At 72.1% G+C, this 227,627-nt stretch carries 197 protein-coding genes, 3 tRNA genes, 1 pseudogene and 1 riboswitch (1 of these 202 running past the window's edge); of the genes and pseudogenes, 118 read left to right on the top strand and 83 right to left on the bottom strand.

Annotated elements, in window-relative coordinates; translation table 11 throughout:
- Both ACIRQ9_RS15510 and ACIRQ9_RS15505 read right to left on the bottom strand, forming a co-directional pair.
- Positions 1 to 715 (bottom strand): annotated as a pseudogene (locus tag ACIRQ9_RS15510) (IclR family transcriptional regulator C-terminal domain-containing protein) (it extends 347 nt beyond the left edge of the window).
- A gap of 142 nt (positions 716 to 857) precedes the next feature.
- On the bottom strand, positions 858 to 2,084 hold the full coding sequence (locus tag ACIRQ9_RS15505) for a M6 family metalloprotease domain-containing protein (RefSeq protein ID WP_404172269.1): 1,227 nt from the start codon (positions 2,082 to 2,084) through the stop codon (positions 858 to 860).
- 443 nt (positions 2,085 to 2,527) lie between these two features.
- Between ACIRQ9_RS15505 and ACIRQ9_RS15500 the strand changes: the two genes are divergently transcribed.
- Together ACIRQ9_RS15500 and ACIRQ9_RS15495 are read left to right on the top strand one after the other, a co-directional pair.
- A complete protein-coding gene (locus ACIRQ9_RS15500) occupies positions 2,528 to 3,178 on the top strand; it encodes a TetR/AcrR family transcriptional regulator (protein WP_404172266.1) in 651 nt (216 codons plus the stop codon).
- 283 nt (positions 3,179 to 3,461) lie between these two features.
- Positions 3,462 to 5,000: an MFS transporter gene (locus tag ACIRQ9_RS15495; protein ID WP_404172263.1), complete on the top strand. Its 1,539-nt coding sequence runs from the start codon at positions 3,462 to 3,464 to the stop codon at positions 4,998 to 5,000.
- A gap of 60 nt (positions 5,001 to 5,060) precedes the next feature.
- Here ACIRQ9_RS15495 and ACIRQ9_RS15490 read toward each other — a convergent pair whose 3' ends face one another.
- A complete protein-coding gene (locus tag ACIRQ9_RS15490; protein WP_404172260.1) occupies positions 5,061 to 5,576 on the bottom strand; it encodes a MarR family winged helix-turn-helix transcriptional regulator in 516 nt (171 codons plus the stop codon).
- A gap of 125 nt (positions 5,577 to 5,701) precedes the next feature.
- Between ACIRQ9_RS15490 and ACIRQ9_RS15485 the strand changes: the two genes are divergently transcribed.
- Entirely contained in the window at positions 5,702 to 6,514 is an 813-nt protein-coding gene (locus tag ACIRQ9_RS15485) for a dioxygenase (protein ID WP_404172257.1), read from the top strand.
- Positions 6,515 to 6,563: 49 nt separating this feature from the next.
- Here ACIRQ9_RS15485 and ACIRQ9_RS15480 read toward each other — a convergent pair whose 3' ends face one another.
- Positions 6,564 to 7,082 carry a GNAT family N-acetyltransferase gene (locus ACIRQ9_RS15480; protein WP_404172481.1) on the bottom strand — a complete coding sequence of 173 codons (519 nt, stop codon included), beginning with the start codon at positions 7,080 to 7,082 and terminating at the stop codon, positions 6,564 to 6,566.
- A gap of 238 nt (positions 7,083 to 7,320) precedes the next feature.
- Between ACIRQ9_RS15480 and ACIRQ9_RS15475 the strand changes: the two genes are divergently transcribed.
- Together ACIRQ9_RS15475 and ACIRQ9_RS15470 are read left to right on the top strand one after the other, a co-directional pair.
- Positions 7,321 to 8,322, top strand: a complete 1,002-nt coding sequence (locus ACIRQ9_RS15475; protein ID WP_404172254.1) for an RNA polymerase sigma factor RpoD/SigA — start codon at positions 7,321 to 7,323, stop codon at positions 8,320 to 8,322.
- 855 nt (positions 8,323 to 9,177) lie between these two features.
- A complete protein-coding gene (locus tag ACIRQ9_RS15470) occupies positions 9,178 to 9,762 on the top strand; it encodes a TetR/AcrR family transcriptional regulator (RefSeq protein WP_404172478.1) in 585 nt (194 codons plus the stop codon).
- Between the two features lie 89 nt (positions 9,763 to 9,851).
- Here the strand turns inward: ACIRQ9_RS15470 and ACIRQ9_RS15465 are convergent, their stop codons facing one another.
- Positions 9,852 to 10,820, bottom strand: coding sequence for a helix-turn-helix transcriptional regulator (locus ACIRQ9_RS15465; protein WP_404172251.1), 969 nt, complete (start codon positions 10,818 to 10,820; stop codon positions 9,852 to 9,854).
- Positions 10,821 to 10,882: 62 nt separating this feature from the next.
- Here ACIRQ9_RS15465 and ACIRQ9_RS15460 point away from each other — a divergent pair, with 62 nt between their 5' ends.
- The 5 genes from ACIRQ9_RS15460 to ACIRQ9_RS15440 all read left to right on the top strand — a co-directional run bounded on the left by ACIRQ9_RS15460 (position 10,883) and on the right by ACIRQ9_RS15440 (position 17,322).
- A complete protein-coding gene (locus tag ACIRQ9_RS15460; protein WP_404172248.1) occupies positions 10,883 to 12,496 on the top strand; it encodes an MFS transporter in 1,614 nt (537 codons plus the stop codon).
- Positions 12,497 to 12,862: 366 nt separating this feature from the next.
- Entirely contained in the window at positions 12,863 to 13,624 is a 762-nt protein-coding gene (locus ACIRQ9_RS15455; RefSeq protein WP_404172245.1) for a DeoR/GlpR family DNA-binding transcription regulator, read from the top strand.
- Between the two features lie 47 nt (positions 13,625 to 13,671).
- On the top strand, positions 13,672 to 14,619 hold the full coding sequence (gene pfkB / locus ACIRQ9_RS15450; RefSeq protein WP_404172475.1) for a 1-phosphofructokinase: 948 nt from the start codon (positions 13,672 to 13,674) through the stop codon (positions 14,617 to 14,619).
- 256 nt (positions 14,620 to 14,875) lie between these two features.
- Entirely contained in the window at positions 14,876 to 16,963 is a 2,088-nt protein-coding gene (locus ACIRQ9_RS15445) for a fructose-specific PTS transporter subunit EIIC (RefSeq protein WP_404172242.1), read from the top strand.
- A 107-nt stretch (positions 16,964 to 17,070) separates the two neighbouring features.
- Positions 17,071 to 17,322: a hypothetical protein gene (locus ACIRQ9_RS15440; protein ID WP_404172239.1), complete on the top strand. Its 252-nt coding sequence runs from the start codon at positions 17,071 to 17,073 to the stop codon at positions 17,320 to 17,322.
- A gap of 23 nt (positions 17,323 to 17,345) precedes the next feature.
- On the opposite strand, the gene ACIRQ9_RS15435 is transcribed toward ACIRQ9_RS15440, so the two are convergent.
- The 4 genes from ACIRQ9_RS15435 to ACIRQ9_RS15420 form a co-directional block, all read right to left on the bottom strand.
- Entirely contained in the window at positions 17,346 to 18,092 is a 747-nt protein-coding gene (locus tag ACIRQ9_RS15435; protein WP_404172236.1) for a DUF6227 family protein, read from the bottom strand.
- Between the two features lie 157 nt (positions 18,093 to 18,249).
- Positions 18,250 to 19,473: an Ig-like domain-containing protein gene (locus ACIRQ9_RS15430; protein ID WP_404172233.1), complete on the bottom strand. Its 1,224-nt coding sequence runs from the start codon at positions 19,471 to 19,473 to the stop codon at positions 18,250 to 18,252.
- 163 nt (positions 19,474 to 19,636) lie between these two features.
- The gene (locus ACIRQ9_RS15425) at positions 19,637 to 20,662 is read right to left on the bottom strand and encodes a P1 family peptidase (protein ID WP_404172230.1); all 1,026 of its coding nucleotides are present in this window, start codon (positions 20,660 to 20,662) and stop codon (positions 19,637 to 19,639) included.
- A 39-nt stretch (positions 20,663 to 20,701) separates the two neighbouring features.
- Positions 20,702 to 21,940, bottom strand: a complete 1,239-nt coding sequence (locus ACIRQ9_RS15420) for a low temperature requirement protein A (protein WP_404172227.1) — start codon at positions 21,938 to 21,940, stop codon at positions 20,702 to 20,704.
- 110 nt (positions 21,941 to 22,050) lie between these two features.
- Here ACIRQ9_RS15420 and ACIRQ9_RS15415 point away from each other — a divergent pair, with 110 nt between their 5' ends.
- Positions 22,051 to 22,230, top strand: coding sequence for a hypothetical protein (locus tag ACIRQ9_RS15415; RefSeq protein WP_351321116.1), 180 nt, complete (start codon positions 22,051 to 22,053; stop codon positions 22,228 to 22,230).
- A gap of 19 nt (positions 22,231 to 22,249) precedes the next feature.
- Here ACIRQ9_RS15415 and mscL read toward each other — a convergent pair whose 3' ends face one another.
- The 6 genes from mscL to ACIRQ9_RS15385 form a co-directional block, all read right to left on the bottom strand.
- Positions 22,250 to 22,768 (bottom strand): large conductance mechanosensitive channel protein MscL, encoded by a 519-nt coding sequence (mscL, locus tag ACIRQ9_RS15410; protein WP_404172224.1) that lies wholly within the window; start codon positions 22,766 to 22,768, stop codon positions 22,250 to 22,252.
- 138 nt (positions 22,769 to 22,906) lie between these two features.
- Positions 22,907 to 23,554 carry a hypothetical protein gene (locus tag ACIRQ9_RS15405; protein ID WP_404172221.1) on the bottom strand — a complete coding sequence of 216 codons (648 nt, stop codon included), beginning with the start codon at positions 23,552 to 23,554 and terminating at the stop codon, positions 22,907 to 22,909.
- Positions 23,555 to 23,707: 153 nt separating this feature from the next.
- Positions 23,708 to 24,541, bottom strand: a complete 834-nt coding sequence (locus ACIRQ9_RS15400; protein ID WP_404172218.1) for an S-methyl-5'-thioadenosine phosphorylase — start codon at positions 24,539 to 24,541, stop codon at positions 23,708 to 23,710.
- A gap of 100 nt (positions 24,542 to 24,641) precedes the next feature.
- Complete coding sequence (locus ACIRQ9_RS15395; protein WP_404172215.1) at positions 24,642 to 24,968, bottom strand: FmdB family zinc ribbon protein; 327 nt, start codon at positions 24,966 to 24,968, stop codon at positions 24,642 to 24,644.
- Positions 24,969 to 25,035: 67 nt separating this feature from the next.
- Positions 25,036 to 26,328 carry an MFS transporter gene (locus ACIRQ9_RS15390; protein WP_404172212.1) on the bottom strand — a complete coding sequence of 431 codons (1,293 nt, stop codon included), beginning with the start codon at positions 26,326 to 26,328 and terminating at the stop codon, positions 25,036 to 25,038.
- Positions 26,329 to 26,606: 278 nt separating this feature from the next.
- Positions 26,607 to 28,211, bottom strand: coding sequence for a potassium/proton antiporter (locus ACIRQ9_RS15385; RefSeq protein ID WP_404172209.1), 1,605 nt, complete (start codon positions 28,209 to 28,211; stop codon positions 26,607 to 26,609).
- A gap of 175 nt (positions 28,212 to 28,386) precedes the next feature.
- On the opposite strand from ACIRQ9_RS15385, the gene ACIRQ9_RS15380 reads away from it, so the two are divergent.
- The gene (locus tag ACIRQ9_RS15380) at positions 28,387 to 31,161 is read left to right on the top strand and encodes a penicillin acylase family protein (protein WP_404172207.1); all 2,775 of its coding nucleotides are present in this window, start codon (positions 28,387 to 28,389) and stop codon (positions 31,159 to 31,161) included.
- Positions 31,162 to 31,243: 82 nt separating this feature from the next.
- On the opposite strand, the gene ACIRQ9_RS15375 is transcribed toward ACIRQ9_RS15380, so the two are convergent.
- Positions 31,244 to 31,879 (bottom strand): 5-formyltetrahydrofolate cyclo-ligase, encoded by a 636-nt coding sequence (locus ACIRQ9_RS15375; RefSeq protein WP_404172204.1) that lies wholly within the window; start codon positions 31,877 to 31,879, stop codon positions 31,244 to 31,246.
- A gap of 79 nt (positions 31,880 to 31,958) precedes the next feature.
- Between ACIRQ9_RS15375 and galU the strand changes: the two genes are divergently transcribed.
- The 7 genes from galU (at position 31,959) to ACIRQ9_RS15340 (ending at position 37,657) form a co-directional block, all read left to right on the top strand.
- Positions 31,959 to 32,894: a UTP--glucose-1-phosphate uridylyltransferase GalU gene (gene galU / locus ACIRQ9_RS15370; protein ID WP_404172201.1), complete on the top strand. Its 936-nt coding sequence runs from the start codon at positions 31,959 to 31,961 to the stop codon at positions 32,892 to 32,894.
- A complete protein-coding gene (gene glp / locus ACIRQ9_RS15365; protein WP_404172198.1) occupies positions 32,891 to 34,213 on the top strand; it encodes a gephyrin-like molybdotransferase Glp in 1,323 nt (440 codons plus the stop codon). The genes galU and glp overlap by 4 nt, the downstream gene beginning before the upstream one ends.
- Positions 34,214 to 34,340: 127 nt before the next feature.
- Entirely contained in the window at positions 34,341 to 34,853 is a 513-nt protein-coding gene (moaC, locus tag ACIRQ9_RS15360; protein ID WP_351321094.1) for a cyclic pyranopterin monophosphate synthase MoaC, read from the top strand.
- A complete protein-coding gene (locus ACIRQ9_RS15355) occupies positions 34,850 to 35,377 on the top strand; it encodes a molybdenum cofactor biosynthesis protein B (RefSeq protein WP_404172194.1) in 528 nt (175 codons plus the stop codon). Before moaC ends, ACIRQ9_RS15355 begins: the two co-directional genes overlap by 4 nt.
- Positions 35,378 to 35,397: 20 nt before the next feature.
- Positions 35,398 to 36,060, top strand: a complete 663-nt coding sequence (locus ACIRQ9_RS15350) for a GNAT family N-acetyltransferase (protein ID WP_404172191.1) — start codon at positions 35,398 to 35,400, stop codon at positions 36,058 to 36,060.
- A gap of 184 nt (positions 36,061 to 36,244) precedes the next feature.
- The gene (glpR, locus tag ACIRQ9_RS15345) at positions 36,245 to 37,480 is read left to right on the top strand and encodes a gephyrin-like molybdotransferase receptor GlpR (protein ID WP_404172188.1); all 1,236 of its coding nucleotides are present in this window, start codon (positions 36,245 to 36,247) and stop codon (positions 37,478 to 37,480) included.
- Between the two features lie 103 nt (positions 37,481 to 37,583).
- Positions 37,584 to 37,657, top strand: a tRNA-Ala gene (locus tag ACIRQ9_RS15340).
- 121 nt (positions 37,658 to 37,778) lie between these two features.
- On the opposite strand, the gene ACIRQ9_RS15335 is transcribed toward ACIRQ9_RS15340, so the two are convergent.
- Positions 37,779 to 38,267, bottom strand: a complete 489-nt coding sequence (locus ACIRQ9_RS15335; protein WP_404172185.1) for a GNAT family N-acetyltransferase — start codon at positions 38,265 to 38,267, stop codon at positions 37,779 to 37,781.
- A 77-nt stretch (positions 38,268 to 38,344) separates the two neighbouring features.
- On the opposite strand from ACIRQ9_RS15335, the gene ACIRQ9_RS15330 reads away from it, so the two are divergent.
- A complete protein-coding gene (locus ACIRQ9_RS15330) occupies positions 38,345 to 39,148 on the top strand; it encodes an exodeoxyribonuclease III (RefSeq protein WP_404172182.1) in 804 nt (267 codons plus the stop codon).
- A 137-nt stretch (positions 39,149 to 39,285) separates the two neighbouring features.
- Here the strand turns inward: ACIRQ9_RS15330 and ACIRQ9_RS15325 are convergent, their stop codons facing one another.
- Positions 39,286 to 39,915 carry a MerR family transcriptional regulator gene (locus ACIRQ9_RS15325; protein ID WP_404172472.1) on the bottom strand — a complete coding sequence of 210 codons (630 nt, stop codon included), beginning with the start codon at positions 39,913 to 39,915 and terminating at the stop codon, positions 39,286 to 39,288.
- A 176-nt stretch (positions 39,916 to 40,091) separates the two neighbouring features.
- Here ACIRQ9_RS15325 and ACIRQ9_RS15320 point away from each other — a divergent pair, with 176 nt between their 5' ends.
- The 4 genes from ACIRQ9_RS15320 (at position 40,092) to ACIRQ9_RS15305 (ending at position 43,825) form a co-directional block, all read left to right on the top strand.
- Complete coding sequence (locus ACIRQ9_RS15320) at positions 40,092 to 41,621, top strand: flavin-containing monooxygenase (protein WP_404172179.1); 1,530 nt, start codon at positions 40,092 to 40,094, stop codon at positions 41,619 to 41,621.
- Complete coding sequence (locus ACIRQ9_RS15315) at positions 41,618 to 42,574, top strand: alpha/beta fold hydrolase (RefSeq protein WP_404172176.1); 957 nt, start codon at positions 41,618 to 41,620, stop codon at positions 42,572 to 42,574. Before ACIRQ9_RS15320 ends, ACIRQ9_RS15315 begins: the two co-directional genes overlap by 4 nt.
- The gene (locus tag ACIRQ9_RS15310) at positions 42,571 to 43,455 is read left to right on the top strand and encodes an SDR family oxidoreductase (protein ID WP_404172173.1); all 885 of its coding nucleotides are present in this window, start codon (positions 42,571 to 42,573) and stop codon (positions 43,453 to 43,455) included. The genes ACIRQ9_RS15315 and ACIRQ9_RS15310 overlap by 4 nt, the downstream gene beginning before the upstream one ends.
- A gap of 94 nt (positions 43,456 to 43,549) precedes the next feature.
- Positions 43,550 to 43,825 carry a hypothetical protein gene (locus tag ACIRQ9_RS15305; RefSeq protein ID WP_404172170.1) on the top strand — a complete coding sequence of 92 codons (276 nt, stop codon included), beginning with the start codon at positions 43,550 to 43,552 and terminating at the stop codon, positions 43,823 to 43,825.
- 293 nt (positions 43,826 to 44,118) lie between these two features.
- On the opposite strand, the gene ACIRQ9_RS15300 is transcribed toward ACIRQ9_RS15305, so the two are convergent.
- Positions 44,119 to 47,427, bottom strand: coding sequence for a S41 family peptidase (locus ACIRQ9_RS15300; RefSeq protein WP_404172167.1), 3,309 nt, complete (start codon positions 47,425 to 47,427; stop codon positions 44,119 to 44,121).
- 214 nt (positions 47,428 to 47,641) lie between these two features.
- On the opposite strand from ACIRQ9_RS15300, the gene ACIRQ9_RS15295 reads away from it, so the two are divergent.
- The 5 genes from ACIRQ9_RS15295 (at position 47,642) to ACIRQ9_RS15275 (ending at position 52,578) form a co-directional block, all read left to right on the top strand.
- Complete coding sequence (locus ACIRQ9_RS15295; RefSeq protein WP_362181673.1) at positions 47,642 to 48,250, top strand: TetR/AcrR family transcriptional regulator; 609 nt, start codon at positions 47,642 to 47,644, stop codon at positions 48,248 to 48,250.
- Between the two features lie 124 nt (positions 48,251 to 48,374).
- Positions 48,375 to 50,597, top strand: a complete 2,223-nt coding sequence (locus tag ACIRQ9_RS15290) for an MMPL family transporter (RefSeq protein WP_404172164.1) — start codon at positions 48,375 to 48,377, stop codon at positions 50,595 to 50,597.
- A 125-nt stretch (positions 50,598 to 50,722) separates the two neighbouring features.
- Positions 50,723 to 51,238: a YbaK/EbsC family protein gene (locus ACIRQ9_RS15285; RefSeq protein WP_404172161.1), complete on the top strand. Its 516-nt coding sequence runs from the start codon at positions 50,723 to 50,725 to the stop codon at positions 51,236 to 51,238.
- A gap of 100 nt (positions 51,239 to 51,338) precedes the next feature.
- Complete coding sequence (locus ACIRQ9_RS15280; protein WP_404172158.1) at positions 51,339 to 52,220, top strand: NAD(P)-dependent oxidoreductase; 882 nt, start codon at positions 51,339 to 51,341, stop codon at positions 52,218 to 52,220.
- An 82-nt stretch (positions 52,221 to 52,302) separates the two neighbouring features.
- On the top strand, positions 52,303 to 52,578 hold the full coding sequence (locus ACIRQ9_RS15275; RefSeq protein ID WP_404172155.1) for a DUF1876 domain-containing protein: 276 nt from the start codon (positions 52,303 to 52,305) through the stop codon (positions 52,576 to 52,578).
- A gap of 30 nt (positions 52,579 to 52,608) precedes the next feature.
- Here ACIRQ9_RS15275 and ACIRQ9_RS15270 read toward each other — a convergent pair whose 3' ends face one another.
- The 4 genes from ACIRQ9_RS15270 to ACIRQ9_RS15255 all read right to left on the bottom strand — a co-directional run bounded on the left by ACIRQ9_RS15270 (position 52,609) and on the right by ACIRQ9_RS15255 (position 56,457).
- The gene (locus ACIRQ9_RS15270; protein WP_404172469.1) at positions 52,609 to 53,778 is read right to left on the bottom strand and encodes a serine hydrolase domain-containing protein; all 1,170 of its coding nucleotides are present in this window, start codon (positions 53,776 to 53,778) and stop codon (positions 52,609 to 52,611) included.
- Positions 53,779 to 53,877: 99 nt separating this feature from the next.
- A complete protein-coding gene (locus tag ACIRQ9_RS15265; protein ID WP_404172152.1) occupies positions 53,878 to 54,654 on the bottom strand; it encodes an energy-coupling factor ABC transporter ATP-binding protein in 777 nt (258 codons plus the stop codon).
- Positions 54,651 to 55,412: a cobalt ECF transporter T component CbiQ gene (cbiQ, locus tag ACIRQ9_RS15260; protein WP_404172149.1), complete on the bottom strand. Its 762-nt coding sequence runs from the start codon at positions 55,410 to 55,412 to the stop codon at positions 54,651 to 54,653. Before cbiQ ends, ACIRQ9_RS15265 begins: the two co-directional genes overlap by 4 nt.
- Before the next feature lies 1 nt (position 55,413).
- Positions 55,414 to 56,457 (bottom strand): energy-coupling factor ABC transporter permease, encoded by a 1,044-nt coding sequence (locus ACIRQ9_RS15255; protein WP_404172466.1) that lies wholly within the window; start codon positions 56,455 to 56,457, stop codon positions 55,414 to 55,416.
- 169 nt (positions 56,458 to 56,626) lie between these two features.
- On the opposite strand from ACIRQ9_RS15255, the gene ACIRQ9_RS15250 reads away from it, so the two are divergent.
- Positions 56,627 to 56,974, top strand: coding sequence for an SsgA family sporulation/cell division regulator (locus ACIRQ9_RS15250; protein WP_404172146.1), 348 nt, complete (start codon positions 56,627 to 56,629; stop codon positions 56,972 to 56,974).
- 6 nt (positions 56,975 to 56,980) lie between these two features.
- Here ACIRQ9_RS15250 and ACIRQ9_RS15245 read toward each other — a convergent pair whose 3' ends face one another.
- From ACIRQ9_RS15245 to ACIRQ9_RS15235, 3 genes are all read right to left on the bottom strand, one after another.
- Complete coding sequence (locus ACIRQ9_RS15245; RefSeq protein ID WP_404172143.1) at positions 56,981 to 58,645, bottom strand: penicillin-binding transpeptidase domain-containing protein; 1,665 nt, start codon at positions 58,643 to 58,645, stop codon at positions 56,981 to 56,983.
- A gap of 103 nt (positions 58,646 to 58,748) precedes the next feature.
- Positions 58,749 to 60,359 (bottom strand): penicillin-binding transpeptidase domain-containing protein, encoded by a 1,611-nt coding sequence (locus tag ACIRQ9_RS15240; RefSeq protein WP_404172141.1) that lies wholly within the window; start codon positions 60,357 to 60,359, stop codon positions 58,749 to 58,751.
- Between the two features lie 143 nt (positions 60,360 to 60,502).
- Positions 60,503 to 62,281 (bottom strand): dolichyl-phosphate-mannose--protein mannosyltransferase, encoded by a 1,779-nt coding sequence (locus ACIRQ9_RS15235; RefSeq protein ID WP_404172138.1) that lies wholly within the window; start codon positions 62,279 to 62,281, stop codon positions 60,503 to 60,505.
- A gap of 128 nt (positions 62,282 to 62,409) precedes the next feature.
- Here ACIRQ9_RS15235 and rsmI point away from each other — a divergent pair, with 128 nt between their 5' ends.
- From rsmI to ACIRQ9_RS15185, 10 genes are all read left to right on the top strand, one after another.
- Positions 62,410 to 63,261 (top strand): 16S rRNA (cytidine(1402)-2'-O)-methyltransferase, encoded by an 852-nt coding sequence (gene rsmI, locus ACIRQ9_RS15230; RefSeq protein WP_404172135.1) that lies wholly within the window; start codon positions 62,410 to 62,412, stop codon positions 63,259 to 63,261.
- 453 nt (positions 63,262 to 63,714) lie between these two features.
- Complete coding sequence (locus ACIRQ9_RS15225) at positions 63,715 to 64,125, top strand: hypothetical protein (RefSeq protein WP_404172133.1); 411 nt, start codon at positions 63,715 to 63,717, stop codon at positions 64,123 to 64,125.
- Between the two features lie 47 nt (positions 64,126 to 64,172).
- Positions 64,173 to 65,075 carry a TatD family hydrolase gene (locus ACIRQ9_RS15220; protein WP_404172130.1) on the top strand — a complete coding sequence of 301 codons (903 nt, stop codon included), beginning with the start codon at positions 64,173 to 64,175 and terminating at the stop codon, positions 65,073 to 65,075.
- A gap of 221 nt (positions 65,076 to 65,296) precedes the next feature.
- Positions 65,297 to 66,643: a ubiquitin-like domain-containing protein gene (locus ACIRQ9_RS15215; protein WP_404172127.1), complete on the top strand. Its 1,347-nt coding sequence runs from the start codon at positions 65,297 to 65,299 to the stop codon at positions 66,641 to 66,643.
- A gap of 38 nt (positions 66,644 to 66,681) precedes the next feature.
- Complete coding sequence (gene rsmA, locus ACIRQ9_RS15210) at positions 66,682 to 67,566, top strand: 16S rRNA (adenine(1518)-N(6)/adenine(1519)-N(6))-dimethyltransferase RsmA (RefSeq protein ID WP_404172124.1); 885 nt, start codon at positions 66,682 to 66,684, stop codon at positions 67,564 to 67,566.
- On the top strand, positions 67,563 to 68,492 hold the full coding sequence (locus tag ACIRQ9_RS15205; protein WP_404172121.1) for a 4-(cytidine 5'-diphospho)-2-C-methyl-D-erythritol kinase: 930 nt from the start codon (positions 67,563 to 67,565) through the stop codon (positions 68,490 to 68,492). Before rsmA ends, ACIRQ9_RS15205 begins: the two co-directional genes overlap by 4 nt.
- 392 nt (positions 68,493 to 68,884) lie before the next feature.
- On the top strand, positions 68,885 to 70,687 hold the full coding sequence (locus tag ACIRQ9_RS15200) for an ABC-F family ATP-binding cassette domain-containing protein (protein WP_404172118.1): 1,803 nt from the start codon (positions 68,885 to 68,887) through the stop codon (positions 70,685 to 70,687).
- A gap of 236 nt (positions 70,688 to 70,923) precedes the next feature.
- Entirely contained in the window at positions 70,924 to 72,714 is a 1,791-nt protein-coding gene (locus ACIRQ9_RS15195) for a PQQ-binding-like beta-propeller repeat protein (RefSeq protein WP_404172115.1), read from the top strand.
- A gap of 64 nt (positions 72,715 to 72,778) precedes the next feature.
- Entirely contained in the window at positions 72,779 to 74,548 is a 1,770-nt protein-coding gene (locus ACIRQ9_RS15190; protein ID WP_404172112.1) for a PQQ-binding-like beta-propeller repeat protein, read from the top strand.
- A 202-nt stretch (positions 74,549 to 74,750) separates the two neighbouring features.
- Positions 74,751 to 75,440 (top strand): LuxR C-terminal-related transcriptional regulator, encoded by a 690-nt coding sequence (locus tag ACIRQ9_RS15185; RefSeq protein WP_404172109.1) that lies wholly within the window; start codon positions 74,751 to 74,753, stop codon positions 75,438 to 75,440.
- Positions 75,441 to 75,520: 80 nt separating this feature from the next.
- Here the strand turns inward: ACIRQ9_RS15185 and ACIRQ9_RS15180 are convergent, their stop codons facing one another.
- Both ACIRQ9_RS15180 and ACIRQ9_RS15175 read right to left on the bottom strand, forming a co-directional pair.
- Positions 75,521 to 75,808 (bottom strand): hypothetical protein, encoded by a 288-nt coding sequence (locus tag ACIRQ9_RS15180; protein ID WP_404172106.1) that lies wholly within the window; start codon positions 75,806 to 75,808, stop codon positions 75,521 to 75,523.
- A gap of 27 nt (positions 75,809 to 75,835) precedes the next feature.
- Entirely contained in the window at positions 75,836 to 77,536 is a 1,701-nt protein-coding gene (locus ACIRQ9_RS15175) for a sodium:solute symporter family protein (RefSeq protein WP_404172103.1), read from the bottom strand.
- 136 nt (positions 77,537 to 77,672) lie between these two features.
- Between ACIRQ9_RS15175 and galT the strand changes: the two genes are divergently transcribed.
- The 3 genes from galT to galK are packed head-to-tail and all read left to right on the top strand — an operon-like array spanning position 77,673 to position 80,862.
- Positions 77,673 to 78,731, top strand: a complete 1,059-nt coding sequence (galT, locus tag ACIRQ9_RS15170) for a galactose-1-phosphate uridylyltransferase (RefSeq protein WP_404172100.1) — start codon at positions 77,673 to 77,675, stop codon at positions 78,729 to 78,731.
- Entirely contained in the window at positions 78,731 to 79,693 is a 963-nt protein-coding gene (galE, locus tag ACIRQ9_RS15165) for a UDP-glucose 4-epimerase GalE (protein ID WP_404172097.1), read from the top strand. The genes galT and galE overlap by 1 nt, the downstream gene beginning before the upstream one ends.
- Positions 79,693 to 80,862 (top strand): galactokinase, encoded by a 1,170-nt coding sequence (gene galK, locus ACIRQ9_RS15160; protein WP_404172095.1) that lies wholly within the window; start codon positions 79,693 to 79,695, stop codon positions 80,860 to 80,862. The genes galE and galK overlap by 1 nt, the downstream gene beginning before the upstream one ends.
- Positions 80,863 to 80,865: 3 nt before the next feature.
- Here the strand turns inward: galK and ACIRQ9_RS15155 are convergent, their stop codons facing one another.
- A complete protein-coding gene (locus ACIRQ9_RS15155; RefSeq protein WP_404172092.1) occupies positions 80,866 to 81,312 on the bottom strand; it encodes a GNAT family N-acetyltransferase in 447 nt (148 codons plus the stop codon).
- A 270-nt stretch (positions 81,313 to 81,582) separates the two neighbouring features.
- Here ACIRQ9_RS15155 and ACIRQ9_RS15150 point away from each other — a divergent pair, with 270 nt between their 5' ends.
- Positions 81,583 to 82,362 carry a response regulator transcription factor gene (locus ACIRQ9_RS15150; protein ID WP_351321013.1) on the top strand — a complete coding sequence of 260 codons (780 nt, stop codon included), beginning with the start codon at positions 81,583 to 81,585 and terminating at the stop codon, positions 82,360 to 82,362.
- On the opposite strand, the gene tamR is transcribed toward ACIRQ9_RS15150, so the two are convergent.
- Positions 82,321 to 82,818: a MarR family transcriptional regulator TamR gene (gene tamR / locus ACIRQ9_RS15145; RefSeq protein WP_404172088.1), complete on the bottom strand. Its 498-nt coding sequence runs from the start codon at positions 82,816 to 82,818 to the stop codon at positions 82,321 to 82,323. The two genes, ACIRQ9_RS15150 and tamR, sit on opposite strands and share 42 nt — an antisense overlap.
- An 89-nt stretch (positions 82,819 to 82,907) precedes the next feature.
- Here tamR and ACIRQ9_RS15140 point away from each other — a divergent pair, with 89 nt between their 5' ends.
- Together ACIRQ9_RS15140 and ACIRQ9_RS15135 are read left to right on the top strand one after the other, a co-directional pair.
- Positions 82,908 to 83,723, top strand: coding sequence for a trans-aconitate 2-methyltransferase (locus tag ACIRQ9_RS15140; protein ID WP_404172085.1), 816 nt, complete (start codon positions 82,908 to 82,910; stop codon positions 83,721 to 83,723).
- Complete coding sequence (locus tag ACIRQ9_RS15135) at positions 83,723 to 84,085, top strand: VOC family protein (RefSeq protein ID WP_404172082.1); 363 nt, start codon at positions 83,723 to 83,725, stop codon at positions 84,083 to 84,085. Before ACIRQ9_RS15140 ends, ACIRQ9_RS15135 begins: the two co-directional genes overlap by 1 nt.
- A gap of 105 nt (positions 84,086 to 84,190) precedes the next feature.
- Here the strand turns inward: ACIRQ9_RS15135 and ACIRQ9_RS15130 are convergent, their stop codons facing one another.
- On the bottom strand, positions 84,191 to 84,865 hold the full coding sequence (locus ACIRQ9_RS15130) for a TetR family transcriptional regulator (RefSeq protein WP_404172079.1): 675 nt from the start codon (positions 84,863 to 84,865) through the stop codon (positions 84,191 to 84,193).
- A complete protein-coding gene (locus ACIRQ9_RS15125) occupies positions 84,862 to 85,872 on the bottom strand; it encodes an acyl-CoA desaturase (RefSeq protein ID WP_404172076.1) in 1,011 nt (336 codons plus the stop codon). The genes ACIRQ9_RS15130 and ACIRQ9_RS15125 overlap by 4 nt, the downstream gene beginning before the upstream one ends.
- A gap of 308 nt (positions 85,873 to 86,180) precedes the next feature.
- On the opposite strand from ACIRQ9_RS15125, the gene ppc reads away from it, so the two are divergent.
- A complete protein-coding gene (gene ppc, locus ACIRQ9_RS15120; RefSeq protein WP_404172073.1) occupies positions 86,181 to 88,913 on the top strand; it encodes a phosphoenolpyruvate carboxylase in 2,733 nt (910 codons plus the stop codon).
- 64 nt (positions 88,914 to 88,977) lie between these two features.
- Here the strand turns inward: ppc and ACIRQ9_RS15115 are convergent, their stop codons facing one another.
- From ACIRQ9_RS15115 to ACIRQ9_RS15085, 7 genes are all read right to left on the bottom strand, one after another.
- Entirely contained in the window at positions 88,978 to 89,487 is a 510-nt protein-coding gene (locus ACIRQ9_RS15115) for a hypothetical protein (protein ID WP_404172070.1), read from the bottom strand.
- A gap of 42 nt (positions 89,488 to 89,529) precedes the next feature.
- The gene (gene pth / locus ACIRQ9_RS15110) at positions 89,530 to 90,147 is read right to left on the bottom strand and encodes an aminoacyl-tRNA hydrolase (protein ID WP_404172067.1); all 618 of its coding nucleotides are present in this window, start codon (positions 90,145 to 90,147) and stop codon (positions 89,530 to 89,532) included.
- Positions 90,148 to 90,221: 74 nt separating this feature from the next.
- A complete protein-coding gene (locus ACIRQ9_RS15105; RefSeq protein ID WP_404172064.1) occupies positions 90,222 to 90,821 on the bottom strand; it encodes a 50S ribosomal protein L25/general stress protein Ctc in 600 nt (199 codons plus the stop codon).
- Between the two features lie 205 nt (positions 90,822 to 91,026).
- Positions 91,027 to 92,007: a ribose-phosphate diphosphokinase gene (locus ACIRQ9_RS15100; RefSeq protein ID WP_404172061.1), complete on the bottom strand. Its 981-nt coding sequence runs from the start codon at positions 92,005 to 92,007 to the stop codon at positions 91,027 to 91,029.
- 142 nt (positions 92,008 to 92,149) lie between these two features.
- Positions 92,150 to 93,598 carry a bifunctional UDP-N-acetylglucosamine diphosphorylase/glucosamine-1-phosphate N-acetyltransferase GlmU gene (gene glmU, locus ACIRQ9_RS15095; RefSeq protein ID WP_404172059.1) on the bottom strand — a complete coding sequence of 483 codons (1,449 nt, stop codon included), beginning with the start codon at positions 93,596 to 93,598 and terminating at the stop codon, positions 92,150 to 92,152.
- 121 nt (positions 93,599 to 93,719) lie between these two features.
- Positions 93,720 to 93,790: transfer RNA gene (locus ACIRQ9_RS15090), tRNA-Gln, on the bottom strand.
- Positions 93,791 to 93,796: 6 nt separating this feature from the next.
- Complete coding sequence (locus ACIRQ9_RS15085; protein ID WP_404172056.1) at positions 93,797 to 94,669, bottom strand: hypothetical protein; 873 nt, start codon at positions 94,667 to 94,669, stop codon at positions 93,797 to 93,799.
- 166 nt (positions 94,670 to 94,835) lie between these two features.
- Between ACIRQ9_RS15085 and ACIRQ9_RS15080 the strand changes: the two genes are divergently transcribed.
- Positions 94,836 to 96,152 (top strand): sensor histidine kinase, encoded by a 1,317-nt coding sequence (locus ACIRQ9_RS15080; RefSeq protein WP_404172053.1) that lies wholly within the window; start codon positions 94,836 to 94,838, stop codon positions 96,150 to 96,152.
- A gap of 38 nt (positions 96,153 to 96,190) precedes the next feature.
- Here the strand turns inward: ACIRQ9_RS15080 and ACIRQ9_RS15075 are convergent, their stop codons facing one another.
- On the bottom strand, positions 96,191 to 96,688 hold the full coding sequence (locus ACIRQ9_RS15075; protein WP_404172050.1) for an SUKH-3 domain-containing protein: 498 nt from the start codon (positions 96,686 to 96,688) through the stop codon (positions 96,191 to 96,193).
- A 61-nt stretch (positions 96,689 to 96,749) separates the two neighbouring features.
- The gene (locus ACIRQ9_RS15070; protein WP_404172047.1) at positions 96,750 to 97,286 is read right to left on the bottom strand and encodes a YwqJ-related putative deaminase; all 537 of its coding nucleotides are present in this window, start codon (positions 97,284 to 97,286) and stop codon (positions 96,750 to 96,752) included.
- Between the two features lie 297 nt (positions 97,287 to 97,583).
- On the opposite strand from ACIRQ9_RS15070, the gene ACIRQ9_RS15065 reads away from it, so the two are divergent.
- From ACIRQ9_RS15065 to ACIRQ9_RS15055, 3 genes are all read left to right on the top strand, one after another.
- On the top strand, positions 97,584 to 98,600 hold the full coding sequence (locus ACIRQ9_RS15065; RefSeq protein ID WP_404172044.1) for an SMI1/KNR4 family protein: 1,017 nt from the start codon (positions 97,584 to 97,586) through the stop codon (positions 98,598 to 98,600).
- Between the two features lie 8 nt (positions 98,601 to 98,608).
- Positions 98,609 to 101,338 (top strand): SUKH-4 family immunity protein, encoded by a 2,730-nt coding sequence (locus ACIRQ9_RS15060; RefSeq protein WP_404172041.1) that lies wholly within the window; start codon positions 98,609 to 98,611, stop codon positions 101,336 to 101,338.
- A 215-nt stretch (positions 101,339 to 101,553) separates the two neighbouring features.
- Positions 101,554 to 102,441 (top strand): cellulose-binding protein, encoded by an 888-nt coding sequence (locus ACIRQ9_RS15055; protein WP_404172038.1) that lies wholly within the window; start codon positions 101,554 to 101,556, stop codon positions 102,439 to 102,441.
- Between the two features lie 47 nt (positions 102,442 to 102,488).
- Here the strand turns inward: ACIRQ9_RS15055 and ACIRQ9_RS15050 are convergent, their stop codons facing one another.
- From ACIRQ9_RS15050 to ACIRQ9_RS15040, 3 genes are all read right to left on the bottom strand, one after another.
- Entirely contained in the window at positions 102,489 to 104,096 is a 1,608-nt protein-coding gene (locus ACIRQ9_RS15050) for a cation acetate symporter (RefSeq protein ID WP_404172463.1), read from the bottom strand.
- Positions 104,097 to 104,113: 17 nt separating this feature from the next.
- Positions 104,114 to 104,524 carry a DUF485 domain-containing protein gene (locus ACIRQ9_RS15045; protein WP_404172035.1) on the bottom strand — a complete coding sequence of 137 codons (411 nt, stop codon included), beginning with the start codon at positions 104,522 to 104,524 and terminating at the stop codon, positions 104,114 to 104,116.
- A gap of 225 nt (positions 104,525 to 104,749) precedes the next feature.
- Positions 104,750 to 106,243: an MFS transporter gene (locus ACIRQ9_RS15040; RefSeq protein WP_404172032.1), complete on the bottom strand. Its 1,494-nt coding sequence runs from the start codon at positions 106,241 to 106,243 to the stop codon at positions 104,750 to 104,752.
- Positions 106,244 to 106,688: 445 nt separating this feature from the next.
- Here ACIRQ9_RS15040 and ACIRQ9_RS15035 point away from each other — a divergent pair, with 445 nt between their 5' ends.
- The 18 genes from ACIRQ9_RS15035 (at position 106,689) to ACIRQ9_RS14950 (ending at position 131,166) form a co-directional block, all read left to right on the top strand.
- The gene (locus tag ACIRQ9_RS15035) at positions 106,689 to 107,477 is read left to right on the top strand and encodes an ABC transporter ATP-binding protein (protein WP_404172029.1); all 789 of its coding nucleotides are present in this window, start codon (positions 106,689 to 106,691) and stop codon (positions 107,475 to 107,477) included.
- Complete coding sequence (locus ACIRQ9_RS15030; protein ID WP_404172026.1) at positions 107,474 to 110,053, top strand: ABC transporter permease; 2,580 nt, start codon at positions 107,474 to 107,476, stop codon at positions 110,051 to 110,053. Before ACIRQ9_RS15035 ends, ACIRQ9_RS15030 begins: the two co-directional genes overlap by 4 nt.
- A gap of 342 nt (positions 110,054 to 110,395) precedes the next feature.
- Positions 110,396 to 113,929, top strand: coding sequence for a transcription-repair coupling factor (mfd, locus tag ACIRQ9_RS15025; RefSeq protein WP_404172023.1), 3,534 nt, complete (start codon positions 110,396 to 110,398; stop codon positions 113,927 to 113,929).
- Positions 113,930 to 114,525: 596 nt separating this feature from the next.
- A complete protein-coding gene (locus ACIRQ9_RS15020) occupies positions 114,526 to 115,245 on the top strand; it encodes an HNH endonuclease family protein (protein ID WP_404172021.1) in 720 nt (239 codons plus the stop codon).
- Between the two features lie 252 nt (positions 115,246 to 115,497).
- On the top strand, positions 115,498 to 116,118 hold the full coding sequence (locus tag ACIRQ9_RS15015) for a hypothetical protein (protein ID WP_404172018.1): 621 nt from the start codon (positions 115,498 to 115,500) through the stop codon (positions 116,116 to 116,118).
- A 38-nt stretch (positions 116,119 to 116,156) separates the two neighbouring features.
- Entirely contained in the window at positions 116,157 to 117,644 is a 1,488-nt protein-coding gene (locus ACIRQ9_RS15010) for a protein kinase (RefSeq protein ID WP_404172460.1), read from the top strand.
- 85 nt (positions 117,645 to 117,729) lie between these two features.
- Positions 117,730 to 118,557, top strand: coding sequence for a glycoside hydrolase domain-containing protein (locus ACIRQ9_RS15005; protein ID WP_404172015.1), 828 nt, complete (start codon positions 117,730 to 117,732; stop codon positions 118,555 to 118,557).
- A 171-nt stretch (positions 118,558 to 118,728) separates the two neighbouring features.
- Positions 118,729 to 119,376: a SurA N-terminal domain-containing protein gene (locus tag ACIRQ9_RS15000; protein ID WP_404172012.1), complete on the top strand. Its 648-nt coding sequence runs from the start codon at positions 118,729 to 118,731 to the stop codon at positions 119,374 to 119,376.
- Between the two features lie 101 nt (positions 119,377 to 119,477).
- Positions 119,478 to 120,473, top strand: a complete 996-nt coding sequence (locus tag ACIRQ9_RS14995; protein ID WP_404172009.1) for a nucleoside triphosphate pyrophosphohydrolase — start codon at positions 119,478 to 119,480, stop codon at positions 120,471 to 120,473.
- A gap of 96 nt (positions 120,474 to 120,569) precedes the next feature.
- Positions 120,570 to 121,880 (top strand): cytochrome P450, encoded by a 1,311-nt coding sequence (locus ACIRQ9_RS14990; protein ID WP_404172006.1) that lies wholly within the window; start codon positions 120,570 to 120,572, stop codon positions 121,878 to 121,880.
- A gap of 125 nt (positions 121,881 to 122,005) precedes the next feature.
- The gene (locus ACIRQ9_RS14985) at positions 122,006 to 123,007 is read left to right on the top strand and encodes a transglycosylase family protein (protein ID WP_404172003.1); all 1,002 of its coding nucleotides are present in this window, start codon (positions 122,006 to 122,008) and stop codon (positions 123,005 to 123,007) included.
- A 194-nt stretch (positions 123,008 to 123,201) separates the two neighbouring features.
- Positions 123,202 to 123,373, top strand: a riboswitch (cyclic di-AMP (ydaO/yuaA leader).
- Positions 123,374 to 123,376: 3 nt separating this feature from the next.
- Complete coding sequence (locus tag ACIRQ9_RS14980) at positions 123,377 to 124,063, top strand: transglycosylase family protein (protein WP_404172000.1); 687 nt, start codon at positions 123,377 to 123,379, stop codon at positions 124,061 to 124,063.
- Between the two features lie 355 nt (positions 124,064 to 124,418).
- Positions 124,419 to 125,705 (top strand): phosphopyruvate hydratase, encoded by a 1,287-nt coding sequence (gene eno, locus ACIRQ9_RS14975; protein ID WP_351320945.1) that lies wholly within the window; start codon positions 124,419 to 124,421, stop codon positions 125,703 to 125,705.
- 108 nt (positions 125,706 to 125,813) lie between these two features.
- Positions 125,814 to 126,290, top strand: coding sequence for a septum formation initiator family protein (locus tag ACIRQ9_RS14970; protein ID WP_351935620.1), 477 nt, complete (start codon positions 125,814 to 125,816; stop codon positions 126,288 to 126,290).
- A gap of 29 nt (positions 126,291 to 126,319) precedes the next feature.
- Positions 126,320 to 126,850, top strand: coding sequence for a DUF501 domain-containing protein (locus ACIRQ9_RS14965; RefSeq protein WP_404171996.1), 531 nt, complete (start codon positions 126,320 to 126,322; stop codon positions 126,848 to 126,850).
- Positions 126,847 to 127,788 (top strand): exopolyphosphatase, encoded by a 942-nt coding sequence (locus tag ACIRQ9_RS14960; protein WP_404171993.1) that lies wholly within the window; start codon positions 126,847 to 126,849, stop codon positions 127,786 to 127,788. The genes ACIRQ9_RS14965 and ACIRQ9_RS14960 overlap by 4 nt, the downstream gene beginning before the upstream one ends.
- Positions 127,789 to 128,253: 465 nt before the next feature.
- Positions 128,254 to 129,633, top strand: a complete 1,380-nt coding sequence (locus ACIRQ9_RS14955; RefSeq protein ID WP_404171990.1) for an NAD(P)/FAD-dependent oxidoreductase — start codon at positions 128,254 to 128,256, stop codon at positions 129,631 to 129,633.
- 243 nt (positions 129,634 to 129,876) lie between these two features.
- A complete protein-coding gene (locus tag ACIRQ9_RS14950; protein ID WP_404171987.1) occupies positions 129,877 to 131,166 on the top strand; it encodes a class I SAM-dependent methyltransferase in 1,290 nt (429 codons plus the stop codon).
- A gap of 62 nt (positions 131,167 to 131,228) precedes the next feature.
- On the opposite strand, the gene ACIRQ9_RS14945 is transcribed toward ACIRQ9_RS14950, so the two are convergent.
- Both ACIRQ9_RS14945 and ACIRQ9_RS14940 read right to left on the bottom strand, forming a co-directional pair.
- Positions 131,229 to 133,757, bottom strand: coding sequence for an ABC transporter permease (locus tag ACIRQ9_RS14945; RefSeq protein ID WP_404171984.1), 2,529 nt, complete (start codon positions 133,755 to 133,757; stop codon positions 131,229 to 131,231).
- Positions 133,757 to 134,551 carry an ABC transporter ATP-binding protein gene (locus ACIRQ9_RS14940; protein ID WP_404171981.1) on the bottom strand — a complete coding sequence of 265 codons (795 nt, stop codon included), beginning with the start codon at positions 134,549 to 134,551 and terminating at the stop codon, positions 133,757 to 133,759. Before ACIRQ9_RS14940 ends, ACIRQ9_RS14945 begins: the two co-directional genes overlap by 1 nt.
- A gap of 425 nt (positions 134,552 to 134,976) precedes the next feature.
- On the opposite strand from ACIRQ9_RS14940, the gene ACIRQ9_RS14935 reads away from it, so the two are divergent.
- The 3 genes from ACIRQ9_RS14935 to ACIRQ9_RS14925 all read left to right on the top strand — a co-directional run bounded on the left by ACIRQ9_RS14935 (position 134,977) and on the right by ACIRQ9_RS14925 (position 138,272).
- A tRNA-Leu gene (locus tag ACIRQ9_RS14935) sits at positions 134,977 to 135,059 on the top strand.
- Positions 135,060 to 135,286: 227 nt separating this feature from the next.
- Positions 135,287 to 136,222 (top strand): DUF5937 family protein, encoded by a 936-nt coding sequence (locus tag ACIRQ9_RS14930; RefSeq protein ID WP_404171979.1) that lies wholly within the window; start codon positions 135,287 to 135,289, stop codon positions 136,220 to 136,222.
- Positions 136,223 to 137,003: 781 nt separating this feature from the next.
- The gene (locus ACIRQ9_RS14925; protein WP_404171977.1) at positions 137,004 to 138,272 is read left to right on the top strand and encodes an MFS transporter; all 1,269 of its coding nucleotides are present in this window, start codon (positions 137,004 to 137,006) and stop codon (positions 138,270 to 138,272) included.
- A gap of 103 nt (positions 138,273 to 138,375) precedes the next feature.
- Here the strand turns inward: ACIRQ9_RS14925 and ACIRQ9_RS14920 are convergent, their stop codons facing one another.
- Positions 138,376 to 138,603, bottom strand: coding sequence for a hypothetical protein (locus tag ACIRQ9_RS14920; RefSeq protein ID WP_404171974.1), 228 nt, complete (start codon positions 138,601 to 138,603; stop codon positions 138,376 to 138,378).
- A 187-nt stretch (positions 138,604 to 138,790) separates the two neighbouring features.
- Positions 138,791 to 139,186, bottom strand: coding sequence for a helix-turn-helix transcriptional regulator (locus ACIRQ9_RS14915; protein WP_404171971.1), 396 nt, complete (start codon positions 139,184 to 139,186; stop codon positions 138,791 to 138,793).
- A gap of 231 nt (positions 139,187 to 139,417) precedes the next feature.
- Here ACIRQ9_RS14915 and ACIRQ9_RS14910 point away from each other — a divergent pair, with 231 nt between their 5' ends.
- The 6 genes from ACIRQ9_RS14910 to ACIRQ9_RS14885 all read left to right on the top strand — a co-directional run bounded on the left by ACIRQ9_RS14910 (position 139,418) and on the right by ACIRQ9_RS14885 (position 145,109).
- Positions 139,418 to 139,633 (top strand): hypothetical protein, encoded by a 216-nt coding sequence (locus tag ACIRQ9_RS14910; protein ID WP_351320879.1) that lies wholly within the window; start codon positions 139,418 to 139,420, stop codon positions 139,631 to 139,633.
- 69 nt (positions 139,634 to 139,702) lie between these two features.
- The gene (locus tag ACIRQ9_RS14905; protein WP_404171968.1) at positions 139,703 to 139,921 is read left to right on the top strand and encodes a hypothetical protein; all 219 of its coding nucleotides are present in this window, start codon (positions 139,703 to 139,705) and stop codon (positions 139,919 to 139,921) included.
- A 103-nt stretch (positions 139,922 to 140,024) separates the two neighbouring features.
- On the top strand, positions 140,025 to 141,938 hold the full coding sequence (locus tag ACIRQ9_RS14900; protein ID WP_404171965.1) for a hypothetical protein: 1,914 nt from the start codon (positions 140,025 to 140,027) through the stop codon (positions 141,936 to 141,938).
- 69 nt (positions 141,939 to 142,007) lie between these two features.
- A complete protein-coding gene (locus tag ACIRQ9_RS14895) occupies positions 142,008 to 142,682 on the top strand; it encodes a hypothetical protein (RefSeq protein WP_404171962.1) in 675 nt (224 codons plus the stop codon).
- A 192-nt stretch (positions 142,683 to 142,874) separates the two neighbouring features.
- A complete protein-coding gene (locus tag ACIRQ9_RS14890; protein ID WP_404171959.1) occupies positions 142,875 to 144,053 on the top strand; it encodes a 4-hydroxybenzoate 3-monooxygenase in 1,179 nt (392 codons plus the stop codon).
- A gap of 195 nt (positions 144,054 to 144,248) precedes the next feature.
- Positions 144,249 to 145,109, top strand: a complete 861-nt coding sequence (locus tag ACIRQ9_RS14885) for a Bax inhibitor-1/YccA family protein (RefSeq protein ID WP_351935609.1) — start codon at positions 144,249 to 144,251, stop codon at positions 145,107 to 145,109.
- Positions 145,110 to 145,183: 74 nt separating this feature from the next.
- Here the strand turns inward: ACIRQ9_RS14885 and ACIRQ9_RS14880 are convergent, their stop codons facing one another.
- Positions 145,184 to 145,414, bottom strand: a complete 231-nt coding sequence (locus ACIRQ9_RS14880) for a DUF4287 domain-containing protein (RefSeq protein WP_390633495.1) — start codon at positions 145,412 to 145,414, stop codon at positions 145,184 to 145,186.
- Between the two features lie 118 nt (positions 145,415 to 145,532).
- Here ACIRQ9_RS14880 and ACIRQ9_RS14875 point away from each other — a divergent pair, with 118 nt between their 5' ends.
- A complete protein-coding gene (locus ACIRQ9_RS14875) occupies positions 145,533 to 145,844 on the top strand; it encodes a hypothetical protein (RefSeq protein ID WP_362181319.1) in 312 nt (103 codons plus the stop codon).
- Between the two features lie 94 nt (positions 145,845 to 145,938).
- Here ACIRQ9_RS14875 and ACIRQ9_RS14870 read toward each other — a convergent pair whose 3' ends face one another.
- The 3 genes from ACIRQ9_RS14870 to ACIRQ9_RS14860 all read right to left on the bottom strand — a co-directional run bounded on the left by ACIRQ9_RS14870 (position 145,939) and on the right by ACIRQ9_RS14860 (position 149,491).
- The gene (locus ACIRQ9_RS14870) at positions 145,939 to 146,724 is read right to left on the bottom strand and encodes a hypothetical protein (RefSeq protein WP_404171954.1); all 786 of its coding nucleotides are present in this window, start codon (positions 146,722 to 146,724) and stop codon (positions 145,939 to 145,941) included.
- 280 nt (positions 146,725 to 147,004) lie between these two features.
- The gene (locus tag ACIRQ9_RS14865; RefSeq protein WP_404171951.1) at positions 147,005 to 148,225 is read right to left on the bottom strand and encodes an acetyl-CoA C-acetyltransferase; all 1,221 of its coding nucleotides are present in this window, start codon (positions 148,223 to 148,225) and stop codon (positions 147,005 to 147,007) included.
- 210 nt (positions 148,226 to 148,435) lie between these two features.
- Positions 148,436 to 149,491, bottom strand: coding sequence for an SGNH/GDSL hydrolase family protein (locus ACIRQ9_RS14860; protein WP_404171948.1), 1,056 nt, complete (start codon positions 149,489 to 149,491; stop codon positions 148,436 to 148,438).
- Between the two features lie 149 nt (positions 149,492 to 149,640).
- Here ACIRQ9_RS14860 and ACIRQ9_RS14855 point away from each other — a divergent pair, with 149 nt between their 5' ends.
- Positions 149,641 to 151,032, top strand: coding sequence for a cystathionine beta-synthase (locus tag ACIRQ9_RS14855; RefSeq protein ID WP_404171945.1), 1,392 nt, complete (start codon positions 149,641 to 149,643; stop codon positions 151,030 to 151,032).
- Positions 151,033 to 151,402: 370 nt separating this feature from the next.
- Here the strand turns inward: ACIRQ9_RS14855 and ACIRQ9_RS14850 are convergent, their stop codons facing one another.
- From ACIRQ9_RS14850 to ACIRQ9_RS14825, 6 genes are all read right to left on the bottom strand, one after another.
- Positions 151,403 to 151,822, bottom strand: a complete 420-nt coding sequence (locus tag ACIRQ9_RS14850) for a hypothetical protein (RefSeq protein ID WP_404171942.1) — start codon at positions 151,820 to 151,822, stop codon at positions 151,403 to 151,405.
- 73 nt (positions 151,823 to 151,895) lie between these two features.
- Positions 151,896 to 152,588, bottom strand: coding sequence for a carbonic anhydrase (locus ACIRQ9_RS14845; RefSeq protein WP_404171939.1), 693 nt, complete (start codon positions 152,586 to 152,588; stop codon positions 151,896 to 151,898).
- Positions 152,589 to 152,735: 147 nt separating this feature from the next.
- Positions 152,736 to 153,665, bottom strand: coding sequence for an ABC transporter substrate-binding protein (locus tag ACIRQ9_RS14840; protein WP_404171936.1), 930 nt, complete (start codon positions 153,663 to 153,665; stop codon positions 152,736 to 152,738).
- A 10-nt stretch (positions 153,666 to 153,675) separates the two neighbouring features.
- Positions 153,676 to 154,338, bottom strand: a complete 663-nt coding sequence (locus ACIRQ9_RS14835) for an ABC transporter permease (protein WP_404171933.1) — start codon at positions 154,336 to 154,338, stop codon at positions 153,676 to 153,678.
- Position 154,339: 1 nt separating this feature from the next.
- Positions 154,340 to 154,981 (bottom strand): ABC transporter permease, encoded by a 642-nt coding sequence (locus ACIRQ9_RS14830; RefSeq protein WP_404171930.1) that lies wholly within the window; start codon positions 154,979 to 154,981, stop codon positions 154,340 to 154,342.
- Positions 154,978 to 156,012, bottom strand: coding sequence for an ABC transporter ATP-binding protein (locus tag ACIRQ9_RS14825; RefSeq protein ID WP_404171927.1), 1,035 nt, complete (start codon positions 156,010 to 156,012; stop codon positions 154,978 to 154,980). The genes ACIRQ9_RS14830 and ACIRQ9_RS14825 overlap by 4 nt, the downstream gene beginning before the upstream one ends.
- 141 nt (positions 156,013 to 156,153) lie before the next feature.
- On the opposite strand from ACIRQ9_RS14825, the gene ACIRQ9_RS14820 reads away from it, so the two are divergent.
- The 3 genes from ACIRQ9_RS14820 to ACIRQ9_RS14810 all read left to right on the top strand — a co-directional run bounded on the left by ACIRQ9_RS14820 (position 156,154) and on the right by ACIRQ9_RS14810 (position 159,214).
- Positions 156,154 to 157,662: an aromatic amino acid ammonia-lyase gene (locus tag ACIRQ9_RS14820; protein ID WP_404172457.1), complete on the top strand. Its 1,509-nt coding sequence runs from the start codon at positions 156,154 to 156,156 to the stop codon at positions 157,660 to 157,662.
- Entirely contained in the window at positions 157,659 to 158,501 is an 843-nt protein-coding gene (locus ACIRQ9_RS14815) for a MurR/RpiR family transcriptional regulator (protein WP_404171924.1), read from the top strand. The genes ACIRQ9_RS14820 and ACIRQ9_RS14815 overlap by 4 nt, the downstream gene beginning before the upstream one ends.
- 110 nt (positions 158,502 to 158,611) lie before the next feature.
- Entirely contained in the window at positions 158,612 to 159,214 is a 603-nt protein-coding gene (locus ACIRQ9_RS14810; protein WP_404171921.1) for a hypothetical protein, read from the top strand.
- A 16-nt stretch (positions 159,215 to 159,230) separates the two neighbouring features.
- On the opposite strand, the gene ACIRQ9_RS14805 is transcribed toward ACIRQ9_RS14810, so the two are convergent.
- The 5 genes from ACIRQ9_RS14805 to ACIRQ9_RS14785 all read right to left on the bottom strand — a co-directional run bounded on the left by ACIRQ9_RS14805 (position 159,231) and on the right by ACIRQ9_RS14785 (position 162,951).
- On the bottom strand, positions 159,231 to 159,605 hold the full coding sequence (locus ACIRQ9_RS14805) for a hypothetical protein (protein ID WP_351320838.1): 375 nt from the start codon (positions 159,603 to 159,605) through the stop codon (positions 159,231 to 159,233).
- Between the two features lie 16 nt (positions 159,606 to 159,621).
- Positions 159,622 to 160,128, bottom strand: a complete 507-nt coding sequence (locus tag ACIRQ9_RS14800; RefSeq protein WP_404171917.1) for a roadblock/LC7 domain-containing protein — start codon at positions 160,126 to 160,128, stop codon at positions 159,622 to 159,624.
- Positions 160,129 to 160,159: 31 nt separating this feature from the next.
- Positions 160,160 to 160,951: a transcriptional regulator gene (locus tag ACIRQ9_RS14795; protein ID WP_404171914.1), complete on the bottom strand. Its 792-nt coding sequence runs from the start codon at positions 160,949 to 160,951 to the stop codon at positions 160,160 to 160,162.
- On the bottom strand, positions 160,948 to 161,337 hold the full coding sequence (locus ACIRQ9_RS14790) for a hypothetical protein (RefSeq protein WP_089102296.1): 390 nt from the start codon (positions 161,335 to 161,337) through the stop codon (positions 160,948 to 160,950). The genes ACIRQ9_RS14795 and ACIRQ9_RS14790 overlap by 4 nt, the downstream gene beginning before the upstream one ends.
- Before the next feature lie 171 nt (positions 161,338 to 161,508).
- A complete protein-coding gene (locus ACIRQ9_RS14785) occupies positions 161,509 to 162,951 on the bottom strand; it encodes a diaminopimelate decarboxylase (RefSeq protein ID WP_404171911.1) in 1,443 nt (480 codons plus the stop codon).
- 138 nt (positions 162,952 to 163,089) lie between these two features.
- On the opposite strand from ACIRQ9_RS14785, the gene hutU reads away from it, so the two are divergent.
- The 4 genes from hutU to hutI all read left to right on the top strand — a co-directional run bounded on the left by hutU (position 163,090) and on the right by hutI (position 168,564).
- Positions 163,090 to 164,754, top strand: coding sequence for a urocanate hydratase (gene hutU, locus ACIRQ9_RS14780; RefSeq protein ID WP_404171908.1), 1,665 nt, complete (start codon positions 163,090 to 163,092; stop codon positions 164,752 to 164,754).
- 71 nt (positions 164,755 to 164,825) lie between these two features.
- A complete protein-coding gene (locus tag ACIRQ9_RS14775; RefSeq protein ID WP_404172454.1) occupies positions 164,826 to 166,028 on the top strand; it encodes an allantoate amidohydrolase in 1,203 nt (400 codons plus the stop codon).
- A complete protein-coding gene (locus ACIRQ9_RS14770; RefSeq protein ID WP_404172451.1) occupies positions 166,019 to 167,365 on the top strand; it encodes a formimidoylglutamate deiminase in 1,347 nt (448 codons plus the stop codon). The genes ACIRQ9_RS14775 and ACIRQ9_RS14770 overlap by 10 nt, the downstream gene beginning before the upstream one ends.
- Before the next feature lie 20 nt (positions 167,366 to 167,385).
- The gene (gene hutI, locus ACIRQ9_RS14765) at positions 167,386 to 168,564 is read left to right on the top strand and encodes an imidazolonepropionase (protein ID WP_404171905.1); all 1,179 of its coding nucleotides are present in this window, start codon (positions 167,386 to 167,388) and stop codon (positions 168,562 to 168,564) included.
- A 1-nt stretch (position 168,565) separates the two neighbouring features.
- Here hutI and ACIRQ9_RS14760 read toward each other — a convergent pair whose 3' ends face one another.
- Together ACIRQ9_RS14760 and ACIRQ9_RS14755 are read right to left on the bottom strand one after the other, a co-directional pair.
- Positions 168,566 to 170,074 (bottom strand): RICIN domain-containing protein, encoded by a 1,509-nt coding sequence (locus ACIRQ9_RS14760; RefSeq protein WP_404171902.1) that lies wholly within the window; start codon positions 170,072 to 170,074, stop codon positions 168,566 to 168,568.
- Positions 170,075 to 170,287: 213 nt separating this feature from the next.
- Entirely contained in the window at positions 170,288 to 171,193 is a 906-nt protein-coding gene (locus ACIRQ9_RS14755) for an RNA polymerase sigma factor SigF (protein ID WP_404171899.1), read from the bottom strand.
- A gap of 294 nt (positions 171,194 to 171,487) precedes the next feature.
- On the opposite strand from ACIRQ9_RS14755, the gene ACIRQ9_RS14750 reads away from it, so the two are divergent.
- The 6 genes from ACIRQ9_RS14750 to ACIRQ9_RS14725 all read left to right on the top strand — a co-directional run bounded on the left by ACIRQ9_RS14750 (position 171,488) and on the right by ACIRQ9_RS14725 (position 176,657).
- Positions 171,488 to 171,883 carry an STAS domain-containing protein gene (locus ACIRQ9_RS14750; RefSeq protein WP_404171896.1) on the top strand — a complete coding sequence of 132 codons (396 nt, stop codon included), beginning with the start codon at positions 171,488 to 171,490 and terminating at the stop codon, positions 171,881 to 171,883.
- Between the two features lie 173 nt (positions 171,884 to 172,056).
- A complete protein-coding gene (locus ACIRQ9_RS14745) occupies positions 172,057 to 172,575 on the top strand; it encodes an ATP-binding protein (RefSeq protein ID WP_404171893.1) in 519 nt (172 codons plus the stop codon).
- Positions 172,576 to 172,712: 137 nt separating this feature from the next.
- A complete protein-coding gene (locus ACIRQ9_RS14740; protein WP_404171890.1) occupies positions 172,713 to 173,411 on the top strand; it encodes an LPXTG cell wall anchor domain-containing protein in 699 nt (232 codons plus the stop codon).
- A gap of 29 nt (positions 173,412 to 173,440) precedes the next feature.
- The gene (locus tag ACIRQ9_RS14735; RefSeq protein WP_404171887.1) at positions 173,441 to 174,289 is read left to right on the top strand and encodes a hypothetical protein; all 849 of its coding nucleotides are present in this window, start codon (positions 173,441 to 173,443) and stop codon (positions 174,287 to 174,289) included.
- Positions 174,286 to 175,353, top strand: a complete 1,068-nt coding sequence (locus ACIRQ9_RS14730; RefSeq protein WP_404171885.1) for a hypothetical protein — start codon at positions 174,286 to 174,288, stop codon at positions 175,351 to 175,353. The genes ACIRQ9_RS14735 and ACIRQ9_RS14730 overlap by 4 nt, the downstream gene beginning before the upstream one ends.
- A 2-nt stretch (positions 175,354 to 175,355) precedes the next feature.
- A complete protein-coding gene (locus tag ACIRQ9_RS14725) occupies positions 175,356 to 176,657 on the top strand; it encodes a hypothetical protein (RefSeq protein ID WP_404171882.1) in 1,302 nt (433 codons plus the stop codon).
- 123 nt (positions 176,658 to 176,780) lie between these two features.
- On the opposite strand, the gene ACIRQ9_RS14720 is transcribed toward ACIRQ9_RS14725, so the two are convergent.
- Positions 176,781 to 178,277, bottom strand: coding sequence for an oligopeptide:H+ symporter (locus ACIRQ9_RS14720; protein ID WP_404171879.1), 1,497 nt, complete (start codon positions 178,275 to 178,277; stop codon positions 176,781 to 176,783).
- Between the two features lie 492 nt (positions 178,278 to 178,769).
- On the opposite strand from ACIRQ9_RS14720, the gene ACIRQ9_RS14715 reads away from it, so the two are divergent.
- Entirely contained in the window at positions 178,770 to 179,447 is a 678-nt protein-coding gene (locus tag ACIRQ9_RS14715; RefSeq protein WP_007382513.1) for a response regulator transcription factor, read from the top strand.
- A 114-nt stretch (positions 179,448 to 179,561) separates the two neighbouring features.
- Positions 179,562 to 180,836, top strand: coding sequence for an ATP-binding protein (locus tag ACIRQ9_RS14710; protein ID WP_404171876.1), 1,275 nt, complete (start codon positions 179,562 to 179,564; stop codon positions 180,834 to 180,836).
- Positions 180,837 to 180,839: 3 nt separating this feature from the next.
- Here ACIRQ9_RS14710 and ACIRQ9_RS14705 read toward each other — a convergent pair whose 3' ends face one another.
- Complete coding sequence (locus tag ACIRQ9_RS14705; RefSeq protein WP_404171873.1) at positions 180,840 to 181,349, bottom strand: GtrA family protein; 510 nt, start codon at positions 181,347 to 181,349, stop codon at positions 180,840 to 180,842.
- Between the two features lie 207 nt (positions 181,350 to 181,556).
- Here ACIRQ9_RS14705 and ACIRQ9_RS14700 point away from each other — a divergent pair, with 207 nt between their 5' ends.
- The 4 genes from ACIRQ9_RS14700 to ACIRQ9_RS14685 all read left to right on the top strand — a co-directional run bounded on the left by ACIRQ9_RS14700 (position 181,557) and on the right by ACIRQ9_RS14685 (position 185,659).
- Complete coding sequence (locus tag ACIRQ9_RS14700) at positions 181,557 to 182,696, top strand: 5-(carboxyamino)imidazole ribonucleotide synthase (RefSeq protein ID WP_351935585.1); 1,140 nt, start codon at positions 181,557 to 181,559, stop codon at positions 182,694 to 182,696.
- A complete protein-coding gene (purE, locus tag ACIRQ9_RS14695) occupies positions 182,693 to 183,217 on the top strand; it encodes a 5-(carboxyamino)imidazole ribonucleotide mutase (protein ID WP_404171870.1) in 525 nt (174 codons plus the stop codon). Before ACIRQ9_RS14700 ends, purE begins: the two co-directional genes overlap by 4 nt.
- A 21-nt stretch (positions 183,218 to 183,238) precedes the next feature.
- Positions 183,239 to 184,417 carry a dipeptidase gene (locus tag ACIRQ9_RS14690; RefSeq protein ID WP_404171867.1) on the top strand — a complete coding sequence of 393 codons (1,179 nt, stop codon included), beginning with the start codon at positions 183,239 to 183,241 and terminating at the stop codon, positions 184,415 to 184,417.
- A gap of 147 nt (positions 184,418 to 184,564) precedes the next feature.
- Positions 184,565 to 185,659 (top strand): dipeptidase, encoded by a 1,095-nt coding sequence (locus ACIRQ9_RS14685; protein WP_404171864.1) that lies wholly within the window; start codon positions 184,565 to 184,567, stop codon positions 185,657 to 185,659.
- Between the two features lie 53 nt (positions 185,660 to 185,712).
- Here the strand turns inward: ACIRQ9_RS14685 and ACIRQ9_RS14680 are convergent, their stop codons facing one another.
- Positions 185,713 to 186,099 (bottom strand): VOC family protein, encoded by a 387-nt coding sequence (locus ACIRQ9_RS14680; RefSeq protein WP_404171861.1) that lies wholly within the window; start codon positions 186,097 to 186,099, stop codon positions 185,713 to 185,715.
- A gap of 13 nt (positions 186,100 to 186,112) precedes the next feature.
- On the bottom strand, positions 186,113 to 186,472 hold the full coding sequence (locus tag ACIRQ9_RS14675; RefSeq protein WP_404171858.1) for a VOC family protein: 360 nt from the start codon (positions 186,470 to 186,472) through the stop codon (positions 186,113 to 186,115).
- A gap of 142 nt (positions 186,473 to 186,614) precedes the next feature.
- Between ACIRQ9_RS14675 and ACIRQ9_RS14670 the strand changes: the two genes are divergently transcribed.
- Positions 186,615 to 187,121, top strand: coding sequence for a CGNR zinc finger domain-containing protein (locus ACIRQ9_RS14670; protein ID WP_404171855.1), 507 nt, complete (start codon positions 186,615 to 186,617; stop codon positions 187,119 to 187,121).
- A 119-nt stretch (positions 187,122 to 187,240) separates the two neighbouring features.
- Here ACIRQ9_RS14670 and ACIRQ9_RS14665 read toward each other — a convergent pair whose 3' ends face one another.
- A complete protein-coding gene (locus ACIRQ9_RS14665) occupies positions 187,241 to 188,584 on the bottom strand; it encodes a UDP-glucose dehydrogenase family protein (RefSeq protein WP_404171852.1) in 1,344 nt (447 codons plus the stop codon).
- Positions 188,585 to 188,762: 178 nt separating this feature from the next.
- Here ACIRQ9_RS14665 and ACIRQ9_RS14660 point away from each other — a divergent pair, with 178 nt between their 5' ends.
- Both ACIRQ9_RS14660 and ACIRQ9_RS14655 read left to right on the top strand, forming a co-directional pair.
- Positions 188,763 to 189,920 (top strand): acyl-CoA dehydrogenase, encoded by a 1,158-nt coding sequence (locus ACIRQ9_RS14660; RefSeq protein ID WP_351935578.1) that lies wholly within the window; start codon positions 188,763 to 188,765, stop codon positions 189,918 to 189,920.
- 143 nt (positions 189,921 to 190,063) lie between these two features.
- Complete coding sequence (locus ACIRQ9_RS14655; RefSeq protein WP_404171849.1) at positions 190,064 to 190,429, top strand: four-helix bundle copper-binding protein; 366 nt, start codon at positions 190,064 to 190,066, stop codon at positions 190,427 to 190,429.
- A 64-nt stretch (positions 190,430 to 190,493) separates the two neighbouring features.
- Here ACIRQ9_RS14655 and ACIRQ9_RS14650 read toward each other — a convergent pair whose 3' ends face one another.
- Positions 190,494 to 191,780 (bottom strand): LCP family protein, encoded by a 1,287-nt coding sequence (locus tag ACIRQ9_RS14650; protein WP_404171846.1) that lies wholly within the window; start codon positions 191,778 to 191,780, stop codon positions 190,494 to 190,496.
- Positions 191,781 to 191,899: 119 nt separating this feature from the next.
- On the opposite strand from ACIRQ9_RS14650, the gene ACIRQ9_RS14645 reads away from it, so the two are divergent.
- Complete coding sequence (locus tag ACIRQ9_RS14645; RefSeq protein WP_404171843.1) at positions 191,900 to 192,448, top strand: acyl-CoA thioesterase; 549 nt, start codon at positions 191,900 to 191,902, stop codon at positions 192,446 to 192,448.
- 90 nt (positions 192,449 to 192,538) lie between these two features.
- Here the strand turns inward: ACIRQ9_RS14645 and ACIRQ9_RS14640 are convergent, their stop codons facing one another.
- Positions 192,539 to 193,921 carry an LCP family protein gene (locus tag ACIRQ9_RS14640; RefSeq protein ID WP_404171840.1) on the bottom strand — a complete coding sequence of 461 codons (1,383 nt, stop codon included), beginning with the start codon at positions 193,919 to 193,921 and terminating at the stop codon, positions 192,539 to 192,541.
- Between the two features lie 249 nt (positions 193,922 to 194,170).
- On the opposite strand from ACIRQ9_RS14640, the gene ACIRQ9_RS14635 reads away from it, so the two are divergent.
- Positions 194,171 to 195,205, top strand: a complete 1,035-nt coding sequence (locus tag ACIRQ9_RS14635) for a glycosyltransferase family 2 protein (RefSeq protein ID WP_404171837.1) — start codon at positions 194,171 to 194,173, stop codon at positions 195,203 to 195,205.
- Positions 195,206 to 195,220: 15 nt separating this feature from the next.
- On the opposite strand, the gene ACIRQ9_RS14630 is transcribed toward ACIRQ9_RS14635, so the two are convergent.
- The 4 genes from ACIRQ9_RS14630 to ACIRQ9_RS14615 all read right to left on the bottom strand — a co-directional run bounded on the left by ACIRQ9_RS14630 (position 195,221) and on the right by ACIRQ9_RS14615 (position 201,194).
- Positions 195,221 to 196,813 carry an LCP family protein gene (locus ACIRQ9_RS14630; RefSeq protein WP_404172448.1) on the bottom strand — a complete coding sequence of 531 codons (1,593 nt, stop codon included), beginning with the start codon at positions 196,811 to 196,813 and terminating at the stop codon, positions 195,221 to 195,223.
- 242 nt (positions 196,814 to 197,055) lie between these two features.
- Positions 197,056 to 198,795, bottom strand: a complete 1,740-nt coding sequence (locus tag ACIRQ9_RS14625) for an LCP family protein (protein ID WP_404171834.1) — start codon at positions 198,793 to 198,795, stop codon at positions 197,056 to 197,058.
- A gap of 242 nt (positions 198,796 to 199,037) precedes the next feature.
- Entirely contained in the window at positions 199,038 to 200,189 is a 1,152-nt protein-coding gene (locus tag ACIRQ9_RS14620) for an LCP family protein (RefSeq protein ID WP_404171831.1), read from the bottom strand.
- Positions 200,190 to 200,438: 249 nt separating this feature from the next.
- Positions 200,439 to 201,194 (bottom strand): TIGR03089 family protein, encoded by a 756-nt coding sequence (locus ACIRQ9_RS14615; protein WP_404171828.1) that lies wholly within the window; start codon positions 201,192 to 201,194, stop codon positions 200,439 to 200,441.
- Positions 201,195 to 201,323: 129 nt separating this feature from the next.
- Between ACIRQ9_RS14615 and ACIRQ9_RS14610 the strand changes: the two genes are divergently transcribed.
- Both ACIRQ9_RS14610 and ACIRQ9_RS14605 read left to right on the top strand, forming a co-directional pair.
- Positions 201,324 to 202,658 carry a peptidoglycan recognition protein gene (locus ACIRQ9_RS14610; RefSeq protein ID WP_404171825.1) on the top strand — a complete coding sequence of 445 codons (1,335 nt, stop codon included), beginning with the start codon at positions 201,324 to 201,326 and terminating at the stop codon, positions 202,656 to 202,658.
- 159 nt (positions 202,659 to 202,817) lie between these two features.
- Positions 202,818 to 203,900, top strand: a complete 1,083-nt coding sequence (locus ACIRQ9_RS14605) for a sugar phosphate nucleotidyltransferase (protein WP_404171822.1) — start codon at positions 202,818 to 202,820, stop codon at positions 203,898 to 203,900.
- 101 nt (positions 203,901 to 204,001) lie between these two features.
- Here ACIRQ9_RS14605 and ACIRQ9_RS14600 read toward each other — a convergent pair whose 3' ends face one another.
- The 4 genes from ACIRQ9_RS14600 to ACIRQ9_RS14585 form a co-directional block, all read right to left on the bottom strand.
- Positions 204,002 to 205,012 carry a DNA-3-methyladenine glycosylase family protein gene (locus ACIRQ9_RS14600; RefSeq protein WP_404171819.1) on the bottom strand — a complete coding sequence of 337 codons (1,011 nt, stop codon included), beginning with the start codon at positions 205,010 to 205,012 and terminating at the stop codon, positions 204,002 to 204,004.
- A gap of 123 nt (positions 205,013 to 205,135) precedes the next feature.
- On the bottom strand, positions 205,136 to 206,509 hold the full coding sequence (locus ACIRQ9_RS14595) for a coenzyme F420-0:L-glutamate ligase (protein WP_404171816.1): 1,374 nt from the start codon (positions 206,507 to 206,509) through the stop codon (positions 205,136 to 205,138).
- Positions 206,506 to 207,465, bottom strand: coding sequence for a 2-phospho-L-lactate transferase (cofD, locus tag ACIRQ9_RS14590; protein ID WP_404171813.1), 960 nt, complete (start codon positions 207,463 to 207,465; stop codon positions 206,506 to 206,508). The genes ACIRQ9_RS14595 and cofD overlap by 4 nt, the downstream gene beginning before the upstream one ends.
- Before the next feature lie 33 nt (positions 207,466 to 207,498).
- The gene (locus ACIRQ9_RS14585) at positions 207,499 to 207,993 is read right to left on the bottom strand and encodes a cysteine dioxygenase (RefSeq protein ID WP_404171810.1); all 495 of its coding nucleotides are present in this window, start codon (positions 207,991 to 207,993) and stop codon (positions 207,499 to 207,501) included.
- Positions 207,994 to 208,604: 611 nt separating this feature from the next.
- On the opposite strand from ACIRQ9_RS14585, the gene ACIRQ9_RS14580 reads away from it, so the two are divergent.
- The 3 genes from ACIRQ9_RS14580 (at position 208,605) to ACIRQ9_RS14570 (ending at position 214,306) form a co-directional block, all read left to right on the top strand.
- Positions 208,605 to 208,868 carry a WhiB family transcriptional regulator gene (locus tag ACIRQ9_RS14580; protein WP_003975777.1) on the top strand — a complete coding sequence of 88 codons (264 nt, stop codon included), beginning with the start codon at positions 208,605 to 208,607 and terminating at the stop codon, positions 208,866 to 208,868.
- A gap of 183 nt (positions 208,869 to 209,051) precedes the next feature.
- Complete coding sequence (locus ACIRQ9_RS14575) at positions 209,052 to 212,819, top strand: glycosyltransferase (protein WP_404171807.1); 3,768 nt, start codon at positions 209,052 to 209,054, stop codon at positions 212,817 to 212,819.
- Positions 212,816 to 214,306 carry a DUF5719 family protein gene (locus ACIRQ9_RS14570; protein WP_404171804.1) on the top strand — a complete coding sequence of 497 codons (1,491 nt, stop codon included), beginning with the start codon at positions 212,816 to 212,818 and terminating at the stop codon, positions 214,304 to 214,306. The genes ACIRQ9_RS14575 and ACIRQ9_RS14570 overlap by 4 nt, the downstream gene beginning before the upstream one ends.
- Before the next feature lie 21 nt (positions 214,307 to 214,327).
- On the opposite strand, the gene ACIRQ9_RS14565 is transcribed toward ACIRQ9_RS14570, so the two are convergent.
- Positions 214,328 to 214,780: a metallopeptidase family protein gene (locus ACIRQ9_RS14565; protein WP_351329022.1), complete on the bottom strand. Its 453-nt coding sequence runs from the start codon at positions 214,778 to 214,780 to the stop codon at positions 214,328 to 214,330.
- 330 nt (positions 214,781 to 215,110) lie between these two features.
- Between ACIRQ9_RS14565 and ACIRQ9_RS14560 the strand changes: the two genes are divergently transcribed.
- The 6 genes from ACIRQ9_RS14560 to ACIRQ9_RS14535 all read left to right on the top strand — a co-directional run bounded on the left by ACIRQ9_RS14560 (position 215,111) and on the right by ACIRQ9_RS14535 (position 221,549).
- Positions 215,111 to 215,482 (top strand): DUF3499 domain-containing protein, encoded by a 372-nt coding sequence (locus ACIRQ9_RS14560; protein ID WP_351329000.1) that lies wholly within the window; start codon positions 215,111 to 215,113, stop codon positions 215,480 to 215,482.
- Between the two features lie 769 nt (positions 215,483 to 216,251).
- The gene (locus ACIRQ9_RS14555) at positions 216,252 to 217,616 is read left to right on the top strand and encodes a phosphomannomutase/phosphoglucomutase (RefSeq protein ID WP_404171801.1); all 1,365 of its coding nucleotides are present in this window, start codon (positions 216,252 to 216,254) and stop codon (positions 217,614 to 217,616) included.
- A 77-nt stretch (positions 217,617 to 217,693) separates the two neighbouring features.
- Positions 217,694 to 217,864: a Trm112 family protein gene (locus tag ACIRQ9_RS14550; RefSeq protein ID WP_351329004.1), complete on the top strand. Its 171-nt coding sequence runs from the start codon at positions 217,694 to 217,696 to the stop codon at positions 217,862 to 217,864.
- Positions 217,865 to 217,939: 75 nt separating this feature from the next.
- On the top strand, positions 217,940 to 219,067 hold the full coding sequence (locus tag ACIRQ9_RS14545; RefSeq protein WP_404171797.1) for an SIS domain-containing protein: 1,128 nt from the start codon (positions 217,940 to 217,942) through the stop codon (positions 219,065 to 219,067).
- 179 nt (positions 219,068 to 219,246) lie between these two features.
- Entirely contained in the window at positions 219,247 to 220,398 is a 1,152-nt protein-coding gene (manA, locus tag ACIRQ9_RS14540) for a mannose-6-phosphate isomerase, class I (protein WP_404171794.1), read from the top strand.
- 170 nt (positions 220,399 to 220,568) lie between these two features.
- Positions 220,569 to 221,549, top strand: coding sequence for a cation diffusion facilitator family transporter (locus tag ACIRQ9_RS14535; protein WP_404171791.1), 981 nt, complete (start codon positions 220,569 to 220,571; stop codon positions 221,547 to 221,549).
- Between the two features lie 250 nt (positions 221,550 to 221,799).
- Here ACIRQ9_RS14535 and ACIRQ9_RS14530 read toward each other — a convergent pair whose 3' ends face one another.
- Positions 221,800 to 221,994, bottom strand: coding sequence for a hypothetical protein (locus ACIRQ9_RS14530; protein WP_404171788.1), 195 nt, complete (start codon positions 221,992 to 221,994; stop codon positions 221,800 to 221,802).
- Between the two features lie 466 nt (positions 221,995 to 222,460).
- On the opposite strand from ACIRQ9_RS14530, the gene ahcY reads away from it, so the two are divergent.
- Positions 222,461 to 223,918: an adenosylhomocysteinase gene (ahcY, locus tag ACIRQ9_RS14525; protein ID WP_404171785.1), complete on the top strand. Its 1,458-nt coding sequence runs from the start codon at positions 222,461 to 222,463 to the stop codon at positions 223,916 to 223,918.
- 207 nt (positions 223,919 to 224,125) lie between these two features.
- Positions 224,126 to 224,743 (top strand): hypothetical protein, encoded by a 618-nt coding sequence (locus ACIRQ9_RS14520; RefSeq protein ID WP_404171782.1) that lies wholly within the window; start codon positions 224,126 to 224,128, stop codon positions 224,741 to 224,743.
- 63 nt (positions 224,744 to 224,806) lie between these two features.
- Here the strand turns inward: ACIRQ9_RS14520 and ACIRQ9_RS14515 are convergent, their stop codons facing one another.
- Entirely contained in the window at positions 224,807 to 225,859 is a 1,053-nt protein-coding gene (locus ACIRQ9_RS14515; protein WP_404171779.1) for an RDD family protein, read from the bottom strand.
- Positions 225,860 to 225,990: 131 nt separating this feature from the next.
- Between ACIRQ9_RS14515 and ACIRQ9_RS14510 the strand changes: the two genes are divergently transcribed.
- The gene (locus ACIRQ9_RS14510) at positions 225,991 to 226,998 is read left to right on the top strand and encodes a stage II sporulation protein M (RefSeq protein WP_404171776.1); all 1,008 of its coding nucleotides are present in this window, start codon (positions 225,991 to 225,993) and stop codon (positions 226,996 to 226,998) included.
- Positions 226,999 to 227,627 lie beyond the last annotated feature (629 nt).

Raw genomic sequence — 227,627 nt, 5'->3', positions numbered from 1 at the left:
ACTGGATCTCCGCCGGGTCCGTCCCTGGCACCCGTACCGCGAGGGCCGCCGGCTCGTGCTGGCGGTCCGTGAGGGCGCGCAGGTGCGGGGCGGCCAGGCGGGCGAGGTGGTGCGGGACAGCGGTGGACAGCCGAGGGCCGGCACCCGGGGGGTGAGGGAGAAGGTGCGGCCCCGTGCGGTCACCAGGCCCAGCTGTTCGTACGTGATCACGCGGGGAGGTACGGCCGGGAAACCCGCGTCGGCCGGGTCCGCCGCGTGCCGGGCCCGCCATGCCGCCCGCTCCGGTTCCGTCCACTCCGCGGCGAACAGCGGTCCGCGGGCGGTGCGTTCGGCCGGCAGCAGGGCGTCGATGCGGAAGCTGACGGACATCGCGCGGCGTCGGGTCGCCTGGTGGGCGAAGCGGATGCCGTCCCGGTCGCCGACGGCGAGGGAGACGGACTCGTCCAGCTCGTCGGCGAGGGCGTCGGCGTGCGTGTCGAGCAGGGCGGGCAGGCGGGGGGGGGGCGGCCAGGTAGGCGTTGCCGAGTTGCATCGCGCGCGGGGTCACGACCGTGTCCCGGCCGTCCTGGCGGACGTATCCCGCGCGGGCGAGGGTCGCGCTGATCCGGTCGACGGTGGAACGGTCGAGCCCCGTGCGCCGTTCCCGCGCGCTCGCGCTCGGCGTGCCGCCCGCCTCGGTCAGCGCGGCCACACCCCGGGACACGGGGGTGGTCATCGACTCTCCGGTACGGCGGCCTCCGGTACGGCGGCCTCCGGTACGGCGGCTTCCGGTACGGCCGCTTCCCGTGCGGCCGCTTCCGTGGGCTGCGGTACGGCGGTCGGGGCACGCCCCCCCGGTAGACCCAGGCCGGGGCCGGTCAGCCGCGCGTCACCTGGACCCGGTAGTCCCCCTCCGGGTCCACCTCCGACACCCGTACCTCGATCCCGTGCTTGGGGTCCTTGAAGGTCTCGCCGGGGCCGAACGGGGCGTCGGAGAGTTCCGCCTGGACGTTGGGGCTGCGGGTGCAGCCGCCGCTGTCGCGGTGGGAGTCGTACACCTTGATCGGGCCGCGGCCGGTGTCGATGTTCGCGTCGACCTTGTAGATGAGGACGCCGGGGTGGCAGACGTCCTGGTCGTTGCCGCCCTTGGTGCGGTCCTCCAGGGCGTAGCCGGTGCGCCCGTCGACGGGGACGAAGATCAGTTTGCGGCCGCCGGCCCGGGCGAGCGGGGTGAGCGTGTAGTCGGTGGTGCCGTGGCCGGACGCGCAGCTGACCTGGTCGGGGTCGAGCCAGCCGAGCTTCCACTTGTGCCAGGCGAGCAGGTCGTTGTCGGCGCCCCAGTCCTCGCTCATGATGTCCCAGTGCCCGACCGCGCCGCCGCCCTCCTGGGTGTAGAGGTCGGGCAGGCCGAAGACGTGGCCGTTCTCGTGCGGCAGGACCCGGTAGCCGGTCTGCTGGTAGGAGCCGGAGCCGTCGTCCTGGCGGGAGTAGACGAACGAGGCGTTGGCGACCGGGACGCCGTCGGCGACCGGGGCGTCGGAGTTGCCGGCGAAGGTCACCGACAGCACGGTGTCCAGGGCGGAGGGCCCCGCGTTCGGGGTGATCAGCACGTTCAGGAGGTCGTACGACCGGAAGTCCACCTCGGGGTCGGCGGCGGCCACGATGTCCTGGACGAGCTGCCGGTAGCCGGGGTCGAAGGGGGCGCCGCGTTCTATGCCGTAGTCGGCGAAGGGCTTCGGCATCCGCAGCCAGTGGTCGACGGGGGCCGCGGGCCGGTAGTCGAGCTTGCCGTAGGAGGCGGTGCGGAACCAGTCCTGGGTCTGCGGGAAGAACTCGTGGTACCGGTCGAGCGCGTCGCCCTGGCCGGGCGCGTCGGAGAAGTCGACCATCAGGGTCAGGGCGTGCACGGTGCCGGTGGAGCGGGAGTAGCCGCCCGGGGTGGGTATGCCCTCGGTCATCTGGATCTCCCGGCCGCCGCTGATCAGGCAGGGGCCGTAGACCGAGGAGCGGGCCAGCGCTATCGGGCCGGCGCCGGCCGGGGAGGGTGCCGCCGTGAGGTGTCCGGAGCCCGCCGAGGTGCCGACCGCGAGGATCAGCACGGTCACGGCGGCCAGGGAGGCCGCACGGCGGTTGCGTATCGCGCGGGTGGAGGGCGTGCGCGGGGCGCGTGACGTGCACGGGGAGCGGTGTGCCCGAGGGGAGCGCGGGGGGTGCGGGGCGCGCGGGGTGTCGCCGTGCGCGGGTATCGGGCGGCGGCTGGGCTGCGGCTGCATGCATGGACCTTTCGCGCCACGGCAGCCGCCGGTTTCGGACTGCACCCTTTCGATCACCCTGTGTCCGCGGGGCGGGAGGCGCGCGTTGGAGAGGCCGATCGTGGGACACCCCGGATCACGGCATGTGATGCAGGTCACATGGGATGGGGGGCGGGTGGGGAAATAACCGGGGACCGGCTCCCCGTTTAGACCTGTGTCCGCGCGAAACGGGGAGCGGATCCCCGGATCGTGGAAGTACCGAGTCCCACCCAGACCGACCAGACCAGGAGTGCGCCGTGCAGACCGCGACCGCCACCCCCACCGTGCGCAAGGCGCCCAGGCCCCGCGCCGACGCTCTGCGCAACCGGGAGCGGATCGTCATCGCCGCCCGCGAGATGTTCACCGAGTACGGCCCCGACGTGCCGCTCGACGAGATCGCCCGCCGGGCCGGCGTCGGCAACGCCACGGTGTACCGCAACTTCCCCGACCGCGACGCGCTCGTCCGCGAGGTCGTCTGCTCCGTGATGGACCGGACGTCGGAGGCGGCCGAGCTCGCGCTCGCGGAGACCGGGGACGCCTACGAGGCGCTGGAGAGGTTCGTGCACGCTTCCGCCGACGAGCGGGTCAGCGCGCTGTGCCCGATGGTCTCCAGCACCTTCGACAAGAACCATCCGGACCTGGAGTCGGCGCGCCGGCGGTGCGAGCAGCTCATCGGGCGGCTCATGGACCGCGCCAAGGCGGCCGGGCAGCTCCGGCCGGACGTGGGGGTCGGCGACGTGATGATCGCCGTGGCTCAGCTCAGCCGGCCTCCCTTCGGCACCGACTGCCTGGTCGGTGACCGCTTCGTCCACCGTCATCTGCAGCTGTTCCTGGACGGACTGCGGGCCCCGGCCCGCTCCGCCCTGCCGGGTACGGCCGTGACCATGGAGGACCTTCGCCAGGCCTGAACGACCGAGAGCGACCGCACCGTCCCGGGGGGGCGAACAGTTTCGGGCCGAGCGCCGGTCCTTCATCGAGCGCGCCCCTCGTACCGCACCGACCACCGTCTGCGCTTCACCGATCCCTTTTTCCGCCACGAACGCCTTCCGTCACGAACGTCTTCCGTCACGAACGTCTTCCGTTCATGGGCGCCGTCCGTTCATGAACGCCTGCCGTCATGAACGCCGAACGTCCGTGACGGAGCACTGACTTTCCGTCACACATTCACGAAGTCACGAAGTGGGTACCCCCATGTCTGAAACAGCCGCCAAGGCTCCTGGCGCACCGGCACAGTCCGGTGACGCCAACCGCTGGAAAGCGCTCGTCTTCATCGCGCTCGCCCAGCTGATGGTCGTCCTCGACGCCACCATCGTGAACATCGCCCTGCCCTCCGCCCAGACCGACCTGGGCATCTCCGACGGCAACCGGCAGTGGGTCGTCACGGCCTACGCCCTCGCCTTCGGCGGTCTGCTCCTGTTCGGCGGCCGGATCGCCGACCTGTGGGGCCGCAAGCGGGCCTTCGTCATAGGCCTGATCGGCTTCGCGGCCGCCTCCGCCCTCGGCGGCGCGGCGACCAGCGGCGCGATGATGTTCGGCGCGCGTGCCCTCCAGGGCGTCTTCGGCGCCCTGCTCGCCCCGGCTGCGCTCTCCCTGCTCGCCGTGATGTTCACGGACGCCAAGGAGCGCGCCAAGGCGTTCGGCATCTACGGCGCGATCGCCGGTGGCGGCGGCGCCGTCGGCTTCATCCTCGGCGGTGTGCTCACCGAGTACCTGGACTGGCGCTGGACGTTCTTCGTGAACATCCCGTTCGCCGCCGTCGCCGCGCTCGGCGCGTACTTCGTCATCCGTGAGCCGGAGGGCGGCCGCAACCGCAACCCGCTCGACATCCCGGGCGTGCTGCTGTCCACCCTCGGCCTGGTCTCCCTGGTGTACGGCTTCACCCGCGCCGAGTCCGAGGGCTGGAGCGACGTCAGCACCATCGGCCTGTTCGTCGCCTCTGGGGTGCTGCTGATCGCGTTCGTGGTCACCGAGATGCGCGTCAAGGCGCCGCTCCTGCCGCTTCGCGTGGTCACCGACCGCAACCGCGGCGGCGTCTACCTCTCCCTCGGCATCGCGATCATCGCGATGTTCGGCACCTTCCTCTTCCTGACCTACTACCTCCAGGTCATCCAGGGCTTCTCGCCGATCAAGACCGGCTTCGCCTTCCTGCCGATGATCGCGGGCATGATGGTCGGCTCCACCCAGATCGGTGCCCGTCTGATGACCCGGGTCCCGGCCCGGGCGCTGATGGGCCCCGGCTTCCTGGTCGCCTCCGTCGGCATGCTGCTGATGACCCGCCTGGAGATCGGCTCGTCGTACGCCTCGACGGTCCTGCCGGCGATGCTGCTGCTCGGTCTCGGCATGGGTACGGCGTTCATGCCGGCCATGTCCCTGGCCACGCTCGGCGTCGAGCCCCGCGACGCCGGTGTCGCCTCCGCGATGGTCAACACCTCGCAGCAGGTGGGCGGCGCGATCGGCACCGCGCTGCTGAACACCATCGCCGCCTCGGCGACGACGGCGTACATCAAGGACCACATCGCGACCGCGACCTCCAAGTCGCAGCAGCAGCTGGTCCAGATGGAGGGCGCGGTGCACGGCTACACCAACGCCATCTGGTTCGCCGTCGGCATGCTGGTGCTGGCCGCGGTCATCGTGGTCGCCTTCGTCAACGCCGGTGCGCCGAGCGCCACCCCGGTGGCCTCGGGCGAGGGCGCTGAGGACGAGCTGCCGATTCCGGTGGTCGCCCACTGAGCCGCTGAGCGGCCCGCACCGGCACACCGGGTACCCGCACGCGGGCCTGCCCCGGGCTCCTCAGCGGAGCCAGGGCAGGTCAGCGCCCGCTTCGTCGGGCTGCAGGCCCTCGGCGACGATCTCCATGATCTCGCCGAGGGCCTGCTGCTGTTCGGGGGTGAGCCGCTCGAAGAGCGCCTGCCGTACGGCGGCCACGTGGCCGGGCGCGGTGCGCCGCAGCACCGCGGAGCCCTCGTCGGTCAGGACGGCGAACTGGCCCCGCTTGTCGTCGGGACAGTCCTCCCGGCGCACCCAGCCGCTCTTCTCCAGGCGCGCGACGGCGTGCGAGAGCCGGGACCTGGTGATCTTCGCCCCCCGGGCCAGCTCGGTCATCCGCAGCCGCCGTCCGGGCGCCTCGGCGAGCCCGACCAGCAGGCCGTAGTAGATGTGCGGCATCCCGGCGTCGCGCTGGAGCTGACGGTCCAGGTGGTCCTCCAGCAGGGTCGAGGCGTGCAGGTACGAGCGCCAGACGCGCTGTTCTTCGTCGCTGAGCCAGCGGTCTGCGGCGGCGGGCGCGGACGTGGATGCCGTATTCATGCGGCCCACTCTACGAGGCCTCTCCTTGAAAGTTAAACAAGTGCGGCGTATCCTGCTCCATGAAAGCTTGAGAGTTAAAGCATGGGAGCCGCGGAAGGTTCCCGTCCGTGGAGGGAGCCGTCGTCATGACCGCCGTCGCACAGGAACGGTCCGCCGCTTCCGGGGAGCGCATGCCCGCCCTCTACCTGAGTCACGGCGCGCCGCCGCTCGCCGACGACCCGGTCTGGCCCGGCGAACTGGCCGCCTGGAGCGCCGGCCTGCCCCGCCCCAAGGCGATCCTGATGGTCTCCGCGCACTGGGAGGAGGCCCCGCTCGCCCTCGGCGCCGTGCGGACCGTGCCCCTCGTCTACGACTTCTGGGGCTTCCCCGAGCACTACTACCAGGTGCAGTACGCCGCCCCCGGCGCGCCGGAGCTCGCCGAGTCCGTGCGCAAGCTGCTGCGCGCCCCCGGCACCCCCGTGCAGGACATCCCCGACCGCGGACTCGACCACGGCGCCTACGTGCCCCTGGTGGAGATGTTCCCGGCCGCGGACATCCCGGTCCTCCAGATCTCGATGCCCACCCTCGACCCGGTCCGCCTGATGGAGATCGGCCGCCGGCTCGCCCCGCTGCGCGACGAGGGCGTGCTGATCGTCGGCTCCGGCTTCTTCACCCACAACCTCGCCGCCCTGCGCCACACCGGGGCCGGAGTGCCGTCGTGGTCCTCCGAGTTCGACGACTGGGGGCACCGGGCGCTGGAGAACCGCGACTGGGACGCGCTGCTGGACTTCCTCGACAAGGCGCCGGCGGGCCGCTACGCCCACCCGCGCACCGAGCACTTCGCCCCGCTCTTCGTGACCATGGGCGCGGCGGAGGCGGGCGGCGAACTGGACGCGCAGAAGTCGACGATCGACGGGTTCTGGATGGGCATGGCCAAGCGGTCCGTCCAGTTCGGCTGAGTCCGGCCCCCGGCCGGGGCGGGCCCCGGTGGCCTGGGCGGGCCGTCCGCTAGAGCGGGCGCTCGTACCAGGCCACGTCCCAGTAGCGGCCGAACTTGCGGCCCACCTCGTGGTAAGTGCCGACGTGCCGGAAGCCGAAGCGTGCGTGCAGCCGGGTGGACGCCTCGTTCGGCTGGGCGATGCCCGCGTAGGCGCGATGCAGGTCCTGGCCGTCGAGCGCCGCGAAGAGGGCCTCGTACAGGAGCGTCCCGACCCCGCGGCCGACGGCGTCCGGAGCGACGTAGACCGTGGTCTCCACCGAGGTCCGGTAGGCGGGTTTCGCGCGGTGGGGGCTGGACGTGGCGTACCCGAGAATCCGCTGTGAGTCCGCCGGCGTGGCAACCATCAGGCGGTACGGGCCGTCTTCCGGGTGGGAGAGCAACCACGCACGACGCTCTTCCGGCGTGAAGACCACCGTGTCGAATGTGATGGACGTCTCACGAACGTAGTGGTTGTAGAGATCCGTGAGGGCGCCGAGGTCCGCCTCGACTCCCGGTCTGACCTGCACCCCTGTACGTTCCGGCGACATCATGCCCCCTCGGTCGGTCGGACAGGGTACTGCATGATCAGAAAAATGGGGGGACGGCATGGGAATTCTGTCCGGATTCCAGTCGTTGTTTCCTTCGGATGCCGGGCACCCGATCAGCACACCGGGGGTTCCGGAAAGGGCCGCACGGGGCAGCAGGCCGAGTGCCGAGCATCCACCGGAAGACCGAGAAAACCGGATAGGACCACCCCGCCCGCCCACCATCGCAAGGGAGCACCGCATGGCAACCCGTGCCGTCGCCCGTCGTCAGTCCGCCACCGGCGAGACGGCCGACTCGGCAAGCAGTGTTCGCCGCGTCCATGGCGGCGAGATCGCCGACCGCGATCTGGTCGGCATGTATCTCGACGAGATCGCGCGCACGCCGCTCCTCGACGCCGCCAAGGAAGTCGAGCTGTCCCAGACCATTGAGGCGGGTGTGTTCGCGCGGCAGGTCCTCGACGGCGAGGAGGAGTCCGCGTCCGACGCCAGCCGTGAGGAGCTGGAGGCGCTCTTCGTCGCCGGCGAGCGGGCGAAGGACGTCTTCATCCGCTCCAACCTCCGCCTGGTCGTGGCCGTCGCCCGCCGGTACCCGAGGAGCGGCCTGCCCCTCCTCGACCTGATCCAGGAGGGCAACGCGGGTCTGGTGCGCGCCGTCGAGAAGTTCGACTACCGCAAGGGCTTCAAGTTCTCGACGTACGCCACGTGGTGGATCCGTCAGGCGATCACCCGGTCCATAGCCGACCAGTCCCGGACCATCCGGCTCCCCGTCCACCTCGTGGAGGAGCTGGGCCGGATCCGTCGTGTCCAGCGGGAGTTCAACCGGGAGCACGGCCGTGACCCGGAGCCCGCCGAGATCGCGGCCGAGCTCGGCTCCAACGCCGAGCGCGTCGTCGACGTCCTGGACTGGGCCCGCGACCCGGTGTCCCTGAACATGCCGGTGGACGACGAGGGCGAGACCCAGTTCGGCGACCTCCTGGAGGACACGTCGGCGGTCAGCCCCGAGCAGTCCGTCATGACCCTGCTGCGCAGCGAGGAACTGGACGACCTGATCGGCCGCCTGGACCAGCGCACGGCCTCCATCATCAAGATGCGGTACGGCATCGAGGACGGCCGCGAGCGCACGCTGACCGAGGTCGGCAAGGAGCACGGGCTGACCCGTGAGCGCATCCGCCAGATCGAGAAGCACGCGCTGCTGGAGCTGAAGAAGCTGGCGCGTAGCACGGGCTTCGAACCGGCGGCGTGAGGCAGTTGCGGGCGGTGCCCGTGCGGTGGGGGCTCCCGCGTCGGCGGGAGCTCCGAGGGGCGCGCGTGGTTCTGATCGCGCCAAGCGCGTGCGCCGGGTGGCGAAAGACGGCGCATACATGGCGCGGTACCGCCGCTTCAAGGCCTCGCGTGTAGGGAACAACCATCCCGGGCCGGGGATTCGAGACTCCGGCCGGGCGAGGTCGCTCCGCTCCGGCGGACGAGTGCCTGGCCGGCACCGGGTGACGACCCGTCCGGCCACCGACGACGACGTACGACGACGAACCCCAGTGAGCCATGTCCCGAGGCGCCATCCCCCCCGGCGCCGGGACTTCCGCAGAGCCGGGCTCCGGCGCCCAACCCCCCCCCGGGTGCCGGAGCCCGGTTCCTTTTGTGCGCGCTTCCGCCGACGGGCCCATCCACCGCATCCGGTGCGTGCGCTTCGGTTGGAGGGGGGCTCGGGCCGAGTCCGGTGCGTGTGCTTCCGCCGACGGGCCCATCCGCCGCATCCGGTGGCATCCGCTTCCGCCGTCCGGCGGTTCCGCGATGCCGTCTCGGTCCTGTCCTGCCGGTTCGCCGCGCAGGGGGCCTGACCGTCCGCGTTTGCCGGTGCCGTGACCTGCCCGGCATGCTGAAGCGGTGGCTCACCCCGTACCTGAACCACGGGGTGAACCACCGGATGGCAGATTCTGCCACAGCGGCATAGCCTGCCGACGTGAGCACCCCCAGCACCCCCAGCACCCCCAGCACCCCCAGCACCCCCAGCACCCCCAGCACCCCCAGCACCACCGGCAACACCCCTCGGCGGGACCCTTCCGGCGCGTCCTTGACCGAACGGCGCAAGGCGGAGACGCGGATGGAGATCGCCCGGGCGGCCGCGGGCCTTTTCGTGCGGCAGGGCCTGCGGGCCACCCGCGCCGAGGACATCGCGCACGCCGCCGGCATCGCCCCCCGCACGTTCTACCGCTACTTCGCCACGAAGGAAGAGGCGGTCGCCCCGCTCTACGCGGCCGGCGCGCAACGCTGGGCCGAGGCCGTACGGGCGGCCCCCGCGGCCCTCTCCGTCCCCGAGGCCCTCGAACACGCCGTCCGCCACACCCTGACGCCCGGCGAAGGCGTCTCGGCGGCGTCCTGGGAGTGGGTGCGCACCCTCATCCACCTCGCGGACACCAGCCCCGCCCTGCGCAAGGTGTGGGCCGAGGTCTGCCAGTCCTCGGAGGACGTCCTGGCCGCGATCCTGGCGGAACGCATCGGCTCCGACAACGTTGCCCCCGCCCCGCACCTCCGGTTCGCCGCGGCGGTGGCCGGCGCGGCGGTACGGGTGGCGGTGGAGTCCTGGGCCGCGGGCACCGCATCCCCCTCGCAGGCCGAAGGGCCGGCGGCGCTCGCGCTGCGCAACCTGGCGGACCTGCGCGGATTCGCCTGGGGGGAACGGGCCTAGACGCGGCCGCCCGGGACCTGGCGCCGTTGCCGGGAGCCGGGAGCCGGGAGCCGGGAGCCGGGAGCCGGGCGCGGACGTGGGCCGTCCGTTCACGCGCCTTCGCCGGCCCGCGTCAGCCGCGCTCCCAACTCCCGCACGCATGCGGCGAGTTCCGCGGGCTCCCGGATCGCGAACTCACCGCCCGCCATCACCAGCCGCACCGCGAGCCACTCCATCGGGTCCCCGGTGGTCCCCCGCACCACGCACCACCCGTCCCCTTCGTCCACCGGCGTCCCCACCCACGACGGCACCCGCGCCGCCACCTCCGTCACCGTCCCGGCGAACGCGATCGTGAACGCGTAGGTCTGCTGGTGCCGTTGGATCGACCGGCGCAGGAACTCCGCCGCGCTCCCCGTGGGCAGTTCCCGCGGAGCGAACCGCGCCCCGGTCGCCAACGGCTCGCTCACCCGGTCGACCCGGAACGTGCGCCAGTCGTCGCGATCGAGGTCGTACGCCACCAGGTACCACCGCCGTCCCGTCGACACCAGGCGGTACGGCTCGGCCTGCCGGCGGGTCTCGCTGCCGTCCGCCGCGCGGTAGGCGAACCGCAGCCGCTCCTGTCCCGCCACCGCCGACGCCATCACGGTCAGCGTCTCGGGCGCGATGCTCGCCCCGTCCCCGCTGACCAGCGGCGTGGTCGCGGCCTGCAGCGTGGCCACCCGGTGCCGCAGCCGGGCCGGGAGCACCTGCTCCAGCTTGGCCAGCGCCCGCACCGAGGCCTCGTCCACGCCCTCCAACGCGTGTCCCGCGCCTGCCCGCAGCCCGACCGCGATGGCCACCGCCTCCTCGTCGTCCAGGAGCAGCGGCGGCATCGCCTTCCCCGCGACCAGCCGGTACCCGCCGTCGGCTCCCTTGCTGGCCTCCACCGGATATCCCAGCTCCCGCAGCCGGTCGATGTCGCGTCGCACGGTGCGCCGGGAGACCCGGAGCCGGTCGGCCAGCTCGCCGCCGGGCCACTCGCGGGGCGTCTGGAGCAGGGACAGCAGCTGGAGCAGTCGTGCCGGAGTGTCCGTCGTCATGCGTCCGAGGATGCCGGAGAACTAGGACGTGATCTGTCCTAGTGGGCTCATAGGTTGAGGTCATGACTTCCACCGACGTCGACGACGGCACCCTGAAGGGGCGCGGAGAACTGCGCGACCGGCCACAGCGGACCGGCACGGACCACACCACACCGATCACGCCCCCGGCCGCACCCGGCACGGCGGCCGCCCCCGGCGCACCGCACCGCTGGCTGGCCCTGGCCATCGTGATGACCGCCGCCTTCATGGACCTCGTCGACGTGACGATCGTCAACATCGCCATCCCGTCCATCCAGCGGACCGCGCACGCCTCCTTCAGCCAGATCCAGTGGATCACGGCCGGCTACGCGCTCGCCTTCGCGGCGGGGCTGATCACCGGCGGCCGCCTCGGTGACATTCACGGCCGTAAACGGATCTTCCTCGTCGGAGTCGCCGGGTTCACCGTCGCCTCCGCGCTGTGCGGTTTCGCCGCCAACCCGGAGATGCTGGTCGCCGCCCGCGTCCTGCAAGGCGCCATGGCCGCGCTGATGGTCCCGCAGGTCCTGTCGATCGTGCACGCCACCTTCCCGGCGCACGAGCGCGGCAAGGTCTTCGGCCTGTTCGGCGCGATCGTGGGCCTGGGCGCGGTCTCCGGCCCGCTGCTCGGCGCCCTGCTGACGGAGTGGAACGTCCTCGGCCTCGAATGGCGCCCGATCTTCCTCATCAACCTCCCGGTCGGCATCGGCGCGCTTCTCCTCGGCCGCCGTTACATCAGCGAATCCAGGGCCCCGCATGCCCTGAAGCTCGACCTCGTCGGCGTCGCCCTGGTGACCCTCGGACTGCTGATGCTGCTCTACCCGCTGACCCGCGGCCGTGAGCTGGGCTGGCCGCTGTGGGGGTACGCGTCGATGGCCGGGGCGCTGGTCGTCTTCGGCGTGCTGGTGGCGTACGAACGCCGCAAGGCCGCGCGGGACGGCTCCCCGCTCATCGAACCCTCCCTGTTCAAGGTGAAGAGCTTCGCGGCGGGCATCGCCGTGCAGACCGTCTTCGGTGTCGCGCTCGGCATCTTCTTCCTGGTCTGGACCCTCTACATGCAGGTCGGGCTCGGCTGGACGCCGCTGCACGCCGGGCTGACCGGGGTGCCGTTCTCGATCGCCGTCTCCGTTGCGGCCGGCCTGTCCGTGCAGAAGCTGGTGCCGCGCTTCGGCCGCAAGGTGCTCCAGGCGGGCGCGCTGGTGATGGGGCTCGGCGTCCTGATCTACGTCGGGGAGTCGCACCGCTACGGCCTCGCCCTCGCCTCCTGGCAGATGGCGCTGCCGCTGGTCGTGATGGGCCTGGGCATGGGCCTGATCGTCGCGCCGCTGACCGACGCGGTGCTGTCGGAGGTGCCGCGCGAGCACGCCGGTTCCGCGTCCGGCCTGATCAACACCGTGCAGCAGATGGGCAACGCGCTCGGCCTCGGCCTGGTCTCGGTGGTCTTCTTCGGTGTCGTCGACGACCGCCTGACCTCGGAGCGGGTCGGCCCGGCCTTCGTGCACGCCTTCCAGCACGCGCTGCTCTGGGTGGCCGCGATCATGGCCGTGATCTTCCTGCTGATGTCCGCGCTGCCGAAGCGCCCGGCGCAGCACCTGGAGGGCGGCGACGCGACCGCGCCGCTGCCGGCGCAGGCGGCGGCCGAACCCGCGCTCGTCCCCTGAGCCCGCGCTCGTTCCCTGAGCCCGCGCTCGTCCCCTGAGCCCGCGCTCGTCCCCCGAGCCCGCCGCCGTCCCCTGAGACCAAGGCCGGTTCCTGAGCCCGCGGTTTCCCGGGTGCGCCGCTGGGCGGGTCCGGAGAGGGTCCGGCACCTTCGGGTGCCGGGCCCTTTCGCGTGCGCCTGTGCGGGGCGCGGCGAGGCGGCGCGAGGCCGCAGAGTCCGAACATGTCCGGTTGAAGCCCGAACCTGTTTACTTTCCGGAAATCCGGGCGTAGCCTCCCAGCGAAACCACACGTTCGGGCATCAGTCAGAAGTGGTCGGACACGAGCCGGACGTGCACCGGACGTACAGTCGAGTGGAGGCGCAGGGCATGTACGCACCGGAGCGACAGCAGGAGATCCTCCGGCTCGCCCGTGACGGCGGCCGGGTGGACGTCGTGTCGCTCGCCGAGGAGTTCCAGGTCACCGCGGAGACGATCCGCCGCGACCTGAAGGCCCTGGACCGCGCCGGCCTGCTCCGCCGGGTGCACGGCGGCGCGATCCCGGCCGGCCGCCTCGACTTCGAACCGGACCTCGCCGAACGCGAGTCCACCTCGGCCGACGAGAAGGACCGCATCGCGAAGGCCGCCGTCCCGGAACTGCCGGCCGAGGGCACCCTGATCCTCGACGCCGGTTCGACGGTCGCCCGCCTGGCCGCGGCCATCCCGCTGGAGGCGTCCCTCACGGTCGTCACGCACAGCCTGCCGATCGCGGCCCGGCTCGCCGACCACCCGGGCATCCAGCTCCACCTGGTCGGAGGGCGCGTACGGCACCGTACGCGCGCCGCCGTGGACGCCTGGGCGCTGCGCGCGTACGGCGAGATCCGCGCGGACGTCCTGTTCGTCGCCGCCAACGGCTTCTCCGCCGACCAGGGCCTGACCACCCCCGACCTCGCCGAGGCCGCGGTCAAGCGGGCGGCCGTCGCCGCGGCCCGCCGGGTGGTCCTGCTCGCCGACTCCGCCAAGCACGGCCAGGAACACTTCGCCCGCTTCGGCGACATGGGCGACGTGGACCTGCTGATCACCGACAGCGGGCTGAGCCCCGAGGACGCCGCCGGCATCGAGCGCGGCGGCACGGAAGTAGTACGAGCATGAGCACCACGGACAGCGCGAACGCGACGGACGGCACCGGCGGTACGGCCATGATCCTCACCGTCACCCCCAACCCCTCCCTGGACCGCACCTACGAGATCCCCGCGCTGGAACGCGGCGAGGTCATCCGGGCCGGCGGCGAACGCATGGACCCCGGCGGCAAGGGCGTGAACGTCTCCCGCGCCGTCGCGGCGGCCGGCCGGCGCACGGTCGCCGTGCTGCCGCTGGGCGGTGCGCCCGGCGCGCTCGTCGCCGAGCTGCTCGACGCGCAGGGCATCGAGGTCGCGCCGGTCCCGGTCGCCGGAGCCACCCGCTCCAACATCGCCCTCGCGGAGTCCGACGGAGTGCTCACCAAGATCAACGCGCCGGGTCCGCACCTCTCGCCCGCCGAACAGGAACTGCTCCTGGAGACGGTGCGCGAGCAGTCGCGCGATGCGGACTGGATCGCGTGCTGCGGCAGCCTGCCCCGCGGGCTCGCCCCGTCCTGGTACGCCGACGTGGTCGCCCGCGCGCACGCCGGCGGCGCCCGCATCGCGCTGGACACCTCGGGGCGCGCGCTCCAGGAAGCACTGCGCGAACGCCCGGACGTGGTCAAGCCGAACGCCGAGGAACTCGCGGAGGCCGTCGGACGCCCCCTGGCGACCGTCGGCGACGCGCTGAAGGCGGCCGAGGAACTGCGTGCCATGGGCGCACGCACCGTCCTCGCGAGCCTGGGCGCCGACGGCCAGCTCCTCGTGGAGGACGCCGGAGCCTGGTTCGCGAGCGCCCGGGTGGAGACCGTCCGCAGCAACGTCGGCGCCGGTGACTCCTCCCTGGCCGGATTCCTCGTCGCCGGCGGCAGCGGCCCCGAGGCCCTCGCCTCCGCCGTCGCGCACGGCGCCGCCGCCGTCCAGTTGCCCGGCAGCGTGATGCCCACCCCCGCCGACCTGGACCCCACGGCGGTGACCGTCACCGACCTCGTCCCCTTCGACCGCGAACTGACGGAGCCGGTGTCATGAACGCCTGTACGGCCCCGCACGCGGCGGCGCTCCTCCCCGGCGCTGTCCGCCGACCACCGGCCCACGAGCGGCGGGACGCGTCCTCGTTACTCGCCGCGCCGACGGGCCGCCGGGGCACCCTGAGCCGCCCCGGCGTCCCCGGGGGGCGGGGCTTCCCCGGTCCCGCCTCCCTTTCCCCTTCCGCCCCCCACGGCACCCCCGTCCCCAGAACCGCCCACCCCACGCCCTGGGCGATACGCGTGCAAAGGAGCCCGCGATGAGCGACATGATCACCGCGGACCTGGTCGATCTCGACCTGTCCGCCGACACCAAAGAGGCGGCGGCGCGCGCCCTCGCCGAGCGCATGGCCGCCCTGGGCCGGGTGACCGACCTGGAGGGCTTCCTCGCCGACGTGGCCGCCCGCGAGGCCCAGATGCCGACCGGCCTCGACGGCGGCATCGGCATCCCGCACTGCCGCAGCGCCCACGTCACCGAGCCGACGCTCGCCTTCGGACGCAGCGCCGCGGGCATCGACTTCGGTGCGGCGGACGGCCCGGCCGACCTGGTCTTCCTGATCGCGGCGCCGGCCGGTGCCGACGACGCCCACCTCACGATCCTGTCCGCACTGGCCCGGCAGCTGATGAACGGCGCGTTCACGGACGCGCTGCGGTCGGCGGACGACGCGGCGACGGCCGCGGCGCTGATCCGCGGCGACGAGACCCCCGCCGAGGCCGCGGCCGCCGGTGGCGCGGACGCCTCCCCGAACACCGCCGCGACGCCGGCGGCGGCCTCCGCCGGCGCCGCGGCGGCCCCCACGGCGGCCTCCGAGGCTCAGGGCGCCGACGCGGACCCGGCCGCCGGGCGGCCGTTCCGGATCGTCGCCGTCACTTCCTGCCCCACCGGTATCGCCCACACCTACATGGCGGCCGAGTCCCTGGAGAACGCGGGCCGCGAGGCGGGCGTCGAACTCGTCGTCGAGACCCAGGGCTCCGCCGGTTTCACCCGGCTCGACCCCGAGGTCGTCGCGGCGGCGGACGGCGTGATCTTCGCGCACGACGTGCCGGTGCGGGACAAGGACCGCTTCGCCGGGAAGCCGACCGTCGACGTCGGCGTGAAGGCGGGCATCAACCGCCCCGCCGAGCTGATCGGCGAGGTTCGCGAACGGGCCGCCCGCGGCGAGGTGACCTCCGGCGCCGCGCCGTCCACGCCCGTCGAACGCGCCGGGGACGCGAGCGAGGGCTACGGCACCAAGCTGCGCAAGTGGCTGATGTCCGGCGTGAGCTACATGGTCCCGTTCGTCGCGGCCGGCGGTCTGCTGATCGCCCTCGGCTTCGCGATCGGCGGCTACGAGATCAAGTCCGCGCCCTCGGTCATGACCCACTTCGTCTGGACCCAGAGCGACAGCTGGGCCGCCCTGCTCTTCCAGATCGGCGGCGTGGCCTTCGGCTTCCTGGTACCGGTGCTGGCCGGCTACATCGCCTACGGCATGGCGGACCGGCCCGGTCTGGTGCCCGGCTTCGTCGGCGGCATGATCGCGTCCACCATCAACGCGGGCTTCCTCGGCGGCCTGGTCGCCGGTCTGCTCGCCGGTGGTGTGGTGCTGGCGATCCAGAAGGTGAGGATCCCGGCGGCCGTCCGCGGCATCATGCCGGTGGTGGTGATCCCGCTGATCTCCTCCGCGATCGTCGGGTTCCTGATGTTCGTCGTCGTCGGCAAGCCCATCGCCTCCGCCCAGAAGGGCATGACGGACTGGCTGAACGGCCTGAGCGGCTCCAACGCCGTCCTGCTCGGCGCGCTGCTCGGCCTGATGATGTGCTTCGACCTCGGCGGCCCGGTCAACAAGGTCGCCTACACCTTCGCCACCGCCGGTATCGCCGTCTCCAACCCCAGCGACTCCGCGATGAAGATCATGGCGGCGGTCATGGCGGCCGGCATGGTCCCGCCGCTCGCGATGGCCCTGGCCACCACCGTGCGGGGCAGGCTCTTCACGGCGACCGAACGCGAGAACGGCAAGGCGGCCTGGGTGCTCGGCGCCTCCTTCATCTCCGAGGGCGCGATCCCGTTCGCGGCCGCCGACCCGCTGCGGGTCATCCCCTCCTCGATGGTCGGCGGCGCGCTCACCGGCGCCCTGTCGATGACCTTCGGCGCCACCCTGCGTGCCCCGCACGGCGGCATCTTCGTGGTCCCGCTGATCGGCAACCCGTTCCTCTACCTGATCGCCATCGCCGCCGGCGTCTGCGTCTCCACGGCTCTGGTCGTCGTCCTCAAGAGCCTGCGCAAGCCGGTCCCGCGGACCCCGGCGGACGGCTCCGCGACCGGCCCGGCCACCCCCGCGAAGGAGACCCAGCAGCCCGTCGCGGCCTGACGCCCGCGGCTTCTTGTCCCTTTGGTGTGCTGTGAGTTGTTCGCGGCACCTGCGAGATACGTCACGGTCCGGGCCGACGGCCCGGACCGTGGTGTGTACTGGGGTGTATGTCCGAGCATGTCGCGCCCCTCCAGCTGATCGGGGTGACCGCCCTCGTCCTGGCGACCGTCGTCTGGACGGTCGTCCTGGCCCGCGTGGTGCGTCACACCCGCCGTGGTGGCACCGCCGGGGGCCCTGGCCGTGTCCTTCCGGCCCGGTCGCACCGGTTCCTGACCGGTCCGCCGCAGGAAGCCGTCGAACTCACCCCGGCCGAACAGGACGCCTTCGCCGGCCTGGTGCGCCGACTCGGCGGCCGCTGACGCGAGGCAGCCTGCCGGGCCCCTCAGGACATCCGGGCCGCCCGCCGCTCCATGGCCTGCCGGGCCGCGCTCTCCGACGGATACACCTCGCACATGTGCCGGCCGTCCGGCGTCGCCGTGTGCTCGACCTCCCACAGGGACAGCTCCCGGCCGTCGCTCAGCAGGAACGCGTGCTCGTAGAGCGAGAAACTCAGGCCGGTACGGCCCGCCCGCCCCGGCCTCCCGAACGCCTGGGTGATCTGGTGCGCGAACGCCGTCTCCAGCGTGTGCGCCGTCTCCGGGTCCGGCCGGTCCGGGTTCTCCGCCCGGCGCAGCAGTCGGCGCGCGTGATCCGCCGAGTCGTCCGGCACGTACACGTGCCGGGGTTCGGGGACCGCCGCCAGCGTCATCAGCACCGGCAGCTCGAAGTCCGGGGTGTCCGGCGACAGCGGCAGCCGCGCCGTCGCGGCCCGCAGCTCCTCCTCGTCGACGTACACCTCGGCCTGCGGGTCGCTGCCCGGCGCGGTGTTGTGCACGAGTTCCCACAGAGTGACCGCCGAGCCGTCCGCGAGCAGCCAGGTGTGCCGGTAGGTCTCCCGGTGCAGCCCCGCGCTGTGGTGCGCGGAGTGCAGCGAACTGTCGTGCGCCAGCGCGCAGTCCAGTTGCCTCACGGCCTCGTCGGGCAGTTCGAAGGAGTTCAGGGCACGGCCGAGGAGCCGCGCGAGATGCTCCTCCGGAGACTCGGGCGACTCGGCTGGTTCGTACGCTGCCGTCTCGTACGGAACGCTCAAGGTTTCTCCCGGCGTTGCTGCATGTCACCTTGTGGGTGCATACCGTAGCCCCTCGGTCGGACATCATGTCCGGGAACCGAGAAAACGTACGCCGGGAAAACACCCGGGCCGCGCGAAAAGTTCCCGCGCGACCCGTCGATCCGTCAAAACCGGCCGGTCAGACCGCGCTTCCGGCGGTCCACTCGTTCCACGACAGATTCCATCCGTTGAGCCCGTTGTCCGGCTGCACGGTCTTGTCGGGGGAGTTCTTCACGATCACGACGTCCCCGATGAGCGAGTTGTCGTAGAACCACTTGGCGGTCGTGGCGCCCTGCGCGCCCTGTGCGTCCGCGAGCCCCACGCAGCCGTGGCTGGTGCCCTCCCGGCCGAACGGCGGGTTGCCCTTGTTGTACCAGTAGTTCCCGTGGATGAACGTACCCGACTGGGTCAGACGCATCGCGTGCGGCACGTCCGGGATGTCGTACTCGCCGCCGAGGCCGACCGTCTGGCTGTTCATCCGGGTCTGGGTGAACTTCTCGGAGATCACCATCTGGCCGTTGTACGTCGTGTGCTGCGGGCTGCCCGTGGACACCGGCACCGACTTGAGCGTGGCGCCGTCCCGGACCACCGTCATGGTCTGCGTGTTCACGTCCACCGTGGAGACCTGCGCACGCCCGACGGTGAAGGTCACCGTCTTCTTCTGCACCCCGTAGACGCCGTTCGCGCCCTGGACCCCGTCCAGGTCGATCTTCATCGTGACCTTGGAGCCGGCCTTCCAGTACTCCTGCGGCCGGAAGTCCAGCCGCTGCGCGCCGAACCAGTGCCCCACCACCTGCTGGCCGCTGCTGGACGTGACCGTGATGTGCGACTGCACGGCCTTCTTGTCGCTGATGGCCTTGTCGAAGGTGAAGGACACCGGCATCCCGACACCGACCGTCGTCCCGTCGTCGGGCGTGTACGTCCCGATGAAGCTGTTCGAGGAATTGACGGTGGTGAAGATGGAGTTGGCCGCCGCCGTGAGTCCCTTGGAGTCCTTGGCGGTCGCCGATATCTCGTACTTCGTGCCGCGCTCCAGCTGCTCCTTCGGCTTCCACGTGCCGCCGTCCGCCGAGAGGGTGCCGTCCACGGCCTGCCCCGACCCCGCCACGGTCATCTTCACGACCGTCAGCCTGCCGCCGCTGACCCGCACGCCGGTCGTGTTGATGGACGCGCCGGTCGACCCGTCCTTCGCCGAGATCGCGATCTTCGCGGCCGACGTCCTGGCCGCTCTGTCCGGATCGCCCTTGCTGTCATTGCTCTTGGCGCTGGCGTTGCCGCCGCACCCGGTCAGGGCGAGGGCGCCGACCATCAGGGCGGCACAGGCCCCCAGTCCGCGCCGCGCTGCAATGTCCGGCCTTGTCACGGGCTGCTCCCAGTTCGTGTGATGTGCGTGTTCCGCTCCGATGCGTGGAGAGAGAGGGTGCCGGGGCGGGTCCGGGTTCCGCCGAACGGCCGGGAACCCCATCACGTGACAGAACCGGGACAATCAGCGAGGGCGCGGGTGTCCGGCACGCCCCCGGCCGCGGTCATCGCGGCCCGTACAACTCCTGGTAGGACGGCCATGCTCCACCCGGTCCCGCCACCGGCTCGGCGGCCCGTACGGCGCGCACGAGGGCGCGCGTGACCAGATCCGCGCCGGCCGCCAGGATCTCGTTGAGCGCGAGCGGACCGGTGCCGAGCGGGCGGTCACCGGTCGCCAGCGCGAACACCGTGTCCCCGTCGTGCAGCAGGTGCACCGGCCGTACGGCGCGCGCGATGCCGTCGTGTGCCGTCCCGGCCAGCTTCTGCGCCTGCGCCTTGGAGAGGTCGGCGTCGGTCGCCACCACCGCGAGGGTGGTGTTGAGCGGCGGGAGCCCGTTGGCGGCGGCGGCCTCCGCGAGCCGTCGGTGCGCGGCCTCCTGCACCCGCTCCTCGGGATACCGCACGCGTCCCTCGTACAACTCCCCGTACAGCACGCCCGTGCCGGGATCCAGCACCGCGCCCGCGGCGTTGGCCACCACCAGCGCGGCCACCGTGATCCCGGACTCCAGCACCGTGCTCGCGCTGCCCACTCCGCCCTTCAGCGCCCCGGCCACGGCTCCCGTCCCGGCCCCCACGCAGCCCTCCCGCACCGGCGCCCCGGCCTCGCTCGCCGCGGCCTCCTCGACGGCCGCGCGCCCCATGGCCGCGTCCGGACGGGCCCGGAAGTCCCCGCCGCGGCCGAGGTCGAAGACGCTGGCGGCGGGCACCACCGGCACGACGTGCGCGGGATCCGCCCCCACCCGCACCCCGCGTCCCCGCTCCTCCAGCCAGGCCATCACCCCGGACGCCGCGTCCAGCCCGTAGGCGCTGCCGCCGGTGAGCACGATCGCCTCCACCCGCTGGACCAGGTTGCGCGGGTCGAGCGCGTCCGTCTCCTTGGTGCCCGGGCCGCCGCCGCGCACATCCACCGCGGCGACCGCGCCGCCCACGGGTGCGAGGACCACCGTCGTCCCGGTGAGCCAGCCGCCGCCGCTGCGGGACGCGTGTCCCACCCGTACTCCGGCCACGTCCGTCAACGCGTCAACTGTCATGCCCGTCAGTCTGGCCCAGGACGCCCCGCTCCCGGAGCGTCAGGAGGCGCCCGGGGTCGCCTCCGTCGGGTGTCCCGCCGCGGCCGTACGGGCCGTCAGAATCGTCCCGGTCGCCACCGCCAGCGCGCACACCGCACCCGCCGCCGGCACCGCCCAGTCGCCCAGGAAGGTGCAGCAGAGCACCAGCAGCGACGTCACCGGCAGCACCGACTGCTGGGCCACGCCGACCTTGAAGTACCGCGAGTGCAGTCCCCACACGGTCAGCAGGTACAGCGCCGTCGGCACGGTCACGGCCGCCGAGGCGGACGCCGTCGAGATGTGCGCCGCGCCGACCGCCTGTTCCACGGCCACCTCCAGGCCCGCGCCGATCGAGGCCGCCGACGCGAAGATCACGTAGTGGCCGTAACCCCACAGGAAGGACTGCCGGTTGGAGCGCAGATGGCCGTGGATGGGCACCACGAAGTAGATCCACCACGCGGAGAAGACGATCAGCAGACCGCCCGCGGCGATCGGCAGCAGTTCGGCGAGCGCGTCGTGCTCGGCCAGGGCCGACTTCACCGCGACGGTCGCCGCCGCGATGGTCTCCCCGAGCACGATGATCGTGAACAGGCCGAAGCGTTCGGCGATGTGGTGCGGATGCCACGAGGTGGTGTGCCGCCGCTCCGCGTACAGCGGCACGCACATCTCCACGATCACCATCGCCAGGTACAGCCAGGCGCGCGCGTCCTGCGGCAGCAGCACCAGGCCCGCCCAGCCGACCTGGCACAGCAGCACGCCGCCCGCGTACCGGAGCGCCATCGTGCGTTCGGGGCCCTCCGCCGACCGCGCGGCCCTCAGCCACTGGGCGGCCATCGCCACCCGCATGATCACGTACCCGAGCCACACCGCCGTGTAGTCGTGGTCGGCGAAGCCCCGCGAGACACCGGCCGCCAGCACCAGGACACCGGCGATCTGGACCAGGGTGACGATCCGGTAGAGCGCGTCGTCGTTGTCGTACGCCGAGGCGAACCAGCTGAAGTTCATCCACGCCCACCAGATGGCGAAGAAGAGCATCGCGTAGTTCAGCACGCCCTGGCCCGCGTGCCCCTCGGCGATCGCGTGCACCAGCTCGCCGCCCGCCTGCGAGATGGCCACCACGAAACACAGGTCGAAGAAGAGCTCCAGCGGCGAGGCCACGCGGTGGGCTTCGTGGCGCCCGCGCGCGGTGAGCGGGCGCAGCGGCCGGAGGTGCGGGGGTGCGCCCTGGGAAGCGGGCGCCGGAGCGGAACTCGACGTCATGCGTCCAGCACAGCAGAAAAGGATCCCGAAAGCTTGTGGGGGTGATCACGCAGGGCGGGGGAGCGGAGGCGGCGGCCGGTGCGCCCGGCCCGCAGCCGTACCCTTGAGCCATGACCACCGCCGCCCCCGAGCCCGAGCCGCGCGACCCGAAGGCCGCGCTGATCTTCGACGACCCGCTGGACCGGCAGTCCTCGGACGACACGGACGGCGGCTGGGGCGAGCGGCCGGCGGGGGACTCCGCGGCCGACCTCAAACGCTTCCTCGACGAGAAGCCGCCCCACCACCTCTGAACCGCCCGCGGCGGCGTGGCTAGCGCCAGTCCTGCCCGGGAGCGCCGCCGCCCCGCGCGGTCCCGCCGCCGTTCTGACCGGCGACGCGCTGCGCGACCAGGGCGTCGCGGATCTCCTTGAGGACCTCCAGCTCGGTCACCTCGACGACCTCGTGCGTGCCCTCGCGCGCCTTCCGGCGGGCCTCCAGCCGTGCCAGGTACTTCGCCATCGGCAGGACCATCAGGAAGTACACGACAGCGGCGGTGATCACGAAGCTCAGGGTGGCTCCGAGGACGGATCCCCACATGATCGGGATGCCCGTCTTCACCGAACCGTCCGCGTTTAGCGTGCACGGATCCTTCAGGCACGAGCTGTAGCTGTCGAGGTTCTTCGTGCCGATCGCGCCCACCAGCGGGTTGATGAGCCCCTTCACCACCGAGTTCACGATGTTGGTGAAGGCGGCGCCGATGACCACCGCGACCGCCAGGTCGACGACGTTGCCGCGCATCAGGAAGGCCTTGAAGCCGTGCCAGATGCCCGGTTCCTTCTTCTTGATCACCTAGGGGACTCTCCTCGCATGCACAGGGTGGGGAACAAAGCGCTCCGCAACCTACGTCACCATGCGGCCATCCTGCCCAACGGGTTCGCTCGAACGAGAGACTTGACAGGATTCGGCCAAGAAATCTCCCCAGCATGGTCAGCACATCGTCACCGCCAGCCGTGCCGTGGCGCTCGCGCCGACCAGCCCGGCCGCCAGCTTGTGCGGAACCGAGAGCACGACCAGCGCCCCGCTCTCCGCGGCGCCCTCGGCCGCCTCCGGCAGCTCCGTCACCCGGACCCCGCGCGCGATCACCCGGGCCGTCCCGCCCGTCGCGGGGTCCCCGGCGGCCACGACGTCCACCCGGTCGCCGGGACGCAGCAGGCGGACCGTGGCGGCGTCGGCGATGCGCACCGGCGCCGTCACCATGTCCACGGGCGGCGCGTGCCGCCGTACCGGCTGGGTGGCCGGGTGTTTCCGGGACCGCTCGGCGCGCGGCGGATCGGTGGCGGCCCCGGGCCCGGCCGCGACCAGCGCGGCCGCCGTGACCGCCAGGCCGGCCGCCAGGGCCCGCCTGCGGTGCCGCAGCAGCCGCCCCAGCCGACGGCTCGCACCTCCCACCCGCACCGGGTCGAAGTGCGGGACCTCGCAGGTGGCGGGGGCGTCCGTGCCCAGCGGGCGCGGGACACGCAGAGGCGCAGGGACGGCCGGTGCGGGAGGCGGAAGCGGAAAGGCGGGCGAGGACGGCGAGGAGGGCGAGGACGGCGAGGACGGCGAGGAGGGCGAGGAGGACGGAGGGACGGACATGCGGATCACCACCTGCGACGAGGAATCGGCTTGCACGGCCACGATGAGGCCGTGCGCCGGAACGCGCCGGAGCCTGTGGGTCACCCACGGGCTGTGGACAACTCCGCCACCCGAACGAGGAGTTCCGCCCCTGCGGCGGCGGACCCCGGACCGCTACGGCAGCGGGAACCCCGGGTCCATGCCGCCGAGCGCGCTCGTGCACAGGCAGTCCCGGTCCGCGGTGTCCGGCAGGGCCGCCACCGCGTCGAACAGCACGCCCCGCAGCCGGTCCACGTTGGCCGCGAACACTCGCAGGACCTCGTCGTGGGAGACGCCCTCGCCGGTCTCGGCGCCCGCGTCCAGGTCCGTGACCAGCGTCAGCGACGTGTAGCAGAGTTCCAGTTCACGGGCGAGCGCCGCTTCGGGATGGCCGGTCATGCCCACCACGGACCAGCCCTGCGCCTGGTGCCACAGCGACTCGGCGCGGGTCGAGAACCGCGGGCCCTCGACCACGACCAGCGTGCCCCCGTCCACCGGCTCCCAGTCCCGGCCGCGCGCGGCCTTGAGCGCCGCGGTCCGCCCGGTGGGGCAGTAGGGGTCGGCCACCGACACGTGCACCACGTTCGGCACGGTGCCGTCGGGCAGCGGCAGGCCGTCGAAGTACGACTGCGCCCGGGACTTCGTCCGGTCCACCAGCTGGTCCGGCACGAGGAGCGTGCCCGGTCCGTACTCGGGGCGCAGACCGCCCACCGCGCACGGGCCGAGCACCTGGCGCACACCGACGGAGCGCAGGGCCCAGAGGTTGGCCCGGTAGTTGATGCGGTGCGGCGGCAGATGGTGGCCGCGTCCGTGGCGGGGCAGGAAGGCGACCCGGCGGCCGGCGATCTCGCCGAGGAAGAGGGAGTCGCTGGGCGGCCCGTAGGGCGTGTCGACCTGGATCTCGGTCACGTCGTCCAGGAAGGAGTAGAAGCCGGAGCCACCGATTACGCCGATCTCTGCGTTCACCATGCTCAGCACAGTAGCGGGCCGTCGCGGCGGGCCGGACCCGGTGTCCGGGAACGCCTAGGACCCCGCCGTCGCTGGGACGGCGGGGTCCTGGGAAGGTCTCTCAGGCGGCGGAGGTGCTCGCCGAGCCGGAGGACGTCGAGCCCGAGGAGGACGTGCTCGACGACGAGGTCGAGGACGACTTCGTGTCGGACGACGTGCTCGACGAGCCGGAGCCCGACGGCTTCGACGCGGGGCTGCTGCTCGACGACGAGCCGCGGCTGTCGTTGCGGTAGAAACCAGAGCCCTTGAAGACAATGCCGACGGCGGAGAACACCTTCTTCAGGCGGCCACCGCAGTTGGGGCACTCGGTCAGGGCGTTGTCGGTGAACTTCTGCACCGCCTCGAGGCCCTCGCCGCACTCGGTGCACTGGTACTGATAGGTCGGCACTGTCTTCCTCCTGGCACTCTCACTCGATGAGTGCTAACGACGGTCCATAGTGACGTATTCCCGGGGATCAGTCCACCGTCACCGGCACGCGGTGACCGACGCCACGTGCGACCGTACGGTTCCGAGGCCGGGTGACGAGCCGCGAGCGCAGGGCCAGAAGGGTCACCAGCGCGAGCACCGTGCCCGCCATCGGCACCAGGAAACCGGCGCCGCCCCACAGGCGGTCCTCCAGCTGCCCGGCGACCGTGACGGCGGCCGCCTGGCCGAGCGCGACCGCGCCGGTCAGCCAGGTGAAGGCCTCGGTGCGGGCACCGGCCGGGACCAGGCTCTCGACCAGCGTGTAGCCGGTGATCAGCGCGGGCGCGATGCACATGCCGACCAGCAGTCCGAGGCCGGCCAGCACGAGCACGGAGTGGGACGTCCACAGCGCCGACGCGGTGAGCGCGAGCGCCGTGTAGCCGACGACCAGACGGCGGTGGGGCGCGGCCTTCCAGGCGATCGCGCCGCAGACGACGCCGGAGAGCATGTTGCCCGCGGCGAAGGTGCCGTACAGGACGCCGTTGAGGCCGGGCTCGCCGATCGACTCGGTGAACGCGGCGAGCGAGACCTGCATGCCGCCGAAGACCGATCCGATGCCGAGGAAGGCGGCCACCAGCACCCGTACGCCCGGGACGCGGAGCGCGGAGGCGTGCCGCACGCGCGCGTGGCCGGCGCCGGTGACCTGCGGCTGGGTGCTCTTCCGCGCCGCGAAGAGGAGACCGCCGACCAGGGTCAGCGCGGCCTCGGTGACCAGGCCCGCGGCCGGGGTCACGGTGGTGCACAGGGCGGTCGCGAGCAGCGGGCCGAAGACGAAGGTCAGCTCGTCCGTGACGGACTCGAAGGCGGCGGCGGTGGACATGAGGGGCGAGTCCTGGAGCCGCACGCCCCAGCGGGCGCGCACCATGGGGCCGATCTGCGGCACCGAGGCCCCGGTCGGCACCGCGGCCACGAACAGCGCCCACAGGGGCGCGTGCGCCAGCGCGAGCGCCGTGAAGGCGAGGCCCGACACGGTGTGGACCAGCACGCCGGGGATCAGTACCGCGCGCTGCCCGTGGCGGTCGGCGAGGCGGCCGCTGTACGGGGCGAACAGGGCCATGGAGACCCCGGTGACCGCGGCGGCGGCGCCGGCGGCCCCGTACGAGCCGGTCGTGTGCTGTACGAGGAGCACGATCGAGATGGTGAGCATCGCGAACGGCTGGCGCGCCGCGAATCCGGGGAGCAGGAACGTCCAGGCGCCGCGGGTGCGCAGCAGTTGTCCGTATCCCGGGCGGTGCGGCGTCGCCGCGTTCTCCGACGGCTCGGTGGTGACCGTGGATTCCACGGCCCGTGCCTTTCTGCCGCCTGGTAGCGCGGCCCCTTCGGATAGGGGGGCGTCGCCGAGAGCTGTCCTCTTGCGCGGAACTGCGGTAGATACCGGCGTCCACAGGGAGGAGCGATCCGGCCGCCATACGGTCGCGCCAGCTCTGCGTCAGGCAGAGTTGGTTCGATCAGGGTGCTTTCATCCTACAGGGCCGGACCCCTCTGACACCTGTGAAAACGGGCACCACGAGGGGCGTTCACCTGGGATTGGCCAGGGTGTGAATCATCGGAAACACGCCCTTAACGCGCCCCGGACCCGGTCCCCGCTCCCGTCGTGCCGTTCGTGCCCAGCCAGCTCGCCAGCTTGCCGCCGCGCGCGACCGCGCGCAGCCGGCGCTCGGTCGCGTCGCGCACCGGGTCGGTGGCGACCACGAGGAGTTCGTCCCCGCGCCGCAGCTCCGTCGTGGGCAGCGGCACGAACGATTTTCCGTCGCGGACGACCAGGGTGACGGCCGCGCCCGCGGGCAGCCGCAGCTCGTTGACCTCGACGCCGTGCATCCGTGACCCCTTCGGGATCGAGACGGACAGCAGGTGCCCGCGCAGCCGTTCCAGCGGCGCGGACTCGATGCCGAGGTCGGCCGCGTCCTGCTCGTCGCCGAGCCGCAGCTTGCGGGCCAGCCAGGGCAGGGTCGGCCCCTGGACGAGCGTGTAGACGACGACCAGGACGAAGACGATGTTGAAGATCCGGTGGCTGGTGTCGACGCCGTTCACCATCGGGATCGTCGCCAGGATGATGGGGACGGCGCCGCGCAGGCCGGCCCAGGACATCAGGATCTGCTCGCCCCAGGGCACCCGGAACGGCGCGAGGCTGATGATCACGCTCAGTGGCCGGGCGACCATGGTCAGGGCGAGGCCGATGATCAGGGCCGGCCAGACGTCGTCACCGAGTTCGTGCGGGGTGACGAGCAGGCCGAGCAGGACGAACATGCCGATCTGGGCGATCCAGCCGAGCCCCTCGGCGAACCCGCGCGTGGCCGGCCAGTGCGGCAGCCTGGCGTTGCCGAGCACCATGGCGGCGAGGTAGACGGCGAGGAACCCGCTGCCGTGCGCCAGCGCGCCGGCGGCGTACGCGGTCACCGCGATGGCCATCACGGCGATCGGGTAGAGGCCGGAGGCGGGCAGCGCCACGTGCCGCAGGCCCCAGGAGCCGAGCCAGCCGACCGCGAGGCCCATGGCCGCGCCGATGGCCAGTTCCAGCGCTATCTCGCCCACCAGGACGTACCAGTGCGCGACCGGGCCGGCGGTGGAGAAGGCGACGACCAGGATGACCACCGGGGCGTCGTTGAAGCCGGATTCCGCCTCCAGGGTGCCCGTCACGCGCGCGGGCAGCGGAATGCGCCGGAGCACGGAGAACACCGCCGCCGCGTCCGTGGAGGAGACCACCGCCCCGATGATGAGCGCCTGCCGCCACTCCAGCCCCACCAGATAGTGCGCGCCGGCCGCCGTGATCCCGACGCTCACGCCGACCCCGACCAGGGCCAGCACGGACGCCGAGGCGAGGACCGGTCGGACCTCCTTCCACTTCGTGCCGAGACCGCCCTCGGCCAGGATCACGACCAGGGCCGCGTATCCGATGACCTGGGTCAGTTCGGCGTTGTCGAAGCGGACGTCGCCGATGCCGTCCTGGCCCATGAGGACGCCGATCCCCAGGTACACGAGCAGGCTGGGGAGCCCGCTGCGCGAGGAGATCCGGACCGCCGCCACGGCGACGAGGAGGACCAGCGAGCAGACGAGCAGGAGCTGGTTGAGGTGCTGGACAGTCAGTGGCGGTTCCCTTCCTCGGCTCGCGCGCGGGCGACGCGAAAGCTCACGTACAGGACCGAGGCTGCGGTGCTCCGCGCCCAAGTACTTCGTTACCTTACCTAACTCTTGACGCTTTCTTGACGTTCGGCGAGGCAGGATCGAACGCCCGCGCCCGCCGGTTCCCGACACCGCGTCAAGGCGCGTCAGGCCCTGCGCCTATGGTTGCTCCAGCACTCCAGGACCGCCTGCCGCTCGCGTTAGGACAGCAAGGACAGCGATGCCCCCCAACACCACCGCCACATCGGGTGACAAGCCTGGCAAGTCCGGCAGGAAGAAGGGGCGCAGGGCGCGCCTGATCGTCCTGGTGCTCGTCCTCGCCATCGTCGGGGGCGTCGCCTACGGGGCGTACTGGTCGATCAGCACGGTCCGCGCGTCGTTCCCGCAGACCAAGGGTTCGCTCACGCTCAAGGGCCTGTCCGGGCCCGTGACCGTGAAGCGGGACGGCAACGGGATCCCGCAGGTCTACGCCTCGTCCGACCAGGACCTGTTCATGGCGCAGGGCTACGTGCAGGCGCAGGACCGGTTCTACGAGATGGACGTGCGCCGCCACATGACGTCCGGACGGCTGTCCGAGATGTTCGGCAAGGGCCAGGTGAAGAACGACGAGTTCCTGCGCACCCTGGGCTGGGACCGGGTGGCCAAGCAGGAGTACGACACCAAGCTGTCGGACTCGACCAAGAAGTACCTCCAGGCCTACTCCGAGGGGGTCAACGCCTACCTCCAGGGCAAGGACGGCAAGGACATCTCCCTGGAGTACGCGGCCCTCGGGTTCGTCAACGACTACAGGCCCGAGCAGTGGACGCCGGTCGACTCGATCTCCTGGCTCAAGGCGATGGCCTGGGACCTGCGCGGCAACATGCAGGACGAGATCGACCGCGCCCTGATGACCAGCCGCCTGGACGCGCAGCAGATCAAGGACCTCTACCCGGACTACCCGTACAGCCGGAACAAGGCGATCGTCCAAGAGGGCCAGTACGACGACATCACCAAGGCGTTCGGGCAGAGCGGTTCGACGGGCGGCTCCACCAGCGCCACCGGGACCTCCACGGCCGCCGGGGGCACCTCGTCCTCGTCGACCACCGGTTCGGCGCTGACGAGCCAGCTGGCGGGCCTCTACAACGTCCTGGACGACGTGCCGACCGCCGTCGGGGTGAACGGGCAGGGCATCGGCTCCAACTCCTGGGTCGTCGCGGGCAAGTACACGATCACCGGCAAGCCGCTGCTCGCCAACGACCCGCACCTGTCGGCCTCGCTGCCGTCCGTCTGGTACCAGATGGGCCTGCACTGCACGACGGTCTCCAGCAAGTGCCAGTACGACGTCACCGGGTACACCTTCGCCGGCATGCCCGGTGTGGTCATCGGCCACAACGCGGACATCGCGTGGGGCATGACCAACTCCGGTGTCGACGTCACCGACCTCTACCTGGAGAAGCTCTCCGGCGACGGCTACCAGTACGACGGCGGGACCAAGCCCTTCACGACCCGCACGGAGACCATCAAGGTCGCCGGCGGCGCGTCGAAGAAGATCGTCGTACGCCAGACCGCCGACGGGATGCCGCTGCTGTCCGACCGCGACGACGAACTCGTCCAGGTCGGCAAGAAGGCCTCCGTCGCCAACGCCGCCCCCGACCGCGGCGACGGCTACGGCGTCGCGCTGAAGTGGACCGCCCTCCAACCGGGCACCACCATGGACGCCGTCTTCGCCCTGGACAAGGCGTCCGACTGGACCGGCTTCCGGGCCGCGGCCGCCCAGTTCGACGTGCCCTCGCAGAACCTGATCTACGCCGACACCAAGAACCACATCGGCTACACGCTGCCCGGCAAGATCCCCACCCGCTCGTCGGCCGACGACGGCTCCGTCCCGGCGCCCGGCTGGGACTCCAAGTACCGGTGGACCGGCTACATCAAGCAGGACGAGCTGCCCTACGAGTACGACCCGGCGCGCGGCTACATCGTCACCGCCAACCAGGCCGTGGTCGACAAGGACAAGTACCCCTACACGCTCACCACGGACTGGGGCTACGGCACCCGCAGCCAGCGCATCACCGACCTGATCGAGTCGAAGATCAAGGACGGCGGCAAGATCTCCACCGACGACATGCGCCAGATGCAGCTGGACAACAGCAGTGAGATCGCCAAGCTGCTGGTGCCCAGGCTGCTGAAGATCGACCTCGACGACAAGGACGTCCGCGAGGCGCAGAAGCTCCTGGAGGGCTGGGACTACACCCAGGACTCCGACTCCGCGGCCGCCGCGTACTTCAACTCGGTCTGGCGCAACATCCTCAAGCTCGCCTTCGGCAACAAGCTGCCCAAGGAGCTGCGGGTCAAGGGCCAGTGCCTGTGGGTCGAGAGGGCCGACAGCACCGGCCCGGTGGACGACGACACCAAGGTCCGCGAGTGCGGCGAGCGGGCCGCCGACCAGGCCCAGCCGGACGGCGGCGACCGCTGGTTCGAGGTGGTCCGCAACCTCATGGACAAGCCGGACAGCGACTGGTGGAAGACGCCGGCCGGAGCGGGCGACCGCCCCAAGGCCGACACCATGGACCAGCTGTTCCAGCGCGCCATGATCGACGCCCGCTGGGAGCTGACCGCCAAGCTCGGCAAGGACATCGACACCTGGAGCTGGGGCCGGCTGCACCGCCTGTTCCTGAAGAACCAGACCCTCGGCACCGACGGCCCGGCCGCCGTCAAGTACGTCCTCAACCGCGGCCCCTGGAAGCTCAGCGGCGGCGAGGCCACCGTCAACGCGACCGGCTGGAACGCGGCGGGCGGCTACGGCGTGGTCTGGGTGCCGTCCATGCGGATGGTGGTCAACCTCGCCGACCTCGACAAGTCGAAGTGGATCAACCTGACCGGGGCCTCCGGCCACGCCTTCAGCGCCCACTACACCGACCAGACGGGCAAGTGGGCGGCGGGCGAACTGCTCCCGTGGTCGTTCTCGGACAAGGCGGTCGACAAGAGCACCGGTGACACGCTCGTCCTCAAGCCCTGAGGCGGACGCCCGCGTCCCGGCGAAGGCGGCCCTCCACGCGCGCGTGGAGGGCCGCCGCGCTCGGCGGGTCCACGGGGCCGTCTCAGGAGCCGGTGAACCGGCGCGCGCCCGAAGGCGTCACCACCGCCCGCACCGGCCGGTCGTGCGCCTCCGCGGGCACGTGCGTGACGACCTCCGTGTCGTACAGCAGCACCACGAGCGCCGGGTGGGCGTCCGCGCGCTCCAGACGGGCCAGGACGCGGTCGTAGGACCCGCCGCCGCGGCCCAGCCGCATCCCGCGCGCGTCGACGGCGAGGCCCGGCAGCAGGACGACGTCGGCGCCCAGCACGGCGTCCGGGCCGAGGAGTTCACCGGAAGGTTCGAACAGCTCCATCTTCCCGCCGTGCCGGACCCGGGCGAGGGAGTCCGCCCCGGCGTACGTCCCCCAGTCCAGGTCGTTGTCGGGCAGGAGCGCCGGGAGCAGGACGCGGACACCCCGCCCGAGCAGCGCGTCCAGCAGGGTGCGGGTGCCCGGCTCGGTTCCCACGGAGACGTACGCCGCCACCGTGCGTGCCCGTGCCAGCTCCGGCAGTTCCAGAGCGTGTCCGGCCAGCGCCGCGGCCCATTTTTCGACGACATCCGTCGTCAACCTGTTCCTCACCCCCAGGAATTCTCGCCGCAACGTTCGCTTGTCAGTCTCGCCCCCGGGCTGATCGTGCTGCACTGGTCGTCCCCGCATCCTCTCTAATGTGCTCATATGCGTGCCAATTGCCCGGAGCCTCAGAATCTTCGCAAAGGCACCGGATAAGGTTGCGGACATGACTCAGTCGCACCCCAGGATCAGCAAGGCTGTCATTCCCGCGGCAGGCCTCGGCACCCGGTTCCTGCCGGCCACCAAGGCCACTCCCAAGGAGATGCTGCCGGTCGTCGACAAGCCGGCGATCCAGTACGTGGTCGAGGAGGCCGTGTCGGCGGGGCTCGACGACGTCCTCATGATCACCGGACGCAACAAGCGTCCCCTGGAAGACCACTTCGACCGCAACTACGAGCTGGAGTCGGCGCTTCAGAAGAAGGGCGACGCCGGCCGGCTCGCCAAGGTCCAGGAGTCCAGCGACCTGGCCACGATGCACTACGTCCGCCAGGGCGACCCCAGGGGCCTGGGCCACGCCGTGCTCTGCGCCGCCCCGCACGTCGGCCACGAGCCCTTCGCCGTCCTGCTCGGCGACGACCTGATCGACCCGCGCGACCCGCTGCTCCAGCGCATGATCGAGGTCCAGGAACAGTACGGCGGCAGCGTGATCGCGCTCATGGAGGTCGACCCCGAGCAGATCCACCTCTACGGCTGCGCCGCGGTGGAGACCACCGTCGACGGCGACGTCGTCAGGGTGACCGGCCTGGTCGAGAAGCCGGATCCGGCGGACGCCCCGTCCGGCTACGCCATCATCGGCCGCTACGTCCTCGACCCGCACGTCTTCGACATACTGCGGCGCACCGAACCGGGCCGCGGCGGCGAGATCCAGCTCACCGACGCCCTCCAGCAGCTCGCCGAGGCCTACTCGTCGGCGGCCACCGCCGAGGAGCGGGTCGGCGGTCCCGTCCACGGTGTCGTCTTCAAGGGCCGCCGCTATGACACCGGCGACCGCGGCGACTATCTGCGTGCCATTGTCAGGCTCGCGTGCGAACGTGAAGACCTGGGCCCGGACTTCCGGACCTGGCTTCGCAGTTACGTAGCCGAGGAGATGCAGCAGAGTTGAGCACCGCCGCGACCCGCCCCGCCGGCCCGGACCACCTGTGGTCGGTGGACGAGCACCTGGAGGACGTCCTCACCACCATCCGCCCCCTGGACCCCATCGAACTGCAGCTCCTCGACGCCCAGGGCTGCGTCCTGGTCGAGGACGTCATGGTGCCGCTGTCGCTGCCGCCGTTCGACAACAGCTCCATGGACGGATACGCGGTGCGGGTCGCGGACGTGGCGGGCGCGAGCGAGGAGTTCCCGGCCGTCCTGGAGGTCGTCGGGGACGTCGCGGCGGGCGCGGCCGAGCTGACCCCGGTGGGCCCCGGCCAGGCGGCCCGCATCATGACCGGCGCCCCGCTGCCGCCCGGCGCGGAGGCCGTCGTCCCCGTGGAGTGGACCGACGGCGGGCTCGGCGAGGGGCCGGTCGCCGGGATGCGGGCGCGCAGCCTCGCGCCCGAGGGCGCCGAAGGGCACGTGCGCGTGCACCGGCCGGCCGAGGCACGCGCACACGTACGCGCGCGGGGCAGCGACGTGAAGGCGGGCGACCTCGCCCTGGAGGCCGGCACCGTACTCGGGTCGCCGCAGATCGCGCTGCTCGCCGCCATCGGCCGCGGCACGGCCCGCGTGCGCCCGCGCCCGCGCGTGGTCGTCGTCTCCACCGGCAGCGAACTCGTCCAGCCCGACGAGGAACTCGGCAGCGGCCAGATCTACGACTCCAACAGCTTCGCCCTGACCGCCGCGGCCCGGGACGCGGGCGCCATCGCCTACCGGGTGGGCGCCGTCGAGGACGACGCCGACACGCTCCGCGCCACCATCGAGGACCAGCTCGTGCGCGCCGACCTGATGGTCACCACCGGCGGGGTCAGCGTCGGGGCGTACGACGTCGTCAAGGAGGCGCTGGCGCACGTCGGCGACGCGGACGAGGCCGGCGGCGGCGTCGACTTCCGCAAGCTCGCCATGCAGCCGGGCAAGCCCCAGGGCTTCGGCTCCATCGGCCCCGACCACACGCCGCTGCTCGCCCTGCCCGGCAACCCGGTGTCGTCGTACGTCTCCTTCGAGCTGTTCGTCCGCCCCGCCATCCGCACCCTGATGGGCCTCCCTGACGTGCACCGGCCCCGGGCGAGGGCGACCCTCAGGGCCGACCGGGCGCTCGGCTCGCCCAAGGGGCGCAGGCAGTTCCTGCGCGGCGCGTACGCCGACGGCGAGGTGACCGCCGTGGGCGGCTCCGGTTCGCATCTGATCGCCGCGCTGGCCCACGCCGACGCCCTGATCGTCGTCCCCGAGGACACGGAGTCCGTCGAGCCCGGCAGCGAGGTCGAGGTCGTCCTGCTCGGCTGACCGGCGCGCCCGCCTCCGCCCCGGGCGGTCCTGCCCGGCCGTCCGCGCCGCCTTGGCGGTACCGTGTCGCGCACAGCAGGCCCGAGCGCCGCACCGCGACGGGCCAGGACCGGGAGCGCCACACAGCATGACTGAGCCTTCCCGGGGGGAGACCCCCGGACGCCCTGCGCCAGACCGCCTCACCCACATCGACGAGGCGGGCGCCGCCCGCATGGTCGACGTGTCCGGCAAGGAGGTGACCGCGCGCACCGCCCGAGCCAGCGGACGCGTCCTCGTCTCGCCCCGCGTGATCGAGCTGCTGCGGGGTGAGGGCGTCCCCAAGGGCGACGCCCTCGCCACCGCGCGCATCGCGGGCATCATGGGTGCCAAACGCACCCCGGACCTGATCCCGCTGTGCCACCCCTTGTCGGTCTCCGGTGTGAAACTGGATCTGTCGGTCGCGGAGGACGCGGTGGAGATCCTGGCCACCGTGAGGACGACGGACCGCACGGGCGTCGAGATGGAGGCGCTCACCGCGGTCTCCGTCGCCGCGCTCACCGTGATCGACATGGTCAAGGCGGTCGACAAGGGAGCGGTCATCACGGACGTACGCGTGGAGGAGAAGACGGGCGGCAAGTCGGGCGACTGGAGCCGGTCGTGAACGCCGGGCCGTCCGCCGGCGGTGCGCCCTACCGTGCGCTGGTGGTGACCGCCTCCAACCGGGCCGCCGCCGGCGTCTACGAGGACAGGGGCGGGCCGCTGGTCGCGGCCGGTCTGGCGGGTCTCGGTTTCGCCGTGGACGGGCCGCGGGTCGTCTCCGACGGGGATCCGGTGGCCGCCGCCCTGCGCGAGGCCGTCGCGGCCGGGTACGACGTCGTCGTCACCACCGGCGGCACCGGCATCTCGCCCACCGACCGGACGCCGGAGGCGACCCGCGCGGTGATCGACCACGAGGTGCCGGGCATCGCCGAGGCCGTCCGCGCCTTCGGACGGGAGAAGGTGCCCACCGCCGCGCTCTCCCGCGGGCTGGCCGGGGTGGCGGGCCGCACACTGATCGTCAACCTTCCGGGGTCCACCGGCGGGGTACGGGACGGCCTGGCCGTCCTGGAACCGCTGCTGGCACACGCCGTCGACCAGATCAGGGGCGGCGACCACCCCAGACCCAGTACCGGGGGTGCGAGCTGAACAGCCCATCCTGGCCCGTCGTGCTGGTGGACGGCGACATCGTCCTGCGGCCGATAAAGGTGCGCGACCAGCGGGCCTGGCGCGAGGTCAACCGGCGCAACCGCGACTGGCTGCGGCCCTGGGAGGCGACCATCCCGCCGCCCACCCCCAGCGGGCCGATAACGCACCGGCCGACCTACCGGCAGATGGTCCGGCACCTGCGCTCGGAGGCGAACGCGGGCCGCATGCTGCCGTTCGTCATCGAGTACGAGGGGCGCCTGGTCGGGCAGTTGACGGTCGCCGGGATCACCTGGGGGTCGATGTGCTCGGGGCACGTCGGCTACTGGGTGGACCGGTCGGTGGCCGGTCGCGGGGTGATGCCGACGGCCGTGGCGCTCGTCGTGGACCACTGTTTCCGCTCGGTCGGCCTGCACCGCGTCGAAGTCTGCATTCGCCCCGAGAACCGGCCCAGCCGCCGGGTCGTGGAGAAACTCGGATTCCGCGAGGAGGGGCTGCGACCGCGTTATCTGCACATCGACGGAGCATGGCGCGATCACCTCGTCTTCGCGCTCACCGCGGAAGAGGTGCCCGAAGGGTTGCTCAACCGCTGGCGGCGGGAACGCTCAAGGAGCGGGTCGCCGAAGGGGCCGGGCTCTCCCAACCTGCCCTGGAATCCGCAGAACACTCCAGGGAATCCGGGCTAGCCCGGAAATGGAATGCGTGTTCGAAATTGATCGCCTGGTGACCGTCTCGGCGCATTGAATTCACGCCTCCGGTGGCCCGCTGATCGCATCGGTCACAAAAAAAGTTCGAAATATCAGCCAGATCGTGCGACACACCGGCGCAATTGGCAGATGGCCCCACGCAAACCCCTCTACCGTGTGAGGCGTGAGCAGCAGCGGCCTCATCTACGCAGTCATTGTCGGGGCCTGGGCCGCCTACTTGGTGCCGATGTGGCTCCGTAGGCAGGACGAGCTGAACGAGGCCCGTCCGACGGAACGCTTCAGCACCGCCATCCGGCTGCTGTCCGGACGGGCGGGGATGGAGCGCCGGTACGCCAAGGACCTGCGGGCGCGCTCCGCCCCCGAGGGGGAGCAGGACGCCGGCGATCCGGACGTCGTCACCGATTCGGTGGACGTCCGGGCCTTCGCCATGCCTCCGACCCGCCGTCAGGTCCGGGCGGACGCGGAGCCGGAGACGCCCGGGCGCCAGGAACCCGCACGCGACCACGCGGTCCCCCCGACGGCCAAGTCGCCTTCCGCACCGGCCCGTCCGGCCGGCGCCACGCCGGCCCCGGCCTCCGCATCCGCGCCCGCACGCAAGCGGGTCACGGACGCCCAGCGCGCCAGCTCGGCGCAGGCGGCCGCGGCGCGGGCCCGGCGCACGAAGGCGCTGGCACGCCGTCGGCGCACCACGGTGCTGCTCTTCGTCGCGTTCACGATGGGCGCGATCGTCGCCGCCGTCGGCGGGCTGGCGTTCCTGTGGGCGCCCGGTGTGCCCGCCGTCACGCTCAGCGGCTACATCGCCTACCTGCGCACGCAGGAACGGCGGCGCTTCGCCTACCAGATGGACCGGCGCCAGGCCGAGGCCGCCGCCCAGCGGCTGCGGGAACGCCAGCCGCGGCGGCGCGCGCCCCTCGACCCCGGCGCGGTGGCCGGCGAACCGGACGAGGGACCAGCGGTCGAGACCGACCCCGGCCTGTCCGCGCTCGCCGCCGACCGGCGCGCCCTCGTCGAGCAGACCGACCACGCCGAATGGGTCGACCAGCAGCGCGAGCGGCAGCGGCGGCCCGGGCAGGGCGACAGCTGGGACCCGGTGCCGGTGCCTCTGCCGACGTACGTGACCGCACCGGTCGCGCCGCGCGCCACCTCCGACGTCGATCTCGGCGCACCGGACGCCTGGAGTTCGGCGCGGTCCAGCTCCGTCACGCCGGAGCAGGAGTGCGCTCCGGTGCCGGCGGAGGCCGAGGCCGAGGCGGAGGAGCAGGCCGCCGAGGACAGGCCGGCGGACGGCCGGACGGACGCGCGCCGGGCGGCCTCCGCGCGGCGGGCCCGGGAACGCGGCCGCACGCCGCTGTTCGACCAGTACGAGGACGGCGAGCGGCCGCTCGCGGCCAACGAGTGACCCGGGGAAGGGACGGGGTCCCTCCCGGGACCCCGTCCCTGACCAGTCAGGGAACGGATTTCCAAGCACCCCGACGGGGATGCTAGAGTTTCACTCGTTGCAAGGGCCTGTGGCGCAGTCTGGTAGCGCACCTCGTTCGCATCGAGGGGGTCTGGGGTTCAAATCCCCACAGGTCCACTGCACGAAGAGATCCCGGCGATCATCACGATCGCCGGGATCTCTGCCGTTTCCGGAATTCCCCGGCCCGCGATCCGGCGGGCGCCGGAAGGCGAGTTGAGGCAGCCGGATGTGACGCGGATTACAAGTCCGCCTGCAGGGGCTTCGCGTAGCAGCGGCTCGACTCGTAGTGGCGGTAGTAGCCGAACTTCACGCACGGCTCGTAGCCGCTGGAGGTGTACAGGGCGATGGCCTCCGGCTGCTTGGTGCCGGTCTCCAGGACCATGCGGCGGCGCCCGGCCGCGCGGGCGTCGTCCTCCAGGGCGGTGAGCAGACGGCGGGCCAGGCCCCGGCCGCGCATCCCCTCGACGACGAACATGCGCTTGAGTTCGGCGTCGCCGTCCTCGTTCCCCTCGCCGTTCTCGTCCTGGCTGCGCCAGCCGCCGGTGGCCACGGGGCGGTCGGACTCGTCGTACGCGATCAGGTAGACGCCGTTCGGCGGTGCGAAGTCGGCCGCGTCGAGCGCGGTGGCGTCGCCGCCGTCGCCGTAGCGCACGTGGTACTCGGCCTGGACCTCGTCGTTGAGCTTGACGGCGTCGGGGTGATCGAAGGGAACGGGACGTATATTCATGTGAGGAATCGCATATTCGTGCAGGCGGAAGCGCGGTGGGCATCGGACTCCGTCCAGTGTGCCGGTATCGTGCCCGGGTGCTGACTGTGACCTCGGTGAATGTGAACGGGCTGCGGGCCGCCGCGAAGAAGGGCTTCGTGGAATGGCTCGCGGAGACCTCCGCTGACGTGCTCTGCCTCCAGGAGGTGCGCGCGGAGCCGCAGCAGCTCCCGGACGCGGTGCGCGCGCCGGCCGACTGGCACGTCGTGCACGCCCCGGCCTCCGCCAAGGGGCGCGCGGGCGTCTCCCTGTACACCCGGCGCGAGCCGGACAGCGTGCGGGTCGGCTTCGGGTCGGACGAGTTCGACGCGAGCGGGCGCTACGTCGAGGCCGACCTGCCCGGCGTCACCGTCGCCTCCCTCTACCTGCCCTCCGGCGAGGTCGGCACCGAGCGGCAGGACGAGAAGTACCGGTTCATGGACCAGTTCCTCGCCCACCTCAGGGAACTGCGCGCGCGGGCCGCTGCCGAGGGGCGCGAGGTCGTCGTCTGCGGCGACTGGAACATCGCCCACCATCAGGCCGACCTGAAGAACTGGCGCGGCAACACCAAGAACTCCGGCTTCCTTCCGGAGGAACGGGACTGGCTGACCACCGTCCTGGACCCGACCGACGGCGGCTACGTCGACGTGGTGCGCGCCCTGCATCCGGAGACCGAGGGGCCGTACACCTGGTGGTCGTACCGGGGGCGGGCTTTCGACAACGATTCAGGCTGGCGCATCGATCTCGCCGTCGCGACCCCCGCGCTCGCCGCCCGTGCCGTCAAGGCGGTCGTGGAGCGGGCGGCCACCCATGCGGAGCGCTGGTCGGACCACGCCCCGGTGACGGTGACCTTCGAGATGTGACGCGGACCGGTGTCCTCGCCCAGGGTGAAGGTCGGGCGTGAGATGTCCGGTCCCAGGAGCCGGACGGGGTCACCGCCGCCGCGGCCCTTGGCGGCAGTGACCACGCGGGGGCTTCCTGGTGGCTCTGGCGGCGAGGCCTACGCAAAGGGCCGGTCCCGCTTGCTCATTCGGCGGTCCAGGGCCAGGGAGACCTCCGCTTCCACCACGCTGCGGGCCAGGGGGCGCAGGCGCTCCATGTCTTCCTCGGGGCCGTGGCGCAGGACCAGTTCGGCGAAGAGTTCGGCGAGGGCGTCGGCGTGTTCGCGGACGCTGCGCCCGGCTGCCAGTACCTCGGCGAGCGGGAAGCCCTCGCGGACCAGGGCCTCCGAGGCGTCCAGCAGGCGGCGGCTGATGTGGACGATGTCGTCGCCGTCGGTGCCGAGGTAGCCGAGGTCCAGCGCGGTGGCGAGGTTCTCCGTGGTGACCTGGCCCTCGAAGCGGGCGGCGAGTTCCTGCGGGGTGAGGCGGACCGGTTCCTCCTCCGTCGGTTCGACACCCAGGACGTCGGCGACGTCGCGGCCCTGGTCGAGGGCCTCGGCGAGTTCCGCGATGCCGTTGAGGGTGTGGCCGCGCTCCAGGAGCGCCGAGATCGTGCGCAGCCGCGCCAGGTGATGGTCGTCGTACCAGGCGATACGGCCCTCGCGGCGCGGCGGCGGTATCAGCTTGCGTTCGCGGTAGAAGCGCAGCGTGCGCACGGTGATGCCGGCGAGGCCCGCCAGTTCCTCCATGCGGTACTCGCGTGTCCCGCCGCCTCGTCCACCGTCGTCTGCCACAAGCGCACCCTATGTTGTACCGCCGGTAACTTTCGTCCGTCCGCCCCCTACCCATCGGTACGGCGCTGTTCTACAGTCCCATCGTGCCAGTGTTCACTGGCGTAATCGTGGTCGATGCGTGGAGGCTCCGGATGGCCCAGCACGAGCAGGTACGGGTGGCGGTGATCGGGTCCGGGTTCGGCGGACTGGGCGCGGCCGTGCGGTTGCGCCGGGAGGGGATCACCGACTTCGTCGTCCTGGAACGGGCCGGCAGCGTCGGCGGCACCTGGCGGGACAACAGTTACCCGGGGTGCGCCTGCGACGTGCCCTCCCACCTGTACTCCTTCTCCTTCGCGCCCAACCCCGACTGGCCGCGCACCTTCTCCGGGCAGGAGCACATCCGCGCCTATCTGGAGCACGTCGCCGACGTGTTCGGGCTGCGGCCGCACCTGCGCTTCGACTCCGAGGTCAAGCGGATGACCTGGGACCCCGAGCGGCTGCGCTGGGACATCGAGACGGCCTCCGGTTCACTCTCCGCCGACGTCGTCGTGTCCGCCACCGGGCCGCTGTCCGATCCGAAGATCCCCGAGATCCCGGGGCTGGACACCTTCCCCGGCAAGGTCTTCCACTCGGCCCGCTGGGACCACGACTACGACCTGCGGGGCAAGCGGGTCGCCATGGTCGGCACCGGCGCCTCCGCGATCCAGATCGTGCCCGCCATCCAGCCCGAGGTCGAGCGGCTGACCCTCTTCCAGCGCACGCCCCCGTGGGTGATGCCGCGCGTGGACCGTGCCATCAGCGCGGGCGAACGCCGCCTGCACCGGGCGCTGCCCTTCACCACGCAGGCCCGCCGCGGGCTCCTGTGGGGCATCCGGGAACTCCAGGTCCAGGCGTTCACCAAGCGCCCCGACGAACTCGGCCTGGTGGAGAGCCTCGCCAAGCGCAACATGGCCCGCGCGATCAAGGACCCCGCGCTGCGCGCCAGGCTCACCCCGGACTACCGCATCGGCTGCAAGCGGATCCTGCTGTCCAGCACCTACTATCCGGCGCTGGCGCGGCCCAACGTGGACGTGGTGGCCAGCGGGCTCACCGAGGTCCGCGGGTCGACGGTGGTGGCCGCCGACGGCACCAGCGCCGAGGTGGACGCGATCGTCTTCGGCACCGGCTTCCACGTCACCGACATGCCCATCGCCGAACGCGTCGTCGGCGCCGACGGCCGGACCCTCGCGGAGACCTGGAAGGACGGCATGGAGGCGCTGCGCGGCGCCGCCGCCGCCGGCTTCCCCAACTGGATGACGATCATCGGTCCCAACACCGGCCTCGGGAACTCCTCCATGATCCTCATGATCGAGTCCCAGCTGAACTACATGGCCGACTACCTGCGCCAGCTCCGCGTCCTCGGCGGACGGGCGGCCCTGGACGCGCGCCCCGCCGCGGTGGCCGCCTGGAACCACAAGGTCCAGGAGCGCATGAAGCGCACCGTCTGGAACACCGGCGGCTGCACCAGCTGGTACCTGGACGCCAACGGCCGCAACACCACCATCTGGCCCGGCACGACGACCGAGTTCCGGCGGGCGACCCAGCGCGTGGACCTCTCCGAGTACGAGGTGGTCCGCCCGCCGCTGGCCGGCGGCGGGGACGCCGCGCGCGGCGCCGAGTCCGGTGCGGAGGCGGTCGCGTGAGCCGCCTCACCCACGTGACCAGCGGGCCGTACGCCCCGCCCGCGCCCGCGCGGGAACTCACCGCCGTCTCCGCCGACGGCGCCCACCTGCACGTCGAGGTGCACGGCCCCGAGGACGCGCCTCCGGTCGTCCTCGCCCACGGCTGGACCTGCTCGACCGCCTTCTGGGCGGCCCAGATACGGGAACTGGCCGCCGACCACCGGGTGATCGCCTACGACCAGCGCGGCCACGGGCGCAGTCCCGCGAGTCCCGCGTGCACCACCCGGGCGCTGGCGGACGACCTCGAAGCGGTGCTCGCCCACACGCTCGCGCCCGGGGAGCGGGCGGTGATCGCCGGGCACTCCATGGGCGGCATGAGCGTCATGGCGGCCGCCGCACGACCGGCCTTCCGGGAACACGCCGCCGCCGTCCTGCTGTGCAGCACCGGCAGTTCACGCCTGGTGGCGGAGGCGCGTGTCCTGCCGCTGCGCGCGGGGGCCCTACGGACCCGGCTCACGGCGCAGGTCCTGGCCTCGCGCGCACCGCTCGGCCCGGTCACGCCCGCCGCCCGGCGCATCCTGAAGTACGCGACCATGGGCCCCGGTTCCGCCCCGCACATGGTGGAGGCGTGCGCCCGGATCGTGCACGCCTGCCCGCGGGCCGTCCGCCATGCCTGGGCGCTGGTCCTCGCCGGCCTCGACCTCGACTCCGGCGTACGGGAGTTGAGTGCGCCCACCGCGGTCATCAGCGGCACGGCCGACCGGCTCACGCCCCTTCCGCACGCCCGCGCGCTGGTCGCGGCGCTGCCGAACTGCGTCGGTCTCACCGAGCTGCCCGGCATGGGCCACATGACTCCGGTCGAGGCGCCGGAGCCGGTCACCAAGAGGATTCGGGAACTGGTCGCCACGTACGTGACGGACACCCACGGCCGAGCCGGCGCCGAGGCGCCCGGGCGGATCAAGGAGGGCTCATGAGCAGGGTCGGACTCGAAGGACAGGTCGCCGTCGTCACCGGAGCGGCGCGCGGGGTCGGCGAGTTGCTCGCCCGCAAGCTCTCCGCGCGCGGCGCGAAGGTCGCGCTGGTCGGTCTGGAGGAGGAGGCGCTCAAGGAGGTCTCCGGACGGCTGCACACCGACAGCGCCTACTGGCACGCCGACGTCACCGACCACGAGGCGATGAGCCGGGTGGCGCGCGAGGTCAAGGAACGGTTCGGGAAGACCGACATCGTGGTGGCAAACGCCGGTGTGGCGAACGGCGGTCCGTTCGCCGAGTCGGATCCCGAGGCCTGGCGGCGGGTGATCGAGGTCAACCTGATCGGCTCGGCGGTCACGGCCCGCGCGTTCCTGCCGGTGCTCACCGAGAGCCGGGGCTACCTGTTGCAGGTGGCGTCGCTGGCCGCGATCACGCCGGCGCCCATGATGACGGCGTACTGCGCGTCCAAGTCCGGTGTGGAGGCGTACGCGCACTGCCTGCGCGCCGAGGTCGGCCACCAGGGCGTGCGGGTTGGGGTCGCGTACCTGTCCTGGACGGACACCGACATGGTGCGCGGCGCCGACCAGGACGCGGTGATGCGGGAGTTGCGGCAGCGGCTGCCGTGGCCGTCGAACAAGACGTATCCGCTGGGCCCGGCGGTGGACCGGATCGTGGCCGGCATCGAGCGGCGCTCGGCGCACGTGTACGGGCAGTGGTGGCTGCGCGGGATGCAGGGCGTGCGCGGATACCTGCCGGCGCTGATCGGGACGGTGGGACAGCGCGAGATGAAGCGGTTCGCGCCCCGCCTCCAGGGCATGCGCACCGGGCTCGTCGGGGCGGGCGGCGCGGCCGACGAGGAGGCCCGCGCTACGCAACGTCACTGATCGACATGCGTGCGTGACCGGCCCGTGTGAATCTGGTCGAGGCCCCACTGAGGGCCGATCCCCTCACCCTCCACGGGAGTGAACCCACATGGGTATGAAGGACAAGGCCGGCAAGACGCAGGGTCAGGCCAAGCAGAAGATGCACGAGGGTCAGCAGCAGGCGCAGCAGCGCGGCCAGCACGCCCCGCAGCGTGGCGAGCAGGCCGCGCAGCGTGGTGAGCACGCCGCGCAGCGTGGCGAGCACGCCCCGCAGCGTGGCCAGCAGGCGACGCAGGAGCGTGGCCGGCAGATGACCGAGCGGGGACGTCAGAACATCGACGACTCCGAGCAGGAGATGCGGGAGCGGTTTGACCAGGACTACGACGCCTAGTCGTTGCACTGGCTTAGCCGGAGTGTGGGGCGCCCTTCCTTTGGGAGGGCGCCCTGCGTCGTTGTGGAGAGACGCCCCCCCGGGGGGTGGGGTTCGGCGGTGCGGCGGGTGCGGGGCCGTTGTGGTTGTTCGCGCAGTTCCCCGCGCCCCCTGGGGGGGGTGGGTTCGGTGGTGGGGTGGGTGCGGGTGAGTGGGGGCTTGTCGCGCAGTTCCCCGCGCCCCTGAAGGGGGTGGCTCGGCCGTGAGTTTCGGGTGCGGGGCCGTTGTGGTTGTTCGCGCAGTTTCCCGCGTCCCTATCTCGGGGGGAGTTTCGGGCGGGCTCTGTTCGGGGTGTCGTTGTAGTCGGGGGGCTGGGCCGGTGGGTGGACGGTCAGGAGGTCCAGGGCCCGCTGGATCGCTTCGTCCATCTCCACGTGGCGGCCCTCCGCCCAGTCCAGCGGGGTGCGCAGGACCTCCACGTCGGGGGAGACGCCGTGGTTCTCCACCGACCAGCCGTACTCCTCGAACCAGGCCGCGTTCATCGGCACCGTGATCACCGTGCCGTCGCCCAGGCGGTGCCGCCCGGTGATGCCGACGACCCCGCCCCAGGTGCGCTGCCCGACGACAGGGCCGAGCCGCAGCAGTTTGATCGCGGCCGTGATCATGTCGCCGTCGGACGAGGTGGCCTCGTCGGCAAGGGCGACGATCGGGCCGCGCGGGGCGTTGGAGGCGTACGACACCGGCTGCGCGTTCCGGGTCAGGTCCCAGCCCAGGATGGTCCGGGTCAGCTTCTCGACGACCAGTTCGCTGATGTGGCCGCCCGCGTTGCCGCGCACGTCGACGATGAGCGCCGGCAGCGAGACCTCCCTGCGCAGGTCGCGGTTGAACTGGGCCCAGCCGGAGCCGCCCAGGTCCGGGATGTGCAGGTAGCCGCAGCGGCCGCCGCTCAGCTCCCGTACCACGGCACGGCGTTTGGCCACCCAGTCCTGGTAGCGCAGCGGCCGCTCGTCGATCAGCGGGAGGACGGCGACCCGGCGCGCGGGTCCCGGCTCGCCGTCGCCCGGCACGAACGTCAGCTCCACCGTCGTACCGCCCGCTCCGGCGAGCAGCGGGTACGGTCCGGTGACCGGGTCGACCGGCCTGCCGTCCACGTGGGTGAGCACCGCGCCCTCCCGGATGCCGGTGCCGGCGAGCGGGGAGCGTGCCTTGGAGTCGGAGGAGTCGCCGGGCAGGATCCGCCTGACCGTCCAGCCGCCGTCCCGGCGGACGAAGTCGGTGCCGAGCAGGCCCTGGAAGCGCTGGTAGTGCGGCGGGCCCTCGTTGCGGCGGGCGGGACTGACGTAGGCGTGCGAGGTGCCCAGCTCGCCCAGGACCTCGCGCAGCAGGTCGGCGAACTCGTCGGGGGAGGCGACCCGTTCGACCAGCGGACGGTACTGGTCGAGCACCGCGTCCCAGTCGATGCCGCACATCCCCGGGTCCCAGAAGTAGTCGCGGATGAGGCGGCCGGCCTCGGCGTAGGACTGCCGCCACTCCGCGGGCGGGTCGACCGTGTGCAGGATGCGGCGCAGGTCGATCCAGACGGTCGAGTCGGCGTCGCCGGACTCGGTCGACGGCACCGCCCGCAGGTCGCCCTCGTCGGCCACGACCAGCCGGCTGCCGTCGCCGCTGACCGTGAACCAGTCCAGGTGGTCGACGAGTTCGGACTTCTTCGCCTTGGTGATGTTGAAGTACTCCAGGGTCGGCCGGCCGCTGGTGTCGGCGGGGTTGACGAAGGTCTCGCCCAGCGCGCCCGAGATCGGCCAGCGCAGCCAGACCAGACCGCCGCCGGCGACCGGGTACATCGCCGAGTACTTGGAGGCGGAGACCGGGAACGGGGTCACCCGGCTGGCCAGCCCCTCCACCTCGACCGTGACGGTGCCGCCCTCGCCGCTCGCCTCGTCCTCGACCGGGTCCAGGCCGCCCGCCGCCGGACGGCCGTCGGGGCTGAGGGCGAAGGGAGAGGGGGTCGCGGAGGAGAGCGGGACCAGGTAGGGGCGGCAGCCGAGCGGGAAGGACAGGTCGCCGGTGTGCACGTCGTAGACCGGGTCGAAGCCGCGCCAGGACAGGAACGCGAGGTAGCGGCCGTCCCGGGTGAAGACCGGGTTCTCGTCCTCGAATCGGCCGTCGGTGAGGTCGATGACGAGGCGGTCGCTGATCCGGGCCAGTTTGATCTGCCGCAGCGAACGGCCGATGCCCGGATGCGACCAGGTCAGCCAGGAACCGTCCGGCGAGAAGGCCAGATCACGGACCGGGCCGTTGACCGACCGGATCAGCTCGGTGACCACGCCGTCGGAGTCCTCGCCCCCTGACTTCGCGGCCTCCCCGGACTCCGCCGCCTCCCCGGACTCCGCGGCGTCGTCGGACTCCCCGGTGTCGTCGGACACGTCGATCAGCAGCAGTCGGCCGTCGTGGGCGGCCACCGCCAGCCGCTCGCCGAGCGGGTCCGCGATCAGTTCGAGGACCCGGCCCAGGCGGCCGGAGGCCAGCCTGCGCGGCGGCCGGCAGCCGCTGGCCCGGGGCAGGTGGGCGATCTCGACCGCGTCCTCGCCGTCGGCGTCCGTGACGTAGGCGATCTGCCCGGTCGAGCCGAGCATCTCCGGGAGCCGCACCCGTACCCCCGGGGTGTCGGCGATGGTGCGGGCCGGGCCGTCGCGGTGGGTGAGCCAGTACAGGCTGCCGCGTACGACGACGGCGCTGGCCCGGCCGGTCTCGTCGACGGAGACGCCGTCCACGTGCTGGGCGGCCGGCACCTGGTAGGGACGGCGCCCGGCCCGCGGTCCGGACAGCCGCACGTCCAGTCTGCGGGGCACCGAGTCCGGGGAGAGGTCGTCGACGATCCAGAGGTCTCCCGCGCACTGGTAGACCACCCGCTCGCCGTCGCTGGCGGCGTTGCGGGCGTAGAAGGCGTCGTGGTCGGTGTGCCGGCGCAGGTCGGAGCCGTCGTGGGCGCACGAGTAGAGGTTGCCGATGCCCTCGTGGTCGGAGAGGAAGGCGACCCGGCCGGCGACCAGCATCGGCGAGTCGAGGTGGCCGCCGATGCCGGCGAGCAGCCGCTGCCCGTGCAGCCAGAGCCGGCCCATGGCGCCGCCCCGGTAGCGCTTCCAGCCGGCCGGCTCGTGCGGCGGGGTGCCGGTGAGCAGCAGGGTCCTGCGCTCGCCCTCGATGTCGGCGACCTGGAGGTCGGCGACCGGACCCCAGGGCAGCTTGCGGCCGGGGTCGCCGTCCGGGGACACCTTGTAGGACCAGGTGAAGTAGGAGAACGGCTGGCCCTGCGAGGCCACCGCGAGGATGTCGCCGTCCGGGGTCCAGCCGCACACCCGGGTGTCGGCGGTGCCCCAGAACGTCAGCTGCCGTCCCGGTCCGCCGGCCACGTCGGCCAGGTGGATCTCGGGCACCAGACTCCGCCAGCTCGTGTACGCCACCTGGCGGCCGTCCGGCGAGAAACGCGGATGGCCCACCTTGGTGCGGTCGACGGTGAGCCGCCAGGCGCGGCCCGGGGCGTCCAGGGAGGTCAGCCAGAGGTCGTCCTCGGCCACGAAGCACAACAGGTCGCCGTGGAGGTGCGGCAGGCGCAGATAGCTCACCTCCCCATGCTTTTCCGGGTGCGGGAGGCCAGCAACTCGTGGGCGCGCGTGTGGCCCCGACACCGGGTGGACCACGTGAGCGAGGACACGTACGAAACGGTTTCGTTTCTCTAGTAGTCGGGGTATCTTCAACAGGTAGGCACTGAGGTATGTACGCACTGAGCTGCACGATGTACACACTCAGGTACTGATGGAGCAAGGAAGGGTGAGTGGCATGGCTGAGGTCGCAACGGCGCGTCGCAGTCGGATCACGCCCGAGCGTGAGGCCGAGCTGTACGAGGCCGTGCTCGACCTGCTCCGCGAAGTCGGCTACGACGCCCTCACCATGGACGCCGTCGCCGCCCGCACGAAGTCCAGCAAGGCCACCCTCTACCGCCAGTGGGGCGGCAAGGCCGAGCTGGTGGCCAAGGCGGTCCGCCACAACAAGCCCGGTGGCGCGGGTTTCGGCACGATCGACACCGGCTCGCTCCGGGGCGATCTGCACGCCCTCACCCTGCGCTCGGACGACTGCCAGATGGAGCAGAACTCCGCGCTCATGCGAGGTCTCGCCATGGCGGTGCACGGCAACCCGGATCTCCTGGAAGCGTTCAAGGAGCATCTGATCGGGCCCGAGATGGCCGAGTTCCACCAGGTGCTGCAGCGCGCCATCGACCGGGGCGAGGTCCGTGCGGACAACCCGGCGATCGACTTCGTGATGCACATGATGATCGGTGGGTTCGCCGCCCGTTCCCTGATCGACGAGCAGCCGCCCAACCAGGCCTTCATCCTGTCCTACATCGACGCCGTGGTGCTCCCCGCGCTCCACGCGCCCATCACCGGCTGACCCCTCCCCACACTCAGCCCTCCTGACGTCTGCGCTCACGTCGTCGGGCCGATCACCCGCGCCGCCCGCCGGGTCGGTCACCCCTGCCCTGAATACCCCACGACCTGACCTGGAGTACGTCCTCGTGGCCACGTTCCTGTACAAACTGGGCCGTCTCGCCTTCAGGCGACGGCACTACGTCGCCCTCCTGTGGGTGGCGCTGCTGACCCTCGCGGGCGTCGGCGCCGCCAGCGCGCCCGCCGCCGGCAACACCTCCTTCTCCATCCCGGGCACCGAGGCCCAGAAGGCCTTCGACCTGCTCGACCAGCGCTTCCCCGGCACCAGCTCCGACGGCGCCACCGCGCGCGTCGTCTTCAAGGCGCCGGCCGGCGAGAAGATGACGGACAAGCTCAACAAGGCGACCGTCAAGAAGACCGTGAAGGAACTCGGCGAGGACTCCGAGGTCGCCTCGGTCGCCGACCCCTACAAGGGACACGCCGTCAGCAAGAACGGCGAGGTCGCCTACGCCTCGGTCTCCTACAAGGTCTCCGGCATGGAGCTGGAGGACTCCTCACGGGACGCCCTGAAGGCGGCCGCGCAGGACGCGCGGGACGCCGGGCTGACCGTGGAGATCGGCGGCGACGCGCTCAGCGCCGCGCCCGAGACCGGCTCCAGCGAGATCATCGGCATCGCGATCGCCGCGGTCGTCCTGGTCATCACCTTCGGCTCGCTGCTCGCGGCCGGGTTCCCGCTGCTCACCGCGATCATCGGCGTCGGCATCGGCGTCTCCACGATCACCGCCCTGGCCAGCGCGCTCGACCTGGGCTCCACCACCTCCACCCTGGCCACGATGATCGGCCTGGCCGTCGGCATCGACTACGCCCTGTTCATCGTCTCCCGCTACCGCGCGGAGCTGGCCGAGGGCCGCGAACGCGAGGAAGCCGCCGGCCGCGCGGTCGGCACGGCGGGCTCGGCGGTCGTCTTCGCCGGCCTGACGGTCGTGATCGCCCTGGTCGGCCTGTCCGTCGTCAACATCCCGATGCTCACCAAGATGGGCGTGGCCGCGGCCGGCACGGTCGTCGTCGCCGTCCTGATCGCCCTCACCCTCATCCCGGCGCTGCTCGGCTTCGCCGGCCGCAGGATCAGGCCCACCGGCGAGAAGAGCAGGCTGCTCGGCGGCGGCCGGCCCAAGAGCAAGCACGCCGACCGCCCCAACATGGGCACCCGCTGGGCGAGCTTCGTGGTCCGGCGCCCGGTCGCCGTCCTGCTGCTCGGTGTCGTCGGCCTCGGCGCGGCGGCGGTCCCCGCGACCTCCCTGCAGCTCGGCCTCGGCGACGACGGCTCCCAGCCGGTTTCGACCACCCAGCGCCGCGCCTACGACCTGCTCTCCGACGGCTTCGGCCCCGGCTTCAACGGCCCGCTGATGGTCGTCGTCGACGCCAAGGACAGCGCCCACCCGAAGTCCGCCTTCAAGAAGGTCGACCACGAGATCAAGGGGCTCAAGGACGTCGTCACGGTCACCCCGGCCCACCCCAACGAGGCCGGCGACACCGCGACCATCACCGTCGTCCCGAAGTCCAAGCCGTCCTCGACCACCACCGAGGACCTGGTCCACGCCATCCGCGACCAGGGCACCGAGATCACCGCCGACACCGACGCCAAGGTCCTGGTCACCGGCTCCACGGCGATGAACATCGACGTCTCGCAGAAGCTCAACGACGCGCTGATCCCCTACCTGGTGCTGGTCGTCGGCCTCGCCTTCCTGCTGCTGATCGTGGTCTTCCGCTCGGTCCTGGTCCCGCTGAAGGCGGCCCTCGGCTTCCTGCTCAGCGTGACGGCCGCGCTGGGCGCCGTGGTCGCGGTCTTCCAGTGGGGCTGGCTGTCCGGCCTGCTCGGCGTCGAGCAGACCGGCCCGGTCATGTCGATGATGCCGATCTTCATGGTCGGCGTCGTCTTCGGCCTCGCCATGGACTACGAGGTGTTCCTCGTGACCCGGATGCGGGAGGCGTACGTCCACGGCGAGAAGCCGAGCCAGGCCGTCGTCACCGGCTTCAAGCACGGCGCGCGGGTCGTCACGGCCGCCGCCGTCATCATGATGGCCGTCTTCTCCGGCTTCATCGGCTCCAGCGAGTCCATGATCAAGATGATCGGCTTCGGCCTCGCGATCGCCGTCTTCTTCGACGCGTTCATCGTCCGCATGGCGATCGTCCCGGCCGTGCTCGCCCTGCTCGGCAAGCGGGCCTGGTGGCTGCCGAGGTGGCTGGACCGCCTGCTGCCCAACGTCGACGTCGAGGGCGAGGGCCTGCGCGCGCTCTCCGACCGGAACGCCGGCAAGGACGACGAGGAGCGGGAGCTGGTCGGCGTCTGACGCCCGGCTCGTGACAGACCGCCGGTGAGGGTCCGTGGGGACGGGGCGCCCTCACCGGCTTCCTCGTGCGCGGACCCGGGACAAACCGTTCGCCGCCGTCGTGGCGTCTTCGTTACCGTGCCCCCATGACGACGACCGCCGCCACCGACGCCGAGGGCTCCGGAGCCCATCCCCGTTTCGCCGCCGCCCTGGAGGAACGGGGACTGGGGGAGCTGACCGCCCGGGTCCGGCGGTTCCCGGACGCGACCAGGACCGCCGCCGAGGCCGCCGCCGCGGTCGGCTGCGAGCTGAGCGAGATCTGCAAGTCGCTGATCTTCGCGGCCGACGGGGTGCCGGTCCTGGTGCTGATGGACGGCGCCTCCCGCGTCGACGTGGAACTGGTCCGCAAGGAACTGGGCGCGCAGAAGGTCACCCGCGCCAAGGCGGACGTCGTCCGCGAGACCACCGGGTACGCCATCGGCGGAGTGCCGCCGTTCGGGCACCGCACCCGCACGCGTGTGCTCGCCGACCGGGCGCTGCTGCGGCACGCCGTGGTGTGGGCCGCCGCGGGCGACCCGCACGCCGTCTTCCCGATCCCGCCCGCCGCACTGGTCGAGCACGCCGGCGCCACCGTCGTGGACGTCCGCGAACCCACCGCCTAGCGACGCGCGCTCACGGCCCAGCCTCTCGGCCGCGGTGTGGTGTCCCGCGGATTCTGCGCCAAGCTGGCCTGTGGAAGCTACGAACGACTAGGGAGACGTCATGACCGACAAGCCGACCGTGGCCGTTCTCGGCACCGGCATCATGGGTGCCGCGATGGCCCGCAACCTCCTGAAGGCCGGGCACGCCGTCCGCGCGTGGAACCGCACCCGTGCCAAGGCGGAACCGCTGGCCGCCGACGGCGCCCAGGTCACCGACACCCCCGCCGAGGCCGTCGAGGGCGCCGACGTCGTCCTGACCATGCTGTACGACGGAGACACCGTCCTGGAGGTCGTCCGCGAGGCCGCCGGCGCGCTGCGGCCCGGGGCCGTCTGGGTGCAGTCCACCACCGCGGGACTCGACCAGGTCCCGGCCCTCGCCGCCTTCGCGCGCGAGCACGGCCTGGTCTTCTACGACGCCCCGGTCCTCGGCACCCGCCAGCCCGCCGAGGCCGGACAGCTCACCGTCCTGGCCGCCGGGCCCGAACAGGGCCGGGAGACGGTCGCGCCGGTTTTCGACGCCGTCGGCGCCCGCACGCTGTGGACCGGCGACGACGGCGCGTCGGCCGCCGCGACCCGGCTCAAGCTGGTCACCAACAGCTGGGTCCTGGCGGCCACCGCGGCCACCGGCGAGGTGCTGGCCCTCGCCCAGGGCCTCGGCGTCGACCCGCACAGCTTCTTCGACCTGATCGCGGGCGGCCCGCTCGACATGGGCTACCTGCGGGCCAAGGCCGCGCTGATCCTCGACGGCGGACTGACCCCGCCGTCCTTCGCGGTGGACACCGCCGCGAAGGACGCCCGGCTGATCGTCGCCGCGGGCGCGAGCCACGGCGTGCGCCTCGACCTCGCCCAGGCGGCCGCCGAACGCTTCGCCCGCGCCGCCGCGCAGGGCCACGCCGACGAGGACATGGTCGCGGCGTACTTCGCCAGCTTCGACGGCGGGTGACCCGCGCGCGGGGGCCGTGCCGACATGACGGGCCGGGCCCCGAGGGAGCACCCTGGAAGCAGCGATTGCGGAGGTGGTCCCCATGACGCAGACCGCGGTGGGATGGCACGTCGAGCTGGAATTCCTGGAGGACGACACGCACACGCGCGCGGTGGCCATGGTGCGGCTGGCCGACGGCACCGAGATCCGGGCGCACGGCCACGCGAGCCGGCACGAGTCCGACAGCAACCAGCCTCGCGTCGGCGAGGAGATCGCGGGCGCCCGCGCCCTGAACGAACTGGCCATGCAGTTGCTGAGCAAGGCGCACGGCGAGATCGACGCGGACTCCGGGCGGCACTCGCACCCGATCAACGTGTGAGAGAACGGACGCGCGAGGCGGCGGCGGGCCCTACGCCGTCGCCGCGCGCACCGCGCGCACCAGCGCCTGCGCCCGCGCGTCCGCCGTCACGCTCTTGTGGAACCCGTTGGTGACGTAGCCGAAGGCGATGCCCGACCCGGGGTCCGCGAAGCCCAGCGCGCCGCCGCGGCCGGGGTGGCCGAAGGAGGCGGGGGAGAGCAGCGGGGACGCGCTGCCGTGCAGCATGTAGCCGAGCCCGAAGCGGGTGGAGACGACCAGCACCCGGTCGGGGCCTGCCGCCTGCTCCCCGCGGGCCAGCTCCACCGTCTCCGGCGTGAACAGCCGCGTGCCGCCGTCCACCTCGCCGATCAGGGAGGCGTAGAAGCGGGCCAGGCCGTCGGCGGTGGCGATGCCGTTGGAGGCGGGCAGGACGGCCGCGCGATAGCCGGGGTCGTTCTCGTCCGGGAGCGGGGTGATCGCGCCGAACGCGCGGCGGGTCAGGGACGCGGGATCGGCGTACGCCTCGGACACGGACCGCTTGGGCCGGGTCCGCAGCGTGCCCGCGGCCGGCGGGGCCTCGACGGGACCGACCCGCCCGGCGCGCGCCCGCTCCGCCTCCGGCAGTCCCAGCCACAGCGCGGCGCCGACCGGCCCGGCGATCTCGTCCGCGATCCAGGCGCCGATGTCCCGTCCGGTCACCCGCCGCACCAGCTCGCCGGTGAGCCAGCTGTACGTCTGCGCGTGGTAGCCGTGGTCGGTGCCCGGCTCCCACACCGGTGCCTGTGCCGCCACGGCGGCCGCGCCCAGGTCGGGGTCGGCGGCCTCGGCGGGCGTGAGCGGCCGGTCCAGCACCGGGACGCCCGCGCGGTGCGCGAGCAGGTGCCGTACCAGCGTCCGTTCCTTGCCCGCCGCCTTGAACTCCGGCCAGAGATCGCCCACCGGGGCGTCCAGGTCCAGTTCGCCGCGCTGGTTGAGGAGCAGCAGGACGGCGGCGGCGACGCCCTTGGTCGCCGAGCGCACGATCTGGGCGGTGCCGTGCTCCCAGGGCGCCTCTCCGGCGTCCCCGTCGACGTCCCGCGCACCGGCCCACAGGTCGACGACGCGGTGCCCGTCCCGGTAGACGGCGACCGCCGCGCCCCGGTCCCCGAGCAGCTCGAAGTTGGCCGCGAACGCGTCCCTGACCGGTTCGAACCCCTCGGCCACCGTGCCGTTCACGTCCACGTCCGCCACGTCCCTCCTGTTGCCTGCGTCCTGGGGGGCAACACGCCCGCGGTGCCTGCGATTCCTCGGCACCGGGGCGGTACGGGCGTGAGCTGTGCCTCAGTGCCGGGCGGGATCGTCGTCACGGACCCGCGCGGCGCGCGGGTCGAAGCCGAAGGGCAGTTCCAGGCGGTGCGCGCCCATCAGGGCGTCGTCGCAGAGGAGGTCGCCGGTGGGCCCGTCGGCCGCGATCGTGCCGTCGCTCAGGATCAGCGCGCGCGGGCACAGCTCCAGGGCGTACGGCAGGTCGTGGGTGACCATCAGGACCGTGACGTCCAGGGAGCGCAGGATGTCGGCGAGTTCCCGGCGGGAGGCCGGGTCGAGGTTGGACGAGGGCTCGTCGAGGACCAGGATCTCCGGTTCCATGGCGAGGACGGTGGCGACGGCGACCCGGCGGCGCTGCCCGAAGGAGAGGTGGTGCGGCGGCCGTTCGGCGAAGCCGCCCATCCCGACCCGGTCGAGGGCGGCGCGCACCAGGGCGTCGAGTGCGGCGCCCTTGAGGCCGGCCGCGGCCGGGCCGAACGCCACGTCCTCGCGGACGGTCGGCATGAACAGCTGGTCGTCCGGGTCCTGGAAGACGATGCCGACCCGGCGCCGGATCTCCGCCATGTGCCGCTTGCCGACCGGCAGTCCGGCGACCGTGACGGTGCCCGTGCCGCCGCTCAGGATGCCGTTCAGGTGCAGCACGAGAGTGGTCTTGCCGGCGCCGTTCGGCCCGAGCAGCGCGACCCGTTCGCCGCGTGCGACGGAGAAGTCCACGCCGAACAGGGCCTGGTGGCCGTCGGGGTAGGCGAAGGCGAGGCCGGAGACCTCCAGGGAGGCGGGAGAGTCGGTCATAGGGCCCATCCCAACACGCAGACGACGACAGCGGACAAGGGGAGGGCGAGGGCGCGGGTCCACTGCGCCCGGGAGGCGGTCACCTCGTCGATGACCGGCATCGAACCGGCGTACCCGCGGCTCACCATGGCCAGGTGGACCCGCTCCCCGCGCTCGTAGGAGCGGATGAACAGCGCGCCGGCGGACTTCGCGAGCACGCCCCAGTGGCGCACGCCCCGCGCCTCGAAGCCGCGCGACTCCCGGGCGATCCGCATCCGGCGCATCTCGTCGGTGATGACGTCGCCGTAGCGGATCATGAAGGAGGCGATCTGGACGAGCAGCGGCGGGAGCCGGAGCCGTTGCAGGCCGAGGAGCAGTTCGCGCAGCTCGGTGGTGGCCGCCAGCAGGACGGAGGCGGCCACGCCGAGGGTGCCCTTGGCGAGCACGTTCCACGCGCCCCACAGGCCGTTCACGCTCAGCGAGAGACCGAGGACGTCGACCCGCTCGCCCTCCGCCACGAACGGCATCAGCACCGCGAAGGCGACGAAGGGCACCTCGATCAGCAGCCGGCGCAGGACGAAGGCGGCGGGCACGCGCGCGTGGCGGGCGACCAGGGCGAGGAGCACGGCGTACAGGGCGAACGCCCACATCGCCGTGCGCGGTGTCGAGACCACGACGACCACGAAAGCGAGGACGGCGGCGAGCTTGGTGTGCGGCGGGAGCGCGTGCACCGGCGAGTGGCCGTGCCGGTAGAGCCGGTGGGCGTGCCCGGCACCCATGTCAGTGGGCCTCGGACGGCGCCTGCGCGCCGCGGCGCCTGCGCACCGCCCAGAACACCGCGCTGCCCGCGACGACGGTCGCGCCGACGCCGATGACGCCCGCGAGGCCGCCGGAGAGGCGGGCGTCGGAGACGTCCTTGACGCCGTAGTCGGCGAGCGGCGAGTCGGCGGAGGCGTGCTCCCGGGCCTTCGCGTCGATGCCCTTGTCGTGCGCGACCTTCTCCAGGCCGTCCGGGGACGCCGAGGCGTAGAAGCTGACGAACCCGGCGAGGACCAGGGAGGCGGCGAGCCCCGTGATCCACACCGTGCGCCGCGAGGTGCGCGCCGCCGCGGGCGCCGCCGCGGCCGTCGCGGGCGCGTCCACCAGCTCGCCGTTCACGCGCAGCTTCAGCCCCTGCCGCAGCTCGCGTGCCCCGTGCACCAGGTCCGGGCGCACGGCGATCACGGCGCCGACCGTGAGCGCGGTGATCGCGGCCTCGCCGACGCCGATGAGGACGTGCACGCCGATCATGGCCGTGGCCACCTTGCCGATCGACACGTCGGTGGTGCCGCCGACCGCGTACAGCAGTGTGAAGGCGACCGCGGCGGCCGGGACGGAGAGCAGGGCGGCGACGAAGGAGGCGGCGGTCACCGAGCGCCGGCCGCGCGGCAGGACCTTCAGCAGGCCCCGGAAGAGGGCGTACGCGACGACGGTCGTCACGATCGCCATGTCGGTGATGTTGACGCCGAGCGCGGTCAGGCCGCCGTCCGCGAAGAGGATGCCCTGCATCAGCAGCACCACGGACACGCACAGCACACCCGTGTAGGGCCCGACGAGGATCGCGGCGAGGGCTCCGCCCAGCAGATGGCCGCTTGTTCCGGCCGCGACGGGGAAGTTGAGCATCTGTACGGCGAAGATGAACGCCGCCACCAGGCCGGCGAGCGGCGCCGTGCGCTCGTCGAGTTCGCGGCGGGCGCCGCGCAGGCTCACGGCGAGGGCGCCGGCCGCGACCACTGCGGTCACCGCCGAGGTGGGGGCGTCTATGAATCCGTCAGGTACATGCACCATCCGATTTTAATATGTTGTTGCGAACCTTTTGCAAGAGCGAGGGGGTCGTGTACCGCACACCGGCCGTCGCCGGGGTCCCACGGGCGCAATCGGTGAAATGTGGGACATTGGAGAAGAAGCGGACGCACGGTTTCCGCCAGGGTAACGGAGCGTAAAGGGCAGACCGATGTCTGTAGTCGAGCAGTACGCGCGAGCCCACATCGTCACGGACGAGGACCTGCGGGAGGACCCGGGCGCGGTCCCCGTCATCCTGCGGTACGACCCCGAGGCCGACCCTCGATCGGTACGGGTGGACCTGCCGGGGACGGACGAGTGGACGTTCTCGCGCGCGCTGCTGGAGCAGGGACTCAAGGTGCCGGCCGAGTCCGGTGACGTACGGGTGTGGCCGCTGGGGCGGGTGCAGGCCGTGGTCGAACTCCACTCCGACCACGGCACGTCGGTGGTGCAGTTCGAGTCGAAGACGCTGCTGCGCTTCCTGCGGCGCACCTACATGGCCGCGCCCGTCGCCCGCTAGCGGCGCCTAGAGCGACGAGCCGAGCTTCAGCAGCGCCGCCACGATCGGTCCGGCGGTGTCACCGCCGTGGCCGCCCGCCTGCACCACGCCCGCGCCCACCAGGTCGCCCTTGTAGGCCGTGAACCAGCCGTTCGGCTTCTTCTGCCCGTCGACCTCCGCCGAGCCCGTCTTGGCGCCGTAGTCCGGGCCGAGACCGGCCATCGCCTGGGCGGCCGTGCCGTACGCCGCCGTGTACTGCATGACCTCCTTCAGCTCGGACCGCGTCTTCGCGGACATCGTGCGCGAGGCCTTGGCGAGGGTCCTGTTGTCGACCGACGGAGCGACCAGGTAGGGCTGGTGGAAGGTGCCGGACTCGACCGTGGCCGCCACCGACGCCATGTTCAGCGGGTTCATCCGCACGCCGCCCTGCCCGATCAGCGAGGCGCCCATCTGCGCGCCGCTCTGCACCGGGACCGAGCCGTCGAAGGTCGGGACGCCGATCGCCCAGTTGTTCATGCCGAGGCCGTACACCTGCTGCGCCTCGGTCGTCAGGTCGCTGTTGGAGAGCTTGGGCGCGAAGTTGATGAAGGCGTTGTTGCAGGACGCCCCGAAGGCCATCTTGAACGTGCCCTTCTTGATCTCGGAGTCGTCGTCGTTGTGGAACGTCCACCCGGCCAGCTTGTACGTCTTGGGGCAGGGGTGGGAGGCGTCCGGGGTGATCAGCCCCTTCTCGAACAGCATCGTCGAGGTGACGATCTTCATCGTGGAGCCGGGGGCCAGCGATCCCTGGAAGGCCACGTTGAAGCCGTGGCTGGAGTTGGCCACCGCGTAGATCTCGCCGGTCGAGGGGCGCATCACGACGACCGAGGCGTTCTTCCGCGTGGTGACCTGCTTCTCCGCCGCCGCCTGGAGGGTCGGGCTGAGCGTCGTCTTCACGGTGCCCGGGGTGCCCTTGCTCAGTTCCAGGACGGTCTTGTCGGAGAGCTGCGCCTTCTGGGACGCCGTACCGCGCACCACCCGCAGTTCGACGCCGGCCTTGCCGCCGGCCTTCTTGCCGAACTTCTCCCGCAGCCCGTCCAGGACCGTGCCCAGCGACGGGTACTTGGCGGTGGTGATCTTGCCGCCGTCCCGGTCCAGGGCGGTGATGGGCGGGGTGCCGGACTCGCCGGTCGTCAGGGTGTCGCCGTCGGCGAGGTCCGGGTGCACGACAGCGGCGTGCCAGTTCACCACCGGCTTGCCGTCGCTGGTGCGCCGCACGACGCTGAACGCCGAGTCGTACGACAGCGGCTTGCTGACGCCCTTGTACGACACCGTCGCCTTCACCGAGAACGGGACCTTGGCGCCGGTGCGCGTGCCCTCGGTGAGCTTGACGCCGGTGATGTGGGCGTCCTTGGCGTAGCCGGTGAGCAGCCGGACGCAGGCCGCGGCGTCGTCGGTGACGGCGGCGGCCTGCGGGACCTTGCCCTGCTGCCAGGAGGTCAGGAAGGTCCGGGCCGTCGTCTGCACCTCGGTCGCCGACAGCGGGCCGGTCCTGACGGGCTTGACGGCGGCCTTCGACGCCGCGTCGGCCGCCCCGCCGCCGTACAGCGCGTAACCGCCGAGGCCGGCGCCGACGGCGACGGCGGCGATCACCCCGCCGATGACGGCGGGTCTCTTCTTGCGGCGGTCGGCGACGCGCCTTCTCTTGCCCACAGTTCAGTTCCTCCGCGCACTTCCCCAGGGTCCCCGCCGCCCCGTAGCCCTCACGCTCCCCAACGACTGCAACAGCCTAGAGTCCCGCCCTGGGCGAGTGATGTCAGCCACCGATCCGTAGCACGCTTGCGACAATGGGACCGGCCGCGTCGATGCCGTGACCGCCGTCCTGGGTCATGGCCGCGGCGGCGACGTCGTCGCGGTACCCGGCGAACCAGCTGTTCGACTTGGTCTGCCCGTCGACCTCCGCGGACCCCGTCTTGGCGCCGATGGTGCCGCGCAGCCCGCTCATCACCCCGGCCGCGGTGCCGCTGGTCGCGGTGCGGTTCATCATGGCGCGCAGCTGGCCGGAGGTGTTCGCCGACAGGCCCTTGGCGGTGGCCAGCGGACGGTCGTCCAGCTTCTGCGAGACGAGCACCGGCTGCCGGAACGTTCCGGTCAGCGCGGTCGCCGTCACCGACGCCATGTTCAGCGGGCTCATCTGCACCTGGCCCTGGCCGATGAGGTTGGCCGCGGTGTCCGGGCCGCCGGAGGCGGGGACGCGGCCGTCGAAGCTCGGGACGCCGACCTTCCAGTCGTTGCGCCCGAGTCCGAAGCGGTCCTCGGCCTCCTTGGTGAGCGAGTCGACCTGGACGGAGTCCGCGTACTTCACGAACGCCGTGTTGCAGGACCGCGCGAAGCTGTCCGCGAGGGTGGCGTGCTCGTCCGGCGCGAGTCCCTTGAGGTTGCTGAAGGTCTGGCTCTGCCAGACCGCGGTCGGCGGACAGGGCGCCGGGCCTGTCATCGAGGTGAGGCCGGTGTCGATGAGGGTGGCCGCGCTGATGATCTTCATGGTGGAGCCGGGGGCCAGCTCGCCGAGGAAGGCCGCGTTGAAGCCGTCCTCACGGTGGTTGGCGACCGCCAGGACCTCGCCGCTGCTGGGCTGCACGGCCACCACCGACGACTCGGCGTACTTCGTCACCGCGGTCTCGGCGGCGGCCTGCACGCGCGCGTCGAGCGTCGTGCGCAGCTTGCCCGCCCGGCCGGCCGCGAGGGTCAGCAGCGTGGTGTCGGCGGACTCCTGGGACGCGTGCTGGATCACCAGCTCCACGCCCGGGGTGCCGCCCGCCTTGTCGCCGTAGCGGCTGCGCAGTTCGTCCAGGATCGGGCCCAGCGACGGGTACTTGTCCTTGCTGAGGACCGTGCCGTTGCGGTCGACGGCCTCGATGGGCGCGCTCGCGGCCTCGCCGGTGGACAGGGTGTCGCCGCGCTTCAGCGCCGGGTGCACGACGGACGGGTCCCAGTCGACGAGCGCACGGTGGGTGGTCTCGCCCCGTACGACGGTCAGCCGGCTGCGGTAGGCGAGCGGCTTGGACTTCCCGTCGTAGGACACGGTCGCCCTCACGCTGTACGGCACGGTGGCGCCGGTCGGTCTGCCCGGGGTGATGCGCACGTCCTTGATGTGGGCGACGGCGCCGAAGGAGGTGAGCACGGGCTCGGCGTCGGCGGAGTCGTTGGTGTACGACGCCGCGGCCGCCGGCCGGTTCTTCTCCCAGGCCGCGAAGAACTTCCGCGTGGTGTCGCTGATCTCGTCCGCGGTGGGAGGCCCGGTCCGTACGGCCGGCCTGTCGCCGTCGTGCAGCGCCGACAGCACGTGGTAGGCGCCGTACCCGGCCCCGCCCAGCACCACGACGCACACACCGCTCGCTATGGCCGCCTTGGCCCCCTTGCGCATGGTGCGAATCGCCTCCCCGTGCACTTTTGCCGCATTTTGTGAACGCGTTCAAAAACTCTCTGTGGGCCGCACTGTAGGCGGTGGCGAGGGCCCGGTGTCAGGGGTTGACCGATTGTTGTCTGAACAGTGATCAGAGACGTGGCTCAAACCCAGGTGTCCAGCCACATCCGCGACCGCCACGAGTCGATGGGGATCGCCGTGCCTGTGTACAGGGGCCAGAAGTAGATGAAGTTCCAGGTGATCAGCAGGACGAGGATGCCGGCTCCCGACGCGCCCACCAGGCGGCGGGTGTCGCTGGAGCCCGGGGGGCCGATGATCGCGCCGATCATCATCGCCACCGCCAGGCACAGGAACGGCACGAAGACGACGGCGTAGAAGAGGAAGATCGTGCGCTCCTGGTACATGAACCAGGGCAGGTAGCCGGCCGCGATGCCGCAGGCGATGGCGCCCGCCCGCCAGTCGCGGCGGAACGCCCACCGCCACAGGACGTACAGGATCGCGAAGCAGGCCGCCCACCACAGCAGCGGCGTGCCGATCGCCAGCACCTCGCGCGCGCACTTCTCGCCGGCGCCCGAGGGACAGCCGTCCGCGCCGGGCGACGGCGACTCGTAGAAGTACGACACCGGACGGCCCAGCACCAGCCACGACCACGGGTTGGACATGTAGGTGTGCGGCGAGGACAGGCCGACGTGGAAGAGGTAGACCTCGTGCTCGTAGTGCCACAGGCTGCGCACCCAGTCCGGCAGGAACGTCCAGGCACCGCCCCTGCCGTCGGTGGCCGCCCAGTTGCGGAAGTAGCCGCCGCTGCCGTCGGTCGGGGAGAGGATCCAGCCGATCCAGGAGACCAGGTAGACGCCCACGGCGACCGCGCACATCGTCGCCCAGGAGACGAACGACTCGACCACGAACGGCAGCGACAGCCGCCGGTCGGCGCCCGCCACCTTCCGCGCGCCCATGTCCCACAGGACGGTCATCACGATGAACGCGGCCAGGATGTACAGGCCGTTCCACTTGGTGCCGATCGCCAGCCCCATCAGCACGGCCGCCGCCCAGCGCCAGGGCCGCCAGCCCAGCCAGGTGGTGTTCGCGACGTGCGCGTCCGGCCGGACCCGGCCGTCCGCGTCCACCGGGAGCGCGGCGGCGAGTCTCTCCCGCGCCCGGTCCCGGTCGACGAGCAGGCAGCCGAACGCCGCCAGCACGAAGAACATCAGCACGCCGTCCAGCAGCGAGGTGCGGCTCATCACGAAGTGCAGCCCGTCCACCGCCATCAGGCCGCCCGCCAGGCAGCCCAGGAACGTGGAGCGGAACAGCCGGCGCCCGATCCGGCACAGCAGCAGCACGCTCAGCGTGCCCAGCAGCGCCGTCATGAAGCGCCAGCCGAACGGGTCGAAGCCGAAGATCAGCTCACCGAGACCGATCACGTACTTGCCGACCGGCGGGTGCACGACGTACGCCGCGTCCGCCGGGACCGTGACGTGGCCGTTCGCCTGCAGGATCAGATCGTTGGCGTTCTTGTCCCAGTTGACCTCGAAACCGCGGTGGACGAGCGCCCACGCGTCCTTCGCGTAGTACGTCTCGTCGAATATCACCGCCTTCGGGCTGCCCAGGTTCCAGAACCGCAGCAGCCCCGCCATCAGCGTCACCAGGAACGGACCGCCCCAGCCGGACCACCGCGTGATCCGCTCGGCGAGCACCGGCGGCACGCCCAGGCCCAGCCACAGCCGGGGCGACGGCGCCGCGTACGGCGGGACCAGACGGTCGACGACGTCCACGGGCGCCCCTGCCGGGGCGCCGCTGCCGCCACCGGCGTGCGCCGGGCTCGTCTGGTAGCCGAATCTGCGCAGCCGCTGCTGCCACGTCGGCCGCTCGTCGAGCGCTGCCTGGCCCTGCCGGGTGTCCGTGGAGGACGCGGTACTGGTCACCGCGCCATCGTAGGGAACCGTTCTGTGTGAGTCCCGTGCAATGGGGCTCAGAGACGGGTTCCTTTGCGATCGGGCGGCCGAGGTTCCCGGGGGACGGCGCCGCCGGCCGCGGCTGCGAGGATGGAGGGGTGACTGGAACCCTTGTCCTCGCAGGCACCCCCATCGGCGACGTCGCGGACGCGCCGCCCCGGCTCACGGCCGAGCTGGCCGGCGCCGACGTGATCGCGGCCGAGGACACCCGGCGGCTGCGCTGGCTCACGCAGGCGCTGGGCGTGACGCCCAAGGGGCGCGTGGTGTCGTACTTCGAGGGCAACGAGGCGGCCCGTACGCCCGAGCTGGTCGAGGAACTCGTCGGCGGCGCGCGCGTGCTGCTCGTCACCGACGCCGGGATGCCCTCCGTCTCCGACCCCGGCTACCGGCTGGTCGCCGCGGCCGTCGAGAAGGAGATCCGGGTCACCGCCGTCCCCGGTCCGTCCGCCGTGCTCACCGCGCTCGCGCTGTCCGGGCTGCCCGTCGACCGGTTCTGCTTCGAGGGGTTCCTGCCGCGCAAGGCGGGCGAGCGCCGCTCCCGGCTCCAGGAGGTCGCCGAGGAGCGCCGCACCCTCGTCTACTTCGAGGCCCCGCACCGCCTCGACGACACCCTCGCCGCGATGGCCGAGGTCTTCGGCGCCGAACGCCGGGCCGCCGTCTGCCGCGAGCTGACCAAGACGTACGAGGAGGTACGGCGCGGTCCGCTCGCCGAACTCGCCGTGTGGGCGGCCGACGGGGTGCGCGGCGAGATCACCGTCGTCGTCGAGGGCGCGCCCGAGCGCGGGCCCGAGGAACTGGACGCGGCGGAACTGGTGCGCCGGGTCCGGGTGCGGGAGGAGGCGGGCGAGCGCCGCAAGGAGGCCATCGCGGCGGTCGCGGTGGCGGCGGGGATCCCCAAGCGGGTCGTCTTCGACGCGGTGGTGGCGGCGAAGAGCACGACGGGGGGATGAGGCCGCCCTCGCCGGCGCCGTCCCCGTTGCTCCTGTGTACTCGTGTGCCGGACGTCGGCAGCGGGGCGCGCCGCTCCCCGCGCCCCCGACCGGGTCCCCGGCGCCCCGGATTCGGCGAGGGGCGCACCCTGGCCCCTGAGCACGTCGCGCTTCTTCTGAGCATGCGCCCCTGACCTGCGGCGATGTGACCTCTGAGCGGGGCGCTTCTCCTCTGAGCGCGCGCCCCACGACGGGGTAAAGCAAGGGACGGAAACGCAAAGCCCAGCCCTGTCCGGCAGGGCCGATTTGGCAAGCAGACTCCAAATCGCCTCCAACAGTCGGCAGGTCCGTCGCATTCGCGCCGGTGAAGGCGTCCACTGGTCAGCAGGGACGTTCCCGTCCCTCGCCTCCATGGGATTCCGGGGGGATTCCCAGCAGCCGGAGGCGCTTGTCCAGCGGACAAGAGGAGCTGGCATGAGTGAGATCGCAGGGCAGACCGGCCTCCGCGGTGCGGCCACAGCCGTCGTCCACGAGTCGTATTCCTTCGCCTGCATGCGATGCGGGCACGGCTGGGAGCAGTCGTACGAGATAGAGCACCACACGGACGCGGAGAACCACGAGTTCGTCATGTATGTGGCGAACGGCCAGGTCGTCCCGTCTCCGCTGAGCCGGCCCTCGTGCCAGAACTGCGACGGCCACGTCCTGCGGATCATGCGCGCGGGGCAGGTCTCGTCGGTGCACAGCGCGTCCCGGCGCGCGGTGCCGAACGGCCGGACCGAGGAGGACGGGACCGGACCCGCGGCGGAGACCTCCGCACAGGTCAAGGCGTCCCACCCGTGGCACCTGTCCGATCTCCTGCACCCGTTCCAGCGCAAGGCGGGCTGAGCTGGTCGCGGTCCTGCATGGGCGTGCCCCTTTCGTAGGATCGGGGCATGCCTGCGAACGCCTCCGCGCACCTCTCCGCCGCGGCCGACAAGAACGCGGCGCCGCCGCTCCCGGAACCCCTCCGGGTGCCCGTCGCCGACTCCCACACCCACCTCGACATGCAGTCCGGCACGGTCGAGGAGGGCCTCGCGAAGGCCGCCTCGGTGGGCGTGACGGCGGTCGTCCAGGTCGGCTGCGACCTGGAGGGCTCCCGGTGGGCGGCCGAGACGGCGGCCGCCCACGCCCACGTCCACGCCACCGTGGCCCTGCACCCCAACGAGGCCCCGCGCATCGTCCTCGGGGACCCCGGCGGCGGGTCCCGGCAGGGCGCGCGGGTGCCCGGCGGGGACGCCGCGCTGGACGAGGCGCTCGCCGAGATCGACCGGCTGGCCGGCCTGGACCAGGTGAAGGGCGTCGGCGAGACCGGCCTCGACACCTTCCGTACCGGGCCGGACGGCAAGGCGGCCCAGGAGCGCTCCTTCCGCGCCCACATCGAGATCGCCAAGCGGCACGGCAAGACCCTCGTCATCCACGACCGCGACGCCCACGCCGACGTCCTGCGCATCCTCAAGGAGGAGGGCGCCCCCGAACGGACCGTGTTCCACTGCTACTCCGGGGACGCCGCGATGGCCGAGGTGTGCGCCCGCGAGGGCTACTACATGTCCTTCGCCGGCAACGTCACCTTCAAGAACGCCCAGAACCTCCGCGACGCACTGGCCGTCGCCCCGCTGGACCTGGTCCTCGTGGAGACCGACGCGCCCTTCCTGACCCCGGCGCCGTACCGCGGACGGCCCAACGCCCCGTATCTCATTCCGGTCACGGTCCGCGCGATGGCGGCCGTCCGGGGCATCGACGAGGATGCGCTGGCGACGGCCCTGGGCGCGAACACCGCCCGCGCCTTCGACTACTGAGCGTGCATCGATCATAACCGCCGCATAACGCCGACCCGGAGGGAACTCGGGCCCCGTCACCACCGTGCGTAGTCGCGCCGCTTTGGAGAGTGACCGCGGCTCCGCTAGGTTCTGGTGCCCGATCCGGACCCCTCTGGCCCGCGGGCCCCCTGGAGCGTGTCGGCGTGAGCACACCGCAGTACGAGACGTTTGAGGCGTACGACCCCCACGGTGCGTCGGGCATGCCCGACGCACCCGGCGTGCACGACGCCGTGACGCAGGGACACGGCGTGGCCGGCTACGGGGGTGACACGTACCGGCCGGCCTACGAACTGTCGGCACCGGCCGCTCCCGCGGGCCGCCAGGACGGGCCCGGCGGCCCGCGGCCGCCGCGGCACGGCGGGCACCCGCTCGACGACGAGGCGCCCGGCTCGCAGGCGCGCGCCGGATCCGGGCGGCGCGCCGCCCGCCGCCGGAAGACGCGGTACGGCCGCCCCGAGTCCGCCGTGCGCCGACTGCTGCCGCAGGCTCTGGTGGTCGCCTTCCTGGCCGGCGGCACCGCCGCGTTCCTCGCCAAGGACAAGGCGATCGAGCTGACCGTCGACGGCCGCCCGCGCGTCCTGCACACGTTCGCCGACGACGTGACCGAACTGCTCTCCGACGAGGGCGTACGGGTCGGAGCGCACGACGTGGTCGCGCCCGCCAGCGGCGCGGTCCTGGCCAGCGGCGACGAGGTCGCGGTGCGCTACGGCCGGCCCGTCCGCCTCACCCTGGACGGCCGGCCGCGCGAGGTGTGGACGACGGCACGCACCGTCGACGGGGCCCTCGCCCAGCTGGGCGTGCGGGCCGAGGGCGCGTACCTGTCGGCCACCCGATCCCAGAGCATCGGGCGCGCCGGCCTCGCGCTCGACGTCCGCACCGAACGCACCGTCACGATCCTGGCCGACGGCCGGACCCGCACCATCCGCACCAACGCGGCGACCGTCCGCGAGGCCGTCGCGGAGGCCGGCGTCACCCTGCACGGGCAGGACACCACCTCCGTGCCGCAGGCCGGTTTCCCGCGCGACGGGCAGACGGTGACCGTGCTGCGCGTCACCGCCAACCGGGAGGTGCGCGAGGAGACCGTCCCCTTCGACGTGCGGCGCAGACCCGACCCGACGGTGTTCCGGGGCACCGAGGTGGTCGAGCGGGCGGGCCGGCCCGGGCTGCGCCGGGTCACCTACTACCTGCGGACCGTCAACGGGGTTCGGCAGCGGCCCCGCCGCGAGCAGGCCGAGGTGGTCCGCGAGCCGCGCACCCAGCTGGTCAGGGTCGGCACCAAGCCGCACCCGGACTCCGTCAAGGGCGCCGACGGCCTGAACTGGGACGGCCTCGCCGCCTGCGAGTCCGGCGGCCGCCCGGCCGCGGTGGACCCCTCGGGGACCTACGGCGGGCTGTACCAGTTCGACACCCACACCTGGCACAGCCTCGGCGGCAGGGGACGCCCGCAGGACGCGCCCGCCGACGAGCAGACCTTCCGCGCGAAGAAGCTCTACACGAAACGCGGCTCCACGCCCTGGCCGCACTGCGGGGCGCGGCTGAACGGGTGACCGGCGGGAGGTCTCCCGGCGGCCCGTACCCTTGTCCCGTGAGCAGCAGCCCCCTCCCCGACGCCCTCCTCGGCGCGGCCGACATCCGTGAACTCGCGGCGGCGCTCGGTGTACGCCCCACCAAGCAGCGCGGCCAGAACTTCGTGATCGACGCCAACACGGTCCGCCGTATCGTCCGCACCGCCGGGGTCCGCCCGGACGACGTCGTCGTGGAGGTCGGGCCGGGACTCGGGTCCCTCACCCTCGCGCTCCTGGAGGCCGCCGACCGGGTGACCGCCGTCGAGATCGACGACGTCCTGGCGGGGGCGCTCCCCGCGACGATCGCCGCCCGCATGCCCACGCGCGCGGACCGGTTCGCGCTGGTCCACTCCGACGCGATGCACGTCGCCGAGCTGCCCGGGCCGCCGCCCACCGCGCTCGTCGCGAACCTCCCCTACAACGTCGCCGTGCCCGTGCTGCTCCACATGCTCGACACCTTCCCGAGCATCGAGCGGACGCTGGTGATGGTGCAGGCCGAGGTCGCCGACCGGCTCGCCGCCGCGCCCGGCTCCAAGGTGTACGGCGTGCCCTCCGTCAAGGCCAACTGGTACGCCGAGGTCAAGCGCGCCGGAGCCATCGGCCGCAACGTCTTCTGGCCCGCGCCGAACGTCGACAGCGGGCTCGTCTCCCTCGTCCGGCGCGCCGAGCCGGTGAAGACGACGGCGTCCAAGCGCGAGGTCTTCGCGGTCGTCGACGCCGCGTTCGCGCAGCGGCGCAAGACCCTGCGCGCCGCCCTGGCCGGCTGGGCCGGGTCGGCCGCGGCCGCCGAGGCGGCACTCGTCGCCGCCGGGGTCTCGCCGCAGGCGCGCGGGGAGTCGCTGACGGTGGAGGAGTTCGCGCGGATCGCAGAGGCCGCGTCCCTGACAGAGGAGTCCGGCAAGTGAGCGTCACGGTACGCGTCCCGGCCAAGGTCAACGTCCAGCTCGCGGTCGGCGCCGCCCGCCCCGACGGCTTCCACGACCTGGCCAACGTCTTCCTCGCCGTCGACCTGTACGACGAGGTCACGGTGGAGCCGGCCGAGGAGCTGAGCGTCACCTGCGCCGGCACCGACGCCGACCAGGTGCCGCTGGACCGCACCAACCTCGCCGCGCGCGCCGCGCTCGCCCTCGCCGGGCGCCGGGGCATCGAACCGGCCGTGCGCATCCACATCACCAAGGACATCCCGGTCGCCGGCGGCATGGCCGGGGGGAGCGCGGACGGGGCGGGCGCGCTGCTCGCCTGCAACGAGCTGTGGCAAGCGGGCGCCTCGCGCGCCGAACTGCTCGCGATCTGCGCGGAGCTGGGCAGCGACGTGCCCTTCAGCCTGGCCGGCGGTGCCGCACTCGGCACCGGGCGCGGCGAACGGCTCACCGCCCTGGAGGTCGGCGGCACCTTCCACTGGGTGTTCGCGATGGCCGGACGCGGACTGTCCACCCCGGCCGTCTTCCGCGAGTTCGACCGGCTCGCCGAGGGCCGCGCCGTCCCCGAGCCCGTCGCCTCCCGCGACCTCCTCGACGCGCTCGCCGCGGGAGACCCGGACGCGCTGGCCGCCGCCGTCTGCAACGACCTGCAGCCCGCCGCGCTCTCCCTCTTCCCGGACCTCGCGCGGACGCTCGACGCGGGCCGCACGGCCGGTGCCCTGGCGGCACTGGTCTCCGGCTCCGGGCCCACGACGGCGTTCCTGGTCCGCGACCCCGAGTCCGCGACCAAGGTCGCCGAGGCCCTCCGCACCTCAGGCACCTGCCGAACGGTCCGCACCGCGACCGCCCCGGCACCCGGCGCGAGGATCCTGCCGACACCGCTCGGCACCACCGCCCCCGCGGACGCCTGACCGGCCCGCTGCCCGGCCACGCGGTCGCTCGCGTCATCCGTGTGCCGCGCGCCCCGGCCCGCACCAGGTTCCCGCCGCCGGAGGCCGCACGGGTCCGGTCACGGGAACGGGGGACGCCCGCGCATGACCGCCCGACGCGCCGGACGGACGCGACGCGCCGGACGGACGCGACGCGCCGGACGGACGCGACGCGCCGGGCGGCCGCCACGGGTCGGACGGGCGGCATGGGTCGGACGGACGCCACGGGTCGGGCGGGCGGCATGGGCCGGACGGGCGGCACGCGCCGGGCGGGGGTACGGCCTCCGCGGGCGGCCGGCGGGCGGCTCGCGGCGGGAAGGCGGTCCGGCGCGCATTACGCTGGGAGGCTGACCGTCCCCGTGCGCAGGAGTGAAATGGCCGTCAACCTGGTCAATGTCGAGAACGTCAGCAAGGTCTACGGCACCCGTGCCCTGCTGGACGGCGTCTCGCTCGGCGTGTCGGAGGGCGACCGCATCGGCGTGGTGGGCCGCAACGGCGACGGCAAGACCACCCTCATCAGGATGCTCGCCAAGCTGGAGGAGGCCGACACCGGCCGCGTCACGCACTCCGGCGGACTGCGCCTCGGCGTCCTCACCCAGCACGACTCCCTCGACCCGGCGGCCACCGTCCGGCACGAGGTCATCGGCGACATGGCCGACCACGAGTGGGCCGGCAACGCGAAGGTCAGGGACGTCCTCACCGGCCTCTTCGGCGGACTGGACCTGCCCGGCTTCCCCAAGGGCCTGGACACCGTCATCGGACCGCTGTCCGGCGGTGAGCGGCGCCGGATCGCGCTCGCCAAGCTGCTCATCGAGGAGCAGGACCTGCTGGTCCTGGACGAGCCCACCAACCACCTCGACGTCGAGGGCATCTCCTGGCTCGCCCGCCACCTGAGCACGCGCCGTTCGGCGCTGGTCTGCGTCACCCACGACCGCTGGTTCCTCGACCAGGTCTGCACCCGCATGTGGGACGTGCAGCGCGGCGCCGTCTACGAGTACGAGGGCGGCTACTCGGACTACGTCTTCGCCCGCGCCGAGCGGGAGCGGATCGCCGCCACCGAGGAGACCAAGCGGCAGAACCTCGTCCGCAAGGAGCTGGCCTGGCTGCGCCGCGGCGCCCCGGCCCGTACCTCCAAGCCCCGCTTCCGGGTCGAGGCGGCCAACGAGCTGATCGCCGACGTGCCGCCGCCGCGTGACACCAGCGAGCTGATGAAGTTCGCCTCCTCGCGGCTCGGCAAGACCGTGTTCGACCTGGAGGACGTGACCGTCCAGGCCGGCCCCAAGGTGCTGCTCAAGCACGTCACCTGGCAGCTCGGCCCCGGCGACCGGATCGGCCTGGTCGGCGTCAACGGCGCCGGCAAGACCTCCTTGCTGCGGGCCATGGCCGAGGCCGCGCGCACCGAGGGCGAGGAGCAGCCCGCGGGCGGCCGGATCGCCGTCGGCAGGACCGTGAAGCTCGCCTACCTCTCCCAGGAGGTCGCCGAACTGAACCCGAACACCCGGGTCCTGGAGGCCGTCCAGCAGGTGCGCGAGCGCGTCGACCTCGGCAAGGGGCGCGAGATGACCGCCGGTCAGCTGTGCGAGACGTTCGGCTTCAGCAAGGAGAAGCAGTGGACGCCGGTCGGCGACCTCTCCGGTGGTGAGCGCCGCCGCCTCCAGCTGCTGCGCCTGCTCATGGACGAGCCGAACGTCCTCTTCCTCGACGAGCCCACCAACGACCTGGACATCGAGACCCTCACGCAGCTGGAGGACGTCCTCGACGGCTGGCCCGGCTCGATGGTCGTCATCTCCCACGACCGGTTCTTCGTGGAGCGCACCACGGACCGCGTCTTCGCCCTCCTCGGCGACGCCGCCCTGCGGATGCTGCCGCGCGGCATCGACGAGTACCTGGAGCGGAGGCAGCGCATGGAGGAGGCGGCCGCCGCCACCGTCGTGGCCCCGAAGGCCCCCACGGCCGAGCGGAGCGCCGCCGACCAGCGCGCCGCCAAGAAGGAGCTCCAGAAGATCGAGCGCCAGCTGGACCGGGTCTCCGAGAAGGAGACCAAGCTGCACGACCAGATCGCCGCGAACGCCACCGACTTCACCAAGGTCGCCGAACTCGACGCCCAGCTGCGCGACCTGAGCGGGGAACGCGAGGAACTGGAGATGCGCTGGCTGGAGTTGGCGGAGGACGCGTAGCCGGGGCCGTGCCTACGGCCCGAAACCGCCCTGCGGGTGTGGCGTGAAGGGGGCGTGAAGGCGCGTAACGGGCGCATCACAGGGCGGTTCTTCCTTGGGCACAGGGGCTGATGAGGGCCGGTCCGCTGTGGGTGCCGGGTGGTAGAAAGGTCGGTCGGAGAGCAGTCCGCGCACGGCCCGGAACCCGTCGAGAGCCCGGGGACGTGGCGGAAATCAGTAACGGGGGAAGATCGCTGATGACGCAGCCACCCAGTCAGCCGCCGGAGCGGGGCGGCTTCGGCGCCCCGCAGCAGCCGCCCGCGCAGGGTGGCTTCGGCGCGCCGCCACCTCCTGCCCAGCCGCCTCAGGCCGGTCCCGGCGGGCCGCAGCAGCCGGGACCGTACGCACAGCCCGGACCCTACGGGCAGCCCCAGCAGGCAGGCCCGTACGGGCAGCCGTCACCGGCGGGCCCCTACGGGCAGCCACCTCAGCCCGGTCCCTACGGGCAGCCGCCTCAGCCTGGTTCCTACGGGCATCCGCCGCAGCCGGGTTACGGCTATCCGCCGCAGTACCCGGGGACGCCGGGCGGCACTCCGCAGCCCGGTGGCGGTGGCGGGCCGTTCAGGGGAAAGCCCTGGGTGATCGTCGCCGCGGCGGTGGCGGGGCTGCTGGTCGTCGGCGGCACCGTGTACGCGGTGACCGGCGGCGGCGGTGGCGGCGGCGGTGAGAAGCCGGTCGCCCACCGGTCCGCCGACCCCAAGACCTCCGGCAGCGCCGACCCGGTCGACCCGGGTGACGGCAGCGGCGACGGCGGCGGGGACCGGGAGGACCTCAACGCGGGCCGCAAGCCCGGCGAGGCCAAGGTGCTCTGGTACAAGTCGGCGCCCGACGCGCCGGCCTCCGGAGCCGACGCACCCGGCATGTGGATCACCCGGAAGACCGCGGTGAAGGCGGCGTACAAACAGCTCTTCGGCTACCGGGTGGCCGACGGCGAACCGGCCTGGAGCCCGATCGCGTTCCCGCAGAAGATCTGCGCGGTCACCCCGGTCCAGTCCGCCGGCGGCAAGGTCGTCGTGGCGTCCATGAACGGCACCAGCGACCGGGCCAAGTGCAACCAGCTGCAGGAGGTCGACCTCGACACGGGCCGCAAGGGCTGGACCGCGACCGTCGCCGACGGCGGCCTGTTCGACAGCGCGCTCAGCGTCGAGCTGACGGTCAGCGGGAAGACGCTGATGGTGGGCCGCTCCCAGTCGGGCACGGCGTACGACCTGGCCAGCGGCCACAAGCTGTACGACAAGAAGGAGTACGGCGCGTCCTGCTTCCCGTCGGGTTTCGCGGGCGGTACGAACCGGCTGGTCGAGGTGGCCTCCTGCGGAGCCGGCGGCGGCAACCAGCACGACGAGATATCGGAGCTGGACCCGGCCACCGGCAAGGTCAGGTGGACCCGGCCGGTCAAGAAGGGCTGGTCGGTCCAGCGGGCGTACTCCGTCGACCCGCTCGTGGTCTACATGACCAACGAGGACAAGAAGGCCTGGAACATCTCGACCCTGGACGCCAAGGGCGCCTTCCGCTCCGAGGTGAAGGTCGACGAGAAGTTCGCACCGCAGTGCGGCTGGGCGCTCCTCGCCCGTGACCTCCAGGGCTGCCAGGGGGTAGCCGTCGACGCGAACACCCTCTACCTGCCGACGGACACGAACAGCGGCGCCAACGAGATCGTCGCCATCAGCCTCACCGACGGCAAGGCGAAATGGCGGGTGAAGTCCCCGACGGACGAGTCGATGTACCCGGTCGGGACCGAGGGCGGCCGGCTCGTCGCCTACGTGCGGCCGTCGTACGACTCGGGCGGCCAGGTCGTGTCGGTCCCGACGACCGGTTCCGCGCACACCACCACCAGGCTGCTGCAGAACCCGCAGCACACCGCCGGCATCGAGAACGGCTTCTACGACGGCGCGGTCGCCTGGGTCGACGGGCGCTTCTACCTCTCCTCCACGCGGCTGACCGGCAGCGACGACGCCAAGGAGAAGCTGATGATGGCCTTCGGCCACTGAGCGGACCCGCCGCGCCCCGTCCCCTTCCCCGTCCGCTCCCGAGCCTTCCCCCGAGGTACCCGTCATGACCCAGCCGCCTCCGCCGCCGCCCAACCAGCCCCCGCGGCAGCCCGGTTCCGGTGCTCCCGCCGACCCGCCGAAGCCGTCCGTGCCCCCGGCCCCGCAGCCCGGCTACGGCTACCCGCAGCAGCCCCCGGCCCCGCAGCCTGGCTACGGCTACCCGCAGCAGCCCCCGGCCCCGCAGCCCGGCTACGGCCATCCCGGCCCGCCCGCGAACCCGTACGCCCAGCAGCCGCCCGCATACGCCAACCCCTATGCCCAGCAGCCCGGTTACGGCTACCCGGGCGGCGCCCCCACGGTGCCCACCCCGGCCACCGCTCCCGGCCGGAACAACGCCTCGCTGTACATCATCGTCGCCGCGGTCGTGGCGATCGCGCTGATCGTCGGCGGCGGCATCTGGTACTCCAAGTCCTCGGGAGGCGGCGGCGGGAAGCACGACACCGCCGGCGCCGACACGGGAGGCACCGGCGGCACCAAGGGCTCCGACGGCGGCGCGGGCGGCGGCGGAGGCAGCGAGAAGGTCCCCTCGGACCCGGCCGCCAAGGTCCTCTTCCAGGTCCCGATGCCCGCGGCGGACGACACCACGGTCACCTCCGGTTCCTGGCTGACCGGCAAGGTGTACGCGAAGACCGGTGTGGCCCGGATCGTCGGCTACGATCCCGCCTCGGGCGCCAAGCTGTGGACCGTCCCGCTGCCCGGCCCGGTCTGCTACGCCACCGGGCACGTCGGCGCGGACGGCAGGACGGCCGTCGTCTTCCAGCCGAAGATGCCGCCGAAGGGCTCCTCGGCGGGCTGCACCCAGGTCGCCGCGATCGACCTGAACGCCGGTAGGAAGCTATGGACGCAGACCATCAAGTCCGGTGACGTACCGATCAACTTCAACAACGTGACGGTCGCTCGGCAGACGGTCGCGGTCGGCGGCACCAGCGGGGGCGCCGCCTTCGACCTGGCGTCCGGCAAGGTCCGCTGGCAGCCGAAGCCGACCGACACCTGCTACGACGCCGGGTACGGCGGCGGCGCGAAACTGGTCGCGGTCCGCAAGTGCGGCACCGGCGACACCGCCCAGCTGCACATCCAGACCATCGACCCGGTCTCCGGCAAGGTGGCCTCCGAGTACGAGATGAGCTCCGGCATCCCCTACGCCAGCGTCGTGTCGACCGACCCGCTGGTGGTCGCCGCCGACGTCAACGACAGCGCGGGCGACGGCAGCGGCTTCTCCGACGTCTTCTCCATCGACAACACGACCGGCAAGCTGCGCACCCGTATCTCCACGCCCGGCAGCTCCTACGCGGCCCGCTGCGACGGCATCTACCAGGTGGAGAAGTGCCAGGGCGTGGTCGTCGGCAACGACCGGCTCTACCTGCCGACCGAGGAGCACGACGGCGGCGGCGGGCAGTTCTCGAAGACCAACGAGATCGTCGCCTTCGACCTGGCCACCGGCAAGCAGACCGGCCAGCGCGCCGACGCCGGCGACAACTACACGATCACGCCGCTGCGCATGGACGGTCCGAACGTGATCGCGTACAAGAACCCGCCGTACAACAAGGGCGCTCAGATCGTCAGCATCGACGGCGGTTCGTTCAAGGAGACCAAGCTGCTGGAGAACCCGGCGACCGCGCAGGTCAAGACCCTGGAGACCGCGATGGCACCGGCGTACGCCGAGGTCCTCTACGCCCGGGGACGCCTGTACCTGTCCGCGGTGTACGCCCACGCCGTCGGCTCGTCGACGTCGTCCAAGGAGTACCTGGTCGCCGCGTTCGGCACGGACGGCTGACGGCGCGCTTCCGCCGCGAATACCAGAAAAGCCAGAGATTCCTCATATCCGGGGCACTTCTCATCAGTAGGGGCAGCGCGACGTCGAACAAGCGTGTAGCTTCCGGGGGCATGAAGGACGAGGTGCCGGGGGGCCCTCTGTCCATGCGGACCAGTGGGCATCCATAGTGGGGCATCCATTGGGGGGAGTGGGGGGTTGCTCTATGGGAGTGCGGCTCATGGTGGTCGACGACCACCGGCTGCTCGCGGAGGCGCTGGCCTCGGCACTGAAACTGCGCGGCCACCGGGTGCTCGCCGCGGCGGCTCCGGCGGCGGGCGCGGCGGAACTGGTCATCACGCGCGCGCCCGAGGTGTGCCTGCTGGGTACGGCGACCCCGGCCGAGCCGGGCATGTTCGACCCGGTGGTGAAGATCAAGCGGGAGCGGCCGCAGGTCGCCGTCCTGGTCCTGGGCCCGGTGCCGTCGCCGCGGGGCATCGCGGCGGCCTTCGCGGCGGGCGCGTCCGGGTACGTGCGGCACGACGAGCGGATAGAGGGCGTCGAGCGAGCGATCATGAAGGCGCGCGCCGGTGAGGCCGCCGTGGCCCCGGCGCTGCTCCAGGGGGCCTTCGGTGACCTGCTCAACCCCGTGGCCCAGCCCGACGACGAGGGTCAGCGCCTGCTCCAGATGCTCACCCCGAGGGAGGTCGAGGTCCTGGTCCGGGTCGCCGACGGCGAGGACACCCGCCTGATCGCCGCGGGGATGGGCATCGCCCCGAGCACCGCGCGGACGCACGTGCAGCGGGTGCTGATGAAGCTGGGCGTGGGGTCCCGTCTGGAGGCGGCGGCACTGGCCGCCCGGACGGGTCTGCTGGACAGGGCGGGATCCGTCGGCAGCGGCGGCGAGATCCGCTAGCCGCCGCGAGGCCCCAACGGGCTGCGGCCGCCGCCGCGGGGGGTGGGCACGGCCCACGCGCCCCGCGGGCGACGGGCCCGCTACTCCTCGGTGCCCTCCACCGGAGGTGCCGGCGGGGTGGGCCGCAGCCACAGCCACACCAGGAACACCGCTCCCAGCAGCAGCATCCCGATCCCGGTCCACAGGTTGATGTTGATCCCCTGGGCCTTGTCGATCTCGGCCTGCGAGTCCGTGATCCCGGTGATCGTGACGATGATCCCGTACAGCACGAACAGGCCGCCGATGATCCGCCGCAGGTCGAAGATGCGTGCGGCGGTCGTGGACCTGCTCTCCAGGTCGGTGACTTCCCGCTGGATGTCGTCGGTCATGGTCTCTCCAGTCTCCCGCGGCCGGGGTCAGAACGAGAACGGGATGTAGCAGAGGGCGGCGAGGACCACCGCGCCCCAGCCGAGCAGCGCGGGGCGCCGGTACCAGGCCTCGTCGCCGGGCGCGGGCGGCTCGGCCGCGCCGGGGGAGCGGGTGCCGTAGACCAGGCCCGCGAGTTCCGCCTCGGGCTTGGGCGCGGTGAACAGGGACACGAGCACCATCACCACCGCACCGGCGACGAAGCCGGCGATCGCGGAGACGAAGTTGGCGCCCTGGTCGGAGGGGATGCCGATGATGTCCTTCTTGTAGAGGACGAAGTAGTTGACCATCGCGGTCACCGTGCCCGCGAGCAGTCCCCAGAAGCCGGACTTCGCCGAGGCCCGCTTCCAGAACATGCCGACGATGAAGACGACGAACATCGGCACGTTGAAGAAGGAGAACAGCGTCTGCAGGTAGCTCATGATGTTCGAGAACGACGACGCGAGGAACGCCGTGCCGATGGACGCGCAGACGCCGATCGCGGTGATGAGGCGTCCGAAGCGCACGTAGTAGGCGTCCTCGCGGTCCTTCACCACGTACTTCGCCCAGATGTCCGTCGTGAAGACGGTGTTGAAGGACGACACGTTGGCCGCCATGCCGGCCATGAAGGCCGCGAGCAGACCGGTGACCGCGATGCCGAGCACGCCGTTGGGCAGCAGCTGGGACATCAGGTAGGGGATCGCGTCGTTGTACTGGAGGTCCGAGCCGGAGGTGCCGATCTTCGGTACCAGCGCGGCGGCGACCAGGCCCGGGATCATCACCAGGAAGACGATGAAGATCTTCGGGTACGCGGCGATCAGCGGGGTGCGCTGGGCGGCGGAGAGGTTCTTCGCCGACAGGGCGCGCTGGACCTCGGCGAAGTTGGTCGTCCAGTAGCCGAAGGAGAGGACGAAGCCGAGGCCGAGGACGATGGTCAGCCAGTTCGCGCCGAGCGGGTTGACGCTGCCGATGCCGGTGCCGCCCCAGGCGGAGGTGAAGTGGTGGCCGTGGGTGGCGTCGAGCTTGTGGACCAGGCCGTCCCAGCCGCCGACCTTCTTCAGGCCGAGCACGGACAGCGGGATGAGGGCGGCCAGGATCACGAAGAACTGGAGCACCTCGTTGTAGATGGCCGAGGAGAGACCGCCGAGGGTGATGTACGCCAGCACGAACGCGCCGGCCACCACGATCGCCACCCACTGCGGCCAGCCCAGCAGCGCCTCGACGACGATCGCGAGGGCGTACAGGTTGACGCCCGCGATGAGGATGGCGGCGAAGGCGAACAGGATCGAACTCAGCAGGTGTGCGCCTCTGTCGAAGCGCAGCAGCAGCATCTCGGGGACCGAGCGGACCTTGCTCCCGTAGTAGAAGGGCATCATCACCAGGCCGAGGAAGACCATGGCCGGAATGGCGCCGATCCAGTACCAGTGCACGGTGTACGCGCCGTACTGCGCGCTGTTGGCGGCCATGCCGAGGATCTCGGTGGCGGCCAGGTTCGCCGAGATGAACGCGAGCCCGGTGATCCACGCGGGCAGCGAGCGCCCGGAGAGGAAGAAGTCGAGGCTCGTCTTCACCGACCGGCGGGCCGCGAAGCCGATGCCGAGGACGACCACGAAGTAGATCGCGAGGATCGCGTAGTCGAGGCCGTTGGTGGGGAGCCGCAGTTCCTCGGCGAGGTAGGTGGGGGATACGGGAGCACTGGTGGGGTTTTGCATCCAAGAATTCAACACTTTTGTTGTCTCACCTTGATTGATTGCGATGTTGACTCACCTGGTGAGTTGTGTTTTGGTGTGTTCGGTTCTGTTTGATGGTTGGCTGACTCGAACAACGCTCGAATTTCGGGAGTCCGCAGTGAAGAAGACCTCGACCCGGCTGGCCGACGGTCGCGAGCTCATCTACTACGACCTGCGGGACGACACCGTCCGGGACGCGGTGGACCGCCGGCCGCTGGAGCGGACCCACACCACCTCCGAGATCCGCCGCGACGCGCTCCTCGGCGACCGGGTCGCCATCGCCTCGCACCGGCAGGGCCGCACCTACCACCCGCCGGCCGACCAGTGCCCCCTGTGCCCGACCGAGGGCGACCGCCTCAGCGAGATCCCCGACTCGTCGTACGACGTGGTGGTCTTCGAGAACCGATTCCCCTCGCTGGCCGGCGACTCCGGCCGCTGCGAGGTGGTCTGCTTCACCTCCGACCACGACGCGTCCTTCGCGAGCCTCACCGAGGAGCAGGCGCGGCTGGTCCTCGACGCGTGGACCGACAGGACCTCGGAACTGTCCCATCTCCCCTCCGTCCAGCAGGTGTTCTGCTTCGAGAACCGCGGTGAGGAGATCGGCGTGACGCTCGGTCATCCCCATGGCCAGATCTACGCCTACCCCTTCACCACCCCTCGCACCGCGCTGATGCTGCGGTCACTCGCGGCGCACAAGGAGGCGACCGGCGGGGAGAACCTCTTCGACGCCGTCCTCGAGCGTGAACTCGCCGACCAGCGCGTCGTCCTTGAGGGTGAACACTGGGCCGCCTTCGTGCCGTACGCGGCGCACTGGCCCTACGAGGTCCACCTGTACCCGAAGCGCCGGGTCCCCGACCTGCTCGGACTCGACGAGGCGGCGCGCTCGGAGTTCCCTCGGGTCTATCTGGAACTCTTGAGGCGCTTCGACCGTATCTTCGGTGAGGGTGAGCCTCCCACGCCCTACATCGCCGCCTGGCACCAGGCGCCGTTCGGGACGCTGGAGGAGTTCGACGGTGTCTCGCGCGACGACTTCGCGCTGCATCTGGAGCTTTTCACCATCCGCCGAACGTCCGGCAAGCTGAAGTTTCTCGCGGGTTCCGAATCCGGCATGAACGTGTTCATCAACGACGTGCCGCCGGAGCGCGCGGCCGAGCGACTGCGAGAGGTAGCGAGTTGATGAAGTACCTGGTGACGGGCGGGGCGGGTTACGTCGGCAGCGTGGTGTCCCAGCACCTGCTGGAGGCGGGCCACGAGGTCACCGTCCTCGACAACCTGTCCACGGGCTTCCGCGAGGGCGTCCCCGCGGGCGCGTCCTTCGTCGAGGGCGACATCCGTGACGCCGCGAAGTGGCTGGACTCCTCCTACGACGCCGTGCTGCACTTCGCCGCGTCCTCGCAGGTCGGCGAGTCGGTCGTGAAGCCCGAGAAGTACTGGGACAACAACGTCGGCGGCACCATGGCGCTGCTGGCCGCCATGCGCGAGGCCGGCGTGCGCAAGCTCGTCTTCTCCTCCACCGCGGCCACCTACGGCGAGCCGGAGCAGGTGCCGATCGTGGAGAGCGCCCCGACGAGGCCCACCAACCCGTACGGCGCCACCAAGCTCGCCGTCGACCACATGATCACCGGCGAGGCCGCCGCCCACGGCCTGGGCGCGGTCTCCCTGCGCTACTTCAACGTGGCCGGCGCCTACGGCGCGCAGGGCGAGCGCCACGACCCCGAGTCGCACCTGATCCCGCTGGTCCTCCAGGTCGCGCAGGGCCGCCGCGAGGCCGTCTCGGTCTTCGGCGACGACTACCCGACGCCCGACGGCACCTGCGTCCGCGACTACATCCACGTCGCCGACCTGGCCGAGGCCCACCTGCTGGCCCTGACGGCCGCCCGCCCCGGCGAGCACCTGATCTGCAACCTCGGCAACGGCGAGGGCTTCTCGGTCCGCGAGGTCATCGAGACCGTCCGGCAGGTCACCGGCCACCCGATCCCCGAGGTCGTGGCCCCGCGCCGGGGCGGCGACCCGGCCGTCCTGGTCGCCTCCGCGGCCACCGCCCGCGAGAAGCTGGGCTGGAACCCGACCCGCGCGGACCTCGCGGGGATCGTCGCGGACGCCTGGGAGTTCGCGCAGCACGTGTCGAGGGAGCAGTAGTGGGGGCAGATGTGGATGCGGCACAGCAGGTCAGGGACGATTTCACCGAGCTCTACGGGGCGGCGCCCGAAGGGGTGTGGTCGGCGCCGGGCCGGGTCAACCTGATCGGTGAGCACACCGACTACAACGACGGCTTCGTGATGCCGTTCGCGCTGCCGCACGTGACGACGGCCGCGGTCTCCCGCCGCACCGACGGCGTGCTGCGCCTGCACTCCGCCGACATCGAGGGCGGGGTCGTCGAACTCTCCCCGGACGCCCTGGAACCCGGTACCGACCACGCGTGGACGGCGTACCCGGCGGGCGTGGTCTGGGCGCTGCGCGAGGCCGGCCACCCGGTCGGCGGCGCCGACGTGCACCTGTCCTCCACGGTCCCGACCGGCGCCGGCCTGTCCTCCTCCGCGGCCCTGGAGGTGGTGATCGCCCTCGCCCTGAACGACCTGCACGGACTGGGCCTGGCCCGCTGGCAGCTGGCCCGGCTGTGCCAGCGCGCGGAGAACGTCTACGTCGGGGCGCCGACCGGCATCATGGACCAGACCGCGTCCGCCTGCTGCGAGGACGGGCACGCCCTGTTCCTGGACACCCGGGACCTCTCGCAGAAGCAGATCCCCTTCGACCTGGCGGCCGAGGGCATGCGCCTGCTGGTCGTCGACACCCAGGTCAAGCACGCGCACAGCGGCGGCGAGTACGGCAAGCGCCGGGCCGGCTGCGAGAAGGGCGCGGCCCTGCTGGGCGTGGACGCGTTGCGGGACGTCGCCTACGACGGCCTCGGCGCGGCGCTCGACCGGCTGGGCGACGAGGAGGAGGTACGGCGCCTGGTCCGGCACGTCGTCACCGAGGACCACCGGGTGGAGCGCGTCGTCGCCCTGCTGGAGGCCGGCGACACCCGGGCCATCGGCCCCGTGCTCACCGAAGGCCACGCCTCACTGCGCGACGACTTCCGGATCTCCTGCCCGGAGCTGGACCTGGTCGTGGACACCGCGCTGGCGAGCGGCGCGCTGGGTGCGCGGATGACCGGCGGCGGCTTCGGCGGCTCGGCGATCGTCCTCGCGGAGGCCTCCGACGTCGACACGATCACCAAGGCGGTCGAGGAGGCGTTCGCGGCGGCCGGTCTCACGGCGCCCCGCACGTTCGAGGCGGTGCCGTCGGCGGGAGCCCGCCGCGCGGACTGAGGCTCAGCCCAGCCGCTTGACCAGTGTGTACTCCGTGGTCCCCGGCGGATAGTCGGGGACCACGCACACCACCTGGTAGCCCTGCTTGCGGTAGAAGCCGGGCGCCTGGAAGTCCCAGGTCTCCAGCCGCACGGCCGCGCAGGCCCGCTCCTGCCCGGCGATGCGCTCCGCCTCCGCCAGCAGCCGGCGGCCCAGGCCCGCGCCGCGCAGGCCCGCGTCCACCCACAGGTAGGTGACGTGCAGCCAGGTCGCCCAGGTGTGCCCGACCAGGCCGCCCGCGAGGGTGCCCGACGCCTCGTCCGTCGCCCAGATGTGCAGGGGCACCTGACGTTCCTCGGGGGTGCCGCGCAGGGCCGCGAGAACCGGGGAGGCCGCGGTGTTGTCGTCCAGCAGCCTGGTGCGGAGCAGCTCCCGCCGTTCTCTGTCGACTTCCGCCTCAATACGAAACATGCGGCACACCATAAACGCGTCGGCCGGGCAGTTCTGCAAATTGCCTTCCGCTCCCGGCCCCCGTCCGTACCCTGAGGAGCAGTACCGGTGGGGGCCGGTGCTGATCAGGGGGCGAGACACGTCGGGTACGGCACCCGCGGTGGGGGTAGCAGTTCAGACACGGCGGCGGCCGTGCGGCTCGGCCTCCTCGCGGGTGCCGTGTCCGTGTGATCGTCGCTCTGGGCACCTTGTGCATCCCCTGCTCGTGAAGAGCGTGGGGAAGGGGGTTTCGTGGTTCGTATCCGAGTTCTGGTCGTCGACGACCACCGCATCTTCGCCGAGTCGCTGGCCGCGGCGCTGGCCGCCGAGCCCGACGTCGACGTGTCCGCGGCCGGGAGCGGTCCGGCGGCGCTGCGCTGCCTGGAGCGCGCGGTCGCCGAGGGCCGCCGTTTCGACGTGCTGCTCGTCGACGCCGATCTGGGCGGTCAACTGCCCGGCGGGCGCCCGGCGGTGCCGGTGCAGGAGGGCGACGAGGAGGGCCTGGTCGACGGGATGTCCCTGGTCGCCGGCGTCCGCTCGGCCCATCCCGCCGTGCGGGTCGTCGTGCTCGCGGAGAAGGACGACCCGCGGCGCGCGGCGCTGGCGCTGCAGGCCGGTGCCTGCGGCTGGGTCGCCAAGGACTGCTCGCTGTCGCGGCTGCTGAACGTCATCCGGGGGGTGCTGCGCGACGAGACGCATCTGCCGCCCGCCCTGCTGACCGGGGTCCTGCGGGAGCTGACGGCCGCCCGCAAGCACCGCACCGAGAGCGAGCGGCTCGTGGAGTCCCTCACGCCGAGAGAGCGGGAGGTGCTGCGGTGCATGGTGGCGGGCCTGGGGCGCAAGGCGGTCGCCGAGCGCCTGTTCCTGTCCCCGCACACCGTCCGCACCCACATGCAGAACGTGCTCGGGAAGCTGGGCGTGCACTCCACCCTGGCCGCCGTGGCGCTGGCCCGCCGGGCCGGGGTCGGCCCGGTCGACCTGACCGGCCCGTCAGCCGGGGATGTTGTCGAACGGGGCGGTCAACTGGCGTAGCAGGGCGGCGAGTTCGGCGCGCTGGGCGCGGGACAGCTCGGCGAGGATCGCCCGTTCCTGGTCGAGGAGTCCGGCCAGGGCCTGGTCCGCGCGGTCCTGGCCCTCCTCGGTCAGCCGCACCAGCACGCCCCGCCGGTCGCTCGGGTCCGGCAGCCGTTCCACCAGGCCCTTCTTGGCCAGCCGGTCGATGCGGTTGGTCATCGTCCCCGAGGTGACCAGGGTCTGGGTCAGCAGCTGTCCGGGGGAGAGCTGGTAGGGCGTCCCGGCGCGCCGCAGCGCGGTCAGCACGTCGAACTCCCAGGGCTCCAGGCTGTGCTCGGCGAAGGCCAGCCGACGTGCCCGGTCCAGGTGCCGGGCCAGCCGACTCACCCGGCTGAGCACCTCGAGCGGTTCCACGTCGAGGTCCGGGCGCTCCCGGCGCCACGCAGCCACCAGCCGATCGACCTCGTCCTCCATGGCGATCAGTGTAGTGGTTGTGTCGACATGAAGTCTCTTGACGTCAAGCTTCTTGACATCGAGATATCGGGGCGGGGAAGGTGGGATCCATGACCACTCCTGCCTGGGACCCCGCCCAGTACCTCCGGCACGCCGGCCACCGCGCCCGCCCCTTCACCGACCTCCTCGCCCGGATCCCCGGCCTCCCCGGCGACGCCCCGGCCGTCGCCGACCTCGGCTGCGGACCCGGCAACATGACCGCCCTGCTCGCCGAACGCTGGCCCGCCGCCCGCGTCACCGGCTACGACAACTCGCCCGAGATGCTCGACAAGGCGATCGTCGAACACCAGGGACCCACGGCCGGCGGCGGCAGCCTGGACTTCGCCCCCGCGGACGTCCGCACCTGGACGCCCGAGCGGCCGTACGACCTGATCGTCAGCAACGCCACCCTCCAGTGGGTCCCCGGGCACGCCGACCGGTTCGCCGCATGGATCGCGGGCCTCGCACCCGGCGGCACCTTCGCCTTCCAGGTCCCCGGCAACTTCACCGCGCCCAGCCACCGCCTGATGCGCACCCTCGCCGAGTCCCCGCGCTGGCGCGGCCGCCTCGCCGACGCGCTCCGCCACGACGACGCCGTCCTGACCCCCGAGGCCTACCTGGAACGGCTGACCGGGCTCGGCTGCGCCGCCGACGTCTGGGAGACGACGTACGTCCACCTGCTGACCGGCGAGGACCCGGTGCTCGACTGGGTCAAGGGCACCGGGCTGCGGCCCGTCCTCACCGCCCTCGCCGACGACCCGCGGGCCCGTGACGCCTTCCTCGCCGAATACCGCGCCGCGCTGCGCGAGGCCTACCCGGCGGGACCGCACGGCACCCCGTTCCCGTTCCGCCGCATCTTCGCCGTCGCCCGCAGGGAGGACCGCTGATGCTCGTCGCCCTCGACCACGTCCAGCTCGCCGCCCCGCCCGGCTCGGAGGACCGGCTGCGGGCCTTCTACGCCGGCACCCTCGGCATGACGGAGGTCCCCAAACCGCCCGTGCTCGCCGCCCGCGGCGGCTGCTGGTTCCGGGCCGGCGAGGTCGTTCTCCACCTGGGGATCGAACAGGACTTCCGGCCGGCCGGACAGGCCCACCCGGGCCTGCTGGTGACCGGCATCGAGACCTACGCGGCCCGGCTCACCGCCCACGGCACGCCCGTCGCCTGGGACGGGAACCTGCCGGGCCACCGCCGCTTCTACTGCGCGGACCCCGTCGGCAACCGCCTGGAGTTCCTCGAACCGATCCGCTGACCCCGCCGGACCGCCCGGCCCGCGCCCCTACGGGCCGACGAAAGCCGCGCGCCCGACGGGCCGACGCACGCCCCGCGCCCCGGCAGCGGGACCGGCGGGGCGCGGTCAGGCCTTGCGATGCCCTATCAGGCGCGGCTTCGGCTCCAGGCCGTCCAGACCGTGCCAGGCCAGGTTCACCAGGTGGGCGGCGACCTCCGCCTTCTTCGGGCGGCGCACGTCCAGCCACCACTGGCCGGTCAGCGCCACCATGCCCACCAGCGCCTGCGCGTACAGCGGCGCCAGCTTGGGGTCAAAGCCCCGCGACTTGAACTCGCGGCCCAGGATGTCCTCCACCTGGGTGGCGATGTCCGAGATCAGGGACGCGAAGGACCCCGTGGACTGCGGGATCGGCGAGTCCCTCACCAGGATCCGGAACCCGTCCGTGTACTCCTCGATGTAGTCCAGGAGCGCGAACGCGGCCTGCTCGCACAGCTCCCGCGGATGCCCGGCGGTCAGGGAACCGGTCACCATGTCCAGCAGCCGGCGCATCTCCCGGTCCACGACCACCGCGTACAGGCCCTCCTTGCCGCCGAAGTGCTCGTAGACCACCGGCTTGGACACCCCGGCCCTCGCCGCGATCTCCTCCACCGAGGTGCCCTCGAACCCCTTCGCCGCGAACAGGGTGCGACCGATCTCCAACAGCTGCTGGCGGCGCTCCGCACCGGTCATCCGGGTGCGACGTGCCCGCCGCGGCTTGTCGGGACTGGGGGTGCTGGAGTCGGTCGCCACGGCGTCAATCATGCCGCCTCGGCGGTCCCCGCCCCTCGCCGGGAGCCGCCTTCCCCGGTGTCGCGGCGGGAATCGATACGGGAGCGTGACGGCCACCGGACGTCGTACGCCCAGCCCAACCGCTCGCACCAGCGGATGATCCGCGCCGACGAGTCCAGCTGGCCGCGCTCCACCCCGTGCCGGGCCGACGTCGGGTCGGCGTGGTGCAGGTTGTGCCAGGACTCCCCGCAGGACAGCACCGCCAGCCACCACACGTTGCCCGACCTGTCCCGCGACTTGAACGGCCGCTTGCCCACCGCGTGGCAGATCGAGTTGATCGACCAGGTCACGTGGTGCAGCAGCGCCACCCGGACGAGTGAACCCCAGAAGAACGCGGTGAACGCGCCCCACCAGGACCAGGTCACCAGACCGCCGATCAGCGGCGGCAGCCCCAACGACAGCACCGTCCAGAGGATGAACTGACGGGAGACCGCCCGGATGGCGGGGTCCTTGATCAGATCCGGCGCGTACTTCTCCTGCGGGGTCTGCTCCTCGTCGAACAGCCAGCCGATGTGCGCCCACCAGAGGCCCTTCATCAGCGCCGGCATGGTCTCGCCGAACCGCCACGGCGAGTGCGGGTCGCCCTCCGCGTCGGAGAACTTGTGGTGCTTGCGGTGGTCGGCCACCCAGCGCACCAAAGGCCCCTCCACCGCCATCGAACCCGCGATCGCCAGCGCGATCCTCAGCGGCCGCTTCGCCTTGAACGAGCCGTGCGTGAAGTAGCGATGGAAACCGATCGTCACGCCGTGACAGCCCAGGAAGTAGAAGAACACCATCAGGCCCAGATCGAGCCAGCTCACGCCCCGGCCCCACGCCAGCGGCACCGCGGCCAGCAGCGCGAAGAACGGCACGACGATGAACACCAGCAGGGCGAACTGCTCCACCGAACCCTTCTTCTCGCCGCCCAGCGTGGCGGACACCGTCGCGGCGTCGGCCGGCTTGTGGGCGTCGTCGATCACATCGGAACCAGACGAGGTCATGCGCGTCCCCTGGGGGGTCGAGGGCTGAGACAGGTGCCGATCCGCGGCGACCGGAGGGGACGACGGAGAGACTTCCCTACGGTTCCGTAACCTACGGCAACGTAAGTATGGCAGCGAGGCGTCCCGCGGCAAGAGCCCCAGAGCCTGCGCGTCCTCATGGACACCTATCCTTGGAGTCGGTCGGACAGCGCGGTCCGCTCTGTTTCTTTCCCGGATGTCCGGCCGCCAAGCGGACAGGCCCCGCCTGCCGCCCGGCCGACGGACGGGTCCCCTCCAGACGAGCTTCAACACTGCAAGGAGCCGCACCTGTGAGCAGTGCCGACGACCAGACCACCACGACCAGCAGTGAGCTGCGCGCCGACATCCGCCGGCTGGGTGACCTCCTCGGCGAGACCCTCGTCCGGCAGGAAGGACCCGAGCTGCTGGACCTCGTCGAGAAGGTCCGCCGTCTCACCCGCGAGGACGGCGACGCAGCCGCCGAACTGCTGCGCGGCATCGAACTGGAGACCGCGGCCAAGCTGGTCCGCGCCTTCTCCACCTACTTCCACCTCGCCAACGTCACCGAGCAGGTCCACCGCGGCCGCGAACTGCGCGCCCGCCGCGCCGCCGAAGGCGGCCTGCTGGCCCGCACCGCCGACCGGCTCAAGGACGCCGACGCCGAGCACCTGCGCCAGACCGTCCAGAACCTCAACGTCCGCCCGGTCTTCACCGCGCACCCCACCGAGGCCGCGCGCCGCTCCGTCCTCAACAAGCTCCGGCGCATCGCCGCGCTCCTGGACACCCCGGTCATCGAGTCCGACCGCCGCCGCACCGACATCCGCCTCGCCGAGAACATCGACCTCGTCTGGCAGACCGACGAACTGCGCGTGGTCCGCCCCGAGCCCGCCGACGAGGCCCGCAACGCCATCTACTACCTGGACGAACTGCACGCCGACGCCGTCGGCGACGTCCTGGAGGACCTCACCGCCGAACTGGAGCGGGTCGGCGTCAAGCTCCCCGACGACACCCGGCCGCTCACCTTCGGCACCTGGATCGGCGGCGACCGCGACGGCAACCCCAACGTCACCCCCCAGGTCACCTGGGACATCCTCATCCTCCAGCACGAACACGGCATCAACGACGCCCTGGAGATGATCGACGAACTCCGCGGCTTCCTCTCCAACTCCATCCGCTACACCGGCGCGACCGAGGAACTCCTCGCCTCCCTCCAGGCCGACCTGGACCTGCTGCCCGAGATCAGCCCCCGCTACAAGCGCCTCAACGCCGAGGAGCCCTACCGGCTCAAGGCCACCTGCATCCGGCAGAAGCTGGTCAACACCAAGCGGCGCCTCGCCACCGACACCCCGCACCAGCCCGGCTACGACTACCTCGGCACCGCCGAGCTCCTCGCCGACCTGCGGATCATCCAGACCTCCCTGCGCGAACACCGCGGCGGGCTCTTCGCCGACGGCCGCCTGGCCCGGACGATCCGCACCCTGGCCGCCTTCGGCCTCCAGCTCGCCACCATGGACGTCCGCGAACACGCCGACGCCCACCACCACGCCCTCGGCCAGCTCTTCGACCGCCTCGGCGAGGAATCCTGGCGCTACGCCGACATGCCCCGCGAGTACCGCGCCAGACTCCTCGCCAAGGAACTCAGGTCCCGCCGCCCGCTCGCGCCCACCCCGGCACCCGTGGACGCCGCCGGCGAGAAGACCCTCGGGGTCTTCAAGACCGTCCGGCGAGCCCTGGAGATCTTCGGCCCCGAGGTCGTCGAGTCCTACATCATCTCCATGTGCCAGGGCGCCGACGACGTCTTCGCCGCCGCCGTCCTCGCCCGCGAGGCCGGACTCATGGACCTGCACGCCGGCTGGGCCAGGATCGGCATCGTCCCCCTCCTGGAGACCACCGACGAACTCAAGGCCGCCGACACCATCCTGGAGGACATGCTCTCCGACCCCTCCTACCGGCGCCTGGTCGCGCTGCGCGGAGACGTCCAGGAGGTCATGCTCGGCTACTCCGACTCCTCCAAGTTCGGCGGCATCACCACCAGCCAGTGGGAGATCCACCGCGCCCAGCGCCGGCTGCGCGACGTAGCCCACCGCTACGGCGTACGGCTGCGCCTCTTCCACGGCCGCGGCGGCACCGTCGGCCGCGGCGGCGGCCCCTCCCACGACGCCATCCTCGCCCAGCCCTGGGGCACCCTGGAAGGCGAGATCAAGGTCACCGAACAGGGCGAGGTCATCTCCGACAAGTACCTCATCCCCTCCCTGGCCCGCGAGAACCTGGAACTGACGGTGGCCGCCACCCTCCAGGCCTCCGCCCTGCACACCGCGCCCCGCCAGTCCGACGAGGCCCTCGCCCGCTGGGACGCCGCCATGGACGTCGTCTCCGAGGCCGCCCACGCCGCCTACCGCCGGCTCGTCGAGGACCCCGACCTGCCGACGTACTTCCTCGCCTCCACCCCGGTCGACCAGCTCGCCGACCTGCACCTGGGCTCGCGGCCCTCCCGCCGCCCCGGCTCGGGCGTCTCGCTCGACGGCCTGCGCGCCATCCCCTGGGTGTTCGGCTGGACCCAGTCCCGGCAGATCGTCCCCGGCTGGTTCGGCGTCGGCTCCGGCCTCAAGGCCCTGCGTGAGGCGGGCCTGGACACCGTCCTCGCCGAGATGCACGAACAGTGGCACTTCTTCCGCAACTTCGTCTCCAACGTCGAGATGACCCTCGCCAAGACCGACCTGCGGATCGCCCAGCACTACGTCGACACCCTCGTCCCCGACGAGCTGAAGCACGTCTTCGACACCATCCGCGCCGAACACGAACTGACCGTCGCCGAAGTCCTCAAGATCACCGGAGAGCGCGAACTCCTCGACGCCACCCCGGTCCTCAAGCAGACCTTCGGCATCCGGGACGCCTACCTGGACCCGATCTCCTACCTCCAGGTGACCCTCCTCAAGCGGCAGCGCGAGGAGGCCGCCTCGGGCGCCGAACCCGACCCGCTCCTCGCCCGCGCCCTGCTCCTGACCGTCAACGGCGTCGCGGCCGGCCTGCGCAACACCGGCTGACCGGCACCACCGCACCCGACCGTGCCCCCGGACCGCTCCGGTCCGGGGGCACGGCCGTGCGCGCTCACTGCACCGCGAAGAAGGCCGCCGTCAGCAGCGCGATCCCCAGACCGCCCAGACCCCACGCCATCCGCCGCAACCGCAGCCCGCCGGCCACCACCACCGACGCCAGCAGCAGCGCACCGCCCAGCGGCACCCACGCGAACAGCACCCCGGCGGGACCCGAGCGCACCACGCCGTCGGTGCCGGGCTTCACGATCACGTCGTAGGTCCGCCCCCTGCGCACCGCCACCGACTTGTCGATCACCACCCGGGACCGCGCGGGCACGCCCGAGGAGACCGGCCGGAACGGCCCCGTGCAGGTGTCCTCACCGCACGCCGTCACCTCGACCGTGCCCCGCTCCTTGCCCTTCGTCAGCATCACGTGCTGCGCCGTGCTCCAGGACGCCCACACCCCGCCGACCAGGATCAGCACGGCGACCGCGCCCATCGACACGACGCGGCCGAACCGCAGGGCGGCGACCGGGGCCGTACGGGAGGAGGAGACCGACGCAGCAGGCATGGCCGGGATCATTGGCCATACCCCTACGGCGGGTCAACTGCGGTGGGCGACAAGTCAGGAGTTGTACGAACTCTGCGCCCGCTCCAGACCCTCCGAGACCAGCGCCTCCACGGCGTCCGCCGCCCGGTCCACGAGGTAGTCCAGCTCCTTGCGCTCCGCCGAGGAGAAGTCCTTCAGCACGAAATCCGCGACCTGCATACGGCCAGGAGGCCGCCCGATCCCGAACCGCACCCGGTGATAGTCCGCACCCATCGCCTTCGTCATCGACTTCAGCCCGTTGTGACCGTTGTCCCCGCCACCGAGCTTGAGCCGGAGAACCCCGTAGTCGATGTCCAGCTCGTCATGGACCGCGACGACGTTCGCCAACGGCACCTTGTAGAAGTCGCGCAGCGCGTTCACCGGACCGCCCGACAGGTTCATGAACGACATCGGCTTGGCCAGGATCACCCGCCGGCTCGCCGGACCCGGCGCACCCAGCCGCCCCTCCACGACCTGCGCCTGCGCCTTGCCGGCCCGCTTGAACTTCCCCCCGATCCGCCCGGCGAGCAGGTCCGCGACCATGAAACCGACGTTGTGCCGGTTCATCGCGTACTCCGGCCCCGGATTGCCGAGACCCACGATCAGCCAGGGAGCGCCGGCGGCAGCGGCGCCCGCGGAGGTGGTCACGTCCATGTCTCCTTGATACGCGCCAGCCGCCGCCCCCCGGAGGAAGCAGCGGCTGACGAACGATGAAACGACGGTGAGGATCAGGCCTCGGCGGCTTCCGCGGAAGCCTCGCCCTCTTCGCCCTCGGAGGGCTCCTCGGCCTGGGCGGCCAGGACCTGCAGGACGACCGCGTCCTCCTCGACGGCCAGCGTCACGCCGGACGGCAGGGTGATGTCCTTCGCCAGGACGGAGGCACCGGCCTCCAGGCCCTCGACGGAGACCGTGACGGCCTCGGGGATGTGGGTGGCCTCGGCCTCGACCGGAAGCGCGTTGAGCACGTGCTCCAGCAGGTTGCCGCCGGGGGCCAGCTCGCCCTCGGTCTGCACCGGGATCTCGACCGTGACCTTCTCGCCACGCTTGACCAGCAGCAGGTCGACGTGCTCCAGGAAGCCCTTGATCGGGTCACGGACCACGGACTTCGGGATCGCCAGCTCGTTGCTCTTGCCGTCGATGTCCAGGGAGATCAGGACGTTCGGCGTACGCAGCGCGAGCAGCAGCTCGTGGCCCGGCAGGGTCAGGTGGATCGGGTCCGAACCGTGGCCGTACAGGACACCGGGGACCTTGCTGTCACGACGGATACGGCGGGCGGCGCCCTTGCCGAACTCGGTGCGCGACTCGGCGGCGATCTTCACCTCGGACATGGTGATCACTCCTCGTAGATAGAGATACGGACGTGGTCACCCGGCCACGAACGGCCTGCTACGAAGAGCGCGTCGATAACGGACAGCCGACACCTGCGACAACAGGTACGGCCTCCCTCGCCGAGCAACCTGAGCAGTCTACTCGGCAGGGAAGGCCGGACCAAAAGGATCTTCGACGGCGGCTAGCGCGACCGGTGCAGAAACCTCACTGCTCGTCGAAGAGGCTCGTCACCGAACCATCCTCGAACACCTCACGCACCGCACTCGCGATCGTCGGCGCGATCGACAACACCGTGATCTTGTCCAGATCCCGGCCCAGCTCACCCGGCGTCGGCAGCGTGTTCGTCAGCACGAACTCACTCACCCGCGAATTCTTCAACCGGTCCGCCGCGGGACCCGACAGCACACCGTGCGTCGCCGTCACGATCACATCCTCGGCACCGTGCGCGAACAACGCGTCCGCCGCCGCCACGATCGTGCCACCCGTGTCGATCATGTCGTCGACCAGCACACACACCCGGCCCTCGACCTCGCCCACCACCTCGTGGACCGTCACCTGGTTCGCCACGTCCTTGTCACGCCGCTTGTGGACGATCGCCAGCGGCGCACCCAGACGGTCACACCAGCGGTCCGCCACCCGCACCCGGCCCGCGTCCGGAGACACCACCGTCAGCTTGTTCCGGTCCACCTTGCCGCCCACGTAGTCCGCCAGCAGCGGAAGCGCGAACAAATGGTCCACCGGACCGTCGAAGAAGCCCTGGATCTGATCCGTGTGCAGATCGATCGTCAGGATCCGGTCCGCACCCGCCGTCTTCATCAGATCGGCGATCAGCCGCGCCGAGATCGGTTCACGACCCCGGTGCTTCTTGTCCTGCCGCGCGTAACCGTAGAACGGCACGATCACCGTGACGGACCGCGCCGACGCACGCTTCAGCGCATCGATCATGATCAGCTGCTCCATGATCCACTGATTGATCGGAGCCGTGTGGCTCTGGATCACGAAGCAGTCGGCACCACGAGCGGACTCCTGATACCGAACGTAGATCTCACCGTTCGCGAAGTCGAAGGCCTTCGTCGGGACGACCCCGACACCCAACTGCTGGGCGACCTCCTCGGCAAGCTCGGGGTGGGCGCGGCCGGAGAAGAACATCAACTTCTTCTCGCCGGTCGTCTTGATCCCGGTCACAGCACTGTCTCCTCAGAGGTGTCTCAGCCGTACAGCTGGATGTCCAGCGGACCTCCGCGCCAGGCGCGACAGGCCGAAACAGCTGGTTAGGTGCGGGTGTGCACTTATCACGGTACGACGTCTTCGGCGCACCTGTTTCCGGTCAGTCCTCGCCCACGCCCTGCCGGGAAGCCGCCTCGGCAGCCTTCGCCGCCGGACTCCCGGGACGCTTCCGGGCCACCCAGCCCTCGATATTCCGCTGCTGACCACGGGCCACGGCCAGCGAACCGGGCGGCACATCCTTCGTGATCACAGACCCGGCAGCGGTGTACGCACCGTCCCCGATCGTGACAGGCGCCACAAACATGTTGTCCGAACCCGTCTTGCAGTGCGACCCGACGGTGGTGTGGTGCTTGCTCTCACCGTCGTAGTTCACGAACACACTCGCCGCACCGATGTTCGAGTACTCACCGATCGTCGCGTCACCCACATACGAGAGATGCGGAACCTTCGTCCCCTCCCCGATCCGGGCGTTCTTCGTCTCCACGTACGTACCGATCTTGCCCTTGGCACCCAGCCGCGTCCCCGCCCGCAGATACGCATACGGTCCCACGGACGCGTTCGCACCGACATGGGCCGAATCGGCCACCGTGTTGTCCACCCGCGCCCCCGCACCGACCCGGGTGTCCCGCAGCCGGCTGTTCGGCCCGACCTCGGCACCCTCACCCACATGCGTGGTGCCCAGCAACAGCGTCCCCGGCAGAACCACCGCGTCCTGCTCGAACGTCACCGTCACATCCACCCACGTCGTCGCCGGATCCATGACGGTCACACCCGCCAGCATCGCCCGCTCCAGCAACCGGTCGTTGAGGATCCGACGAGCCTCCGCCAACTGCACCCGGTTGTTGATCCCGGCGATCTCACGGTGATCCACCGCCACCGACGCACCCACCCGGTGCCCGGCCTCACGCAGAATCCCCAGCACGTCCGTCAGGTACTCCTCACCCTGACTGTTGTCCGTCCGCACCTTGCCCAGCGCCTCCGCCAGCAACCGCCCGTCGAACGCGAACACACCCGAATTGATCTCCCGGACCGCCCGCTGCGCCGCCGACGCGTCCTTGTGCTCCACGATCGCCGTCACGGCACCCGAGGCCTCGTCCCGCACGATCCGGCCGTAACCGGTCGCGTCCGGCACCTCGGCGGTCAGCACGGTCACCGCGTTGCCGTCCCCGTGATGCGTCTCGGCGAGCCGCGCCAGCGTCGCACCGGTGAGCAGCGGAGTGTCTCCGCAGACCACCACGACCGTCCCCTCGACCGCGCCGCCCAACTCCTCCAGCGCCATCCGCACGGCGTGCCCGGTGCCGTTCTGCTTCTCCTGCACCGCCGTACGGGCCGCGGGGTCGATCGCGCCGAGATGCTCGGCGACCTGCTCGCGCGCGTGGCCGACGACGACGACCAGGTGCTCGGGGTTCAACTCGCGCGAGGCGGCGAGCACATGGCCCACCAGCGAGCGGCCGCAGATCTCGTGCAGGACCTTGGGTGTGGCCGACTTCATACGGGTGCCCTCACCCGCTGCGAGAACGACGACGGCTGCCGGGCGAATGGCGCTCACGGATGTGCCCTTCGGCTGTGGAGAGGTGGGGACATCCGAAGGATACCGGGGCGTATCACGGGGGACATGGGAGCGGGCCCTGACGGTGCTGTCAGCAGTCAGGACCCGAACCGAGCATGTGCTCCCGGGGGAGGACTCGAACCCCCATGATCAGAACCAAAATCTGACGTCTTGCCCTTAGACGACCCGGGATTACCGCTATGTCCGATTTCGTAGATCGGGCGCGGTGGCAGCCCCTACTATGCCGTACCACCAGCCTTCGATGCGACGGTACAACTCGGCGCTTTGCCGAACGGTGAGCACGAGGCATCCGCGGTAACCTGCGCCGACGTTCTTGCGCACCGTTTTCGGGTTGTGTCGCTTCAGGGTCGTCTTGCCGAAGGCGCCCGGGGTGGCGCCGACCAGTTCGGCCCAGTACTTCTCTGCGGCCCCGGCGTCCGCCGACTCGTGGATCATCACGCGGTACCCGACGCGCTCTCGCTCGACCCCGAGCAGATCGAGCCAGGCCAGGAACAGGCGGATCACGTCAGGGTCGCTGTTGACGAAGGCGATCCGTTCGCGGCGGGCGTGGGGCTTGTCCTTGGTGCCCTCGGCCCAGTACAGGGCGACACCCGCCATGAACAGTTCCCGGTCGGCCAGTTCACCGATCTCGCGCCTCGCCGCCGCCTTGGTCTCCCGCCGTGCCTCGTCCCGTACCGCCAGTTCGTGCTCCCAGCGCTTCCGGGCCGCCAGCCTCGCCTGTTCCTTCGGGTCGCGGCGCTCCGGCTTCGGCAGATCCCGTACCCACAGGGAGACCGAGCTCCTGGAGCAGCCCAGTTCCGCCTCGATGCGGTCGTAGGTCCAGCCCCGCAGTCTCAGTTCCCGCGCTCGGGCCCGTAGGTCGTCCTTGGCGTTCGGGCGCCTCGTCCACTCCGGTGGGGGCTCGCCTTTCACCAGGCGGTGGAGGAGGTCGTTGTTGAAGATCTTCAGTTCGTCCCGGATCTGGCGGAGGCTGTGGCCGGCCCGCCGCAGCGCCAGTGCCCGCTCTCGCAGGCCTTCGAAGTCGGCGTATTTGCCGTGTGAATGTGCCATGCGCATACCGTCCGGGCGGAATGCTCGGTTCCGGGCGGGAACGGCGATGGTTCACCAGTTCGAGGGAAAGGGGCGGGTTTCCGCGTTGTTCGGTTGCGGAGGGTGGTGTGGGTCAGTAGACGAAACTCACCGGAAAAGCCCACCCCCACGCCCGTAGGCTGGACGCATGACCACGACGGGGGCAGACCGCGCGACGGCCTTGGCAGGGCCGTGGTGGTGGTCGCGGTGGCGCAGTGCGGTGCTGGACGCGGGGCTGGCGGCGGTGTCGGCGCTGGAGTGCGGTGCCGAGGGGATCCCGTTCGCGCGGGACGCGGGTGTTCCGGTGTCGGCGGGGATCGTGTTCGGTGTGCTGGCCGGTTCGGTGCTGTTGTTGCGCAGGAAGTGGCCGATCGCCGTCGTGCTCGTGTCGATAGCGATCACGCCGGCCCAGATGGGCTTCCTGATGGGCATCGTCGGTCTCTACACGCTGGCCGCGGCCGAGGTGCCGCGGCGGATCATCGTGGCGTTGTCGGGGATGACGTTCCTGGGCACGTTGATCGTGACGTTCGTGCGGGTGCGGCAGAGCATGGCGCGCGGTGACCTGACGATGGGGGACTGGTTCGTGCCGTTCGCGGCGCTGGCGACCTCGTTGGGGCTGACGGCGCCTCCGGTGCTGCTCGGGTTGTACGTGGGTGCGCGGCGGCGGTTGATGGAGAGCCTGCGGGAGCGTGCGGACAGTCTGGAGCGGGAGCTTCAGCTGCTGGCGGAGCGCGCGGAGGAGCGTGCGGAGTGGGCGCGGGGTGAGGAGCGGACGCGGATCGCGCGGGAGATGCATGACGTGGTCGCGCACCGGGTGAGTCTGATGGTGGTGCATGCGGCGGCTCTGCAGGCGGTGGCGCGGAAGGATCCGGAGAAGGCGGTGCGGAACGCGGCGCTGGTGGGGGACATGGGGCGGCAGGCGTTGACGGAGTTGCGGGAGATGCTCGGGGTGCTGCGGTCCGGTGACGGTGGCCGGGGTGGTGCGGCGTCGGTCGCGGTGTCGTCGGTGCCGTTGGCGGCGGTGGGGGCGGCTGCTGCGGCGGCTGCTTCGCGGGTGGCCGAGGAGGAGGGGCCGTATCTGTCGGAGCTGGAGGAGTTGGTGGGGCAGTCGGCGGCGGCGGGGATGGTGGTGGATCTGTCGGTGGAGGGGGATGTGCGGTCGTACGCGGTCGCGGTGGAGCAGACGGCGTTCCGGGTGGTGCAGGAGGCGTTGACGAACGTCCACAAGCATGCGGCGGGTGCGAAGACGCATGTGCGGTTGGCGCACCGGGTGGCGGAGATCGCGATGCAGGTGGAGAACGAGCCGCCGCCGGAGCCGGCGTCGGCGGCGTCGGCGGGTCTGCCGTCGGGCGGTAACGGTCTGGTGGGGATGCGGGAGCGGGTGACGGGGCTGGGCGGGGTGTTCGTGTCGGGGCCGACGGATGCGGGTGGGTTCCGGGTGTCGGCGGTGATTCCGGCGGTGTGAGCGGTGGTGGGTGGCCGGGTGTGGCCGGGTGTGGCCGGTCAGGTGTGGGTGGTGAGGCGTTGGGGTTCGACGCCTGCGATGAGGGTGGTGAGGCCGTGGTCGATGTCGGGGCCCACGTACCAGTCGCCGGTGTGGTCGAGGGTGTAGACGCGGCCTTCGGTGTCGATGGCGAGGAGTGAGCGGGTCTCGGTCTCTTCGCCGAGGGGGCAGACCTCGGTGTCGAGGGCGCGGCCGAGGTCGCCGAGGGTGCGGGCGAGGTGGAGGCCGTGCAGGGGGTCGAGGTGGAGGGCTGCGGGGGCGAGCTGGCGGCCGGGGCCGGTGGGGGTGATGTGCAGTCCGCCGAATTCGGCCCAGGCTTCGACGGCGGCGGGGAAGACGGTGTGCCGGTGTCCTGCGGGGGAGGTGTGCTCGCGGAGGGCGTCGGCCCAGACCTCGGCCTGTTTTATGTCCCAGCGTCCGGGTTGCCAGCCGGCGGCGCGCAGGGCGGCGTCGACGGGCACGGAGAAGCGCGTGGTGGAGGTGCGGTCGGGGTGCATCTGCCCTTCGTTCGTGTGTGGTGCGGGTGCGGGTGCGGGTGCTGTGTTCGTGTGTGGGGTGTCAGTCGCCGGTGGTGGGGTCGACGATGCGGACGCCGAAGTGGGCGGTGAGGGCGGCGCAGGCCCGGCAGGGGGCGGCGAAGCTGCCGTGGAGCGGGTCGCCGTCCTCGCGTATGCGGCGGGCGGTGAGCTTGGCCTGTTTGAGGGCTTTGCGGGCTTCGCCGTTGGTCATGGGTTTGCGGGCGGCGCGTTTGCTGCGGGCGCCGTCGGCGGTGGTGATGTGCCGTGAGACGAGGATGGCTTCGGCGCAGCGTCCGGTGGAGCGGTCGCGTTGTGCGCTGGGCAGGGAGTCGAGGAATTCCTGGACCAGGGGGTGCAGCGGGGGCGGCTGGTCGCCGCGGGCGGCGGTGCCGGTGAGGGTGGCGCCGCGGACGGAGAGGGCGGCGGCGACGGTGGGCAGGATGCCGTCGCGGCGGTGCAGGAGGGTGGGCGCGGGGGGTGTTTCGGTGCTGCTCCAGCCGATGCGGGGGTCGCCGCTGGTGGCGGCGTGTCGTTCTCCGGGCACGGCGGTGTGCGGTCCCGTCTGCGTGGTGTTCATGATCGTCTTCCCCTCCCGGGCATCCCCCTGAAAAGTCACAGACTGCCAAATCGGGTGGCGTGTGCGGTAGCTGGGGCGGTGCGACACGCCCGGGGCGGGGCGGGCTGTCACGCGGGGGTGACGGCTGGTCACGGAAGCGGAGGCCCGGTGACCGGGGTTCGTGTACCGCATAGGCTGTCGGCACCGCGATGGGCGCGGTCGACGCGTCTGGGACGTGGGAGAGACAGCCGGTTACGGGCCGGGGCGCGCTGATGGGTGTGGTCCGGTTCGTACAGAGTGCCGCAGGGGGCAACCGTCATGACGACAGGTCGGCTCGGGATGGGGGCGCCGCCCAGCCGCCAGGCCGGTGGGCAGGCCGGGCCGCCGAACGCGGCCTATGCCGGGCAGGTCGTGCATTTCCCGGATCCGGTCCGGGCGGCACGTCATCCGCGGGGGGTGCGGGTCGATGAGCACGGTTACCCCGATTTCTCGCCCTACGCGCGTGCGGCGGCGGAGATCGCGGATCCGCCGGAGGGTTTCGGTGTGGACGAGCTGCGGCTGACGGACTACGTGTCGGCGAACGCGGTGCTGTCGGCGTCGGGCCATGAGTTGTGGGACACGGTGCCGGCGGTGGCGACGCCGCACGGCTGGACGTGGCATCACGTGGCCGGGTCGCGGCGGTTGGAGCTGGTGCCGGTCGAGGTGAAGGCGCTGCTGCGGCATCACGGCGGGGTGGCGACGGCGCGGGTGGACCAGGACAGGCGGGGCACGCGGCCGTTGCAGGAGACGCGTCCGGCTCATGTGGGTCTGCCGAAGTCGGGCGTGGCGGTGTCGGAGTCGCAGGTGCTGGGGGTGGAGGAGGACCTGGGGTACCGGCTGCCGGGTGCGTACCGCTCCTTCCTGAAGGCGGCGGGCGGTTGCGCGCCGGTGGGGACGGCGCTGGACGCCGAGTTGGGTCTGCTGCTGGACCAGCCGTTCTTCACGGTGCGTGACGAGGCCGCGGTGAACGATCTGGTGTACGTCAACAAGTGTCTGCGTGACCATCTGACCAAGGACTACCTGGGCGTGTGTTTCGTGCAGGGTGGTCTGCTGGCGGTGAAGGTGCGGGGCGACCGGGTGGGTTCGGTGTGGTTCTGCGCGTACGACGATGTGCGGGACGTGGATCCCGCGTTGCCGCCGGCCGAGCGGGTGGAGCGGCTTCTGCTGCCGTGCGGTGAGGATTTCGACGCGTTCCTGTCCCGGTTGGCGGGTTCTCCGCCGGAGTTGGAGACGGTGGCGGATCTGATGGTGGACGGCGGTTTCGCCCGTGCCGTCTCTGTTGGCTCGGGGGAGTGAGTTTCGGCATGGTGACGTTCGCGCAGGCGCAGGAGCGCGCGGAGGAGTGGATCAACGGCGATGTGCCGGCGTACCAGCATCGTGAGGTGCGGGTGCGGGAGTTCGGTCTCGGGTTCGTGGTGTGGGGTGAGGACCGTGCGGGGGGTCCGCGTTCGGACGGGGGCGGGCAGCGGTTGGTCATCGCGAGGGATTCCGGGGACGCGACGCTGTGGCCGGCGTTGCCGGTGGGTGAGGTGATCCGCCGGTACGAGGAGGAGTACGGCGGTGAGGAGGAGGTCGCCGACGCGGTGCCGGCGGCCGCGCAGCGGGTCGATCTGCATCAGACGTCGTTCCTGTTGAGTCCGCCGGAGTGGCTTCAGGAGGCGGCGGACAAGCTGGGGATCCCGGATCGTCGGGGTGCGGGCGAGGAGTCGTCGGCCGGTGAGCCGGACGGGGAGTCCGTGGCCGGCGGTGCGGGGTCCGCGGAGCTGGCGCGGACGCAGGCGGGTGTGCCGGCGGGTGCCGGTGGGTCGGCGTGGCCGGCGGCGGGCGGCGGCGAGGGTGCGGCCGATGTGCCCGCGGGTGCGACGCCTTGGGCGGGTACCGACACGAACGCCGATGCCGGTGAGGACCGTTCGGTTCCGTTGCCGGCGACGGTGTTCGCGCCGCCGTTGAGCGGTTCCGACCACGGGGTGCTGGGTGATGCGGAGACGGCGCTGATGGCGGCGGGCAGCCAGCTGCCGCGTACGGCGGTGTCCCCGGCGCTGGCTGATCCGGACGGGCCGGGTGGGCAGGGCGGTGCCGGTGCGCCGTCGGCGCCGCCGTACGGCCGTCCGCAGGGGCCGGCGGCTTCGGGGGTGCCTGCTCCGGGTGTCGCGGACGGGCCGCCCGCGGGTTCGGTTCCGCCGGCGCCTTCCTACGGTTATCCGCAGGAGCCGGCGGCTGCGGGGTACGGCTATCCGCTGAGTCCGGCGGACGCTCCGGGTGGGCCGCGGCCCGCGGCGGGTCCGGGCCGTCCGCTGCCGCCGAACGCGAGTGACATAGCGGACGCGGCGACGAGCAGGGCCGCTCCGCCGCCGCGCAGGGCGCGGGGCGGGGCCGGTGCGCCGCCTCCGCCGCCGGGTGTTCCGGGTGTGCCGGGTGCGCGTCCGGCGGGTGCGCCTCAGCCGGTCCCGGCGGCGCCGGGTGCTCCGGCGGGCGGGTACGCGCCGACGCAGATGGTGTCGGCGCAGGGTCCGGAGGCTCCCGAGGGGCCCGGTGGTCCGGTGCGGGCGGCGGGCGGGCCGATTCCGCCGGGTGCTCCTAAGCCGCCCGGTGCGCCAGGCGGTACGCCTCCTGGTGACGTCCATCGGTCGGCCACGGTGCTGGCCGATCCGAGCGCGCTGGGCGGGGGCGTGCCCAAGCCTCCGGGCGCCCTTGGTGTGCCTCCGGCTCCGGGCGTGCAGCCGCCGCCGCCCGCCCCTGGAGCGCCGTTCGCGCCGGGCGCGCCGCAGCCTCCTGGTGCCCCCGGTACGCCTCCCGCTCCCGGTGCGCCGGGCCCCTTCGGTGGTCCGCAGGGCGCGGTCCATCACGCGGAGACCGTGCTGGCCGGGCCTCCGGTGGGTGCTCCCGGCGCCCCGCCGCCGCCCCTGCCCGCTCCCGGCGTACCCGCGGCTCCGGGTGCCCCCGGCATGCCGCCGGGCGCCCCGCAGATGCCGCCGCCGATGCCGGCCGGTGCGATGCCGCCGCCCGGACAGCCAGGGCCGGGGCAGCAGCCGCCCGCCTACGGCTATCCGCAGCAGGGCCTGCCGACCGTGGGCCCCGGCTACCAGGCGGTGCTGCGCTACCGGGCGCAGGACGGTTCCGAGCAGCAGCTGATCCGGCGTTCGGCGCCGGGGACGCCGCACCCGGAGTGGCAGATCTACCACGAGCTGCGGGCGCTGAACGTGCCGCCGGACCAGGTGCTGGAGCTGCACACGGAGCTGGAGTCCTGCGAGCTGCCGGGTGCCTACTGTGCGCGGATGATCCGGGAGCAGTGGCCGCAGGCACGCCTCGCCAGCATCGCGCCGTACGGGACGGATCACGCGAGCCGGCAGCAGGGCATGCGCGAGTTGCTGGCGCACCAGGGCGAGTTGCACCAGGTGGCGGCGGGTCCTGCCCGGCCCGCGCCGGTGCGGGCGCCGTTGCCGCAGGTGCAGGCGGCGCCGCCGGTCCCGCCCGAGGCGATCGCGCAGGAACTGGGCGCGGCGTTCGGGCCGGGCGTGTTCCGGTTCGAGCAGGCGGCGGTGTCGCGGCAGGGGGTGCCGCCGATCGTGGCGCACATGCTGGTGGCGGCCGGACTGCCGCTGGACATGGGGCCGTTCTTCTGGGCGCAGGCCCAGCCCGGCCGTCCGGTGCCGACGCTGGCGGAGCTGGCGCAGGAGCGCGGGCTGCGGCCGGCGCCGGACGCGGGGTCGTACCTGGTGATGGGCACCGACTTCGGCAAGGCGGTGTGTGTGCAGTACGGCACCGCGAACATCGTGGCCGTGCCGGTGGAGGCGGGGCCGGGCGGGGCGTCCGTGCCGCCGCAGTTCGTCAACACCGGGCTGCCGGAATTCGCGCGCTGCCTGGCGCTGCTGGGCCGGATGTGGCGGCTCAGGTTCGGCCTGAACCAGGAGCAGGCGGGCCGCTGGACCGTCGACTTCCAGGCCCAGCTCGCCTCCCTGGACCCGGCGGCGCTCGGCTCGCCGGAGAGCTGGTGGTCGGTGCTGCTGGAGCAGATGTGGGACGGGCTGCTGTAGCGCGTCGGTGGCAACAGCCGGTGAGGGCCGGTCCGGGCGGGTGAACCGGGCCGGCCCTCACGCGTGTGCGCGTCCTGGCGCGCGAAGCGGGCAGGCGTGGCGCTCCGGCCGTGACACGTCTGCGGAGTGTCGCGTTATGAACACTTACGCCCTATCCATCAAGATGTGCGCGAAATCATCATTTTCGTGCGGATCCGGCGGAGAGGGGTTCCAGGGTGAGCAGCGCATCGGTGCCGCCGTACGACTTCGTGACCGGCCGGGGGCGTGGTTACCGACCCGACCAGGTCGACACGTTCCTGGTGGCCCTCTCGCAGGACCGCGACGACGCGTGGGAGCGGGCCGCGCGGCTCACCGTGCTCGCCAAGGACATGGAGGCGGAGTTCGCGCGGGTGCGGGCCGTCGTCGAGCAGCTTCCGCCGCAGACCTACGAGACGCTCGGGGACCGCGCGGCGCGGATCTTCCGGCTGGTGACGGACGAGGCGGCGGCGTTGCGCGACGGCGCGCGGCGCGCGCTGACCGAAGGGGTCGTGGAGGCGGCGGAGTCCGCCGAGAACGAGCGCTCCACGGCCGGTGAGGAGGCGGACGCGCTGCGCGCGGACACCGAGGAGCGGGCCCGCCATCTGCTGCTCGCGGCGCAGGCCGAGGCCGAGGAGATCCGTATCACCGCCCGGCTGGAGGTCAAGGAGCAGCGCGGCGAGGCCCTCGCGGCGCTGCGCGAGATGCGCCGGCGCACCACCGCGATGCTCGCCGAGCAGGCCGCGGAGCACGCCGCGCGGTGGAGCGAGGAGGACCGTGAGGAGGCGGCGCGCGCCGCCGCGCTCGAGACGGAGACCGCCGACCGCCTCGCGCGCGCGGAGGCCGCGCTGGCCGAGGCGACCCGTGCGGTGGCCGAGGCGGAGGAGTGGCAGCACCGCTCCCAGGAGGCGGCGCAGGTGCGGGCCGAGGAGATCCTCGCGGAGGCGCGGGCGCGGGAGGAGCGCATCGCGCGGGACACCGAGCGGGTGCTGCGCGAGCACGGGGAGACCTGGGACGACGTACAGGCGCACATGGACCACATGCGGGACAGCCTCATGACCCTGACGGGCCGGGCGACGGCCGAATAGCACCCGGCCCCCCGCTCCCGTCCGGCCCCCGGTCCCGTCCCTCCCCGTCAGGTCCCCCGGCGGTTGGTGCCCGCCAGGATCCTGCTCTCCACCGCCTCGTACTGCCGGCGCTGCTCGGCCGCCCCGCGCCGGTCGGAGGCGACCGTTCCCAGCCAGCCCAGGAGGAAGCCGGCCGGGATGGAGACGATGCCGGTGGTGGTGAAGGGGAACCAGTTGACGTCGGCGTGCGGGAAGGCGGCGCCCGGGGTGCCGGAGACCAGGTTCGTACCCGGCATCAGCACGAGCACGGTGAGGGAGCCGCCGACGAGGGTGCACAGCAGGCCGGTCCGGGTGTAGCGACGCCAGAAGAGGCCGTAGACGAGGGCCGGGGCGAGGGCGGAGGCGCCGAGGCAGAAGGAGAGGGTGGCCAGGGGCTGCAGGCTGTGGTGCTGGACCAGGGTCGCGAGCAGGATCGTGGGGACTCCGGTGGCGAGTGCGCAGAGGCGGGCGAGTCTTATCTCGCGCCGGGCCGGGAGCTCCTTGCCGCGGCTCGCGAGGACGTCGTGGGCGAGGGAGTTGGCGCAGGCCAGGATCATGCCGGCGACGGAGGCGAGCAGGGTGAGGAAGAGCGCGGTGGTGACGGTGGTGAAGAGCAGGGTGCCCGCCGCCGACAGGTGGGTACCGAACGCAGCGCGCGAGCCCAGCAGATAGGCGGTGTTGCCCTGCGGGTCGGCGGCGGTGATGGCGGCGCGCCCGACCAGGGCGGTGGCGCCGAAGCCGACGACGCCGACGACCAGGACGAACAGGGCGACGCCCGACACGGCCCAGGACATGGAGCGGCGGACCTGGCGGGCGTCGGCGGCCGTGTACATGCGCATGGTGACGTGCGGCAGACAGGCGCCGCCGAGGACGATGGTCAGCTCCGAGCTGATCATGTCCAGGCGGGGGGCGGGTCCGGCGGCGAACTGGAGGCCGGAGTGCAGGTAGGCGGCTCCGGCGCCGCTGCCCCGGGCCGCCGCGGTGAGCAGGGCGCCGGGGTCCCAGGCGAAGCGGTGCAGGATCAGCAGGGCGACGGCGGTGCCGGAACCGAGCAGCATGACGATCTTCAGGATCTGGATGAGGGCGGTGCCCTTCATGCCGCCGATGGCCGCGTAGCTGATCATCAGTGCGCCGAGGCCGATGACGCAGCAGGTCTGCACGGACTCGTTCGAGAAGCCGAGGACGAACGCCATCAGCTGGCCGGCGCCGGCCAGCTGGACCAGCATCAGCGGCAGCAGGGCGGCGATGGTCACCGCGCAGGCCGCGATCCGTACGGACCGGCCGGGCATCCGGCGGGCCAGCGCGTCGCCCATGGTGAACCGGCCCGCGTTGCGCAGCGGTTCGGCCAGCAGGAACATCAGCAGCATCAGCGACAGGGCGGTGCTCAGGGCGAGGACGACGCCGTCGTAGCCGCACAGGGCGATCACGCCGCCGGTGCCGAGGACACTGGCGGCGGAGATGTAGTCGCCGGCGATGGCCAGGCCGTTGCGCAGCGGGGAGAGGGAGCCGTAGCCGGTGTAGAACGCGTCGAGGTCGTCGCGGTCCGGTCCGGTCAGCACGCACAGCAGGAGGGTGAGGGTGGCGACGGCGGTGAAGGCCACCAGCGCCGCCGAGGACACCGAGGACACCGAGGACATGGGCGGTGCGGAGCCGGTCACCGCGCGGCTCCTCGCCTGGCGTCCAGCTCCGCGGTCCTGCGGATGCGGTCGGCGAGCGGGTCGACGCGGCGGCGGGCCGTGTGCTCGTACAGGGCGATCGCCAGCCAGGTGACGGGCAGTTGGAGGAAGGCGAGGAGCAGTCCCGCGGGCACGCCGTCGGCGACCGTGCTGGTCATCACGCCCGGGGCGAACGCCGACAGCGCCAGGAACAGCGTGAAGTAGCCGAGCGCGGTGAGGGTCGGGATGCGCCGCTGGAGGCGGCAGGCGCCGCGCAGCACCCGCAGGTCGCTGTGGTGGCCGACCGGTGCCCGGTGCGGCACGTGACGGGGCTGCTGCGGCGGTGGCGGCGGTGGCTGCCACGGGTAGGTGAGGGACGACGGCTCGCGCGGGGAAGGGTCCTGGGACATCCCGGTGCTCCTTGCGTGGCTCGGGTCCGTGGCGGCGGACCGCAGGGAGAGGGGGGAGCGGGGTCACGCACCCTACTCGCAAGTAGCCGGGGCTCGCGGCCTTTTCCGTCAACTGGCCGGGCGGTATGCGCTTACCCGGGCGGAGCCGGTCCGACCAGGGGTGTTACCCGCGTTAACCAAGCGGTGGGAGCGGGCTCGCGGGGGCCGTGTCGATACGGGGTCCGGTCAGTCCGCGAGGACCGGGAAGCGCCGCGGGGCCACGAACAGCAGGACCAGGAACGCCAGTGCGGCCGCGCACCCGGCGCCGAGGTACACGGCGTGCACCGCGTCCGCGATCGCGTGCCGCGTGGACTCGGCGGCGGTTGCGTCGTCCAGCGCGCGGGTGACCGAGTCGAGGTCGCCGGCGCCGCCCAGGCGGGAGGCGAGCACCCCGTTGGCGATCGCGCCGAACACCGAGGCGCCCACCGTCTGTCCGGTCTGGCGGCAGAAGAGCACCGACGCGGTGGTCGTGCCGCGCTCCGCCCAGCCCACCGTCGACTGCACGCCGACGATCAGCGGCAGCTGGAACAGGCCGAGCGCGCCGCCCAGGACGAGCATGAGCAGCGCCGGCTGCCAGGCGGCGCCGGGGTAGGGCAGGAAGGGGAAGGCGAAAAGGATCAGCGCGGCCACGCCGATGCCGAGCAGCGCGGTGTCGCGGAAACCGATCCGCCGGTAGACGTGCTGGCTCAGGGCCGCCGAGACCGGCCAGCTCAGCGTCCACACCGACAGCACGAATCCGGCGGCCACCGGCGCGAGGCCGAGGACCGACTGGGCGTAGGTGGGCAGGAACACCGCGGGCGCCACCATCAGCAGCCCCAGCGCGCCGAGCGCGAGGTTGACCGCGGCGATCGTCCGGCGGCGCCACACCCAGCCCGGGATGATCGGTTCCGCGGCCCGGCGCTCGATCCACACCACGAGCCCCACCAGCGCGAGCCCGGTCGCGAACAGCGCGCACGACGGCGCGGACCACCACGCCCACGCCACCCCGCCCTGGACGAGCGCCGTCAGCAGGACGCCTCCGCACGCGAAGACCGCCAGCGCGCCGGCCCAGTCCACCCGTGGGCGCGTGCGCGGTGCGCGCTCCGGCTCGTGCAGATGGCGCACGATCAGCCAGAGCGCCGCGGCGCCGATCGGCAGATTGACGAGGAAGATCCACCGCCAGTCCGCGTAGGTGGCCAGCACTCCGCCGATCCCCGGCCCGGCGACCGCGGACACCGCCCACACCGTGGACAGCTTGGACTGGATCCTCGGGCGCTCCTTGAGCGGGTACAGGTCGGCGGCCAGGGTCTGCACGGTGCCCTGCAGCGCGCCGCCGCCGAGGCCCTGCACGATCCGGAACGCGATCAGCGCGGCCATGTTCCAGGCGAGCGAGCACAGCAGCGACCCCAGCAGGAACACCACGGCGCCCGCGACCAGTACCGGCTTGCGGCCGAAGGTGTCGGAGAGCTTGCCGTACACCGGCAGCGTCACCGTCACGGCCAGCAGATAGCCGGAGAACAGCCAGGAGAAGACCGAGAACCCGCCGAGGTCGCCCACGATCTGCGGCACGGCCGTGGAGACGACGGTGGAGTCGAGCGCGGCCAGCGCCATCGCCAGCATCAGCGCCGCCACCACGGCGCGCCGCCGGCCCGTCGCGGCGCCGGGCCCGGCCGCCCGTATCGCGGGTTTCGTGTGCTCCACCCCGGATCCCCTCCTCATGCGTTCCCCCTGCATCTATGTCGCGTGCGACAGCTTCCCATCCGCCCCCGACCTGCCGGGAGTGCGCGTCCGCCGGTCCGCGCGCCGGGAGAGGCGGGAGGCCGGCCGGGTCCGGGGGTGGAGCCGGACCCGGAGAAGGGCTCCACCCGGCGGTGGACTTCCCCTAGGGGGCCCTCCGTACCAGGGCTCGGGGCGGGGTCGTACCGCCGGAGGACGAGACGGCACCCCCGCCGTCCTTAACCTGGCTTTACGCCGCCGGGGGGCGGTTGACCGAACCGCCGGGGGTGGGGTTTTCCCCCGGGAAAGACGGGGCTTCGCACCAGAGCGGAGCGGACCCGCCCACCGCGAGACTCGTCGTCGTACCGAACGCTTCGCAGCAGGACGCGGCACCGTGCCGCCGTTCGCTGACCGACTTAGGAGACATACCGTGACATCGGCTGTGACCATTCCCAGGCACGGGGGCACTGGAGGGCGTACGGCCGTTGCCGCGCGAGCGCGGCAGGTCGTCAAGGCGTACGGGTCCGGAGAGACCCGGGTCGTCGCTCTCGACCACGTCGACGTGGACATCACGCGGGGTCAGTTCACCGCGATCATGGGCCCCTCCGGGTCCGGCAAGTCCACCCTGATGCACTGCCTCGCCGGGCTCGACACCGTGACGAGCGGTCAGATCCACCTGGACGAGACCGAGATCACCGGCCTGAAGGACAAGAAGCTCACGCAGCTGCGCCGGGACCGGATCGGGTTCATCTTCCAGGCCTTCAACCTGCTGCCGACGCTGAACGCGCTGGAGAACATCACGCTCCCCATGGACATCGCCGGCCGCAAGGCCGACCAGGAGTGGCTGCGGCGCGTGGTCGAGACCGTGGGGCTCGCGGACCGGCTCAGGCACCGGCCCACGCAGCTCTCCGGCGGCCAGCAGCAGCGCGTGGCCGTGGCGCGCGCCCTCGCCGCCCGCCCCGAGATCATCTTCGGGGACGAGCCGACCGGAAACCTCGACTCCCGCGCGGGCGCGGAGGTCCTCGGCTTCCTGCGCAGCTCCGTCGACGACCTGGGCCAGACGATCGTGATGGTCACGCACGACCCGGTCGCGGCCTCCTACGCGGACCGCGTGCTCTACCTCGCCGACGGCCGGATCGTGGACGAGATGTTCAGGCCGACCGCGGACACCGTCCTTGACCGCATGAAGGACTTCGACGCGCGGGGGCGTACGTCATGACCGTCATGAAGACCTCGATGCGCAACTTCTTCGCGCACAAGGGACGCATGGCCCTGTCGGCCGTGGCCGTGCTGCTGTCGGTGGCGTTCGTGTGCGGCACCCTGGTGTTCACCGACACGATGAACACGACGTTCGACAAACTGTTCGCGGCGACCTCGTCGGACGTGACGGTCAGCGCCAAGGGCGCCTCCGACACCGGTGAGACGACGTCCGAGAACGGTAGGCCGCCGGTCATACCGGCCTCGGTGGTCACCAGGGTCCGCGCCGCGGACGGCGTCAAGGCGGCCGAGGGAACGGTCTTCTCGACGTCCGTGACCGTCGTCGACGCCCAGAAGGACAGCCTGTCGCCGTCCAGCGGGGCGCCGACGATCGTGGGCAGCTGGAACGCCAACGACGCCCGCACCATGAAGATCACCTCCGGTGCGGCCCCGGCCGGCCCCGGCCAGATCATGGTGGACGCCGACACCGCCGACAAGCACCACCTCGAACTCGGCGACGAGATCGGCGTGATCAGCGCGGTCGGCACGCACACCGCGAAGATCTCCGGCATCGCCGACTTCACCGTCACCAACCCCGGTGCCGCGATCTTCTACCTGGACACGAAGACCGCGCAGCGCACCCTGGTCGGGCGCGGCGGTGTCTTCACCGACGTCAACGTGACCGCCGCCGCCGGCGTCACCGACGCCCGGCTGAAGCGGAACGTGATCGGTGAACTCGGCAGCGGCTACCAGGTGCAGACCGCCAAGGAGACCGCCGACGCCAACCAGAAGGACGTCGAGAGCTTCATGGACGTCATGAGGTACGCGATGCTCGGCTTCGCCGGGATCGCCTTCCTCGTCGGCATCTTCCTGATCATCAACACCTTCTCGATGCTGGTCGCCCAGCGCACCCGCGAGATCGGCCTGATGCGGGCCGTCGGCTCCAGCCGCGGCCAGGTCAACCGGTCCGTGCTCGTCGAGGCGCTGCTGCTCGGCGTGGTCGGTTCGGTCCTCGGCGTCGGCGCGGGCGTCGGCATCGCGGTCGGGCTGATGAAACTCATGGGCTCGATGGGCATGCACCTGTCGACCAGTGACCTGACGGTCGCCTGGACGACCCCAGTGCTCGGCCTGATCCTCGGCGTCCTCGTCACCGTCCTCGCCGCCTACCTGCCCGCACGACGGGCCGGCAAGGTCTCCCCGATGGCCGCCCTGCGGGACGCGGGCGCCCCCGCCGACGCCAGGGCGGGCGCCGTACGGGCCGTCCTGGGCCTCCTGCTGACCGCCGGCGGCGGCTACGGCCTCTACCTGGCCGCGCACGCCGACAAGGCGTCCCAGGGCGCCGCCTGGCTGGGCCTGGGCATCGTCCTGTCGCTGATCGGGTTCGTCGTCATCGGGCCGCTGCTCGCGGGCGCCGTCGTCCGGGTCCTGGGCGCCGTCCTGCTGCGGATGTTCGGCCCCGTGGGACGCCTGGCCGAACGCAACGCGCTGCGCAACCCGCGCCGCACCGGTGCCACGGGCGCCGCCCTGATGATCGGGCTCGCGCTGGTCGCCTGCCTCTCGGTGGTCGGCTCCTCCATGGTCGCCTCCGCCAGCGACCAGCTCGACAAGACCGTCGGCACGGACTTCATCATCCAGTCCGACAGCGGCCAGCGGATCACCCCGCAGGCCGTCAAGGCGGTCAAGGACACGGCGGGGCTCGCGCGGGTCACCGATTACCGGGTCACCACGGCCGACTACACCACCCCCGACGGCAAGACGCTCAAGGACACCGACATCACGGCGGCCGACCTGACCTACGCCACCGACCTGCGGACCAAGACCGTCGCCGGTGACCTCAAGAACGCCTACCTGCCGGACTCGATGTCCGTGCACGAGAAGTTCGCCCGGGCGCACGGCATCCACCTCGGCTCGAAGATCACCGTCAAGTTCAAGCAGGGGCGCACGGCCCGCCTGACGGTCCGCGCGATCACCAGCAGCGACGGCCTCATCGACGCCGGAGCCAAGTACACGTCGATCGCCACCCTCGCCACGTACGTGCCGGCCGACCGGATGCCCCTCGACGACCTGCTCTTCGCCACCGCCAAGGACGGGCAGCAGGACACCGCGTACACGTCGCTCAAGTCCGCGCTGCACGACTACCCGCAGTACACGGTCCGCGACCAGACCGACTACAAGCAGGCGCTCAAGGACCAGATCGGCCAGCTGCTGAACCTGATCTACGGGCTGCTCGCACTGGCGATCATCGTCGCGGTCCTCGGTGTCGTGAACACCCTGGCGCTGTCGGTGGTCGAGCGGACGCGGGAGATCGGCCTCATGCGCGCCATCGGCCTCTCCCGCCGCCAGCTGCGCCGGATGATCCGCATGGAGTCCGTGGTCATCGCCCTCTTCGGCGCCCTGCTGGGCCTCGGACTCGGCATGGGCTGGGGCGCGACCGCGCAGAAGCTGCTCGCCCTGCAGGGCCTGAAGGTCCTGGAGATCCCGTGGCCGACGATCATCGGGGTCTTCGTCGGCTCGGCCTTCGTGGGCCTGTTCGCCGCGCTGGTCCCGGCCTTCCGGGCGGGCCGCATGAACGTCCTGAAGGCGATCGCGACCGACTGAGCCGCACACCAGGACCACCGCACACGGGGGTTGCGGGGGAACGCCCGGCGCCGGGGACCCGAGGGTCTCCCGGCGCCGGGCGCGTCGTCGTTCCGCGGGTCCGGGACGGTGGCGGGCGGGCATAGGCTTCAGGGGTCAGGGGGCGGAGCCCCTGGTACGGCCACCGCGCCGCGTCGCGCCTCACCGGGCCTCGGAGGTTGTCCACAGCCCCGGCGGTCACGCCCGCGTAGTCGTACGCTGGAAACCCCCCGGTCGCAGCCCGCACCGGGCGCTTCGCGTTGCCCGCCCCCGAAACGCCGCTCGAAAAGCCCCCCGAAGAACCCCGGACGAAAGCCGCCCTGAATGAGCCTGCACGGTCTGCTCGACGCCGTCGTCAAGGACGCCGCACTCGCCGAAGCGATCAAGGCGGCCGCGGACGGCAACCGCATGCACGTCGACATGGTCGGCCCGCCCGCGGCCCGCCCCTTCGCGATCGCCGCCCTCGCCCGTGAGACCGGCCGCCCCGTCCTCGCCGTCACCGCTACCGGCCGCGAGGCCGAGGACCTGGCCGCCGCCCTGCGCACCCTGCTGCCGTCCGAGGGCGTCGTGGAGTACCCCTCCTGGGAGACGCTGCCGCACGAGCGGCTCAGCCCCCGCAGCGACACCGTCGGCCGCCGCCTCGCCGTGCTGCGCCGCCTCGCCCACCCGACCTCCGACGACCCCGAGACCGGCCCGGTCTCCGTCGTCGTCTCGCCCGTACGATCCGTGCTCCAGCCGCAGGTCAAGGGCCTCGGCGACCTGGAACCCGTGGCACTGCGCACCGGACAGAGCGCCGATCTCAACACCGTCGTGGAAGCCCTCGCGGCCGCCGCCTACGCGCGCGTGGAGCTCGTCGAGAAGCGCGGCGAGTTCGCCGTGCGCGGCGGCATCCTCGACGTGTTCCCGCCCACCGAGGAGCACCCGCTGCGCGTGGAGTTCTGGGGCGACGACATCGAGGAGATCCGCTACTTCAAGGTCGCCGACCAGCGCTCCCTGGAGGTCGCCGACCACGGCCTGTGGGCGCCGCCCTGCCGCGAGCTGCTGCTCACCGAGGACGTCCGCGACCGCGCGCGTGCCCTGGCCGAACAGCACCCCGAGCTGGGCGAGCTGCTGCACAAGATCGCCGAGGGGATCGCCGTCGAGGGCATGGAGTCGCTGGCCCCGGTCCTGGTCGACGACATGGAGCTGCTGCTCGACGTGCTGCCCAAGGGCGCGATGGCCGTCGTCTGCGACCCGGAGCGGGTCCGCACGCGCGCCGCCGACCTCGTCGCCACCTCGCAGGAGTTCCTGCAGGCGTCCTGGGCGGCCACCGCGGGCGGCGGCGAGGCACCCATCGACGTCGGCGCGGCCTCCCTGTGGTCCATCGCGGACGTCCGCGACCGCGCGCGCGAGCTGGACATGATGTGGTGGTCGGTGTCGCCGTTCGCCGCCGACGAGGAGCTGTCCGCCGACACCCTCAAGCTCGGCATGCACGCCACCGAGACCTACCGCGGCGACACCGCCAAGGCCCTCGCCGACACCAAGGGCTGGCTCGCCGACGGCTGGCGCACGGTCTACGTCACCGAGGGCCACGGCACCGCCTCCCGCACCGTCGAGGTGCTCGGCGGCGAGGGCATCGCGGCCCGCCTGGACGTCGACCTCGGCGAGCTGAGCCCGTCGGTCGTGCACGTGTCCTGCGGTTCCATCGACTACGGCTTCGTCGACCCGGCGCTCAGACTGGCCGTGCTCACCGAGACCGACCTCTCCGGGCAGAAGGCTGCCGGCAAGGACGGCGCCCGGATGCCCGCCCGGCGCCGCAAGACCATCGACCCGCTCACCCTGGAGTCCGGCGACTACATCGTCCACGAGCAGCACGGCGTCGGCCGCTACATCGAGATGGTGCAGCGCACCGTCCAGGGCGCCACCCGCGAGTACCTGGTCGTCGAGTACGCCCCCGCCAAGCGCGGCCAGCCCGGCGACCGGCTGTACATCCCGACCGACCAGCTGGAGCAGATCACCAAGTACGTCGGCGGCGAGGCGCCCACCCTGCACCGCCTGGGCGGCGCGGACTGGACGAAGACCAAGGCGCGCGCCAAGAAGGCCGTCAAGGAGATCGCCGCCGACCTGATCAAGCTGTACAGCGCGCGGATGGCCGCGCCCGGGCACGCGTTCGGCACGGACACGCCCTGGCAGCGCGAGCTGGAGGACGCCTTCCCGTACGCGGAGACCCCTGACCAGCTGACCACCATCGCCGAGGTCAAGGACGACATGGAGAAGTCGATCCCGATGGACCGGCTGATCTGCGGCGACGTCGGCTACGGCAAGACCGAGATCGCGGTCAGGGCCGCCTTCAAGGCCGTCCAGGACGGCAAGCAGGTCGCCGTCCTGGTACCCACCACGCTGCTGGTGCAGCAGCACTTCGGCACGTTCTCCGAGCGGTACGCGCAGTTCCCGGTGAGCGTGAAGGCGCTCTCCCGCTTCCAGACCGACACCGAGTCCAAGGCCACCCTGGAAGGTCTGAAGGACGGCGCGGTCGACGTCGTCATCGGCACCCACCGGCTGTTCGCCTCGGAGACCAAGTTCAAGGACCTGGGCCTGGTCATCGTCGACGAGGAGCAGCGCTTCGGCGTCGAGCACAAGGAGCAGCTGAAGAAGCTGCGCGCCAACGTCGACGTGCTCACCATGTCCGCGACCCCGATCCCGCGCACCCTGGAGATGGCGGTCACCGGCATCCGCGAGATGTCCACGATCACCACCCCGCCGGAGGAACGGCACCCGGTGCTCACCTTCGTGGGCCCCTACGAGGAGAAGCAGATCGGCGCCGCCATCCGCCGCGAACTGCTGCGCGAGGGCCAGGTCTTCTACATCCACAACCGGGTCGAGTCGATCGACCGCGCGGCGGCCAGGCTCCGCGACATCGTCCCCGAGGCGCGCATCGCCACCGCCCACGGCCAAATGTCGGAATCGGCGCTGGAACAGGTCGTCGTCGACTTCTGGGAGAAGAAGTTCGACGTGCTGGTCTCCACGACGATCGTGGAGTCCGGCATCGACATCTCCAACGCCAACACCCTGATCGTGGAGCGCGGCGACACCTTCGGCCTGTCCCAGCTGCACCAGCTGCGCGGCCGGGTCGGGCGCGGGCGCGAGCGCGGGTACGCGTACTTCCTGTACCCGCCGGAGAAGCCGCTCACCGAGACCGCGCACGAACGGCTCGCCACCATCGCCCAGCACACCGAGATGGGCGCGGGCATGTACGTGGCGATGAAGGACCTGGAGATCCGCGGCGCGGGCAACCTGCTCGGCGGCGAGCAGTCCGGCCACATCGCGGGCGTCGGCTTCGACCTGTACGTCCGGATGGTCGGCGAGGCGGTGGCGGACTACCGGCGGCAGCTGGAGACCGGCGAGATCGAGGAGGAGCCGCCGCTGGAGGTCAGGATCGAGCTGCCCGTCGACGCGCACGTCCCGCACGACTACGCGCCCGGCGAGGGGCTGCGCCTCCAGGCCTACCGGGCCATCGCCTCCGCGAACTCCGAGGAGGACATCAAGGCGGTCCGCGAGGAACTCACCGACCGCTACGGCAAGTTGCCCGAGCCGGTGGAGAACCTGCTGCTGGTCGCCGGGCTGCGGATGCTCGCCCGCGCCTGCGGGGTCGGCGAGATCGTCCTCCAGGGCACCACCATCCGTTTCGCCCCCGTCGAGTTGCGCGAGTCGCAGGAGCTGCGGCTCAAGCGGCTGTATCCCGGGACCGTCATCAAGCCCAGCGTCCACCAGGTGCTGGTGCCGCGCCCGAAGACCGCGAAGGTCGGCGGCAAGCCGCTCGTCGGACGGGATCTGCTGGGCTGGGTCGGGGAGTTCCTGGCGTCGGTGCTGGGTTCGTAGCCCGGCCGGGACGAACGCGCCCCCGCACCCGCGGACCGGGGCGGTCACGGCCGTACTCGCCGTGACCGCCCCGACGGCCACCCCCAGGCCGCCGGCTCGTTGCCCTGCGGCCTGCGGCCTGCGGCCTGCGGCCTGCGGCCTGCGGCCTGCGGCCTGCGGCCTGCGGCCGTGTCGCCGGTGCCGGGAACGGCCCGTCGCTCTCGGCTCGTTGCCCGGGCCCGGCGCCCGCTGGGCCGGTGCCGTGAACAGGCCGTCGCTCCCGGCTCGGCGCTCCGGCCCGGTGTCCGCTCCGCCGGTGCGGCGAACGGGCCTGCGCTCCCGGCCCGTTGCTCCGGCCCCGTGTCCCCTCGGCCGGTTTGACGCGTCGTCGAGCGGCAAGGCGTGCGGTACGGCGTGTGGCCGCGGTGCGGTGTGAGCGGGCGCGAAGGCGTACCGCCCTTGCTTCTCCCGGTGCGTCAAAAGGGTTCCGATAGGGGGGAGTTTCCAGCCTTTCGTTCCCTCTGGGACCCATTCGGCGTGAACCGCGCGGCGGATACCGTGAGCCAGGAGAGATCCGTCCGCGTGGGGGCGGAAAGAGGAAGGAAGAGGGGGCGCACGTGGCGCGTCTTAGGGGCGGGGCGGTCATCGCTGTGGTCGTGGTCTTCGCCGTGGCCGGCTGCAAGGACCTGCAGGACAAGGGGGGCCCGGGAGCCCAGGGTGCGACCGGCGGCGGGGGAGCGGCGATGAGCGCGGCCGACGCGCTGACCGTCAAGGGCCGGGCGCCGAAGACCGGTTACACCCGGGAGAAGTTCGGCTCCGCCTGGGCGGACACCGACTCCAACTCCTGCGACACCCGTGACGACATACTCAAGCGGGACCTCAAGGAAGTGAAGTTCACCGACGGCGACTGCAAGGTCTCCTCCGGTGTGCTGGACCCGGACCCGTACTCCGGCAAGGACGTCACCTACAAGCGCGGCCGCAGCCTGGTCGACATCGACCACCTGGTCGCCCTCTCGGACGCCTGGCAGACGGGCGCCAAGTACTGGGACGGCAGCAAGCGCATAGCCCTGGCCAACGACCCGCTCAACCTGCTGGCCGTCAACGCGAGCGCCAACCGCGGCAAGGGCGACGGCGACACCGCCACCTGGCTGCCGCCCGCCAAGGACTACCGCTGCACCTACGTCGCCGCGCAGGTGGCCGTGAAGAAGAAGTACGGGCTGTGGGTGACCGCAGCCGAGAAGGCCGCCATGAAGAAGGTCCTCGCGAGCTGCCCCGGCCAGAAGCTCCCCACGGGCGGCAACCCGACGAAGGCCCCTTCCCGGTTCAAGACCCGCTGACACGACGCTCCGCACGCACCCCGGTCCACCGCGGCCGGGGTGCGCGCATGCTCCCCGCGTGCCCGCCGGCACCACGCGCCCCTCGACGCGGGGCCGCGTCCGGCGAACGCCACACAACGGTTCGATACAACCCGGACCGCTCGTCGGTGTCGGGCCATATGCTCGAACCGACCACCGCACGGCCGGTGCCGTCCGCTGGCGGACGTACCGGACGGGCACGTACGCCCTATTTCAGGCAAAACAGGAGCGATCATGCAAGGCCAGGGCCATGTGCAGCCGGTGCAGCGGCCGCCGCACGACGCGGTACTGGTCCTGTTGCGCGTGGTGTTCGTGGCGATGGGACTGTTCAGCGTCGGCTTCCTGGCGTGGGTGATGATGCTGCGGCTGGCCACGGTGACCCGCCGATCCGCGGACTACGGCCTGCTGGTGGCGGTCGCCGCGGCCGACATCCTCAGCATCGTGCTGCTGGCCACCGAGCCCGGCGAGGACGTGCACACGGCCGGCGGCTACCTGGGGATCACGCTGCTGTTCGGCGCTCTCCTGGCCTCCGTCGTCTACTACCTCGCCGCCGACGTGCGCCACTTCCAGCGCCGGCGCGAGGCGTACGCGGCGCAGCACGCGGCGCCCGGGTACGGCTATCCGCAGCCCGCCTCCCCGTACACCACGGTGACGACGCCGATGGGCGCGCAGCCCCCGCACACCCCGCCCCCGCACACCGTGCCGCCCGTCGCCCTGCCGCCGCACTCCCAGCCCCCGATACCCGCCCCGCCGCAGCGTCCGGCGCCCGCGCGGATCGAGCAGGTGCGTGCCGAACTCGACGAGCTGAGCGACTACCTGCGCAAGCACGACGGCACCGGCGAGGGCGGAAGGTGACCGTGACGCCCGACCGCGTCGTCGCCGACCGCTACCAGCTGTCCACGCTCATCGGACAGGGCGGCATGGGCCAGGTCTGGACGGCGTACGACCAGCGGCTCGACCGGCGCGTGGGAGTGAAGCTGCTGCGCCCCGACAAGGTGGCGGGCGCCGACGCCGACGAGCTGCGCCGCCGGTTCCTGCGGGAGTGCCGGGTGACCGCCCAGGTCGACCATCCCGGCCTGGTCACCGTGCACGACGCGGGGACCGAGGGCGAGGAGCTGTTCCTCGTCATGCAGTACGTGGACGGCACCGACCTGGCCGGGCACCTCGCGGAGCACGACCCGTACCCCTGGCCGTGGGCCGTCGCGGTGGCCGCGCAGCTGTGCGCCGTGCTGAGCGCCGTGCACGCCGTGCCGATCGTCCACCGCGACCTGAAGCCGCGGAACCTGATGGTCAAGCAGGACGGCACCATCACCGTCCTCGACCTCGGCATCGCCTCCGTGATGGAGACCGACAGCACCCGCCTGACGCACACCGGCACGCCCATCGGCTCGCCCGCCTACATGGCGCCCGAGCAGGCCATGGGCGGCGCGGTCGGCCCGTACACGGACCTGTACGCGCTCGGCGTGCTGCTGCACGAACTGCTCAGCGGAGAGGTGCCGTTCGCCGGTTCCACCTCGCTCGGCGTGCTGCACCGCCATCTGTACGAGCAGCCGGTGCCGGTGCGCCGGCTCCGTCCCGAGGTGCCCGAGCCGCTGGAGGCGCTGGTGCTGCGGCTGCTCGCCAAGGACCCGCAGCACCGGCCCGCGTCGGCGCAGGAGGTGTACGAGAACCTCGTCCCGCTGCTGCCCGCGCGTGGCATGCACACCGGGGCGCCCCTGGACCCCACCCGCCCCTTTGTGCGCCCGCACGCGCCCTGGCCGGACCGGGCGCGGCTGCCCGCGCCCCAGCCCGCGGCCCCGGCGGCCGCCGTGCCGGGGAGACCGGACGTCGCCACCGCCGTCGACGAGGTGAAGCGGCTGCTCGGCGAGGGACGCATCACGCAGGCCGTCGACATCCTCGGCGCGATCCTGCCGGTCGCCGCCGACCAGCACGGCGAGCGCTCCACGGTCGTCCGCACCCTGCGCAAGCAGTACGCGGCCACGCTGATGGACGACGGCCAGTACCGGCGCGCGCTGCCCGAACTGCGCCGGCTCGCCGACGAACGCGCTGCCGAGGCCGGCCAGGCCGACCCGCAGTCCCTGCGGTTCCGCTACGACACCGCCCAGTGCCTGGAGCAGCTCGGCGAACCGGCCGCGGCGCTCGCCGAGTACCGCTCGCTGCTGCCGTACTACGAGAACCAGTACGTGGCCGGCGACCCGCAGCTCGCGCACGACGTGCGGCGCCGGATCGGGCACCTGCTGCTCGCGCTCGGCGACCGCCCGGCCGGTCAGGAGACCTTCACCCGGCTGCTGTTCGACGTCGAACGGCTGCACGGGCCCGGCCATCCGATGGCCGGAGAGATCCGGCGGACGCTGCAGTGGCTGGGGCAGGTGCGGGGCTAGTCCGCCCACCGTTCATACTGCATCTGCTTTCCGCGTGGCCTTTTCGCGCGGCACGGACACGGAAATTCAGGGGTGGAGTCACGGCATGTCCAGCCATCGGCAGTCGAAGAAGCGCAGATACATCACGTGGGGCGTCGCGGGAGCCGCGGTCGTCGCCGGGGCCGGGATCGCCGCGCAGACCTCCATGGCGGCCACCACCTGGCCCGCTCAGAAGACCTACACCGGCCGCGCGTTCGACACCTGCGCCGCGCCCTCGGCGGCCGCGATGAAGGCCTGGTACGGCGGCCTCTACGGGGCCGCCGCCGTCTACGTCGGCGGCAAGAACCGCGGCTGCGCCCAGCCCAACCTCACCGCCTCCTGGGTCAAGTCCGTGACCGCGACGGGCTGGAAGCTCATCCCGCTCTACGTCGGCGCCCAGCCGTCCTGCCAGAGCGGTTCGAGCCCGGAGAAGATGACCACCGCCAACGCGGCCTCCCTGGGCACGGCCGACGCCACCGACGCCGTCGCCAAGGCGGCCGCCCTCGGCATGAAGGCGGGCAGCCCGATCTACCTGGACATGGAGGCGTACGACACGACGAACACGGCGTGCAACAACGCCGTGCTCACCTACGTGCGCTCCTTCGACAAGCAGTTGCGTGCGAAGACCTACCGCGCGGGCTACTACGGCTTCACCAGCTCCAGCGCCAAGGCCATCGCGAACGCCGAGGACAAGACGGACCTGCCGGGCAACCTCTGGTACGCGCTGTGGGACAAGCACAACACCACGACGGCGGACTGGCCGTTCGGCGCCACCCAGTTCACCGGGCACAGCCGGGCGCACCAGTACATGGTCAACAGCAAGGAGACCCGCGGCGGTTACACGATCACCGTGGACCGTGACGCGTGGGACGCCCCGGTGGCGATCACCGGCTGAGGCCGTTCGCCGCGGCGGTCCGTACCGCAAACCCTTGCGGAGGGTGGCGCGGCGGTGCCGGATGCGCGTGTGAATCGTTGGTCGAATGGGTTGGCCAGAGCTTGCCCACTGCCTACCATCGATCACCGCAAGACTTTGTGCACCGTCGCACAATCTCCTCGGGAGGCATCCTTGCACCGCCGCCGTCGCACCGCGCTCGTCCTGTCCGCCGCGATCGCCACCGCGGTCCCCCTCCTGTCCGCCTGCGGAAGCCAGGCGCACCCGGGCGCGGCGGCCGTCGTCGGCGGCCGGCGGATCACCGTCGCCCAGCTGGAGACCCGGGTGAACGAGGTGCGCCAGGCACAGCGCGCGGCGGTGCCGGACGACCAGCAGTACCAGCAGGTGCTCGCCGCCACCAGCAGCCTGACCCGGGACACCCTGCACAACATGGTCCTCGACCAGGTGCTGCACCGCGCCGCCCAGGACAACGGCATCAGCGTCACCCGCAAGGAGATCCAGCAGATGCGCACCGGCCTCGCCCAGCAGGCCGGCGGCTCCGAGGCGCTGAAGACCGCCTGGCTCCAGAAGTACGGCATCGCGCCCAAGCGCCTGGACGACAACCTGCGCCTCCAGCTGGAGGCGCAGAAGCTCGCCAGGCGGCTGGGCACCGACACCAGCCAGCCCGCCTTCTGGAAGGCCCTGTCCAAGGCCTCCCAGGAACTCCACGTCGACCTCAACCCGCGCTACGGCGCCTGGGACGTCGAGAAGAGCAGCCGGGTGGACGCCAAGACGCCGTGGGTCCGGGAGGTCACGTCGTCGGGGACCCAGGCCACGGCATAGGACGGGCAGGCCGGACACCCGGTGGTCATACGATCACCTGATCACCCCCGGCCTGTGGACAACGCCCGGGGCGGGCGGCGCGGGTGCGTTACGTTCGGATCGTGAACACCACCAGCTCGCGGCCCTCCGTCCCGCCCGTCCCCGACCCCGGCCGGATCGTCCTGCTCACCACCAGCCACCGGGTCGCCCCCGGCCTGCTGTCCTGGCCCGCCTGGCAGGCACTGCGCTCGGCGGACCGCGTGCTGTGCGCGGACGGCGCCCACCCGCAGCTGCCCTACCTGCGCGAGGCCGGCGCCACCGTGGACGAGTCGGCGCCCACCGCCGAGGAACTGGTCGACGCCTGCGCCGGCGGCCGGACGGTGGTGGTGGTCGCGACGGGCGAGGGCGAGCCGGCGCTCACCGACGGCCTCGCCCGCATGGCGGGCTCCGGCCGGATCGCCATGCCCGAGCTGGAGCTGCTGCCCGCCTCCTACGACCTGCCCGGCGCCCGGCTCCTCGACCTCGTCCAGGTCATGGACCGCATCCGCCGGGAGTGCCCCTGGTCGTCGCGGCGGACCCACGAGGGGCTGGCGAAGTACGCCATCGAGGAGGCCTACGAACTCGTCGAGGCGATCGAGGCCGGCGACCGCGACGAACTGCGCGAGGAACTGGGCGACGTGCTCCTCCAGGTCGTCTTCCACGCCCGCATCGCGGAGGAGGACCCCGAGGCCCCCTTCTCGGTCGACGACGTGGCCGCCGGCATCGTCACGAAGCTCATCCACCGTCACCCGCACGTCTTCGGCGACGAGACCGCCACGACCCCGGAGGAGGTCAAGGAGCACTGGCTGCGCACGAAGGCGATCGAGAAGCGCCGCGCGTCCGTCACCGACGGGGTGCCCCTCGCCCAGCCCGGACTCGCCCTGGCCGCCAAGCTCGCCTCCCGGGTGCACACGGCGGGCCTGGACGTACCCCTCCCGCAGGCCCGGGGCATCGGTTACGAACTGCTCGCCCTGGCGGTACGGGCCGAGACGGAGGGCGTCGACCCGGAGGCGGCCCTGCGCACGGCGGCCCGCGCCTACCGGGACGCGGTACGGGCGGCGGAAGGGGTGGACGCGTAGGGACCGCCGCGGACGGGGCCGGGAGGGGGCGGCCCCCCTCGCCTGGACCGACGACGCGCGGTCCGGGCGGCGCACGCCGCCGGATACCGTCATCAGGTGACCGACCAGCCCGCCTCCGACGCCACCGCCGCCCCCGAACTCTTCACCTGGGAGTTCGCCGCCGACCCCTATCCCGCCTACGCCTGGCTGCGGGAGCACGCGCCGGTGCACCGTACGCGGCTCCCCAGCGGGGTCGAGGCCTGGCTGGTCACCCGCTACGCCGACGCCCGGCAGGCCCTGGCCGACCCCCGGCTGTCCAAGAACCCGGCGCATCACGACGAGCCCGCGCACGCGAAGGGGAAGACCGGGATCCCGGGTGAGCGCAAGGCCGAGCTGATGACGCACCTGCTGAACATCGACCCGCCGGACCACACCCGGCTGCGCCGGCTCGTCAGCAAGGCCTTCACCCCGCGCCGGGTCGCGGAGTTCGCGCCCCGGGTGCAGGAGCTGACCGACCGGCTCATCGACGGGTTCGCCGGCCGCGGCGAGGCCGACCTCATCCACGAGTTCGCCTTCCCGCTGCCCATCTACGCCATCTGCGACCTGCTGGGCGTCCCGCGCGAGGACCAGGACGACTTCCGGGACTGGGCCGGGATGATGATCCGGCACGGCGGCGGACCGCGGGGCGGGGTCGCGCGGTCCGTGAAGAAGATGCGCGGCTACCTGGCCGAGCTGATCCACCGCAAGCGCGAGGCGCTGACCGCCGAGCCCGCTCCCGGCGAGGACCTCATCTCCGGGCTCATCCGCGCCTCCGACCAGGGCGAGCACCTCACCGAGAACGAGGCCGCCGCCATGGCCTTCATCCTGCTGTTCGCCGGCTTCGAGACGACGGTCAACCTCATCGGGAACGGCACGTACGCGCTGCTCACGCACCCGGAACAGCGCCGCCGGCTGCAGGACTCGCTGGCCGCGGGCGAGCGCGGGCTGCTGGAGACCGGGGTGGAGGAACTCCTGCGTTACGACGGGCCGGTGGAGCTCGCCACCTGGCGGTTCGCCACCGAGCCGCTCGGCCTCGGCGGGCAGCGCATCGCCACCGGCGACCCGGTCCTGGTCGTGCTGGCCGCCGCGGACCGGGACCCGGAGCGGTTCGCCGAGCCGGACACCCTCGACCTGGCGCGGCGGGACAACCAGCACCTCGGGTACGGCCACGGCATCCACTACTGCCTCGGCGCCCCGCTGGCCCGCCTGGAGGGCCAGAGCGCGCTCGCCACCCTGCTCACCCGGCTGCCGGACCTGCGGCTGGCGGCCGAGGAGAGCGAGCTGCGCTGGCGCGGCGGACTCATCATGCGCGGACTGCGCACGCTCCCCGTGGAGTTCACCCCCGCCGGGCCCATCACCGGTAAAGATGACCAGGGTTCAACTATGTGATCTTCACGTGATCTACGCGGCATTAACTTGTGACAAGTGATCGTCTGCCTATACCTTCACCCATCAGTGCGGCGCGCCGGCAGGACCGTCGCGCCGGTCACCGCTGTCGCTCGAAAGGTCTCCGCATGCTCTCCGGGAACGGTCGTCACCGTCGCCCCCGTCAGGCTCCGGCGCTCCTCGTCGCGGCCGGCGTGACCGGCTCGGCCATCGCCATTCCGCTCCTCGGTGCGGCGAGCGCCAACGCGGCCGACGGCAGCACCTGGGACCGGGTGGCCGAGTGCGAGAGCGGCGGCTCCTGGAGCATGGACGAGGGCACCGGGTACTACGGCGGCCTGCAGATGTCCCAGGACGACTGGGACCACTACGGCGGCCAGGAGTACGCCGGCACGCCGGACCAGGCGAGCCGTTCGCAGCAGATCGCGGTCGCCGAGAAGATCCTCGCCGACCAGGGCACCAAGCCGTGGCGGACCTGCGCCCTGCTCTCCGGGCTCTCCTCGGACGACGCCTCGGTGAGCGTCGACACGGGCGCCGGTGACTCGGGCGACGCGTCCGGCTCCGCCGACTCCTCCTCCGGGCTGTCGGATTCGTCCTCTTCTTCTGGTTCATCGGATTCCTCCGCCTCCCCGGACTCCGGCCCCTCCGACTCCTCGGCGGGCGCCTCGGACTCCGCGTCCGTCACGCCGTCGCCGAGCGCGAGCAAGGGCTCCGGCAAGGACGCTCCCGCCGCCTCCTCGAAGACGGCGGGGAAGGGAACGGGCGGCTCGGACAGCTCGAAAGCGAGCGAGAACCCGGTCGTCCCCGAAGCAGACGAGTCGGACAATTCGTGGCAGACGGGCAGTTCTTGGGATCTGGTCGACACGGGTGCGGTCGGCAGCAGCGGCAAGCACCGTGGCGGCTCGGCGGACGAAAGCGTGACAAACGGTCAGAGCGGGATGTCTTCCGGTCGTCATGCCTCCCGGAGCGCGGACACCTACACCGTGCGCGACGGCGACACGCTCGCCTCCATCGCCGACTCCCTTGACCTGGACGGCGGATGGCGTGCGCTCTACGCCGCCAACAAGGCCGACATCGGCACCGACCCGAACGACATCGCCCCCGGTCAGACCCTGAAACTCGGCACCGAATAGGGCCAAAACCGGCGGGAGTTGACGTCCCGCTTCGAGTTGAATGTCCGTTTCGGTGAAAGTGTGGGATGAGTCTCAGAAGCCCTGATCATCTTTGAAATTCCCCTGATCGCCTGTTTACGGTCGAGGCCGCTCGTCACCACGAGCCCCGGTTGTCGCAACGCCGAGTCCTGCCAGCGGCTGCCCGGGAACAGTCGTCGCGTCAAGCGCCGTAGGCAGGAGCGGGGGACCCAAGGTAGGTGCCGGGACCGGTGGTTGAGACCGCCGTGTCCGGCTAGGGGTGGAGCCGCGCACCGTGAGGTGTGCGGCCGGGCAACTCAACCGGCCCGAACCCGACAGCTCACCTCGCAGGCGTCGGTGAGGGGATTCTCCATGCTGTTTTCCGGCAAGGGCAAGCACCGTCGTCCGTCCAAGGCCACCCGCGTCGCCGCGCTCGCCGGCGTCACCGGTGTCGCCATCGCCGCTCCGCTGATGGCCACCGGCACCGCCTCCGCGGCCACCGCCTCCGAGTGGGACGCCGTCGCCCAGTGCGAGTCCGGTGGCAACTGGGCCATCAACACCGGCAACGGCTACTTCGGCGGCCTGCAGTTCTCCGCCTCCACCTGGGCCGCGTACGGCGGCACGCAGTACGCCGCGCAGGCCAACCAGGCCGGCAAGGCGCAGCAGATCGCGGTCGCCGAGAAGGTCCTCGCCGCGCAGGGCAAGGGCGCCTGGCCGGTCTGCGGCAAGGGCCTGTCCGGTGCCGCCTACACCGGCGGCTCCAGCTCCTCCGGCTCCGGCAGCTCGTCGGGCGGCGGCACCGCCACCCGCTCCACCGACAGCCAGGCCGCCTCCCGCTCCGCCGAGCGTCCTGCCGCCAAGAAGACGGTCACCACCCCGACCGGCAAGAAGGTGAAGAAGGGCGACGGCGAGTACAAGGTCGTCAAGGGCGACACGCTCAGCTCGATCGCCGAGAAGCACAAGGTCAAGGGCGGCTGGCAGGCGCTGTTCAAGCTGAACAAGGACATCGTCGACGACGCCGACTTCATCTTCCCGGGCCAGCAGCTGCACCTGAAGTAGGCCCGCCCAACCGCAGCCCCCGCGCGGCCGTGGTCCTCGTGGCGAGGTCCACGTGCGGGCCGCCCCCGTCCCCCCGGCTGACTCCCGCCCCGGTGCGTTCTCCCCCGTACGCACCGGGGCGGGGCCGTGTCCGCGGCCGCCTCCCGCGGGCCTCTTCGTGACCCGCTCTTCTTCCGTTTTTCACCGGACCCCCCTTTGTTCCGTACATGAACAATGAGTACCGTCAGTGTGTCCACGGGCCGGTCGGTCGGCCGTCTGACGGGTCCGGGGCGGTTAGGCTCTAGTCGCAAGGCTGAGCAAGGGCCGACAAGGCCCGCGTGCGCCCGCACAACCAGCGTCACATCCCAAGAAGGAGATGCTCGTGCCGTCCATCGACGTCGTCGTAGCCCGGGAAATCCTGGACTCCCGAGGCAACCCCACGGTCGAGGTCGAGGTCGGCCTCGACGACGGCAGCACGGGTCGTGCCGCCGTTCCCTCCGGCGCCTCCACCGGCGCCTTCGAGGCCATCGAGCTCCGTGACGGCGACCCCAACCGCTACCTCGGCAAGGGTGTCGAGAAGGCCGTCCTCGCCGTCATCGAGCAGATCGGCCCGGAGCTGGTCGGCTACGACGCCACCGAGCAGCGCCTGATCGACCAGGCCATGTTCGACCTGGACGCCACCGACAACAAGGGCTCGCTCGGCGCCAACGCCATCCTCGGCGTCTCCCTCGCCGTCGCGCACGCCGCCTCCGAGGCCAGCGACCTGCCGCTGTTCCGCTACCTGGGCGGCCCCAACGCGCACCTGCTGCCGGTGCCGATGATGAACATCCTCAACGGCGGTTCGCACGCGGACTCCAACGTGGACATCCAGGAGTTCATGATCGCCCCGATCGGCGCGGAGTCCTTCTCCGAGGCGCTGCGCTGGGGTGCCGAGGTCTACCACACCCTGAAGAAGGTCCTGAAGAACAAGGGCCTGTCCACCGGTCTCGGCGACGAGGGCGGCTTCGCCCCGAACCTGGAGTCCAACCGCGCCGCGCTCGACCTCATCCTGGAGGCGATCAAGCAGGCCGGTTACGTCCCCGGCGAGCAGATCGCGCTCGCGCTCGACGTCGCCGCGTCCGAGTTCTACAAGGACGGCAAGTACGAGTTCGAGGGCAAGTCCCGCTCGGCCGCCGAGATGACCGAGTACTACGAGGAGCTCGTCGCCTCCTACCCGCTGGTCTCCATCGAGGACCCGCTGTTCGAGGACGACTGGGCCGGCTGGAAGGTCCTCACCGACAAGCTCGGTGACAAGGTCCAGATCGTCGGCGACGACCTGTTCGTCACCAACCCGGAGCGCCTGGCCCGTGGCATCGAGGACGGCGCCGCCAACGCCCTGCTCGTCAAGGTGAACCAGATCGGCTCGCTCACCGAGACCCTGGACGCCGTCGAGCTGGCCCAGCGCAACGGCTTCAAGTGCATGATGTCCCACCGCTCCGGCGAGACCGAGGACGTCACCATCGCCGACCTCGCCGTCGCCACCAACTGCGGCCAGATCAAGACCGGCGCCCCGGCCCGCTCCGAGCGCGTCGCCAAGTACAACCAGCTGCTGCGCATCGAGGAGATCCTCGACGACGCCGCGGTGTACGCCGGCCGCAGCGCCTTCCCGCGCTTCAAGGGCTGAGCCGTAGGGCCCGTAGAGGGTAAGGCTTAGCCAGTCGTACGTACGTCCCCGTACCCGGTCCCGTACCGTGTGCGGGGACGTACGCGCGTGTGAACGGGAGGCGGGGACATGGCCGTGAGGGACCGGGACCGGTTCTCCACCGCGACCAGGCTGAAACTGCTCGGCGAGCAGACGGCGGCCCGGGTCTACCGCTCCCAGACCAAGCGGCAGGCCAGGCGCTCCCGGCTCACCGGGCGCGCCGCGCTGCTCGCGATCGTGCTGTGCACGATGATCGTCGCGCTCGCCTATCCGATGCGTCAGTACGTCTCCCAGCGGGCCGAGATCGCCGACCAGGAGCGTCAGCAGAAGCAGGCCAGGCAGCGGGTCGAGCAGCTGCGGGACGTCAAGGCCCGCTGGCAGGACGACGCGTACGCCGAGCAGCAGATCCGGCAGCGGCTGCACTACGTGATGCCCGGGGAGACCGGCTACATCGTGATCGACCCCGCTGCCGCCCAGCAGGCGCACGCCTACCTCGGCGCGGCCGACCGGCCGTGGTACGCGAACGTCTGGGACGGCGTCGACAAGTCCGACGCGTCCGATCAGTGAACCGACAGAAAGCCGCACAGAACACAGTCATGCACACGCCTCCGCCCTCCACTCCGCGCACCGAGCCGACCGACGCCGACGTCGAGGCCTTCCAGCAGCAGCTCGGGCGGCCGCCGCGCGGGCTGCGGGCGATCGCGCACCGCTGCCCGTGCGGGCAGCCCGACGTCGTGGAGACCGCGCCCCGGCTGCCGGACGGCACGCCGTTCCCGACGCTGTACTACCTCACGTGCCCGAAGGCCGCGTCCGCCATCGGCACTCTGGAGGCCAACGGCGTGATGAAGGAGATGACGGCGCGGCTGGAGAGCGATCCGGAGCTGGCGGCGGCCTACCGGGCCGCGCACGAGGACTACGTCCGGCGCCGGGACGAGATCGAGGTGCTGGCGGGCTTTCCCAGCGCCGGCGGGATGCCGGACCGGGTGAAGTGCCTGCACGTGCTGGTGGCGCACTCGCTGGCCGCCGGACCCGGCGTGAACCCGCTCGGCGACGAGGCGATCGCCCTGCTGCCCGAGTGGTGGGCCAAGGGCGCGTGCGTGACGCCGTCCGGGGAGGAGGACCAGTGACCCGTGTCGCCGCCATCGACTGCGGTACCAACTCCATCCGGCTGCTCGTCGCCGACGCCGACCCCGTGACCGGTGAACTCGTCGATCTGGACCGGCGGATGGTGATCGTCCGGCTCGGCGAGGGCGTCGACCGGACCGGGCGGCTCGCGCCGCGGGCGCTGGAGCGGACCTTCGCGGCCTGCCGGGAGTACGCGGCCGTCATCAAGGAGTACGGCGCGGAGCGGCTGCGGTTCGTGGCCACCTCCGCCTCCCGGGACGCCGAGAACCGCGACGAGTTCGTGCGCGGGGTGCTGGACATCCTCGGTGTGGAGCCGGAGGTCATCAGCGGCGACCAGGAGGCCGAGTTCTCGTTCCTCGGGGCGACGAAGGAGCTGACGGGCCGGGACGACCTCGCCCGCCCCTTCCTCGTCGTGGACATCGGCGGCGGCTCCACCGAGTTCGTCGTCGGCGACGACCGGGTGCGGGCCGCGCGGTCCGTGGACGTCGGCTGCGTCCGCATGACCGAACGGCACCTGGTGCACGAGGGCCGGGTCAGCGACCCGCCGACCGAGGCGGAGACCGCCGCCGTACGGGCCGACATCGAGCGCGCCCTGGACCTCGCGGAGCAGACCGTGCCACTGCGCGAGGCGCGCACCCTGGTCGGCCTGGCCGGGTCCGTCACCACGCTGTCGGCGATCCACCAGGAGCTGCCGGAGTACGACTCCGCGGCCATCCACCACTCCCGCATCCCCTACGAGCGGGTCCGGGAGATCACCGCGCGGCTGCTGGGCTCCACCCACGCCGAGCGTGCCGCCATCCCCTCCATGCACCCCGGGCGCGTCGACGTCATCGGCGCGGGCGCCCTCGTGCTCCTGTCGATCATGGAGCGGATCGGCGCGGCGGAGGTCGTGGTGAGCGAGCACGACATCCTCGACGGCATCGCCTGGTCCCTCGCCTGACCCCCGCGGCCGGTGTCCCCGGCCGCCCCGCCGACCCCCCGCGACCTCCTCGGATGAGCGCTGGGGGCGGCGGGTGAGCGTCCCGGACGGCCTGTGACACGCCGTGCCACGACACCCCGCCGGAAAACTTCGTGAAGTTCTTCACAAGGAATTCGGCGCAGGTGGGGGGTCCAGGGGGTCCTGTTGGACCGTTCGGGGGCTCAACGGCCGCGCGCGCGTGCTCAGGAGAGCGTTTCAGGGGTGTTTCGGGAGCTGTTCGCGCGGATGACATCGGCCGCCCGAGGGGTCCCCCGAATGCCCGGAGGAGCAGCTCACACGGCATTGACAACGGGTCGTATCGGAAGTCGGTTCCCACGGTCGACCATGACGTGGATCACGTGGGCGGCGGAGTGTAGCACGACCCCTGTGCAACCTTGTGAAGGGGCGCACGAGCGCCCCCCCTGAGGCGGGTGGATACTCGATGCCATGAGCACCACGGAGCGTCCCAGGATCCTCGTAGTAGGCGGTGGGTACGTAGGCCTGTACGCAGCTCGGCGCATCCTCAAGAAGATGCGCTACGGCGAGGCGACCGTCACGGTCGTCGACCCCCGGTCGTACATGACCTACCAGCCCTTCCTCCCCGAAGCCGCCGCCGGCAGCATCTCCCCTCGGCACGTCGTCGTCCCGCTGCGACGCGTGCTGCCGAAGGCGGAGGTCCTCACCGGCCGGGTCACCACCATCGACCAGGACCGCAAGGTCGCCACGATCGCCCCCCTCGTGGGCGAGGCGTACGAGCTGCCCTTCGACTACCTGGTCATCGCGCTCGGCGCGGTCTCCCGCACCTTCCCGATCCCCGGCCTCGCCGAACAGGGCATCGGCATGAAGGGCATCGAGGAGTCCATCGGGCTGCGCAACCACGTCCTGGAGCAGCTGGACAAGGCCGACTCCACGACCGACGAGGAGATCCGCCGCAAGGCGCTCACCTTCGTCTTCATCGGCGGCGGCTTCGCGGGCGCGGAGACCATCGGCGAGGTCGAGGACATGGCCCGCGACGCGGCGAAGTACTACAAGAACGTGTCCCGTGAGGACATGCGCTTCGTCCTCGTCGACGCCGCGGACAAGATCCTTCCCGAGGTCGGCCCGAAGCTCGGCCTCTACGGCAAGGAGCACCTGGAGAGCCGCGGTGTGGAGATCTACCTCTCCACCTCGATGGACTCCTGCGTGGGCGGCCACGTCGTGCTGAAGAACGGCCTGGAGGTCGACTCCAACACGATCGTGTGGACCGCCGGCGTCAAGCCGAACCCGGCGCTCGCCCGCTTCGGTCTGCCGCTCGGCCCGCGCGGTCACGTGGACACCGCCCCGACCCTCCAGGTGCAGGGCACCGACTACATCTGGGCCGCGGGCGACAACGCCCAGGTGCCGGACGTCGCCGCCCGCAAGGCCGGCGTCGAGAACGCCTGGTGCCCGCCGAACGCGCAGCACGCGCTCCGTCAGGCCAAGGTCCTCGGCGACAACGTGGTCTCCGGCATGCGGGGCTTCCCGCAGAAGGAGTACAGCCACGCCAACAAGGGCGCGGTCGCCGGTCTGGGTCTGCACAAGGGCGTCGCGATGATCGTCCTGGGCAAGACGAAGATCAAGGTCAAGGGCCGTCTGGCCTGGTACATGCACCGTGGCTACCACGGTCTGGCGATGCCGACCTGGAACCGCAAGATCCGCGTCTTCGCCGACTGGACGCTCGGCATGTTCCTCAAGCGCGAGGTCGTGTCCCTGGGTGCCATGGAGAACCCCCGCGAGGAGTTCTACGAGGCCGCCAAGCCGGCTCCGGTCGCCGCCCCGAAGACCGAGGAGAAGGCCAAGGCCTCCTAGCCCGGATCGCCGGGCCCGCCCGGCCGTGGCCGCCCGCCACGGCCCCGGGCCGCCGTACCGACCGAAGGACCTCCCGCCATCCGTGGTGCGGGAGGTCCTTCGGCGTTCCCGGGCCCGCCCGCAACTGCATGGCCGCTACAGCTGTTTTGCCCAGTCGTAACTCCTTTGCGGGACTGCGATGCTGCCCTCACGGTGTTTACGTGGTAACCGGCATCCGGGATCGTCGTCTTGGAGGTGTGCGCCATGGCCGACGCCGCGTCGCGGCTGAGGAGTGTTGCCGAGCAGGTGCTGGGAGTTCCGCTCCCGGTACGGCTGCGGGCCTGGGACGGATCACAGGCGGGACCGCCGGACGCCCCGGCGATCGTGATCCGCAACCGCCGTGCCCTGCGTTACATGCTGTTCAAGCCGGGCGAACTGGGCATGGCCCGGGCCTGGGTCGCGGGCGACCTGGACATAGAGGGCGACCTGTACGGCGCCCTGGCGCAGATGTCCGGGCTGATCTGGGAACGCGGGGAGGACAGCCGTACCCTCGGCCAGGCCCTGCGCGACCCCGAGGTGCGGTCCGCCGTCCGGGAGCTGCTCAGGCTCGCCGGACCGCCCCTCCCGCCGGCCCCGCCCCGCGAGGAGATGCGCAGACGCGGCCATCTGCACACCCGCCGCAGCGACAAACAGGCCATCAGCCACCACTACGACGTCGGCAACGACTTCTACGAGACGGTCCTCGGGCCGTCCATGGTGTACTCCTGCGCGTACTGGGAGGACGGCGGCACCCTGGAGACCGCCCAGCGCGACAAGCTGGAACTCGTCTGCCGCAAGCTGGGTCTGAACCCCGGTCAGCGGCTGCTCGACGTCGGCTGCGGCTGGGGCTCGATGGCGATCCACGCGGCCCGCGAGCACGGCGTGAGCGTCGTCGGGGTGACCCTGTCCCAGGAGCAGGCCGTGTACGCCCGTAAACGGGTCGCCGACGAGGGTCTGACCGACCGGGTGGAGATCAGGGTCCAGGACTACCGGGACGTCCGTGACGGGCCGTACGACGCGATCTCGTCGATCGGGATGGCCGAGCACGTGGGCGCCGCGAAGTACCTGGAGTACGCGAGCGACCTGTTCGCGCTGCTGAAGCCCGGCGGCCGGCTGCTCAACCACCAGATCGCGCGGCGCCCGCAGCGCGACGAGCAGGCGTACCACGTCGACCGGTTCATCGACGCGTACGTCTTCCCCGACGGTGAGCTGGCCCCGATCGGCACCACCGTCACGCAGCTGGAGCGGGCCGGTTTCGAGGTGCGGGACGTGGAGTCGATCCGCGAGCACTACGCCCTCACCCTGCGCCGCTGGGTGGCCAACCTGGAGGCCGACTGGGCGCGGGCGGTACGGCTCACCAGCCCCGGGCGGGCCCGGGTCTGGCGGCTGTACATGGCCGCCTCCGCCCTCGCCTTCGAACGCAACCGGATCGGCGTCAACCAGGTCCTCGCCGTCCGGACCCCCGAGTCCGGCGGGTCCGGACTGCCGCTGCGCGCCCGCACCTGGAACCGGTAGGTCCACAGGACGGCGAAGGGGCCCCGCACGGCTGGTGCGGGGCCCCTTCGCCGTGGCCGCGGCTACTCGGACTTGATCGCCGCCAGCATGTTCAGCCGGGCCGCGCGCCGGGCCGGCCACAGCGCCGCCAGGACACCGACCACGCCGGCCAGCACCAGGAAGAGCGCCATCCGCTCCCAGGGCAGGACCAGTTCGTAGGTGGGCATCTTCGCGCCCACCAGCCGCCCGGCCGCCCAGCCGAAGAACACGCCGAGCCCGAGGCCCAGCACGCCGCCGAAGAGCGAGATGACCAGGGACTCCAGCCGGACCATCCGCTTGACCGCCTTGCGGTCCAGGCCGATCGCGCGGAGCATGCCGATCTCCTGCTGCCGCTCGAAGACCGACATGGCCAGGGTGTTGATGACACCGAGGACCGCGACGATCACCGCCATCGCGAGCAGGCCGTAGACCATGTTCAGGATCAGCGTGAACGCCTTCGCGATGGAGTCGGACAGGTCCTGCTTGTCCTGGACCTCGATCGCCGGGTTGGAGCCGAGGGCCTTCTCCAGGCCGTCCTTGGCCGCGGCCGACGCCCCGTCCGCCGTCTTGACCATGACCTGCATGTCGGCCGGGTCCTTCTGGTGCGGGGTCAGGACCGCGTTGTCGAGCATGATCCCGTGGATCATCTGGTTGCCCTGGTAGACCCCGGCGACGGTCATCCGCCGCGACTTGCCGTCCTCGAAGTGCACGGTGAAGGCCGAACCCGCCTTCCAGCCGTGCGACTTGGCGGTGTCGTCGTCCACGACCACGTCCGAGCCGCCGACCTTGAAGGACCCGCTGTCCACCGTGAGGTCGGTCAGCTTGCCGATCGCCGAGCCGTTGACGCCGGTCAGGAACTCGGTGTCGCCGTCGATCCGGGAGGCCGCGTTGCGCAGCGGGCTGCTCTCGGTCACTCCGTCCGAGGCCGCGACCTTCCGTGCCACGTCGGGCGAGAGCGCGTTCCCGCTGGCCATCGAGACGACGTAGTCCGCGCGGATCGCCGAGCCGGCCATCTTGTCGATGGACTTCTGCAGGCTGCCGGCCATCACCGTCATGCCGGTGATCAGCGTCAGGCCGATCATCAGCGCGGAGGCGGTCGCGGCGGTACGGCGCGGGTTGCGCACCGAGTTCTGCCGGGCCAGCTTCCCGGCGACGCCGAACCCGCGCAGCAGCGGGGCGGCGGCCGCGATCAGCGGGCGGGACAGGAGCGGGGTCAGCACGAAGACGCCGATGATGAGGAGGACCGCGCCGAGCCCCATCGGGGCCTGGCCGTCGCTGCCGTTCATCGTGGTCGCCGCCAGGATCACCGCGACGCCCGCCGCGGAGAACAGGGCGCCGATCGTGTTGCGCAGCACCAGCGACTTGGTGGTCGGGGCCGCGTGCAGGGCGCTCATCGCGGCGACCGGCGGGATCTTCGCGGCCCGGCGGCCGGGCAGCCAGGCGGCGAGCATGGTGATGACGACACCGACGGCGAGGGCGGCGACCACCGTGCCGGGGCTGATGACCAGCGGACCGTCCGGCACGGTCGCGCCGAACGAGCCCATCAGCGCGCGCAGTCCGGCGCCGATGCCGATACCGGCGAGCAGACCGGCGACCCCGGCCACCGCGCCGACCACGAACGCCTCGATCAGCACCGAGCGGGTGACCTGGCGGCGGGAGGCGCCCACCGCGCGCAGCAGCGCCAGCTCCTTGGTGCGCTGGGCGACCAGCATGGTGAAGGTGTTGGCGATGATGAACGTGCCGACGAACAGCGCGATGCCGGCGAAGACCAGCAGGCCCTGGCGCAGGCCGCTCATGCTGCTGGAGATGGCCTCGGCCTGGTCGTCGGCGAGTTTCTGCCCGGTGGTGGTCTCCACGAGCTTCTTCGGCAGCGCCCGGTCCAGCTGGGCCTTGAGGGCGGCCTGTCCGGTGCCGGACTTGGCGGTCACGTCGATCTCGTCGTACGCGCCCTCGGTGCCGAACAGCCGCTGCGCGGTGGCGGTGTCGAACAGCGCGAGGCTGCCGCCGGCCGCGACGTTGCCGTCGTCGGTGGTGAAGACGCCGGCCACGGTGGGCTTCAGGACCGGTCCGTTCACCGAGATGCGCACGGTGTCGCCGACCTTGTAGCCGGCCCGCTCGGCGGTCTTCGAGTCGATCAGCACCTCGTTCGCGCCCTTCGGCGCGTGGCCGCTCACCAGCGGGTAGCGGGAGTCGCGGGCCCCCCAGTAGTTGCCGCCCTGGGACTGCCAGCCGCTGCCGATCAGCTTGCCGTGCTGGTCGGCGATCGCGGTGAAGCCGGAGACCACGCCGGTGGCGGAGGCGGCCCCGGAGACCTTCGCGGCCCGGTCCAGCAGCGCCTGGGTGAGGTCGGGGGTCTTGCCGACCTGATCGCCCTTGGAGTCCTGGTACTTGGCCCGTACGGCCACGTCGACGCCGTCGAAGCCCTTGGCGGAGCTGTTCTGGTACGCGTCGGAGATGGTGTTGGTGAAGACCAGGGTGCCCGAGACGAAGGCCACGCCGAGCAGCACGGCGAGGACGGTCATCAGCAGCCGGGCCTTGTGCGCGAGGACGTTGCGCAGAGCGGTGCGGAACATCAGCTGGTCCGGCCCTTCGCGACGGGCTCGGAGGTCTGCGGACCGCTGCCGGGCAGCTGGCGCATGAAGTCGAGGACCCCGTCCGCCGTCGGCTTGAACATCTCGTCGACGATCCGGCCGTCGGCGAGGAAGACGACCCGGTCCGCGTACGAGGCGGCCACCGGGTCGTGGGTGACCATGACGACGGTCTGGCCCAGCTCCCGCACGGAGTTGCGCAGGAAGCCGAGCACCTCGGCGCCGGAGCGGGAGTCGAGGTTTCCGGTCGGCTCGTCACCGAAGATGATCTCAGGGCGGGAGGCGAGGGCGCGGGCCACGGCGACGCGCTGCTGCTGGCCGCCGGAGAGCTGCGCGGGCCGGTGGCTCAGCCGGTCCCTCAGGCCGACCATCTGGATCACGTTGTCGAGCCACTGCTTGTCCGGTTTCCGCCCCGCGATGTCCATCGGGAGGGTGATGTTCTCCAGCGCGGTCAGCGTCGGCAGCAGGTTGAAGGCCTGGAAGATGAACCCGATCTTGTCCCGGCGCAACTTGGTCAGCTGCTTGTCCTTCAGGGAGCCGAGTTCGGTGTCACCGATGCGCACGGAGCCGGAGGAGAAGGTGTCGAGGCCGGCCACGCAGTGCATCAGCGTGGACTTGCCGGAGCCGGACGGCCCCATGATCGCGGTGAACTCGGCCTGCCGGAACTCGGCGGTGACCCGGTCCAGGGCGACGACCTGCGTCTCACCCTGCCCGTAGATCTTGGACAGTTCCGTGGCACGGGCGGCCACGGAGGTGGTCCGCCGGTCGGCTGCGGGCACCCCCGGAGAAAGTCGGGGGGAGGGTGTGGTGGACACGGAAGGGCGCTCCTGTCGGGACGACGGCGTTCATGGGGACGTGACCATCGTCCCGGCCGTACGGGCCCGTGTAGTCAGCCGCAGTTCCGGTTCCGGGGGGCGACCGAGGGGGGACCGGAGGGCGTCGCGTCATACCTGGGGATGACGGCGGACCCTGAGGTCCGTCCGTCGAGAACAGGTGGAGCCCCCTTGTTCGGACGGTGAAATTCCGTCATTCCACGTACGTGCGCACCCACCGCGCGTAACGCTATTGGCAAGTGCGGATGGCCCGTTCCGGTGGCTGATGCACCCTCAGACGTCAATAAAATAAGACAACATCGGGTCGTCCGTCGGCTGTTCGGGGGACGCCTCCCGATAGGCTCGGAATCTCGTTGCGAAGCCCATGGCCTGCCCGGATGGTGGAATGCAGACACGGCGAGCTTAAACCTCGCTGCCCCTCGCGGGCGTACCGGTTCAAGTCCGGTTCCGGGCACTTTCGCTCTGATCACACCTTTCCTTGCCGTACGTCCGGTTGGCGCCGGAGGTCCTCGGCTGTCACCGCGGCGTCCTATCGTCTTCCCTGTGCCGCTGCGCCCTCTACCGGAGCGGCGTCAACGGGGACATGGGGGAAACATGATCCGCTTCTCGGCGACCGCGGACGACATCGCAAGGGTTCGGTTCTCGCCCTCTCCGCTGGGGGAGGCCGTATACAGCATCCGCATGCTGGGCTCGGCCGAGCGCAGAAGGCGGCACCAGCCGTGGGCCGACGACGTCCGCGCGCGGCTGCGGACCGTGGACCTCCTGCCGCTCCGCGCGTTGATCCCGCCCAGCGGATACGTCCCGGACTTCCTCACCCCGCCGCCGGACGGCACCGGGCCCCGGAAGATCGCCGAAGAGCTGGGGATGGTCCGCGCCACCCCGAGCGAACACTTCGTCGCCGAGGTGTCCTGGATGGCCGCCGACCCCGGCACGCCCGTGACCTGGCGTCAGGAGGCGGCCCCGCTGCACCGGCACATGCTGGCCCAGCCGGCCCAGGCCATCGCCCTGATCACCGATCTGCTCCAGACCTACTGGGACCTCGCGCTGGAGCCGCACTGGCGGCGGCTGCACGGCGGACTGCAGTCCGACATCCGCTCCCGCATGCAGGTGATAGAGGGTTCCGGCGCCGCCCCCGTCTTCTCCTCCCTGAACCCGCGCATCGCCTGGCGGGACCAGGAACTCACGGTCCGCAGCGCCTACGACTACCAGGAGGAGCTGGGCGGCCGGGGCATCGTGCTCGTACCGAGCGTGTTCTGCGGGCCGGAGGTGCTCACCATGACGCCCCCGCAGCAGTCGATGATCGTCTACCCGAGGACGGGCGTCGAGGAGATGTGGCACCGGCACACCTCCGACCGGCCCGGCCCGCTGGCCGCGCTGCTCGGCGGCGTCCGCTCCGCGGTGCTGGAGGCCCTGCTGGTACCCGCCTCCACCGGCGACCTCGCCGAGGCCGTCAACGTCACCCCCGGCGCCATCAGCCAGCACGTCGCCGTGCTGCGCCAGTGCGACCTGGTGACCAGCCGGCGCCACGGCCGGCGGGTCATCCACTCCCTCACCGAGACCGGCGAGACGCTCGTACGCGGCGCCGTGGCGCCCGGCGCCGGGCGCCACTCGGCCTGAGCGCCGCTCGCGCGAGCGGACGGCGAAACCGCCGGGGACGGCGGTCCTAGGTCGGTTTTAGCGGGAGCTAAAAGCGTTGGGGACGCCCGCGCGGGTGTGTTTCGCTCACGGTGCGACGTCGACCGAGACGAACTCGGGCCCCTGGCCGTCCGCAGGGCGGGGGACAGGCGGGCCGAGGTGTCGGCGGCCGGACATCCGGCTGTCATGAGCCCGTATCTCCCACGCCTTCCACGCCTTCCACGCCTTCCTCCACGTCACACTCCCGGACCGACCCGAAGGGAACATCCTGACCGTCCCGCACACCGCCCCCGACCAGGCACCCCGTACATCGCTCCTGCGCAGCGGCTGCCGCCTCTCGGCGGCGGTTGGCACCGAGGGCGGCACGGCCACGGGCAGCGTCATCCCCGCACCCGGCCGCGTCGTCGCCCGCGTCCCGCACGGCGCCGGTCACACCCACGAGGGCTTCACCGGCGGACCGGCCGCCAACGTGGCGCTGGTCGGCTGGCTGTCCGAGGCCCCCGGCTGCGCCGGCGGGTTCGTCGTCCCGCCCGGCGAGGAGGACGTGCGGGTGCGGCGCGACTTCGCCGACCCCCTGGTCTTCGGACACACCCCCTGGTCTTCGGACGCTCCGTCATGCCGCCGCTGCTGGCGGCGGACGCGCCGGTGGCCAGGGTGCACCGGGCGGTGAGGCGCCCACGCGTGGCCGGCGCCCTGGTCTGCCCGCCTCCTTTCCGACTGCACCGGTGAGCCCACGACCCGGCGGGCCCGCCCAAGGAGCCACATGAACCCGAAAAGCCTCGTCCCTCCGGCCGGACCGGCGCGCACGCTCGCCCTTGCCCAGTTGATCAGCAGGACCGGCGACGGCGCGTACTACGTGACGGCGGCCCTGTTCTTCACCCAGGTGGTCGGCCTGTCCGCGGCGCAGTTGGGCCTCGGACTGACCATCGCGTGGACGGTGGCGCTGGCCCTGAGTGTGCCGCTGGGACACCTGGCCGACCGCCGCGGGGCCCGGGGGACGGCGGTGTTCTTCTTCCTGTGCGCGGCGGTGGCCGTCGGCTCGTACCTGGTGCTGCGCTCCTTCCCGCTGTTCGTGCTGTCGGCGTGCCTGTACGCGGTCGGGCAGCGCAGCGGCTCCGCGGCCCAGCAGGCGCTGCTGGCCGGAGTGGTGCCCAAGGAGAACCTCACCAAGGTCCGCGCCGTCCTCCAGGCCGGCTACAACGCCGGGCTCTCCGTGGGTGCCGCGCTCGGCGGCGTGGTGCTGCTCTTCGACACGCGCGGCGCCTACCTCGCGGCGTTCGCGCTCAACTCCGCGGCCTTCGCGGTGGCCGCGGCGGTGCTGTGGCGGGTGCCGCCCGTCGCGCCCACCCCGGCGCCCGCCGGCGGCGAGCGGACGAAGACGGTGTTCCGGGACCGGCCCTACGTCGCCGTCAGCCTGCTCAACCTGGTCCTCGTGCTGCACGTGCCGCTGATCGACGTGGCGCTGCCGCTGTGGATCGTCGGGCACACCGACGCCCCCAAGTGGGTGCTGTCGGTGATGTTCGTGCTCAACACGCTCGCCGTCGTGGTCCTCCAGGTGCGCGTGGCGCGCGGGGTGACCGACCTGGCGAGCGGGGCGCGCTACGTGGTGCGCGGCGGGCTGCTGCTCGGCGTGGGCTGCGTCGTCTTCGCGTTCTCCGGCAGCGGTGACTCCGCCTGGTCGGCGGTGCTGCTGCTGATCGCCGCCGCGGGCGTGCAGACGGTCGGCGAGATGATGCAGATGGCCGGCAGCTGGGAGATCAGCTTCGGTCTCGCGCCCGACGGCAAGCACGGCCAGTACCAGGCGTTCTTCGGGTCCGGGCTGACGGTGGCCGAGATCGTCGGCCCGCTCGCGCTGACCGGACTGCTCGTCTACTGGGGCGCGCCCGGCTGGATCCTGCTCGGCGCCCTGTTCGTCGCGGCCGGCCTGGCGATGGTGCCGGTCGTGCGGTGGGGAGAGCGCGCCCTGGCCGGCCGGGGCGACGCGGTGCCGGACAGCGTGGCCGCGGGCGATCGCCAACTGACCAGGGACTGAAGGAAAGGGAGACGGGGGTGGGGGTTCGGGCGGGCAGTTCGCCGCCGGCCGACTCCACCGGGCGTGGAGCCCGCCGGTCTGCTGCGACGCCCGATGATCCGGCTCATCCCTCGTAGACGGTCAGGACCGCGCCGTCGACCTCGATGCGGCGGCCCGCCCGCATGCCGTTGCGGCGCAGCGCGTGCAGGCATTCCGCGAAGAGGGTCAGTTCGCCGGTGTCCAGGATGGCGGCGGCCAGGTCCAGCAGCTCGGTGACCGACGCCTCGGTGAGCACCTCGGGCAGTTCGCCGGAGAGCAGGACGACGGACTCGCCCTCGGGTCCTCGGACCACAGCCGTCGCCGGTCCGCCGTGCACGAACAACACATGTCCCCCTGAGAGCCCGTGGTCGTGCGGCTCTCGCGTCCCGGGCAGGACGAGAGACTAGTCCTGGATCTTCACGGTTTCGTGCGGAGTCGGATTCTTTTTCCGACTTGGCGAAAGAACGTCCGATACCGTTCGAGCGGCGGTCCGGGGGCGGTCACTTCTCCTCGGCGGATCCGGAGGAACGGTCCAGCAGGGACTCGACCAGGGCCGTGACGTGGCGGCGGTCGTCCGCCGACAGCTTCTGGACGCTCGCGATGAGCAGCGCGACCTCGGGGTCGGCGGCGCCCTGCGGCTCCGCGCCCGGCGAGGTGTCGTACACGTGGATGCCGCACGCCTCGGCGGCGGCCCGCCGCACGCTCTCCAGCGGGAGTTCCAGCCCCTTGGCCAGCCCCTCCAGGGTCGTCGTCTGGGGCATGCGGACCACTCGCTCGGTGGTGGCCAGGTGGTGGACGGTGGAGCGGGGGACACCGCCGCGCCGCGCCACGTCACCGTAGGACCAGCCCTTGCGGTCGAGGTGCTCACGGATCAACTGCTGCAGTGCGTTGGCCACTGACCGTCACTTCCTGCTCGCCGCCTGCGGAGTCCCGCCATGTCCCGGCCGATTCTACGGTCGGGTAGCCGATCGGCCGAGCGGGTGATTTCCGGAAGGGGTTGCGCGGCGGGTTCCCGAGGGCCTAGTGTCCAATCTCGTTGGACAGCACGTCCGACCAGATTGGACAGAGTCCGGGGGGAACCTGACTCGGTCCGATCGGAAATGTCTATCCCTGAGGGGGAAGCGATCATGATGGACGCCCATGAGCTCGAGGCCGAGTCCGCTGAGCTGCTGCCGGGCCGTGAGGCCCTGGGCAAGCTGAAGTTCGGCATCACCAAGACGGTGAACGTGACCAAGCACGTCGCCAACATCAGCGCCGCCAACGAGTCCGCCGCCCTGAACGACCACTCGTCGTGGTCGGTGGCCGACTCCGGCGCCGCCCAGACCATCAGCGTTCACCAGTAACACCGCGCCGGCGCACGGCGCCGGCGTCGACCTCACCCTGATCGCGCAGGAAACGAAAGGACATCCGTCATGAGCATGGACATGAACGAGCTGGAGAACGAGTCCGCCGAGCTGCTGCCGGGCCGCGAGGCCCTCGGCAAGCTCAAGTTCAGCTTCGGCAAGACGGTCAACGTCACCAAGCACGTCGCCAACATCGAGGCGTCCAACCAGTCCGCCGCGCTGAACGACCACTCCGCGTGGTCGGCCGCCAGCTCGTCCGCCGCGCAGTCGATCAGCGTCACCCAGTAGTACCCGGGAGCGCCACCGCCGTCGCCCCGGCGGTGGCGCTCACGGCCGGCGCCCCAGGGCGCCCAGGGGGGAACTGCATGCGGGATCCGGGGGGAGACCACACATGACGGTGCTCGGAGACGGGACCGCCGCACTGCACGACACGGGCCCGGTGCCCGGACCCGGCGGCTGGCCGGTCACCTACGAGCAGGTCGCGACGGGCAACCTGCCGGTGGTCGAGCCACCGCCGACCGTCCCGCGGCTGAGCGCGGGACTGAAGCTGCACGGCGAGTACCAGGGATCGGGATTCACCGAGCCCAAGTACATCGCCCGTCGGGGGGACGGGCAGGTCGTGCAGCTGTCCAGGCTGCTGTACCTGGTGGCGTCGTCGGTCGACGGCGTGCGCGACGTGGAGGCCATCGCCCACCGGGTCAGCGCACGCTTCGGCCGCGAGGTCAGCGGGGAGAACATCCGCTTCCTCGTCGAGAAGAAGCTCGAACCGCTCGGCGTGACGGTCCCCGAGGGCCAGGAGGACGACGAGGTCGACGCCCCGCGCTCCGACCTGCTGCTCGCCCTCAAGGGCCACCGGGTCATCTTCGACGAGCGGCGGACGGCGAAGATCGCCCGTTCGCTGGCCTGGCTGCACCGACCGGTGGTGGTGGCCCTGGTGCTGGCCGCGGTCGTCGCGATGGACGTCTGGCTGTTCGGATTCTTCGGGGCGATAGAACCCGTCCTGCAGGTGCTCGACCAGCCCGTCCTGATCCTCGTCGTCTTCGTGCTCACCGTGGCCTCCCTCGTCTTCCACGAGTTCGGCCACGCCTCCGCGTGCAGATACGGCGGAGCCCGCCCCGGTTGCATCGGGTGCGGGCTCTTCCTCATCTGGCCGTCGATGTACACCGACGTCACCGACGTCTACCGGATCGGCCGGGCCGGGCGGCTGCGCACCGACCTCGGCGGCGTCTACTTCAACATCGTCTTCATGCTGGCGATGGCCGGTGCCTACTTCGCCACCGGGGCGCAGTTCTTCCTGGCCGCGGTCTACCTCGGCCACTTCGAGATCCTCGAACAGCTGATGCCGGCCGTGCGGCTGGACGGCTACTACATCCTCGGCGACCTGGCCGGGGTCCCGGACCTGTACGGCAAGATCAGGCCGATCCTGCTGGCACTGGTGCCGGGACCGCGGGGGGACAAGGCCCGCGAGGAGGTCGCCGGGCTGAAGAAGTCGGCGCGCACCATCGTCGCCACCTGGGTGCTGACGATGGTCCCGCTGATCATCGGTGAACTCGGGTACGCGCTGTGGAACCTGCCGCGGATCCTCACCACCATGGTCCGCTCCCTGACCGAGCAACTGGTCGGGACCGGCTCGGCGTTCGTGGACGGGAAGATCGTCGAGGGGCTGGTCGGGACGATCGGCAGCGTGATGCTGCTCTGCCCGATGGCCGGTGTCGTCTACCTGTCCGTGAAGATCGGCGGGCGGCTCGTCCGGGCCGCGAAGCGCACCACCGAGGGCCGGCCCGCGCTGCGGCTGACGGTCTGCGCCCTCGTGCTCGTCGGGCTCACCGGGCTCAGCTACGCCTGGGTGTCCGGGGTGACGCCGAAGCCGCTGCCCAAGCAGCCGCCGATCGCGCCGATCCTGCAGCCGGGGGTGCCGACCGAGGCACCGCCGGCCCGGCAGGCCGACACCCCGGGCCGGTCCACGGATCCCGGCGACCCGTCGGCCCCGGCCTCCGGTGCGCCGGGCGGCACGCCCGGCGCGAGCACCGGGCCGTCGCCGGCCGAGTCCTCGCGGGAGGCGTCCGCCTCGGCGTCGCCGTCCGCCTCGGCGCCCGGCGCGACGGGCGGGAAGGCCTCCAGGTCACCGGTGCCGTCCAGCGGGTCGACGGCCGTCGTCCCGGCGCCCTCGCCGTCCGACGGGACCGGCGCGCCGCAGCCCGAGCCGTCGCCCACACCTTCGGAGAGCGTCCCGGAGTCCTCGACGCCCTCGGCGACCCCGCCGCCGCCCAGCGACACGGCCGACCCGGCACCGGTCGCGTCCTGACGAGCTGCTCGGGCCCGCGTCCGGCCACCGAACCACTCATCGCAGAAGCACAGGAGCACTGGAGCATCCATGAGCAGTCACCGAAAACCACGCACCACCCAAGGTCCGCTCACCCGGCGGGCCGTCCGGATCGGCCTGTTCGCCGCCGGGGTCGCGGGCGCGGCCACCGCCGTGCCCGCACAGGCGGCCACCGCGATGCCGCACGCCGCGTTCGCCTCCGACCACGTCTTCAGCCACGCCGACCGCGGTCACCACACCCAGATCCGGGACTCGTTCACGGTCCGGCAGTTCGGCAAGGTCAACGCCGCCGCCGTCCGCAACCAGGCCAACGCCGTCTCGGCCGGCTGCTCGGCGGACGACCACTGCCGTTCGGTCGCGCTGTCCTTCCAGATCGTCACGATCGCCGGGGAGCACACGCGGCTGAACGCGGTGAACCTCAGCGACGCCGCGAACAAGGAGTGCACGGGCTGCCAGACCCTGGCCGGCGCCTACCAGTTCGTGGTCTCCACCCCGAACCCGCTGCTCCTCGACGGCACCGCGCGGGGCAAGCTCGCGGACATCCACCACCGGCTCGACGCGCTGAGCCGCTCCACGCTGCCCGCCGACGAGCTGCGCACGAAGGCCGACGGGCTGGCCGCCGAGGTCACCGCCGTCCTGCACGACGCCGTCGCGAACGCGCCGAAGGGCGACCCGCACTCCGACGTCACCCTGCACCGCCACCTGGACGGCTGGCCGCGCCGCTGATCGCGCCCGAAGCCGACCGCACCGGCCGCCCGGCCACCGCCGCCTCCGGCGGGCCGGGCGGCCGGTGCGCGTCCGTTGACAGGGGGAGGGTGCGGACGGAGACTTCGGAGGCCGGTGTGAAGGAGATTTCGCCAGGCGAACTCCGGTGTCTCCCAGCGGGCGTCGGCGCACGCCCACGGAAGGATCGACCCGATGCGCACCACCGTCGGCATCATCGGCGCCGGACCCGCCGGGCTGCTGCTCGCCCGGCTGCTGCACGGCGCCGGCATCGACTCGGTCGTCCTGGAGAGCCGCGACCGCGCCTACGTGGAACACCGCCAGCGCGCCGGGATCCTGGAACAGGGCACGGTGGACGCGCTGCGCGCGGCCGGCGCCGGGGCCCGGATGGACCGCGAGGGCCTGCGCCACGACGGTATCGAGCTGCGGTTCGCCGGGCGCCGGCACCGGGTGGACTTCCCCGGGCTCACCGGTGGCCGGTCGGTGACCGTCTACGCCCAGACCGAGGTCTGCAAGGACCTCATCGCCCTCCAGCTGGCGGAAGGCGGCCCGCTGCTCTTCGAGGCGGAGGCGCTGGCGGTGGAGGGCGCCGTGAGCGGGCGGCCGCGGGTCCGGTTCCGGCACGCCGGCCGGGAGGACGTCCTGGAGTGCGCGTACGTCGTCGGCTGCGACGGTTTCCGCGGGGTGACCCGCGGTGTCTTCCCCGCCTCCTCCTCCCGGGTCTACGAGCGCACCTACCCCTACGCCTGGCTGGGCATACTCGCCGACGTCGCGCCCTCCCACGACGAACTGGTCTACGCCCGCCACGACCGCGGCTTCGCCCTCCTGTCCATGCGCTCCCCGTCCGTCTCCCGCCTCTACCTCCAGGTCCCGGCGGGCACGGACGCCGGCGACTGGAGCGACGAGGCGGTCTGGGACGAGCTGGAGCGGCGCCTGGCGACCGACGACGACTGGCGCCTCGAGCGCGGCCCGGTCACCCAGAAGTCGGTGACGCCCATGCGGTCCTTTGTCCACGAGCCCATGCGGCACGGCCGGGTCCTCCTCGCCGGGGACGCCGCCCACATCGTGCCGCCCACCGGTGCCAAGGGGCTGAATCTCGCCGTCGGCGACGTCGTCACCCTCGCCCGTGCCCTCGTCCACGAGCGGGACACCGGCTCGCCCGACCTCGTGGAGACCTACTCGGCGACCTGCCTGCGCCGGGTCTGGCAGGCCGAGCGGTTCTCGTACGACATGACGACCCTGCTGCACCGCGGCCCCGCCGACACCCCCTTCGACGCCCGGCTCCAGCTGGCCCGCCTCGGCCGCATCGTCTCCCACCGGGGTGCCGAGACCGACCTGGCGGAGGCCTACACGGGCTTCCCGCTGGACGCCTGAGGCATCTCCGCCCGGTTCCGGGCATGTCGCGACTCCGTCATGGAATGAAGCCCTCCATGGCCGGGAATGAGGGGTCCGCGTAGCGTGTTGCGCAGCAGGACGAGGGAAAGATCCTCCCCAGGTACGAGGGTCATTCCTTTGCCAATCCATTACTCTTGATGCCAAGGCCGCGCGAGGTGGCCATGGAGGAGTGAAATGAGGAGCAGCAACCCGGTCTTCTCGCGACGGGGGTTCAGCCGCGACAACGGCTACGCGGGCTTCAACGCCGCGCCGCAGGCCGGGTACGCACAGGGCAACCCGTACGCGCAGAACCCGTACGCGAACAACCCCTACGCCCAGCAGGACGTCCAGCAGGGCGCCCCGCCGCAGGCCCCGGCCACCACCGGCCGGATGACCATGGACGACGTGGTCCTGCGGTCGGCGATGACGCTGGGCACGGTCGCCGTCGGCGCGGCCCTCGCCTGGGCCCTGCTGCCGGTCTCCACCACCAGCTACGGCCTGGCCTTCGGCTCGGCGATCGTGGCGATGGTCCTGGCCCTGATCCAGAGCTTCAAGCGCACCCCGGTGCCCGCGCTGATCCTCGGGTACGCCGCCTTCGAGGGCGTCTTCCTCGGCGTGATCAGCGAGATGTACAACAGCCGGTGGAGCGGTGCCCCGTTCCAGGCGGTGCTCGGCACCATGGCGGTCACGGGCGCGACCCTGCTGGTCTACAAGGCCGGCTGGATCCGCGTCACCGCCCGCTACGCCCGCATCGGCATGGCCATCGCGATCGCCTTCGTGCTGGTGATGGCGGTCAACCTGCTGCTGGTCGCGTTCGGCGTCGCCGGCGACGGCGGGCTGCGCAGCTTCGGTCCGCTCGGCGCGATCGTCGGCATCATCGCGATCCTGCTCGGCGCGTTCTTCCTGACCCTCGACTTCAAGCAGATCGAGGACGGCATCGCGTACGGCGCCCCGAAGAACGAGGCCTGGCTGGCCGCGTTCGGCCTCACGCTGACGCTGGTGTGGATCTACGTCGAGATGCTGCGCCTGGTGGCGATCTTCAGCAGCAACGACTGACGACGGCGGCTCCGGCCGCCGCGGAACGCAGAAGGGCCCCGGGACTTCCCTGGGGCCCTTCGTCGTCTGCGCGCCTAGAGCAGTTTGCGCGCGGCCCTCCTCAGGTCGTACTCGTGGACCAGTGCCTTGGCGTGGCCGTACGCGAGGTTGTGTTCGTGGCGCAGCCAGCTGACCTTCTCCTCGAAGCGGAAGAGAGCCGGGCCTTCGGCGACGGTGCGCAGCCAGTCGGACACTTCACGACCGGTGCAATGGGGGATGCGGGCGAGCATGTTGCGATGGGTCTCCTCGGAGAAGACTTGGGACATCGGCGCCTCCGGTGCGCAAAGGGGGTTGTAGCCGGTCCTTCACGTCACCGTGCCTGAGTGTTGGCGTGTTGGCAACAGTCGGGACAGGACGGCCGACGCCAGGCGTTACGCTCACCGCGTGGTTGATACGACGCCTCTTACCCGTGCCGTGGAGCATTTCGCCGACAAGTTGAGGGCGGCGCCGCAGAGTCGGCTGCAGCGGGGAGCGGCCGCGGAGGCGCTGTCGCTGGCCAGGCAGCTGGCCAACTGGGCGCAGGACGTCGAGGAGCCGGGCGGCGAGGCCCGGGAGATGCCGGACGCGGGGATGTTCGCGGTCGCCGACCAGATCACCGTGGCCGGCAACGACTTGGCGGTGGTCCTGGAGAGCGACGCCGAGGTCGGCGACGCGGTCCGCCTGGTGGAGGAGGCGCAGAAGAAGGCGGGGGTGTGAGAGCGGTGCGGGTGCGGGTGCGTGGCGCCCCGTCAGGGGGGCGGGGAACCGCGCGACCGGCCACGTCGCACCCGCGCCCGGACGCGCACCGATCTCAGAGCGACGCTATGACCCGGTCCGCCAGGATGTACACGTTCTCCTCGCCGCACGCGAACGTCAGCGTGTAGGCGCCGGAGATCCCGGACCCGCCCAGCAGGTACGGCGTCTCGCCCGCGGTCAGCGCCGCGGCCAGCCGCTCCGCCGTCTCCCGGTGCCCCGGCGTCATGCACAGGGTCGTGCCGTCGGCGAAGACGTAGACGTCCAGGGTGCCCAGCGGCCCCGGCCGCACGTCGGAGAGTTCGACCCGGGACTCGGCCAGCTGCTCCAGCGTCGCGACCGTGCGCTCGTGGTCGTTCACCACCGGCGACTGCACGGGGACGAAGTCCGGATGGGACGGGTGGCGGCGGCGGGCCGCGGCCAGCTCCGGCGAATCCGCGGCGGTGCCTCCGGCGAAGTCGTCGGCCTCCGACGTCTGCTCGGTGACCGGCTCCAGGCCCGCGAAGTCGCTGTGCCGGGGCAGGAACGGCTCGCCGTCCGCCAGGCCCAGCAACGAGGGGGTGTCGGAGGCGTCACGCGCCTCCTGCGCGGCCCAGAAGGCCCGCGCCTCGGCCAGCTCCCGCTCCCGCTCCTCGGCCAGCGCCTCCGCCACGGCGGCCCGTATCTGCTCGGCGTCCGCGTGACTGCGCGCGGCCGGCAGCAGCGCGCGCATCGCGGCGGCCTGGTTCTGGGCAAGCTGGGTGTGCAGCTCGGCGACCTGACGGCGCAGCTTCATCACGGTGCGCAGGACGGCGACGCCCACGGCGCCCGTGGCGGCCGTGGTGAGCAGCAAGGCGATCGGCATGGCGCTCACTGACGTACTCCCGGTTCAAAGTCGACCCCCGACTTCCTACATCAGCTTGAAGGGTGGACTATCAAGCTGTCAGTGCGTAACGTCACGAAACGGACAGGGCTTTGACCCGCGTACAGGGCTGGACAACGGCGCTGACCTGCGGCGAATCCCCCCGAAGGGAGATAGGTCACATCCTGGGGGAGATTGGATCACAAATCGGCCCGGTGTTCGGGGTTTTCTCGAACACCGGGCCGTGGCGTCACGGTAGGTCCCGTGACGGTTACTCAGGGGCTCAGCTGAGGCGCTCGATCACCATCGCCATGCCCTGGCCGCCGCCGACGCACATCGTCTCCAGGCCGAACTGCTTGTCGTGGAACTGGAGGGAGTTGATGAGCGTGCCGGTGATCCGGGCACCGGTCATGCCGAAGGGGTGGCCGACGGCGATGGCGCCGCCGTTCACGTTCAGCTTCTCCAGCGGGATGTCCAGGTCGCGGTAGGAGGGGATCACCTGGGCGGCGAACGCCTCGTTGATCTCGAACAGGTCGATGTCGCCGACGGTCAGGCCGGCGCGGCCGAGGGCCTGCTTGGAGGCCTCCACCGGGCCGAGGCCCATGATCTCGGGGGAGAGGCCGGTGACGCCGGTCGACACGATCCGGGCGAGCGGGGTGAGGCCGAGCTCGCGGGCTTTGGTGTCGGACATGATGATCACCGCGGCCGCGCCGTCGTTCAGCGGGCAGCAGTTCCCGGCCGTGACCAGGCCGTCGGGGCGGAAGACCGGCTTCAGTCCGGCCACGCCCTCCATGGTGACGCCGGCGCGCGGGCCGTCGTCCTTGCTGACCACCGTGCCGTCGGGGAGGGTGACCGGCGTGATCTCCCGCTCCCAGAAGCCGTTCTTGATGGCTTCCTCGGCGAGGTTCTGGGAGCGGACGCCGAACTCGTCCATGTCCTGACGGGTGACGCCCTTGACCCGGGCCAGGTTCTCGGCGGTCTGGCCCATCGCGATGTACGGGTCGGGGACCAGGCCGTCCTCGCGCGGGTCGTGCCAGGTGGAACCGGTGGACGCGGCGGTGGCGGCGGTACGGGCCTGGGCCTCGGCGAATATCGGGTTCGTGGTGTCCGGGAGACCGTCCGAGCTGCCCTTGACGAACCGGGAGACCGTCTCGACACCGGCCGAGATGAACACGTCGCCCTCGCCGGCCTTGATGGCGTGCAGCGCCATGCGGCTGGTCTGGAGGGACGAGGAGCAGTACCGGGTGATCGTGCAGCCGGGAAGGTGGTCCATGCCCATCTGCACGGCGACGATCCGGCCGAGGTTGTAGCCCTGCTCGCCACCGGGCAGGCCGCAGCCGAGCATCAGGTCGTCGATGTCCCGGGGGTCCAGCTCGGGGACCTTGGCGAGGGCGGCCTGGATGATCGTCGCGGTGAGGTCGTCGGGCCGCAGGTCCTTCAGGGAGCCCTTGACGGCACGGCCGATCGGGGAGCGGGCGGTCGAGACGATGACGGCTTCGGGCATCACGGCTCCAATGGGTTGGCAGGGGTGCTTGGGAAGTTACCCGTACGTACGTCATCGGTCACGGGTGCCGACGTGTGACACTGACCGCACTTTCTAAGCGCTTGCTTGGTCGGCGCGCGGCCCGTACGGAACACCGCGGACCGGCGACCGGCCACGACGGTGCCGCACCCGACGACCCGCCGTCCGACCCGCCGCACGGGCCGCCCTGGTCTACTCGGACGTCCGCGCCCGCGACCTCGCCTCCCGGGACGCCGGGTCGGCGGGCGGCGCGGACGGCTCGACCTGGTGGCGCCGGCGGCGCTTCAGCAGGGCCCACGGGCCGCGCGGCCCGGTCGGCATCGCCGCCGTGACCTCCGTGCCGGCCTCGGCCGCGGCCTCCGCCGCCGCACGGGCCACCGGCAGGAAGCCCTCGCGGCGGGTGACGTCGGGGCGCTCCTCGTCCGCCGGCCACAGGCCGAGGGCCGCGCAGACGGTGGGGAGCACCGCCATCGCGGCCGTGGCGTAGCCCTCCGCCGAGGGGTGGTAGTTGTCGGGTCCGAACAGCTCGCGCGGGTTGGCCGCGAACTCGGGGCCCAGCAGGTCGCCCAGCGACACCGTCCGGCCGCCCTGCTCGACCGCGCCGATCGTCTGGGCGGCGGCCAGCTGGCGGGACGCGCGCCGGGCGAGCCAGCGCAGCGGCTGCCGTACCGGCTCGATCGTGCCCAGGTCGGGACAGGTGCCGACGACCACCTCCGCGCCCGCCGTGCGCAGCCGGCGGACCGCCGCCGAGAGATGGCGCACGGAGCGGGTCGGCGGCATCCGGCGGGTGACGTCGTTGGCGCCGATCATGATCACGCAGACGTCGGGCGGCGGCGAGGCCGACCCCAGCACGAGGGCCACCTGGCGGTCCAGGTCGTCGGACTGGGCCCCGGGCAGCGCCACGTTGGCGAACTCGACCGGCCGTTCGGCGACCGCCGCGAGACCGGACGCCAGCAGCGCGCCCGGCGTCTGCGCGGCCCGGTGCACGCCCTGCCCGGCCGCCGTGGAGTCACCGAGCATCACCAGGCGCAGCGGAGGCTCTTCGGTGCCGTAGGCGTCGCCGTAGCGGCCGTCCGCCACCGGGACCCGGCCGCCGCCGGTGCCGTTGCCCACCGCCGTCCGGGCCATTCGCACCTCGGCCAGCACCAGGCCCACGGCGGCCGCGCCGACCAGCCCCACCCCGCCTCCGCCGTACGCCGCCCCGGCCGCGATCCGCCGGGCCACGCGCGCCCTCGACATGCTCGACATACGTCGCCGCCACCTCCTCGTTGCCGCTCATCCACTCCTTGCCCCGTACAGCCCGTGCGTCAATCTCAACGGGGAGTGAACCTCCGGAGCGGGCCTTAGGCTGGCCGCACCACCAGGACCACTTCTTTTGAAAGCAACCGGAGACAACGGTGCGATTCCACGACTCGATGATCAGCCTCGTCGGCAACACCCCGCTGCTGAGGCTCAACAGCGTCACCCAGGGCATCCAGGCCACCGTGCTCGCCAAGGTCGAGTACTTCAACCCGGGCGGTTCCGTGAAGGACCGCATCGCGCTGCGGATGATCGAGGCCGCCGAGAAGAGCGGAGAGCTCCGGCCCGGCGGCACCATCGTGGAGCCGACCAGCGGAAACACCGGGGTGGGGCTGGCCATCGTGGCCCAGCAGAAGGGGTACAAGTGCATCTTCGTGTGCCCCGACAAGGTCAGCACCGACAAGATCAACGTGCTGCGGGCGTACGGCGCCGAGGTCGTCGTCTGCCCCACCGCCGTCGACCCGGAGCACCCGGACTCGTACTACAACGTCTCCGACCGGCTCGTCCGGGAGACCCCCGGCGCCTGGAAGCCGGACCAGTACTCCAACCCGAACAACCCGCTGTCGCACTATCACTCCACCGGCCCCGAGCTGTGGGAGCAGACGGAGGGGAAGATCACCCACTTCGTGGCGGGCGTGGGCACCGGCGGCACCATCTCCGGCACCGGCCGCTACCTGAAGGACGCCAGTGAGGGCCGGGTGCAGGTCATCGGCGCCGACCCGGAGGGCTCCGTCTACTCCGGCGGCTCGGGCCGCCCGTACCTCGTGGAGGGCGTCGGCGAGGACTTCTGGCCCACCGCCTACGACCGGACCGTCGCCGACGAGATCGTCGCGGTGTCCGACAAGGACTCCTTCCAGATGACCCGGCGGCTGGCCAAGGAGGAGGGCCTGCTGGTCGGCGGCTCCTGCGGCATGGCCGTCGTCGCGGCGCTGCGGGTCGCCGAGCGCCTCGGCCCGGACGACGTGGTCGTCGTCCTCCTGCCGGACAGCGGCCGCGGCTACCTCAGCAAGATCTTCAACGACGAGTGGATGGCCGACTACGGCTTCCTGGAGGACGAGAGCTCCAGCGCCCGCGTCGCCGACGTGCTCAGCGACAAGGCCGGCGGCTCCATTCCGTCCCTCGTCCACATGCACCCGGAGGAGACCGTCGGGGAGGCCATCGAGGTGCTGCGCGAGTACGGCGTCTCGCAGATGCCGGTCGTCAAGCCGGGCGCCGGGCACCCGGACGTGATGGCCGCCGAGGTCGTCGGCTCGGTCGTCGAACGCGAGCTGCTCGACGCGCTGTTCAGCAAGCGGGCCTCCCTGGAGGACCCGCTGGAGAAGCACATGAGCGGGCCGCTGCCGCAGGTCGGCTCCGGCGAGCCGGTCGGCGACCTGATGACGGTGCTGGGCGCGGCGGACGCGGCGATCGTGCTCGTCGAGGGCAAGCCCAAGGGCGTCATCAGCCGGCAGGACCTGCTGGCGTTTCTCGCCAAGGGCGGCAAGCACTGACGAACGTCCGGTGAACCGGCCGTGACGCGGGGGAACGTGCCGCCCTGTGTCCGAGCGGTGGACTTCGCGGAAGTGGTACGAGCGTGTCACGTCCGCGCAGCACACGCTTAACACGGCTCCGGCACATTGGTGGATGTCGGCAGGGCGGGAGCGGCTCCCCGCCCCGGCCGGCACCGAACGTCCAAGGACCTCCGGAGCGGCTCCCGGACCTCCATGGACGCCCGGACGTGCAAGCCCGGCCCTGACCCGGCTCGCGTCCCTCGCGGGGACCGCCGTCGTCCCGCCCCCCGGCAACGGGGGTGCGGCGGTCCCCGCGCACCACTCTCCCCGCCCACCGGACCCGGCTCCGGCCGCGCGGACGCTCCGGGTGTCAGAGAGCGTCGCGGTCGTCCCGGTCGCGGCGGCCGAACATGCCGGGGTTCAGGCGTACGGCCTGGGCCACGTTGATGCCGACGATGCCCGCCCAGGCGGCCACCAGGCCCGGCAGGTGCGCGATGCCGCCGCCGATCGCCGACAGCGGGACCGCCAGCACCAGCGACACGATCCCGAAGCCGAAGCGCTCGCCCCAGGAGTCGCTCGCCCGGGTGCTGCGCGCGCCCCTGGCCTGCTGCATCTGCTGTTCGGCCAGGGTCCTGCGCAGCCGGCGTTCGACCGCGCCGTCGATGCGCTGGTCGATCTTCTCCAGGAAGGAGTCGGCCAGCTCCGGCTCGTACTCGGGCCCCAGCTCCCTGCGGGTGTGCAGGATGGCGTCGAGGTCCTTCTTCAGATCGGTGTCACGGGCGTCCGTCATGGAGCCCACGCTAGGGCGCCCCGCGGGCCCGGCGCACTGGGGCAGGCCCCCGGAACCGTCCGGGGGACCGCCCTCACGGCAGCAGCGCCACCAGCCCGCTGTCCAGGTCGAACCGGGCCGCCACCACCGAGGCTCCCGCGAACGCGGGGTCCGCGCGGATCGCGTCCCGAACCCACGCCGTGTGCGCCCGCATGGTGTGTTCGGCCCAGTCGCCGGGCAGCGCCCTGGTGCGGCGGGCGGCCGGGGAGATCTCCTCGACGAGGAGTTCCAGGTGGCCGGGGACGGCCGCGCCGGTGCGCAGCCTGCCGAGGGTGGCGGCGACCGCCCCGCAGCGCTCGTGGCCGAGCACCACGACCAGCGGGACCCGCAGCTCCTCCACGGCGTACTGGAGGGAACCGAGCACGGCCTCGTCCAGCACCTGTCCGGCCGTCCTTATGCACAGCAGGTCGCCGAGACCCTGGTCGAAGACCAGCTCGGGGACGACCCGGGAGTCGATGCAGCCGAGGACGGCGGCGAACGGGTGCTGGCCGCCTGCCAGCACCCGGCGCCGGCCGACGACGTCCTGCGGGCGGCGCGGCCGGCCGACCGCGTACCGCCGGTTGCCGGCGAGGAGTTCGTCCAGGGCGGCACTGGCGGTGGCGGGCGCCGGAGCGGGCGGGCGGCCGGTGCCGGCCGTCGCCTGGGCGGGGACGACGGCCAGCGCGCCGGCTGCGCTCGCGGTGGCGCTCGCGGTGACGGTCAGAAAGGCCCTGCGGTTCGAGGCCATGACGCTTCCTCAGAGTTCACAGAGGTCGGGTGCGGTGCTGTTGGCACGTCATCACCGTAAGCACACGCACCGTCACTCCGCGTGTCTGTTTGCGGACATTTGGCACTTCCGTCAGCGGCTCATCGATCACGCGATACGGCTTCGTGATCAGACCAGCCCGTGCTGCTGGGCGTACGCGTCCGCCACGTCCTCCGGGTCCTTCTTGTCGTTGTCGACCTGGCTGTTCAGCTCGGTGAGCTGTTCGGTGGTGAGGAGGTTGCCGAGCCGGGCGAGCGCCTTGCGGACCGTGGCGTCGGCCTTGCGGTCGGCGATCAGCGGGACGATGTGCTGGCTGGGGACCAGGTTCTTCGGGTCGCTCAGCACCACCCAGCCGTTGGCGGTGATGTCGGTGTCGGTGGTGAACAGGTTCGCCACGTCCACGTCGCCCTTCTTCAGGGCGCCCTTGACCAGCGGCCCGTCCGAGTCCAGCGACTTGAACTCCTTGAATCGGGCGCCGTACACCTCCTGCAGCCCGACCGCGCCCACCCGGCGCTTCTTCACCTCGGGCGCGGCGCCGATGACCAGCCTGCCGTTCTGCTTCGCCAGGTCGGCCAGCGAGGCCAGGCCGTACTTCTGCGCGGTCGCCCGGGTGACGACGAAGCAGTCGGAGTCGGCGGCCTGCCCGTACGGCAGCACCTGGAGACCGGCGGGCAGGGCCATCGCCAGCGCGTTCTGCATGGTGCCCGGGTCCGCCGAGGTGTCCTTCGGGGCCAGGTAGTTGAGGAGGGCGCCCTGGTACTCGGGCAGCAGGTCGATGTCGCCGGCCTTGAGCGCGGGGATCACGATCTCCCGGGTGCCGAGATTGGGACGGACCTTCACCTGCACGCCGGCGGCCTTGAGGGCGGCGGCGTAGAGGTAGCCGAGCACCTGGTTCTCGGTGAAGTTGGCGGTGCCGATGGTGATCCCGCCCTTGCTGGACCCGCCGCCCGCGGCCGAGCCGCTGCTCTCGTTCAGGGAGGTGATGCCGCTGGAGCAGGCGGCGAGGGCGGGGACGGATCCGGCGGCGAGCAGGCCACCGAGGAGGGTACGACGGTTCATCTTCTGGTCCCTAGGCAGTGCGGTGGCGGAAGAGGAAGCGCTGGAGGCCGCTCAGCAGCAGGTCCAGGGCGATGGCGACGACCGCGACGAGCACCGCGCCGCCGAGCACCTGGACCAGGTCGCGCTGGGCGAGTCCGTCGAAGACGTAGCGGCCGAGGCCGCCGAAGGAGACGTAGGCGGCGACGGTCGCGGTGGCGACGACCTGGATGAGCGCCAGGCGCAGGCCGGTCATGATCAGCGGCAGCGCCAGCGGCAGTTCGACCTGGCGGAGGACCTGATGGCCGCGCATGCCCTGGCCGCGGGCGGCGTCGCGGACGTCCGGGTCGACGGCCGTCATCCCGGCGTAGGTGTTGGTGACGATGGCCGGCACGGCGAGGGCGACCAGCGCCACGTACACCGGGAGCATCGACAGGCCGCCGGCCAGGAAGACCAGCACGACCAGGCCGACGGTGGGCAGGGCGCGGCCGAAGGACGCCAGGTTGATGGCGACGAACGCGCCCTTGCCGGTGTGGCCGATGAGCAGGCCGACCGGGAGGCCGATCGCGGCGGCGATCAGGGTCGCGAGCAGCGAGTACTGGAGGTGCTCGGCGAGCCGGTGGCCGATGCCGTCCGGGCCGGCCCACTGGGAGCCGCTGGTCAGCCAGGTGCCGAGGTTCTTGAACAGCTCGTACATCTCAGGCTCGCCTCCTGCGCCACGGGGTGAGGACGTACTGGAGGGCCACCAGCAGGGCGTCGGCGACCACGGCGAGCAGGATGGTGAGCACCACGCCCGCGATCACCGGGGTCGGGAAGTCGCGCTGGAAGCCGTCGGTGAAGAGCTGGCCGAGGCCGCCGTCGCCGATGTACGTGGCGACGCTCACCAGCGAGATGGACATGACCGTGGCGATCCGGACGCCGGCCATGATCACCGGGAGGGCCAGCGGAAGCTCGACCGTGAGGAGGGTGCGCAGCGGGCGGGTGCCCATCGCCTTGGCCGCCTCCTTGGTCTTCGCGGGCACCGAGTCCAGCCCCTCGACGGTGTTCCGCAACAGCACCACCAGGGTGTAGACGGTCAGGCCGATGACCGTGGTGGTGCGGGTCAGGCCGCTGACCGGCAGCAGCAGGACGAAGATCGCGATCGAGGGGATCGTGAAGAGCACGTTGGACAGGCCGAGCAGGAGGCCGCGCAGCGCGCGGACCCGGTGGGCGAGGACCGCGAGCGGGAGCGAGATCAGCAGGCCGAGGAGGACCGCGGTCATCGCCGCCTGGAGGTGGGAGAGCGTCAGGCTGGTGAGGTCGTCGGTGTGGCCGCCTATCCACGACCAGTCGATGGTCATGCCGCCACCGCCCGGGCCTCGGTGTGCGCCCGGCCGGCGTGCGCGTGGATGTCGTCGCGGGAGGAGACGCCGGTGAGGACGCCGGCCGCGTCGACCCGGGCTATCAGGCCGGTGGGGGCGGCGAGGGACTCGTCGAGCGCGGCCAGCAGGGAGTCGCCGTCCCCGAGCGGCCGCAGCGGGAGTTCGGTGTCGCCGGACACCCAGTGCAGGGGCCTGCCCGCCGGGTCGAGCGCCAGGGTCCAGTCGCCCTGGGGCGCCGGGCCCTGCGGGACGTCGGCGAGGGTCTTGAGGGACAGCAGTTTCAGTCCCCGTTCCGCGCCCAGGAAGTCGGCGACGAAGTCGTCGGCCGGGCGCGCCAGCAGTTCGGCGGGCGGGGCGCACTGGACCAGGTGGCCGCCGGTGCGGAACACCGCGATCCGGTCACCGAGCCGGACCGCCTCGTCGATGTCGTGCGTGACGAAGACGATGGTCTTGCTCAACTCCTTCTGGAGCCGGAGGAGTTCGTCCTGGAGCTGGGTGCGGACCACCGGGTCGACCGCGCCGAACGGCTCGTCCATCAGCAGGACCGGCGGGTCGGCGGCGAGCGCGCGGGCCACGCCGACGCGCTGCTGCTGGCCGCCGGAGAGCTGGTGCGGGTACCGCTTGCCGGAGTCGGCGGCGAGGCCGACGGTCTCCAGGAGTTCGGCGGCGCGGGCGCGGGCCTTCCTCCGGTTCCAGCCGAGCAGCAGCGGGACGGTGGCGATGTTGTCGAGCACCGTGCGGTGCGGGAAGAGTCCGGCCTGCTGGATGACGTACCCGATGGAGCGGCGCAGTTCGGCCGCGTCCTGTTCGAGGACGTCCTTGCCGCCGACCCGGATGGTGCCGGAGGTCGGGTCGACCATGCGGTTGATCATCCGCAGGGTGGTGGTCTTGCCGCAGCCGGAGGAGCCGACCAGGACGGTCACACCGCCCTCCGGCATGTCCAGGGAGAGATCATTGACTGCTGTCGTGCCGTTGGGGAAGCGCTTGTGGACCGCGTCGAACTGGATCATGAGATGTCCCTTGCCCGGCTGTATAACGTCATGCAGAGTTCTTCCTAGGTGAATAGCTTGTCAACGGTCTGGCGTTAATCCGAGGTAACGGATGACCGCAACGCAAGACCGGCTGTCCGGATTGAGGGGAGTGTGGGCGTGTTGTCGTCTCGTATCGTGGACGCATCCGGAGTCGAACATTCCGGCCTGGTGATCCTCGACGGCATCGGAATGGGCGTCGAGGACGTCGTACGGCTCGCCGACGGCGCCGCCCGGCCGGTCCCCGGCACGGACGGCATGCGCCGCGCGGAGGAGTCGTGGAACGCCGCCCGCCAGATCGCCGCCACCGGCCGCGTCTACGGCCGTTCGACCGGCGTCGGCGCCAACCGGAACGAGGACGTGCCCACCGAGGCGGCCGCCGGGCACGGACTGCGGCTGCTGCGCAGCCACGCCGGCGCCATAGGCGAGGAACTGCCCGCCCGGCAGGTCCGCGCCATGCTCGCCGTCCGCGCCAACCAGCTGCTCGCCGGCGGCGCGGGCCTGCGCCCGAGCGTCGTCAGCGCCCTGTGCGAGGCACTGGAGTCGGGAGCGCACCCGGTCGTCAACGAGTTCGGTTCGGTCGGCACCGGAGACATCGCCGCGCTCGCCCAGGTCGGCCTGGCGCTGGCCGGGGAACACCCGTGGCGAGGCGAGAAGCCGCCCGCCCCCCAGCCCCTCGACAACAACGACGCCCTCGCCCTGATCAGCAGCAACGCCCTCACCCTCGGCCAGTCGGCGCTCGCCCTGCACGAACTGCGCGGCCTCGTCGAGGCCACCCAGGTGGTGGCCGCCCTGTCCCTGCTCGCCGTCGACGGCTCCCACGAGGCCTACGCGGCGCCCGTGCACGCCGCCCGCCCGCACCGCGGCAGCATGGCCGTCGCCCGCCGGATGCGGGAGCTGATCGGCGCCGCCGACCGGCCCACCCCGCCGCTCGGCCGGATCCAGGACCCGTACGGCTTCCGCTGCCTGCCGCAGATACACGGCCCCGCGCTCGACGCCGCCGACGCCCTGGAACAGGTCCTGGCCGTCGAGATCAACGCGGCCGCCGAGAACCCCCTCATCTCCGCCGAGGACCTGGCCGCCTACCACCACGGCGGCTTCTACCAGGCCCAGCTCGCCCTCGCCCTGGACCACTTCCGGCTCGCCGTCACCCAGGTCGCACGCCTGTCCACCTCCCGGCTCTCCTCCCTCAACGAACCGGCCTTCACCCGCCTGCGCCCCTTCCTCGCCGACCAGGAGGCCGCCTCCTCCGGCGTGATGATCCTGGAGTACGCCGCCGGCGCCGCCCTCGGCGATCTGCGCGCCTTCTCCGCGCCCGCCTCCCTCGGGCACGCTGTACTCTCCCGAGGCGTCGAGGAGCAGGCCAGTTTCGCCTCGCTCGCCGCCCGTCAAACGCTGCGCGCCTGTCGTGCGTACCGTCTGGTGGTCGGCTGCGAACTCGTCGCCGCCGTACGGGCGCTGCGCCAGCGCGAGCTCCGGCCCGAACCCGGGCTGGGGGTGGGGCTGGCGCTGGAGCTCGCCGAAGCGGTCCTGGAGGCGGACCCGGCCGACCGGCCGCTCACGGACGACGTCACGGCGGCGGCCGGACTGCTCGACCGGTTCACGGACATCTGGAGGGGGAGCACGTCATGAACGTGACCGACAGCCCTGCGACACGGTTGCAGGCGCTCTTCGAGGGGCACCGGCTCACGCCGACCCAGCGGCGCATCGCGCACAGCATGGTGCGGCGCGCCGCCGACGTGCCCTTCCTGTCCAGCGTGGAGCTGGCCGAACTGGCCGGTGTCAGCCAGCCGTCCGTGACCCGGTTCGCCGTCGCCCTCGGCTTCGACGGCTACCCGGCGCTGCGCAAGCACCTGCGCGAGGTGGTGCCCGCCGAACAGGCCGCGGGCAACGGGTCGTACAACGAGTACCAGCAGGCCGTCGAGGCCGAGATCGAGAACCTGCGGCACCTCGCCGACGTGCTCGCCGACCCGCGCCCGGTGCAGCAGGCCGGCCGGGTGCTGGCCGCCTCCCGGCCGCTGCCGGTGCTCGGCCTGCGCGCCGCCGCCTCGCAGGCCTACGGCTTCGCCTACTTCGCCGCCAAGGTGCACCCGGACGTCCGGCTGTTCGACGAGGGCGGCACGATGATCCACGACCGCATCGACGCGGCCCTGCGGGCCGGCGCCACGGCGCTGCTGTGCTTCGCGCTGCCCCGGCATCCCCGCGAGGTCGTGGACACCCTCGGTTACGCGAAGGCCGCCGGGCTGACCGTGGTGACCGTCGCCGACTCCGCCTTCGCGCCCGTGGCCAAGCACTCCGACCTGCTGCTGCCGGCCGCCGTCGGCACCGGGCTCGCCTTCGACACGGCGTGCGCGCCGATGCTGCTGGGCCGGGTGCTGCTGGAGGCGATGGCCGACGAACTGCCGGACGCGCAGGCCCGCCTGGAGGAGTTCGACGCGCGGGCGGCGGCCCGGGGACTCTTCGTCGAATAGCCCGCCGCGCCGGAACGGTCCGCACGGGCGGGCCGCCGCTCTCAGACTCGTCTCACGTTCTGTGGTTAGCGTCCCGCCGTACCCACAGGACCGGCGAGGAGGCTGCGGACATGGCACGTGCGGAACGAGGAACGCGAGGCGGGCAGGGCCTGGCCAGGGTGGCCGTGGTCGTACGGGCCGGGGCCGCCCCGCTGTGGTGGGCCGGAGTGTTCGCGGCCGGCATCGGCGTCCTGCCCGAGGGCGTCACCGGACGCCGGATCGGCGTGCTGGCCGGGGCCGCGCTGTTCGTGGTCGGCGCGGCCGTCGTGGCGCTCACCCGCCGCGGCCGGTACACCGCGCTGCTGCGCGGCGCCGCCCGGGCCGGGAAGCACGATGTGCTCCAGGACCGGGCGGTGACCGTGCGGAACTGGCGCCGAGGGCACCGCTGGTGGCTGCTGGCGGCCTGGGCCGTCGCGCTCGGCAGCGCCTTCGCGATGCCGGCCGCCGGCGGCATGCTGCTCGCCGGGACCGGTACCGGGCTGTGGCTGAAGGCGGCCTGGCTGGGCCGCCGCGAGCGGGACGGCGAGCAGCTGGTGTGGCTGCGCGTCGACTGGCTCGACGGGCGTGGCGGCGGCCCGGTGGGCAGGGCCGTCAAGGCGTACCGCGCTACCGGCGTCGCGGCGGGCGACGCGGCCCCGGGCGGGACCCGCCGCCGCACCGCGGCTCTGGTCTGAGTCCGGGGTCCGGAGGTCAGACCTCCAGGTCCGCCTCGATCCTCTTCAGCTGGTGCCTGGCCATCGCCAGGTTGGACCGGTTGATGTCCAGCACCAGGTAGAGGAAGAGGCCGTTGCCGCCCCGGCCCTTGAGCAGCCGGATCAGGTGGTACTGCGAGGAGAGCGTGATCAGGATGTCCTCGATCTCGCCCTTGAGCCCCAGGTGCTCCATGGTCCGCATCTTGGCGCGGATCACGTCCGTGTTGCCGGCGGCGGCCACGTTCAGGTCGAAGGTCTTGCTCCCGCCCATCGTGCCCAGCGCCATGCCGGTGGTGTAGTCGACGAGCGCGACGCCGGTGGCGCCCTCGATGGAGGTGAGGGCTTCCTTCAGCGCGGTTTCGGTGTTGGCCATGACTCTCTGTTTCCTTTCAACTGTCGGTTGTGGTGCGCGCGTCGGTGGTGGTGGTGCTGGTCCGTGCCGTACGCGTGTTTCGGGTTCGTGTGGTCGCGGTGGGGCGGGCCGGGCGCAGGGCCAGGGCGGCGGCCTCGGCGGCGTCCACCAGGTCGCCGATCCGGGCCGCGGCCCGGCGGCCCTCCAGGTGGAGCCGGCCGACGTTCACCCGGTCCTCGGCGAGCAGGGTGAGGACGGCGCTGCGGCCCGCGGCGTAGGTGGCGACGTAGCCGTCCTCGCCGCGCACCAGCAGTTCCTTGAGTTCGCCCTTGCCGGTGGCGTCGGAGACGCGTACGGCGACGCCCAGTTCGGCGGCGGTGAGGGCGGCGAGGCCCTCCGGGTCGACGCCCGGGCAGTCGTGCGCGACGACCAGGCCGTCCACGCCGGCCGCGAGGGCGCCGGTGAGCTGGGGCATCCGGGTGCGTAACCGGCGCAGTTCGTCGAGGACGGCCTCTCTGCCGGAGCTGCCGGGTTCTGCCGCCATCAGCTGTCTCCTCTCGGCGGGGCGGTGCCGTTCAAAGGGCCTCCAGCGCATCCCTGAGCCTCTTCAGCAGCGCGATGTCGGGATCGGTGACCGGCGGGAGCAGGGGCGGGGCGGCCGTGGTGCTCCTCGGGGCGAGGAGTCCGGCCGCCGCCAGCCGCCGGGTGTCCACCAGCGTGTGGAAGGCCGGCCTGCCGAGCTGCCGGGCGATCTCCGGGGCCGTGCGGACGCCGTCCACCCGGTTCAGGACCGCCCGCTGGCGCTGGGTGACCGGCGGCGCGGCGACCGGGTCGGCGCGCGCCAGCGGGGCGCCGTCCGTCGACGGGTCGGGCCAGATGCGGTGCAGCAGGTCGCGGCGGCGCCGGGTCTCGTGCTCGAGGGCGCTGACGGGGACCGCCGGCAACGGGCTCGCGGTGACCGGGGCGCCGTAGCGGAACCGGCCCGGGGTGCTGCTGGGCGCGAGCGCGAAGAACGCGGCGTCGTAGAGGGCGCCGAGGCGGCAGAGTTCCAGCGCGCCCCTCGGCAGCAGTCCGGCGTCGAGCAGCCGGTGCGCGGCGGCGGGTATGTCCTCGGTCCAGGGCCAGACCGCCGCGTCCAGCGTGCCGTGGGCCGTGAGGAGCACGTCGAGGCCCGGGGCGAGGGGGCTCTCGGCGTGCACCACGCGGCCCTCGGTCAGCTGCAGGGTGCCGTGCTCGCGGACCAGGACACCGGTGGCTCTCTCCTCGGCGAGGCGTATCAGCATCGGCGAGAGCGCGCCGGCCGCACCGTCCTGCGGGACGGCCCGGTCCCGGATCGGCAGCGGCGGAGGTATGTCGACCACGGTCATCCCAGCACCAGCCGCTCGGCCATCTCGCCGAGCCGGATCCGGGCGAGGGCGAGATTGCCGTCCTCGCGGGCCAGCCACAGATGCAGGAACACCGTGGCGTCGAAGGACGTGACCACGAACCGCAGCAGGTGGTAGCTGTCCCGGTTGCTCACGATCAGGTCCTCCACCGGAGGACTCACCTCGGTGTCGTCCTCGGTGCTGAACGCTCCGTGCTCGGCGGCCAGCCGGGCCAGCTCGGCGGCCTCCGCCGCGGTGGTCTCGTGGTCACCGCCGGGTGCCTCCCCGACCGTGCCCAGGGCCAGTCCGCTCGTCCAGTCGACCAGGGCGGCTCCCCGGGCACCGGGCAGCCGCATCGCCTCGAGTAAGCACTCGTCGATTCCGGGCACCGTGGCTCCCCTCCCGCCGCCTGGCTTTCCGGTTGAGTGACGCAGACACTACGCAACGTGTGCGACGGGAGGGGTGCGTTTGGCATTTTCCAGTGGAACGTGCCCACGGCAGGCTAGTGTTGGTCGACTGGGCTGCGTTTCGACCCAGTTGATCCCTGTGTCCGGGATCCCTCAACGGCTTCCGGTTGCACGCAGGGTGGTGAGCGCGTCGGCGTGCGCCCCTCCGGAATCGGCCACGATCTCCGCGACCGTCTGCGGCTCCCGTACGACGGCGAACGCCACGCCGCCGGCGCCGTCCGGGGCGAAGCCGTAAACCCCGGGCCGGGCAAGGGAGTTGTAGGAGTAGTGCGTGCCGAAGTAGTACGCGCCGGTGTCCAGCGCGGCCGCGTGGTCGCCCTGTTCCAGGACCGGCAGCGCGCGCCCCTCGGCGAGCAGGTCGCCCGAGAAGCAGGCCGGTCCTGCCACGTCCTGCACCACCGCCGGACCCTCCTTGGGCCGGCCCTTGGCGTCGTACCCGGCGATCCGCAGCGGCCAGGCGCCCGGCACGTACACCGTCCGGGCCGCCACCTGGACGCCCGCGTGCGTCACCGCGATCCGCCGCCCGCCGGAGCTCTTGGTGTACTCCACCCGGGCCACCACCGTGCCGTGCCGGGCCAGCAGCGACCGCCCGAACTCCGTCACCAGCCCGTACCGACCGTCGAACAGCCCCGGCACCGCCTCCGCCAGGAGCCGCGCGTACTGCGCGTACGTCGGCTCCGTCGCCTCCGAGGCGAGGTTGACCGAGAGTCCGCCGCCGATGTCGAGGGTGTCGATCTGCCGCCGCCCGATCCGCGCGTTGATCTCCTCGGCCAGCGCGTACGTCTCCGCCACGCCCCGCGCCAGCAGCGACAGCGAGATCCCCTGCGAACCGATGTGCGCGTGCAGCCGGGTCAGCCACGGCCGGTCCGCGAAGGCCCGCACCACCCACTCCCGCGCCCCTTCGTCCCGCAGCCCCACGCCGAACTTCGAGGTCGCCGTCGCGGTGGAGGTGGCGCCGATGCTGCCCGCCCCGATCTGCGGGTTGACCCGGATCCCGAGCGGCGAGCCGGTCCGCGCGGAGGCGGTCAGGGCGTCGATGCGCCGCAGCTCCTGCGGGTTGTCCGCGTTCACCGCGACGCCCAGCGCCAGCGCCTCGCGCAGCTCCGTCCCGGTCTTCGCGGGCGCGTCGAACACCGTCCGCTCCACCGGCACCCCGGCCGCCCGTGCCAGGGCCAGCTCGCCCGCGCTGGCCACCTCGGCGCCGATGCCCTCCCCTGCCAGCAGCCGCACCACCGGCACCAGCGGGTTCGCCTTCACCGCGAAGGCGTGCAGCATCCGGGTGCCGGGCGCCGCGACCGCCTCGAACGCCCGGTGCAGCGCCGCCGCCGAGGTGCGGATGCCGGTCACGTCCAGCAGGCCTACGATCGGCGCGTCCGGCCCCAGCAGCCCCTGCTCCACCGCCGCCCGCACGGCGTCGTCCCGCCGCACCACCCGCTCGCTGTCGTCCACGCACCCGTCCCTGCCCGCTCCGTCGCTCGTCCTGCCGTCCGCCACGCCGTCCCCCGACATGTCGTCGTCCGCACCCTTAGGGCCCATACGTCCAGCGAAACACCCGGACCCGCGGCCGCGCTGGCGGACCGATGTATTGACTAGCTCTATTCAGCGGGCCAGGATGTGAATAACCGAATAACCGCAGGAACACATCACTGGCCGTCATGCGCTAGGAGGCAGACCATGTCAGGACCCCGCCCCGTACGAGCCCCGCGCGGTACGGAACTGAGCGCCCTGGGATGGCAGCAGGAAGCCGCCCTGCGGATGCTGCAGAACAACCTCGACCCCGAGGTCGCCGAGCACCCCGACAAGCTCGTCGTCTACGGCGGCACCGGCAAGGCGGCCCGCGACTGGCGCTCCTTCGACGCCATGGTCCGCACGCTGCGCACCCTCAAGCAGGACGAGACCATGCTGGTCCAGTCCGGCCGCCCGGTCGGCGTGATGCAGACCCACGAGTGGGCCCCGCGCGTCCTCATCGCCAACTCCAACCTGGTCGGCGACTGGGCCAACTGGGAGGAGTTCCGCCGCCTGGAGGCCCTCGGCCTGACCATGTACGGCCAGATGACCGCCGGTTCCTGGATCTACATCGGCACCCAGGGCATCCTCCAGGGCACCTACGAGACCTTCGCCGCCGTCGCCGCCAAGAAGTTCAACGGCACCCTCGCCGGCACCATCACCCTCACCGCCGGCCTCGGCGGCATGGGCGGTGCCCAGCCCCTCGCCGTCACCATGAACGACGGCGTCGCCCTCTGCATCGACGTCGACCCGCGCGCCATCGAACGCCGGATCGAGCACCGCTACCTCGACGTGAAGGCCGACTCGCTCGACCACGCGCTCCGGCTCGCCACCGAGGCCCGCGACGCCCGCCGCCCGCTCTCCATCGGCGTCCTCGGCAACGCGGCCGAGCTGGTCCCGCAGCTGCTCGCGATGAACGCGCCGATCGACATCGTCACCGACCAGACCTCCGCCCACGATCCGCTGGCCTACCTGCCGGTCGGCATCGCCTTCGAGGACATGGCGGACGCGGCGGCCAAGGACCCGGCGGGCTTCACCATCCGCGCCCGCGAGTCGATGGCCAAGCACGTCGAGGCCATGGTCGGCTTCATGGACGCGGGCGCCGAGGTCTTCGACTACGGCAACTCCATCCGCGGCGAGGCCCAGCTCGCCGGGTACGAGCGGGCGTTCGCCTTCCCCGGCTTCGTCCCGGCCTACATCCGCCCGCTCTTCTCCGAGGGCAAGGGCCCCTTCCGCTGGGCGGCCCTGTCCGGCGAGGCCTCCGACATCGCCAAGACCGACAAGGCGATCCTCGACCTGTTCCCGGAGAACGAGTCCCTCGCCCGCTGGATCAAGCTGGCCGGCGAGCGGGTCCACTTCCAGGGCCTGCCCGCGCGCATCTGCTGGCTCGGCTACGGCGAGCGGGACAAGGCCGGCGAGCGGTTCAACGACATGGTGGCGAGCGGCGAGCTGGCGGCACCGCTGGCGATCGGCCGCGACCACCTCGACTGCGGCTCCGTGGCCTCGCCCTACCGCGAGACGGAGGCCATGCTGGACGGCTCCGACGCGATCGCCGACTGGCCGCTGCTGAACGCCATGGTGAACGTGGCGTCGGGCGCGTCCTGGGTCTCCCTCCACCATGGCGGCGGGGTGGGCATGGGACGCTCCATCCACGCCGGGCAGGTGACGGTGGCCGACGGCACGAAGCTCGCCGGCGAGAAGATCCGCCGGGTCCTGACGAACGACCCCGGCATGGGTGTCATCCGGCACGTGGACGCGGGCTACGACATCGCCGAGGCCGTCGCCGACGAGCGCGGCGTGCGGGTGCCGATGCGTGAGGGCGACGACGCGTGACGAGGAGCGGGGACTCCGCGGTGCGGGCCGACGCCCGGACGCCGGGCGGCGGCGCGGTCTCCTTCCACGAGATGTGGCGGGAGCTGCTCCCCGTCGGGCGGCACGCCGACTCGCACGGCTACCGCCGTTTCGCCTGGACCGGGGCCGACGCCGAGTGCCGGGCGTGGTTCCGGGAGCAGGCCGACAGGCGTGGACTGGTCCACGAGGTCGACCGCAACGGCAACCAGTGGGCCTGGCTCGGTGACCCGGCCGCCGGGGACGCCGTCGTCACCGGCTCGCACCTGGACTCCGTACCGGACGGCGGCGCCTTCGACGGGCCGCTCGGCGTGGTGTCGTCCTTCGCTGCGCTCGACGAACTCCGCCGCAGGGGAGTGGAGTTCACCCGGCCGCTCGCCATCGTCAACTTCGGTGACGAGGAGGGCGCCCGGTTCGGTCTCGCCTGCGTCGGGTCGCGGCTGACCGCCGGACAGCTCACCGTCGAGCAGGCCCACCGGCTCACCGACGGGGACGGCATCACCCTGCCCCGGGCCATGGAGGCCGCCGGCCACGACCCCGACGCCATCGGCGCCGACCCCGAACGGCTCGCCCGCATCGGCGCCTTCGTCGAACTGCACGTCGAACAGGGCCGCGCGCTGGACCTGTCCGGCGACCCGGTCGGCGTGGCCAGCGCGATCTGGCCGCACGGACGCTGGCGGTTCGACTTCCGCGGCGAGGCCAACCACGCCGGCACCACCCGGCTGGCCGACCGCCGCGACCCGATGCTGTCGTACGCCGAGACCGTGCTCGCGGCCCGCCGCGAGGCCGAACTCGCCGGAGCCGTCGCCACCTTCGGCAAGATCGCCGTCGAACCGAACGGCGTCAACGCCATCCCGTCCCTGGTGCGCGGCTGGCTCGACTCCCGCGCCGCCGACCAGGCCACCCTCGACACCGTCGTCGGCGGCGTCGAGAAGGCGGCCCGGGAGTACGCGCGGGCGCACGGCATCGACCTCGACGTGGTCCGGGAGTCCTTCACCCCGGTCGTCGAGTTCGACCACGCCCTGCGCGACGAACTCGGCCGCATCCTCGGCCGGGACACCGGACTCACCGTGCCCGTGCTGGGCACCGGAGCCGGACACGACGCCGGGATCCTCTCCGGGAGCATCCCGACCGCCATGCTGTTCGTGCGCAACCCCACCGGTGTCTCGCACTCCCCGGCCGAGTTCGCCGCCGAGGACGACTGCGTGGCCGGGGTGAGCGCGCTCGCCGACGTACTGGAAGGGCTGGCCTGCGGGTGACGACACCGACGACGTACTGGCTGGAGCACGCCTGGCTCGACACGCGCGTCGAGCCCGGTGTCGCCGTGGAGGTGGCGGACGGCCGGATCACCGCCGTCCGCACGGACACCCCCGCCCCACCGCCGGGGGCCGAGATCCTGCGCGGTCTCACCCTCCCCGGCCTGGCCAACGCCCACTCGCACGCCTTCCACCGGGCGCTGCGCTCCACGGTCCAGATCGGCTCCGGGACCTTCTGGACCTGGCGCGAGCTGATGTACTCCTTCGCCGACCGGCTGACCCCGGAGACCTACCACGCGCTCGCCCGCGCGGTGTACGCCGAGATGGCGCTGGCGGGCATCGCGTGCGTCGGCGAGTTCCACTACGTCCACCACGCACCCGGCGGCACGCCCTACGCCGACCCGAACGCCATGGGCGAGGCACTGATCGCGGCCGCCGCCGACGCCGGCATCCGCATCACGCTGCTCGACACCGCCTACCTGTCCGCAGGCTTCGGTGAGCCGCCCACCGCCCACCAGACGCGCTTCTCCGACGGCAGCGCGCAGGCCTGGGCCGAACGCTGCTCCCTTCTCAAGGAACGGGAGCACGCCCGGATCGGGGCGGCCGTCCACTCGGTGCGGGCCGTGCCCGCCGACCAGCTGGCGACCGTCGCCCGCTGGGCCGAGGAGCGGCGCGCCCCGCTCCACGTGCACCTGTCCGAGCAGACGGCCGAGAACGACGCCTGCCTGGCCGCCCACGGCCGCACCCCCACCCGGCTGCTGGCCGACCACGGCGTCCTCGGCCCGCGCACCACCGGCGTGCACAGCACCCACCTCACCGACGAGGACATCGCCCTGCTCGGCGGCTCCGGCACCGGCACCTGCATGTGCCCGACGACCGAACGGGACCTGGCCGACGGCATCGGACCGGCCGTCGCCCTCCAGCGCGCGGGCTCGCCGCTGTCCCTCGGCTCCGACAGCCACGCCGTCATCGACCTGCTCGAAGAGGCGCGCGCCATGGAGCTGAACGAGCGGCTGCGCACCCGCACCCGCGGGCACTGGACGGCCGCCGCCCTGCTGCGCGCCGCCTCCGTCGACGGCCACGCGGCCCTCGGCTGGGAGGACGCCGGCGCCCTCGCGCCCGGCATGTTCGCCGACCTGACGACGATCGCGTTGGACTCGGTCAGGACGGCGGGGCCGCTGCCGCGACTGGGCGCCGAGACGGCCGTGTTCGCCGCGACCGCCGCGGACGTGCGCCACACGGTCGTCGCGGGCCGGCACGTCGTACGGGACGGCGCCCACGCGCTCGTACCCGACGTGCCGGGAGCACTCGCCGACGCGATCGAAGCGCTCCGCGCCTGACGACCACCCACGAGGACACCATGAGCAGCAGCACCGCCATCACCGACATCGCCACGCTGGTCACCAACGACCCCTCCCTCGGTGACAACTCCCCGCTCGGCCTGATCCGGGACGCGGCCGTCGTCATCGACGGCGACCGTGTCGTGTGGATCGGTGAGTCCGGCAAAGCACCCGCCACCGACAACCGGGTCGACGCGGGCGGCCGGGCGGTGCTGCCGGGGTTCGTGGACTCGCACTCCCACCTCGTCTTCGCGGGCGACCGCACCCAGGAGTTCAACGCCCGGATGTCCGGCCGCTCGTACTCCGCCGGCGGCATCCGCACGACGGTCGCCGCGACCCGGGCGGCGACCGACGAGGAACTGGAGCGCAACCTCACCCACTACCTCGCCGAGGCGCTCCGCCAGGGCACCACCACCTTCGAGACGAAGTCGGGCTACGGCCTGACCGTCGAGGACGAGGCGCGCGCCCTGCGGATCGCCGCCGCCCACACCGACGAGGTGACCTACCTCGGTGCCCACATCGTCTCCCCGGACCACGCCGACGACCCGGCCGCCTACGTCGCCCTGGTCACCGGCGAGATGCTCGACGCCTGCGCCCCGTACGCCCGGTGGATCGACGTCTTCTGCGAGAAGGGCGCCTTCGACGGCGACCAGGCCCGCGCGATCCTCACCGCGGGCCGGGCCAGGGGCCTGACCCCGCGCCTCCACGCCAACCAGCTCTCCTACGGGCCCGGCGTCCAGCTGGCCGTCGAACTCGACGCGGCCAGCGCCGACCACTGCACCCACCTCACCGACGCCGACGTGGACGCGCTGGCGAACAGCCGGACCGTCGCCACCCTTCTCCCCGGCGCCGAGTTCTCCACCCGGGCCCAGTGGCCGGACGCCCGCCGCCTCCTGGACGCGGGCGTGACCGTCGCCCTGTCCACGGACTGCAACCCGGGCTCCTCCTTCACCTCCTCCGTGCCGTTCTGCATCGCGCTGGCCGTCCGGGACATGCGCATGACCCCGGACGAGGCGGTGTGGTCGGCGACGGCCGGCGGCGCGCGGGCCCTGCGCCGGGACGACATCGGCCGGCTCACCCCGGGCGCCCGCGCCGACCTGACCCTGCTGGACGCGCCGAGCCACGTCCATCTCGCCTACCGGCCGGGTGTCCCGCTGGTCGCCGGGGTGTGGCGCCGGGGCGTCCGCGTCGCCGGCTGAGTCAGCGCGCCCCGGCCCGCCAGCGCTGGGCCGTGCCGTCGTCCACCGGATCCAGGGAGAGCCCGTCGCCGTCCGGGGCGAGGGCCGTCTCGAGGGCGATCTCCGGGCGGATCTCGCCGTCGGAGAGGACCGTGAAGCGCAGGTTGGCGCCGTGGCCGCCGTCCACCGACGAGCACGACCAGATGCCGACGCCCTTGTCGACCGAACCCCGGCTGTCCAGGCAGAAGTCGGGGTCGGCGGCGGACTGCAGCACGCCCCGGCCGGCGTCGACCCGCCAGCGCTGGGTGCCGGAGTCCGAGCAGGCGGCCGTGACGACGTCGGTGCCGTCGTCGAAGTCGCCGTCCCGGACGTCCAGGCAGCGTCCGGTGGCGGCGTTCACGACCTGGGCGTAGCCGGCGCCCGGCGGCCTCGGAGCGGGCGACGGGGGCGGCGCGGCGGAGCGGGTCGGGGTCGCGGTGGGCGGCACCGAGTGCGCCGTGGTCGGGGCCGGGCGGTGCGAGGACTTCGTGGGGGAGGGCGACGGGGAGAGGGTCGCCGTCGCGGTCACGGTCACCTGCGGGGTGGCCGGTGGCGCCGCGGTCGCGGCCGCCGGGCCGTCGGCGGAGGGGGCGGGACGGTTCAGGAGCACCAGCAGCAGCGGTACGAGCGCCACGCCCAGCGCCGTCGAGGTCAGCAGGACGCGGCGGGACGGGGAGCGGCGCCCGTGGTCCGGGGCGGCGTCGGCGGCGGGCGCCGGTGCGGAGGTCTCCCGGCGTACGTAGGCGGCGCCGCCCCAGGGCAGCAGACCCTCCGCCAGGGCCGTGCGCGGACCGTCCCTGAGCGCGGTCAGGTCCTCGAACGCGGCCGTGCAGTACGGGCAGTGGGCCATGTGCGCGTGCAGGTCGGCGCTGTGCCGCGGGTTCTCGGGACGCACCGACTCCTCGATCAGGCGGCGGAAGTCCGCGCAGCGCGGGTCGTCGGACGCGGCGAGGCGGTCGCGCAGGCAGGCCCGGGCCAGCGACTGGAGGGCGGGCGGGGTGCCGTACCGGACGTCCTCGGGGGTCAGGCCGAGGTGGACGGCGGTCCGGGCCGGCGGCTCCTGGTCCAGCACGCCGTACCAGATCAGGCCCTGGGTGCGGGAGGGCAGCGACCGGAACGGCGCGAGCAGCGGCGGGGTGGGCGGCTCGGGGCTGCCGGTCGCGTTCAGGACCAGCAGGAGGGCCGGGTCCAGGGCGGCGGAGCGTTCGTCCCGCGCCCAGTCGGCGGCCAGGCGGGCGGTCAGCAGGAGCAGGTGGTGGCGGAGCGGGACGACCGGCTCGGCGCCGCGTGCGATGTCCCTGGCGGCGGTGGCGAAGGTCTGCGCGGTGAGCCGGTGGGCGGCCGCGTCGCCGGCCGTGCAGAGCCGGGCGTGGCCGAGGACCGGTGCGTGGTGGCGGGCGCGCAGTTCCTGGAGGGCCGGATAGGCGGTGGCCGCGGGTGCGCGCAGGAGTTCGGTCAGGCGGGCGTCCGGGGGCGGGTTGTCCTGCACCATGCTGCACCCCTTCGCGCCGGCCCGCCGCGGGCCCGTCCCTGCTGACGTACCGGCCAGTTTGAGGTGTGGGTGGGGCGCGAGGGAGGCCTTTGGTGAAAAGAGGCGGCCGGAAAGTGCCGCGGGGCCCCGGGACCGGCCCGGCACACGACTGCGGGCGCGCGGGGCGGCCGGTCCCCGTGCGCCCGCAGCCGTCGGCCTCGGGTGTCGCCGGAGTCACTCGTCGAGCGTCAGGGCCTTCCGCAGCCGCACCAGGGTGCGGGACAGCAGCCGGGAGACGTGCATCTGCGAGATGCCCAGCTCCTCGCCGATCTCCGACTGGGTCAGGCCGCCGACGAAGCGCAGCGAGAGGATCTTCCGGTCCCGGGAGGGCAGCTGGGCGATCAGCGGCTTCAGGGACTCGATGTACTCGATGCCTTCGAGGCCGTGGTCCTCGTAGCCGATGCGGTCGGCCAGGGCGCCCTCGGAGTCGTCCTCGTCGGGCTGTGCGTCCAGGGAGGAGGCCGTGTAGGCGTTGGAGGCCGCCATGCCCTCGACGACCTCTTCGTTGGAGAGGCCGAGGCGCTCGGCGAGTTCCGCGACGGTGGGGGAGCGGTCCAGCTTCTGGGCCAGTTCGTCGCCCGCCTTGGCGAGGTCGAGCCGGAGTTCCTGGAGGCGGCGCGGGACGCGTACCGACCACGACGTGTCGCGGAAGAACCGCTTGATCTCGCCGATGATGGTAGGCATCGCGAAGGTGGGGAACTCGACACCGCGCGAGAGTTCGAAGCGGTCGATCGCCTTGATCAGGCCGATCGTGCCGACCTGGATGATGTCCTCCATCGGCTCGCTGCGGGAGCGGAACCGGGAGGCGGCGAACTTGACGAGCGCGAGGTTCAGTTCGACGAGCGTGTTGCGTACGTACGAGTACTCGTACGTGCCTTCCTCCAGCGACTCCAGCCGCTCGAAGAGGGTCTTGGACAGGGCTCGTGCGTCGACCGCGTCGACCTCGTCGAACGGAGGGATCTCCGGGAGGTCCAGATCCGCGACGGATCCCTCGATGGCATCCAGGTGTTCCGGTGGGGGTGTCGACGTCGCCGTCCGGGTATGCGATGCGTCGAGCCGGGGTGACATGGTGTCCTCCATCGTTCTCGGCGATAAGGCTGCCGAAGCCGTGCGTGCACTGCGGAGTGCGGCGCCTCCAAAGCCGGCCGTGTCGGTTTTCGTGTCCCTACTAGGCCTACCCGCTCCGCCGAGCCACTCGCAAGTCCGTTCTATTGTCATTTGTCCGTTTGTGGGAGGTTGTTCGGGTGTCGGAGTGCGTGGAGAAGGCGTAATGTTCGAGGGCGTCGACACGGCGTTCGGCAGACATCGGTGGGCATCGTCAGACATCGGTCAGACGGTGACAAAAGCGGTCACGACCTCGGGAGAGAGACGGCAATGGACCACGGGACGGTCGGCAGCGCACAGTCGGGCCGGCTTCTGGTGGAGGTGCGTCAAGAGGGCCCCAGCGCCGTCGTGATTCCGGCGGGTGAGCTCGATCACCACACCGCCGACCTGCTGCGCGAGCCGCTCGACGATCTCCTCGACAAGGGGTTCTCACGCCTTGTCGTCGACTGCTCGCGCCTCGAGTTCTGCGACTCCACCGGACTGAACGTGCTGCTCGGCGCCCGGCTGCGCGCCGAGGCCGCCGGTGGCGGGGTGCACCTCGCCGGAATGCTTCCGGTGGTCGCCCGGGTGTTCGAGATCACCGGGGCCGAGGCGGTCTTCACCGTCCACGACTCCGTCGAAGCGGCCCTGGCCGACGAGGCCGGCCCGACCGGCGACGAGAGCTGAGTCCGGATCCGGTGTTCGCAACCGGGGGGTGTCCCGGCGCGTCGCCAGGGCAGGAGAGATCTGTCGGCGGCCGATCGGCCGCGGTCGAGCGAGCCGCTTCGACAGGTCCGTACGAAGTGCAGCAACGTGGAATTGTGAATCGTGAACCGGTGAAACGGTGAGGTGAAGCGCTGATGAGCACCACCCGGCCTTACCCGCCGGGCGACCGCGGCCCGGAGACCAGCGGCGTTTCCGGGATGTCCGAGGCGGCGGCGGCCGACGTGCCGCCCGCCTCGTCGGGGGGTCGTCAGGTCCGCAGGCTGCGCCTTGCCGGTGAGAGCGGGGTGGTACCCATGGCCCGCGACTTCACCCGCCAGGCGCTGTACGCGTGGGGCTGGCTGCCGGCCGAGTCCGCCGAGCGCAGGGCCGCCGCCGAGGATGTCCTGCTCGTCGTCTCCGAGCTGGTCACCAACGCCTGCCTGCATGCGGAGGGCCCGGACGAACTGTTCCTGGCCTGCGACAACAAGGTGATCCGGGTGGAGGTGTCCGACCGGGGGGCCGGGCAGCCGGCGCCGCGGACCCCGCACCAGGCGGGACGGCCCGGCGGACACGGAATGTTCATCGTGCAGCGGCTGTGCCTGGACTGGGGGGTCGTCCGCGCGTCCGGGGAGACCGGCAAGACCGTCTGGGCGGAGCTGGGGGCGCCCGCGTAACGGCGGGCGCGCGCACCGGGGACGCATCGGCGTCCCCACACTTCCGCCACTCCCTTTCTCTTCCCTCCTCAGGGGCCCCGGCGTACCTTGACGGCCGAATCTGATACCTCGTCAGTAGCGAATGAGGTGGACCGACCGTGCCGTCGTACCCGAAACGCACCGCCGTGCTCGCGTCCGCCGCGGCCCTGGCCGGCTCGGCGGTGCTGCTGGCCGCCCCGACGGCGCACGCCACCGTCGTCGACGTCGACTACTCCTGCAAGACGCCGATCGGGAACAAGAGCGCCGTCTCCCCGATCGACATCAAGGGCGTCAGGAGCGGCGGCGGCTACAAGATCACGATGTCCTGGCAGAAGGGCGTCTCCTCCAGCCCCGTCGAACTCGGCAAGGGCGCGATGAGCCCGAGCGCCACCGTCAGGCTCGGCGGCGCCGACTCCGGGACCCTGAACGTGACCGGCTCGCCCAACCAGGCCGCGATCCCCGCCAACACCCCCATCAAGATCAACGACCTGAGCGGCACCTACACGCCGAAGAAGAGCGGCAAGGTGACGTTCACGGCGGGCGTCCTCACCATCAAGGCGCTCGGCACCACCACGACCTGCACCCCCGGCAACAACCCGGGCCCGTCCCTGACCCTGGACGTGAGCGCCGCCGGCGGCGGCACCACCGGCTCCGGATCCTCGTCCGGCGGCACCGGCGCCGACTCGGCGGGCACCCTCCCGAAGACCGGCCCCGAGGACTCGTTCGTCGCGCTCGGCACCCTCGGCGGCACCGTGCTGCTCGCGGGCGCGGCCGGCGCCCTGTGGCTGACCCGGCGGAACCAGCCCGTACGCCGCTGACCCGAAGGGTCCGACCGCTGGAGCCGCCCATGCCGTCCGCCCAGTCCGCCCTCCGTGTGCTCGGCCTCGCCGTGCCGGCCCTGCTCGCCGCCGCCGCGCCCGCGGCGGCGGCCGGAAGCTGGTCGGTCGCGCCGTCCGGCGGCGGCCGCCCGTCCTTCTACGCCGAGGGCGCCCCCGGATCCGTCCTCCAGGACACCCTGTCGGTGACCAACCGCGCCGGGCACCCGGTGACGGTCCGGCTGTCCGGCACCGGCGTCCGGGTCGCCTTCGCCGCCCCGGACGTGCGCGTGCCCGCCCGCACCCGGGCCGACGTCCCCTTCACGGTGACCGTCCCGGCCGCCGCCGCCCCGGGCGACCGCCCCGGCACGCTCGTCGCCGAGGACGCCGACGGCCGCACCGCCACCGTCCGCGTCCGGCTGCGCGTCGGAGGCCCCGCCCTGACCGCGCTGACCGTCGAGCACGTGGCCGTACACGGCGACCGCATCGGCTACGAGCTGGTCAACCGGGGGACGACCGTGCTCGTGCCGAGGCTCGCGGTGCACGCGGAGGGCGTCCTCGGCCGCGACCTCCTCGACCGGGCTCCGCGCACCCTCCCGGTCCGCCTCGCCCCGGGCAGCCGCACCCGTCTCAGCGAGCCCTGGCCGGGCCACCCCGCCCTGGACGCCGTCGACGTCCGGCTGACGGCGACGGCGGCGGGCGGCGCGCACGACACGGCCGGCACCCGGGCGCGGTTCGTGCCCCGGGGCGCGGTCGCGGGCGTCGCGGGTGCGTCGGCGGCCGCCGTCGCCGTGACGGCCCTACGCCTGCGGGCACGCCGTCGTGAGCGTCCGGGCGAACCCCTTTCCGAGGAAGCCGAGTTGACGGGAGCGGCGCGGTGAGAGCGCGTGCGATCGCGATATCGACGGCGCTGGCGGCGGTGTTCGCGCTGCTCCTGGCGCCCCTGGCAGCGGCCGCCGGACCGGCCGTCAAGGTCTCCGAGCCGCAGGCCGGCACCGGTGGTTCGATCACCGTCACCGGTACCGGCTGGCGGCCGCACACCCTGCTGATGATCCTGATCTGCGGCCGGGCCACCCCGGCCCGGGGCGTGACAGGCGGCACCAACTCCTGCGCCAACGCCGACGGACGCGCGGTCACCACCGGCGCGAACGGCGGCTTCGACCGACGCCTCCCGGTCAGCGAACCGCCGGTGCCCTGCCCCTGCGTGGTGCACGTGGCCACCGTGACCGGTGCGAAGGCCGAGGCGGACGCCGTCTTCCAGGTCGCCGGGCACCCGGTGCGGCCACTGCCCGCCGAACCCACCGGCGGACGCCTCGCCGTCCTCACCGACACCCGCCTCGACGGCTCCTCGGGCCTGCTGACCTGGTTCGGCGCACCGCCCTCGCGCACCCTCGTCTTCACCATCGGCAACGCGGGCTCCAGCACGCTCAAGGACCCCGTCTTCCACGTCGGCACCGCGCACGGCGTGTTCGCCCCCCAGTGGGACGAGCAGCAGTGGCGGGGCACCCTCGCCCCTGGCAGGAAGGCCCGGGTCGAACTGCCCGTCGAACTCTCCGCCGGCGCGCACGGCGACTACACCGTCTCCCTCCGGTACGACGGCAGGGTCCTGGCCGAGCAGCCCTGGGGCGTCGGCCGTCCCTGGGGCGTGACCCTGTTCTGGATCCTGCTCTGCGTGGTCGTGCCGGCCGCCGTCTTCCGCATCGGCATGGCGGTGGTGGACCGGCTCCGGCCGCCCCGCGCCGGCGGCCTCCGGCACCGGGGCGTGTCCCGCCCTGCCCTGCGCCTGCCGCGCCTGCGCGCCCCGGAGCCCGCGCCCGACACGACCTCGACCCTGCCGTGGTTCACCCCGGACAACGACCCGGGCATGGCGGCCGCCCGGCTCTCCGCACCGCACGACGACAGTTCCACGAGTCCCACGACTCCCACCAGGAAGGGAACCACGTGACCATGCGAAGGAGAGTGACACCGGTCGGAGCGGGTGCGGCGGCGGCCGCGCTGGTCCTCGGCGGGGCGGGCCTGCTGCTGGGCGCGGCCGCCGGGACGGCGCAGGCCGCCGAGGTGTCGTTCGCGACCCACTGCGTACCGCCCGCCGGGGTCGCCGACCCCGTCGACGGCACCACGAAGGTGGAGATCACCGCGCCCGCCACCGCGAAGGTCGGTGACACGGTGGACATCACCTGGAAGTTCGTGCAGGCCGCCTCCAAGAACCCGGACATCATCGACCTGCCCGCGAACTCGGTCCAGCCGTCCGGCACGCTCAAGGCGGCCGGCGCGCAGACCGCCGACCTCGCCCTGCAGGGCCCGCGCGAGAACCCGGCGATCCCCAAGGGCGGCGACATGGTGCTGTCCGACATGACCGGCACGCTGAAACTGACGTCACCCGGCGAGGTGACGCTCACCCCGGACGGCTACAAGGTCAACGCGTTCGGCACGGACACCGTGTGCACCCCGTCGGCGGCCGTGCCGAAGGCCGCGACGATCGAGGTGACCGGCAGCGGTTCCAGCGGGTCGCCGACACCGACCGACACCGGCCCGGCCTCCCCGTCGGCGCCCGCGAGCCCCTCCGACTCGCCGCCGCCGTCCGCGTCGCCGTCCCCGTCCGCCTCGTCCTCCGACGGCACCGGCCAGACCGACTTCACCGGCAAGCAGGTCCAGGTCCCCTACGCCTGCAAGACGCCCATCGGCGACAAGAACGCGACCTCGCCGGTGCAGATCGACGCGAGGAGGAACGGCGGCAGCTTCGACCTCACCGTGAAGTTCGACGGATCGGTGATGGACAGCCCCGCGGACATCCCGGCGGACTCGGTGAAGCCGTCCATGGAGGTGGTCCTCGGCGGCGCCGACAAGGGCACGGTCCACGTGGAGGGCCCCGCCAACTCCGCCCCGATCAAGTCCGGCGACCCCATCGAGATCCCGAACCTGACGGGCACGTACAAGCCGGGTGCGAGCGGCACGTCGACGCTCTCGCCGGGCGTCCTGACGGTCGACGCCCTCGGTACGACGACGACCTGCACGCCGACCAGGTCGGAGGTGTCGCTGACGCTGGACACGACCGAGCAGGCGGGCGGCGCGGCGGGCGGTACGTCGACGTCCGGCGGCTCGGCGGGCGGTTCGAGCGGCAGCGGCGGCCTCGCGGAGACCGGCGACACCGGCAACGGCGCGGTGAAGGCGCTCGGACTGGTGGCGGGCACGGCGATCCTCCTGGGCGGCGCGGTGTTCACCTTCATGCCCCGAAAGAGGACGAGGTGATGCCCTAGGGGCGCTGGGGGAGGAACTGCGCGAGCGACCCCCACCGGCCGTTGGCCGGGACACGACGAGGGCCACCCCATTCCGAGGAATGCGGTGGCCCTCTGTCAGAAGACGATCAGTGGATCAGTGAACGTCACCCATGAGTTCGCGGACCTTCTTGCGGTACATGAACACCGCCGCACCGGCGAGCACCGCCAGCGCCGCCTGGAGCGTGACGATCCCCGTCTTGTTCAGGTCGACACCCGCGAGGGACAGCAGACCGGTCGTCGCGTCGCCCGCGGTGACCGCGAGGAACCACACACCCATCATCTGGGAGGCGTACTTCGCCGGCGCCATCTTCGTCGTCACGGACAGACCCACCGGAGAGAGCATCAGCTCGCCCACGGTCTGCACGAAGTAGATCCCGACCAGCCACATCGCCGCGGCCTTGTGACCGCCGTCGGCGATCGACAGCGGCGCGAGGAACAGGAAGAACGACGCACCGATCAGCACCAGGCCGCCGGCGAACTTCACCGCCGTGCTCGGCTCCTTGCCGCGCCGCGCCATCGCCAGCCAGGCCCAGGCGAAGACCGGCGCGAGCGCCATGATCATGACCGGGTTGACGGACTGGTACCAGGAGACCGGGAAGTTCCAGCCGAAGATCGTGTTCTTCGCGGACGCGTCGGCGAACAGGGAGACGGTCGAACCGCCCTGGTCGTAGATCATCCAGAAGACGGCGGCGGCCACGAAGAACCAGATGTACGCGCTCATCTTGGACTGCTCGGCGCGGTCCAGGTCCTTGTCGCGCTTGATGCGGGCGATGACGACGACCGGGATCAGCAGACCGGCGATCGTGATCGGCACCAGCAGCCAGTTCAGGGTGTAGACGCCGCAGACACCGACCACGATGTAGAAGACCGCGGCCACGGCGGCCCACAGGCCGGCCTTCGTCAGCGTCGCCTTCTTCTCCGCGGCGGACAGCGGCGTCGGGACGATGTCCGAACGCGAGCTGAGGTGACGCGTGCCGAGCAGGAACTGGGCGAGACCCAGCGCCATGCCGAGCGCGGCCAGCGCGAAGCCGAGGTGCCAGTTGTAGTTCTCGCCGACGGTGCCGATGATCAGCGGCGCGGCGAAGGCGCCCAGGTTGATGCCGATGTAGAAGAGCGTGAAGCCACCGTCACGGCGCGGGTCGTCCGGGCCGCCGTACAGGTGACCGACCATCGTGGAGATGTTGGCCTTCAGCAGGCCTGAGCCTATGGCGACCAGGCCGAGGCCCCCGAAGAACGTACCGGCGCTCGGCAGCGCCAGCGTCAGATGGCCGAGCATGATGATCGCGCCCGCGACGGCGACCGTCTTGCGGGGACCGAGCACACGGTCGGCGAACCAGCCGCCCGGCAGGGCGAGCAGGTACACGAGCGACAGGTACACCGAGTAGATCGCCGTCGCCGTGGCCGCACTCATGTGCAGGCCGCCGGGAGCGACCAGGTACAGCGGGAGCAGGGCCTTCATGCCGTAGTAGGAGAAACGCTCCCACATCTCGGTCATGAAGAGAGTGGCCAGTCCGCGGGGGTGGCCGAAGAAGGTCTTCTCGGAACCGGGGGTGCCCGGTCGGACCGAGTCCTTCGTCAGGCTGGACGCCATGGTCGTTCCTTGCTGGTCGGGACGCGCGGTGGGGCTGTACGCGCCCGTGGGGGGAGCGGCCGGCACCGGCGGGTCGGACCGTCCACCCCACGCCCGGGGAGAGTCCGCCCCGGTTCACGGAGCGGCGGACGGCGACCACCGGGATCCACACTCCGTGACGCTGAGTCGCGTCCGGAGCCCGGCCAGAGGTCATTCCTTTCGAGGCCGGCCGGGGCCGACCCGCACACAAAAGAGACCTTCAGTGTCAAGAAGCCCACCAAAGGTCCCCGGGTGTACTACAGGCGTTCACGTCACTGTACGTCAGGACACCGCCGTATATGGAAGGACTTGAGACACGGATCACAGGTGTCGGGGGAACCGGGTGCCCGCATTCGAAGGCCCCTACCCCCGTCTCGCCTCTCGCTCACAGGTTCGTACCACTGTGCCCCAAGGTAAGAATCCCTGAAGCCGATCACACCCCGGCACAGCGCGTAGTCGGACTACCATCACCTCATGACCCGTGTACTGCTCGCCGAGGACGACGCGTCCATCTCGGAGCCGCTGGCCCGCGCACTGCGCCGGGAAGGTTACGAGGTCGAGGTGCGCGAGGACGGCCCCACCGCACTCGACGCCGGAATGCAGGGCGGTATCGACCTGGTCGTGCTCGACCTGGGCCTGCCCGGCATGGACGGCCTGGAGGTCGCGCGCCGGCTGCGTGCCGAGGGCCACGCCGTGCCGATCCTCATCCTGACCGCGCGCGCCGACGAGGTGGACACCGTCGTCGGTCTGGACGCGGGTGCCGACGACTACGTCACCAAGCCCTTCCGGCTCGCCGAACTGCTGGCCAGGGTCCGGGCGCTGCTGCGCCGCGGCGCCGCCGAGCCCGCGCAGCCGCCGGCCACGCACGGGGTGCGGATCGACGTCGAGTCGCACCGGGCCTGGATGGGCGACGAGGAACTCCAGCTCACCGCGAAGGAGTTCGACCTGCTGCGGGTGCTGGTGCGGGACGCCGGCCGGGTCGTCACCCGTGACCAGCTGATGCGCGAGGTCTGGGACACCACGTGGTGGTCGTCGACCAAGACGCTCGACATGCACATCTCGTGGCTGCGCAAGAAGCTCGGCGACGACGCGGCCAACCCGCGGTACATCGCCACGGTGCGTGGGGTCGGGTTCCGTTTCGAGAAGAGCTGAACGCGGATCGCCGTGGGTGGTAGGTCACACGGTGTGACGGACCGTCGTGCGGGGCCGGTCGCGCAGTTCCCCGCGTCCCTGCCGGGGCGCTGAAGTCCCCCCTCGGAGAGTCCTGTGCGTCGTCGTCTGATCCAGTCCACCCTCGCCGTCGTCCTGGTCGTCATCGCGGTGTTCGGCGTGTCCCTCGTGATCGTCGAGTCGCGGACCATCAGCAACAGCGCGCAGGAGCGCGTCGACTCCGAGGCGCTCCGGCTCGCCAGCATCGTCGACAGCCGCATCCTCGGGGACGAGAACGTCACCGCCGAGATACTGCGCACCCAGGTCGGCAAGGACCAGTACGCCGTCATCGGGATCCCGGGCAGGACGCCGATCGAGCTGGGCACCAGGCCCGAGGGCGACGTCATCCACTCCACGGTGAACGGCGAGGAGGGCGAGCGGGTCACCGTCCAGGAGCCGCGCTCCACGGTGACCCGGGAGGTCGGCCGCACCCTGCTGATCATCGGGGCCGTCGCACTGCTCGCCGTGATCGCCGCGGTCCTGCTGGCCATCCGGCAGGCCAACCGGCTCGCCTCCCCGCTCACCGACCTCGCCGAGACCGCCGAACGGCTCGGCTCCGGTGATCCGCGCCCCCGCCACAAGCGCTACGGCGTCCCGGAGCTGGACCGGGTCGCCGACGTGTTGGACTCCTCCGCCGAGCGGATCGGACGGATGCTCACCGCCGAGCGGCGGCTGGCCGCGGACGCCTCCCACCAGCTGCGCACGCCCCTCACCGCGCTGTCCATGCGTCTGGAGGAGATCACCCTCACCGACGACCCGGACACCGTGAAGGAGGAGGCGAACGTGGCGCTCACCCAGGTGGAGCGGCTGACGGACGTCGTGGAGCGGCTGCTGACCAACTCCCGCGACCCGCGGACCGGCTCCGCGGTCTCCTTCGACCTGGACGAGGTCATCCAGCAGCAGCTCGCCGAGTGGCGGCCCGCCTACCGCAGCTCGGGCCGGGCGATCGTCAGCTCGGGCAAGCGGCATCTGCGGGCGGTGGGCACGCCCGGCGCGGTCGCGCAGGTGCTGGCCGCGCTGATCGAGAACTCGCTGATGCACGGCGGCGGCACGGTCGCCCTGCGCACCCGGGTCACCGGCAACCAGGCGGTCGTGGAGGTGACCGACGAGGGCTCCGGAGTCCCCGCCGACCTCGGCAACCGGATCTTCGAGCGGACGATCAGCGGCCGCAACTCCACCGGGATCGGGCTGGCGGTCGCCCGTGACCTCGCGGAGGCCGACGGCGGCCGTCTGGAACTGCTCCAGGCCCAGCCGCCGGTGTTCGGCCTGTTCCTGTCCCGCACCCCGCCGGCCCACAAGCCGCCCGACGACGACCGCCCGACGGTCCGCTAGCGGTCAGAAGACCCGCTGCCGGGGCTTCGGCGCACGGGAGTCGGCGGCCCGCTCCAGGATCGCCTCGGCGTCGGCGACCGTCTCCCGGGCCGGCAGCGCCTGGAACACCCAGGTGCGGTACGACCAGAAGCGGAACAGGGTCGCCACACCGATGCCGACGAACTTGAAGACGTTGCTCTGCAGCGGGCTGTCCCAGCCGAAGCCGTAGGTCGCCAGGTACAGCAGACCGTTCTCGATCACCAGGCCCACCGCGCTGAACAGCAGGAACAGGGTGAGTTCCCTGGTGCGGCCGCCCTTGTCACGGTCCCGGTACGTCCAGTAGCGGAAGCCCAGGTAGTTGAAGACGATGGCGACGACCGTGGCTATCACGCTCGCCCGTACCACCGGGAGCTCGGTGAGGTGCCGGACCAGGTTGAAGACGCCGAGATTGACGAGAATGCCGGCGCCGCCGACGGCGCCGAACTTCGCGACCTCGCGTACGAGCCGTTGCAGCCCCGAGGAACCACGTTCCATGGTTGTGCGGGCTCCCGTCCGTAGGTATTGGCGACCCGGCCATGCTAACGATCCAGTATGTCCCATGCCCGTGGATGGCGACACAGGTCGGGAACGGCTTGGAAAGAACACCGGAAAAGCGGGTCAAGAGGCGGCGAAGCGGTCGGTAAGAGCACGGGTCGCGGCCGCGGAATCCGGCCACTCCTGCATGGCCGATACCCTGGGGGTGTGACGTTCCCGGTAGTCGGCATGGTCGGCGGGGGCCAGCTCGCGCGTATGACGCACGAAGCAGGCATCCCGCTGGGCATCAGGTTCAAGCTCCTCAGTGACACTCCCCAGGATTCCGCGGCCCAGGTGGTGAGCGATGTCGTCATCGGCGACTACCGCGACCTGGAGACGCTCCGTGCCTTCGCGCGCGGCTGCGACGTGATCACCTTCGACCACGAGCACGTGCCCACCGAGCACCTGCGGGCCCTGGAGGCGGACGGCATCCCCGTGCGCCCCGGCCCCGAGGCTCTCGTGCACGCCCAGGACAAGGGCGTGATGCGCGCGCGGCTCGACGCGATCGGCATCCCCTGCCCGCGCCACCGGATCGTGGCGGACCCGGAGGACGTGGTCCGGTTCGCGGCCGAGGGCGACGGCTTCCCGGTCGTCCTCAAGACGGTCCGCGGCGGCTACGACGGCAAGGGCGTGTGGGTCGTCGAGACGGCGGAGGAGGCCTCCGACCCGTTCCGGGCCGGGGTGCCCGTCCTCGCCGAGGAGAAGGTCGACTACGTCCGCGAACTCGCCGCCAACGTCGTGCGCTCCCCGCACGGCCAGGCCGTCGCCTACCCGGTGGTCGAGTCCCGGCAGGTGAACGGCGTCTGCGACACCGTGATCGCGCCCGCACCCGACCTGGACGAGGACCTCGCCCTGCGGGCCGAGGAGATGGCGCTGCGGATCGCCAAGGAACTGGGCGTCGTCGGCCACCTCGCCGTCGAGCTGTTCCAGACCCGCGACGGCCGCATCCTCGTCAACGAACTGGCGATGCGCCCGCACAACTCCGGCCACTGGACCCAGGACGGCGCGATCACCAGCCAGTTCGCCAACCACGTCCGCGCGGTCCTCGACCTCCCGCTGGGCGACCCGCGCCCGCGCGCGAAGTGGACGGTCATGGTCAACGTCCTCGGCGGCGACTACCCCGACATGTACTCCGCGTACCTGCACTGCATGGCCCGCGACCCCAGACTGAAGATCCACATGTACGGCAAGGACGTGAAGCCCGGCCGCAAGGTCGGTCACGTCAACACCTACGGCGACGACCTGGACGACGTTCTCGAACGCGCACGTCACGCTGCCGGCTACCTGAGAGGCACGATCACCGAATGAGCCCCGTTGTTGGCATCGTGATGGGTTCGGACTCCGACTGGCCCGTCATGGAGGCCGCCGCCCAGGCCCTCGACGAGTTCGAGATCGGGTACGAGGTCGACGTCGTCTCGGCCCACCGCATGCCGCGCGAGATGGTGACGTACGGCGAGCAGGCGGCGGAGCGCGGGCTGAAGGTGATCATCGCGGGTGCCGGGGGAGCGGCCCACCTCCCGGGCATGCTCGCCTCCGTCACCCCGCTGCCGGTCATCGGCGTACCGGTCCCGCTGAAGTACCTGGACGGCATGGACAGCCTGCTGTCGATCGTGCAGATGCCGGCCGGCGTGCCGGTCGCCACGGTCTCGGTCGCCGGCGCCCGCAACGCGGGCCTGCTGGCCGCCCGCATCCTCGCCACGCACGACGAGGAGCTGCTGCAGCGCATGCGGGACTTCCAGCAGGACCTCAACGACCAGGCGGCCGAGAAGGGCAAGCGCCTGCGGTCCAAGGTCGACAGCAGTTCGAACAGCTTCGGCTTCGGCAAGTAGGACACCGGGAAGCAATACGCAATGACCTCATCCGACGAAGCCCGGTCCCTCCTGCGCGAGTTCCCGGTGGTCGACGGGCACAACGACCTGCCGTACGCACTGCGCGAGCAGGTCCGCTACGACCTCGGCGCCCGCGACATCGCCGCGCACCAGAACGCGCACCTGCACACGGACATCCCGCGCCTGCGCGAGGGCGGGGTGGGGGCGCAGTTCTGGTCGGTGTACGTCCGCTCGGACCTGCCGGGCGCGGTCCCCGCCACCCTCGAACAGATCGACTGCGTACGGCAGCTGATCGCCCGTTACCCGGGGGACCTGCGGTCCGCGCTGACCGCCGCCGACATGGAGGCGGCGCGCGCCGAGGGCCGGATCGCCTCCCTCATGGGTGCGGAGGGCGGCCACTCCATCGACAACTCGCTGGGCACCCTGCGCGCCCTGTACGAGCTGGGCGTGCGCTACATGACGCTCACCCACAACGACAACAACGACTGGGCGGACTCGGCGACCGACGAGCCGAAGGTGGGCGGCCTGTCCGCCTTCGGCCGCGAGGTGGTCCGGGAGATGAACCGCCTGGGCATGCTGGTGGACCTCTCCCACGTCGCCCCGGCGACCATGCGCGCGGCCCTGGACACCACCGCCGCGCCGGTGATCTTCTCGCACTCCTCCGCCCGTGCCGTCTGCGACCACCCGCGCAACGTCCCGGACGACGTCCTCGAACGCCTCTCCGCCAACGGCGGCGTGGCCATGGTGACGTTCGTGCCGAAGTTCGTGCTCCAGGCGGCGGTCGACTGGACGGCGGCGGCCGACGACAACATGCGCGCGCACGGTTTCCACCACCTGGACACCGGCGAGGACGCGATGAAGATCCACCGCGCCTTCGAGGAGAGCCACCCCCGGCCGGTCGCGACGACCGCCACGGTCGCCGACCACCTCGACCACATGCGCGAGACCGCCGGCGTCGACCACATCGGCATCGGCGGCGACTACGACGGCACCGCCTTCACCCCGGACGGCCTGAACGACGTCTCCGGCTACCCCAACCTGATCGCCGAGCTCATCGACCGCGGCTGGTCGCGCGCCGACCTGGCCAAGCTCACCTGGCAGAACGCGGTCCGCGTGCTGGGCGCCGCGGAGGACGTGGCCCGGGACCTCCAGGGCACCCGCGGCCCGTCGAACGCGACGATCGCCGAGCTGGACGGCTGACGGGACCCGGGGGCGGGGCGTACCGGCCGCCCCGCCCCCGGTCGTACCCCCGAACGCCCCGTCCACCAGGAACCCTCCCGGTCAGCCGTGCGACGGTGGGCTACAGCCCCATCACGACGTAGCTCACGACGACGTACGGAGCCCGCAATGGCCGACCTCCACGACGTTCCCACCACGACCGAGGTCGGCGAGGACGACAGCCTCCCGTACGACCCGTTCCCCGTGGTGTCCGACACCGAGTTCCTGGCACAGGCCCACGTCCTGCTGGACGCCTACCCGGTCGCGGACGGCTGCAACGGGCTGCCGCGGGCCCTGGGACCGCTGCCCTGGTACGACCTGGAGCTGGGCGAGGCGGCCGTGGACACGGACGTGCCGCGGCTGCGCGAGGGGCACGTGGGCGCGCTGTTCTGGTCGCTGGACCTGCCGGACCCCGAGCACGGCGACCGGGCCGTGGGAGCCACCCTGGAGCAGCTGGACCTGGTGCGCCGGGTGGTCGAGACGCATCCCGAGGGCCTCCGGCTGGTGCGCAACGCCGGGCAGATCATCGACGCCCGCAACTGCGGCCGGGTCGCCGTGGTGCTCGGCCCGGCCCCGGCCGCGGCCATGCACGACTCCCTCGGCATCCTGCGGGTCCTGAACTCCCTCGGCCTGCGCGTCCTCTCGCTGGCCGGCGCCGACTGGGCGGACCGGGAGGGACTGACCCGCTTCGGCGAGGAGGTGGTCCGCGAGCTGAACCGGCTCGGCGTGCTCGCCGACCTGTCCGGCGCCCCCGAGGCCGTCCTCGCCCGGGTGCTCGCCCTGTCCAAGACGCCGGTCCTGTGCACCCGCTCCGCCGCCGCCTCGGTGCGGCCGCACCCGGCCAACCTCTCCGACGCGCTGCTCGCGCAGCTCGGCGAGCAGCGGGGCCTGTGCATGGTGCCGCTGACCGCGGAGCAGTGCGGGCCGACCGTGCAGGACGTCGCCGACCACCTCGACCACGTCCGCATCGTGGCCGGCCCCGAGTGCGTCGCGCTGTCCGGCAGCTACGACACCGGCGCCGCCCACCCCCGCGACCTCGCCGACGTCTCCCGCTGGCCGCACCTGATCGCCGAACTGCTCAGGCGAAGCTGGTCCGAGACCGAGCTGTCCCTGTTGACCTGGGGGAACGTGCAGCGGGTGCTGCGCAGCGCCGACTTCACCGCCCGTGCGGCCCAGCGCCGCCGCGAGCCGATCCCGGGCAGACCGGCCGATCCGGAGGCATGACCCCGGCCGGCCGGCCGCGCGAGGCGGTCACGCGGGGCGACCGCACGGGGTGATCAGGGGATCCGGCACAGGCAGAAGGGGTGGCCGGCCGGGTCGGCGTACACCTGGAAGTCCTTCTTCTCCCGGTCCTCCAGGTCCAGCGGCCGGGCCCCGAGCGCCAGCACCTTCTCGTGCGCCGCGTCGACGTCCGCCCAGGACGGCCCCGCGTCGAAGTCGAGATGGAGCTGCTGGCCGTTGCGGTCGGCCCGCGGCCACTCGGGCGGCGTGTGGCCGGCCGCCCGCTGGAAGCCGAGCCGCGGCCCGTCCGGGACCTGGAGGACGACCCACTCGTCGTCCGTCGCCACCGGGGTGCCCCCGGCCACGGCGGCGTAGAAGCGGGCCAGTGCGAGCGGGTCGGGGCAGTCGAGCACTACGTTGCGCAGACGGGCGATGATCGCCACGGTTCCTCCAGGGTCAGCAGGCGCAGAGACAGAACGGGTGCCCCGCCGGGTCGGCGTACACCCGGAACGTACGGTCCCGGTCCGCCGTGTCCAGCGGCCTGGCGCCGGACTCCAGCACGCTCTTCTCGGCCGCGTCCAGGTCGTCCACGGTCAGGTCGAGGTGGAACTGCTGGGAGTCGTCGGGCGCGGGCCACCTGGGCGGCACGAAACCGGGCGCCCGCTGGAAGGCCAGCACCTGGCCGCCGGGCACCGTCAGGTCCACCCACTCCTCGTCCCCCTCGACGCTGCCGCCCAGCACGCCGGCGTAGAAGGCGGCGAGCGCGGACGGGTCGGGGCAGTCCAGGACGACGGCACCGAGCTTGGCGAGAGCCATGACTTCCTCCTTGGAATCGAGTCGCGAGTTGTCCGTTGCCGGTCATTCGTTACCTGTAGAGCCGGGTAACCAGTCACCGTTACCGCATGCTCGCGTAGTGGCGGTAACCTCGCAAGGGAACGGGAAGAGGTGGCCTGCACGGATGAGTGAGAGATCGCCGGCGCCGGGCGCTCTGGCGCTGGTCGAGACGCTGGTGAACACGCTCGACCTGGAGTCCGGCGCCGACGCGCTCGACACGCCGGAGGGCAGGGCGCGCCTCGGCGTCAGCGGGGACGCGGTCCCGGCCGCGCGCGTGCTGCGCGAGTCGCTGCGCGCCACCCTGCTCGCCCACGCCGGCCACCCGCCGCACCGCGCGGTCACCCCGCTGGGCGACCTGCTCGCCGGCGCGCCGCTGCGCGTGGTGGTGGACCCGGCCGACGGCTCGGCCGCCCTCGCCGCCGCCGACGAGGGCCCGCTGGTCTCCCGCGTCGCCGCCGCGATCGCCGCGGCCCTGGTCGAGGGCACGTGGACCCGGCTCAAGGCGTGCGAGGCCGCCACCTGCCACTGGGCGTACTACGACCGCAGCCCGGCCGGCCGCGGCCGCTGGTGCTCGATGGAGGTGTGCGGGGCGCGCGCGAAGATGCGCCGGTACCGGGCCAAGGACAGGTAAGGCGCCGGACGTTCGACGGCAGCACCTGTCCCGCGTGGTGCAGAATGCGACCAGACACCGGTTCGGCCGACTGAGCCTCGGCCGAACCGGTGTCGCCCTGACGCTCGCGGTACAGGTCCTCAGGCGGTCGGGCGCCCCATCGCGCGGTACGTCCACCCGGCCCGCCGCCAGGCCTCCGGCTCCAGCGCGTTGCGCCCGTCGAGAATCACCTTCGCCGAGGCCACCGCACCCAGCTCCGCGGGGTCCAGCTCCCGGAACTCACGCCACTCCGTCAGGTGCAGCACGACGTGCGCGCCCCGCACCGCCTCCAGCGCCGTCTTCGCGTAGCCGAGCGTCGGGAACAGCCGCCGGGCGTTGTCCATGCCCTTCGGGTCGTACACCGTCACCTGGCCGCCCTGCAGATGGATCTGCCCGGCGACGTTCAGCGCCGGCGAGTCCCGGACGTCGTCCGAGTCCGGCTTGAAGGCGGCGCCGAGCACCGCGACCCGCTTCCCGAGGAACGACCCGCTCCCCAGCGCCTCCCGGGCCATCTCGACCATCTGGCCCCGGCGCCGCATGTTGATCGAGTCGATCTCCCGCAGGAAGGTCAGCGCCTGATCGGCGCCCAGCTCGCCGGCGCGCGCCATGAACGCGCGGATGTCCTTGGGCAGGCAGCCGCCGCCGAAGCCGATCCCGGCCCGCAGGAACTTCTTGCCGATCCGGTCGTCGTGTCCTATCGCCTCGGCCAGCTTGGCCACGTCACCGCCCGCGGCCTCGCACACCTCGGCCATCGCGTTGATGAACGAGATCTTGGTGGCGAGGAAGGAGTTCGCGGACGTCTTCACCAGCTCGGCCGTCGGGAAGTCGGTCACCACGAACGGCGTGCCCTCGCCCACCGGCGTCGCGTACACCTCGCGCAGCAGCTTCTCGGCGCGCTCCCCGCGCACGCCCACCACGATCCGGTCGGGGTGCAGGGTGTCCTGGACGGCGAAGCCCTCCCGCAGGAACTCCGGGTTCCAGGCGAGTTCGGCGTCGGCGCCCGCCGGCGCGTTCTCGGCGAGGTAGGCGGCGAGCCGCTCCGCCGAACCGACCGGCACGGTCGACTTGCCGACCACCAGCGCGGGCCGGGTGAGATGCGGGGCCAGCGAGGCGAACGCCGCGTCTACGTACGACATGTCGCAGGCGTACTCGCCGTGCTTCTGCGGCGTGTTCACGCAGACGAAGTGGACGTCGCCGAAGGCGCCCGCCGCCGCCCAGTCGGTGGTGAACCGCAGCCGGCCGGTGGAGCCCTCGAAGCCCGCCACGTGCCGACGCAGCAACTCGTCGAGGCCGGGCTCGTACATGGGAGTCTCGCCGCGCTCCAGCATGGCGATCTTCTCCGGTACGACGTCGAGGCCGAGCACCTCGAAGCCGAGTTCCGCCATGGCCGCGGCATGCGTGGCGCCGAGGTAACCGGTGCCGATCACAGTGATCTTGAGGCTCATGGAACGCTCCAGCTCGGGGACGTGGATGCTGCTGCGGGGCCGAGCATAACCGGGCCCTCCCGCGGGCAACTTTCCCGCTGTCGCGTACCTCACGTCACCGTTCCGTGGGCCGCGTTCTAAACTTTGAGTTACTTAACAGTAATTAGCGTCAGCACCACTGCGTCTGGAGTGAGGGACCTTGGCCGGATCGGCTGACTTCGACCTGTACCGCCCGTCCGAGGAGCACGACATGCTCCGCGACGTCGTCCGCGCGCTGGTCGAGGCGAAGATCGCCCCGTACGCGGCCGCGGTGGACGAGGAGGCCCGCTTCCCGCAGGAGGCGCTCGACGCGCTGGTCGCCAACGACCTGCACGCCGTCCACGTCCCCGAGGAGTACGGCGGCGCAGGCGCGGACGCGCTCGCCACCGTCATCGTGATCGAGGAGGTGGCCCGCGCCTGCGTCTCCTCCTCCCTGATCCCGGCCGTGAACAAGCTGGGCTCGCTCCCGGTGGTCCTCTCCGGCTCCGAGGACCTGAAGAAGAAGTACCTGGCGCCGCTGGCCAAGGGCGACGCGATGTTCTCGTACGCCCTCTCCGAGCCGGAGGCTGGCTCCGACGCGGCCGGCATGCGGACGAAGGCGGTACGCGACGGCGACCACTACGTCCTCAACGGCGTGAAGCGCTGGATCACCAACGCCGGCGTCTCCGAGTACTACACGGTGATGGCCGTCACCGACCCCGACAAGCGGTCCAAGGGCATCTCCGCCTTCGTGGTGGAGAAGTCGGACGAGGGCGTCTCCTTCGGCGCCCCGGAGAAGAAGCTCGGCATCAAGGGCTCGCCGACCCGCGAGGTCTACTTCGACAACGTCCGCATCCCCGCCGACCGCATGATCGGCGCGGAGGGCACCGGCTTCGCCACGGCGATGAAGACGCTCGACCACACCCGCATCACCATCGCCGCCCAGGCCCTCGGTGTCGCGCAGGGCGCCCTCGACTACGCCAAGGGCTATGTCCAGGAGCGCAAGCAGTTCGGCAAGCCGATCGGCGACTTCCAGGGCATCCAGTTCATGCTCGCCGACATGGCCATGAAGATCGCCGCGGCCCGCGCCCTCACCTACCAGGCCGCGGCCGCCTCCGAGCGCGGCGACGCCGACCTCACCTTCCAGGGCGCGGCGGCGAAGTGCTTCGCCTCCGACACCGCCATGGAGGTCACCACGGACGCCGTGCAGCTCCTCGGCGGCTACGGCTACACCCGTGACTACCCGGTCGAGCGCATGATGCGCGACGCGAAGATCACTCAGATCTATGAGGGCACGAACCAAGTTCAGCGGATCGTGATGGCGAGGAACCTGCCGTAACCCGCGGGGAATCCACCCGGAAGGCGTCCTTCGGGGCGCCTTTTCCGGTTCCGGCGTCGAATGGCGCTACCGGTGGGTCGGGCTTAGGAACGAACACAACGGGGCCTGCCCCGGGCCCTTCCCCCCACCTCCCTGGAGGAGCCATGACCCAGACCGGACCCATGACCGCCATGACCAAGCAGATGCAGGAGTGCGTCAACGCGTGCATGGCCACCCACACGGTGTGCGAGGAGACCCTCAGCTCCTGCATGTCCATGGAGGCCGGCCAGTCCCACATGCGGATCATGCGCGCGCTGATGGACTGCTCCGAGATGACCCGGATGTGCGCCGACATGATGATGCGGCGCTCGCCGCTCTCCGCCGAGATGTGCGCGATGTGCGCCAAGGCCTGCGACATGTGTGTCGAGGCGTGTATGTCCATGCCCGACGATCCGCAGATGAAGCGCTGCGCGGACGCGTGTCGCCGCTGCGCCGAGATGTGCCGCGCGATGGCGGGCGCGTCCATGTGACACCCCGCCCCAACGGCGTCAGGGGCACCCACGGGGGTGCCCCTGGAACCGCGTACGGCCTGTCTCAGTTCCCGGTGACGGTGACCTTCTGGTCGTTCTTCAGCTCGTCGACCAGGGTCTTGACCTTCGCCTTGTCCCAGACGAGGTTGCCGCCCGTCGAACCGGAGACCGGCATGTTCATCGAGGTGCCGTCGCCGCCGTTGACGTCCTTCATCGCGAAGAACATCGACGCCAGGTCCCACAGGCTCATGTCCTTGTCGACGGTGAGGGAGTCCAGGCCCGCGCCGAGGGTCGGGTAGAGCTTGAACGGGTTCAGGACCGTCGAGGGCGTGGCCACCTGGTGGGCGAGGGCGGCCAGGAACTTCTGCTGGTTCTTGGTGCGCTGGAGGTCGGACGCGGCGAAGGCGTGCCGGGTGCGGACGAAGGCGAGGGCCTGCTCGCCGTTCAGCGTCTGCTTGCCCGACTTGAAGTCGGCGCCCGAGTACTTGTCCTTGAAGCCCTTGTCGATGTCGATCGTGACCCCGCCGACCGCGTCCACGATGTCCGCGAAGCCGGCGAAGCCGATCTCCACGTAGTGGTCTATGCGCAGTCCGGTGTTGAACTCGACCGTGCGCACGAGCAGGGTCGGGCCGTCCTCCGCGTAGGCCGCGTTCAGCTTCGTGTGCCGGCCGGTGCCCTGGTAGACCTTGCCGGACGTGGACCCCTGGTACGAGGGGATCTCCACGTCGGAGTCGCGGGGCAGCGAGACGAGCGTGTCGCCGTTGTCGCCGACGTGCAGGATCATCATCGAGTCCGTGCGCTGGCCCTCGGCCGACCCCGTGTGCAGCTTCTTCTTCTCGTCGTCGGACATGCCCTTGCGGCTGTCGGAACCGACGATCAGGTAGTTGGTGCCGGAACCGGCCGACGGACGGTCGATGACCTTCGACAGGTCGACGTCCCGGTGCAGCTTGGAGTCGGCCCAGAAGTACGTCGACACCGATGTGACGATGAGCACGCCCAGGACGACGATCGCGGTCCACTTGATCCGCTTGCGCCAGTTCGGAGCCGGCCGCGGCTCGCGCTCACGGCTGCCGCCGGGGCCCCCGCCCCCGGGGCCGCCACCGTAGACCTGGCCGGTGTTGTAGCCGCTGTCGTACCCGGAGCCGTCGTCGTAGCCGCTGCCGTACGTCGGCTGCTGCGGGACGCCGGCGTAGCCGCCGCCCTGCTGGGGCGCGCCGTACGGCGGCGCCGACGGCTCTCCGCGCCGCACCTGGCGCATCACGCGGGCGCCCTCAGGCTGCGCGCTTGCGCTACCGCGTCCGTACCGGTCGCCGCGGTTGTCGTTCGACCGTCCCTGGGGCCATTCGCTCATGGGCCCCAGTGTGCAGGCAGCGCCTGTACCTCTTACAAGGGTCGTCGGGAAATCAGGGCACCGCTGTTGCGAACCCGACACAAATTCCGTGATTGTCACTTCGGCATAAGGTAGGGGCCATGACAGACCAGGCCCCCGAGGCGGAGTCAGATATTCCCGGCAAGCCGACGTCCGCCTCCCGGACCACGCTCAGCCACATCATGACCCACAGCGACACCAACCTCCTCGGTACGGTGCACGGCGGCGTGATCATGAAGCTCGTGGACGACGCGGCGGGCGCGGTCGCCGGGCGCCACTCGGGCGGCCCCGCCGTCACCGCCTCCATGGACGAGATGGCGTTCCTGGAGCCGGTCAGGGTCGGCGACCTGGTCCACGTCAAGGCGCAGGTCAACTGGACCGGCCACACCTCCATGGAAGTGGGCGTACGGGTTCTCGCCGAGCGCTGGAACGAATCGACCCCCGCCACCCAGGTCGGCTCGGCCTACCTGGTGTTCGCGGCGGTCGACGCGGACGGCAAGCCCCGCCGGGTGCCGCCGGTGGTCCCGGAGACCGACCGGGACCGGCGCCGCTACCAGGAGGCCCAGATCCGCCGGACGCACCGGCTGGCCCGCCGCCGCGAGATCCGCGAGCTGCGGGAGCGGCGGCTGGCGGAGGGCTTCGAGGACTAGGACCTGTATCTGTATCGGTCGGCTGCGGGCCGGTGGGGGCCTGTCGCGCAGTTCCCCGCGCCCCCGAGGGGCGCGGGTGGGACGCGACGGTCAGCAGACCGTCTCGTCGCCCCGGATCACCGTCGCCTCGCCCTGCGGCGCCGGCGCCTCGACCCGCACCTTGCGGACACTCGCCGGCCCTTTGAAGTCCGCCCCGGTCGTGACCCGCAGCACCGGACCCATCCCCTTCACCGCCACCAGCTCGCTCCCCGGCAGGGCCGCCGCCAGCGACCGGGCCGAACGGTCCCAGCGCGGGTCGTAGGAGATCACCGTCCGTCGCACGTCGTGGCGGACGGCCGTCACCGGCTGGTGGTTCGCCGCGAACCCCGCCGCCGTGAGCGCCGCGTCCATCTGCCGCCCGAGCCCCGCCGTCCCCGTGCCGTTCTCCACCTGCACCCGGATCTGCTCCGGTGCCACCTCCACGGTCACCTGCTTCGGCCCGGCGGGCCGCTTGGGTGCCGGCGGCGCCAGCGGCTTGTCCTCGCGCAGGGACTGGAACAGCCGTTGGGACCCGGCCGGGTCCCACTTCAGCGTCGAGCCGATGCCCTTCACCGCGTACCCCAGCTGCCCGATCGGGACGGTCGTGAACTCGGACGAGGACGGGGAGAAGTTCCGCATCGCCCGGCCGAGGTCCAGCAGCTCGTCGGTGCCGAATCCGGTGTCGGCCCGTACCGACCCCAGCACGGCCCGCGTCACGTCCCGGAACTTGATCGGGTTCAGCAGCACCCCCGACGACGACGCCCGCTCGATCAGCGAGGCCAGGAACCGCTGCTGCCGCTTCATCCGGCCGAGGTCGCTCGCCGCGTCGACGTGCCGGGAGCGGACGTACTGCAGCGCCTGCCCGCCGTGCAGCGTGTGCGTGCCGGCGGCCAGGTCGAGGCCGGTGTAGGAGTCCTTCAGCGGCTGGGGGGTGCAGATCCGGACGCCGCCGAGCACGTCGACGGTCCGCATGAAGGTGATGAAGTCGACCTCCAGGTAGTGGTCGATCTTCAGATGGGTCATGTCCTCGACGGTGCGGACGGTCAGCTGCGGGCCGCCCTCCGCGTAGGCCGCGTTCAGTTTGATCGGGTGGGCGGCGTGCGCGCGGCCCGTCGTCCCGTCGGTGTGCGGGGGCACCTCGGCGTACGAGTCGCGCGGCAGGCTGACGACCGTCGCCCGCTCCCGGTCCGCCGAGATGTGCACGATCATCATCGTGTCTGTGCAGTGGCAGGGCGCTCCGCCCAGCCGGTACGTCCGCCGCTCGTGCTCGGTGATCTTGTCGCGGCCGTCGGTGCCGACCAGCAGGACGTTCATGCCGTTGCCCTGCCGGGGCCGGTTCTTCATGTCCTTGAACGGGTCGACCCGGGCGATGTCGGCGTCGAGGCTGGCCATCACGGAGTGCCCGATCCCGGCCGACGCCAGCACCACCACCGAGAGTGTGGTCACGGCCCGCATGGCCCAGCGCGGCCGCCGGGGCCTTGCGGGTCGTACCGGCGGCCGCGGGGCCTGAAGGGCGGGTTGCGGTCGTCGCCGCGGCCGGGCGGGCCGGGCGGGGGACCGGGGCGGGCTGGCGGCCAAAGGACACCTCCGGACGAGGCCGTACGTGGGATCCGTGAGCACGGTAGGCCGATACGACCTTCAGCCCGCCGCTTGGCACCGGCGGCGCGCACCGGTGTCCCCCGTTCGCGGTAACGTGAGCCCCCTATGAACGCCAAGCCCGACGTGCGGCATCCCGCAGTTTCCGTGATCATGCCCGTCCTCAACGAGGAGCGGCACCTGCGCGGGTCCGTCCAAGCGATCCTCGCGCAGGAGTACGCCGGCGAGCTGGAGGTCGTCATCGCCCTCGGTCCGTCCACGGACCGCACGGACGAGATCGCGGCACAGCTCGTGGCCGAAGACCCCCGCGTGCACACCGTCCCGAACCCGACCGGCCGCACCCCAGCCGCGCTGAACGCCGCGATCAAGGCCTCCCGGCACCCGGTCGTGGTGCGCGTGGACGGCCACGGCATGCTCTCCCCGAACTACATCGCGACCGCCGTACGCCTGCTGGCGGAGACCGGCGCGCAGAACGTCGGCGGCATCATGCACGCCGAGGGCGAGAACGCCTGGGAGCACGCGGTCGCGGCGGCCATGACCTCGAAGATCGGCGTCGGCAACGCCGCCTTCCACACGGGCGGCGAGGCCGGTCCCGCCGAGACCGTGTACCTCGGTGTCTTCCGCCGTGAGGCCCTTGAGCAACAGGGCGGCTACAACGAGGAGTTCATCCGGGCCCAGGACTGGGAGCTGAACTTCCGGATCCGCGAGGCCGGGGGCCTGATCTGGTTCTCGCCGGAGCTGCGGGTGTCGTACCGGCCGCGGCCGTCGGTGAAGGCGCTCGCCAAGCAGTACAAGGACTACGGCCGGTGGCGGCACGTCGTCGCCCGCTACCACGAGGGCTCCATCAACCTGCGCTACCTCGCCCCGCCGACCGCGGTGTGCGCGATAGCCGCCGGCATCGTCGTCGGCGCCCTGGTCACCCCGTTCGCGCTGGTGATACCGGGCGGCTACCTCGCGGCGATCGTCGCCGGGTCGCTGCCGGCCGGCAGGGGCCTGCCGCTCAAGGCCCGGCTCCAGATCCCGGTCGCCCTCGCCACCATGCACATGTCGTGGGGCTACGGCTTCCTGACCAGCCCCAGGTCGCTGGCGAAGCGGGTCATCGCGTCCCGCCGTCCCGCGGTGCTCAGCCCGACCTCGAACTGAGCACCGCCCTCGCGGCTACCAGCGGTAGGGCGCGTACACGTCCATGCACTGCGTGGTGTCAGAGCCGTTGATGGCGTCGGCGTTGTCGGGCAGGTCACCGGCCTTCGGCGCCGACTGCTTGGGATACGCCGTGCCTTCGCGCCAGTCGGCACCCACGAGCAGCGTGACCCCCGACACGTCGGTGGTCTGCTTCACCTGGCCGACCGGGATCCCCAGCGCCTTGGCGACCGCCTGGGCGTCGCCGCGCAGGTCCGCGCTCGGATACTCCACGACCGTCTTCTCCACGGACTCGACGGCACCGGAGGTGTCCGCCGCCGCCCTGGTGTAGCCCTTCGTGCCGAGTTCCGTGGCCAGCGTCCTGGCCCGGCCCGGGACCGCGGCCAGGTTGGAGCTGCCGGTGCCGTTCTGCACCATCACCCCGAGCCGGTCGGCGGTGAGGGAGGGCGCCGCGGTCGCCGTGGCGGGCGCGGTGTTCTTCTTCTTGTCCCCCTCGGCGTCGCCGTTCTTGTCGAACGGCACGTCGTCGCGGAGCATCTGCCACATCTTGTCGGCGTCGGCGGTGTCGGGCACCACGTGGTCGCGGTTCTGCGGGTCCGGCAGGTTCGGCATGGTCACGCTGGTGATGCGGTCGGTCGGCACCGACTTCAGCTGCATGGCCAGGTCGTACAGCTTCTTGACGGTGCCTATCTCCTCGGACACCGTCAGCGAGTCGGTGGCCGCCTCCGCGAGGCCCATCAGGCGCGGGGTGTCGGTGAAGACGTTCTGCCCCTTGAGCGTCCGGATCATCGAGTTCAGGTACATGTGCTGGGCGCGGGCCCGCATCAGGTCGCTGCCCCAGGCGTGCCGGGTGCGCAGCCACTGCAGGGCCTGCTTGCCCTGCACCTTGTGGGTGCCGGCGGTCAGCTTCAGCCCGGAGCCGCCGGGCACCGCCGCCGTCGGGTGGTCCGACACGTTCTGCTTGACGCACACCTCGACCCCGCCGATGGCGTCGGCCATCTTCACCACGCCGGCGAAGTCGATCGTCATCCAGTGGTCGATGTAGACGCCGGTGAGGTTCTCCCAGGTGGCCAGCGTGCACCCGGCGCCGCCGCGGGCCAGCGACTCGTTGATGATGCCGTTGGTCGCCGGGAACACCTTGCCGGTCCGCGGGTCCTTGCACTTGGGTATGTCGACGCGGGTGTCCCGCGGAATGCTCACCATCGACGCGCTCTTGCGGTCCGCGGACAGGTGGATGAGCATCTGGACGTCGCCGAGCGGCGGGTTGCCCACGTTGTCCTTGCTGCCGCCGAGCTTCACGTTCTCCGCGGAGTTACGGCTGTCGGAGCCGATCAGCAGGATGTTCATCGGCGTCTCCCCGGCCGAGTTCGGCGCGGTCCGCCGGGCCTTGGAGTCGCCGCTGCTGCGCTCGCCCTTGTGGATGTTTCCGTTCAGATGCTCGTAGTAGAGGTAACCGGCCCCGGCCGTACCGAGGACCACCAGTGACAGCGCGGCCGCCGACCAGCGCAGCACACGCCGTCCGCGGCCGCGCCCGCCGCCGCCCGGACCCGTCGGGCCCTTCGGGTCGTCCGGTCCGCCGGGGGTCCCGGATGCCCTCGGCGCGAGGGACATCGTGTCCTCGACCGCGGGCACTTCCCTCCGCACGTCGCTCTGCGTCAACTCCCAGCCCTCCCCGCCCTGCGCACTCCCGCGCACCGGCCCGTCGCCGACGCCCCCCATCGGACGCTCCACGGACCACACGGGTCCGCCCCGCGCCCGGTTAGACGCGCGACGGACCCATAGGGTTACCTGCTTATTTGCTGTGACTTGGTGTCATCGGGGAGCGACTCCCCGCAATGGGCAGCCGTATGCCGCTACTTGGCGCAGGTCACCTTGTCCGCGGTGGTCTTGCTGTCCACTTCCGGCGCCTTTGTCGGAGTGGTGAGGGACACCCCCGCCCCCTGGAAGTCCTTGCCCAGCGTCAAGGTCATCGCGGGCACTCCCTGGGAGTTGGTCACGCTCTTGCCGGGCTTGAGCGCCGCGCCGGACAGCCCCATGAGCGAGGCCAGTTCGCGTGCCTGGGGGGCCTGGTCCGGGGCGTACTCCAGCGTGGTCCTGGCGAGCGGGGCGGGCGCGTTGCCGGCGTTCTCCGACTTGAGGACGCCCTGCTGGTTCTGCAGCCAGCTGAGGGTCTCCTGGGCGCTGCCGGCCGGCGCCCCGCCGTTGAGGATCCGCACCCGCACCGCGGAGGCCTCCGACTTGGAGCCCTCCAGACGGGCGGCCGCCGCGTCCTTGCTGGCCCGCGCCTGCTTCTTCTTGACCGCGGTGAAGGAGACGTCGTCCTTGATGGCCTGGAAGACCGGCGGTGCCTTGGTGTCGTTGAGCACGACGGTCGCCTTGACCTTCTCGGCCGGGTTGTCGATGACCGGGACGGTGGTGAAGGTCAGGTTCTTCGGGTTGAGCTTGCCGAGCTCCAGACCCAGGTCCTTCAGCTTGCCGATGCTGTCCAGCTGGGAGTCGACGGTCAGCGCCTTGGTGCCGACCTCGGCCAGCTTCAGCAGCTTGCCCGGGCTGGAGAGCGTCGAGTTGGAGCTGAGCTTGCGCATCAGCGCGCTGAGGAACTGCTGCTGGAGCTGGATCCGGCTGAGGTCGCCGCCGAAGCCGACCGAGTGCCGGGTGCGCACGAAGGCCAGCGCGGTCTCGCCGGAGATGGAGTGGGTGCCCTTGGACAGCTTCAGGTGCGAGTCGGAGTCGTCGATGTCCTTGGCCAGGCACACGTCGACCCCGCCGACCGCGTCGGTCAGCGTCTTGACCGCGTTGAAGTCGGCCACCATGAAGTTGTCCGGCGTGATCCCGGTCAGCTCCGTCACCGTGCGCACGGTGCAGCTGGCCGTACGGCCGTCCTGGCCGAGGCTGGTGTTGAACCGGACGTCGGTGGTGCCCGGGATGACCTTCTGGCTGCCGTCGGCCTGTTCGGTCGGGCAGTCCGGGACGTCCACGATCAGGTCGCGCGGGATGCTCAACGCGGTCGCGTTCGACCGGTCCTTGGAGATGTGCAGCAGGATGTTGGTGTCGGCGTGCCCGACGCTGCCCGCGTCGCCGTACCCCTCGTTGCCCTTGCCGGTGCGCTTGTCGGTGCCGATCACCAGCAGGTTGATCGCCTTGTCCTTGCTGAAGCCACCGGTGCTCGCGCCGTCGTCGGAGACGGACGTGATGTTGTCGTTGAGGTGCTTCACGTACAGGTAGCCGGCGGCCGAGGCGACGACCAGGACGAAGGCCATCGAACCGCCGGTCCACAGCAGTACCTTCTTGGCCTTCGACTTCTTCTTCACCGGCCGCCGCGAGCGCCGCCCGGCCGGCGGCTCGGGCTCGCCGCGCCGCCTGCGCTGTCCCGGGACCTGCGCCGTGGCCTCGCGGCCCGCCGTGTCGCGGCCCGCGGTCTCCCGTGGCGCGTCCGCGTCGGCACGCGGCGCCCGCGGCCGGCGCGGTCCGGGAACCGACGACTGCGGAGCGGAAGCTGTCAGTCGCAGTTCGTATTCACCGGTGTTCGGATTGAGTACCCACTGGTCTGCGGGATCGATGTCGTCCGCCCGCCCACGGCCTTGCGCGTCCACGGTTGTCCGAATCCTCCGTCGGGGCCACGCGGCGCCCTCCCCCCATCAGGGCGCTCGGTCACGGTTAACAGTGCACGACCCCAGGACGGACCTCGCGGCCGGGTGCACCGGAGGGCACACACTATCCGTCCAGTTCAGCGTCGAGTGACGCCAGTGACAAATTCGTCGTTCCCACACCTGGGCAATCCGCCTCATTTAACTGACAACGAACGACGCCGAAGTTCGCCGCCTTGGCTGGTGCCTCACCCGCAACTGTCCTCGGCGGCGGTGTTCCCGCGAAACCCGGCCGACTCGGAGCTGCTGCTCTTCTTGGTGACCGGCACGGGTTTGTCGGCCCGCAGCAGCCCGAAGAGCGAGTCAGCCCTGCCCGCCACGAGCTGGTCGCGGTTGGAGTCGTAGACGTACGGCTCGCGCGGAACGGTGAGGAACTGCACCTGCTCGGTGGGGATGTCGCGCAGCCCGCGCACGAGCTGGTACAAACCGCGCAGACTGGCCAGTTCCGGGTCGGTGGTGAGCGCGGAGGTCGCCGCGTCCAGCAGCGGATAGAGCTTCGCCGGGTTCAGCAGTACGTCACCGCCCCGCACCTTGTTGACGAGCGCCCCCAGGAACAGCTGCTGGCGCTCCATGCGCTCGGTGTCGCTGCCGTTGCCGAGCGACTTGCGCGCCCGTACGTAGCCCAGCGCCTGCTCCCCGTCGAGGGTGACCCGGCCGGCGGGCAGCCGCAGTTTGGCCGCCTTGTCGTCGATCGGCTCCTTCAGGCAGACCTGCACCCCGTCGACCGAGTCGACCATGTTCTTGAACCCGTTGAAGTCGACGACGACGTGATGGTCGATCCGGATGTCGGTGAGCTTCTCGACGGTACGGATGGTGCAGGCCGAACCCCCGACCTCGAACGCGGAGTTGAACAGCGTGAACGAGGGCTCGCTGCGGTGGCCGTCGCCCTGCAGGCAGCTCGGCACGTGCACCATCAGGTCCCGGGGCAGGGAGACGGCGGTGGCGCTGCGCCGGTCGGCGGCGAGGTGCAGCAGGATCGTGGTGTCGGACCGCTCGGTGCCCATGTCCTTGCCGTACCGGCCGTTCCCGGCCCCGGCGCGGGTGTCCGACCCGATGAGGAGGATGTTCTGCGCGCCGCTGACCAGTGCGGTGGGGCGCTCCCGCTCGTAGCGGGCGAGTTCGGCGGCGGCCGCCTCGTCGGGCGTGATGTTGGCGCTGAGCCGGTCGTAGAGCACCCAGCCGCAGGCGAGGGCGGAGGAGGCGAGCAGCCCGGCTGCCACGGCCGCACCCGTCAGCCAGCGCCGCCGCCGACGCCGGGCAATGCCGTCCCCGGTCGCGGTAACCCCTCCGGCATCGCTCACCCCTCCAGGGTGCCCGCCCCCACCCTCAGGGACCCCCACCAACTACTCCACCAGAGTGACCCCCCAGGGCACGCACACCCACCCACCCCCAGGGGCGCGGGGAACCGCGCGATCAACCCCCACCCACCCGCACCGTCGGGGGCGCGGGGAACTGCGCGATCAGCCCCCACCCACCCCCACCCGAAACTCACGGCCGAGCCACCCCCTTCAGGGGCGCGGGGAACTGCGCGACAAGCCCCCACTCACCCGCACCCGGCGAACAACGTCACCCCCCCGCCGGAGGCCCCGTCAACGGACCGAAGCCGTCACCCGCTCACTCTCGATCCGCTTCGCGACCCCTTCTTCCCCCAGCTCCCCCAGATGCCGGCAAAGCACCACCGACCCCCCGACCGCGAGCGGCGCGTACAGCCCCGCGCTCAACCCCTCCCACGTGTCGAACCCCCGCCCGGACAGCAGCCGCGCCCCCGGCCCGGTCAGATCCAGCCCCGGCGCGTCCCCGAGCGCCCGCTCCACCACCTCGGCCCCGCTCAGCTCCGCACCGGCCACGATCAGCGCCGGCGCCTGCGGATCGACGGGCGCGAACGGCGCGAACCGGTCGCCCTGGCTCGGCACCTCCACCGCGTAGTCCGCGAACCCGTCCGGGACCACCGGGAAGCGTCCGCCCAGCGGCCGCAGCGCGAGCGCGACCCGCTCCCCGCGGCAGGCGCGCGCCGCCTCCAGCGAGTCCGGGCCGCTCACCACCACGTCGGCGGCCGCCGGATCCCCGCTCACGTCGGCCACCGCGCCCACCGACGCACAGGCGAGCAGCCAGACCGCCGTCTGCCAGTGCGCGGGCAGCAGCAGGGCCACCCGGTCACCGGGCCCGGCCGCGAGGTCGCCCTGGAGCAGGTTCGCCGTCTTGGCCACCCAATTGGCGAAGGTGGCCACGGACAATTCGACGCGTTCGCCCGTGGCGTCGTCGTAGAAGGTCACCAGGGGGCGTCCGGGATCCGCGGCGAGCGCGGAACGCAGCAGGTCGGCAGGGGTGCGATCGGTGGCGTTCACCCGGGCAAGCGTACGCGGCGCCCGGCGCCCGCACCGGCCGGCGGGGCCACCGGTTCGGCGCAATCGCTTCCGACGGACCGTCAGGCCCGCAATGGACATATATGTCTGACTCTGTTCAAGATCAGGGGCATGCGTGGATTCCTGACTTCCTCGATCGGCGTCACCTGCGCGGCGGCCCTCACCCTCCCCGCGGTCGCGCTGACCATGCCGTCCGCGGCCGCCGCACCGGCGGAGCGGGCCACGACGAGCACCGGCCGGCCGGGCGGCAGCACCCGGTCGCTGCCCCTCACCCCCCGCACCGGCGAGCGCGTCCTCGGCCAGGCCGTCGAACAGGGCCTGTACCGCGACGACCTGGAGCACTTCTCCCTCGTCGGCGTCAGCTGGGCCAACCCCGGAACCGCACTGCACGGCCTGGTCCAGGTCCGCGCCCGGTCCGTCGCCACCGGCCGCTGGTCGGGCTGGCAGGACGTCGACACGGACAACGCCGACCACGGCGCCGACCCGGACACGGCGGAGGCCGACTCGGGCCGGGTGCACGGCGGCACCGCGCCGCTGTGGGTGGGCGACTCGAACGGTGTCGACGTACGGGTGCGCGCCGAACTCGGCACGGACCCCGGCCCGCGGGACACTCCCACCGGCGGGCACGACCTGCTCCCGGCCGGCCTGCGCCTCGAACTCGTCGACCCCGGCGAGGGGTCCCAGGCCTCCCTGGACGACGTCGCGCGCACCGAGGCCGACGCGTCGGCGGCGGTCAACACCGAGCTCGCGCCCTTCGGCGCCACCGAGATCCCGGCCCTGGACCGGCGGGACACCGAGGACGAACTGGCGGCGCTGACCGGCGTCACCCGCGTGAAGCCGTACATCGGACCCCGCCCGAAGATCGTCACCCGCCGCGGCTGGGGCGCCGACGAGTCACTGCGCGAGAAGGGCTTCGTCTACACCGGGAAGATCAAGGCGGCCTTCGTCCACCACACCGACTCCGGCAACGGCTACAAGTGCTCCCAGGCCTCGTCGGTCATCCGCAGCATCTACCGCTACCACGTGGTGAGCATGGGCTGGCGGGACATCGGCTACAACTTCCTCGTCGACAAGTGCGGCGGCATCTACGAGGGCCGCGCCGGCGGAGTGGCGAAGGCCGTCCGGGGCGCCCACACCCTGGGCTTCAACAGCAACAGCATGGGCATCGCGGTCATCGGTTCGTTCAAGTCGCACAAGCCGCCCACCGCCGTCGTCACGGCCCTCGCCAAGGTCACCGCCTGGAAGCTCGGGGTCTTCGGGGCGAATCCGAAGGGAAAGACATATCTGAAGTCCGGCGGTGGCAATCTCTACCCAAAGGGGAAGAACGTACGACTGAACGTGATCTCCGGACACAGGGACGGGTACGCCACCGAGTGCCCCGGCGCGAAGCTCTACGCCAAGCTCGGCTCGGCCCGGACCAGCTCCGCGCGCCTCCAGGGACGCTGAGCCGAGGGGCGCGTTCACCGCCGTCGGGGGGAAGTCCGGGGGAAACCGCACACCCGTGCCGCGTGGCACCGCGCGGCCGTCGAGGGCGCCGTCGCACGGTCTGCATACACTGGCCGGCCGACAGAGAGTTCGGCCGGTCCCGGCAGGAAGAGACGACAGGTGACAGAAGCGATCCTCCTGGTCGGCGGCAAAGGCACCCGGCTGCGCCCGCTCACGGTCCACACGCCCAAGCCCATGGTCCCGGCCGCGGGTGTGCCGTTCCTCACGCACCAGCTGGCCAGAGCCAGAGCGGCGGGCGTCGAGCACATCGTCCTGGCGACGAGCTATCTGGCGGAGGTCTTCGAGCCGTACTTCGGCGACGGAGCGGCGCTCGGCCTGCACATCGAGTACGTCACCGAGGAGGAACCGCTCGGCACCGGCGGCGCCATCCGCAACGTGGCCGCCCGGCTGCACTCCGGCCCCGACGACCCGGTGCTCATCTTCAACGGCGACATCCTGACCGGCCTGGACATCAGGGCGCTCGTCGCGATGCACGAGAGCACCGATGCCGACGTGTCCCTGCACCTCACCAAGGTCACCGACCCGCGCGCCTACGGTCTGGTCCCCACCGACGAGACGGGCAGGGTCCTCGCCTTCCTGGAGAAGCCGCAGACGCCCGAGGAGATCGTCACCGACCAGATCAACGCGGGGGCGTACGTCTTCCGCCGCTCGGTCATCGACGCGATCCCGCAGGGCCGCCCGGTGTCGGTGGAACGGGAGACCTTCCCCGAACTGCTGTCGGCCGGTGCCCACCTCCAGGGCATGGTGGACTCCACCTACTGGCTGGACCTCGGCACCCCGGCGGCCTTCGTCCGCGGCTCGGCCGACCTGGTCCTGGGCCGCGCCCCGTCCCCGGCCGTCCCCGGCCGCTGCGGCGACCGCCTGGTCCTGCCCACCGCCCGGGTCGCGGCCGACGCGAAGCTGACGGGCGGCACGGTGGTCGGCGAGGGCGCGTTCGTGGCCGAGGGCGCGCGGGTCTTCGGCTCCACGATCCTGCCGGGCGCCGTGATCGAACCCGGCGCGGTCATCACCGACTCCCTGATCGGCAACCGGGCGCGGGTCGGCGAGCGCGCGATCCTCACCGGCACGGTGATCGGCGACGGCGCGACCGTCGGCGCCGACAACGAGCTGCGGGAGGGCGCGCGGGTGTGGTGCGACGCGATGATCCCGGCGGGCGCGGTGCGGTTCTCCTCGGACCAGTAGCGGCGGCCTCGGGCGGTTCGGCCACGGGCGCGTGCGCGCTGCCCGCCCGCGCCGGCCCTCGGGGGCGCCGCGCCCCTGAGGGCACGCCGCGCCGGCCGCCGTCACAGCCGCCCGATGTCTCCTCGCGGCATCCGCGGCGCCCGCCGCTTCGGCACCTGACCGCTCAGCATGATCAGCCGGGCCGCCCGGTGCCGCTGCCCGGCGTACGGCTCCAGCAGCCGCAGCATCGCCTCGTCGTCGGCATGCCGGTCACCGGCCAGCGCGAACCCGACGATCCCCGGCAGGTGCAGATCCCCGACCGTGACCGCGTCCGCCGCGCCGTGACTGCGCTGCACGGTCTCCGCGGACGTCCACGGCCCCACACCCGGTACCACCTCCAGCCGGGCCTGCGCGGCCTCCGCCGTCATCCCCACCGCCTGCTCCATCCGCGCGGCCACCCGCACCGCCCGCAGGATCGTCGATGCGCGCTTGTCGTCGACACCGGCCTTGTGCCACTCCCAGGAGGGGATCAGCGACCAGGTCCGCGGCGCCGGCATCACCCACATCGGCCGCTCGCCGACTCCCGCCGGGCCGGGCGCAGGCTCACCGAACCGCCGTACCAGCAACCGCCAGGCCCGGTACGCCTCGTCGGTGGTGACCTTCTGCTCCAGGACCGAGGGGATCAGCGACTCCAGCACCAGCCCGGTCCGGGTCAGCCGCAACCCCGGCCGACGGTGCCGGGCGGAGGCGAGCACCCGGTGCCGGGGCACGAACAGGGACGGGTCGTCGGCGGAGCCGAGCAGCTCGGGCAGCCGCTCCAGCAGCCAGTCGGCACCGGCCCCCCAGGCCTCACCGCGCACCTCGCCGCCGTACACGGCGACCCGTAGCGTCCCGGGACCGGCGGGCGTCAGACTGGCCCGCCACACGGACCCGTCGCGCGTGGCCCGGAAGGTCGGATCGCCGGGCCCGCGCCGCAGCGGCCCGAGCACGAGCCCGAGATCCAGATCGCCCTCGGGCTTCCAGATCCGGACGCGTCCGGGCGCGGCCGCCTGCCGGGGCACCGCGGCGGGCACGACGACCTGCCCACCCCGCACGCTCACCCGGGTGGGTTTCGGAGCAAACCGACCAGCCACGCAAAGGATCCTAGGCCCCAGGCGCCCCGGAAGGGACGCGGGACGGCGCCCGGCCGCCGCCGCGCGGGCGCGAGCGCCCCCGCGGCGGGCGGTCGCCGGTTCCGTACCGGTGGCGGCGCGGGCTCACCGCACCTCGATGAAGCCCTCGGGATCCCGCTCGGCCCTGGCCCGCGGCTCCTGTGCCGCCCTCCCCACGGCCACCGCCCCCATCGGGTCCCAGTCCGACGGCAGCGCCAGCACCTCGCGCACCACGTCCCGGCAGAACATCGTGGACGACACCCACGCCGATCCCAACTGCTCCCCGGCCAGCGCGACCAGGAAGTTCTGCACGCCCGCGCCGGCCGCGACCACGAACATCTCCCGCTCGGCCGCGTCCCGCCGCGCGTCCCCGTAGGTGTGCGAGCCGTCCGTCACCAGGCAGGGCACCACCAGATACGGCGCGTCGCGCAGCACGTCACCGCGCCGCACCCGCTTGGCGATGGACTCCTCGGACTTCCCGTCCTTCCTGAGGTCGGCGATCCACGCCTCCCGCATCGCGTCCAGCAGGCGCACGCGCGACTCCTCCGACTCCAGCAGCACGAACCGCCACGGGGTCGTGTGGTGCGGCGCGGGTGCCGTCACGGCGGCGGCGACCGCCCGGCGTACGGCCCCGGGGTCGACGGGTTCGCCGGTGAACGCCCGCACCGTCCGCCGCAGGGTCACCGCCTCCCGGACCGCCTCGGACGTGCCGAGCCGGAACATGTCGTCGGCCGCGTCCCGGACCAGTGCCCGCGCGCTCCCGCCGTCGTCCGCCGCCCCGGCCACCACGTGACCGAGCCCGCGCACCACGGCCACCGGCAGACCGGCCGCCTTGCCCTTGACCAGGTCACCGGCGGCGGCCAGCTCGTCGGCGGTGGCGACGACCGTCGCGACCAGCGGATTGCCGTGCGCGTCCACGCCGCCGCGCAGGTCGTCCAGTACCCGCACGCCGGCGGCGCCGATGGTCACGTCCGTGAGCCCCGCGCGCCAGGGACGCCCGAAGGTGTCGGTGACGACGACCCCGACGTTGACGCCGAGCGCGTCGCGCAGCCCGGCGCGGATCGCGCGGGCCGAGGCGTCCGGATCCTCGGGCAGCAACAGCACCGTCCCGGCGGGGGTGTTGGAGGCGTCCACCCCGGCCGCCGCCATGACCAGCCCCTGCCGGTTCTCCACGATCCGCAGGCTCCCGCGCCGGGCGACCACCCGCACGGTCTCGGCGTCGATCGCGGCCTCCCGGTCGGCGGCCTCGACGAGCCGTCCCTCCGCCTTGGAGACGATCTTCGACGTGACGATCACCACGTCCCCGTCGGCCAGCCCCGGCCCGGCGGCGGCGATCAGTTTGGCCAGGTCGTCGCCCTGCTGGACCTCCGGCAGCCCGGCCAGGGCCCACACCCGGTACTCGGGCACCGCGTTCCCGGCCGTGTCCGCCGCGCGGGCCGTCCCGGTCGCTCCGGTCGTGTCGTCGGTCGCGCCGGTCATGTCGCGCGCACCTCCTCGGCGAGCGCCAGCGCCTCCCGCGCCATCTGCGCGGACGCCTCCAGGTCGGTCATCATCAGCGGTACGGCCCGGCAGCGGATGCCGGCCTCCTCGACGCGCGCCACGCTGCCCGCGTCCACGGTGTCGACGAGCCAGCCGTCCAGCAGCCCCGAGCCGTAGTGCTCCGCGACCGCGGCGGCCGTCGACTCCACGCCGACCGCCGCGAGCACCTTGTCGGCCATCCCGCGCACCGGCGCGTCACCGACGATGGGGGAGAGGCCCACCACCGGCACCCCGGCGCCCGCGATCGCCTCCCGGACGCCGGGCACCGCGAGGATGGTGCCGACGGAGACCACCGGGTTGGACGGCGGGAAGAGGATCACGTCCGCCTCGGCGATGGCCTCCAGGACGCCCGGGGCCGGCTTGGACTGCTCGGCGCCCACCGGCACCACCGCCTCGGCGGGCACCGACGCGCGCAGCCGCACCCAGTACTCCTGGAAGTGCACCGCCTTGCGCTCGCCGTCGACCTCGACGGCGACATGGGTCTCCACCCGGTCGTCGGTCATCGGGATGAGCCGCACGCCCGGCTTCCAGCGGTCGCACAGTGCCTCGGTCACCGCGCTCAGCGGATAGCCGGCGCCCAGCATCTGGGTGCGCACGATGTGCGTCGCGAAATCCCGGTCGCCCAGGCCGAACCAGTCAGGTCCCACCCCGTAGGCGCCGAGTTCCTCCTTGAGGTGGAAGGTCTCGTCGGCCCGCCCCCAGCCCTGTTCCTCGTTGATGCCGCCGCCGAGGGTGTACATCACCGTGTCGAGGTCCGGGCAGACCTTCAGCCCGAAGAGGTGGATGTCGTCCCCCGTGTTGCCGATGACGGTCACCTCGGCGTCCGGCACGGCCTGCTTGAGACCGCGCAGGAACCGGGCACCGCCGATACCGCCTGCCAGAACCACAATGCGCATGCGCCAAGTCTGGCAGGCGGGTCCGGCAGCGTGTCACGCAGTCACGGGTCGCGCCTCGCAGCTCTGCGCCGTGTGCATCGGCATCTCGGTCAGGCCCGGGTAGTAGACGTGCAGGCTCACCGCCGGCTCCAGCGCGTCGTTGACCACCTCGTGGACGTACCCCGGCGCGAAGACCCGCTGCGCGCCCGCGGACAGGGCGCGCGTGCCGCGCGCGGTGCGTTCGGTGAGCGCGCCCTCCAGGACGGTCAGCACCCCGGAGGAACGGCCGTGGTCGTGGGAGCCGCTGCCCTGGCCGGGCACCCAGGACAGCAGCCACACCTCGTAGCCGGGGCCGGTGTGCAGCCGGTGGTACCAGCGGGTGGTCGCGTCGTACCGCACGAGGTCCGCCCACTGGGCGCGGTCGGCGGCGATCGCGCGTGCCAGACCGGCGAACTCGGCCACGGTGAGCGGGTGCTCGCGGGGCGGCTGCAGCAGGTGGGGGACCTCGAGGATGTCGCCGGCGATCTGGAGGTCGTTGTCGCTGTTCATGGGGTGCGGTGGTTCCTCAGTGAAGAAGGTCAGCGGGGAACGAGATGCGAAGACCGAGTCCTCCGGGGACCCGGCCGGCAGCTGGAGCGGTGGTTTCGGCTACGGCTCAACAGCTGGAACAGCAACAGCGAGCACGGGCAGCACCGTGGGACCCGGCGGTGCGGGTCGAGGTGAATGCCAAGTTCGCGAGCATGCCCACTAGGACACCGGTTCACACCGACGGTGTCAACTCGGCGCCCGGTATGTGGGACATGTTTCACCTCATCCGGTTCATCTGGCTGCCGAAAGGTTTGTTCATGCGGTACCCGGGACACATGGCGCACAACTGGGCGCGCGTGCCGCTGCGGAACGCGATCGAACATCTGGGCGTCCTTCTCCGTACAAGCTCTGTATGGGGTCGGGGGCTCCGATGGGCCTCGTCTGCATGTCAAGGTTTATGGCGATTTGAACACTTTCCGCACCGCCTTGGTTCCGCAGAGTGAATAACGGGCCCAATAGCAGATCTCGGCTTGACTCGCCCGGAGCAGCACACTTGTAATTTCACTCGTGTCGTTCAGCCGAAATCGGTAACGGCCAGGCACGGGGACGTGAAAGACAGACGAGGGGCGCACATGACCGAGCTGGTGCAGCAACTGCTGGTCGACGACGCGGACGAGGAACTCGGCTGGCAGGAGCGCGCGCTGTGCGCCCAGACCGACCCCGAGTCCTTCTTCCCCGAGAAGGGCGGCTCCACCAGAGAGGCCAAGAAGGTCTGCCTCGCCTGCGAGGTGCGCTCCGAATGCCTTGAGTACGCCCTCGCCAACGACGAGCGGTTCGGCATCTGGGGCGGACTGTCCGAGCGCGAGCGGCGCCGTCTCAAGAAGGCCGCCGTCTGAACCGGGCAGCCACCGGACGCACACGACTGAGCTGCGCGAACGGCCCGTACCCCCTGGGTTGTCCACAGGGGGCGGGCCGTTGCCATGCCCAGCCGATAGTGTGGGCGCTCGTCCGAGACGCCTCGCCGCACCCAGCGGGCGCAGGAGTCCACCGCAGTCCATCGAACCGGGGCCCGTACCTCGATGTCCCTCCACAGTCATCAGGCAGCCGACCCAACGGCCGCCACAGCGGGGTTCGACCCGGCCCCTTCGGCGGGGTTCGACCCGAACCGCCCGCCCGAGTTCCCGCGTCACGTGGTGACCGCGGTCCTCGTCTCCCACGACGGCGCCCGCTGGCTGCCCGACGCGCTCGCCGGGCTGCTCGGCCAGGAACGCCCCGTCCAGTACGCGGTGGCGGCCGACACCGGCAGCGCCGACGACTCCGCGCGGCTGCTCACCGAGTCCCTCGGTGACGCCAACGTCCTGCACCTCGCCCGCCGCACCGGCTTCGGCCAGGCCGTCGAGGAGGCGAGCCGCACCGCGCCCGTCCTCACCCCGGACGAGCTGCCGTACCTGAAGCGGCCCAGCGGCTGGGACCCCGTCACCCGCCAGTGGCGCGACGACGCCTACGACATGCCCGAGCTGCCGCACGGCGAACCCGTCCAGTGGCTCTGGCTGCTGCACGACGACTGCGCCCCGGAACCCGAAGCCCTGGCCCAGCTGCTCCGGGTCGTCGACAACGAGATGGAACTGGGCCGCGACGACGTGGCGGTCGTCGGCCCCAAGCTCCGCGGCTGGTACGACCGCAGGCAGCTGCTGGAGGTCGGCGTCACCATCGCCAACTCCGGCCGCCGCTGGACCGGCCTGGACCGCCGTGAGCAGGACCAGGGACAGCACGACCACGTCCGGCCCGTGCTCTCCGTCTCCACCGCCGGCATGCTCGTCCGCCGCGACGTCTTCGAGGAACTCGGCGGCTTCGACCGCCGGCTGCCCCTCATGCGCGACGACGTCGACCTGTGCTGGCGCGCGCACAACGCGGGACACCGCGTCCTGGTCGCCCCCGAGGCCGTCGTCCGGCACGCGGAGGCCGCCTCCCGCGAGCGCCGCGCCGTCGACTGCGCCGGCCGCACCACGGCCTCGCCGCACAAGGTCGACAAGGCCGGCGCCGTCTACACCCTGCTCGTCAACACCCGCACGGCCGCGCTGCCCTGGACCCTGCTCCGGCTGGTCCTCGGCACGCTGCTGCGCACGGTCGCCAACCTCGTCGGCAAGGTCCCCGGACAGGCCCTCGACGAGATCCGCGGCCTGCTGGGCACCCTGCTGCGCCCCGAGCGGATCATCGCCGGACGGCGCAGGCGCGGCCCCTCCCGGCTCGACAAGGGCGAACTGCGCCCGCTGTTCCCGCCGCCCGGCGCGACCGTACGGGCCACCGTCGAACAGGTCGCGGGCAACTTCTTCGGCGCCGACGACGAACTGTCCGCGGCCGGCCGGCACGGCGGCGGCGTCGAGTCCGGACCCGGCGGCGACGACGCCGACTTCCTGGAGATCGAGCAGTTCGCCCGCGTCAAGCGCATCGCCCGCAAGCCCGGCCCGGTGCTCTTCCTGGTGCTGCTGCTGTTCTCGCTGGTCGCCTGCCGCGCGCTGCTCGGCGGTGGCGCCCTCGCGGGCGGCGCCCTGCTGCCCGCCCCTGGCACCGCCGGCGAGCTGTGGTCGCGCTACCTCGACGCCTGGCACGCGGTCGGCGCCGGGGGCACCCCGGCCGCCCCGCCGTACCTCGCGATCGTCGCCTCGCTGGCCTCCCTGCTGTTCGGCTCGGCCGGGCTCGCGGTGACCCTGCTGCTCGTCGCCTCCGTGCCGCTGGCCGGTTTCACCGCCTACTTCGCCTCCCGGCCGCTGGTCACCTCGCGCCTGCTGCGCGCCTGGGCCGCCATCGCCTACGCCTTCCTGCCCGCCGCCACCGGCTCGCTCGCGGGCGGCCGCATCGGCACCGCCGTGCTCGCCGTCCTGCTGCCGCTGATCGCCCGCGCCGGCATCGCCGCCAGCGGCCTCACCCACCCCTCGGGCGGGCGCGGCAGCTGGCGTGCCACCTGGGCGTACGCGCTGCTGCTGACCATCACCACGGCCTTCACGCCGATCGTCTGGCCGATCGCGCTGGTCCTCGGCGTCGCCGTGCTCGCCGTCCGCCGCTCCGACCTGGTCGCCTCCGGCCTGCGCCTGCTCACCCAGCTCGGCACCCCGCTGCTGGTCCTGGCGCCCTGGTCGCTGACCCTGCTGCCGTCCGGGTTCTTCAAGGAAGCCGGCCTGGAGTACGGCGCCTCGGCCGCCTCCGCCCTCGACCTGCTCGGCGCCAGCCCCGGCGGCCCCGGCACGCTCGACGGGCTGATGCTCATCGGCATCGTGCTGGCCGCACTGGCGGCCCTGCTGCGCTCCGAGCGGCAGTCCGCCGTCCGGTCCGCCTGGGCGGTCGCCCTGGTCGGCCTGGTCTTCGCGGTCCTGTCCGACAAGTCGGCCTGGGCGGGCCCCGCGACCCTCGTCTACGGCATCGCGATCGTCTCCGCCGCCGCGCTCGGCGCCGACGGAGCACGCTCCCGGGTGGCCGAGCAGAGCTTCGGCTGGCGCCAGCCGGTCGCCGCCCTGATCGCCTTCGCCTCGGCCGCCGGCCCGCTGCTGCTGGCCGCCGGCTGGATGATCGCCGGCGCCGACGGCCCGGTCGAACGGCGCGACGCCACCCAGGTGCCCGCGTTCGTCGCCGAGGACAGCTCCACCTCCGACCAGGTCCGCACCCTCGTCCTCGACAGCGACAGCCCCGCGCACGTGGACTACATGCTGGTCCGCGGCTCGGGCGCCCGCATGGGAGACGCCGAGGTGACCGCGGCCGACGGCGAGAACGGCAAGCTCGACAAGGTCGTCGCCAACCTGGTGGCCGGCTCCGGCGCGGACCAGGCCGACCAGCTCGGCGGGTTCGCGGTGCGCTACGTCCTCGTCCACAAGGGCGCGCCGCGTGACATCACGCGCGTACTCGACGCCACCCCGGGCCTGTCCCGGCTCAGCCAGCAGGACGGCAGCGCCCTGTGGCGCGTCGACCAGCAGGTCTCCCGCGCGGCGATCGTCTCCGCGAACGGCTCCGGCACCCCCGACGCCGTCCCCGCCGGACCCGTCGACGTCCACACCACGATCCCGACCGGCGCCGAGGGCCGCGTCCTGCGCCTGGCCGACTCGGCCGCGCCCGGCTGGACGGCCACCCTCGACGGCAGGCCGCTCACCCGCACCACGGTCGACGGCTGGGCCCAGGGCTTCGAACTCCCCTCCTCCGGAGGGAAGCTGGACGTCACCTACGACACCCCGTTCACCCACACCGTCTGGCTGTTCGTCCAGGGCGCGCTCGCCGTCGTCCTGGTCGTCCTCGCCCTCCCCGGCCGCCGCCGCGACGTCGACGACGACCTCCCCGAGGAGGAGACGGTCCCCGCCCAGCCCGTCGAGGGCGAGGGCCGCCGCGCCCGCCGCCTGCGCGCCCAGGCGGAGGCCGAGGAACCCGCGGCCGCCGAGGAGGCCGAGGAGTTCCCGGCCGCCGCGGAGTTCCCGCCCACGGAGGAGGAGCAGCCGCAGGCCCCGATCCCGCAGCAGCCGTCCTACGACGAGTGGGACCCGGCCTCCTACCCCGCGGGCGACGGCTACCAGCAGGGCTACGCCGACCAGTACCAGGCCACCGGCGCCGGCCAGTACCAGGACACCGGCGCCGGCCAGTACCAGGACACCGGCGCGGGCCAGTACCAGCAGGGCTACGACCAGCAGACGTACGACCCGTACCAGAGCGGCCAGTACGACCCGTACGCCTACGGCGGCCAGCAGGGCCAGCACGGGCAGCAGCCGTACGACCCGACGTACCAGCAGGGCTACGACCCCGCCTATGACCCGGCCGCCCAGCGCCGGCACGGCACCGGCGGCGAGCACCACGACGGGAGCCAGCAGTGAACCGCACGACCCTGTCCCTGCTCGCCGGAACGGCCGCCCTCGCGGCCGTCACCGGGTTCGCCGCGCTCGACCCGCCGGCCGCCGCACCCGCGCACGCCGCCCAGGCGGCCGCCCAGCTGCCCGTGGAGCGCACCACCCTGCTGTGCCCGGCGCCGAGCCTGTCCGACATCGCCGACACCTCGTACACGTCGTTCACGCCCGTCACCCAGGGCACCGCGAGCGACGGCAAGGCCCAACTCCAGGCGGCCTCCGAGCAGTCGGCGGACGGGACGAGCGGCAAGAAGAAGAAGCCGTCCAAGCCCGTCCTCACCCCGAAGGCGCCCGGCACCCCGGCCACCGGCGACACCTCCGGCGCCGACGGACCCGCCTACGTCGGCACCGCCGAGGGCAGGTACGCGCCGGGCTGGACGGTCCAGGCCACCACCGAGGTCGCCGCGGGCACCGGGCGCGGCCTCCAGGGCGTCACCTGCACGCCGGCCGACACCGACTTCTGGTTCCCCGGTGCCAGCACCGCGGCCGGCCGCACCGACTACGTCCATGTCACCAACCCCGACGACAGCGCCGCCGTGGTCGACGTCGAGCTGTACGGCAAGGACGGCCGGCTCAAGTCCTCGGTGGGGGAGGGCATCACGGTCCCGCCGCACGCCAGTGAACCGGTCCTGCTGTCGACGCTCTCCGAGGAGAAGCAGACCGACCTGACCGTCCACGTGAACGTGCGCAGCGGGCGGGTCGGCGCGAGCGTGCAGGCCCTGGACGACAAGACCGGCGGCGACTGGCTGGCCGCCTCCGCCGACCCGTCGGGCAGCCTGGTGCTGCCGGGCATCCCCAAGGACGCCACGGACGTCCGGCTGATCGCCTTCACCGACGGGGACACCGACGCCGACCTGAAGGTCCGCCTCGCCTCCCCGGACGGCCTGATCACCCCGGCGGGCAACGAGACGCTGCACGTGAAGGCGGGCATGACCACCGCCACCGACCTCGGTGACGTCACCCGCGGCGAGGCCGGTTCACTGGTCCTGACCCCCACCGACCGGTCGGTCCCGGTGGTGGCGGCACTGCGCGTCACCCGCGGCAAGAACGGCAAGCAGGAGACCGCCTACATCCCGGCGACCGCGCCGGTCGGCACCCGCGCCACGTCCGCCGACAACAGCGGCAAGGGCACCACCCTCTCCCTGACCGCTCCCACCGGCACCGCCAAGGTCAAGGTCACGGCGTCGGCGGGCAGCGAGGGCGGCACGGCGGTGTCCAAGACGTTCACGATCAAGTCGGGGACCACGCAGGACGTAGAGGCGCCGGTCCCGTCCGGCCTCAAGGGCACCTACGCGCTGACCGTGGAGCCGGTCTCCGGCGCCCCGGTCTACGGCTCGCGCACCCTCTCGGCCACGGAGGACGGCATCCCCGGCTTCACGATCCAGACCCTTCCCGACGACCGCGGCACGGTGGCCGTGCCGGAAGCCGACCAGGACGTGTCGGTGCTGCAGAGGTAGGACCCGGACCAGGACCCCCGCTCACTCCTCGCCGTAGCGGGGGTCCACCGTCTCCGGAGTGAGTCCGAGCAGCTCGGCGACCTGCTCCACCACGACCTCGTGCACCAGCGCGGCCCGCTCGTCGCGGCCCTTGGTGCGGATCTCGACCGGCCGCCGGTACACGACCACCCGCGCCCGGCGTCCCTCGCGCGCGGGAATGATCCCGCCCAGCGGCACCGCCTCGTCGCTCCAGCTCTCGTCGTGCCGGTCCTGGAGCCGGGGCACCTCGAGCACCAGGAAATCGATGTCGGCGAGCTGCGGCCAGCGCCGCTCCAGGCGCTCCACGGAGTCCTGCACCAGGTCCGCGAACACGTCCGCGCGGCTCGCGGCCAGCGGCACCTGAGGCGGCGCGATCGGTCCGCGCATGCCCCGACCGTGGCGATCACGTCGACGAGGCCCGGGGCCGGCGGCACGGGGCGGTACACGGTTGTCCATCACTGGTGAAGCGTAGTCCTCAGGGACTTCCGGCGCGCCGCCTCACGCCTCGACACCTTCTGGGGTGACATGTCGGAGGATGACCATTCCGGCCACGGTTGGGCTCGTTTCCGTATCTCCACAAGACCGACGAGCTCAAGCCAATTGACGGTGTTTGTGCCGACTCATGACCGGATGCGGTACCGTCCGGGAGTCCGGACCGGGTTCGTCCGCGCAGGTCAGCGAGGCGTGTCCAAAAGGGAGTGTGGGGCGTTTCACAGCACGACACGGTGGGGTGACCTGGGGCAGAGTCGTCGCGGCCCGCTCAAGAGTGCGGTACCGTCCAACGTCGTGAGCCCTGTACGTCGCTGTTCGCGCACCGCCTGCGGCCGACCCGCCGTCGCGACGCTGACGTACGTCTACGCCGACTCGACCGCGGTCCTCGGCCCGCTCGCCACCTACGCCGAACCCCACTGCTACGACCTGTGCGCCGAGCACTCCGAGCGCCTCACCGCGCCGCGCGGCTGGGAGGTCGTCCGCCTCATCGACGGCTCCGCCCCGGCCCGTCCCAGCGGGGACGACCTGGAAGCGCTCGCCAACGCGGTGCGCGAGGCGGCCCGCCCCCAGGAGCGGGCGGCCGAGGCCGGCGGCGGCCGCGGCGCGGACCCCATGGAGGTCGCACGCCGCGGCCACCTGCGGATCCTGCGGTCACCGGACAACTGAGCCGAATCCTTCCCGCGCGCCGCTCCCTGCACCGCACGGCACCGCACGGCACCGCACGTGACGGTTCGCCGGCTCAGGCTTCGCTTCCCCGACGTGCCTGCCGAACCCCTTGCGCTGCGCGACCCGGCCGAAAAGGCACCCCGCGCTCCTGACGGCCCGTCTGACGGCCGCACACGCCTCCCGCCCCGCACCGGGCGGACCAAACGGCCGGACGCCCTCCAGCGCCTTCCAGGCGCCGTGTTCGGCCCGTTCCGCGCCCCCCGGACCACGGCCGCCGCCCGGCGGCGCGGCGCGGCGCCCGTCCGGACCGGCCATCTCGACGCTCCGCACCCCCCGTTCGGGCGACCGCCCGCCGACGAAGGCGCCCGCGCGGCCGCCCGCGCCGGCCTTCTCGGCCCGGCCCCGTCCAGTCGTCCCGGCCGCAGCGCCACGCGCGCGCGTGCCCGCCGCAAGGGTCCCCGCCCGGCCCCACCCGGACGCGGCCGGCCCGAACGTCCGGGCGGGAGACGGGAGTCCCGCCCGGCGGCCGAGGGGCCACCGCCGCCGTGACCCGCCGTCAGGGACGGCCCTGCGCGCGTCCCCGTACCCGCGCGTCCCCGGTCCGCACACGAAGGGATCGTCACGCGAGGCGATCCTCCGGGAACGCCGCAGATCACGGCCGGGCCGCCGACAGACGGACGCCTGCGGGTCCGCCGGGGAACCGCGGGCCCGTGCGGTGCCCGGGACGGGTAGTTTGGGGCGACCGATAGGACCTCAGGAGGGTTGGCCAGTGACTGCTGATCTGTCGCAGATCGTCAAGGCGTACGACGTGCGCGGAGTGGTCCCGGACCAGTGGGACGAGGCGATCGCCGAGCTGTTCGGCGCCGCCTTCGTCCAGGTGACCGGCGCTGCCGCGATCGTCGTCGGCCACGACATGCGGCCCTCCTCGCCCCGCCTGTCCCGCGCCTTCGCGCGCGGCGCGGCGGCCCGCGGCGTCGACGTCACCGAGATCGGCCTGTGCTCGACGGACCAGCTGTACTACGCCTCGGGCGCGTTCGGCCTGCCCGGCGCGATGTTCACCGCCTCGCACAACCCGGCCCGGTACAACGGCATCAAGATGTGCCGCGCCGGAGCCGCACCGGTGGGCCAGGACACGGGCCTCACCGAGATCCGGGAGCTGGCCGAGCGCTGGTCGCGGGAGGGCGCGCCGGAGCCGGCCGCCACGCCCGGAACGATCACCTCGCGCGAGACGCTGCCCGACTACGCGGCCCACCTGCGCTCGCTCGTGGACCTCACCTCCGTCCGCCCCCTGAAGGTCGTGGTCGACGCGGGCAACGGCATGGGCGGCCACACCGTCCCGACGGTCTTCGAGGGCCTGCCCCTGACCCTCGTCCCGATGTACTTCGAGCTGGACGGCACCTTCCCGAACCACGAGGCCAACCCGCTGGACCCGGCCAACATCGTGGACCTCCAGCAGCGCGTCCGCGCGGAGTCGGCCGACCTCGGCCTGGCCTTCGACGGCGACGCCGACCGCTGCTTCGTCGTGGACGAGCGCGGCGAACCGGTCTCACCGTCGGCGATCACCGCCCTCGTCGCCGCCCGCGAACTGGCCCGCAACGGCGGCAGCGGCACGGTCATCCACAACCTGATCACGTCCTGGACGGTCCCCGAGGTGGTCCGGGAGAACGGCGGCACGCCCGTCCGCACCCGCGTCGGCCACTCGTTCATCAAGGCCGAGATGGCCCGCTCCGGCGCGATCTTCGGCGGCGAGCACTCGGCCCACTACTACTTCAAGGACTTCTGGAACGCCGACACGGGCATGCTCGCCGCCCTGCACGTCCTCGCCGCGCTCGGCGGCCAGTCCGGCCCGCTGTCCGCCCTCGTCGCCCAGTACGACCGCTACGCCGGCTCCGGCGAGATCAACTCCACGGTCGCCGACCAGCGGGCCAGCCTCGCCCGGATCCGCGCCGCCTACGGGGACCGCGACGACCTCACCCTGGACGACCTGGACGGGCTCACCGTCGCCGCCGCCGACTGGTGGTTCAACGTCCGCCCGTCCAACACCGAACCGCTGCTGCGCCTGAACGCGGAGGCCAGGGACGAGGCGACGATGACGAAGGTGCGGGACGAGGTACTGGCGATCATCAGGGGCTGAGGTCGGCCCCGCCCGGCCCGGCGGCGGTAACCTGACCGCACGCGACCATTCGCCCCGAGACCCCGAAGGGACACCCCATGCCGCTCGAAGCCGGCCTTCTGGAGATCCTCGCCTGCCCGGCCTGCCACGCACCCGTCAAGGAGCAGGACGCCGAGCTGATCTGCACCGGCCAGGACTGCGGCCTGGCGTACCCCGTGCGCGACGGCATCCCCGTCCTCCTCGTCGACGAGGCCCGCCGCCCCGCCTGAGCACCCGCCCGATCGCGGCCGCGCGGCAACCGCGACCGCAGCACCACCGCATCCCGGCGACCGGAGGCCGCTCCCATGCTCGACGAATCGCTGCTCGACACGCCGGAGGGCCTCGCCGAGGCCGACCGACGAGGTCTGCTGCGCGGCGCGGCCGAGGCCGGCGCCCGCATCCGTATGGCGGCGCGTCTCGCCGTCGAGGCCGGCGTCAAGGAGCTGAAGCCGGACGGCCGCCCGCGCGCCGTCCTGATCGCGGGCCCCGGCGTCGCCGCCACCCACGCGGCGGACCTCCTCGGCACGCTGGCCGGCCCCGGCAGCCCCGTCATCCGGCTGGCGCCCACCGGCGTCGCCCCGGCATCCGGCGCCCTGCGCTGGGAGCTGCCCGGCTGGGCGGGCTCCGTCGACCTGCTGCTGATCGCCACCCCGGACGGCACCGAACCCAGCCTGTCCCTCCTCGCCGACCAGGCCTACCGGCGCGGCTGCTCGGTCGCCGCCGTCGCCCCCGCCGAGACCCCGCTCACCGAGGCGGTGGCCGGCGCGCACGGCCTGTTCGTGCCGATGGCGACGGCACCCTACGACCACGGCGAGCCGCTCGCCGGCTCCTCGCCGGGCGTCCTGTGGGCCCTGCTCACCCCGCTGCTGCTGCTGCTCGACCGCGTCGGCCTGGTCACCGCCCCGCCGGAGGACCTGGAGAAGGCCGCCGACCGTCTGGACCGGATCGCCGAGCGCTGCGGCCCGGCCATCGTGACCTACAGCAACCCGGCCAAGACCCTCGCCTCGGACCTGGCCGACGCCCTCCCGGTGATCTGGACGGAGGGCGTCTCCGCGGGCCCGGCAGGCCGCCGCTTCGCCGCCGCCCTCGCCGAACTGGCCGGCCGCCCCGCCCTGGTCGCCGAACTCCCCGAGGCCCTGGCGGCCCACCAGGCGCTGCTCGCCGGGCCGCTCGCCGCCAGCGCCGACCCCGACGACTTCTTCCGCGACCGCGTCGAGGAGGCACCCGCGCTGCACGCGCACGTGGTGCTGCTGCGCGACCGCCCCCTCGGCGGCCTCACCGCCGCGCCCGCCGCCCGTGAACTGGCCCTCGGCCACGACACCCCGGTCAGCGAGCTGGAGCCGGAGGAGGGCGACGAACTGGAGACCCTCGCGGAACTGATCGCCGTCACGGATTTCGCCGCCGTTTACCTGGCGCTCGCTTCGGGGGCCTGAGGTGGACACCGACACCGGGCCCGCCGTACGAAGGACGCCCTGAGGGGCGTACCGGAGGCGGACCGGCGGGGGGACACGCGGTGAACACGGCCGCCGCGCACCGGCGTACGACGGACGCGCCCGCGTCCCCACGCGACCCCGGTCGCCCCGTACGCAGAGAGAACCGGCAGAGAGAAACCATGGACCGCCTCGACAACACCGTCCGCCCCTACGCCTGGGGTTCCCCGACCGCCATCCCGAAGCTGCTCGGGATCGAGCCGAGCGGCGAGCCGCAGGCGGAGATGTGGATGGGCGCCCACCCGGGCGCCCCCTCCCGCACCGGACGGGGCACCCTCGTCGAGGTCATCGACGCGGACCCGAAGTCCGAGCTGGGCGAGGCGGCGGTGGCCAGGTTCGGCCCGCGGCTGCCCTTCCTGCTGAAGATCCTCGCGGCCGGCGCCCCGCTCTCCCTCCAGGTGCACCCCGACCTGGAGCAGGCCCGCGCGGGCTACGAGGACGAGGAACGGCGCGGGATCCCGGTGGACGCCCCCGACCGCAACTACAAGGACGCCAACCACAAGCCCGAACTGATCTGCGCGCTCACCGAGTTCGACGGCCTGTGCGGCTTCCGGACGCCGGAGCGGGCCGCCGAGCTCCTCGAAGCCCTCGCCGTCGACTCCCTCAAGCCGTACGTCGACCTGCTGCGCGCCCACCCCGAGGAAGCGGCCCTGCGCGAGGTCCTCACCGCCGTCCTCACCGCCGACCGCGAGGAGATGGCCCACACGGTCGCCGAGGCCGCCGCGGCCTGCGCCCGCCTCGGCGGCGACCACGCGCCCTACGCCGGCCTCGCCCACCACTACCCGGGCGACCCCGGCGTGATCGCCGCGATGCTCCTCAACCACGTCCGCCTCCAGCCCGGCGAGGCGCTCTTCCTCGGCGCCGGCATCCCGCACGCCTACCTCGCCGGCCTGGGCGTCGAGATCATGGCCAACTCCGACAACGTGCTGCGCTGCGGCCTGACCCCCAAGCACGTGGACGTCCCCGAACTCCTGCGCGTCGTCCGCTTCGAGGCCCGCGACGCGGGCGTGCTGCGTCCCGAGGCCGCCCCGGACGGCGAGGAGGTCTACGAGACGCCGATCGACGAGTTCCGGCTCTCCCGGTACGTCCTGCCCGAGGGCACCACGGCCCACGACCTGACCCTGCCGACCCCGCAGATCCTGCTCTGCACGGCCGGTGCGGTCCGGGCCGGCGAGGAGGACCTGACCCCCGGTCAGTCGGTGTTCGTCCCCGCGAGCGAAAAGACGGAGGTCTCGGGCGCGGGCACGGTCTTCCGTGCCACGGTGATCGTCTGAGGGGTCGTCGGTTCCGGCTGGGTCGGATTGTCTTACCGGGATTGTGGATACCTGACGAACCACCCCCGGACACGGCTGCAAGAATGACCCGTCCGGCAAAGCACGTGCAAAGACGAGCACACGCCGGGACGGCGTAGACGGACGACGGCGAGAAGGGACATCGCGGACACATGAGCGCGTCAGGCGGCAACAAGGCGATCGTGGCGGCACTCGGCGCCAACCTCGCGATCGCGGCATCGAAGTTCGTGGCCTTCGCGTTCAGCGGCTCCTCGTCGATGCTCGCCGAGGGCGTGCACTCGGTCGCCGACTCCGGCAACCAGTTCCTGCTGCTCATCGGCGGCAAGAAGGCCCAGCGCGAGGCGACCCCGCAACACCCCTTCGGCTACGGCCGCGAGCGGTACATCTACGCCTTCCTCGTCTCCATCGTCCTCTTCTCGGTCGGCGGCATGTTCGCCATCTACGAGGGCTACGAGAAGATCAGCCACCCCCACCAGGTCGAACACTGGTACTGGCCGGTGGGCGTCCTGATCTTCGCGATCCTCGCCGAGGGCTTCTCGTTCCGTACGGCCATCAAGGAGTCCAACGAGCTGCGGGGCAAGCTGTCCTGGTCGCAGTTCATCCGCCGGGCCAAGGCACCCGAGCTGCCGGTCGTCCTCCTGGAGGACTTCGGCGCCCTCATCGGCCTGGTCCTCGCCCTCGGCGGCGTCGGCCTCGCCCTGCTCACCGGCGACGGCGTCTGGGACGGCATCGGCACGGTCTGCATCGGTGTCCTGCTCGTCCTGATCGCCCTCGTCCTCGCCGCCGAGACCAAGTCCCTCCTGCTCGGCGAGGCCGCGGGCCTCGAAGAGGTCAAGAAGATCGAGGCCGCGATCGTCGACGGCGACACGGTCACCGGCATCATCCACATGCGCACGCTCCACCTCGGTCCCGAGGAACTGCTGGTCGCCGCCAAGATCGCCGTCCAGCACGACGACACGGCGACCGAGGTCGCGAACGCCATCAACGCCGCCGAGGCCCGCATCCGCACCGCGGTCCCCATCGCCCGCGTGATCTACCTCGAACCCGACATCTACAGCGAGGCCGAGGCGGCCAAGGGCCCCGACCCGGAGGCCACCCCGGGCGGCCCGAACCCGCACCCCACCGGCCACTGAGCAGCCGCCGCGGCACCTGCTCCTGCCAGGAGCGAGTCCGGCGCGCGCAGGACACGGGCCCGCTTCCCCGCAGTACGGGGAAGCGGGCCCGCGGTCATCCGGTCACCCGGCCTCGGTGAGCGCGTCCAGCAGCGCCCGTTCGTCCGGCGCCGTCAGCAGCCGCCCCGGAACCCGGCGTCCGTCAGCCTCCGGGACAGCAGCGCGAGGATCCGCAGATGCTCGTCGGCCGCGGCCGCCTCCGGCACGGCGATCATGACGACCAGCCGCGCCCTCGTCCCGTCCGGCGCGTCCCGATCCCGCGGCTCCGGGCGGCCTGCGCGAGCTTCTCCGCGGCCGCGCAGGTGTGCGCGATACCCGTGGGGTACGCGGTCACCGCCGGCAGCCGCACCTTCTTCGGCTCGTCGCGCTGGCCGCCCGTGGGGGGAGGGCCTGCCGGACTGATCACGTCGATCTCCTCACGCCTTCGTCACACCGGACGCCGTCCCGGACGTCCCGTGCGCCCGAGCGGAGGCTCCGATCTCCCCGCCTCCCGCAACACCCGCACGGCGGCTCAAGGGCGCGAAAGCCCCGGTCCGCCCCCGGCCGCCGCTCCTGCGCACCCCCTCGCCGAGACCCTCATCACCTCTTCACATCCCGGCCCGCCGGCCGCGCCGACCCCCTCGAACGGCGTGAAGTGTCCGGAGGCGGACTGGGGACCCACGGCCCACCGGTGTAGCTTGGGACGGAGCCAGACGTCGCTGCTGATGGCGGTCGGGCGGTCCCCTACGGACCGGCCGAGGGAGAGAGGGCCTCCGACGGACTGCGCTGCGCGTACGTGGGCATGCCTGTGTCCTCTTCCCGGGCACCCCTGTGTCCGCCGCCGCGCAGACCAGCCGTACCCACCCTCGACCCGATACGAGGAGCAGCTCGCAATGACGACTGTCGACAACCGACAGGACTTCAAGGTCGCCGACCTCTCCCTGGCCGAATTCGGCCGCAAGGAGATCACCCTCGCCGAGCACGAGATGCCCGGCCTGATGGCGATCCGCAAGGAGTACGCCGACGCGCAGCCGCTGGCCGGCGCCCGCGTCACCGGCTCCCTGCACATGACCGTGCAGACCGCCGTCCTGATCGAGACCCTGGTCGCCCTCGGCGCCGAGGTCCGCTGGGCGTCCTGCAACATCTTCTCCACCCAGGACCACGCGGCCGCCGCCATCGCCGTCGGCCCGAACGGCACCCCGGACAACCCGCAGGGCGTCCCCGTCTTCGCCTGGAAGGGCGAGACGCTGGAGGAGTACTGGTGGTGCACGGAGCAGGCGCTGACCTGGCCGAACACCCCCACCGGCGGCCCGAACATGATCCTGGACGACGGCGGTGACGCCACCCTCCTCGTCCACAAGGGCGTCGAGTACGAGAAGGACGGCAAGGTGCCGTCCGTCGACACCGCCGAGTCCGACGAGCACCGCGTCATCCTCGAACTCCTGCACCGCACCATCACGGACGGCTCGCAGAAGTGGACCCAGCTGGCCTCCGAGATCCGCGGCGTGACCGAGGAGACCACGACCGGCGTCCACCGCCTGTACGAGATGCAGCGTGACGGCGAGCTCCTGTTCCCGGCGATCAACGTCAACGACGCCGTCACCAAGTCGAAGTTCGACAACAAGTACGGCTGCCGCCACTCCCTGATCGACGGCATCAACCGCGCCACCGACGTCCTGATCGGCGGCAAGACCGCGGTCGTCTGCGGCTACGGCGACGTGGGCAAGGGCTGCGCGGAGTCCCTGCGCGGCCAGGGCGCCCGCGTGATCATCACCGAGATCGACCCGATCTGCGCCCTGCAGGCGGCGATGGACGGCTACCAGGTCACGACCCTCGACGAGGTCGTCGACAAGGCCGACATCTTCGTCACCACGACCGGCAACAAGGACATCATCATGGCCTCGGACATGGCCAAGATGAAGCACCAGGCCATCGTGGGCAACATCGGCCACTTCGACAACGAGATCGACATGGCCGGCCTCGCCAAGATCCCCGGCATCGTCAAGGACGAGGTCAAGCCGCAGGTCCACACCTGGAAGTTCCCCGACGGCAAGGTGATCATCGTCCTCTCCGAGGGCCGCCTGCTGAACCTGGGCAACGCCACCGGCCACCCGTCGTTCGTGATGTCCAACTCTTTCGCGGACCAGACCCTGGCCCAGATCGAGCTGTTCACCAAGCCCGACGAGTACCCGATCGGCGTCTACACGCTGCCCAAGCACCTCGACGAGAAGGTCGCCCGCCTGCACCTGGACGCGCTCGGCGTGAAGCTCACGACGCTCCGCCCCGAGCAGGCCTCGTACATCGGCGTCAAGGTCGAGGGTCCCTACAAGTCGGACCACTACCGCTACTGAGGTAGCGCTGCCGAGGCACCATCACGGAGTCCCACCACCGCGGTGTCTCAGCAGGGTCACCGGACCATCGAGGCAGGCCCCCGCACCCCCGTGTCGGGGGCCTGCCCCTTTGACCGCCGGCCCGGCCCGTGACCCGCCGGCCTATCCGAGCGGCCGTACCGCAGGACCGGACACCGGACCGGCGGCCCGCCAAGACCCAGGACCCCCATGCCCCGCGGCCGTTATTCGCTCCACGATCCGCACGATCACACCCCCCTCGGTGAAGAGCACTTCCAGTGCGCCCCCGGCCCCTCCGGCTGGCGCTACGTCTCCCGGCTGACCACCCCCGCCGGAGACCAGCGCGGCTCGGTCGATCTCGCCCTCGACGACCTCGGCCGCCCCATCCGCCTCGAACTCCACGCCGGGAGCTGGCAGGTGCGCGGCGCCGCCCTCGACGGCGTCACCTGGGTCCGCACGGACCCCACCGGCACTCATGCCACCGAAGGCCATGTGCGCGCCCACGCCTTCACCGGCACGTCCCCCGCGTTCATGGTCGCCACCGCCCGTCTCCTGCGCCTCACCCCTTCCGCCGCCGCGACCCGCGTACGCCTCGTGGCCTTCACGGACCCGGTCCTCGCCCCGCGCACCGTGGACCAGTCCTGGGCCTTGGTGAAAAGCGAAGCACACGCCACTGACAACGGCCCCCTGACCGTGGACGAATACCAGGTCACAGCGCTGGACACGGGAGAGCAGCACACCGTGCACCTCGCCGGCGACGTGGTCCTGGCGGGCCCGGGAGTCGAGCTGGAGGATCTGCAGTCCCCGCCGTCCGTCTTCCACGACTGACGCGTCGCACCACCGCGCCAAAGGGTCGGGAGGTCCCGCGACTCCGGGCGGGCCGAGGCGGTTCTAGGCCGGCGGCACGAACCCGGTGGAGGGCCGTTCGGCCACGGGAGGAGTCCCGGACGGGGCGGCCGCGGGCTGCTGCGGCGGCGCGGAGCGGCCGTCCGGCGCACCGGCCACGGGAGGGGCGTAGCCGTAGGGAGGGTTCGGCACGGGAGGGGCGTAGCCGTGCGCCGTCGGCGCCGTCGCCGGAGGCACCGGTGGGGCGTATCCGTGGGGCGCGCCCGGCGCCGTGGGGGCGCCGTATCCGTGGGGAGCGGTCGGCGGCTGCGGGGCGTACGCGTTTTGCACCCCGGTTGCCGAAGGGTTCTGACCGGCGAAGGCCCGCCGGGCGTCGCGTGCCTGCCGCTCCTGCATCACGGCCGCTAGATACGCCGCCGGCGGGATGTCCCGCGGCGCCGGTGTCCCCGTCCGGGCCGCCAGATCGGTGGCGAGCTGCTCGGCCATCGTCCACGAGACCTGCGGGTCGAGCTGCTGCATCCGCGTCAGGTACTGCCGCACGGCGAGCCACAGTCCGTCAGGAACGGCCGACAGATCCAGCTCGGAGAAACGCCCCGCCAGCCAGGGCGGAGGCGGCGGAACGAACCGGGTCTGCCCGACGGGCACCCGCTCCCGTACCACCAGGGTCCCCGCGAACACGTCTCCCAGCCGCCGGCCACGCGCCGAGACCAGCGAGGCGATGCAGGCGACCACCCCGAACGTCAGCAGGATCTCCACCACGCCGAGGGCACCACGCACCAGCGCGTGCCGGAACCGGATCGGGCCGCCGTCGTCGCGCACCACCCGCAGCCCGCACGCCAGCTTCCCGAGCGAACGCCCATGGCTCAGCGTCTCCACCGCGATCGGTCCGCCCACCAGCAACAGCAGAAAGGCCGCTATGGACAGGGCCGCCTGTGCGGCGTCGTCCAGCGAGGCCGTGCCCGCCACCAGACCTATGGACACACCGATGTAGACGGTCATGGCCACCACCAGGTCGAGCAGGATGGCCAGCGCCCTGCTGGGCAGCCTCGCGGGACGCAGTTCGAGGGCCACCGCCTCACCCGTCACCAGCTCACTCACGCCCGCCCGCCTTCCCCTGGTCTGCCCTGTACAGCGCAAGTCTGCCAAGCTGAGAGCGCATCGCGCCGCAGTACGACAAGCTGACAGCTAAGACAGGCAGTCGACGACCAGCCGAGGAGCAGGCAGACCCGATGGACCTCGACGTCTTCGTCTCAGCGCACCGAGCCGAATGGGACCGTCTCGACGCGCTCCTGCGGCGACAGCGGCGCCTCAACGGAGCCGAGGCCGACGAACTCGTCGCCCTCTACCAGCGCACGGCCACCCACCTCTCGCTGATCCAGTCCAGTGCTCCCGACCCTCAGCTCGTCGGCCGCCTCAGCCAGCTCGTGGCACGGGCGCGCAGCGCCGTGACCGGGACGCGCCGAGCGTCCTGGCGCGATGTCGTCCGCTTCCTGACGCAGGGATTCCCGGCCGCCGTCTACCGGTCCCGGCACTGGTGGGTGCCCACCGCGCTCATATCCACCGCCCTCGCGGTCCTTCTCGGGTGGTGGATCGGCACGCATCCCGACGTGCAGTCGACCATCGCGGCCCCCGGCCAGCTCCGCGAGCTGACCCGGCCCGGCGGCGAGTACGAGACCTACTACTCCAGTCACCCCGCGGCTTCGTTCGCCGCCCAGGTGTGGACGAACAACGCCGAGGCCGCCGCGATGTGCCTGGTCCTCGGGGTGTTTCTCGGCCTTCCGGTCCTCTACATCCTGCTGGAGAACATGCTCAACCTCGGGGTCGGCTTCGGCCTCATGTCCTCGGCGGGCCGGCTCGACACCTTCCTCGGCCTGGTCCTCCCGCACGGGCTCCTCGAACTCACGGCGGTCTTCGTCGCCGCAGGTACGGGGCTCCGTCTCGGCTGGACGGTCATCGACCCGGGTCCGCGCAGTCGCCGCAACGCCCTCGCCGAAGAGGGCCGCGCCGCGGTGGGCATGGCGATCGGACTGGCGCTGGTCCTGTTCGTCTCGGGCGCCATCGAAGGCTTCGTCACCCCGTCCGGCCTGCCCACCTGGGCCCGCATCGGCATAGGTGTCGTCGCCGAGCTGGCCTTCCTCACCTACGTGTTCGTCCTCGGTGGCCGGGCCGCTCGCACCGGCGAGACGGGTGACCTGGAGGAGGCCGAACGCAGTGCGTTCGTGCCGACGGCCGCGTGATGTGCGGAGACCCGCTGTGAGCTGCTAGTCTCCTCTTCGCCCCGGAAGACCCGTTGACACGGGTCGGTCGGGGAGGTAGATTCAAACAGTTGCCTAGAACTGGACAGGTTCAGGGCCGATCGTTAGAATCCATCTGCTTCATCACGGAGAATCTTCTCCGTACATCGAAGCCACCCTCCGATTTACTCAGAAATGAGTGGCCGGTCAGACCGGCCAAGAACTTCTGATAAAGTTGGAAACGCCGAAAGAGAGCCGAAAGGCAATCAAATAGGCAAAGGCCCTCCAACGGCCACCGGAAATGAATTCCGACCGGAAACGGAACGGAAAACGGATCTGGTAGGGTTGGAAACACCGAAGGGAAGCCCGGAGGAAAGCCCGAGAGGGTGAGTACAAAGGAAGCGACCGTTCCTTGAGAACTCAACAGCGTGCCAAAAGTCAACGCCAGATATGTTGATTACCCCGTCTCCGACCGGTCTCCGGTTGGGGCGAGGTTCCTTTGAAAAAACACAGCGAGGACGCTGTGAACCACTGGACTATTCCTCCGGTGGTTCCGCTCTCGTGTGTGTCGTCCCGATTACGGGAAAACATTCACGGAGAGTTTGATCCTGGCTCAGGACGAACGCTGGCGG

Source organism: Streptomyces sp. NPDC101237 (assembly GCF_044767465.1).
GTDB lineage: Bacteria > Actinomycetota > Actinomycetes > Streptomycetales > Streptomycetaceae > Streptomyces > Streptomyces gramineus.
Note: the sequence above shows the minus strand (reverse complement) of the source record. Positions and strands in the feature narration are given on the sequence as shown.

Excerpts from the sequence above, each read along its gene's own strand:
- ACIRQ9_RS15495 (WP_404172263.1), top strand. The coding sequence starts at position 3,462 with ATGTCTGAAACAGCCGCCAAGGCTCCTGGCGCACCGGCACAGTCCGGT.
- ACIRQ9_RS15490 (WP_404172260.1), bottom strand. The coding sequence starts at position 5,576 with ATGAATACGGCATCCACGTCCGCGCCCGCCGCCGCAGACCGCTGGCTC.
- ACIRQ9_RS15485 (WP_404172257.1), top strand. The coding sequence starts at position 5,702 with ATGACCGCCGTCGCACAGGAACGGTCCGCCGCTTCCGGGGAGCGCATG.
- ACIRQ9_RS15480 (WP_404172481.1), bottom strand. The coding sequence starts at position 7,082 with ATGTCGCCGGAACGTACAGGGGTGCAGGTCAGACCGGGAGTCGAGGCG.
- ACIRQ9_RS15475 (WP_404172254.1), top strand. The coding sequence starts at position 7,321 with ATGGCAACCCGTGCCGTCGCCCGTCGTCAGTCCGCCACCGGCGAGACG.
- ACIRQ9_RS15470 (WP_404172478.1), top strand. The coding sequence starts at position 9,178 with ATGGAGATCGCCCGGGCGGCCGCGGGCCTTTTCGTGCGGCAGGGCCTG.
- ACIRQ9_RS15465 (WP_404172251.1), bottom strand. The coding sequence starts at position 10,820 with ATGACGACGGACACTCCGGCACGACTGCTCCAGCTGCTGTCCCTGCTC.
- ACIRQ9_RS15460 (WP_404172248.1), top strand. The coding sequence starts at position 10,883 with ATGACTTCCACCGACGTCGACGACGGCACCCTGAAGGGGCGCGGAGAA.
- ACIRQ9_RS15455 (WP_404172245.1), top strand. The coding sequence starts at position 12,863 with ATGTACGCACCGGAGCGACAGCAGGAGATCCTCCGGCTCGCCCGTGAC.
- pfkB (WP_404172475.1), top strand. The coding sequence starts at position 13,672 with ATGATCCTCACCGTCACCCCCAACCCCTCCCTGGACCGCACCTACGAG.
- ACIRQ9_RS15445 (WP_404172242.1), top strand. The coding sequence starts at position 14,876 with ATGAGCGACATGATCACCGCGGACCTGGTCGATCTCGACCTGTCCGCC.
- ACIRQ9_RS15440 (WP_404172239.1), top strand. The coding sequence starts at position 17,071 with ATGTCCGAGCATGTCGCGCCCCTCCAGCTGATCGGGGTGACCGCCCTC.
- ACIRQ9_RS15425 (WP_404172230.1), bottom strand. The coding sequence starts at position 20,662 with ATGACAGTTGACGCGTTGACGGACGTGGCCGGAGTACGGGTGGGACAC.
- ACIRQ9_RS15420 (WP_404172227.1), bottom strand. The coding sequence starts at position 21,940 with ATGACGTCGAGTTCCGCTCCGGCGCCCGCTTCCCAGGGCGCACCCCCG.
- ACIRQ9_RS15415 (WP_351321116.1), top strand. The coding sequence starts at position 22,051 with ATGACCACCGCCGCCCCCGAGCCCGAGCCGCGCGACCCGAAGGCCGCG.
- ACIRQ9_RS15405 (WP_404172221.1), bottom strand. The coding sequence starts at position 23,554 with ATGTCCGTCCCTCCGTCCTCCTCGCCCTCCTCGCCGTCCTCGCCGTCC.
- ACIRQ9_RS15400 (WP_404172218.1), bottom strand. The coding sequence starts at position 24,541 with ATGGTGAACGCAGAGATCGGCGTAATCGGTGGCTCCGGCTTCTACTCC.
- ACIRQ9_RS15380 (WP_404172207.1), top strand. The coding sequence starts at position 28,387 with ATGCCCCCCAACACCACCGCCACATCGGGTGACAAGCCTGGCAAGTCC.
- ACIRQ9_RS15375 (WP_404172204.1), bottom strand. The coding sequence starts at position 31,879 with ATGCGGGGACGACCAGTGCAGCACGATCAGCCCGGGGGCGAGACTGAC.
- galU (WP_404172201.1), top strand. The coding sequence starts at position 31,959 with ATGACTCAGTCGCACCCCAGGATCAGCAAGGCTGTCATTCCCGCGGCA.
- moaC (WP_351321094.1), top strand. The coding sequence starts at position 34,341 with ATGACTGAGCCTTCCCGGGGGGAGACCCCCGGACGCCCTGCGCCAGAC.
- ACIRQ9_RS15335 (WP_404172185.1), bottom strand. The coding sequence starts at position 38,267 with ATGAATATACGTCCCGTTCCCTTCGATCACCCCGACGCCGTCAAGCTC.
- ACIRQ9_RS15325 (WP_404172472.1), bottom strand. The coding sequence starts at position 39,915 with ATGGAGGAACTGGCGGGCCTCGCCGGCATCACCGTGCGCACGCTGCGC.
- ACIRQ9_RS15320 (WP_404172179.1), top strand. The coding sequence starts at position 40,092 with ATGGCCCAGCACGAGCAGGTACGGGTGGCGGTGATCGGGTCCGGGTTC.
- ACIRQ9_RS15310 (WP_404172173.1), top strand. The coding sequence starts at position 42,571 with ATGAGCAGGGTCGGACTCGAAGGACAGGTCGCCGTCGTCACCGGAGCG.
- ACIRQ9_RS15305 (WP_404172170.1), top strand. The coding sequence starts at position 43,550 with ATGAAGGACAAGGCCGGCAAGACGCAGGGTCAGGCCAAGCAGAAGATG.
- ACIRQ9_RS15295 (WP_362181673.1), top strand. The coding sequence starts at position 47,642 with ATGGCTGAGGTCGCAACGGCGCGTCGCAGTCGGATCACGCCCGAGCGT.
- ACIRQ9_RS15285 (WP_404172161.1), top strand. The coding sequence starts at position 50,723 with ATGACGACGACCGCCGCCACCGACGCCGAGGGCTCCGGAGCCCATCCC.
- ACIRQ9_RS15280 (WP_404172158.1), top strand. The coding sequence starts at position 51,339 with ATGACCGACAAGCCGACCGTGGCCGTTCTCGGCACCGGCATCATGGGT.
- ACIRQ9_RS15275 (WP_404172155.1), top strand. The coding sequence starts at position 52,303 with ATGACGCAGACCGCGGTGGGATGGCACGTCGAGCTGGAATTCCTGGAG.
- ACIRQ9_RS15265 (WP_404172152.1), bottom strand. The coding sequence starts at position 54,654 with ATGACCGACTCTCCCGCCTCCCTGGAGGTCTCCGGCCTCGCCTTCGCC.
- cbiQ (WP_404172149.1), bottom strand. The coding sequence starts at position 55,412 with ATGGGTGCCGGGCACGCCCACCGGCTCTACCGGCACGGCCACTCGCCG.
- ACIRQ9_RS15250 (WP_404172146.1), top strand. The coding sequence starts at position 56,627 with ATGTCTGTAGTCGAGCAGTACGCGCGAGCCCACATCGTCACGGACGAG.
- ACIRQ9_RS15240 (WP_404172141.1), bottom strand. The coding sequence starts at position 60,359 with ATGCGCAAGGGGGCCAAGGCGGCCATAGCGAGCGGTGTGTGCGTCGTG.
- ACIRQ9_RS15225 (WP_404172133.1), top strand. The coding sequence starts at position 63,715 with ATGAGTGAGATCGCAGGGCAGACCGGCCTCCGCGGTGCGGCCACAGCC.
- ACIRQ9_RS15220 (WP_404172130.1), top strand. The coding sequence starts at position 64,173 with ATGCCTGCGAACGCCTCCGCGCACCTCTCCGCCGCGGCCGACAAGAAC.
- ACIRQ9_RS15215 (WP_404172127.1), top strand. The coding sequence starts at position 65,297 with ATGCCCGACGCACCCGGCGTGCACGACGCCGTGACGCAGGGACACGGC.
- ACIRQ9_RS15200 (WP_404172118.1), top strand. The coding sequence starts at position 68,885 with ATGGCCGTCAACCTGGTCAATGTCGAGAACGTCAGCAAGGTCTACGGC.
- ACIRQ9_RS15195 (WP_404172115.1), top strand. The coding sequence starts at position 70,924 with ATGACGCAGCCACCCAGTCAGCCGCCGGAGCGGGGCGGCTTCGGCGCC.
- ACIRQ9_RS15190 (WP_404172112.1), top strand. The coding sequence starts at position 72,779 with ATGACCCAGCCGCCTCCGCCGCCGCCCAACCAGCCCCCGCGGCAGCCC.
- ACIRQ9_RS15185 (WP_404172109.1), top strand. The coding sequence starts at position 74,751 with ATGGGAGTGCGGCTCATGGTGGTCGACGACCACCGGCTGCTCGCGGAG.
- ACIRQ9_RS15180 (WP_404172106.1), bottom strand. The coding sequence starts at position 75,808 with ATGACCGACGACATCCAGCGGGAAGTCACCGACCTGGAGAGCAGGTCC.
- ACIRQ9_RS15175 (WP_404172103.1), bottom strand. The coding sequence starts at position 77,536 with ATGCAAAACCCCACCAGTGCTCCCGTATCCCCCACCTACCTCGCCGAG.
- galE (WP_404172097.1), top strand. The coding sequence starts at position 78,731 with ATGAAGTACCTGGTGACGGGCGGGGCGGGTTACGTCGGCAGCGTGGTG.
- ACIRQ9_RS15155 (WP_404172092.1), bottom strand. The coding sequence starts at position 81,312 with ATGTTTCGTATTGAGGCGGAAGTCGACAGAGAACGGCGGGAGCTGCTC.
- tamR (WP_404172088.1), bottom strand. The coding sequence starts at position 82,818 with ATGGAGGACGAGGTCGATCGGCTGGTGGCTGCGTGGCGCCGGGAGCGC.
- ACIRQ9_RS15140 (WP_404172085.1), top strand. The coding sequence starts at position 82,908 with ATGACCACTCCTGCCTGGGACCCCGCCCAGTACCTCCGGCACGCCGGC.
- ACIRQ9_RS15135 (WP_404172082.1), top strand. The coding sequence starts at position 83,723 with ATGCTCGTCGCCCTCGACCACGTCCAGCTCGCCGCCCCGCCCGGCTCG.
- ACIRQ9_RS15130 (WP_404172079.1), bottom strand. The coding sequence starts at position 84,865 with ATGATTGACGCCGTGGCGACCGACTCCAGCACCCCCAGTCCCGACAAG.
- ACIRQ9_RS15125 (WP_404172076.1), bottom strand. The coding sequence starts at position 85,872 with ATGACCTCGTCTGGTTCCGATGTGATCGACGACGCCCACAAGCCGGCC.
- ACIRQ9_RS15115 (WP_404172070.1), bottom strand. The coding sequence starts at position 89,487 with ATGATCCCGGCCATGCCTGCTGCGTCGGTCTCCTCCTCCCGTACGGCC.
- pth (WP_404172067.1), bottom strand. The coding sequence starts at position 90,147 with ATGGACGTGACCACCTCCGCGGGCGCCGCTGCCGCCGGCGCTCCCTGG.
- ACIRQ9_RS15105 (WP_404172064.1), bottom strand. The coding sequence starts at position 90,821 with ATGTCCGAGGTGAAGATCGCCGCCGAGTCGCGCACCGAGTTCGGCAAG.
- ACIRQ9_RS15085 (WP_404172056.1), bottom strand. The coding sequence starts at position 94,669 with ATGGCACATTCACACGGCAAATACGCCGACTTCGAAGGCCTGCGAGAG.
- ACIRQ9_RS15080 (WP_404172053.1), top strand. The coding sequence starts at position 94,836 with ATGACCACGACGGGGGCAGACCGCGCGACGGCCTTGGCAGGGCCGTGG.
- ACIRQ9_RS15075 (WP_404172050.1), bottom strand. The coding sequence starts at position 96,688 with ATGCACCCCGACCGCACCTCCACCACGCGCTTCTCCGTGCCCGTCGAC.
- ACIRQ9_RS15070 (WP_404172047.1), bottom strand. The coding sequence starts at position 97,286 with ATGAACACCACGCAGACGGGACCGCACACCGCCGTGCCCGGAGAACGA.
- ACIRQ9_RS15065 (WP_404172044.1), top strand. The coding sequence starts at position 97,584 with ATGACGACAGGTCGGCTCGGGATGGGGGCGCCGCCCAGCCGCCAGGCC.
- ACIRQ9_RS15060 (WP_404172041.1), top strand. The coding sequence starts at position 98,609 with ATGGTGACGTTCGCGCAGGCGCAGGAGCGCGCGGAGGAGTGGATCAAC.
- ACIRQ9_RS15050 (WP_404172463.1), bottom strand. The coding sequence starts at position 104,096 with ATGTCCTCGGTGTCCTCGGTGTCCTCGGCGGCGCTGGTGGCCTTCACC.
- ACIRQ9_RS15045 (WP_404172035.1), bottom strand. The coding sequence starts at position 104,524 with ATGTCCCAGGACCCTTCCCCGCGCGAGCCGTCGTCCCTCACCTACCCG.
- ACIRQ9_RS15030 (WP_404172026.1), top strand. The coding sequence starts at position 107,474 with ATGACCGTCATGAAGACCTCGATGCGCAACTTCTTCGCGCACAAGGGA.
- mfd (WP_404172023.1), top strand. The coding sequence starts at position 110,396 with ATGAGCCTGCACGGTCTGCTCGACGCCGTCGTCAAGGACGCCGCACTC.
- ACIRQ9_RS15015 (WP_404172018.1), top strand. The coding sequence starts at position 115,498 with ATGCAAGGCCAGGGCCATGTGCAGCCGGTGCAGCGGCCGCCGCACGAC.
- ACIRQ9_RS15005 (WP_404172015.1), top strand. The coding sequence starts at position 117,730 with ATGTCCAGCCATCGGCAGTCGAAGAAGCGCAGATACATCACGTGGGGC.
- ACIRQ9_RS14985 (WP_404172003.1), top strand. The coding sequence starts at position 122,006 with ATGCTCTCCGGGAACGGTCGTCACCGTCGCCCCCGTCAGGCTCCGGCG.
- ACIRQ9_RS14980 (WP_404172000.1), top strand. The coding sequence starts at position 123,377 with ATGCTGTTTTCCGGCAAGGGCAAGCACCGTCGTCCGTCCAAGGCCACC.
- eno (WP_351320945.1), top strand. The coding sequence starts at position 124,419 with ATGCTCGTGCCGTCCATCGACGTCGTCGTAGCCCGGGAAATCCTGGAC.
- ACIRQ9_RS14970 (WP_351935620.1), top strand. The coding sequence starts at position 125,814 with ATGGCCGTGAGGGACCGGGACCGGTTCTCCACCGCGACCAGGCTGAAA.
- ACIRQ9_RS14965 (WP_404171996.1), top strand. The coding sequence starts at position 126,320 with ATGCACACGCCTCCGCCCTCCACTCCGCGCACCGAGCCGACCGACGCC.
- ACIRQ9_RS14955 (WP_404171990.1), top strand. The coding sequence starts at position 128,254 with ATGAGCACCACGGAGCGTCCCAGGATCCTCGTAGTAGGCGGTGGGTAC.
- ACIRQ9_RS14950 (WP_404171987.1), top strand. The coding sequence starts at position 129,877 with ATGGCCGACGCCGCGTCGCGGCTGAGGAGTGTTGCCGAGCAGGTGCTG.
- ACIRQ9_RS14945 (WP_404171984.1), bottom strand. The coding sequence starts at position 133,757 with ATGTTCCGCACCGCTCTGCGCAACGTCCTCGCGCACAAGGCCCGGCTG.
- ACIRQ9_RS14930 (WP_404171979.1), top strand. The coding sequence starts at position 135,287 with ATGCTGGGCTCGGCCGAGCGCAGAAGGCGGCACCAGCCGTGGGCCGAC.
- ACIRQ9_RS14925 (WP_404171977.1), top strand. The coding sequence starts at position 137,004 with ATGAACCCGAAAAGCCTCGTCCCTCCGGCCGGACCGGCGCGCACGCTC.
- ACIRQ9_RS14910 (WP_351320879.1), top strand. The coding sequence starts at position 139,418 with ATGATGGACGCCCATGAGCTCGAGGCCGAGTCCGCTGAGCTGCTGCCG.
- ACIRQ9_RS14905 (WP_404171968.1), top strand. The coding sequence starts at position 139,703 with ATGAGCATGGACATGAACGAGCTGGAGAACGAGTCCGCCGAGCTGCTG.
- ACIRQ9_RS14900 (WP_404171965.1), top strand. The coding sequence starts at position 140,025 with ATGACGGTGCTCGGAGACGGGACCGCCGCACTGCACGACACGGGCCCG.
- ACIRQ9_RS14895 (WP_404171962.1), top strand. The coding sequence starts at position 142,008 with ATGAGCAGTCACCGAAAACCACGCACCACCCAAGGTCCGCTCACCCGG.
- ACIRQ9_RS14890 (WP_404171959.1), top strand. The coding sequence starts at position 142,875 with ATGCGCACCACCGTCGGCATCATCGGCGCCGGACCCGCCGGGCTGCTG.
- ACIRQ9_RS14885 (WP_351935609.1), top strand. The coding sequence starts at position 144,249 with ATGAGGAGCAGCAACCCGGTCTTCTCGCGACGGGGGTTCAGCCGCGAC.
- ACIRQ9_RS14880 (WP_390633495.1), bottom strand. The coding sequence starts at position 145,414 with ATGTCCCAAGTCTTCTCCGAGGAGACCCATCGCAACATGCTCGCCCGC.
- ACIRQ9_RS14870 (WP_404171954.1), bottom strand. The coding sequence starts at position 146,724 with ATGCCGATCGCCTTGCTGCTCACCACGGCCGCCACGGGCGCCGTGGGC.
- ACIRQ9_RS14865 (WP_404171951.1), bottom strand. The coding sequence starts at position 148,225 with ATGCCCGAAGCCGTCATCGTCTCGACCGCCCGCTCCCCGATCGGCCGT.
- ACIRQ9_RS14860 (WP_404171948.1), bottom strand. The coding sequence starts at position 149,491 with ATGTCGAGCATGTCGAGGGCGCGCGTGGCCCGGCGGATCGCGGCCGGG.
- ACIRQ9_RS14850 (WP_404171942.1), bottom strand. The coding sequence starts at position 151,822 with ATGACGGACGCCCGTGACACCGATCTGAAGAAGGACCTCGACGCCATC.
- ACIRQ9_RS14845 (WP_404171939.1), bottom strand. The coding sequence starts at position 152,588 with ATGGCCTCGAACCGCAGGGCCTTTCTGACCGTCACCGCGAGCGCCACC.
- ACIRQ9_RS14840 (WP_404171936.1), bottom strand. The coding sequence starts at position 153,665 with ATGAACCGTCGTACCCTCCTCGGTGGCCTGCTCGCCGCCGGATCCGTC.
- ACIRQ9_RS14835 (WP_404171933.1), bottom strand. The coding sequence starts at position 154,338 with ATGTACGAGCTGTTCAAGAACCTCGGCACCTGGCTGACCAGCGGCTCC.
- ACIRQ9_RS14830 (WP_404171930.1), bottom strand. The coding sequence starts at position 154,981 with ATGACCATCGACTGGTCGTGGATAGGCGGCCACACCGACGACCTCACC.
- ACIRQ9_RS14825 (WP_404171927.1), bottom strand. The coding sequence starts at position 156,012 with ATGATCCAGTTCGACGCGGTCCACAAGCGCTTCCCCAACGGCACGACA.
- ACIRQ9_RS14815 (WP_404171924.1), top strand. The coding sequence starts at position 157,659 with ATGAACGTGACCGACAGCCCTGCGACACGGTTGCAGGCGCTCTTCGAG.
- ACIRQ9_RS14810 (WP_404171921.1), top strand. The coding sequence starts at position 158,612 with ATGGCACGTGCGGAACGAGGAACGCGAGGCGGGCAGGGCCTGGCCAGG.
- ACIRQ9_RS14805 (WP_351320838.1), bottom strand. The coding sequence starts at position 159,605 with ATGGCCAACACCGAAACCGCGCTGAAGGAAGCCCTCACCTCCATCGAG.
- ACIRQ9_RS14800 (WP_404171917.1), bottom strand. The coding sequence starts at position 160,128 with ATGGCGGCAGAACCCGGCAGCTCCGGCAGAGAGGCCGTCCTCGACGAA.
- ACIRQ9_RS14795 (WP_404171914.1), bottom strand. The coding sequence starts at position 160,951 with ATGACCGTGGTCGACATACCTCCGCCGCTGCCGATCCGGGACCGGGCC.
- ACIRQ9_RS14785 (WP_404171911.1), bottom strand. The coding sequence starts at position 162,951 with ATGGGCCCTAAGGGTGCGGACGACGACATGTCGGGGGACGGCGTGGCG.
- hutU (WP_404171908.1), top strand. The coding sequence starts at position 163,090 with ATGTCAGGACCCCGCCCCGTACGAGCCCCGCGCGGTACGGAACTGAGC.
- ACIRQ9_RS14775 (WP_404172454.1), top strand. The coding sequence starts at position 164,826 with ATGTGGCGGGAGCTGCTCCCCGTCGGGCGGCACGCCGACTCGCACGGC.
- hutI (WP_404171905.1), top strand. The coding sequence starts at position 167,386 with ATGAGCAGCAGCACCGCCATCACCGACATCGCCACGCTGGTCACCAAC.
- ACIRQ9_RS14760 (WP_404171902.1), bottom strand. The coding sequence starts at position 170,074 with ATGGTGCAGGACAACCCGCCCCCGGACGCCCGCCTGACCGAACTCCTG.
- ACIRQ9_RS14755 (WP_404171899.1), bottom strand. The coding sequence starts at position 171,193 with ATGGAGGACACCATGTCACCCCGGCTCGACGCATCGCATACCCGGACG.
- ACIRQ9_RS14750 (WP_404171896.1), top strand. The coding sequence starts at position 171,488 with ATGGACCACGGGACGGTCGGCAGCGCACAGTCGGGCCGGCTTCTGGTG.
- ACIRQ9_RS14745 (WP_404171893.1), top strand. The coding sequence starts at position 172,057 with ATGAGCACCACCCGGCCTTACCCGCCGGGCGACCGCGGCCCGGAGACC.
- ACIRQ9_RS14735 (WP_404171887.1), top strand. The coding sequence starts at position 173,441 with ATGCCGTCCGCCCAGTCCGCCCTCCGTGTGCTCGGCCTCGCCGTGCCG.
- ACIRQ9_RS14725 (WP_404171882.1), top strand. The coding sequence starts at position 175,356 with ATGCGAAGGAGAGTGACACCGGTCGGAGCGGGTGCGGCGGCGGCCGCG.
- ACIRQ9_RS14720 (WP_404171879.1), bottom strand. The coding sequence starts at position 178,277 with ATGGCGTCCAGCCTGACGAAGGACTCGGTCCGACCGGGCACCCCCGGT.
- ACIRQ9_RS14715 (WP_007382513.1), top strand. The coding sequence starts at position 178,770 with ATGACCCGTGTACTGCTCGCCGAGGACGACGCGTCCATCTCGGAGCCG.
- ACIRQ9_RS14705 (WP_404171873.1), bottom strand. The coding sequence starts at position 181,349 with ATGGAACGTGGTTCCTCGGGGCTGCAACGGCTCGTACGCGAGGTCGCG.
- purE (WP_404171870.1), top strand. The coding sequence starts at position 182,693 with ATGAGCCCCGTTGTTGGCATCGTGATGGGTTCGGACTCCGACTGGCCC.
- ACIRQ9_RS14690 (WP_404171867.1), top strand. The coding sequence starts at position 183,239 with ATGACCTCATCCGACGAAGCCCGGTCCCTCCTGCGCGAGTTCCCGGTG.
- ACIRQ9_RS14685 (WP_404171864.1), top strand. The coding sequence starts at position 184,565 with ATGGCCGACCTCCACGACGTTCCCACCACGACCGAGGTCGGCGAGGAC.
- ACIRQ9_RS14675 (WP_404171858.1), bottom strand. The coding sequence starts at position 186,472 with ATGGCTCTCGCCAAGCTCGGTGCCGTCGTCCTGGACTGCCCCGACCCG.
- ACIRQ9_RS14670 (WP_404171855.1), top strand. The coding sequence starts at position 186,615 with ATGAGTGAGAGATCGCCGGCGCCGGGCGCTCTGGCGCTGGTCGAGACG.
- ACIRQ9_RS14665 (WP_404171852.1), bottom strand. The coding sequence starts at position 188,584 with ATGAGCCTCAAGATCACTGTGATCGGCACCGGTTACCTCGGCGCCACG.
- ACIRQ9_RS14655 (WP_404171849.1), top strand. The coding sequence starts at position 190,064 with ATGACCCAGACCGGACCCATGACCGCCATGACCAAGCAGATGCAGGAG.
- ACIRQ9_RS14650 (WP_404171846.1), bottom strand. The coding sequence starts at position 191,780 with ATGAGCGAATGGCCCCAGGGACGGTCGAACGACAACCGCGGCGACCGG.
- ACIRQ9_RS14645 (WP_404171843.1), top strand. The coding sequence starts at position 191,900 with ATGACAGACCAGGCCCCCGAGGCGGAGTCAGATATTCCCGGCAAGCCG.
- ACIRQ9_RS14640 (WP_404171840.1), bottom strand. The coding sequence starts at position 193,921 with ATGCGGGCCGTGACCACACTCTCGGTGGTGGTGCTGGCGTCGGCCGGG.
- ACIRQ9_RS14635 (WP_404171837.1), top strand. The coding sequence starts at position 194,171 with ATGAACGCCAAGCCCGACGTGCGGCATCCCGCAGTTTCCGTGATCATG.
- ACIRQ9_RS14630 (WP_404172448.1), bottom strand. The coding sequence starts at position 196,813 with ATGTCCCTCGCGCCGAGGGCATCCGGGACCCCCGGCGGACCGGACGAC.
- ACIRQ9_RS14610 (WP_404171825.1), top strand. The coding sequence starts at position 201,324 with ATGCGTGGATTCCTGACTTCCTCGATCGGCGTCACCTGCGCGGCGGCC.
- ACIRQ9_RS14595 (WP_404171816.1), bottom strand. The coding sequence starts at position 206,509 with ATGACCGGCGCGACCGACGACACGACCGGAGCGACCGGGACGGCCCGC.
- cofD (WP_404171813.1), bottom strand. The coding sequence starts at position 207,465 with ATGCGCATTGTGGTTCTGGCAGGCGGTATCGGCGGTGCCCGGTTCCTG.
- ACIRQ9_RS14585 (WP_404171810.1), bottom strand. The coding sequence starts at position 207,993 with ATGAACAGCGACAACGACCTCCAGATCGCCGGCGACATCCTCGAGGTC.
- ACIRQ9_RS14580 (WP_003975777.1), top strand. The coding sequence starts at position 208,605 with ATGACCGAGCTGGTGCAGCAACTGCTGGTCGACGACGCGGACGAGGAA.
- ACIRQ9_RS14575 (WP_404171807.1), top strand. The coding sequence starts at position 209,052 with ATGTCCCTCCACAGTCATCAGGCAGCCGACCCAACGGCCGCCACAGCG.
- ACIRQ9_RS14565 (WP_351329022.1), bottom strand. The coding sequence starts at position 214,780 with ATGGACAACCGTGTACCGCCCCGTGCCGCCGGCCCCGGGCCTCGTCGA.
- ACIRQ9_RS14550 (WP_351329004.1), top strand. The coding sequence starts at position 217,694 with ATGCCGCTCGAAGCCGGCCTTCTGGAGATCCTCGCCTGCCCGGCCTGC.
- ACIRQ9_RS14545 (WP_404171797.1), top strand. The coding sequence starts at position 217,940 with ATGCTCGACGAATCGCTGCTCGACACGCCGGAGGGCCTCGCCGAGGCC.
- manA (WP_404171794.1), top strand. The coding sequence starts at position 219,247 with ATGGACCGCCTCGACAACACCGTCCGCCCCTACGCCTGGGGTTCCCCG.
- ACIRQ9_RS14535 (WP_404171791.1), top strand. The coding sequence starts at position 220,569 with ATGAGCGCGTCAGGCGGCAACAAGGCGATCGTGGCGGCACTCGGCGCC.
- ahcY (WP_404171785.1), top strand. The coding sequence starts at position 222,461 with ATGACGACTGTCGACAACCGACAGGACTTCAAGGTCGCCGACCTCTCC.
- ACIRQ9_RS14520 (WP_404171782.1), top strand. The coding sequence starts at position 224,126 with ATGCCCCGCGGCCGTTATTCGCTCCACGATCCGCACGATCACACCCCC.
- ACIRQ9_RS14510 (WP_404171776.1), top strand. The coding sequence starts at position 225,991 with ATGGACCTCGACGTCTTCGTCTCAGCGCACCGAGCCGAATGGGACCGT.